Raw genomic sequence first — 230,686 nt, 5'->3', positions numbered from 1 at the left:
TAAAAAATATTGAGGATCAGCATTGATCAATTCAGCCAAATGAGCGCCTGCAGAGTGCCCCATTAAAAAAATCTTGTCAGGATTGCCACCATAGGTTGGGATATTTCTTACAACCCAACCAACCGCGTCTGCGCAATCCTGTGCCATTTCCCGATACTGCACCTCAGGTGCAAGGCGGTAATTTATGGTCACAGCAACCATGCCCTTTCTAGCCAGGTTTCTTGCCAGCCACCAATAAATATCCTTTTTACCAGTGCTCCATGAACCTCCATGGATAAAAACAACAACCTCTTTGGCTGCCATACCTTTTTTATAGTAGACATTTAATTGTCTGCGAAGATCGTTCTTAACGGTATAATTAATGTCCTTTTTAACCTTTACCCCAGCAAAAGAAGTAGAAATCTGGATCATAAAAATAAGCAGCAGTATATTTTTCAAACAGGTTATTTTAAATTAAAGGATTCTTCTCTTTTTTGTAATGGTTAAAAACCAGCTTATCCGCCAGCGAAGGCAGCAATTTATTTAGCCATACTGTAAGCTTCCCTTGCCCTGTCATCACCAGTGTACGTTTACGGGCCCCAATGCCTTCAGCAATATTCTTAGCAACTTCCTCTGAAGTCATCATTTTACCCTCTTCCATATTCGTATCCCCATGTGATGATCCATCTTTAGCCAAGGCTGTAAACCTAATATTTGAAGCTGTAAAACCCGGACAAGCTACCATAACATGTACGCCTTTTTCCCGCAATTCTAACCTAAGTGACTCCATAAATCCATTCATTGCAAATTTAGAAGCAGAGTATCCACTTCTTCCCGGCAAACCCCGGTAACCTGCAATGGAAGATACACCAACAATGGTACCTTTTGTTTTTACCAGTTCAGGCAAAGCATATTTTGTGCAGTACACAGTACCCCAAAAGTTTACATCCATCAGGTTCTTCAAGACCGAGAGGTCCAGATCAGCAAATAAAGCACGCATAGACAAACCTGCGTTATTAATGAGGATGTCAATTTTGCCAAAAGTCAGCATACCCTGCTTAACCAGCATTTTACAATCTTCCTCATTACTCACATCAGCCTGTACCGCTACGGCCTTTACGCCAAACCGCTCCCCCAATTCAGAGGTAATCTCGCATAGCGTTACATATTGCCTTGCTGCAAGCACCAGGTTTGCCCCTCTTTTGGCAAATTCTTCAGCACAAGCTTTTCCAATACCAGAAGATGCACCTGTAATGATGACTACCTTATCCTTAAAATCCATGATAAATTATTTTATAATTGAGTTTTCATAAGGAACCCTGGTTACAATGGAGCGTCCCAGTGTAATTTCATCCGCATATTCCAGTTCACCCCCAAAGGCAATCCCTTTTGCTATAGTGGTGATGGAAATTTGAAATTCCTTTAATTTTTTATACAGGTAAAATAATGTGGTATCCCCTTCCATGGTTGCACTCAGCGCTAAAATCACTTCCTTTACAGGTGTAGTGGCTACCCTTTGCACCAAAGAATCAATAAATAAATCTGATGGTCCAATGCCGTCCATTGGCGAGATCAGTCCCCCTAGCACATGATAAACACCAAAATATTGCGAAGTATTCTCCACCGCCATTACATCCCGTGTATCCTCTACCACACAAATTACCTCCTTATCTCGTTTTACAGACATACAAATTTCACAGATATGATTATCCGAGATATTGTGGCAAATGTTACAGTGTTTAATTTCCTGCTTCAGCTTTATAATGCTGTTCCCAAACAAATCTACTTCTTCTTGCTCCCTGTTCAATAAATGTAATACCAGTCTCAATGCTGTCTTTTGCCCCACCCCAGGTAGTTTAGCAAACTCAGCTACGGCACTCTCAAGCAGTTTAGAAGAAAAATTCATTCAGCAAATTTAGCTAAAAATTGGATGTAATCAATTTACCTTTTCAGCCTTATTCTGGCCACTAATATTCCAGAAAAAGAACAGGGTTTCATTTATTTTTCAGCTTAAGTATCCTGTTATCCATTTTTAAAAGATGAATTTCTTACATTTAAGACCTAAAAAATATACAAATGAGTCCAGCTATACTGCTATCCTTCCTTATTGGCTATTTTCTACTGCTAATTGTCATTGCCTTTGCCACCTCTAAAAAGTCGTCAGATAATTCTACCTTTTTTATTGCCAACAGAAATTCAAAATGGTACCTGGTCGCTTTTGGGATGATTGGTACTGCGCTGTCTGGCGTTACTTTTATTTCCGTTCCCGGAGAGGTCGGTTCGCCAGCCGGAAACCAGTTCCAGTATTTTCAATTTGTACTCGGAAACGCAATAGGCTTCATCATCATTGCCACGGTATTACTGCCGCTCTATTACCGCATGAGGTTAACATCCATCTACAGCTATATAGAACAGCGCTTAGGCTATTACAGTTACAAAACTGCCGCAAGCATCTTTTTAATCAGCCGCACCATAGGTTCAGCCTTTCGTTTATACCTGGTAGTTATTGTATTGCAACGTTTTATATTCGATAGCTATGGCATCCCATTTTGGGTTACCGTACTCATTTCATTAGGGTTAATCTGGTCTTATACCTTTAAAGGCGGATTAAAAACCATCATCATTACCGATACGTTACAAACATTTTTCCTTGTTCTTTCCGTATTCCTGACCCTATATTTTATATGCGATAGCCTTAATTTAAATCTTCCACAATCTTTTGAAACCATTAAAAACAGTGGTTATGCAAAAATCTTCTTCTATGAAGATTTCCTCACCAACCCCTTCCACTTCAGCAAAGCATTAATAGGCGGTATTTTTGTAACTATTGCAATGACCGGGCTTGACCAGGATTTGATGCAAAAAAACCTAAGCATGGGTACCATTAAAGAAGCCCAAAAAAACATGTTTACCTTTACAGGCGTATTTGTGGTGCTAAATATTTTCTTTTTAAGTGTTGGCGCATTGTTGTACATCTATGCAAGTAAAAATGGTATTGCCATCCCATTAGACCATGTTACCGGTAAACCACGCACAGACTTCCTGTTTCCAGAAATTGCCTTAAACCATTTGGCCGTCATTCCTGCCATTGTATTTATGCTGGGCTTAACCGCAGCTACTTTTGCCACAACAGATTCTGCTTTAACCGCCCTAACCACTTCATTCTGTGTAGATTTCTTACAAATGAACAAAGGTGACAACCAAAATTCTAAAGCAGCTGTAAACAAACGTCATGTGGTGCACGTTGGGTTTTCCATCCTGATGTTTTTAGTAATTATCCTTTTCAATGCTGTAAATGATGAATCTGTTGTAAAAGGCATTTTTAAGGTCGCTTCTTATACTTACGGACCACTTTTAGGATTGTACAGTTTTGGCTTATTTGTAAAAAACAGAGGACTTCATGATAAATTGGTACCTTTTATGTGTATCATATCCCCGGCAATCTGCTATTTGCTGGATAAAAACTCCGAAACATTACTCGGAGGATATAAATTCAGTGTAGAATTGATTTTAGTGAATGGACTAATTACTTTTATCGGATTACTGATGATCAGCAAAAAAACAGATCAACAAACAAGATTTTAACACCAAAGGAATGACGAGCGACGAGAAAATAAGAAGTGCATTTGAAAATAAAAACTGGCAGGAAATTAAAGTAACTGATTCCTGGCAGATCTTTAAAATCATGGCAGAATTTGTAGATGGCTTTGAAAAGCTTGCCAAAATAGGCCCATGTGTATCCATCTTTGGTTCTGCAAGAACTGCAGAGACCAATCCCTATTATGAAATTGCGGTAGAATGTGGCCGTTTACTTACAGAACGTGGATACGGAGTGATCACAGGCGGTGGTCCCGGTATCATGGAGGCTGGAAATAAGGGTGCCCACATGAATGGTGGTAAATCTGTAGGTTTAAACATAGACCTCCCTTTTGAGCAGTTTCACAACAAATACATTGATCACAATAAACTGCTTGAATTTGATTATTTCTTTATCCGCAAGGTGATGTTCATGAAGTACTCCCAGGGATTCATTGTTCTTCCCGGGGGTATGGGCACTATGGATGAGCTTTTTGAAGCAATTACCCTGATCCAGACTGGGAAAATTGCACGCTTCCCTATTGTACTTGTTGGCACTTCTTACTGGAGTGGCCTGGTAGACTGGATTACCAATACGATGTTGCAAAAAGAGCACAACATACATGCAGAAGATTTAAACTTATTTAGACTGGTAGATACTGCAGAAGAAGCCGCTGAACACATCTTCAGGTTCTACGACAAATACGTGCTTAAACCAAACTTCTAGGTCGTATTTAAAAATTGAATGCTGTCGCCTCCTCAAAATATAAGCCCATGAAAAAGGGCAATATTTTGTATGTCGTCTCATAGCATTCAATTTTTTAAATTACTGCAAAAACCTACAAAAAAAGGTGCCAACAAACGGATTCTCCCCAAATCCCGGCGTATTGTAAAGAATAAAAAACTTGTGCTAATAACGGTCCAAACCAGACACTCCCTAATCTGGACGGTTAAACTCATTTTGGATCTAGAAAGGTATCTTATTTCAGAAAAATTATAAATATGGTGAGACGACATGCAAAACATCGCCCCATTCCGGGCCTATGTTTTGATGAGGCGAACCATGTTTATAATTTTTTCCTACAAAAAACGCTAACCAAAATGGCTTACACCGCCAGAAACCACTAACTTCATGGCATCCGCTGCAGTCATATCAAGCGGCTTAATTTTCTCGTTTTTTACCACATACACTTGTCCGGCAAAAGAATAAGAAAAAGGAAAATAAACGATAGACTCCCCCGGCAAGCCAATAGCAGTTAAATCTCCCTGAGTTAAAAAACCTATTCGCTTCAAATCACCCTCAACCTCTACCAGTACCGGATGACTAAATTTCTTTTCATCACCCACAAAAGCCTCCGTAAGATCTTTAATGGAAGTATATATAAACTTTAAGATTGGCAATTTATCCATTGCCTTATGGAACCAGTTGTACATAGGCTCCGTAACAAAATTAGTTACGAAAATACCCGCCAGCATAATAATAGCCAAAACCAAAAACAACCCCAATCCAGGAATATTCTTACTTTCCCCTGTAATTGCATCAGCACCAAGGATGTTGTTCACATTCACCCAGCTGTCCACCGTAGTAACCGCCCAAATTACAATAAAGATACTTAGTCCAATAGGCAATACAATGATTAGGCCCTTGATGAAATAATTTAACAAAGCCCTTCCAATTCTGTTCATAACACAAAATTACTCATAAAAATACACTCGCTTTACCCTTTGAGAAATATTTGTCAATATTTCATAAGGAATGGTGTCAATTTGCGAAGCCAGCATGGCAATGGTAAGCACATCATTAAAAACCACCACTTCATCGCCGGTTTTCACTTCCATACCCGTAACATCCAGCATGCACATATCCATTGCAATAGAACCCACCGTAGCTGCCGGCTTACCGTTCACCAACATTTTGCCTATTCCATTTCCAAAACTCCTGCGGTAGCCATCTGCGTAACCTATTTTTACAGTCGCAATTTGCCCGCCCTGCGGCAACAAACCCCGGCGACCATAGCCAATGGTTTCCTGCGCAGAAACCTGTTTTACCTGGGTAACGGTAGTTTTTAAAACAGCAACAGTATGCAAACCCCTGTTCCCTTTCAAACCAGCATCAAAACCATACAAACCAATCCCAATCCTAACCATATCAAACTGTGCATCCGGATGGCGGGTAATGGCCGAAGTATTAGAAATATGCCTCATAAAGGCATAACCAAGTCCCAGACTTATCTTATTGCTTATTTCAATAAAGCGGTTAATTTGAATTTTAGTAAATTCATCATGCCGTTCATCCTCACTGGCAGCAAAATGCGAAAAGGCAGAAATCACCTTTAGCTGTCTCGATGCAGTAAGCACAGAAAGTAACTCCGGAAGATCAGGCTCCTCAAACCCCAGTCGGTGCATGCCGGTGTCAATCTTTAAATGCACTGGATAACCGATTGTTGAAGCTGGCAAGAAGCCTGCAAAAGCAGTTAAAATTTCCGGGTTATACAATTCAGGCTCCAGTTTATACTTTACAATAGCCTCAAATGCAAAAGGCTCAGGGCTCATCACCATTATAGGCATGGTAATCCCTGCTTTTCTCAGGGCAATCCCTTCATCCGCATAAGCTACCGCCAAATAATCAACTTTATGATATTGCAGCAGGTTGGCAATTTCAAAACTCCCGCTACCATAAGAAAATGCCTTCACCATGGCCATTACTTTAACCCCCGGTTTTAACCGTGCTTTATAAAAATGAAGGTTCCCAGCCAGTGCATTCAGGTCAATCTCCATTACCGTATCGTGTATCTTTTGCGTTAGCAGTTTACTGATACGTGAAAATTCAAACCTTCTGGCACCCTTTACCAGGATAGTTTCATTACTAAAGTGCTGAGTAGGAAAATCATTTATAAAATCCGGCGTATCCTGATAAAAGGAGGTTTCCATTTCAAAAAGCGAAGCACAGGCACTAATCTCAGGGCCAATACCTATCAGTCTGCCAATGTTTTTTTGCTTTAACAAAGCAGCAATTTCCCCATATAAAACCTGCCTGCTTTTTCCGGTTTCGTACAAATCAGATAAGATAACCGTTTTTTGCAGGTGCTGGTTCTGCTGATTTAAAAAATCCAAAGCGATTGCAAGCGAGGAGATATCTGCACTATAAGAATCATCTATTACAGAACACTGATTGATGCCGGTTTTTAACTCCAGGCGCATACTTACCAATGCAAGGGTTTCCAGGCGAAGGTCTGCTTCTTCGGGAGTGTAGCCCAGTGCCAGTAAAGTGGCCCAGCAAATTACACCATTTTCTACTGAAGCGCGGTCGCTGAAGGGAATAAGGCACTCTATTTCCTTCCCTCTAAAATTTGCCCTGATGTAACTTTTATGTTCAATAGGTTCTATAAAGAGCACCTGCAGATCGGCCGGATGCTGCATACTCCATGAAAACCTTGTTTTACCCGGCAAATCATTTTCAACAATCCCCAAAGTATATTCAGGAGCATAAATAAACAAGTCTGAATGCAAAAAGAGTTTTAATTTCTCTTGTAGTTTTTCTAAAGAAGAAGAGAAACCCTCTGCATGAGCTTCACCAATATTAGTCAAAATCCCTATTGTAGGCTGGATGATCCCTTCAAGTGCCTCCATCTCGCTTACGGTAGAAATACCCGCTTCAAAAATACCAAGTGTATGCTCAGGTTCAATTTGCCAAACCGATAAAGGGACCCCAATTTGAGAATTGAAACTTTTAGGACTCCTGATGATATTAAAATCAACTGCTAAAAGCTGGTATAACCATTCTTTTACCACGGTTTTACCATTACTACCAGTAATGCCTATTACAGGCAGACTGTGCCTGCTTCTTTTGAAAGCAGCAAGTTGCTGTAAGCTTTTTAAAACATCATCTACCAATAAAAAATTAGCATCAGGATAGATTTTAAAATAATCTGGTTCACTAATCACAAAATTTCTTATTCCATTTGCATAAGCATCTGCCAAAAAACCGTGTCCGTTTCTTTGTGCCATTAAAGCAAAAAACAAAGAACCTTCAGGATCTGCTACGCGTCTGCTATCTATAACCAGGCTGGTAATTTCCGAAGGCTGTTGTGCTGTAAAATCCTTAGCCTTTATAATTTCTGCTATAAGCTGTATGGAATAGTTGGTGCTGCTCATCACAGCAAATTTAGGAAATTAAAACAACTGAACTGATTTTGATGGAATGATAAGCACCAAAATAAAAAAAGCGAGTACAAACCTAAGTCCGTACCCGCAATCTAAATTAACGCTCTCACTACAAAAGTAGAAAATACTTTTTAACTACCAAATATAATTTACAAAATAAGTAGAGCATTAAGGAGTTTTAATTTATGGAAAGCGGCATTCCTTGATGCGACAAACCGAGACATCCACCTGAGAAAGCACATCTGCAACAAGAAATATTAAAAAAGATGGAAACCGAAAAATTATACGCTTAAAAACAACTTGTATAATTGAAATGAAAATAAGATATTCACGTGTATTCTACTAATATAGGATAAGACACAGGACTGACCCAAGCCATGTCCCATCCTTACTCGAAATGACTCCACCATGTCTCCACGATGAGTCCACCATGAGTCCACCTTTTTACTAGAAAAAACCTGGACTCATACTGCTCTCATATTTCCTGCACCACGGATTTACTCCGAGTCTGTCTAAGTCCTGTCTTGGAACAGTGGCCTATTTGTCTATGTCATCATCTGGCAGGTAATCAGATAAGCCAGTCATAAATTCTTCGATTTTATCATGAGGGACAGTGTAAGCTTTTAAGCTGATGGAACCGTCTGGCCTGGGTAGCATCTCAATGTTCACAATAAAATGATCATATGCATCATAACTGCATTTTTTGCGTTTCAACAGCTCTAATTCTGGTAGCGCCCGCTCAGCACCTAAAGCATTTTTAAAGGCAATTGCCTTTTTCAGTTCTGCCGCCATAGAAAAAGAATATTTATCTGCGATGTAAAAATTCCAAACCATCACACCAATTTTGCACTTCTCAAAAAAGGTTTCTTCAGTTTCTTCCACAGAGATAAACGGAGCTATAAAATTTTGTAATAATGCAGAATACGGAAGCTCTTGTCTCATATCTAAAATCTAATTAACAATTCATCATTGACTAATGTGTGCAATCAAAACATCAGCTACAGCAGAAAAGTTATTATTAAAATGATGACTTCCGGGGATCAGGATAGTTTTAATGCCCTGGTTTTCGAACTCCTTTCTTACTTTTGCTTCTTCCTCGGTTCCGAAAAAACAAACCAGATTAAGGTTCTTGATCTTTTTAGTCTCTGCCAGAACATTATAAGTGTCGTCATTGCTATTTAAGCTCAGCATGTCTGCAATATGGATTTCAAAATCAGCGGTCACATCTGGTGAAAGCGAAAGCAGGCCTGTAAGCTTTTCTTTTAAGTTTTTATTAAGCCGGCTCGCAATAAAGGGTAGCACTGATGCCCCAAAAGAATAACCTGCCAGTACAAATTTACCCTTCTCAAAGTGTTCCAGATAATAACTCAAAGCGTTACTCACGTCTGCCGTGGTACTTTCAGGAGTTTTTTCTTTCCAAAAGTATTTTTGTGCGTCCATGCCCGCTACCGAATAACCCTTTTTAGCTAAGGCTTCTGCCAGCGACTGGTCAAAACTTGTCCATCCCCCATCTCCTGAAATCATGAAAATCATTGGCAAATTATTTTTAACCGGTGCCGGTACCGCTACCGTTGCAAAATCCTGAGGCAATATTGCCGGATGCTGTTTTGGGCTAAGCTGAATACTTGGCTTTATCACTTTTGCTTCTGTAAATAACGGCGTGGCAAGTATTTTTTTATAAGCAGCATTCAATTGCGTAAGCCAACCGTCTGAAATTTTAAATCCATGCCCAACCTTAGGTAAAGTTATAAGCTCCGCCCTTGGTAGATCTTTTAAAAATACAGCTGTGGCTTCAAAAGGACACGTACTGTCTTTAACGCCATTAATTACCATAAATGGCGCTGTGAGCGTCTGCGTTCTTTCCAGGTAAAAAGACTTTCCTGGTTCTAATACATGTTGTGTAATGCCATTCCCTTTACATAAGGGCTTCTTCAATTCGATATCAGGACAAAATCCAATGGCGATAGCTCCTCTGAAGGTATTTGCAGGTGCCTGCGCCAGTATACCGTAAGCTAAAGTTGCTCCATAAGAATAGCCCATTAGCACTGGTTTGGTATAAGTTTCCATCTTATACTTTTTTTGGATCATTAAACTCAACTGCTCAAAGTCCGCAGCAGGGTAATAACATTCTGAATTGAGTTTGGCTAAAGAGTGGTTATAACGCCTTGCATCAATCCCTAAAACCAGAGCCCCCTGTCTACAAATATCTTTGGCCATATTTATAACCCCATGCTCCCATCCCCCATCACCTGAAACAAATAAGGCAACTGATGTTGGCGTGCCCTTAGGATGGTAAACAATAATTTTACCGAACCTGCCATAATTGATGGAGTCCTTCGTGATGGAAAAGGAATTTAAGGAAAAAAAAAGTAAACCTAAAAAAAGGACCAGACTTCGCTTCATGAGCTTAAATTTTCTATGAACAAAGATAGCGTAAAAGAGGTAGCTGTTGCTGAGTATTTCGTACTATTGTGTTATTGGAAACACCAGAAAAAAAGAAAGTCATTTTAGACAAGAGACAAGCGCATGCAAAGGCAGAGTCTTATTGTGCTTATCAGGAACGTGCACAACAGGAAGTAAGAGATAAACTCTACGATTGGGGTTTGCACCACAACGAAGTGGAGCAAGTAATTTCTGAACTCATTGTGAGTAATTTTTTAAATGAAGAGCGGTTTGCCCAGGCCTATGTGTCTGGAAAGTTTAACATCAAACGATGGGGAAAGGTTAAAATTAAACAAGGGCTAAAGTTTAAAAAGGTGCCTGAAAAAATGATCACAAAGGCATTAAATGCGATTGACTACGATGATTATCTGCAGGCTATTTTAACCACAGCAGAAAAAAAAGCTCCTTTTATCACAGAAAAAGATCCCTATAAAAAGAAAAATAAGCTGGTAACCTACCTCATCGGGAAAGGTTTTGAAAGTAATCTCATTTATGAAATATTGAAGTCCAACGACTTACCATAATACCGATTTTTATTATTAAAAATAACTTGACAGTAATATAAAAGTATTTATATTTGCAATCCCAAACGGAAACAAGGTTACTAACCTTGCTACAAATGGAAAAACATCGGATGATGTTAACAACAAATGCGAAAGTAGCTCAGTTGGTAGAGCACGACCTTGCCAAGGTCGGGGTCGCGAGTTCGAATCTCGTCTTTCGCTCTAAATACATTCCTACCAGGATGTATTTAATACAGAATTTATCAAAGCGGTTTACCGCAGATAAAATCTGCTCGGATGGTGGAACTGGTAGACACGCAGGACTTAAAATCCTGTGACCTTAAAAGTCGTGCGGGTTCGATTCCCGCTCCGAGTACTTAAAAACAGCGAAAAGCCGATCAAATCCTGATCGGCTTTTTGTTTGGTAGGGTATTGGCGAAATAGCCGTTCGCACTTATCCTGTAATGCTCAATGATTGTATTAATTCATCATCTATTTCTAAATGATAACTCAATACAATAGGGCTTCCCTCAAAATTTCCTGAAACTTCTACTTTTAAAATGCTTTCTTGTTCTTCAAAACTTACAGGCTTCATTGAAGCTTTGTATCGTTTATTGGCGTCTGCGATCCAATGTTCTATTTCTTTTCGTCCTTTGTGCGTTTTACCTTCATCAAAAACTACGGCTGTTTCGGAAAAGCAATTTGCGTAAGCAATCCTATCAAAGTTGTTTTGTGTTTTTACTAAATCTGATATTACTTTCGGTAGGTTCATTTTTTTCAATTTGAGATTATTAAATAGTGGGTACAGTACCACCGTCAATTACAAAATTTGTTCCTGTGAGGTAGTTTGCTCTTGGCGATACCAAAAAGCCAACCAGTTCAGCGACTTCTTCCGGCTCGGCAGGCCTGCCATAAGGAATTCCGCCAAGCGCATCCATCACACTCTTTTGTGCCTCCTCAACAGAAATATTTGACCCCAGGGCGATCCTCTCCAAAAAAGCTTCTGTTGCGGTGGTTTTTATCCATCCAGGAGAGACAGTTAGGACGCGAATACCTTTTGGCGTAACTTCATTTGAAAGACTTTTACTATAATTGATCAATCCTGCTTTTGCAGCTGCATATGGCAAAGTAGAATTATATAGGGGTAGTTTACCTTGAATAGAGGCTATGTGTATGATAACACCGCTTTTTTGATCGATCATCTTTGGTAAAAATCCTCTGTCCAGTCTAACTGGAGCAAGTAAATTAGCTTGCAGAGTCGATTCCCAATCTGTGTCGGTTAATGCATTAAAACCACCAGCTGGTGTTTGAGAAGAACCCAGATTGTTCACAAGGATATCTAGCTTTCCATAAGTGGACAACACTTCGTTAACTACTTTTTGTGCACCTTCCGCCCTGCTTAAATCGGCAGGAATGAAATGCAGCTGATTGTTTTCTTTTTCCGGTGCGTTTCTTGCGGTAATAATAACCCTTGCTCCGGCTTGTAAAAGCCTTTCTGAAATTGCTTTTCCGGCTCCTTTTGTACCTCCTGTTACCAAGGCAATCTTGCCCGACAACTCATTGTTGAAATTAAATTGTTCCATTTTTAAGATTATTTACAGGGCAAAATTGGTGTGTAAAAACAGTTTGTACAAGTACGGAATTACGATTCATATAGGGATAAATTTATCCCCTATTGCGCAATTTGGAACATAGATGTAACTTTATAAAATGTACGAAAGAAAGATTCAGCCGAACCTAAATTGTGGACTTGACCTGATAGGTGAAGTACTTTATGGAAAGTGGAAGATCCGCCTGCTGTGGTTTATCAATGAGGGTCATAAGCGCCCAAGCGGATTGCAACGCAAAATTCCAGACGCTTCACGCAGGGTTTTGAATATTCAGTTGAATGAATTGGAAAAACATGAACTGGTTACAAAAAAAATTTATCCCGTTGTGCCGCCAAAGGTAGAATACAGCCTTACCGAATTTGGTAAGACTTTAATCCCCGTGATTGCCGCATTAGGACAATGGGGAGATGAACATCAGGAACGTCTGCGTGACATGATTTTGAAACAAATTACACCACCCTTCTTCACTAAATTGACCTCAGCGGATTTAAATGATCCGGAATTGGAATTAGCTGACTGACTTCATCCGCTACTGGCGGAAGTCTTAAGGTTTGCAGCGGGATAATACCCGACCATATCGGTAACGGTTTATCCTCCGCATCATCATTAGGCATTCCTTCCCTAATTTTCGCCGAAGCCTCTGCGAGGTTAAAGGCCAAAACCGCTGTCCTGCGTATCTCACTCACCGTCACCGGCCGAAGATAATTCCAGCTGCCGGGCACTACCTTGTCAATCAGCCACTCAAAGGAATCAAGCTTTTCCTGCTCAGCCTCTATCTTCTCAGCCTTGGCAAATATCACTACGGAACGGTAATTCACAGAATGGCTCAATGCGGATTTGGCAACAACAAGGGAATCTGCCAGCATTACCGTAATGCAAACTGGTATCCCTTTAACCAATTCCCTTATAAAATGACTCCCTACTGAACCATGGATATAAATCTTATCTCCGTACCGCACAAATGAGGTGGGAATAGCATAGGGCTGATTATCCATAGCATAACTTATGGTGCAGAAGAGCGCTTCATCCAATATCGGATAGATATTTTCAGCATCAAAATTTGCCCGTTTAGCCGCCCGGCTCGGGATGAGGTGATTGCTTGTTTTTTTCATTTTATTTTCTTTTCAACAAAGTTGTATCTTTATTGGACGCCTTTAACCATCCAATTTTCACAAAACAAGTAGTCCGGTTATGCACCCATTCTTCTCCACCCTTCATTTAACCAAAGGCGATGCCGCAGCGCTATATTTACAATTGGCCAAACAATTAACCGCTGCAATTACAGAAGGCATACTACTACCTGCAACGCAATTACCAGGTTCAAGATATTTGGCTCAATTACTTTCTGTTCATCGCAAAACCGTGATTAGAGCTTATGATGACCTACTGGCCCAGGGTTGGCTGGAAAGTAAAACGGGAAGCGGCACTTTTGTAGCAGGCCATTTACCAGTAATTAAGCCTGAGAAACTGGGGAAGAAAATTCAAAATACGGGAGATCCTTTGCTGATAGCAGGTTTTCATTTTGAGCAAGCCGATCACTTAGCACGCAAGTTTATTAAGGAACAGACCAGCTACCATCTGGATGATGGTTTCCCTGATGCCCGCCTGGCACCCTTGCACGACTTATCCAGAGCCTATCGTACACAATTGATTATGGGCAACACTTATCATCGTTTAGGCTACGACGACCCGCAGGGCTCAGCCTGGCTAAGAGAACAATTGGCTGCTCACTTTAGCGAAACCCGTGGAATGAAAGTAACTGAAGACAACATCTTGATTACACGAGGCACTGTGATGGGTTTATATTTGGCCAGTACGGCTTTAATAAGGCCTGGCGACAATGTAGTAGCAGCTGCGCCGGGATGGACAAGTGCAAACAATAATTTTTTGCAGGCTGGAGCTAATTTGTTACAAATAGCCGTAGATGAATATGGCATCAATACAGATGAATTGGAAAAGATCTGTAAAAAAAAGAATGTACGTATGGTTTATGTGACTTCTCACCACCATTACCCGAGCAGTGTAAGCTTACGGGTAGAACGGCGCATACAGCTATTGCAGTTATCCTCAAAATATGGCTTTATTATTTTTGAAGACGATTATGATTATGACTTTCATTATCTAAACAAACCTTTATCGCCTTTAGCTAGTGCAGACGAGGCAGGTACGGTTTTGTATTGCGGATCGTTCACCAAAACAATATCGCCTGCTTTTAGGGTTGGCTATCTGGTGGGTTCCGCTAATGTGATTGCGCAACTAGCCAGACTAAGGCGGATTGTAGACCGACAAGGAGATACCATGTTAGACAATGCGATGGCCGAGCTATTGCAAAATGGTATTATTCAGCGCCATTTGCGCAAGTCCCTCCGCGTGTACCGGCAAAGACGTGATACCTTCTGTAACTTACTGAAAAGCGAATTAAACAGCTACCTGAATTTTGTTCTACCAGAAGGCGGCCTGGCGGTCTGGACAACTTTTGAACCAGCTATAGACCTGGTTAAACTTGCAAAAGAGGCACGAAAAAAGGATCTTTCTTTTTCTGACGGAAAGATTCATCGTTCGCCATTTTATCAGCTAAACTCAACCAGGCTGGGCTTTGCCTCCTCTAATCTTGATGAATTAGCACAATCTGTAGATATCTTGAAGCGGCTACTTACAAACCATTAATTTAAAGTCAATATTCCTTGCGGATAGCCATACCACGCTACCCACAAAGAACAATAAACTTATTTACGGTTGCTGTTAAGCCATTCAATCAACTTTTGGGCAACTGCTACTGAAGAACCAGGATTTTGTCCGGTAATCAGGTTTCCATCCTGTAAAACGTAACTGCCCCAATCTGAAGTTTTTGAATAGATGCCACCCAGTTTTTTCAATTCATCTTCCACAAGATAAGGAACGATATTGGTCAGTTGAACGCCTTCTTCCTCAGTGTTTGAAAAACCAGTTACTTGTTTACCTTTTACTAAAGGAGAGCCATCTTCATTTTTCACATACCTTAAAACACCTGGAGCGTGACAAACTGCTGCAACAGGTTTCCCTTTTCTATAAAACGACTCTATTAAAGCTATTGAGGATTGATCATTCGTTAAATCCCACAGTGGACCATGCCCTCCAGGATAGAAAACAGCATCATAATCTTCTTCTTTTACCTCGCTCAATTTAAGGGTATGCGATAATTTTTCCTGTAGTTCCTCATCAGCATCAAAACGTTTTGTGGCCTCTGTCTGAAAATCCGGAAGTTCGCTTTTTGGATCAAGAGGCGGACGTCCACCTAGTGGTGAAGCAAGGGTAATTTGAGCTCCTTGCGCAGCCAGGGCATAATATGGCGCAGCGAATTCTTCTGACCAAAAGCCAGTTTTAATTCCAGTATCGCCTAGTTTGTCGTGTGAAGTAAGTACTATCAGTACTTTAAAAATTGTTGTACTTGTCATGTCTTTTATACTTAAATGTTGATTTGCATTAACCAACCATTTCCAAATGGTTTTGTTTAACACATCACAAAGTTGATCTAAAATCACTGCATTATGATGTGACCTAAATCACAATAAGAAATGAGGGTATGCTTTGTGATGTACATCACACCAGTACATTTTGCAATGGACTTTATTAGCGCCAACAAAATGGATTATTATCTTTGTCTCTTTACATGATCCATCAGATATGAGCGCCCAGGATATTTTAAAATCGCACCTTAGCAAAACAGTTAGCCTGTCAGAAAAGGAGTTCGATTATATTTTTTCTCATTTTAAGCCAGTATCTTTTAAAAAAGGTGAAACGGTGATCAACCTGGGAGATCCTGTAAACCATGAATATTTTGTACTGGATGGATGCATCAAGACATTTTACATCAATGATGAACAAAAAATGTTTATCCTGCAGTTTGCCATGACCAACTGGTGGGCATCTGACTATAATGCCTTATTTTATAATCTTAAAGCGACGGTTAGTCTTGACTGCATCATTGATACCGAAGTATTGAGTCTCTCAAACGAGGACAGGGAAAAGCTTTGCCGGGAAATCTATCAAATGGAATACTTCTTTCGCTGGCGTTCCAATAAAGGATATGTTGCCGCACAAAAGCGATTGTTGTCTTTCATGAACAACAATGCAAAATACCGTTACGAGGAACTGATGGCCATGTACCCGCAATTATACAACATTGTCCCCAAGCAGCTCATTGCGGCATACCTGGGGGTCTCCAGGGAAACTTTGAGCCGGTTATAGCTTTTTCATTCACCAGGCATTACCGCTAGATCCCCCATCTCCTCTTCACTTAAAGCTGTATCAAATACTGCAAGCCCTCCTATTTTTCCTTTAAAAAAGTTGCCCATCCCTTTTTTAAGTTGCACTGCGCCAACGGTAAAATCTGAACCCATGTTACCGATGCCATCCGGATAGTAATAAGGATTTTTAATTTGTTTTATACCTGCTGGCTTGTCTGGAAAAAAGCCTGCCGTATTTTTAATCAATTCGGCTTTTCGCTCCATAAACACCCCGTTCAAATAAGATTTGATATACTTACCATCGTACGTAAAAGCAACACAGGCCCATTTGTCTGAAAGTACCTCCTGAGGACTGGCAGAATAGTCAATACTGTATGGAAATGGTGCTGTTGCCCCGCCATTTTTAGAAATATGCCCACAAACCTGTTGCGCACCATTGTAGTATGGCAATGATACAAACAAACCGTACTGACGTTTGCCGCCATCCTGATATTCGTTCCATTTACCCGCCACAAATCCAGTTTTACCGCTCCATTTTACCCAGGCCATAACCGTTACGGCATTGGTTTTGACATCCAGCTTTCCTGACTTTTCATGCGCAATAGCCCAATAGTCTTTTTCACCATCCAACTCAATGCAATTTCCAGAAAGCGGACCTTCTCTGGAAAACTTTGATTGACCAAAAGCAAACAGCTGAACATCTTTAGCCGTACCTGCCACAGGTCTTCCTGTGCTATCCGAAAAATCCCAGAAGGCAACCAAACTCTTTTGCTGCTTAATCATTTTGTTTAAACTCGACAAACCATACCTGTCCATTCGCGCTTTTACAATCTGGTAGCCCTCCGCATACCTCTTGCCTAATTCCCTTAGCGATGGCGTATCAAAATGTGTTTTATCTCCTTTATCCGTCAGGCCCTCAGCAGAAACACAATACCTGTTGATCTTCTTTTGGGCCAGGCGATGACTGATTGCATTGATATACATTCCCTGATTAATTTCAAGTGGCATTTTTGAGACATAAAAATAACCTAACTCACCCATTATGACTGGAATTTTATCCATATCAATGGAGAGATCACGACCAAGATTAGCCAACAGGTTTTCAAAGTGCTCTTCATAAGTTTTGTACCTTTCTTTACTGGAATTTCCTTCTCCCTGATGCCACAATATCCCCCTTAAAGTCCCGGATTTAAGTGCAACTTTGCTCCGGCTTATCGCATCGTTATAGGCAACATAACCTGTAGCACTATCTACCACATTGGGTTTCCAGGCTTCAATTCTGGTACCCCCAACAGCGCAAGGGATTAAACCCACTTTACGGCCCGGTTTACGTACCGAAACTGCAAACGATGCTGCCAGGCCAGATCCGGCCGCAGGCTTATCAAAATGAATAGGTTCTGAAGCCGGAACCCAATTGTTATACTTATCAAGCATATAAATACTATCCATAGCAATCCTTTGTCCTTCAAGCTCACCTCTTCCAGCCATATTAGACTGGCCTATTAACAAAAAGATATCCATATCTTCCTGAGCTTTAACCTGCCAGCTAAAGACCAGCAAAAGCAATACTACCAGTGTTCTTTTCATGATTATCATATTTACTTTTCTTTGTTTTATACCAGTCCTGCATCACATAACATGCTTTGTCTGGTTTAACTTCAACGCCTTAACATATTGGTATTCATTCTGGTATCTCTTCCTTAAAAACTGGGCACCAGTTATCCAATCTTATTCTTTTACCTGCAATTTCAATTGTAAATTTATCCCCCTGTGTATCACGAAGATTCCCTCTTGCGCCATTCAGGGCTCCGGTCGCAATGCCATTATTTCCATACCAGAGTATGCCTCCTTTTTTCATTTCCTCCTCGGTGCTAATGTAAACCTTGTCTCCATTTTTAATATAGACATCTTTGATCGCTAACTCTTTTCCGGATTTATTAAAAATCCGAAAGCCGTAGTTTCCCGGATTGCTTACATTGATCTCGTCAAAAACTATTGGGGGCACAGGTACATGAAAATCAACAACAATAACATTTTTAGAAGAAGATATTCCTTTCACATAAATCGGCTTCCAATTAACCTTATCTATGAGTAAGGCTTTCGCAGCTATCGCATGATCGGCGCCATTCCATTTACTGCCAACGTTAGTAAGATGCACATTGTCTTTAAGATAAGGGAGCTGATAGGTGGTATTAGAAATCGTGATATTGGCTTCACTTTTCGCCAATTCATATTGTGCGTTTGCTATTTCGGGGTTTCCCATAGCCTTACGCACGTTATGTGACACGGTTTGATACATCAGGATTTTTACAGCATTTGTTTGCCCGGTAACCGACTTAATAAATTCGTCTGCTTTTTGCTGAAACCATTTCATATCGTTTTTATAGCTATCTGCTGATGTTTTTCCATCAATATCCTTTTCTCCCTGGTTCCATAAAATAAATGGGACGTTATATTTCTTACCCCGGGCAAAAACAAGCCGGCTAGCTTCAATGATATCTTTTTTGAATCTATCCCAATAAATACCCTGCCCGGTTAAAGCAGCGATACTTGTTGAACCCTGCGCCGGCGAGGATAACAACAGCGTATTCGACCAAGCGCTACCTAAAAGTGAATTAAATTCTTCGGAAAACCCGGTTGCCGGTGTTTCACCTAATTTGGCTCCACTGGCTTTTGATATGACTATTTTTTCTGTCAAAGGAACCAGGCCAGCATAATAATCAGCATCAGCATCATAGCCAGAACGTATGCCGCCACTAAACATTAATGTATTATACTGCTGTTGTACAGAAAGCAAGGGCACAGATCCTGTACCTAGCATTAAACTTTGCCCATACATTACAATGTGATATACCGTGTCAGTTCTCTGCTGCGAGAAACTGTTTTGTACATTTAAAGAAATTACCATACCCATCAATAATTGCATGGCTTTACCGATTACAATGCTCATATTTAAACTGTTTTAGCGCTTTTGGAGAGTTGCATTGATTTGGAAAATACCTGTGGTAGAAGAAAGGACTTTATCTTTTACAGCATCACCTTGTACATAACTGCTTATAAAACTAAAATCCTTGACCGATTCTATTACTATTGCAGGCCTGGAATCGTGCTTAAGCGATTTTACATCAACATTGTTAAACCTTATGCCTTTGACATTTCTGATATAAAAACCAAACGAAGGAAGTATACCAAACATATCTCCTTTTGGATAGCCATTGGGCAACTCTGGAACCTGCCCCGAAAAAACCTGGCTGCTTGCTAAGCCCTCGAACTCCAAATGTACATTACTGAAATTTACGTTTTCTACCTCAAAATTTTTTATCCCTGAAACAGAGCAGCCCAAACTGGACAGGCGACTGCCCTGAATGTTATTAATCATGATGTCTTTTAGACCGGGTTTATTTGAATACGTATATGCTCCGTAGCGCGTATTCCTTTGGTGTAAGCGAATAAATATGGCAGAGCGTTTGATATTATTGAGAATGATATTGGAGATGCTAACTCTTCTTACCGTAGCACCGTCTACACTTATAATCGCAATTCCTTCTCCCTTCGTATCATAAACCGTACAATTCTGAATAACGATATCCTGTATGGTTCCTGCAGTTTCTGTACCTATTTTCAAGCCTGAGGTATTGGAACTAAGATTGCAATTGCTTATGGTAATGTTGCTGCAGATCTTATCAGGCGAAAAACTTTTGATACATATGGCATCATCTCCGGAACTAATATGGGCGTCAGAAACAGATACGAAGCGGCAATCTATTAAATCTAACCCGTCGGTATTCCGGTGCCTGTACGCCACTGTATCCTGCTTACCATTTACAACAGGGTTTTCTTTGCTATCTACCTTGATTCCACGAATAATCAGATTTTGGCACTCTTGATAAGTCTGAACCCAGGATGCAGCATTAAATAGCTTTATGTCTTCAATTAAGATGTTTTCACAATTTCTGATGTGGAGAATACGGGGGCGATATTTAAAAGAGGGTTTAAGGCGGCCTTTTCTATCGTCCGATAAGTCTAAATATCTGCCGTTTCCATCGATGGTTCCCAAACCGGTTATAGCTATACTTTGCTTTCCTTCAGCATATATTAAAGCCTTACTAGTTAAATTAGGTTGATTATGGGTGGGAAGGCTGGAGTTTTGGTCTGGAAAGTCATCAATCTTGCTACTAGCCTTTAGGGTGATCCCACTTGGTATATGTAAAACTACGTTAGATTTAAGATAAATTGTGCCAGACACATAAACCCCTGAGGTAAAGTAAACCATCCCCCCTCCATCCAGACTACATTGGTCTACCGCTTTTTGTATCGCCACTGTATTTATAGTTTTACCATCTCCAACTGCTCCAAAATCGTTTACGTTATACCCAAACTCAGCAAAAACCATTTTGTTAGTTTCTGGTCTTAGTGGTCTTATGGCCCGGTAGTCCAGGGCCTGTACAGAAGAGTATATAAAACAAAACACCAGTAAACTGCCTGTTTGTTTTTTATTCAGAAGACAATAATTTATTGAAAATAATATTTTATCAAACATTTTAATTGTATTATAAAATTTAATTATTCTTCGTTTTATACCAGTTCTGCATGATGTAAAAAGCCTTCTTTTTAATTCCCTGGTCAGAGATTAAACCTTTGCGGTTAAACCAATCCTGTATCCCGAACAGCTGTCTCCGGGGAGAATGAAAGTCTTTTAATATCCATGGTGAAACCCCCGACAAGCCATCAATTTTCGATAACATTTCCAGATTTCTGATGTACAGTTCCTCCTGAAAATCTTCTGTCCAGCGCTCCGTTTTATCGCCATAAAGTCCTTGCAAGGCATCTCCGCCGAATTCACTTACTACGATGGGCTTATTATAGGGAATTTTCCAGGTAGCCACACGGCAATCTTCGGAAGTACCACGGCCATCGTACCATCCCATGTATTCGTTAAAGCTAATGATATCTACATATTTGTTCATGTTGTCTTCCACCACATTTACATGATTGGGCAGGTGATTTACTTCCATAGCCATGCTAAGTAATCTGGTGTTATCTAAACTGCGGGCATAGGTGGCCAGGTTCGATAGGAATTTATCCCTGGCTTCACCATGTGGCGTCTCATTGGCGATAGACCAAATCACTACCGCAGCACGGTTTTTATCCCTGTAAACCATATCATGAAGTTGCTTTTTTGCATTGTTATAGGTTCCCTCGTTAAGCCAGGAGATTGTCCAGTACACCGGAATTTCGCTCCACACCATTAAGCCCATTTTTTCGGCCTCGCGTACCATGTTTTCGTTGTGGGGATAATGCGCCAGGCGAACAAAGTTGCAACCCATTTCCTTCGCCCAGCCCAGTAAAGTCCTGGCATCATCTTTAGACCATGCCCTGCCTTGCCGATAAGGCGCTTCTTCATGAATACTAATGCCACTCAAGAAGATCTTTTCGCCATTAAGTAATATGTCTTTACCTTTTGTTTCAATTGTTCTAAAGGCAATTTGATCAGTGATTCTTTCATCAGCTTTGCTGAGTATTATCTCATATATTTTTGGGTTTTTAGGCGACCATAATGCCGGCTTCGCCTTGATTTCGAAATTCGCAAGTCCATTTTGATCTGTTTTCAACTCTTGCTTGATTTTCAATTCCGGTATTTCTACAACAATTGCTTCTCCGGCTTTTGCGGCATTCAACTTCAGCCATCCGGAAATTAAACCTTTGTTGTTTTTAGCCAGTTGAATCTGATAGTCTTCTATGAATACCTGAGGTACCTCTACCAGCATGACCTCCCTGGTAATCCCGCCATAATTCCACCAATCCATGTTTACAGTTGGTACTTCGTCTTTTCCCCGGTTGTTGTTAACCCTAAGCACTACAAAGTTTTTCCCTTCTAACAGTAAATCTGTAATGTCAAAATTGAAAGGCGTATATCCTCCAATGTGATGACCTGCCAATTGCCCATTGATGTATACAGAAGCGCGGTAATTTACCGCAGCAAAGTAGATGTAAGTTTTATTATTGGCTTTCTTTTGATGTGTAAAATCCTTTTTAAACCATACTGAACCTTCATAGAAAAACAACTGATTATCCTGGGTATTCCAATCGGCCGGGATTTTCATATAGGGTGAGGTATCAAAATTGTATTCAATTAATTGCGATGGATTTGTTGGCTTTTGATTTTTGAAAAAGCCGTTTTTAAGGGGCTCCAGCCTATAATCAAAAAAGCCATTGTCTAAGGGGTCGATAATGTAATTCCATTTCCCGTTTAGGGAGGTAATGTTCCTGGCCGAAACATTTGTGATTAAGGGCACCTCGGCATTTAAATAAGTTGACAGGGCAATCAACAGGCATGTTAACATTCTTTTTAGCATCTTATTTCAATATTAATTGGCAAAAACAGTAATCGGTACAGAAAGTCCATTTTTTAACCGTACTAAAAGCCCACCTACCTTTCTATGTTGCGCTGGGTTTGCTTTTACAGTTAGGCTTAACGTAGTGTTAGGACGAATCTTAGTGTCTGATGCGGTTACTTCAAGCCAGCTCATGTCTTCTGCTTTTAGAATTTCGAAATCAGACTCCGCCACATTCCCTACAGTGAGCTTAATCGTTCGGGTGCTTCCTACACTCATGTTTAAGTGATAATGATCTGAGCTGATATCCAAAGGGCGTTGCGGATAAAGTGTAGCCGCACCAGTTTGGAAAGCGCCCATATTAGGTGCATTTCCAACAAAATTTTCCATAAAATTTGGAACAGCAATGCCCCGGGCTACGCCAGGATCGGAAGCCTGTAAGGTATAAATACCTTTATCAAAATTGATAAAGTTGGGAGATGCAAAAACACCATTCTTCTCTGCATCTTTATTTGCTTGAATTTTACCTTTTCCACCTTCATTTTGTTTATTCCCCAACAGATCATAGTCGAAATTATTTTCCGGGAGTTCGTGAATGTCTGAAATAGAATAGCCGCGGGCATCTTTACCACTGCCCGATGGTGCTTGAGTTCCCAGGAAAATATTGTTCCTGGTATAAGCCAAAAACATTTCTCTTTTATCCGCTGCGCTGCTTGGACCATAACCTACGCCCCGCATGCCGTTACCATTAAAAATCATGGTATTGTTAAATAGGAATTGCGTGCCTTCGGTATTGGTTACCCCTCCGCCATTTTTTACCGCTGCACTACTGGAACCATCTGATGCCCCCGGATTTGTTACCACATTATAGAATACATAAGAAGGTCCTTTTTTATTAGGGGCCAAACTAATCCCACTATAAGACTGCTCAAACCTATTGCCATATAAACGGACATTACATTGGCCTCCGTCTAACTCAATACCATCATCTTGTCCAAAGGCGATCATGTTGCCGTAAACGTCTGCATCGTTATAAAATCCTCCTTCTACGAAGCCGTTTTTTTGCCCTTCTACTCCGTCATTAAAACGATGTAATTGATCTCCGATAATATCATTATAACGGATGACAAGATTACCGCCATTTTGCAATACGAAAATTCCATTTGGCCCCATTGGATGACTGCTTTTAAAGGCTGTACCAGCATGAGGCCCTAATTCTACCACACCTTTCCAGGGGTTGGTTTTTCCATTTGGCGAGTGGATGTAGCATCTTTCGATCACGATATTTTTTGCCTTACCAATTTTTACACCCGAATCGTAATTTACCGCTACCCCGTCTTTATCCAGATAATGGCCGGTCGCATTTTGACTTACCGCAAGCCTTCCCCATTTAGAAATGTTGCAATTGATCAGTCTGATGTCAGAAGCCGTACTTAAAAGATCAACGGCATTGATGCGGCCACCCCGGATACTGGCACCTTCCAGCAGCACATAACTACAATTCACAAAGCGCAGGGCATAGTCTGAGCTTGTACCGGCATTGATGGCAATATCGGGAATAATCCGGATCCAGGAAGTAGCTGAACCTTTTAGGTTTTGTACATCTACATATTTTCCGCTTTTAAGAAAAGAACTTAGCAGCACTTCTCGTCCGATAGTTGGCGTAGCCGTCCAGGTTTTAAATCCTGATATTTTATCCTGGGTAACTTCGTTACCTGTTTTAATGATTGTTCTTATTTCATATTCTGTATCTTCATTCAGTAATACTATACTTCCGCGAAATTCTTTACGCTTCATGTCATGATACAATGGAAAAGCGGCTTTCCAGCTGCTCTCTCCAACTCTCCTGTAGCTCAGTTCGGAAGAGGTACCAGAACCCGAAGGCAAATAGATGCTACACGAATTAAAAGTATTTTCTAATCTGGGCTGAGCATAGGAATGTGAGGCAAACCATGTGCTTAATAAAAATACGACTGCAGATACGCTTTTAATTTTCTTCATTACTTTTTTCTATAAAATTAATAACCAGGCACTTGACTTATAGCTGTAGTTACATCTCTGATACTTAGCGGAACAGGATATATTTCACTATAATTTTCTTTAAAACCGCTCGCAAAAATGGCCATATTAGCCTTGAAAGGTGAGCCAAGCCATTGTCCCGAGCCCCAGGTATTGTCTGGTTTGGTACTGGTTTCGCGAATTTCTACACCATAACTATTTCCTGTATCTTTATACACACGATTTGAGGGAATAACTTTTCCCTGAAGCCGTACAATGCTGCCGGCATAAGGTTTATTACCGGTAGCACTATAGCTGTTGTATATAGCTTCGTTTTCTGCTTTTGCCCAGTTAATTTTCTCGGCCAGTTTATTAAAGCGGATCAAATCTGTTTTACGGAAGCCCTCAAAAGCCAGTTCAAAAGCCCTTTCATTAATAATCAATTCCATAAAAGCATCCAGGTTAGAGGGGTAAACTTCTGCATCTATGGCGGCTACTTTAGTGGGAAGCGCACGTTTACGAACCAATTTCAGGGCATCTACAGCTGCCGGGGTAGCTGCATTGCTTAGCCAGCTGTCCGCTTCGGCGAACATCAGTAAAACATCGGCATAACGCAACAGCGGAAAATTGAAATTCGTTAAAGATGATGGCGCAGATGCAGCCCAACCATTGCGCCATTTGCCCACAGTTAAATTATATAATGTGGTGGGCGTGCCTTTTGGCTGCGCGGTAAAAATGTGACTTGCAGCAGTAATGTCTCTTCGGGTATCATCCGGATCATAAGAAAGATAGAAGGATGGCATTACCCACATTGCCCCTGCAGAAGTACCGTGGTTTGGTGCAGAGGCTATCCTGGATTCCGGACCATTATAATTCCCGTAATATCCGGCTTCTCCCCTTACACTCAACCTGCTGTAAAACGCGATTTCCATTATATTTTCACGGTAAACATTATCGATGCGATAAGCGGCGATGTTTTTCCAGAGGTTTTCAAAGACAGGATTTAAGCGGTGTACAGTAGACAGCATAATCTCCCTACACTCGTCCCTGGCAATGGTATAAAGTTCTCTGATACGTGGGGCATCTGGCCTTACACCCATTTTAAGTGAAGAAATACTTCCAGTTTGCAAATCCCAACGCAGGGAATACCCGGCACCATACAAAGCAACCCTGGCTAAAATTCCCTTTACGGCAGCTTTGGTGATGCGCTCATCCAGGGCAACAGCGGTATCATTAGCCCAGGGCACAAGTTCTTCTGCCTCCTGTAAATCTTTAACCAGTTGATCATAAATAACATCCCTGGATGTACGGGGAAGGTTAAAGTTTTCTCCCGTAGAGGATGGTGTAAGCTTCAGGGGTACATCACCAAAATGGCGTACGAGGTCCAGGTAGAGAATAGCCCTAAGGGTCAGCGCCTCGCCATAACATCTTTTTAGCTTTTTCTTTTCTGCTTCGGTACCATTTTCATACAATGCCATCTTCGGAATTTTCGCGATGGCAATATTGGCGCGTTCTACTCCTTTATAAGCATCAACCCAATAGTCTGAAATTTGCCTGGTGGTTGAAGTAAAAGCATAACGTGCGATACTGCGCCGCTCGCCATCAGGAGCTCCGGAACTTGTACCGCCCTTTATCTGCGCAAGATCAGTATCCAGATCGTAATACTGCGTGATATTACGACCGTATAGGGAACCAGAAGTCAGGATGCTGTATATACCAAACACATTCATTTCTGCATGATTGGTGGTTATAAACAGGTTCTCTTCTGCATAGATTGATTCTGGTGGTATATCTAAAAATTTCTTGCAGGAACTAAATACCGCAGCAATAAGTAAGGCTACCGGAATTATTTTTTTAGTGATAGTATTCATCATCATGGTCAATTAAAATGAGACATTTAAACCAAAAACATATTGTTTACTTCTGGGATAGGCTGCGAAGTCTACACCCGGTGTAAGCGCATTGCCACCTCTGGTATCTACTTCCGGATCGTAACCGGAATAACCGGTGAATAAGTGCAGGTTATATCCTGTAACATATACCCTTACACTTTGCAGCCCTATTTTTTTTACCAGGCTATTGGGCAAGGTGTAGCCCAACACCACATTATTGACCCGCAGGAACGAACCGTCTTCGATATAATCTTCGATTAGGATTTCTGCGAATTGTGCGAAAGAATACTGGGTTGCATTTTTATTGAGTTCGTTGAGTCCGGCTCTGGTTAAAACCGGGGCACCGGTTACAGGATCACTTACAGTATATCGTTGCCCTGCTGCTTTTAATATATTTTGGTTAGGCAAGGTGAGCGTAGAACCTCTTAACCTGGTGGCGTTGTACACATCATTGCCGTACGACCAGTTTAAGAAGATCCCCAGGTCAAAGTTTTTATACCTGAAGCTGGTGTTAAATCCACCGAAGTGTTTCGGCATCGTACTTCCAATCACCTCCCGGTCTAAATCAGGCGTGGTAGTTTCGGAACCTTCGGGACTATTTATCCGCTTTATTTTGGGCTGACCAAGAAGGTTGTCTTCTTTACCCTGGCTATTATTGTAAGGTGTACCGGGCTTTAAGTTTGCTGGAGTAAATGCACCGGAGACAAAAGCAGCATCCGTAAAATCGTCGGCAGTATACATTCCATTGGTACGGTAACCATAAATTTGACCTATGGGCTGCCCTACCTGAACCAGAAAATCGGTTCCTAAACTACCCCAGCCTGATCCGGCCAGCATAAACTGTTGATCTCCGGCCAGTGAAAGCACTTTATTGCGATTAGCGGAAATATTGACATTTGCCGTCCAGGAAAAGTCTTTTTTATCGATAATTACGGCTTTTAAAGAAAATTCAAGGCCCTTGTTTTGCGTGCTGCCTACATTAGACATCTGCCTGGTGTAACCAGAAACAGTGCCGATATCGGAATAAAGCAATAGGTTCGAAATTTTGTTCCGGTAATATTCTATTGTTCCTGAAAGGCGATTATTGGCTGTTGCCCAATCCAGTCCAAAATTTGAAGTTGTAGTAGTTTCCCACTGCAAATATGGATTTGCCAATGAAGATGGAATGAGACCTAAGGTAGATGTTTTGTTTAAACCGTAATACACCGGGGTAAAATTGGTACTGTATAAATAGTTGGTTATCCTGTTATTTCCGGAAGAACCGTAGCTATACCTGAGCTTTAAATCACCCACAATTTTCTTTGCACCTTTATACCAGCCTTCTTCGCTAATGCGCCATGCACCGGAAAGGGCAGGAAAATATCCCCATTGGTTATCTCTGGCAAATTTTGATGAGCCATCTGCCCTTAAAGACGCAGAGAAAAGGTAACGTGATTTGTAATCATAGTTTACCCTACCAAAAAAAGAGGAAATTGCTTCTGCGTATTTATCCGAACTAATGGCCTGGTTTTGTGCCTGCGACATATTTCCAAAGGTGATGTCTTCATTGATAAAAGCATTCCCAATCATATCGGTCTGATAAAAATCCAGCCTGTTGGCTTCTTGTCCCAACATCGCCGTTACCGAATGTTTTTTAGCAAATTTCTTTGCATAGGTTAAGGTGTTAGATATGTTCCACTTGGTCATTTCCTGATTTTTTAGTTCTGCACTGGCACCACCTCTGGTACGGGCCACACTGGTGATGGCGGTGTAAAGTAATTGCTGCTGATCTCTGTAAAAAGTATGTCCCAAATTGGATTTGAAGGTCAGGTTATTGAGTACCCTGTAGGTGATGCCTCCGTTAAGATCTGTAGCTTTACGGTTCCGCTGCCTTTGTGTTGCCTTAGTCATGAACAAAGGATTGATGGACGATGTAGATCCCTCTTCCAATGTTTCATCCAGCTCATCGTTAAGCAGGTCATCTAAAGTGCTGTTGCCTATCGCCAATGGTCTAAACTGTAAAACATTGACCAATTTGGAGTAGCCCAGAGAAGTTTCAGACACAGGATCTCCGTTAATGGTGCGATCCATATATTGTGCCGACATGTTGAAAGACAAGCGTTTTCCTGTTTTATGATCTAAGGAAAGACGTACAGTGTTACGTTTCATGTCACTGTCATTGATAATTCCTTCTTCGTTATTGCGGGTAGTACTTACAGTATATTTGGTATCTTTACTACCACCGCTTAACGATAAATTGTGAGATTGGACTGAAGCACTTCTGCCCATCACCAAATCCTGCCAATTAACATAAGGTACATTTTGGTATTTATCTTTATAGGTACTGAAATCGCCATAATTGGCCAATACATCTCTATAATCTGGTGCAGACATACGGTTACGCGATTGACGTTCCCATTGCATCAGCACAAATTCATATGGATTGAGTACCTCTAAAGTTTTTGGAAGTTGACGGGCACCATAATAGCCATTATAGGCAACTTTCAGTTTTCCTTCGGCCCCCTTTTTAGTTGTTACAATGATTACCCCATTGGCACCTCTGGCGCCATATATAGAAGTAGAAGATGCATCTTTAAGTACATCTATAGACTGCACATCATTTGGGTCCAGTCCGTCCAGGCCCAACTCCGCAGGAAAGCCATCGATGATATAAAGTGGTGCGTTATCCTGGGTAATAGAGCCACCGCCACGAATCCGTATTTTGAGTTGCGCACCAGGTTCTCCCTCGGTCATGGTTACTTGTACACCGGGAAGTTTCCCTGTTAGGGCCTCCCCAATACTCGTTACCGGAGTTTTGGTAATTTCCGCACCGCTGATAGAGGCTATTGAACCTGTTAAGTCTTTACGTTCCATTTGACCATAACCCACAACCACAATTTCATTTAGTGCCTCTATATTTTCCAGCAAGGTAACATTGATGGTTTTGCGGTTACCAACAACCTGCTTTTGGGTCACGAAACCAACATAACTGAAAGTGAGTTCTATTTTACCGGAAGAAACAAAAATAGAATAGTCGCCTTTTTCATTCGTACTTACACCTGTTTTTGTACCCGATATCTGCACATTGATGCCGGCAAGCGGCTCGTTATTCTTATCTACTACCCTACCCTTCACTGTAATTTGCTGGGCAAAGGTTACACTGCAGGTTAAAAAAGCCAAAACCAGCAGCAAGAATGGGATTGTTCTGCTCATATTTTCTGATTTAATTTTTTGTACGCTTTAAGATTTTGGGCGAGGACTTTATTTTTAAGTTCTACAATACCTTCTGCCACCAATTCTGCCATTTTTTGGGCACCATAATTGCTGAAATGCGTGTTGTCTTTTTTATCGTTAGCCAGGTGTGGGAAGTCCTGCTTTTTTGCCCAAAAATAAAGTTCCTTAGATTTTTCTACGCCGTAAGCCGCTACCAATGCATGAGATTTTTTTTCCATATCGATGTACTCGCATTTCATCGTATTCGCCACCTCGATCACCGCATCCGGATAATCTCCATGCGTATTTGTCAATTCCCCGTTTTTAAAGGCGCGCCTTACAATGGAAGTTAATACTACCGGAGTGGCGCCTTTGCTGCGTACTTCATCAATGTATCTGGAAAGGTTTTCTTTATATTCTGCTATGGTTGTACCTACAGCAGGTTTATCCAATTTCTGATCGTTGTGCCCAAACTGGATCAATACCCAATCGCCGGCTTTCAGTTCTTTCATTACCTTGTCCCAATGCCCTTCGTTGCGAAATGACTTGGTACTTCGTCCATTTAATGCCCTGTTATCTACCGTCACGTTGTCCTTAAAAAAGGGTTGGAATTTTTCTCCCCAACCCGTTTCAGGACGAGCGGCTTCCTTCTTATTGGCACAAGTGGAAGCTCCTATAAGGTAAATTTTAAATTTTGTCTCTTCCCGGTGCCCAGGATAGGGCCGATCTGCTTTAAGGCAAAAGAATGCCGCAAGCGCCAGCATTAAAATTGTTCGTTTCATTTGGCTTATTTTATTTGGTTAGTTTCTTTTGGTACAATATTAGAAATACGTGTACTAAAACGAGGTTTGATATTTAACAAATAGGTTTGTTTTCCATTAAAAAACAGGCCCCGAAATCTATTCTACCTGATAATTGGGAGATATAGGGCTTACAACAATTTACTGGGACTGATTTTAAAGTGTTTTTTAAATAGGGTACTAAAATATTTAGGGTCGGCAAAGCCTGTCATGTAAGCTACCTCATTTACATTATGGTCACCACTTTTAAGCAATTGTGCCGCCTTGTTCAATCTGAAGATCCGAATAAAATCATTAGGACTATGATTGGTTAAACCTTTGATCTTGTTGTAGAAGGTGGAGCGGCTAATCTTCATATCAGCGCACAGCTCGTCTATAGAATATTCTGATTCGGAAATATTTGCTTCCAGCTTTTCAGTAATCTTAGTTAGAAAGAGATCATCGGCATTATTCTGCATAGATACCATTTGCTCGCTACCAATATTCTGTATCAGTTTCTCTTTTAACTTTCTACGGTTACGAATGGTATTTTCGATCTTCATTTTAAGCAAAGTAACATCAAAAGGCTTAACTACATAATTATCTGCGCCACAATCGTAGCCCTTTACTACACTACTTTTTTGATCTAATGCGGTTAGCAAGATCAACGGAATATGAGAGGTCTTGATATCATTTTTAACCTTTCGGCAAAACTCATAACCATCCATTCCAGGCATCATCACGTCAGACAGGATCAGGTCAGGATTCAGGTTTGTTAGCATTTGAATTCCCGTTTCGGCATCCTGGGCTACTTCTACATGATAAGTTTCTTCTAAACTGCGACTGAGAAACAAGCGTAAATCCAGATTGTCTTCTACCACTAAAACCAGTGGTTTATCCGTTGTCATTGCCTCCTGGACCTGGATCATTGGCAAGACATTCAATTCCGTTGCAAAAACAGTTGATGCATGCTCGTTGGTCATCACCGTAATATTTGGCCTGTCTTTCAAATGTGCATTACCATATTTCAGTATCAAAGTAAAAGTACTACCCTGATTGATCTCGCTGGACAATTCAATTCTGCCCCCTTGCAGTTCAGTAAGTGTGCGGGCCAGGATCAACCCAATTCCGGTACCGCTTTCTCCACTATTTATCGCATTTTCAGCACGGTAAAAACGCTGAAAAAGTTGTTTTTGTGTTTCCTTCGCTATCCCTATTCCATTGTCTTCTACAGCTATGGCAAGTTCTTTATTCCCGTATGGACGAAGCGTTATTTTGATAAAGCCCCCCTCCCTGGTATATTTTAAGGCATTGGTAATCAGATTTTCTATGATAACCTCCATTGCATTCGTATCAAACCAAAGCTGCTGATCTGTCAGTTCATTCTCCATAACTATTTCCACCCGCTTCTGGAGGGCTAATGGATAAAATTTATCGACCTGGGATTTTACAAAATCAACAATATCGTGTTTGGCTGCTTCTAATTTCATAGCACGGATTTCAGCCCGTTGAAAATCGAGCAAGCTGTTCACCATCACATTTAATTTTTTAGTGTGCTTAATGGCCATATCTAAAAACTGTTGTGAACCTTTATCTGTAAGGGTATCTTCACCAAGGTTTTGCAGGGAGCCTAGAATTAAAGTAATCGGAGTTTTAATCTCATGGGCGGTATCAGCAAAGTACCGTATTTTATTTTCGTAATCCTGCTGTTGCCGCCGTTGTCTAACCGTTTTATAAATGTAAAATGCTAAAGAAACACCTGCAACAGCATAGATGAGCTTAGCGTACCAGATAGCCCACCAGGCAGCCTCTACTTGAATAGCTATTTTACGACTGTCTAACAATTTTCCGTTTACTGTCTCTACGGCTTCTACCCTAAACTCATAATCTCCCGCTGGCACATTGGCATAACTTGGTTTTAGGCCTGCCCTGGAGTCTATAAATTCCTGATCATATCCAGATAACTTCCAGCGGTAATATATTCTGGATTTATAAGTGTAGTTAATTGCCGAAAAATTAAATGAAAAGCTATTTTCGTTATGTCTTAATACGATTTTTTGAAGATTATTTAGGCCTTCGGTCAGATTATAACTGGAGCTGCTATCGTAAACTGATTTATAATTGATCAACAGATCATCAAAATGAAGTTTCGCCGTAATATGTTCGTCCTTTATTTTTTCAGGATCAAAATATAAAACCCCGTTGATGGTACCAAACCATATTTTTTTATCGGCACTGAGCGCTGCTGCTCGAGGACTAAAATTATCTTCCTTCAATCCATTGGTAGCATCAAAGGAATAAACTTTACCCGTTTTAGGATTGATCACTGAAAGACCTCTGTCTGTACTTGCCCAGATCCTGCCCGATTGATCTGACTTAATGTTGTAAACAACATTGGAGGCTAAACCATCTTTCTGAGTGTACAACTTAATCGAATCATTTTTAGGATTATAGTTTACCAACCCACGCTCAGTGCTAAACCACAGCGTTTCTCCAAGTCCATAAATATGATTGATGTAATTTTTGAAGATAGGATTGCCAGAACCACTGTTTGGCCAGGGCAAAACTTTTCCCTGCTGCTGGTCCAGCCAAAAAAGACCTTTTGTAGTACCAATAATTAATTTGCCCTGAAATTCCTTAATGGTATTGATCGAATTGCTTTTAAACTCCCTGTAAACTTTGGTTTGGGGATGATAACCGATAATTTTACCGAACACACCACCAAACCACAATGTTCCTTCGGCATCGCTATACATGCTATAGATCAGTCTGGTATTTACCTGGCTACTGCCTGGAATGATCTCACTAAGTTTCCCCTTAATTTGACGTGTTTTTTGATCGATACAGATGGCACCAGAGGTGATCTCTGCTGCCCAGATGTCGCCTGTTTTATCTTCACATAAAGCTAAAATCCGGTAACGTTTATCTAATGTGGTATTTAAGATTTCCTGCCATTTACCAGCGGAATAAATATTAATTCCATTGTCTGTGCCAAACCACATTTCGTTGGCACTAGTTGCCAGAATGGCGCTGATAGAATTGCCATATAATGAATTATGATGTTCTGGGTTATGGATAAACTGAAAATCTGGAAGATCCTGGTCCATTACCGCTATCCCTCTGTTATAGGTGGCCACCCAAAGGCGTTTGCCGTCACTAAATACGTCGTAGATAGAATTAGACGACAGTTTGTCTTTATCGTCTATGCTAAGTTTATAATGCTTTTCAATTCTGTTCGATTTCCGATTCCATTTTAAGAGGCCATAGCCGCTTGTTGCGATGTATAAGAAATCTCCACTCAGCTTTATAACTCTAATACCAAAGGGGGAATTTATAGTTTCTATTTTGGCAACTTTACCTTTGTCTACATCGAAATCAAAAACCTTTCCTCCAAAAGTTCCGAAATATAAATGTTGTTTAGTTGCATCTAAAGCCATCGCCTGAACTCTTTTATTACCAGTGTCTTGGAAAGTTAGTTCTTTAGCAGAGAATTTATTGGCTTGGATTTGCAGGAGATAAACACCATTTAGTGTACCCGCAGCATAGCGATCTCCTTTTAAGTGACATATGAAACCTATATCTGCCGGGGCATTTTTTTGAGATGGCTTTATTGCGCTGATCACTTTGGTTGTATTGTATTGATAAACTGCCAAACCGAAGGAGCCAAAAACCAGCATTTGTCCTGAACGACTAAAAGTTATACCGCGAAGGGTTACATTATCATTTTTCAGTGCTGCTGACAGCGTTACTTCATGTATAAACGCACCCCTTTTTGCTACATATCGAAAAATATTCCCGGTATTGTCATACGCCCATAATGTACCCTCCGGATCCATAATGATGTCATTGGCGCGGCTTACAGGGCCTGCATAGGCTTTGTCAACTATCAATGGGTGGTGCCTGAAAGATGTTCCATCGTATTGATCTATACCAGCCCTTGTAGCAAACCACATTAAACCCTGCTTGTCTTTGACCATAGAATAGGTGCGGTTATGACTCAAACCATTCCTTACATTGATGGTTTTGAACTCATAGCTGTAACCCTTAAAAACACAAAGGCAACAGCAGCACAAAGCTATTCTTAAAACAAAAATATTAAGTTGTAAAGGCTTCATATCAAGCTATATTGGTTTTTGGCTAAGGGTTTCGTCAACAAGATAAAAAACATTTGACCATTACTAAAAAAGCATTAACATTTAAAATGAAAAAGCAATAAGCTATTTATTTCCATCGTATTGCAAAAGTTGCTTAGCGGCCTTCAAGGTATTCCTGTATTTCAGCATATCGATATCCTGAACAGCCACATTTTCGGTGATGGCCTGTGCCGCAGCAATGCCTGCAGATTCTCCGGTAATCATAAACACAGGTTCCATTCTTACCGATGCATAACCTACATGACTTGCCGACAGACATACTGGAACCAGCAAATTCTGACATTCATTTTTTAATGGCGTTATAGCCCGGTAAGGAATCGGATAAGGCTTGTTTGTAGGCCCTTTGGCACCACCTACAAACATAGACCCTTCTAATCCAACATAGTACTTTCCTTCTTTTTCAAGCCAAATTCTTCGTAATGGGTAAACATCTATACCATATTGGGCAAGGCCAATCGGATCGCTAATCATTGTTTTATTTAGCACATCATGCTCTGTCACTGTATAGTTACCCAACAACCTTCTGGAAACCCTGATATAAAGCTGATGAGGCCATCCTTTTGTTTCCTGATGCGGTCTGATATCCAATCCTAATGCTGCCGTTTGCTCACGAAATTCAACAGGAACTCTACTATCGGTTGACAAAAAGTGATGTAAACCACTTAAATAATCTTTATGCTGTCTCCAGATATTTGCCTTTGTAGCCCAATCGCCCGAGGCATATCTGTGACTAATTGCTACAGGTGCGATGGTAATTAAAGAAGCCCGCTGATAATTGTATTCATTGGCATTCAGCCAACCCGGAAAAATACCGCTTAACTGTTTAAACAATAATTGCCGATCTGGATTTTCCTTAATTAAAAATGCTACATAACGGCCAACTAATTCAAAGTCTGCGGCATTATAGTTATTTGGTGGCGTTATGGCTACTTTAAACCTTGGATCGGTAGTTAAATAGTAGCGATAGTTATATGCCTGTGTGAAATGGTCACCAGAACCTGTAGGTTTGTTATGATCCTTTTCTACCATTTTCAACAAACCGCTGGACGGCAAACCAGGTATTACAAAAGGATCTATTGGTGTTAATTTTGTAGGTACCTGCACGCCTGCGGTCTTTTCATCGTAATCTACATTTGCATCTCTTCCTACCCTGAAAGTAACTCCCGAAAAATACATCAGGTCTCCTTCGTAACTGCAGTCTATAAATACTTTAGATTTTACGCTGAGACTTTCCGACTGACTACTTTTCTCGGGCGGGATCCCATATTCATCAAAAGGTGCGAAATCGAAAAATGCCTGATTGATTTTTCCATCCTTTACCTCACATCTGGAAATTCGGTGCTGATATACAATGTCAATTTTATGCTGCTTCAGCAGCGCAATTAAATCTGCTCTAATATCTTTTGGATTAATTTCTTTCCAGTTTGGATTACTGTTTCTCACACCCAAACTTTCGATCAAAGGGCGTGTCATTCCACCTGTGGCATTAATGTTGGGACAGTCTTGTTGAGGTTTAATTCCTGCACCTAAAATTCCCCCTACCCATCTGCCCGGCTCTACCAAAACGACAGATTTACCTTCTTTTTTAACTGCGATAGCAGCCATAATACCCGATGCTGTTGCACCATAAACACAAACATCTGCGGTTACCGATTGATTATAAAACCCATCTCCGTCTTTTTTAAGATAAAATTCTGAATGCTGAACTTTGCCACTTTTATCTGTCCATGTTACCCTGTATTTGCCTTTAAAGCCCCTAAATTTTACTTGTCCATCCTTTTGTACTTTGATAGTTTCCCTGGTTATCCATTCTTTGTTAATTAAATTATTAATGGCATAAAAAGCGGGCTTTGGCTGCATTTCACGGGTAAACAGTCCAGATTTAGCCGATTCTCCCGCAGCGCCACAATCGTCAACCACATTCCACCAGGTGATTCCCATTAAGGGTTGAATGCTAAACCAGAGGCGGTACATATTTTGCGTCAGAATAGCCTGAATGGCCAGTCCCTTTTCGTCCTGAGCAGGAGATGCGATGGTAACTTCACTTAAATGAACTGGCAGACCGGTTCTCGAAAATATATTCATTCTTTCCCATACCATATGAGGTGTTTCGATTTCTTTACCTTCTGAAGCTTCCAAACTGCCTTTAGTACCAAGTTTATGCATTTGAGAACCCATAATATCAATCTTGCTGCCTCTGGCAAGCAAACTTTTCACTTGATTTGCATAAGCTTCGCCCATATCATAATCGTTAATATTCAATGCCACATTTTCAGGAAAAGCTTCCTTTGCTGTTCTTAATGAGGTATAATCGTAATCGCCGGGCATTAAGCCATACCAACTTTTACTTAAACTTGCTCCGCTAATTAAATTGCCGGCGTTATAGTCTTTGGCACTTTCGTTAACCACATCCCAGCTTTGCAGGCGACCTTTATAGTGATTTGCGATCTCTTTAATTCTCTTCTCCTGCGTTTCGGCCAGTGTTGTGGTAAAAGCAGGAAACAGATCTGCCAATTGAGCCGGACTGAGTTTTTTATATTCCTCCTGATACATTTCTTCTTTCAGCGTATTCTTGTCTGATGCATATGTCTTGACAAGGCCGTCCATTTTCAGCTTTTCTTCGGGTGTCATTAAATCTCCTGCAATCCAACCAGGGAAATGCCATCTTCGGTTGCCCCAGACCAAAGTGTGCCCGTGCAGCCGAATGCCCTTGCTTTCACAAAATTCAACAACAGGATCAGTAGCGGGACGACGCCAATGCAGCTCGGCCTTTGGGTCCTTTACATTATTCCAATAAGCTTCCGTATCTCTATATTCTTCCTCGTAACGCGGTTTTCCAGGAGTAATCTCATGCTTATTCCAGTAAAATGCGATAGTGGCAGAATTAAAAAGTGTTCCATATAGATTTTTATATTTATCATTTAATTCTTTTGTGCCCAATTGGTTATAATTGAAAATATGTGCCCCAAATATAAAATCATGGGAAATTTGCTCAATTTTAAGTTCGGTGCCGATTTTAACGTCGCTAATCTGCAAAACTGCATCAGCCTTCCTGTTTTTATCAATGTCCCGATCTATTTTCTGCTGTACATCTGTACTCCAAATTTGCCAGTAAGCACTGCTCATGACCTGATTTTTATCTTCTTTTTCGCTTTTAGGAAAAGTATTTTGAGAAAATGCACGTTCGATAAAAAAGAAAGAGAGTATGCCGATGACTATCGTTGTTTTCATTTGTTTATAATTTGTTTTCAATGGTAATGAAGCTACCATGATGGCCCCATCTTTAATTGGTTATATTTCTGAAAAGATCTTTAAATTCAGTTACTTTTTCAGTTTCAATATTGTTTTTTGCTTTGCCAACAGGCCCTCTTAATAAAGAAACCTCTACTTTGTAGCCATTCCGAATATAAAAAGGGACCTTTCCATCCTCATTTATAATTTCGACATTATGGAGCCTTAAGTCCTTCACAAATTTAGCATCCATGCCCTTTTTTGATTCCATGCGGATATTTTCGAGTACCAAACCTTCAATTGGCGATTCTGGCAAGCCCCAAACATTGATGGGCTGGTCTATGTTGCTGCCTATGATATTACTGAACCTAATGTTTCGAAACAAAGGTGTTTTTTCGCTGATAGGTTCTGCTGCATCAGATTTGGTCTCGTAATACATATCAATGGATATGGCCTCTTCAATGTCTTCCATAATGATGCCTGTAGCTAATATATTTTCAACTACTCCGCCTCTATCGCGTTTACTCTTGATGCGTAAACCCCGTCTAGTGCCCTTAAAAACACAATTGCTGATGGTTACATTTCGAACGCCCCCCGACATTTCGCTGCCAATACCTACAGCACTACGGCCGTGCGCAAAGGTGCAATTGGCAATGACAATATTTTCGCAAGGAATGCCCTTTTTTCTGCCATGTTCGTTATAACCAGATTTTAGGGTAATACAGTCATCGCCACAATCGATAAAACAATTGAAAATTCTTACGTTATGACAAGCCTCCGGGTTGATGCCATCTGTATTTGGAGAGTCATAGGGTTGCACAATTGAAATACCATTGATTTCAATATTTCTGCAAAAAACCGGGTGTATGGTCCAGGATGTTGAATTATTGATGGTAATCCCACTGATTAATATATCTTCGCAATTGTAAAAATTGATCATTTTTGGACGGGGAAACGGTAAGGGGCTATCTTTTGGATTATCAGGCTCTCTTTCGGTAATGCCTAATCTGATCCTGATGGCTTCCGTTTCACGGTAAGCTTTCCACCATGTACTTCCTCTGCCTTCTAACCTGCCGCGTCCGGTAATGGCAATATTTTTTAGGTTGTGACCGGTAAAAAGAGCAGCATAAACTTTTCTTTCAATACCTTCCCAGGAGCCCTCAATTACTGGCGTATTTAAAATATCATCGTGAAATATCAACGTAGCGCCAGCCAGAATCTCTATTTCTATATTACTGCGCATAAACAAAGGCCCTGTTAGGTAATTGCCCGCCGGGAATACAATTTTGCCTCCTCCGGCTTTAGCGCATTTTTCTATCACCGCTTGTATAGCTGCGGTTGTCACCGTCTTACCATCTGCAACTACACCAAAGTCGCGTACGTTATAATAGGGTGAACCTGCTTTTGCTATGGGAAATGAAATTCCTGAAAACAGGATCATTAAAAACAGTAGCTTCTTAATCATACAGAAATTATAAATGGTTATCGGGCTGTCAAGAAATACTCTTTTAGCACCGACACAATATTAACTGATTAAAGCAGCAGGAAGGGTTTGAATGCAAGTAAATAGGTTTAAAAACTATCAATACAGGATTTTTTAACCACACCTCTTATCCTAATAACTTTCTAATAAGTAGGGCAACTTTGTCATCAAATTACCAAAATATATAAAAGCACTATAAAAATGCGTAACAAAAACATGCTGTGTTCATAGAAAATGAGTGATTGATTTATATTTGCATAAGAATGATGAGGGTATTTAGGAACAATTTCTTAAAAGGCATTTTCGGCATGCTGCTATTGGGCATATTGCTGCTAAAATTTTGCGCCTTCTCCATTTATGCCTTTTCTTCTGTGAACCGCAGCTATGCTATTGAAAAAGGGGCCGAAGAAAATAAAGATAAAGAAGAGGAATCTTTAGATAAGGCCAAGAAAAAACTGCTTCATCATGAATCGTCGGTGGTTCTTTATGAGCACCCTACAGGAACAAAGTTTTTACCCTTACATACCTTACTTCAGCGCTTGCGCATAGGGAATTTTCCACCGAGGAATGTTCCTACTCCCCCTCCTAACTACTGCGCGTAGTTGCACAGATAATAGATTTTATCCATTGAGATAAATTTTACAATTACCTATACTATTTTATATATGAAGAATCATCATGTTGCTGGCGCGCCTACGCCATGGCAAAGACTGGTCCGTTTACTTCACTACGAAAGGAAAACGATCAATTATATTTACGTTTACGCCATGCTCATCGGCTTAATAGGCCTCTCTTTACCACTTGGTACCACGGCGGTATTCAACCTCCTTTCTAACGGTGCGATGTACAGCTCTACTTACATCCTGATTGCCGTAATTTTGGTGGGCATTGTTGTAGGTGGTTTATTGTTAATAGGACAGCTTACTCTAGTTGAATTTATAGAGCAGAAAATTTTTGCTAAAGCTGCCCTGGAATTTGCATTTCGACTGCCAAGGATAAAAAAGAAAGCCCTGGAAGGTGAAAACCCATCTGAACTGATCAACCGCTTTTTCGATATCCTGACCATTCAGAAAGGATTGACCAAACTACTGGTGGATATTGTAGCTGCAGCGGTACAGATCTTTTTTAGTGTGATCTTACTTTCTTTCTATCACCCGGTTTTTATGGCCTTCGGGATGTTTGTGCTTATCGCTATCATTTTAATATTGATATTGTATTACCGCCAGGGTGTACAAACCAGTATTGAAGAATCTGGCTATAAATATGAAGTTGTGGGTTACCTGGAAGAAATTGCAGCCGATTTAGACACTTACAGGGAAAGTGAAGAAAAACGCAAAGAAATCATTACCCGCACAGATGAAATTACGGCCAACTACATTCAGGCGCGTAACGATCACTTTAGTGTGTTAAAAAGGTTTTTTGTGAGCGCGGTAGCCATGCGTACCATACTCATGGGTTCACTACTGCTGTTGGGTTCTTATTTTGTGGTGGAAAGAGAAATAACTTTTGGCCAGTTTGTGGCCGCTGAAGTGATTATTGTACAAATTAGCTATGCCATAGAAAAATTAATGACCAATTTAAATACGGTATTTGATATGGTAACAGGGAGCGAGAAGCTTGCCGTAGTTACTGATCTTGAACTGGAGGAAGGAGCGCTGAACCATGGCTAAGATGAATAAGAATTTAGCGCAGCTTAAAAACTGGGAAGAACTTGCTGTTCAGGCCAACAGCAAAATTTTAAACGTTAAGGGGCCTGAAATGCTGGGCAGGGTAGCCATATTTATATTCCTTTTCTTCGGGATATTGCTCTTTCTCCCCTACCGTCAAACCATTCCTGGCCGGGGAACAGTTACCGCGCTACGCCCGGAAGACCGGCCGCAAACGGTGCAGAACCAGATAGGCGGCCGGATTGAGCATTGGGCCGTCCGTGAAGGTCAGGAAGTGCAAAAAGGAGACACCATCCTGGTGATCTCTGAGACGAGTCAATCGTATTTTGACCCCGAATTGCCTACCAGGTTAAATGAACAACTGGATGCCAAGCGTGGCAGTGAGACTGCTGCTGTACAAAAAATTGATGCCACAAAAGCACAAATGAAGGCAATGAATGATGGTTTACGTTATCAGATGCAGGCAGCGGAAAATAAAGTACATCAGGCCCAAAATTATGTAAGCATTGATAGTGCGGAACTTTTAGCTGTACAAAAGTTTTACGAGACCACTAAGGTGAGATTGGAGCGTTATGAAACGGGATACAAAAACGGACTTTTCTCTTTAACAGACATTGAGACCCGTAGACTTAAATTACAGGAAGACAACGCAAAGGTAATTAGCCAGCAAAATAAGCTCAACAACTCCGTTCAGAATTTGCTGAATTCTACCATAGAGTTAGATAACATTCGCGCAAAATATCAGGAATCAATATCTAAAGCGCAATCTGACATGAGTACTGCAATTTCCAGCCGGGCTACTGCGCAGGGAGATATCGCAAAACTGAGAAACGACATTTCCAATATCAGTATAAGAAGAGGACTTTACGTGGTAAGGGCACCACAGAGTGGATTTGTGGTGAAAACACTTAAAGCAGGGATTGGAGAAAACATTAAAGAAGGTGAATCTGTGGCTACCTTACAGCCTAAATCGCCTTTGGTTGCGGTAGAGCTATACGTGAGTGCAATGGACGTTCCTTTAATTCTGGATACGAGTGATGTGAGACTCCAGTTTGAAGGCTGGCCTTCGGTACAGTTTTCAGGATGGCCTTCTGTTGCGGTTGGTACTTTTGCGGGTAAAATCTTTTCTATTGACAGGATTAGCAGCACTGGTGGCAAATATCGGGTATTGGTTAGTCAAACGAATCCAGTACCCTCAAAAGATGAACCCTGGCCTCCGCAGCTGCGTCAGGGCTCTGGTGTTTACGGACGGGTCATCCTGAGGTCTGTACCCCTTTGGTACGAGATTTGGCGACAACTGAACGGCTTTCCGCCAAGTTTAGAGAAAGAACCGGCTGATGCAGGTAAGGATTCAAAATAATACTGGAGGAAACCGCATGTATAGAAATTTAAAGTTATTTGCCATCCTGACAAACCTACTATTGCTGGCTGGTAAAATGAGTTTTGCCCAGCCCCAAAAGCCCATTAAAGTTGAAACCGTTGCAGATACTGGAAAAAGGTTTAGCCTGGAAGATTTACAGGTAATGGTGTTCAGATACCACCCTATCATTAAGCAGGCAGCATTATTAGGAGAATCGGCAAGGGCCAATGTATTACAGTCCCTGGGTTATTTTGACCCGGAGCTAAAAGCTGGCTTTGGGAGGAAGTTATTTGGCGATACGGAATATTACAACAAATGGAATTCTGAACTTAAAATTCCACTCTGGCTTGCTGGTGCCGATTTAAAAGTTGGCTACGACCGGAATGTGGGGACCTATGTAAATCCCGAAAGTCGCACCAATTCTCAAGGTTTATCGGCTATTGGCTTAAGTATTCCATTGGGACAAGGTTTACTGATTGATGCGCGCCGCAATACACTCAGGCAAGCAAAGATAATGGTCCAATACGCCGAGGCCGATCAACTGAAAGAAATTAACAGCATTTGGTACACCGTAGCTAAAGATTACTGGAACTGGTATTACGCTTATAAACAATTTGAGTTGGTAAACGAAGGCCTGGACCTGGCGGAACGAAGATTGAAGGCTTTGAACAGGCAAATGCTGCTGGGTGATAAACCTCAAATTGATTCTGTTGAGGCTTACATTACGGTACAAGAGCGGATGATTCAAAAAGAAAAGACTGCGATTGAGTTGCAAAATGCCAGACTGGTGCTCTCCAATCACCTTTGGAACGAAAGTGGTAATCCGCTGGAACTTCCTTTAGAGGCCTTACCTCAGCAGGTTAGCGAAAGCATCAGGCAGCCAAATCCATTAATCCTGGATACTTTATTGGGCAGGGCAGCTGATGAACATCCCGAACTGGTAAAACTACGCAGTAAGGGCGCACAACTTGAGATTGAAAGAAGCTACCGCCAGGAATTGCTTAAACCAAAACTTAACATTACAGGAAATTTGATCTCTAGCAGAACGGACTTTAACAGCACCATTCCGGGGTACTATGATTTTAACTGGAGCAATTACAAGCTGGGTCTTGAATTTGCCTTTCCATTGTTTTTAAGATCGGAAAGAGGTAAACTCCGTGAAGTAAAAATTAAACAACAGGAGTTAAATTATGATGTGCAACAATTTGGCAGGGAAATTAAAAACAACATCAGGGCCGCCTATAATGACTTGTCAGCCTATGCTTCGCAACTGTCTGTGCAGGTAAGAAGTATTGAAAACCAGCAGATCCTGGTGAATGGCGAAAATCAAAAGTTTAGCCTGGGCGAGAGTACACTTTTTTTAATCAACAGCAGGGAGACTAAATTGATTGACATGAAAATTAAAAAGGAAAGCATGGTGGCCGGCTACCAAAAAACACTTGCCGAGTTATATTACAAAGCAGGAACAAGACAAGTAATGGGCCAGAATTAACATGGCTTGCCGACAGGAAGGATAACTTAAATATCCCTCCTATCGGCTAGCCATTTCTTAGCCGATTCAAGGTCTGTGAAGAACTGAATAATTGAATTTCCAACTTTTACATCTACCGCCTTTTCTGCGGAAAGCCTGCTGAAAGCACTTGGAGAATAAATCCAGGCAAAATACTTAAGTCCGGCTTCTTCCATCATAGGGAACCATTCTTGTCCGGCCCAGTCAGATGCTTCAGACCAAGTACCCACTACATGGGTATTGTCATTCAATACTTTACTAAAACCACCAGCTTTTAGCATAGCAAGCATCCGCATACCTCCTGCTTTTACAGCTTCTACGGTCTGAAATCCTTTCCAATCCACCTCAAGCCAAGCAGCTTCTTTATTCTGAATGATGGTAATGTGTTCATCTTTATAGAATTTATCATCATCTTCAATAATTGGCTCTTTAAGCTTTGCTTCGGCAAGCGGCAGGCGGAAGTAAAAGGTTGAGCCCTCGTTGGGTTGACTTTCAATCCAAAATGTACCCATATGCCTTTTCAAGATCTCGGAAGAGATAAACAAACCCAATCCAAGGCCTTCAAAGCGCATGGCTGTATTGTCGATACGGTAATAACGGTCAAACAAACGCTGAATGTGCTGCGCCTGAATACCAATACCAAAATCTTTTACAGAAACAATTAGTCCCTGACCATCTACCTGACTTTTAATGATGACCTGTTTTCCACCTGGAGAGTATTTAATGGCATTACTTAAAAAATTGTTAATTACCTGTTCCAGCCTTAAACGATCTCCGGTAATGAACAGTTCATCAACTTGGTCCAGAACAAGCTGATGTGTGCTTGTGGTTAATTGTACGCTTTCCACGCTCTCCCTGAGCATCTCTGAGAAATTGAAGGATTGAAAATCGTAGGTTAACTTACCGGCATTGATTTTAGTGACATCCAACAAGTCGTTAATGAGTTTCTCTAACCTGTATATGTTTTCACTTGATTTTTCTATATATGATGCGGTACGTTCCTGGTCTTTGCTTTTGCGCATCAATTGGTTAAATGCCTTTATTCCGGTAAGCGGTGTTTTCAGTTCATGACTGGCAATGGAGAGGAATTCATCTTTGCGCTGTTCGTTTTCCTTTTGTGCTTCGATATTGGTATTGGTACCTAACCAAAGCGTGATCTCTCCATTTTCTATTAAAGGAACTGCACGGGCAAGGTGCCAGATGTATGTACCATCGGCAAATTTAAGCCTGAATTCGGTGAGGTATTCTTCACCACTTTTTAGCGAACGATTCCAGCTAAGCGTTGAAGAAGGAAGGTCATCGGGATGGATAAAAGATGACCAGCCAGTATTGACAATTACATCTGAGTTGACGCCAAAATCATCTGCCACTACCTGGTTCACATAATTCAACGATCCTTCCGGGGTTGCCGTCCAGACCTGCTGTGGGATGGCATTGAGCATAAATTGAAAACGACGCTCCGTTGCCTCCACTTGCTGTCTGGCCTTCACCTGAGCAGTAACGTCCTGACACAGTACCATGACCCCTGTAATTTTACCATCACTCTCTCTATATGGCTGATAAGTTAGGTTTAAGAGACCTTCAATTTTAGCTTCATCGTTATGTACAAAATAGGCTTGCTCATATAAGTATGCTGCTTCTCCGGTATTCATCACCGGTTCTATTACTTTTTTAAAAGCTTCTTCTGCCTCTGGGATGATGTCAAATAAGGGTTTATTGATTAAATCTTCGATACTACGTCCAATTAATTTAGCATAGGCATCGTTCACAACATCAACAATCAAATTAGGGCCCATTAGCAAAATGACACCTACTGTAGCTTCTCTGATCAGGTTCCGAAAGCGCTGCTCACTCTCCCCCAGCCAACTCAGCGTTTCATTAAGCTGCGCCTGTGTTTCGCTCAATTCCTCATTGGTGGTGGCAAGTTCCTCGTTAGAAGCGGACAGCTCCTCATTAGCTGCCGAGATTTCTTCATTAAGTGCCTGCTGCTCTTCAAATAACTCGGCATTTAGCATCAATTCTTTCTGGTAAGCGAGGTTGAGCTCCGCAGCAAATGCATTGTTGAGCATGGCACCAGAATTGGCCGCAACAGCTTGTAAAAACTGCCTGTAATCTTCATCTATACGTTTTCTGGCAGAAGCCCCTAAAACGAGCATTACGTTTATTCTGCCTTCCCCATTGTAAATGGGTACCACCATTGCTTCAGTAACGGGTTCTGGCCAATATGCAAAAACGGGTTCAGGCAGCAATTGATCTAAATCCTTAAGCTCTGCTTGTTCAGCGCCAATTAGTGCATGCAAATGCTGCAATTGCAGTTCATTGAGGCCTTTGCTTAAAACAAGTTCATCTTCATTTGTGCCCGCACCTACCTTATAAAATGCAAAAAAACTAATATCCAACACTGCATTTTGCAGTAAATCATTAATTTTATTGTAGGCTGCTGCACGGGTTGCAGAAGTATGGGCCTGACTGAGGAAAGCACTTCGGATTCCGTTTCTCCGTTCGTTGATGACACGGTACGTTGTTTCTACGACAGCATTAAATACACCATCAACACTTCCATCTACTGCAACGATGGGTGATAACGTATAGTCGAAATAACATTCTTCAGTGTAACCATATCGGTACATATACAATGGGGCATCTGGCCTTCGATAGGATTTTCCCTCATTTAATACACTCTCAAATTCATCCTTAAGCCCATCCCATATTTCCGGCCATACCGTTGGACCAGGATTACCCAGTGCCCATGGGTGCTTATCACCTGGTATGCTGCTCCAGGCATCGTTATACAGCAATACAAAATTCTGCCCCCAGTAGATGGCAATCGGAAATCCCGAATTTAATGAAATGGTTATAGCAGAGCGCAGGCTTTCCGGCCAGTTAACCGGAGCATCTAAATCGGTGGCAGACCAGTCTTTATTTCTGATCAACTCGCCAAGCTGGCCACCGCCCTGTAAAAACGACAGATTTTTGTGCATGCGCAATTACAGCTAGTATTGTGCCGAAATAGGTGTTTCCGGGGCTCTATTCAAGCTATTTAATTAAAAATTATACTCAATAAAATAAATAAATACAAAATATTAATTTATATTAAAATACTTACTACCTTTGAAAAATAATTAAATACAATATAATGCAACAAGGAACAGTAAAATTTTTCAATGAGACAAAAGGTTTTGGATTTATCGTACCAGCGAATGGTGATAGCGAAATCTTTGTTCATTCTTCTGGCTTAATTGATAACATTCGTGAGAATGATTCTGTAAGCTACGACATCGAGCAAGGTAAAAAAGGCTTGAACGCAATTAATGTTAAGATCGGTTAATTAGATTTCCTTCATAATTGATAAAAACATCCACCTTAAACAAGTGGGTGTTTTTTTTTGTTTATCAATCTTATTGAGACAATACTATGCAGCAATTTGAGGAAATTAAAGCCCTATTAGGCGATTCGGCGACATATTATTTGATAGCTGTAGATATGAACTCTAATTATAGCTACCTGAACAGGCACTATGCAGATGTTTTTGAACCCATTCATGGGGATTTGGTTGGAAAGTTTTACGCTGTCACGATGCATCCTGAGGACCAGCAAACCTGTAAAATTGTTTCGCAAATGGCCTTTAACTATCCGGAATCAATATTTCCGGCCACTTTGCGTAAACATGACGGAAAGGGTGGATTTATCATTACCAGATGGGAATATAAAGCCATGTTTGATCATGCCGGTGCCCCTGCCGGAATTTTTTGTATCGGTCATGACATTACCGAGTGGATGCAAACCATCGGTGAACTTGATGAAGTGAAACACAACCATTCCCACCTGATTCGCCGGCATGTGGCAAATTTAATTGGTCTCGGCAAATTGATCCAGGACACAGCTGATATTGGAGATGTACAAAGTGCCGCGAAAATGATTCTGCAAAGCGCCAGCGATCTGGATGATGTAGTAAGGGAAATTTACAAGGCATAATGTTGCTAAAGTTTACACCCTCAATGATCCGCGGAAGGCCCTTGCTCCGTAATAAGATTCGGCACCGTTATGGTAAGTGAAAACAGTGTTATAGCGACGATCACAAAAAATAGCACCTCCTAGTTTTCTAATGTCGGCAGGTGTGGCTACCCAACTGGATGTTTTTAAATCAAAACTCCCTAGTTGTTGCAAATTCCGGTATTCTTCTTCCGTTAATATTTGAATGCCCATGTTTTCTGCCATGTTCAAAGCACTGTCTGCAGGTTTATGTTCTTTTCTGGCTGCTAGTGCCAAATGATCATAGCAAATACTTCTACGCCCCTTTGGACTCTCTGCCGAGCAATCATAAAAAACGTACTCACCAGTATTTTCATCATAAGCAACAACATCAGGTTCACCACCGGTTTGCTCCATCTCATCAAGCGCCCAAAGTTTTTCTGCATTTAATTCCAGTTTTGCCTGCACTTTTGTCCATTCCAGCCCTTGGTGGCGGCTTGTGTTTTTCTCAAATCGAATTTTTAGAATACCGAGTAGCTCTTCCTGTTGTGCGGGTGATAACTGTTTTTGAGTGTCCATACCATTTTATTTAAATAAATTTCTGACTGTATCTGAATTAATTAGAAGCTATTTTAGACTAATTAACGCAAAAAAATCCAAATGATTTCCAGAATGCTTTAGAATTCGTATATTTGCATCGTCAAAAATAACCAATGCGAAAGTAGCTCAGTTGGTAGAGCACGACCTTGCCAAGGTCGGGGTCGCGAGTTCGAATCTCGTCTTTCGCTCCAAAAGCCTCCCTCCCGGAAGGCTTTTTTTATTTACTCCTTACCACCGGCTAAGGAAGCCTATTTGATGGCGAAACTATAAATCAATCCCTTATCACCTGCGAGCAGTACCAAACCACCATTTTTTGCACGTTTTATCACATTAAAACTTTCATCTGAAATATGATACCAGCTTTGACCAGCATCTTTGGAAACATCTGTACCAGAAGTACCTGTGGCGATGCAACTTTTATCGTTATACATAAGTACAGATGACCGGAAACCAGAAACAGCTCTTGATGGCTTACGCCAAGTTTTGCCCCCATCTGTAGTAGTTAATACATTATTGCTGTTCTCTTTATCTTTAGTATAATCTCCGCCGACAACTACGCCAATATTTCCATCATAAAAATCCATCCCAAAAACACCCGTACTATTGGCACCTTGAAGAATGGGGCATTCAAACTTTTTCCAGTTCATGCCGTAATCATCTGAAGTATAAATATTAGACTTGGTGCCCCCTGTGGCAATCCAAACTTTTCCGCCAGGTAAAGTTTTAATGGTGCTGCCGCTTGCGGCAAATCCTGCCTCCCCTTTTTCCATCTCAAAAGGCAACTTAGCAGTAATATCAGCCCAACTTTGTCCACCATCATCTGTAATCAGCAATTGCAGCCGGTTTTGGATAGGATCGCCAAATGCAATACCACGCTTTTCACTCCAGAAATCCATACCATCCAAAAATATAGCAGAGTCTACATTTTTATAAGTTTCCTTCCAGGTCTTACCCCCATCAATAGTTAGTAAAATATACGCAGGAGAGCCTGCGTTTACAATCACCGCCCGATCTGCGTCAAAGGCCTCAATATCTCTAAAATCCAGTTTTTCATAACCTGCCGGTTGAATCCATTTCCAGTTTTCGCCACCATCAATGGTTTTACCGATAAAGCCATTGCTGCCACTTACCCAGGCTACACTATCTGAAACAACGGAAAGGCCGCGGATACTTGTTTTGGTATCCATATTAAGAGAGGAGAGTTCATAACTTTGACAGAAACCAGTGAAGGGTGCAAACAGCAATACGGTTAAAAAGAAGCGAAGCATAAATTTTATTTTGGATAAAGTTAATCATTTCATGAATAGGTGCTCACATACTCAAGAATAAAATAGTTAATAAATATCCTATATTTGCGCCCTGTTAATACTAAATTAACATTAAATACATGCACCGGTTTTTAAGACTCAGCCTCTTCTTACTTTTATTTTCCAGTCAATCTGCTTACACTCAATCCAAAAAAACTGGAACCTGGGGATTATTTACGGTGGTGCTGCCCAGCAATACAGACCACCGCTGGGGTGGATATTTTGAAAGCCAGGCAAGGACTGATGAATTATTTTTTGGTAAATTATTCTACCATGAATTTAAAGGCGGGTTAAGTTATGCGATAGACAACAATTATGTGGCCTTAATTGGAACAGGGCGTTATACTACTTATGACTACCTGGATTTTGATAAAGGGCCAACGATAACGGAAAACCGGGTATGGGAACAGATGACCTTTACACAATACCTTAGTCGTATAAAAATTGAGCACCGATACCGGGTGGAACAGCGCTGGGTAAACCAGGCTTACCGAAACCGTTTCAGGTACCGTTTAAATTTGGTTGTACCTTTAAATGAAAAGAAGATGAAGGCAGGAACTGCATTTGTTTCTGCTTTTAATGAAATATTCCTGAACAACAAACAGCCTAATTTTGAGCGCAACCGTGTATCTACTTCATTAGGCTACCAATTTTCAAAATCAATTACTGCACAGGCGGGCTGGGTTTATCAATATAATAATGCTTTGGCCGGCACCAACGCCAAAAACAATCTGATCATCAACTTCACCTATCAGATTCAGCGTAAAAAACCAGGTGCACATGAAGAACTCCCTACTTTGAAAGATTAAGGGAACCTTCTTTCCGTGATTTTTGATACCTTTAGCTAAAATAATCAGAAATGCAGGAAACTTGTTTAGCGGATTTACAAAACCTTGAAGTTTTTACAGATGTTCCGGCAGATCAGCTGCAGTGGCTGTTTGACAACAGTACATGTTTTGATCTGCAGCCCGGGGAATTTATTTTTGAAGAAGGTGATCCTGTAGACAGGATGTTTATCATTTTAAGTGGCGATTTGGAACTCTACCGCTTGCAAAGTAACAACAAAGCCAGCGTAGCAATTTTTCATAAGGGCAACATTACAGGCCTGCTCCCTTTTTCAAGGGCGACTGTGGCAATGGGTTATTGCCAGGCGCTCAGCACTGCCAAAGTGATGGCCTGCTTTAAAGAAAACTTAAAAGAACTTATTGTAAGGCACTATGAGCTCACCCAGGCACTGGTACATGTGATGACTTCTCGTGTAAGGGAATTTACAGAGCTTGCTCAGCAAGGCGAAAAAATGATGGCTTTGGGAAAACTATCTGCCGGATTGGCCCATGAGCTGAATAACCCTGCCGCAGCTATTGTACGTAGTTCCTCATCTTTAAAGAGTCACCTGAAGTCAATTCCCGATGTTTTTAAGGAGCTGATTTCTTTAAATATTCAGAAAGAAGAAATTGATTTGATACATGGCACCTTAGTGTCAGCAGTAAGCAATCCTAACCGACCGCATCTAACTATGCTTCAGCGCAATGAATTAGAAGATGAAGTAAGTGACTGGCTGGATGAACATGAAATTAGGGATGCTGCAGACATGGCTGAAAACTTTGTGGCTTTTGGCATTTTAGCTAAAGATCTTGATGAATTTAATAGCCATTTACCCGAAGGCCATCTTCAATCTGTACTCACCTGGACCAACAATAGCTTGATTACAGAACAAATGGTTGCCGATATTCAGGAAGCTTCGAAAAGAATAGCGGATTTGGTGGGTGCTGTAAAGATATACACGCATATGGATGGCGGAGGTGACAAAAGTTTTGTGGACCTTCATTCAGGCATCAGGAATACCCTTGCGATGATGCAATATAAAATTAAGAAATCTGGCATTACCGTGATTGAGGATTTTGATGCCTCGCTACCGCTTATTAAAGCCTTACCCGGAGAATTAAACCAGGTTTGGACCAATATCATTGACAATGCAACGGATGTTCTGGATGGACAGCAACAGGCTACGTTAACCATTAAAACCAGGAAAGACCACAATGATGTGCATGTTTACATTACAGATAACGGGCCTGGGATTCCCAAAGATAAACAAGCAAGGATTTTTGATCCATTTTTTACAACAAAAGCAATTGGCAAAGGAACAGGCCTTGGACTGGATGTTGTTTCGAGAATTGTAAAACAACATAATGGTTCTGTGAGCGTAAGTTCTGAGCCTGGAAAAACGGAGTTTATGATCTGTTTTCCAATTAACAATTAAGATTTTAACTTATGGGATTACCTATTATTTTTTGTATTGACGATGACGCTCAGGTATTAAGGGCGATAAGCCGTGACCTTAAAACGCAATATAAAGACACTTATAAAATATTAAACACCAGCTCTGTAAAGGATGCGCTGGAGAGCCTGCTTGCGCTACAAAACAAAGGAGAAGAAATTGCCATTTTTATTTCTGATCAGCGTATGCCGGAGATGCAGGGTGTTGACTTTCTACAAAAGGCCATGACACTTTTTCCTGATGCCAAGAAGGTACTGCTTACAGCTTATTCTGACACAGAGGCTGCCATTAAAGCGATTAATGACGTGCAACTGGATTATTATTTAATGAAACCATGGGATCCACCTGAGGAGAAATTATACCCTGCAATTGATGAGCTTTTGAACGACTGGCAGGCGAATTATAAACCAGATTTTAAGGGCATCAAAGTGATAGGCTATCAGTTTTCACCAAATTCGCATAAGGTTAAAGACTTTTTAGCAGGCAACCTGGTACCCTATCAATGGATGGACATCGGATCAAGCGAACTGGCTAAGCAGCTCTGCACTACAAATAACCTGCAGGCAGTGGATTTTCCGGTGATATTTTTTGAAGATGGTGAATTGTTAAAAAACCCTTCATTGATTGATATCTCTTCTAAAATTGGGTTAAATGCTACCGTAAAGCAGCAGGTTTATGACGTGATCATCATAGGTGCCGGCCCGGCTGGCTTGTCTGCTGCTGTTTATGGTGCTTCTGAAGGACTAAGCACTTTATTGATAGAAAGAAAAGCGCCCGGCGGACAGGCGGGCACGAGTTCCAGAATTGAGAATTATTTGGGTTTCCCTTCCGGTTTAAGTGGTTCGGACCTGACCAGGAGGGCCATTACCCAGGCTACAAGATTTGGAACAGAATTCCTTTCGCCACAATCTGTAAAGGAAATTAAGCTTAAAGACCAGTATAAAACCATTGTACTGGAAGACGATACAGAAATAAATGCCAAAGCGGTGGTAATTACAACTGGTGTAGATTACAGAAAACTGGAAACGGAGGGTGTGGAAGATTTTACAGGAAAAGGTATTTACTATGGTGCAGCCAGTACGGAGGCTACTTCTTGTAAAAATAAGGAGGTTTACATTCTGGGTGGAGGAAATTCTGCGGGCCAGGCTGCGATGTACTTATCTAAATTTGCCGAGCACATTTATATTATTGTTCGGAAACCAGACCTTAGCTCATCCATGTCTCAATACTTGATAGATCAGATTGGGAATACAGCAAACATTGAGGTATTGGGCAATACAGAGATTACTAAGGCGACTGGGGACGGGCATTTGGAGCACATGGAAATTATGGATGCAACTACAAATACCTCACGTACGGTAAAGGCAGATGCACTTTTTATTTTTATTGGTGCCAGACCCTATACCGACTGGATTGGCCTGGAGATTATTAAGAACGACAAAGGTTTTATAGAAACCGGAAGGGAGATGAATAACTATCCTGAATTTAAGCAGGTTTGGAAAAATAGCAGGGATCCATTTTTACTGGAAACGAGTTCACCTGGAATTTTTGCTGCAGGTGATGTGCGTGCGGGAGCGATGAACAGGGTAACCTCCGCCGTAGGCGAAGGCTCCATGTCTATTAGCCTGGTACACCAGTACCTTAGTGAGGTTTAATTATTTAACTCTTTTCCAGATGTCTGTTCTACCCAGAAGTGCAACGCCAACATAACCCCGGATGTTTAAATCTCCGGCATCGTTAAACGTCATGTTGCAACTGTAGGTTTTACCTGATTTTGGATCATAAATTTTGCCATCTGTCCATTTTGAACCATCATAAACAAAATTATTAAGTATTTGCAGACCTAAAATTGGCCTGGTTTTTAATTTTTCTTCAGGATTTTTAAGGTCTGTTTTAACATTACCCTTATCGTCTTTCGGATTTTTTAACCAGACGATTTTACCAAAATACTGATCGCCTTTTTTGAAAATTTCAATGTTAGCTTCGCCACTGGAGTTGACCCATTTGCCTAAAACGGCATCTTTACTTTGTGAAAACCCCGAAAATGTAACTGCTGTAAGGAGCAGTAAGAAAGATATGTATTTCATAACGGATATATTTAGTTGGATTAAAGTTACAATTAAAATCATCTGATGTATAACTTTATAGTTATCGAAATGTAAAGTTTGCAGTTATCGGCAACATTCTTGCTTGTTTTTCTTTTGAGGATAACTGAAATTAGAATGAAAATCAATATTTTTGACGAATGTTGGGTTAAGGTCAGGAATCTAGAGGTCTTCACCCTTTATACAAAAGCTTATAAATAAAAAGAATAACAAGAATTCAAATAATGCAAAACCCAGAAAACAAAATCAAAGTTGCAATTTTAGGTGTAGGAAACTGCGCCAGCTCTCTTGTACAGGGAGTGGAATATTATACGAAGTTTACGGATAAAACATCAGGCTTAATGGCTGATAACATTGGTGGATACCATGCCGCGAACATTGAGTTTGTTTGTGGATTCGATGTTGATGAAAGAAAGATTGGCCTGCCATTAAAAGATGCTATTTTTGCTAAACCAAACTGTACCATCATTTTAAACAGCGACATCAGAACTGAAGCTCCTGTTTACAGGTCTCCTGTAATTGATGGTGTTTCACCACAAATGATTGCGTATCCTGAAGCTAACCGTTTTGTAGTTAAGGAAGAGTTAAAAACAACTGACTCTTTAATTGACGGAATCACTTACGATAAAGATTTAGTTTATACCATTCGCAAAGAAATCATTGACAGATTGGTTGAACATGAAGTTGAGGTATTAATCAATTACCTACCTGTAGGATCTCAACTGGCCACAGAATTTTACGCGGAGATCTGTATTGAACTAGGTATATCCCTTGTAAACTGTATTCCTGTATTCATTGCTTCTGATCCTGTTTGGGAGCAAAGGTTCATTGATGCTGGTATTCCAATTATTGGTGATGATATGCGTAGCCAGTTTGGTGCAAGTATCGTTTCTCAAATGTTGCAGGAACTTGCTTTTGAAAGAGGTCATCATGTGAAAGCCCACATTCAGCGTAATGTTGGCGGTAACACCGACTTCCTGAACATGGAAGATAAAAACCGTTTAAAATCTAAAAAGATTTCAAAAGAGAATGTAATCCGTGCTCAGAATGATATCCGCGGTATTTCTACCGAAGATAGTTTCCTTCATGCTGGTCCTTCTGAATATATTGCTTTCTATGGCGATAACAAAGTAGCGAATTTCCGTTTGGAACTTGAAGGTTTTATGGGTGCACCAGTAGTTTTTGACGCACAGCTTTCGGTACAGGATTCTCCGAACTCTGCGGGTGTAGTAATTGACGCCATCCGTTACGTATATGTAGCCAGAGAATTAGGTTTAGTTGGTGCTTTAAGAGGTCCTTCTGCATCTACTCAAAAAACTCCACCAGAGCAAATGATGTTTAGCGACGCTATTTATGAGTGTCATGCACTTGCGAAACGTGAACTGACCGCTTCGACAAGAAAACAATTGAAAAAAGAAGTAGCTGCTTAATTTTATAAAAGCTCAATAGAAAGCCCTTTAGGAATAAAATCCTGAAGGGCTTTTTTGTTGATAGTGGTTTTGGTTAGAAAGGTGTTTAAAGGACGTAGAAAACTTTTGAAGCTTTAGGACTGGCCCCATGTTTTTCTTCCTGTTTGTAATTCTCTTTAAGCATTTGTCGAATGTCGCGCTCTATGGTTTGTGAAATGGCACTGGTAGGCGTATCTGTAGGTTTGTTTTCAAAAGGATCTTGCAGATGAATGGCCATTTTCTCAATCAGGAAGAAGGAACATGAAATGGCAATCACCAATGGAATTTCAACTACACCAAAGAATTCAATTAATCCGAAAGGCAACAGTAAAATAAACAGCAATACGGAAAAGTGGATATAGGTACTGTATGTTGCAGGAAATATGGTGTTTTTGATCCGTTCGCAGCCCCCCATTTCATTAGAGAAACGTGTTAGGGTATTGTCCATTTCTACCTGCTGAAATTCATTGATCCAGCCTAATTTATAGGCATTCCTCAAATCAGACCCTTGTAATTCCAACAATGCCATAGGCACATTGTTATACCGCTGAATGGTTTCAAAATCTTCTTCGGAGAGTAAGCGTTGTAAACCCTGCAAAGGATCTTGTCCACGCAAATGCCTGCTTAGGCTGTGGCTCCAGGCAATTTGTCTTTTTGCCATGCGCTCACAAAATGCTCTTTCCTTTTCCAGCTCATAAGGGCTGTCTACAAAGGTGAGTAGCTGCCGGGTCAGTGTTCTTGAATCGTTCACAATACCTCCCCAAATGGTGCGTGCTTCCCACCAGCGGTCATAGGCCTGATTGGATTTAAAAGCCAGCAGCAGGGAAATTACGGTACCTAAAATTGTAGGTACGGCGATAGGGATTGATATTCGGGTAAAGTGATAAGTGTTGTATAAAACTGCTATCAATGCAGCATAGGCAGTAACCAGGAGCATCTCTTTCCAAATCTTTCCAAATACATAGGAAACTGGTATATTCTCTTTTAATAGCATAATTTGTGTTTTTTAGGTAAATGAATAGAAAAATCAGACTGCTGAAAGTTCATGATCATACATAGGATGAGCCTGAGTACTGAGCTCTTCTTCTACAGCCTGAGGCAGAACTGAAACAATAGGTAAACCAGATTTTTGCACCAGGATTTGAGGATCTATGCTAGACTTGTTGATTTTACCAACAAAGCAATCAGAAGCATCTAACACGGCGTCTATCTCATTGTTTTCCAGGTAATTCTTGAAGTAACTCAGTGTACTTCCATATAGAAAATCAATCTTAATGGCCTTGATCTGTTTGTACTCGGCTTTAAGTTGGTTGCAACGGCTATAAAACTCATCGCTAACCTGCTCAAATTCGCGATTGCGTCTGGATAGCATAAGCAACTCTCCAATAGAATCGGACAGTTTGAACATATGCACAAAATTAAAGCGCAGCTCCTGATCTTTATGTTGCTTGCAAAGTGAGGGAATACAATCAAGCGCAGCGGTATTAAAATCTGTTGGAATAAGGATGGTTTGCATAGGTAGTATTTTTAAGGTTTAACTTTAATTAACTGACTATACAAGAGTAGCACCTACTTATTAGAAGGAAATAAGATACTTATTAGAATTTAATTAGATTACAAACTAACTTCTGTAGTACCTAATTGCTGGATGGGCAAGAGGATCTGGATTTCTGTACCTACCTGCTCTTCTGAGCGGATGCCTATGGTACCTTTATGCAAACGAATGATATTTAAAGTAAGCGGAAGGCCAATTCCATATCCCTGAAAATCTGTGGTATTAGAAGCCCTGAAAAAAGGCTCAAAGATGTGCGACTGATCTTCTTCTGGAATTCCAATCCCCTGATCTGATACAGCAATTGTAATTCTGTTACCCGCTGATGACACGCGGATTACGACCGGACTGTTATTTGAGTATTTACAGGCATTGAGTACAATGTTGCTGATTGCAAGCTGGAGCAGGTTAAGGTTCCCTTCGGTATACATCATGGATTCGTTGTCTGGAAGGCCAGAAAAATCCAGGTTAATCTTGGACTCGGATTCAATTTTCTTAACCGCTTCTGCCACACTAACCACCAGCTCATCTATCCTGATACTTTCCCAGTTCTGCTTTTTCCCGTTAAAACCCGTTTGTGCAAGGCCAAGCAGGCTGCTTAAAATATGACCGAGTTTTTCTGCTTCTGCAAAAATGGTTTTAACCGCTTCCTGATGGTTTGGCTCCAGCTGAGTGCTATTGAGCAATATTTCGGCCTCACTGGTGATGATGGTGAGCGGGGTTCTTAACTCATGGGAAGCATTACTCACAAAATTGTTTTGGGTTTCAAATGAAGTTTCCAAACGGGTAAGCATGTTATTAAAGGTGAGCACAAGTTCTGCAATTTCATCTTTACCTTTTAATTCTGTAAGTCTTGAATTCAAATTGTTTGCCGTAATGGTTTTAACCCTGTTGATGATGGTTGTAACGGGCTGTATGATGTACCATGAAAAGATTTTACCGGCAATATAGGTGAGAACGATAGAGATAAAGAATATAATTAGCAGTACTTTTTTTAACTGCTCGAGTTCTTTAAATCCATAAGGGTCTTCTGCGGCAACAATAACGATATAACTGGCATTGTCTTTTTTGAAAAAGGCACCTACATAAAAATGGTTATTTTCATTATACCTTGCTTTACCTACTTTGATAATAGATTGATAAAACTGATCTGGCAAGGGCAATGGTTTAATGAAAGTATTGTCTTTTAAATGATTTACTGGAATGATGTAATCTTTTTCTTGTTCTAATTTTTCCAGGTACTTGCTCCTCACCTCCTGGTAAGCCGCAGATTTACTGTCTGGATTTATCTTAATTTCTGCGGCCAGGTTTACCCTTGCTTCCAATCGTTTAAAAAAATCTTCAAAACTGAACTCAGAAACGAAATAAAAAATAGAAGCGTTGAGCAACATAAGCCCAACGGTGGCTATGATGAAAAAGAATAAGGTGATTTTGGTTTGTATTTTCATTGACCAGGCTTTTCCTTAAACATATAGCCCATGCCAAAAACAGTATGGATTAATTTATTTGGGTAACCATTGTCTACTTTTTTCCGGAGGTAATTGACATAAACATCTACTACATTGGTACCCATGTTAAAATCGATATCCCATACATTTTCCAGAATTTGAATCCGGGAGAGCACCATGCCTTGATGCTGTGCAAAATATTCTAACAATCTGTATTCTGTGGCGGTAAGTTGGATGGGTTTGCCACTTCTATGTGCGGTACGGGATAACACGTCAATCTCCAGATCTGCAATGACAATTACATTTTTTGGCTTAACATCCTTCTGGCTTCGTCTGACATGGGTGCGGATGCGGGCCTCCAGTTCTGCAAATTTAAAGGGTTTAACCAGGTAATCATCTGCCCCGCTATCCAGTCCGGTGACAATATTCTCTGTACTGGAGAGTGCAGTAAGCATAATTACCGGAACCTCTGTATTTGTTTTCCGTAATTCGCGGCAAACTTGTACCCCACCCATACCGGGAAGCATCAAATCTAAAATGATCAAATCAAACTGGTGCTTAAGCGCCATTTCTAAACCCGTATGCCCATCTGTAGCTGCACTCACTTCTATACCTGATTCGGCCAAACCTCTAACAATTACGGACACCAATGCTGGTTCATCCTCTATCAACAGAATTTTCATTGCGGGTAAGATACAAAAAGCAAGCAATTTATGATACTTAGGGAATGTAAAATGAATGTGGAAAATAATTAATCAGGATTGTGACATTGAATATCGCCATATATACGGATATTAGCATTTTACCAGTACAATTTCATTACTATTATTTTTAAGCGGCAATCTTGATTAAACAGCATCCTAATCCATTAAACCTAGTTATTATTGGTGGCGGCTTTTGCGGCGCCTTAACTGCCATCCACTTACTGAAAGAGCAAGATGTTTCCATCAATATTCATCTGGTGCATAAAGGGAGTGCGATTGGAAAAGGTGTAGCTTATGATCCTTATCATTCTTCTCTTTTGTTAAATGTGCCCAATGGCAGGATGAGTGCTTTTGCCGAAATTCCAGAGCATTATACAGATTGGCTTAAGCGAAACGGAGATGACTGCAATGAAGAGCCTGCCGATCTTTCGGCCCAGTTTTCTACACGAAGGGAGTATGGAAATTACATCAACGCTTTATGGCTGGATGCCCTGCAACAAATCCCTTCCTCTAAATCGGTTAAGATTTATGATGCGTATGCAATGCAGGTTTGTGAAGCTGAGCACGGCTTTGAAGTTCATTTGTCTGGCACTTCTTCTTTGAGTGCTGATGTAGTGATACTGGCCACTGGCAATCAACTACCGGGCATTCCAAATGGAATTGATACGGCATTGCAGCAAAGTAAATATTACTTTGGCAATCCCTGGGACGAGGCCTGTATTACTGAATTTAAGGAAGATGAAGACCTTTTGATTATTGGCAATGGTTTAACAATGGCAGATACCGTGTTAACACTTGTTGATGCTGGCTTTAAGGCTACCATCCATACCGTTTCGCCCCGGGGTTATCAACTAAAACCATCTAAAGAGGATAAGGAACCTTATTTGTCTTTAGACATCCCTTCTTTATTGAAGGATAAAGATAATTTGCTAACACTTTTAAATGCATTTAACAAGCACCGTAAAATTGCGGATGGCTTAAGTCAGTCCATTTATCAGGGTATTGATGCCGTACGCCCGCATGCCCAGAAAATATGGAATTCCTTTGATGATCAGGAGAAGCAACAGTTTATAAAACGCATAAATTCGGTATGGAGCAGTTCAAGGCACCGGCTTCCGTTGCAAACCTATTTTACGCTTGAGAAATACCAGCACCATAAAAAACTGATTACCCATAAAGGTTTTATCGTAAATACAAAAGAAGAGGCCGGAGTGGTTACTGCTACCTTAAATTGTAATGGCAAAACAGAACAACTTAATGTACAACGCATCATTAACTGTACTGGGCCGAATACGGATATTAAAAAACAAAGCGGAACATTACTGTTTAACATGGAAAAAGCAGGCCTAATTTGCAGAGGCCCGCATCATATTGGCATAAAGACTTCTGCTGATGACCATTGCGTGATTAGTGCGGATGGAAATGTAAAGGAAAATTTATTTGTTATTGGCAGTAACTTGAAAGGCTCACTCTGGGAAAGCACTGCTGTACCTGAGCTAAGGCTACAGGCACAAAAGCTTGCCGAACGGATATTGAGTAGCTTAATTTCTTAGTAATTGAATATTTGGGTGTTCATTGAAAATCTCCATGATGATCTCGAAATAGGTTTGACCTTGTCCCTTTTGCAGCGCATCTAATTTTTCGTTTATCCATTTAACATTATAGGTATCTGGATGTTGAAGTTTTTCGGTGTAAAACGCTATTGTTTCCTGTAAGCCCAGCACCGTTTCAGCTTTTCTAATATTGTTCCAAACAATTTGTATGGGCTCATTGCCTTTTATTTCTCCGTAACCACCGTACAGCAAATCACTTAGTGCATCTAAACTTTGTCCCATTTGCCAATCTTCGTTTGGCATAAACACCCGGTTTATTTCTTCGTAAAATGAAGCAATGTCATTAATCTGGTCTCCTTCAATAATTAGCTGTTTCATCTGTAATGCGTGTTTTCGTCCTAAAATTTTCAAATTTTCATTTGACCTTCTTTTGGACAAAGCTACTACCTTCTGAAGTCATTACAATTCTTTTTATTGTACCATCTTTATTGTATTGTAGTCTGTCTATACAAATAGAGCGGCTAAAGCTTCCGCCATCTGTTTCTATTGCGCCGTTGTGGTAAATAAAATACCATTGGCCTTTAAAATCTACAATTGCCTGGTGATTGGTATTGCTATTGCCTGCAAGCTCATTTAATATCCCTTTGTAGGTGTAAGGCCCGTCAATTTTATTGGCCGTAGCATAGGCAATTTTTTCAGGAAAACCTGTAGCATAACTTAAATAGTATTTACCCGCATATTTATGGATCCAGGGTGCCTCGGTAAATTGAAATCCTTCAAAAGCCATTTGTTTTACAGGGCCATCAATCTCCATCATGTTTGCTTTCAACTTTGCATAGTAGCACTCCCTATTACCCCAGAATAACCAGGCCTGGCCATCGTTATCTATAAATACAGTGGGATCTATACAAGCCCAGGAATGCTTTGAAGCAAAACAATCTTTATTGGTAAGCAAAGGCTTACCTAGGGCATCTTTAAAGGGACCTTCCGGACGATCTGCCACAGCCACTCCTATTCCGGACCAATTGGTGCTTACATACCAATAGTATTTCCCGTTCCTTTCTATAACTTGGCCCGCAAAGGCATCTCCGCTTTTTGCCCACTCAAAATCAGTGATTTTTAAAGGCACTTTGTATTCAGTCCAGTTTTTTAAATCTGTTGTGGAATACACCAGCCAGTCTTTCATTTTATAATTCTTCTGTCCCCCTGCAAAATCGTGCCCTGCATACAACCAGAGGGTATCTCCTTTTACCAGCGCCGCTGGGTCTGCAGTGTACTGATGTGTAATGATGGGGTTGCCTTTTGAACTGAATTTGGTGGTAGGTTGTGCCAACAATTTATGACCTGCTGTAAGCAATAATATGAAGAGGAAGATTCTGCAAGTGTTCATTGGTTAAATCTAAATATGTAAAACGTGTGTTCAAAAATTTAGTTCAAATTGCACAATAACCACTTCAGATCAATTTGTGTTTACAACATAGGTTAAAATATGCTAATGATCTGCAAGTATTAGACGGATTTATGCCGAATATAATGCTGGTCTAGGTATGCGTCACACCTAGTATCAAAGGGTTGGTTAAGGCATTAAATTTTGGAAGAATCAATTGTCTACTTTATTATATTTATAGACTTGCATCCCACCGCTAGCTTTATAGATGCTATCTTGCTGTAAATCCTTTCGGTATTCGGTCAAAACAACAAAGTCGGTACTTAAAAAAATTGCATCTGGGTTGCCCGAAATCTTTGGATCTCTTGAGTAAAACAAGGCAGGGTTATCATTCTGCACTCTTGCTCTATACAAGTCTCTTTTCCATTTAAAAAAAGTAGTGTCATCGTCACTGTATTTTTTACAACCAAATACTAGAAATAATAGTGATACAATTAATAAGTTCCTGGCCATGTTTTTTTTATTTAATTACGATTAAGCAAAAATACTCAAATAAACTATTTTATTTTAATTACCACTTTACCTTTTGCACGTCCACTTTCTACATACTGCAAAGCATTATTGGTCTGCTCAAAACTAAATACCCTATCTACCACGGGTCTGATCACCTGTTGTTCAATCAGTTTCGAAATCTCTCTCAATTGCATTCCATCAGCCCTCATAAACAGAAATGAATAGTCTATGCCCAGTTTCTTTGCTTTTCTGCGTATACCTGAGCTGATCAGTGATAGAATAATCTTAACAAACCAAGGGGCGCTAATTGCTTTAGCAAAATCCGGTGTTGGTGGTCCCGAGATTGAAATCGCCTTTCCTCCAGGTTTTAAGATCCGCAGTGATTTTTCGAGTGTCTTTGTATCCTGACTGTTCAACACTACATCGTAATCTTTTAGGATAATTTCAAAATCTTCTCTTTTGTAATCGATCAGTACATCAGCTCCAAGATCTTTGAGCATTGCAAAGCTCTTTTCACTTGCTGTTGTAGCGACAGTTGCCCCCAGATGTTTCGCCAATTGTATGGCAATTGTTCCTACACCACCGGAGCCGGCCTGAATAAAAACTTTCTGCCCCTTTTTTAGATTTGCTTTTTCTACCAGGGCTTGCCAGGCAGTAAGGGCAACCAAGGGGATAGAGGCCGCTTCGTTCATGGAAAGGTTCTTCGGCTTTAAGGCTATATCTTTTTCATTCACCGCAATGAACTGCGCAAATGTACCGATGCTGAAATCTGATGGGCGTGAATAAACCTCATCACCTACTTTGAACTGTTTTACATTTTTTCCCACCTGTGTAATTACCCCCGCTGCATCATGCCCTAAAGTAAGTGGCAATTTATAGGGCAAGATCAATTTGAATTCACCAGACTTGATCTTGGAATCCAGAAGGTTGAGCCCGGAAGCATGGATTTCGACCATAACATCATTTTCCTTTAAGATTGAAAGAGGCATATCAACTAGCTTAAGGGCTACTTTTTTATCGTATTTCTTTATTGTGAATGCTTTCATTTTATGACTTTTATGATCTTAATGTTAGATTTATTTTCTTCGGATTAATCAGCCCAAAGGTAAACTTAGGAAAAAAACGGCTGAAGATGTAAATCAGCCTAGAATCACCTACCCGAATGGTATATTGATCTTTCTTGAGTCCCTGTATCAATCCCTTAATCAGTTGCTTGGTGCTTATCTTTTTATCATCCCTATCGGCCACCATATCGGTATCGACCAAAGGTGGCAAGAGTTCAAAAACCTTCACTCGGGTACCTGTAATTTTCAGGTGTTCCCTTAACGATTTTGTATAAAAAGCCAGAGCGACTTTTGATGCCGAATAAGTAGCTTCTACCAACGAAGGTACCATGCTCAAAATGGAAGTGGTATTGATGATCGCGCTTTCCTTTCTGGATTTTAACATTTCCATAAAAAGATTATTCAACCGGATAACGCCAAGATAATTAACTTCCATTTCATAAGTAGCTCCTTTTAAATGCGCATCATTTGCAATGCCTAAATTTTTGGGAGGAACACCAACACCTGCATTATTATACAGAATATCGATGCCACCGAGTTCCTTGACCTTTTCAAAAAGAGCGAAAGCATCTTTTTCATTACCCGCATCGCTCTGTAAACATACTAGGGTTGGATACGCTTTTTTTGCGGCATCTAGTTTTTGCTGATTTCTTCCCGTAATGATCACCTTTGAGCCAATTTGCAAAAACTGCCTTGCAGCTTCAAGCCCTATTCCTGATCCTCCGCCAGTGATCAGGATTGTTTTACCATTTAAATTCATAGCTGTTTGATATTAATGAGGAACCTGTTCTGTAATTGGAATAACCAGTTCATGGATTTTTTTAGTGTCACCTACCGGAATCTCAAATTGATTTTTTTCCAGCGCAATATACAATTCATCAGCTACTTCTGATGGTGGTATACCGTTTGCTCCACCAATTTCTGCTGAGAATTCAGTATTTACCAAAGGGGGATAAAGTTCATACACATTAAGGCTTTCATTTTCTGAAAAGGTATCTCTCAGCCCCTGTGTGTAGCTGTGCAGTGCGGCTTTACTTGCCGAGTAAGTAGGCAAGTATTTATTCGATCTAAATACCGCTATAGATGAAACATTTACGATGGCTGCCTCTTCTTGTTGTAAAAGCAAGGGTAAAGTAAGTGCCGTAAAATCGATAACACTTATGTAATTGGTATTGATTTCCTCGAAAGCTTTTTCTGCCGAATTGTTATTGCTATCACTTAGATCATTCATAAAAGCCGCACCGGCATTATTGATGATGATATTCAATTTTGGGTAATTCGTTTTCAGCTCTTTCGTAATGCGGATTCTATCTGCTGCTACTGATAAATCACCCTGAATGGCAACGGCATCATCCAATTCTTTTAAGGCACTTTGCAAGCGTTCTTCATTTCTACCATTGAGGATGATCTTGTTGCCCGCTGCTTGTAGTTTTTTAGCAATCGCCAGACCAATTCCAGCACTTCCTCCGCTAATGAACACTGTATTTCCAGTTGTTTTCATGATTCTCTTTTTAATTTTAAAACCTATTTGTTGTCATTTAGTGTAGGATAATCTGTGTATCCTTTTTCGCCGGGAGTGTAAAATGTAGTTTGATCTGGTTGATTGAGAACCGCGTCTGTCATAAAACGTGCTACTAAATCAGGGTTTGCAATAAATGGAACACCAAAAGAAACCAGGTTGGCATCTCCATCGCTCAATACCTTATGAGCTGTTTCCTTGGTAAAAGCCCTGTTGATAATAATGGTGCCCTTATAGATTTTGCGGAAATGTTTTGCCACTTCTTGAATAGCATCAGGAATTGCAGAAACATCTGTAAAAGGCTCTATCAGGTGGATATAGGCAAGGCCATAATCATTCAGCCTATTTACAACATAGTCATATAAAGTCTTGGTTTCATCATCCACTAAAACACCCATAATTCCGTTAAGCGATGGGTTCAAGCGAACTGCAACACGCTGCATATCGACAACTTCTTTCAGTTCATCCAAAATATCAAATAGAATACGTGCACGGTTTTCAACAGAACCTCCATATTCGTCTGTACGTAGATTACTGTTTTTGCTAAAGAATTGCTGGAGAAGATAGCCGTTAGCACCATGCAATTCGACACCATCAAATCCAGCTTCAAATGCATTAACCGCGGCCTGTTTAAAATCATTAACCGTTCTTTTAATATCTTCGATAGTCATTGGTTGGGGCGCTTGAGACGGCTTAAAGCCTGCTGCCGTAAACACCTGTTGCTCAGGATTCACACCCGAAGGAGCCAAAGGCTTTTTACCATCGTGAAGATCAGGATGGGAATATGCTCCGGTATGCCAAAGCTGGGCAAATATTTTTCCACCTTCGCTGTGTACTGCATCTGTCGTCAATTTCCATCCCTTTATCTGCTCTTCACTATAAATACCTGGTACATTTACCACCCCAACAGCCTCTTTACTGACGAAGGTTCCCTCGGTAATAATGAGGCCGGCAGTTGCACGTTGTTTGTAATATAGGGCTGTAAGTTCCGTAGCTACATTACCTGTATTTGCGGAACGGCTTCTGGTCATGGGTGCCATGGCTATTCGATTATTCAATACTAGTCCTTTTAGGCTATAAGGTTCAAAAATTATTGCTGTTTCCATTGTATCTATAATTAAATTCTGTAAATTTGCTTGCACTTTGCAAGTGCAAATATATAAACAACTTTTAATTTGCAAGTGTTTTTATAATTTATTTTATGATGGATATAAAAAAGCGGTCTGACTGCCCCATTAGCAGCTCATTAGATATCTGGGGAGACAAGTGGTCTTTGCTTATTGTTAGGGACTTAATGTTTTCCAAGCAATGTACTTATGGCGACTTTCTAAAATCAGATGAAAAGATAGCCACTAATATCTTGGCGTCCCGACTACAAATGCTGGAAACAGCTGGAGTAATTACCAAACAGGATCACCCGGAAAGTAAAGCCAAAGTTTTATATAAACTAACCCAAAAAGGTGTTGATTTACTTCCGGTGATGATTGAAATAAACTTGTGGGCGGATAAATATTTTACGCTTCCACCAGACAGGATTGAAATACTTAAGGAAGTGAAAAAAGATAAAGATGCATTTATAAGGAATAAAACCGCTGAGCTGGCAGAACATTTATAGTTACTAATTCGGGTATTATTCTCTATAGTGGAGTTAGTTTCGTTTTTTTATTCCCGAATCTAATGAAGATTCTCTATCCAGGAATAGCTGTTGGAGTACCCAAAAGCACACTTTAATCAGAGGTCTGTTCAAAGATAGTCTGGTATGGGGTTAGAGTTCATTTAGAACAAAACATTGGACAGAACCTTTCACGACAACCTACTGAAAGTCAATGAGAAAGGGTCGCTTTTTAATGAGCAATCCTTTAAAAAATTAACCATGAATCTGGTTAGTACCGATCAGCAGGAATACTTTGAACATTTAAATCGCTTTTTGCTGCTTATTGAGCCCATTATCGAAGATTTAGAGAGAAAAAAATTCATTTAATAAAGCGGCAAAAGTCAAGGTGATTTTTGATTTAGATCACCTTGACCAGATTATAATAGAACAAAAAAATTGGCAAATGTGAAAATCATCAGTAATGCTAAACTTCGTGTGAATGTAATGTGGCCCGTGTCATTAAAGGGACATTAGCCTAAAATCTTCAACAGATCCTCAATCATAATCGGCGATTTGATGATCCGTTCATGTCCGGCATCAAGATAATCGTTTGCGTCAATCAGAACGTTCGATTCCAAAAAGGCTTTCATAAAGGTGTAGGGGGAAACTAGGTCATTTGGATCGTAAGCGATCCAATGTTTGGATAGTTCAGTACTAAAGGCCGACCAATCATTGAGATTGTAGTGGAAAACTGGTTTCTTAAACCGTTCTTCAAAACTTCTAAAAAAAGTATGCTGAATATCTTTTGGGATATCCAGTGCGTCCATACTGGCCTCGAAATTTTTCCCCAGATCGATCAATGGGGCAATGCTGAAAAAATGTTTGGGATGAATTTTCATCTGTTTCATAGCAACGATGTTCGCCATTGCGCCCAATGAATGCCCTATCGTTACCTCGGGTATGCCATAGTCGGCGACAATCGCCTTTACACCCTCGACAAACAGCAGCAGACTAGAAAGTGTGCCTTCAGATGAACCATTACCCGGAGCGTCGAAAGCAATAATTTCCAAATCATCAACCTGTTCCAAAGCCATTATGATTTCATAAAGATCGGCCGCTTTTGAGCCCCATCCATGGGTAAGCAGTATTTTACGGCTACCATTTCCCCATTTGAAGGCTTGAAAATTCAACTCCTGTCCAGAGAAATACTCATCATACACCTTCAGAGTTGTCTTTTCAGCACGTCCAATCAAGTTTTCCTGAAAAATTCTCAACGGCATCTTTGGAGCATAACAGATATACCGCAATATCAGATCCTGCAAATGGTCTGTATTCTCATATTTGGTATGCTTTATTTCTGCTATAATTTGCTTGAGGATCTTCATCTTGGTAAGTTATATTTATTTACTATTTCTTTGAGCTTACTTCATCACATCAACTACTGTTTTACTATCCACAAACTGCTCAAAACTAATAATTCTGCTATTTTTCAGTTTCCAGATATGTGCTACCCTTGCGGAGAACGGTTTGCCAGTTATTTTGTACGTTCCTGTGTAAGTTCCGTAAGCCACTACTTTGTCATCACTAGCCACATAATCTTCTGGAGTAAATTTATAATCGATCCATTCGCTTCCCAATCTGCTAAAAACATTTTTGGTCACTTCGTCAAGGCCAATATAAGTTCCGGCATACGGAAAACCCTTGGCTTCTGTCCACGAAATATCATCCGCTACATATTTAGCGAGGTTTTTACCATTTTCTTCCGAAGTTTTTCCTTCGTAGGTACTTTTTACAATTTCAAGATTTGTCATTTCCGTTTGTTTTGATAAACAGCCCGACGCTGTAACAAGCAGCATCAGGCCGAATATAATTTTAAGTTTTACCATTTCATTTCGCCGGTATTTACCTTGGCACCAATCTGCAATGCAGTTTCAAAAGTTAGCGCAGGATATTTTGCCTTGATCGCTTTGATCAATTCTTCAGAAGTTTTGTTGGTTTTCAATGCTTCTTCGTAAAACTGGATGTAACTTCTGGTATGTTTTACAGCGGAAACATCGAATGGACTTGCATTATTTGCATGAGCGGGAATTACAATTGCCGGATGCAAAGCTTCGATTTTATCCAGAACAGCTATCCATTGTTTGCGGGCTTCAGGCGTTTGTGCATCTGCCATCCAAAGATTGAAAGTGGTACCAAAAACATTGATTCCCCCAACAACCGCTTTGATGCTTGGAATCCATACAAAAGTTTTTTTCGGAAACTCTTCCAAGCCAACAATTTCTAATTTCTGCCCCTCCAATTCAATGCTGTTACCTTTCAAGACCTGAGGCAATACCACGTTAGACGTAATCGCTTTTCCTAATCTTTCGCCCCAAACGTCTAATTTCTTTTGAGCCGTAGCCTTAATGGCTTCTACCGAAGCTGGTGAAGCATAGGCTACCACATCAGGAAAGTAATTTTTGAAAACTTCCAATCCAAAATAATAATCAGGATCGGCGTGGGAAACATAAATAGTGGTCAATTTTTTGCCACTTGCTTTTATTTCCTGCGCTACTTTTTCGGCATCTGCCAAAGTAAATTGAGCATCAATCAATACGGCATCTGTTTTTCCCGATACGATTACCGATGCTACCCCGAAACTGTTTTCTGAAGCGTTGTAAACTTCCAATTTCAAATTGCTTGCTTCAATGGTCTTGAAACTTTGTGCTTGTGTTTCCATATTCAATAAAATTAATGTAGTTAGTGCTACTGTTGAAATCAATTTTTTCATTTTATTCTGTTTAAAATTACTGTTGCAAAATTGGTGTCATTTGAATGAAAAAACTTTAAACTAGTTTAATAAATGAATTTCATCTATTCTATTTGAGATGGTTTCAAAACTGGCATAGCCTTGCTCCAAGACATAATATTTGCCTTCTTTTTCTGCCAAAAGCGTAGGATAAGAACTGGCGTATTGTTTCGCTAAAGCAAAGGTTTGCTGCGTTTCTTTTTTAATTATTTCAGAGTGGAATACTTGTAGAAACTCCGTTTTGTCCAATCCAAACTTTTCACAGATCCTCAAATAGGTTTCGTCCTCATTTAGGTCTTTTCCGTACCAGTATCTTGCTTTCTGCACTTCAACAGCGAATGGAATTGCTTGCGAAGCCCATAGTTTTTTTATGCTCACAATGGCTCTTGACGGCACTTCGCTATCCAAAGCAACCTCTTCATTTTCTATAAATTCAAAATACTCTTTACCGAATTCAGTTCCTGTAGTTTGCTGTACCTGCGGGTCGTGCTTTTTGATAAATTGTGCCATTTGTTTGGATTGTTTCCTGGCATTGGTACCAGTCCACATTCCCGCAGGTAAAATTTCAAAATCAAGCACATTTTTATATTTATCATACAATTTTTGTGTGTTGGAACTGTTTCCATAGCACCATCCACAAAGCGGATCCATTATATAAATCAGTTTGCTCATCTTTCTATTTTTAATGATCGATTACTCTTGTAATTCTATACAAAGCTGCCAATAAATAAGGACGTAAAGTTTAAAGTAGTTTAATAAAAGCAGTAGAAAGTATTATTTTTTGGTCGTGATTTTCTTTCGGATATTGCTTAAAAAGACATTGGTGATTCCCAAATAAGCTGCGACCTGAATATTGGAGAGGCGCTGAACAAGCTGTGGATATTTTTCTGAAAACTCAAGGTAGCGCTGCTCTGCGTTTTTGCTCATACTGTCGATCATTCTTCTTTGCAGTGCAGTGTGCGTTTTTTGGGTCATTACCCGAAATAATTTCTCTATTCTGGGCAAACTCGTATAGGCAAATTCTTTATCTTTTTTTGAAATCAGGAGTACTTCGCTGTCCTCCAAAGCCTCTATAAAAAGTTGTGAGGGAATTTCATTTGTAAAGCTGTCGATATCTGTAACCCACCAGTTTTCTGTAGCAAAATAGAGGACTTGTTCAAACCCATCCTTGTCGATATGGTAAACCCTAAAAAGTCCTTTAGTCACAAATCCCTCGAACCTGCAAATTTCCCCTGCCCTCAACAAAAAACTCTTTTTTTTGATCAATTTCCGCTCAAACAAGTTACAAAATCCTTCTGTTTCTTCTTCGGACAGAGAAATATGATTGGAGATATTTTGTTTGAGCAGCTCTTTCATAAGGTTCAGCCATCAGGCAAAAATCAATAGATTAAATATCTGCATAAATTTCGATTTAATAATATTAGCAAATTAGTAAAAAGTCTGCTTTATTTTCCCAATCAACGGTCAGCTTATCTCGAAGAGTTGCTCTGGCACTAAACCCATGCATCTGGTTGAGTTCTTTTATAGCAGACAGATCCATCCGGTGTTCAATGATGCTAAGATTCAATTTTCTGGCCTCAGCGAACATGATCCCAATTGCCATGGCAATGCGCTGCTGTTTCCATAACAAAAACTCCCGGTCATCACCGAACTTGCGAAAAAAATAGAACATCATGTCCCTCTTGCCAGATTCGGACAGACATTGCATCTCTTCGCTGTTTCTGATATAATCTAGGGCATCTCCAGTTGTATAATCCCCACGAAGCAGAAAGAGCAACATATTCCCGGCCATGATATCTCCACTTATTTTTGGGATTCTAACATTTGTCGGCTCCATGTGCAATACGCTAAAGGGAAGCAATCCCCAGCTGGGCATCCCATACATAATTGCTTCAAGCAACTCCACTATTATAACTTTTTTTGTCATTTTATGATGATACCAGGTCGAGAAGTACAAACAATAGGAATTACCTTACTGCCAATTAATTCGATAGATTCCATCAATTGGGCATGCGTTAAGCCTGCATTGTCCATTTGAAACGTAAATCTGGATACACCGCCCAAATCTTCACTGAAACGTAGTAATTTATCCGCAACCTCATCTGGTTCACCAACTAGCAATGCACCGTTCCTGCCTACTTGCGCGTCGAAATGAGCTGTTGTAATCGGTGGCCAACCTCTTTCCCTTCCCATTCTGGTAAAGGTTTCGGCATAACCAGGATAATAATCAGACAACACCTTAGTTCTACTGGTCGCAACATAACCTAAAGAATGTACTCCTACTTTTAATTTTTCCGGCGAATGCCCTGCTTTTATGCCCGCTTCTCTGTATAAATCTACCAAACCTCTAAAACGTCTAGTTTCTCCGCCTATAATGGCAATCATCAGCGGAATCCCCAATTGGCCTGCTCTTACGAATGATGCGGTAGTACCTCCGACGCCAATCCACAACGGCAGTTGATCATTAAATGGTCTTGGATATACGGGTTGGTCGTATAAAGGCTGCCTGAATTTTCCCGACCAGGTGACCTTTTCATTATTTTGAATTTGGATTAATAATTCCAGTTTCTCCATAAAAAGTTGATCGTAATCCTGAAGGTTATATCCAAAAAGCGGAAATGACTCCGTAAAAGAACCGCGTCCTACCACTAAATCGGTTCTTCCCTTTGAAATGAGGTCCAGTGTTGCAAACTCCTGAAAAACACGAACCGGATCAGCTGCACTCAAAACAGTAACGGCACTGGCAAGCCTGATTTTTTTGGTTCTTGCTGCAGCGGCGGCCAAAATAACAGCCGGAGCGGAATCAAAAAATTCCCGACGATGGTGTTCGCCAATACCAAAACTGGAAAGCCCCGCCTGGTCGGCATATTCTATCCTGGTCAATAATTCTTCTAATATATTTGCGCCATCAGCGTTTTTTTGAATGGTGCCAGATGCAAAACTGTCTATTCCTATTTCCATCGTATTTTTAAGTTAAATTCTCCCACCGCCATTAGCAATAATCTGCTGTCCATTTACCCAGCCACCCTCTGGACCGGCTAGAAAAGCAACCACACCTGCGATATCTTCCGGTTCGCCCATTCTTCCAAGGTTCATACTTTGTCCAATCCTTTCAAGTTCTTCCTTCGAAGCTTCTTTTTCCATCAAAGGTGTTCTTGTAGGCCCTGGGAAAACACTATTTACGGATATTTGGCGTGGACCAAGTTCTTGTGCCAATATTTCGGTAACTACTTTACCAGCGGCTTTACTTGGGGAATAAATTCCCAAACCAGCTGCCGGATATAGCGAACTTGTTGAAGAAATCTGAATAATTCTTCCGCCGTTTCTAACGTGTTTGGCTGCTTGCTGCAGCACAAAATAGGTCCCCTTATAATTTACAGCATTGATGCGGTCGAAATCAGCTTCGGTAACTTCAGCAATGGGGATTCCCATCTTAGCAATACCTGCATTGGCTACCACAATATCTATCCCTCCAAATTCACTGATCACATTATCAAAAAGGCTGATGATTTCCGGGACAGCACCTACATTTGCTTCAAATGCACCCGCCGTCCCACCCGCATCTTTTATTTCTTTGACCACCCCTATCGCCAATGTTGGGTCACCTATATAATTAACGGCTATGGCGATTCCGTCTTTGGCCAAACGGATAGCAATTGCCTTTCCTATTCCTGTGGCAGCTCCTGTAATGAGCGCTACTTTTTGTTGGGAGTGTGACATAATTATTTTATTTATCAATTTTTATAAATTATACTTTAAACGGAGTTGATTACACGAACGTAATCTGCCATAGCTCTTTTGGATATGGCGGCATCGGGCGCAATAGAATCAAAGCCATGCGGTACTCCCGCATGTAAATGGAACTCAATCGGAACGCCTGCTTTTGCCAATTTTCCGGCATAATCCAAGCTTTCGTTTCGGAAAATATCCAAATCACCAACCGAAATAAAAGCCGGTGCCAAGCCTTCGAACTGTGTAAGACGGCCAGGTGCCGCTATTGCCGAGTTGTTATTGCCACCTCTTTCTGCGCCAAGTGATGCCGTCCAACCCGGGTAATTTCTCTTTCCCATCTCTTGTCTTGATAGTAAAATCTCTTTTGTTAACCTCGGGATGAACAGGAAATTGCTGACTTGGATTGGCATAAAACTCATTTAAAGTATCTCTCAGCTCTAGCCAGTCGCGCTTTTCAGGAAATGCCCCTAGCGGGTGCTGTGCCATAAAATTCCCCATGGCCTCACTAACCTCCCTATCCATTTTATAACCTTGAGGTAAGGAAGTGCTTGCGTTTTTATCAAAATTGGTATTTCCCATGTTATTTCAAGATTTTATCGGCTATTTTTTCTGCAACCGCAATTACAGTGATGTTGGTAGCTGCTGAAATGATATCCGGAAAAATAGAGGCATCCACTACGCGAAGAGATTCTACCTGATGCACCCTGCCTTCTAAATCCACTACGGCTTCTTTCGAACTGGATTCTCCCATTGGAGCGCTACTTGTAGGGTGTGCATAGCTTGCTATATGCTGTTTGATGGCCACTTCCAGATCCTCATCTGTTTGCACTGCAATACCCGGGGCGATTTCGGAATGGATAAATTCAGAAAAAGGAGCAGTGGCAGCAATACGTCTTGCAATCTTGGCGCCCTCGATCATTCTTCTGGCATCTTCCTTATCATCGAGGAAATTAAGGTCAACTTTTGGATTTACGTTTGGATCGGTTGTTTCTATCCAAACTTTTCCTTTTGAATTGGGCGTGGTCACTGCTACTCCTAAAACAAATCCGCTTTGTGTGGGACTGTATTCATCTGGAAAAAGATGGGTAGCTGTAATATGAATATCCAGTTCATCCGTATCAAACGCTGAAGTCCATAACTTAGCAGCAATTGGAGGTGTTTTGCTTTCAACCATTTCTTTATTCAGCGCAAAAGCTGCATAGTGAAAAGGATGGTCTTTCACATTTTTTCCAACAGGCAGATTGGCGACAACAGGTATTGATAATTGTTCCAAATCAGCCTTTGTTCCAATACCAGACCTAAGTAAGATAGCTGCACTTCCATAAGTACCTCCCGAAAGGATGATTTCATTAGCAAAAAACTCTTCTCCGTTTGCGAGCAAAATGCCTATTGCTTTTTTACCCTGGAACAAAACACGGTCAGCAATAGACTGAGGTAAAATAGTCAGGTTTTCACGTTTGCGCACCTCATTGGGCAGATAGGCCATTCCTGTGTTTACACGAACGCCGTTTACTACGTTCATTCGGTAAGGGCCTACACCATTGGCATCTTTGCTATCAAAATCTTCGATAAGTTTGTAACCAATATTAACTGTTGCATCTACAAATGCTCTTTGAACCGAAGTTAAATCGCTTCGTAACAATTGGCGAACGGGCAAAGGCCCATCAAACCCGTGAAGTTCTTTATCGCCTGAATCGCTTGATTCTAATTTCTTAAAATAAGGAAGCATTTCTTCATAAGACCAGCCCTGAAGATTCCATTTCTTAAAATCTTCTGGTCTTGCCCGCAAGGCAACCGCTCCGTTGATGGCCGAACTTCCACCCAATACTTTTCCTCTTGGCAAGTCTATTTTGTTGCCATAAGGGGTTGGTTCCGATTGGAAGCCCCAATTGTGTGCTGCATCTCCCCCAGGACTGTTGGCGCTGTAGATTGCACTTGGATAATCCCAAGACTGATAAGCGTTTCCACCTTCTATTAATAAAATATTTTTGCTTTTATTTTCGCTCAAACGTGAAGCCATTACCGCTCCTGCAGAACCGCCTCCTACAATGATAAAATCATATCTTTTTGTGGTTGAATTTTGCGATGACATATCTTTAAATTTTAATGATTTAATACTCCAAAATTACCTTAGATGAAAAGCTTAAAGAGATGACAAACGATAAAAAAATCTATTGACAAATGTCAACGGATTTTAATTTAAATACTTTGTAATTAAGCTGACTGGGAATGAATAGTCTCCTTCGCTATAAACACCACCTGTTCCAATAGCCAAATAAACTTTTTTTCCTTTGATTAAGCAACAGGGCCATCAGCTGTATAGGTAAAAGAAACGCCAGCTCTTGCCAAATGGTCTATCCAGCTTTTCAAGAAAGCAGGAATCCCAAAATTGTACATTGGGGCTCCGATTACAATTATAGCTGCATTTTTTACTTCAGCAAGCAGTTCATCCGAAAGCTTAATGGCTTCCAACTGTTCTTCGGAACGGTTTTCCGCTGGCGTATTAAATGATTGGATATGATGACCTGCAATATAAGGCAACGGATCTGTGGTAAGATTTCGAACAGTAACAAATGCATTGCTATTTTTAGCTTGTAATTTTTGAATGATAGCCTCACTTAGTTGAATGGTTTGCGAAGCTTCGCCCCTCGGGCTTGATATGATGTGTAAGATTTTCATTTTAGACAACTGATTGATCTAAAAACGGATAATCGATATATCCTTTTTCATTGCCGCCGTAGAAGGTAGAACGGTCGGGCTGGTTAAGTTCAGCGTTTAGTTCAAATCGTTTTATAAGGTCTGGATTGGCAATAAACGGAACACCGAAAGAAATGATTTTGGCAATGCCTTTTTGCAATTCGGCTTCGGCAGTTTCTCTTGTATATCCAACGTTGGCAATTACCGTATGCTGGGTTAAAATTCCAAATGTTCCCATTACGTCTTTTGGATATTGCCCAAACCCTTCTTCGGGCAGAAATAACGGGTTCATCAATTGGATGTATGCCAAAGGCAACTTGTCTAATTCTTTTATCACATAAGAATAGGCTGCAATCGGATCGCTTTCTATAATGCTATTGTACGGAATGCTTGGCGATAACTTGATTCCCGCTTTTCCTTCGCCAACAGCAGCTGTTATTGCCTCCATTACTTCCAGGATAAAACGGCTGCGGTTTTCAATGTTGCCACCGTATTCGTCTGTACGGATATTTGAACTTTCTGCCAAAAACTGATTGGGCAAATATCCTGTTGCTGCGTGCAGTTCAACGCCGTCAAAACCTGCTTCAATGGCGTTAATGGCTGCCTGTTTATAATCTTGAACCACCCGTTTTACTTCCGCGGTTTCCAGGGCTCTTGGTACTTCGTAATCTTTAGGTCCTTGCGAAGAAAAATGCTGCTGTCCTACAATGGCCAACGCTGACGGCGCAACTGGCAATACCCCATTTTTATCTACTGAATGCGAAACACGACCTGTATGCCAAAGCTGGGCAAAAATCTTACCGCCTTTTCCATGAACGGAATCAGTGACTTTTTTCCAGCTTTCAATTTGTTCTTTCGTATAAATCCCTGGCGTGTAGGGGCTACCAACGGCCTGTTCAGAAATATTGATGCCCTCTGAAATGATTAAACCTGCACTTGCTCTCTGTGTATAGTAAGTAACGGTAGATTCGTTTACCGTTCCGTTGCCTTCTGCACGGGCACGAGTCATTGGGGCCATGGCCACACTATTTTTCAGCGGTAGGTTTCCTAATTTATTTGTTTGTAAAAGTTTCATGCTTAAGATATGTTAATCATTTTTATTAAGTCGTTGCGGTTTAAAAAACCCTAATGTTCGTCTATGCTGTTAAATTGATCTCGCCGTATTTCCCAGCATAAAAATCATGATAGGCACCAATAATTTCCTCTTTCGTATTCATTACAAAAGGACCTTCTGCAACAATGGGTTCTGTATAAGCCTCTCCTCCAAAAAGGATGATATCGATAGGCTGCCCAAAAGTATTTCTTAGCTCGATTTCGCCTGCATTCTTATCAAATTCTATAAATTCTCCCTTTTGAAATTCGGCGTTATTCAATTGCGCACCTGCTGTAGGCAGAAATGCAGCCACTTCGATTTTATCTGCTATTTCTAACAGAAACTGCTTTCCTGCCTTCAGTTGGACGTGGTAGAGAAACTGCTCCGCATAATTTGGGATTTTCGAACTCAATCCTTCGTAATTGCCTACAATTATTTTTAGCCAGCCACTTTCATCTTCCAACGCTATTTGTGGAATTTCATTGGCCTGAATGGCAATGTGCTCGGGCTTTTCGGCTTTGTTTTTTGCCGGCAGGTTGATCCAAAACTGGAAGCCCTGGATGTATTTGCTATCTGTCTGGCTATCATAATTGAAATTTTCGTCATGGATAATTCCGTTACCAGCCTTCATCCATTGTGCACCGCCCGAAAAGATTTTACCGCCATTACCCGCGCTGTCAAAATGTTCCACTTCACCTTGCAGGATATAGGTCAAGGTGGCAATGCCCCGATGTGGATGCGCACCCATCCCCTTTTTTGTGATTTCGTTCTTTATCGCTGGCGCTACGTAATCAAGGAACACAAACGGCCCAACCTGACCTGCATAACGGTTCGGTAGCATTCGTTGGATCTTTAAAGGGCCAACGGAGGTGGAGCTGCCCTTTGTCGAAAAGCTGGTTGCCTTTTTCATGCTCAAAAAATTATGCTTTTACTTTACGATAGAACACATAGGAAACCAATAAGATCACCAGAAAGATGATCGGCATAACGGCTACAGAAATAGGGTCTCCACTGGCAATATGGGCTATAAATGCTGAAATGAAGGTAAGGACAAAACCGAAATAGGCAAATGACTTTGCCTTTTCTGGAACCATTGGAAGGATCAGGGCCAAGGCGCCCACTACTTTTAAAATACCCAGCTCAATCCGGAAATAATCTGGAAAGCCCAAATGGACGAATGCCGCTTTCATATCGGGATTGGTGAAGTAGCCGAATGCGCTGAATAGCATCATTAACGTAATAATCCCTGTAGTCGTCCAATAAATAATTTTATTTGTTTTCATTTTCCTGTTTCAATTTTAGTTGTTTGATTTTGTAAAGATGCGCCCTTATCAAGGCCCGAAACGATGAGTTATGATAAAAAAATCCGTTGATAAATGTCAACGGATTTGCGATTAATTTGAAAAATATTGAATATTATGATAGCATGGTGTTCGGGAAGGCAAAAGAAATTGTTCCTCTACAGGTAGAATATTATTTGTCTGAAAAAGGCAAAACACTGTTACTTGTGCTGGAAGCTATGGCAAAATGAAGTAAATCCACAATCAATTTGTTAATTGATTGTGGATTTACTTCATTATATAAACAGAAACCGTTAACAGACATCAACGATTTCTGTCAGTTAGTTGATATCACTTATTCAGCAAAACTTCCACCGCTCATCGCTTTTTGAAAGGCCTGTGGGTTCCAGTATTCACGGTAGTTCACAATAAGGCCGTCACGGAAGGTCACGAAAGTGGCATAGCTCATTTCATAGGGATTACCATTGCCTATGACCACACCCGAAGCGCTCCACTCTGCAACCGCAACGTTCACATCATCAGTTCCATAGATTTTTAAAGTTGGCAATGATTTTACATCGATATAACTTGGATAGTCCTTCAGATAAGCATAAAGTGCTTCTTTGCCCTCAAACCTGGCCTGTGAACCTTCCGGGGCAAATGGGAATTCGGCCACTATGTCCTCAGCACAAAGCTCGGACCAGCCTTTCATATCCTTGGCTAAAAAAGTATCTAAACTGTTGCGCAGAAGTTGTACGGCACTGCTATTTTTTGAATTGGTAGTTTCCATTGTCTTTAAATTTTGTTTTAATCTTTATTGATTTGACAATACAAAATTGCAACAGAAACAGGCTGCCTGACGATGAGGTTTGATAAAAAAAAACGTTGATAATAATCAACGTTTCGGAAAAAACAAAAGTTAAATGAGTTAGCGGACAGACTGTTTCCTTACCCTGCTTAAAGTTTCCTTAGTAATACCCAAGTAAGAAGCAATGATGTGCTGCGGGAACCGTTGAATGAACTGAGGGTGGTGAATGGAAAATTCCTCATAGCGCTTTTCGGCCGTACTGCTGATGGTAGAACTCAACCTTCTTTGATTGGCAATAGCATTTCTTTCGTCCATCAGAAGTATCATCTCTACCAGGGCAGGTATTTTATTCATCAAGTCAAGCATATCTGCTCTGGTAATGGTGAGTATTTCCGCCTCTTCCCATGCATCAATATTATAGGCAGATGGGGTCAGCATGATCATACTTTCCCTGTCGGTTGCCCAATAATTTTCAATGAAAAGATGCACAATATGCTCTACTCCCTTTTCATCTACAGTATATTGCCGCATTGCACCCTTTACAATGAAACCGGTATATTTGCATACATCTCCCTGCTGTAAAAAATATTGCCTTTTCCTAAGCCTTTTGTATTGAAAGCCAGCTACGATCAGTTCTTCCTCCACACCTGTAAGTGGCAAGGTACTGTGACTATTGATATAGTTAATGAGCTGTTGGTGCATTTGGTTATTAATTGAAATAAATGCCTGCAATTTATAAAATAATCCTTACTTACTCAGTATTGGTATAAAGTTAAACATCAGTTTCAACAGTCTTGCAAAACCCACCGTATCGAAAAGACAATAAAATACACCATATCGTTGCAGTTCCAATTGCATAGATTTTTGGAGTAGCATATCTATAAACTTCAATTGCTCATCATACTGATCTTGATGGCATCCTGTACCACTGATAATCTGATAAATACACTTGACCAAGGACCGCTTCATAACGACATAGCTTATCAAACAAAAAAATGCCAGCTCATCTGGACACGTTAAAACCATCACCATCCATCTGGATGATGTGATCCTCCGTGAAATTAGCAAGGACGAAACAATGTTGCCAGCCGTTCCCTATTATGGAGAACATAATTTAGTCTTAAAATCCAGCAATCTTCTTAAGAATTTAATAGGTTCGCTAAGCCCCTATATGGATCCAGGAATTATACATAGTGAGGTACTTACAGCAATCAAGGTCAGAGAGGCGATCTATGTACTAATAGAAACAAACCCCTCACTAAAGGGACTTTTATTTGATTTTAGAGATCCCCATAAGATCGATCTGGAAGCCTATATCAATGATCATTATAAATTCAATATTGATCTGGAAAGTATGGCCTATCTCACAGGCAGAAGCCTTTCAACTTTTAAACGTGACTTTCAGGCCCTATTCAATCAAACCCCAAGCCGCTGGATACAACAAAGGAGGTTAGTAGAGGCCAACCTGTTGATCAATGAAAAAAACTGAGGCCAAGGGATATCTATATGGATTTGGGATCTGTTGATTTCTCTCATTTTTCGTTTGCCTATAAAAAAGCTTTTGGAAAAGCTCCAACTATTAAATGAATTTATTCACCGGTCAAAATATGTTCTAAGCTAATCTCCTCTTCCCCCTTTACCAGATTGACCATGATCAGGAATACTTTGAACAATGCCTAGATAGCAAAAAACAATGATTTTGCATAAAAAAACCGCACTTTAAGATATTCAAAGTGCGGTTGTACCCGAGAGCAGATTCGAACTGCCACGCCGTTGCCAGCGCCAGCCCCTCAAGCTGGTGCGTCTACCAATTTCGCCACCCGGGTGTAAGGTTCTGCAAAGATAGATTTATTCAGAATAGATCATAGCGTTAATTTACATTTTTAAAGCTCCAGTATTAAGCCATCGTATGCAAGCCTGATGTTTGGAGGTAAAAGCGTTTCCACGTCTTCATGTTTACCCAAGTTATGGCTGATATGTGTAAAATAAGTTTTTTCTGCGTCAATCAATTTGGCAAAGGCAATAGCTTCTTCAAAAGTAAAATGAGAAATATGGTGCTCCAACTGAAGTGCATTAATGACCAAGATCTTTGTACCCTTTATTTTAGCAATCGTTTCATTAGAAATGGTTTTAGCATCTGTGATATAGGTAAAATCATTAATTCTGAAACCTAAAATTGGAAGCTTAAAATGCATCACATCTAAGGGAATAATGGTGGTATTACCAATATCAAAAGCTTCAGAACTGATGGTATGCAAGCTGATTTGCGGCAAGCCGTGATACCTTACATCAGCAAAAATATAAGAGAACTCTCTGCGTAAAGCACCCTGTACCGCCGTTGTGGCGTAAATATCAATGGTTTTATTGAGCAGATAGTTAAAAGGTCTGATGTCATCTAGTCCTGCAATATGATCTTTATGCTCATGCGTATAAATAATCGCGTCAAGATCCTGAACGCCGGCACGCAACATTTGATAACGAAAATCCGGCCCGCTATCTATAGTAAAAGTTTTATCAGTTGTTTGCACTAAAACGGAGGTACGTAACCGCTTATCCCTAAAATCAGAAGAGCTGCATACCTCGCAACGACAAGTGATTACCGGAACGCCCTGAGAAGTACCTGTACCTAAAAACGTGATTTTCAAAATTGAGCAGCTCTAATCGTCATGATCAAAAGTAAAGAAATTACCTTAAATCCACGACTTCAACACCTGGATTTTTTTTAGTATCGAAAGTAAAATAACTCTCCGGTATAGCACCATTTGCCGTAAATGATTTTATTGCATAAGTAACCTTACTACCTGTTTTTTCAAGTACAGTAATACTACTGATTTGCTTTGCAGCTTTATCAATACTGAGTTTAATCTTGAAATAGGTTGCCTTAGCATCCGTTGGCGACAAGTCTATGTTTTGGTAAACTTTTCCCGCTATTTTACTCTCGCCAGTAAAAAGATATTTATACCCTTTTTCATAAATGGTAAACAGCTGTGCAGGATTAATGGCATCGCTGCTTTTATCTACAGTTGTTAGCTGAACTTCCTTATCTTCTTTATTATAAGACCACTGATTTTTTCCATCGCTAATCAATTCTCGATCCTTCATCACCATTTTGTATTTATTGGTATTGGCCTTAACATACAAAGTTCCATTTTCAACATGGTTTGTTTTGGTTTGCGGGTCAAAGATAGTTAGAGAAAAACCTGTTTTAACAGCAGTATAGGTTTTATACTTTTTACTTACTTCGCTTAAGATGCCCTTAGCCTTTGCATCTTTGTCATTTTGTGCAAATGCAATTGTTGTAAATCCGGCGATTAACAAGATGAGAAAAAATCTCCCTTTCATTTTATTGATCATTCTTCATGTTGTCCAAAAACTGTTCCAAAGCGTATTCATCAGGAAGTAATACTTCCCTGGCTTTGCTACCTTCAAAAGGACCTACCACCCCGGCAGCTTCCAGTTGATCAATAATTCTACCTGCCCGGTTATATCCCAACTTCAGCTTACGCTGAATAAGCGAAGTAGAACCCTGCTGGTGCATCACAATTAATCTTGCCGCATCTTCAAACATACTGTCACGGTCTGAAGCATCAAAATCCATCTTGGCGTTTTCCGCTGCTTCATCCAGATATTCAGGAAGCTGATAAGCTTCTGGATAACCTCTCTGGTTACCAATAAATTCGGAGATACGATCTACCTCAGGGGTATCAACAAAAGCACACTGTAAACGAATCAGGTCATTTCCGGTAGAAAGCAACATATCTCCCCTTCCAATTAATTGATCTGCTCCTCCACTATCTAGAATAGTCCTGGAATCTATTTTGGACAATACCCTAAAGGCTAGCCTTGCCGGGAAATTGGCCTTAATGGTACCAGTAATAATGTTTACCGAAGGACGTTGGGTAGCCAATACCAAGTGGATTCCAACTGCACGCGCCAACTGGGCCAAACGCGCTATCGGTGTCTCAACTTCTTTACCAGCTGTCATCATTAAATCTGCAAACTCATCAACAATCAGTACAATATAAGGTAAAAAACGATGCAGATTATTTGGGTTCAGCTTTCTCTTGATGAACTTTTCGTTATACTCCTTCAAGTTCCTAACCTGGGCATCTTTTAACAAATCATACCGCTGGTCCATTTCAATACATAAGGAATTTAAGGTATGAATTACCTTTTTTGTATCGGTTATAATCGCGTCTGCTTCACCGGGAAGTTTAGCCAGAAAATGCCGCTCAATTTTATTAAACAAAGTAAGCTCTACCTTTTTAGGATCTACTAGCACGAACTTTAGCTGTGAGGGATGCTTTTTATATAGAAGCGAAACCAAAATGGAATTGATACCTACAGATTTACCCTGACCCGTAGCTCCTGCAACTAATAAATGGGGCATCTTAGCTAGATCGCCAATATAAACCTCATTTGAAATTGTTTTACCAAGGGCAATAGGCAATTCCATATCATTTTGTTGAAACTTCTCTGTAGCAAGGATACTGCGCATAGAAACCATTTCTGGATGCATGTTAGGCACCTCAATACCAATAGTACCCTTACCTGGCATAGGCGCTATAATACGAATACCCAATGCAGCTAAACTAAGGGCGATATCATCTTCAAGATTTTTGATCTTAGAAATCCTTACACCTGGAGCTGGAATAATTTCGTACAAGGTTACAGTTGGACCTATAGTAGCCTTAATTTTGTCAATTTCTATATTGTAGTGGTTTAAAGTTTCTACAATTTTATTTTTATTGGCTTCCAGTTCATCTGCATTTACAGAGATTTTATTGGAACCGTAATTTTCAAGTAAATCCAGCGTAGGGTACTTATAACTTGCCAAATCTAAAGTAGGATCATAAGCTCCAAACTGTTCAACCAGATCCTCAGAGGTTTTTTCTTCTGCGGTTTTAGCGATCGTTAAAGCTGGACTTACAGGCTCTTCATCTTCTTTTTCTAATGGTTCAACAGCTTCTTCAAGATCTGCCGGATTTTCGATAGTTAAGGACAATGAAGCTGGAACACTTAAGGTATTGACAACAGGCGCTACCGGAAGTAAAATCTCTTCAACCTCTGGCTTTTCTTCAAAACGGCTTGGGGTGAGAACGATATTTTGTTCTTTCTTTTGTTGTTGAGCGTAACGGTCATTCACACTAAATTCTACAGGAGCCGGCGGAACGTTTTCTACCAAATCTTGTTGTGGCATATTTTGAGGCATCCGGACATTATCAAATTCAGGTTCCGGCACAACTTCATCAATAATGTGCTTACGCTCTGGTATTTTAAAGTCTATATTATAGGCGATAATAAGTATGGTGAGTATAAGAAAAGCAATTAAGCCGCCCACACCAGCAACACCAATTTGAACCAGCAGTAGTTTATTGGTCCAATACCCAAATTCTCCTTCCAGATAATGCGGTGCTTCTGCAAAAAAGGAATGAGAAAAACCCAGTGTAAGAGAAATAAGCAGCAAAAAGAACAAACTATAACCCAGTGTTTTTTCGAGTGGAAAAATCTTAACCTTAAACAAAAGGCGATAGCCTACTACAAAGAAAACGAAGGCAAATAAAAAAGAAGCCACACCAAACCACTCAAAGATGAACTGATGTGCCAGTAAAGCACCAAATTTACCCAACCAGTTTTGAACAACTGGAGTTACATTGGCCGACTTAAGTTCTTCTAAACTTTTAAAAAGATTACTCCACCCTCCATTGGCATCAATTACATAACTGTAATCATCTTGCCAGGTAAAAAGATAAGAGGTAAATGCAATTAAAAAATATAGCGACAGAACAATAAAGAAAAGTCCAAGGATTTTGATGAACCGCCCATCCTGAAAATCAAACGAAGGCAGATGAACAACCCGATCCTTTTGCGGTTTGCTACCGCGCTTTCCCCCTTCGCCCTCGGCAGATTCGTTTTTAAATGAATTGGACTTAAACTGGTTTCCCTTTAGCGCCATTTGTAGTTAATCGTATTAATAATTAGCAAATATAAAAACATATACCGTGCTATTCATGAGCATTGCCTTAAAACTTATGATTTGCATTAAACATCCCAGATGCGAAGCCTGATTTTTTTAACATAATGCCGCACATCCAGCACAAGAGCCGCCAAAACATAAAATACAATTGGAAAACCAACTGCTAAAAAAGACGAATAAATAAAAAACAGCCTGATTTTACTGATAGACATATTTAGCCGTTCAGCAAGATAGGTACATACCCCAAAACTCTGTTTTTCGAAAAAAGTAACTATACGCTGAAACATACTACTTGTTTAAAATTTTTATTCCGACAACACAATTTAAGCATTTTTTTTGAGTACAATAATTTTTATTTAATTGAAGCAAGGCTTGTGACTCAAATGCACTAGCAATAACCAATCCAGCATCTTCATATTTTTTTACCACAGCATTCTTTTCTGCCGGCAATTGTTCTAATAAATTTAACGCTCTTTCTACCAACATGGTATCATTGATGTATTTTCCATACGCATACAAAAATAAGATAACGCCATTAATAATTAAGCCATTTACAGTCACCATACCCAGTTGGTTATTTTTAGGGGCTGTTGGTTTACCAAAATGATAATGTGTGTTCCAATAAGGGTGTACAGGTAAATTTAAAAACATTTGCTGCATTACTTTTACATCACTGATGTCCATTAGTTTAGAAAATAAATGAGTAGAGCTTGCCAGTAATGCTGAAAACTGCGCAAGCCGTATGGTTGGAAAACTTTGCGGACGCATTCTTAAAAATTTCCAAAGCGAAACAGCAATTGGTTTTAATTGATATTTCTGCTGCAGGTAATTGTATTCTTGCTTTAATTTTAAGGGATAAGCCTCAACAAAATGTCCATTTAAAAATCCTGCCTGCCCAAAAATTAATGCTTCAATTAGCATGGGTTCATTGCTATGCTTATCAAAAAGTTGATAAGGGATCGAATCTGCAAGCAATTCGAATGGAATGGTGTTGACCTTTAAACCAAAATTTGCCGCCATAAAACAATAAAAAACTTTGGCCCAGTTGCCCTGGCTGGATTTAAGCTTACTATAAATTTGTTGAGCTTTAGTGTTTAACCGCTCAGTGATTAAACGGGCCATAAAACCATTTACATACACTGAAGGAACCTCTGCAATTTGCTTTTCGCAGGGAAAAGATTGAGCTGAATTTAGAAATTGCTGGTAAGTAAGCAACAACTGAGTTTTAAAAAGACCTTTTAATACAAAACAAGGAATGTGGCTCCCATCCTTTCGATAAACTGTAGCATCATGCTCATAAACTACATGCAGAACAACAGAATCGTAAGCATCATCGTACTGATGATGATGCATAAACCAATAAGAAGAACGTAAATGAAGTTCTACATGGCCAACCCATATGGTGTTACCTATCTGTAATTTTGCCTCACTAAAATCCGGGCCTGCATCTGAATTTAAGATGCCGGGATGTACGATTACAAGTTTTTCGCCAGTAGTACAATGTAGGTCGGAACCGGCAAAAAGTCTGAATCTCCATAAAAAATGGAGAAAATCCTCTTTAAAATCCATTCAGTAAACTTAATACAGTCTACTGAATTACAATTAAATATAAACTTTATGTTAGCAAAAGAAAGCTAATTTGAAGTAATTAATAAGTGAAAAAACAAATTATTAAAAAACCACTAGATTAGTGAGGCTGCCTTAAGAAGAACCTCCATTTCTTGCTGAAGTTTAAGCGCCTCCTCTCTTGCCTTTTCAGCAAAATCTTCGCCCTTACCCGCAAATATAATTCCCCTTGAAGAATTCACCAATAATCCGCATTTATCATTGAACCCAAACTCGCAAACATCTGCAAGGCTCCCCCCCTGTGCACCAACCCCTGGTACAAGAAGAAAATTATCAGGAGCCAGTCTTCTAATTTCTTTAAATGCCGAACCGCGTGTTGCGCCAACTACATACATGAGCTGATCGCTGTTAGCCCATTTAGAGGAAGCCCGGATTACCTCTTCATGCAATTTGCCATTCCCGGTCTCTAAAAGTTGAAAATCAGCATGTCCTTCGTTGGACGTTAAGGCCAGTAAAATCACCCATTTATCAGAATATTTTAAAAATGGGCTTACGGAGTCTTTGCCCATATATGGCGCTACGGTAATGGCATCAAAGCTCATTTCCGTCTTATCTTTATTGAAAAATGCATCAGCGTACATGGCAGAGGTATTGCCAATGTCTCCGCGTTTCGCATCAGCAATGGTAAATAGATCTTCAGGGATGTATTGCCAGGTATCTGTGAGTGTTGCCCAACCTTTAGCGCCCCTGCACTCATAAAAAGCTGTATTAGGCTTATAGGCTACACATAAATCTTTGGTAGCATCTATAATTTGCTTGTTAAATTCCAAAATTGGATCATTGTATTTTAACAGGTGTACAGGTATTTGCTCCAATACCGGATCAAGCCCTACACACAAAAACGACTTTTTCTTTTGAATTTGGGTAAACAGTTGCTCTTTATTCATTTACAGCTAATTTGTGCGCAAAGATGCCAATTTTAAGCTTTCTATAGATGAGTAATTTTAAACATTCCCATTATTTATTTTAAACATTTTATATTTTAGGTTTGGAATTTAGCTTATTATTACATACAATTGCAGCACAAATTCTCTATCGTTCATCTGGACAATCAGAAAAAACTCCTTAAAACTTGTTCTACTCAATTTTCAGTCCTTTTTTTTGTTTTGTACAATTGATCTTGTTATGTCTTAAAACTACGGTTTTTATAAAACTTAATTCATAACAGCTTCAGAAACCGATGAACTTTAAAATAATTTACACATGAACAATACCTTCATAATAAAATTTCTCTACATCTAGATAATGTTTAATAAAAGCGAACTAAATGAAAAGCTCACTGCCGAATTGCGTGAGTTGGCTAAAGCCCAGGGTATACTAAACGCTGATGAATTACGTAAAGCAGAACTGGTAGAAATTATGGCTCAGATTACCGAGCTTGAGCCGGCAACCGTAGCAGAAGATGCTAAGCCAGCTTCTAAACCAGTGCCTGCTAAATTGGCGAAGGCAGCTACCGCCGAAAAGCCTTTAAGAAAAAGAACACGCATTGCTAAAGACGACAAGGAAGTACAGCCGGACGTTGCTGAAAAGCCTACACTGTTTGATGAAAAAGCACCTGAAGTTCTTTCTGAAGTTGAATTACAAGAATCCTTAACGGCGCATTTTAAAAAGAATAAACCGGAACCGGAACCAATAGTTGCTGCTGAGGCTGTACTTGCACCTGAAAAAACAGTAATTGCAAAGGCTGCGCCTCTGCAATCGGCACCATCTCAAAATAACAATGTTGTTAATGCGCCACAGCAAATTAAAAACAGGCCACAAAGAGACGAGCAGCGACAAAAAAATCAAAACAACAATAATGGCAATGGCAATAACAACGGAAACCAGAAACAAGCTGAAAACAGCTATTCAAACCTGGATTTCGACAATACCATTACCAATGAAGGCGTACTGGAAATTATGCCAGACAGCTATGGTTTTCTAAGATCAGCTGATTACAATTACCTTTCTTCTCCTGATGATATCTATGTATCGCAATCACAAATTAAACTTTTTGGTTTAAAAACAGGCGATACCGTACGTGGAAGTATCCGTCCGCCAAAAGAAGGTGAAAAGTATTTTCCACTGGTAAAAGTTGAGGCCATCAATGGCCGCTTACCGGCAGAGGTTAGAGATCGTGTTCCTTTTGACTACCTAACGCCACTTTTCCCTACAGAAAGATTAAACCTTTTCACAGAAACCAATAATTACAGTACACGTATTATTGACCTGTTTACCCCAATTGGTAAAGGTCAGCGTGGTCTGATTGTAGCCCAGCCAAAAACTGGTAAAACTAACCTCCTTAAAGAGGTTGCAAATGCAATTGCAAAAAACCATCCTGAAGTTTACCTGATCATTTTGTTAATTGACGAACGTCCGGAAGAGGTTACAGATATGGCAAGAAGTGTAAGGGCTGAAGTTATTGCTTCAACTTTTGATGAACCTGCAGAACGCCATGTTAAAATTGCAAATATCGTTTTAGAAAAAGCAAAACGTTTGGTAGAATGTGGTCACGATGTTGTGATTTTGCTGGATTCGATTACACGTTTAGCCCGTGCCTATAATACTACTGCTCCTGCATCTGGTAAAATTTTGTCTGGTGGTGTGGATGCAAACGCACTTCATAAACCGAAACGTTTCTTTGGTGCAGCCCGTAATATTGAAAAAGGTGGTTCCCTTACCATTCTAGCCACGGCTCTAACAGAAACAGGTTCTAAAATGGACGAGGTGATCTTTGAAGAGTTTAAAGGTACCGGAAATATGGAACTACAGCTTGACCGTAAATTGTCTAACAAACGGATATTCCCTGCAATTGACATTACGGCCTCAAGTACCAGAAGAGATGATTTATTGCATGATAGAGATACCCTTCAACGCGTTTGGATTTTAAGAAATCACCTGGCAGACATGAATGCCCAGGAAGCGATGGAGTTTGTTCAGGCTCAAATCAGAAATACAAAATCTAATGAGGAATTCTTAACTTCGATGAACGGTTAATTCAAAGATTTAAGCACAACTATTGATGATAAAAAAGCAAATTCCAAACTTCTTAACCTGTGCCAATTTACTTTGCGGCTGTGTAGGAATTGTTTTTGCATTTAAAAGCCAGCTGGATATTACTGCATACATGGTACTGCTAGCTGGCATTTTTGATTTCTTTGATGGCTTTTCTGCACGATTATTAAACGTGAAGTCAACAATTGGCAAAGAACTTGACTCACTTGCCGACATGGTTAGCTTTGGATTTTTACCCGGAGTTGTCATGTTTCAGCTGCTATTGCAAAGCAATTACTCCTCCCCTTATTTGCCTTATTTTGGGTTTATCATTACCATATTTTCTGCCCTCAGATTGGCAAAATTTAACATCGATACCCGACAAACTGAAGACTTTATTGGATTAAACACCCCAATGAATACGCTATTTATAGTTTCTTTGCCATTTATACAACGAGACTTCCCTGAGTTACTAGGCTCTACGCTGCTTTTAATCTTTTTAACCCTGCTAATGAGCTGGTTGTTAATTAGCGAGATCAGGATCTTTTCGCTTAAATTTGGCTCTATGAAATGGGCTGATAACAAAGCAAAATTTATCTTTTTGATTTTATCAGCTATATTAATTGCAATTTTGAAATTTGTGGCAATACCTTTTATCCTGATTCTTTACATCAGTAGTTCCATTTTACACTTCAGAAAAAAACAAAACTTACTTTAATTAAAGCTCTTTTGACAGTTGGTTTCTCGCTTCGTCCAGCTGACGATACAACACCTGCACAAACTCATTAATCTCCTGATAAGCAGTACTTAAACCTTCTACGTTTTTAAGTTCTTTTGCACTACTTTCCATAATTTGCATATGGTCTTTAGCATCTTCTCTTCCAACGTAAGCAAACGTAGGTTTTATTTTATGTGCACAGCTGGAAACTTTTAACCAGTCCTTCTCTTGAAGCGCCTGCTCCAAATCTGACATATATAAAGGTGTTTGCTGCTTAAACATGTCTATCATTTCAATCATGAACTCAGCACTGTCTCCAGACATGTCTCTCAAATAAGATAAATCAAGAGGGGCATTATTTTTATTGATGTCAATCATACAACAAAATTAGGAATTTATATTTTTGATACTTCTAAATTATCAGATAATTCTTTTAATATTTCTGTTACTGTTTTATTTAATACAGGATGCAGCACATTGCCTGCAATCTCTGCCAATGGCTCCAGCACAAATCTCCGCTCGTGCATATGAATGTGTGGAACCTCCAACTGATCTTTAATGGTTATAATTTCATCTCCATATAAAATGATGTCGATATCAATAAATCGTGCGCCCCATCTTTCCAACCTTACTCTTCCAAGTTCCTGTTCTATCCACAGCACTTTGTTCAGCAATTCTAAGGGTTTTAACACAGTTTCTACACCAACTGCCTGGTTCAGAAAATCAGCCTGATCTGTTTTGCCCCATGCAGCAGTCCTGTAAAGAGAAGAGCGGCTGATTATAGGACCAATATTTTCTTCAATGTAAACTAAAGAGGCTTCAAGTATGCTTTGGCTGTCTCCAAGGTTGCTACCCAGTAACAAATAAACGATTTTGCCATCCAATTGTATAGAAAAGGCTGATGCTTGTTTCATATATTTACAAATTAAATATTAAACCCTCACATGAAAGAATTTTTTAAATACGTTTTAGCCACTGTGGTCGGTGTAGCAATCTCTTTAGTGGCTATAGTCGTACTTTTTGTTATAAGTATTATAGGAATTGTCGCTTCTGTAAGCGACCAAAAAAAATCAGATGTTGCTAATAACAGCGTTTTATATCTAAATCTGGATCAGGAAATTAAAGAACGTACTCCAGACAGCAAATTTGACAATCTACCAATTATAGGTTCCGGCTCTGGCAAAAGTATTGGCTTTAATGACTTGATTTTAGCGTTAAAAGAAGCTAAAACTGATGATAAGATTAAATGTATCTATTTAAATGTTTCGTCTCCAAATGCAGGTAAAGCTACTTTAAAAGAAGTAAGAGATGCTCTACTGGACTTTAGAAAAAGCAGGAAGCAAATTATTGCTTATAGCGAAGTTTATTCGCAGGATGCTTATTACCTTGCTTCTGCAGCAACTAAAGTTTATCTGAATCCGCAGGGCAGCCTCGAATTTAAGGGTTTTAGCAGCCAGCTGACTTTTTTTAAAGGCACACTGGAAAAAATTGGCGTGGAAGTTCAGGTAATCAGGGTTGGTAATTTTAAAAGTGCTGTTGAACCTTTTATTGCAGATAAAATGAGCGATTACAACAGGGAACAGGTTACTGCATATGTTGGTGGTTTGTATAATGTTTTTTTAGAGGGCATTGCTGAAACCAGGAAATTACCTGTAGACAGTTTACGTAACTGGGCAAATCTTTATACCATTCAGCAACCTACAGACGCGCTTAGGTTAAAAATGATTGATGGCCTGCGCTATAAGGACGAACTGCTTGATGAACTTAAAAAGCTAAGCGGCAAAATTAAATCAGATAAATTAAGTACAGTATCTATTAATGAATACGCTAAAAATGTAGATGATGAAGGTTCTGAAGATGATAAAATTGCCGTAATTTATGCCAATGGTGACATTACAGGTGGAGAAGGTTCTGACGAATCAATTGGCTCTGAACGTATTTCAAGAGCAATAAGGAAAGCAAGACAGGATGATAACATTAAAGCCATTGTACTGAGAGTTAACTCTGGCGGTGGCAGTGCATTGGCATCTGATGTAATATGGAGAGAGATTGTGCTCAGCAAAAAGGTAAAACCAGTAATCGCTTCTTTTGGTGATGTGGCCGCTTCTGGTGGTTATTACATCGCCTGTGCCGCAGACTCTATTTTTGTACAGCCAAATACCATTACAGGATCAATTGGTGTGTTTGGCCTTATTCCTAACTTGCAAAACCTGTTAACAAATAAGCTCGGGGTAACTTTTGACGGCGTTAAAACGGGACAGTATGCAGATATTATGAGTGCGAACAGACCATTAACATCTGGCGAGCGTTTCATCATCCAAAATGATGTGAACCATGTTTACGATACTTTTACCGCACGGGTAGCCGAGGGACGTAAAAAAACAAAAGAATATGTTAATTCTATAGGTGGTGGCCGTGTTTGGGTAGGTACAGATGCCGTTAAAATCGGTCTGGCAGACAGGTTGGGTAGTTTCCATGACGCCATTACTGCTGCAAGCAAAAAGGCTAAACTAAGCGATTATACGGTTGTGGAATATCCTGAAAAAGAAGACCCTTTCAAATCTCTTTTAGATAGCGGATCAGATAAAGTAAAAACTTATTACGCTAAGCAGGAGCTTGGTGAGCAATACGTCATTTACCAGCAAATGAAAAAAGTGATGTTAAATACAGGATTACAGGCACGCATGCCTTTTGAAATAAAAGTTAACTAGTGGAAAACAAAACTATAGCACGTAGCCTTCGACTGCTTTCTCAGTTGATGGAGTTGCACAATGAAAACCCCTTTAAAATAAAATCTGTCGCAAACGCAGCATTCAAAGTAGATAAACTTCCTTATGCTTTGCAAGGTAAAACGCTGGAAGAAATTGCCGCCGTTGATGGACTTGGTAAAAGCATGTCTGCAAAAGTTTGGGAACTTTTGGAAACGGGAAACATGACCGACCTGCAGGACATTTTAGCCAATACCCCCGAAGGCATTGTAGAAATGTTAGGCATTAAGGGTATAGGGCCAAAAAAAATTGCAGTAATCTGGAAAGACCTGGGGATTGAAAACATTGGCGAACTTTACTACGCTTGCAATGAGAACCGCTTAATTGAAGCCAAAGGTTTCGGTCTTAAAACTCAGGAAGAAATCAAGAAAATAATTGAGTTTAAAATGGCAGCACAGGGTAAATTCCTGTATGCTCATGCAGAACCTATGGTCAATCAGCTTTATGCCGATCTGGCATTATGGCTCAACAACATTGGAGATGAGCCTTTGCTTGGCATTGCTGGTGACTACAGACGTTGCCTGGAAGTTATAGACAACCTTGAATTTGTGATCGGCGCAACACAGCTTAACGAAGTAAAAGAAAAGATCGGCACTTTTGAAGGGCTTACCTTTGAGGAAAATGAAAATAACACCTTTACAGCGCTAAGTGTTTATGGCATTAAAGTTCAATTATACCTTGTTGATAAGCTAAACTTCTATCTCGACTGGTTCCGTATCACAGGAAGTGCAAAGCATGTACAGCAGGTGCTGAGCATGGCGGGCAATGGTCCATTTGAGAACGAGCAGGCTATTTATGAGCAAGCCGGGCTGGCCTTTATTGAACCAGAACTGAGAGAAGGTCTCAAAGAAATTGAATGGGCAAAGGCAAATCAAATGCCTGTACTCATTACCGATGCTGATCTTAAAGGAAGCCTTCACAACCACTCTACCTGGAGTGACGGTGTGCATACCCTTGAAGAAATGGCACTATATTGCCGGGACACACTGCAACTTGAATACTTTGGCATATGCGACCATTCAAAATCTGCGTTTTATGCCAACGGATTAAATGAGCAACGTGTATACGCACAACATCTTGAAATTGACGCATTAAATGCAAAACTCGCCCCTTTTAAAATATTTAAAGGCATAGAAAGCGACATCTTAAATGATGGTTCGCTGGATTACAGCGACACCATACTAAAGTCTTTTGATTTTGTAGTTGCTTCTGTACATAGCAATTTGCGTATGACGGAGGAAAAGGCAACAGAAAGGTTGATCAAAGCAATTGAAAATCCTTATACAACCATACTCGGACATCCCACCGGCCGTCTGCTACTCAGCAGAAAGGGCTATCCAATAAACTTTGCTAAAGTGATTGACGCTTGTGCTGCAAACGGCGTTGTGATTGAAATTAATGCAAATCCGCTACGTTTAGATCTTGATTGGCGCTGGCATCAGTACGCACTTGAAAAAGGTGTGCTGCTTTCCATAAATCCGGATGCCCACCGCACAGAAGGTTTTCATGACATGCGATATGGTATTTTAACAGCTAGAAAAGGTGGTCTGGAAAGCAAGTCATGCTTAAATGCAATGTCCCTTCAAGATATCTCACAATACTTCAACAATAAAAAATAGTTAATTCTTACCTTTGGTTCATGATTAGTAAGCTTTGCAACCAAATATTTCAGGACGCCATAAACGATTATCATATACATAATCAAATTGACCACCCTATTTTAAATCCTTATCGCATAGGTACGCTTGAACACCTGCTGTACTTAAAATGCTGGATAGATACGGTGCAATGGCACATGGAAGATGTTGTACGCAACCCTCAAATAGATCCTGTGGAAGGTTTACAGTGGAAACGGCGTATTGATGCTTCTAACCAGGAACGCACAGATGTAGTTGAATACATTGACAGCTATTTTCTTGAAGAATATAAAGAGGTGCCCCCCTTACCTGATGCTAAAATCAATTCGGAAAGCCCTGCCTGGGTAGTAGACAGGTTATCTATCCTCGCCTTAAAGGTCTATCATATGAATGAAGAAACTTTGAGGGATAATGCTTCAGATGAACATATCAACAGCTGCATTTCTAAACTAAATGTTCTTTTAACGCAACGAACAGATCTTTCTACCAGCCTGGATGAACTGATTAGCGATATTGAAAAGGGAATTAAATACATGAAAGTCTACAAACAAATGAAAATGTATAACGATCCTAGTCTTAACCCTGTACTTTATAACATAAAATAGCTGATGCCTCAATCAGCAACAATTTTGGTTATTCGTTTCTCTGCCATGGGGGATGTTGCTATGACAGCGCCTATTTTAAAGGAACTTACAAAGAATTATCCAGAACAAAAGTTGCTGATGGTAAGTCGCAAAGCTTTCCGGCCTTTCTTCAATGACATTCCAAACCTTAGCTTTTTCAACTTCGACCCAAAAAACGAGCATAAAGGATTCTTTGGGTTAATCAGGTTGTTTTTTCAGCTCAGAAAAATGAAGATCATTGCCGTGGCAGATCTTCACAACAATCTTCGGAGCAAAATTATCCGCTTACTTTTTTTATTTACTGGTGTAAAAACCAGTTCTGTTGATAAAGGACGAAAAGAAAAATCAGCCTTGATCAGAAAAGAAAACAAAGTTTTAATTCCATTGCAGCTAATGGTGAGTCGGTATGCAACAGTATTTGAAAAACTTGGCTTTCCATTTCAGCTGTCAAATCAATTAACCTGTCCAGAGTGCGAGAAGATTAGCAATCCCCTATTTCCCGAAAAAACCGGTAAATGGATAGGTATAAGCCCTTTTGCCCAACATCTTCAGAAGGTTTACCCCTTGCATAAAATGGAAGCCGTAGTGTTAAAATTAGCACAGATAGGCTACCAGATTTTTATATTTGGCGGGACTACAGATGAAGAAAATACGGCAGATTCCTGGGCAAAACAGCATCAAAACATCTTTTCTGTGGTTAAAAAGATAGGAATGGAAGAGGAACTGAAACTTATTTCTAACCTGGATGTTATGCTCAGCATGGATTCATCTGGAATGCACCTGGCCTCTTTAAAAAATATTCCTGTGGTATCTGTTTGGGGAGCCACACATCCCTATGCAGGATTCTTAGGCTATGGCCAATCTATTGATGATGCAGTGCAGATAGCTCTTTATTGCCGCCCTTGTTCTGTATACGGAAATATTCCGTGTTACCGTGGTGATTTTGCATGCATGAATCAACTAAATGAAGATAATGTTATTGAAAAAGTAATAAATAAACTCAAAGATGCCGAAGCAACTGCTACTGATAAGACATGGAAAATCTGACTGGGGAAATAGCCACCTCGCTGATTTTGACCGTCCATTAAACTCAAGAGGATTAAGAAATGCGCCAGAAATGGCTACGCGTTTGTCTAACAAACATTTTATACCAGAGCTTATAGTGAGTAGTCCGGCAATGAGGGCGCTAACCACAGCCAGAAATTTTGCGCAGGTCTGGAACAAACCATTAGACCAGATTAAAGAAGAGCCGTCCATCTACGAAGCCAACACAACAGCCTTACTAAGTATTGTAAATAAACTGGATGATCATTTTAATATGGTAGCAATGTTTGGACACAATCCAGGATTTACGGAGTTTGCGAATTACCTAAGTGATTCGAACATCCATAACATCCCTACTTGTGGTGTTGTAATTATCGAGTTTCCATTTGAAAAATGGAACCATGTAAGTGCTGACACCGGAGCATTAAAACTTTTTGATTACCCAAAAAGTATAGAAGAGGATTAAAAGTGAAGATGCTTCACGGTTAAACCATTATTGATCAACTGTTTTAAAGAGTCTATCCCTATTTTCAAGTGTGTCTCTACATAATTTGTAGTTACAGAGCTATCACTTTCTGCTGTTTTAACACCTTCCGGGATCATTGGCTGATCTGAAACCAACAACAATGCACCGGTGGGAATTTTGTTAGCGAATCCAGTTGTAAAAATTGTAGCTGTTTCCATATCTACGGCCATAGCCCTCAAGGTTTTCAGATACTTTTTAAACTCCTTATCGTGCTCCCAAACCCTTCTGTTTGTTGTGTAACAGGTTCCGGTCCAATAGTCTCTGGAATGATCCCTGATTGTGGTCGAAATCGCCTTTTGCAAGGCAAATGAAGGCAATGCAGGAACTTCAGGCGGCAAGTAATCGTTAGATGTACCTTCTCCCCTTATGGCCGCAATTGGTAAAATCAAATCGCCCAACTGGCTCTTTTTCTTTAAACCACCACACTTACCTAAAAACAACACTGCCTTAGGCATAATCGCGGTTAATAAGTCCATCATTGTAGCAGCAAGCGGGCTCCCCATGCCAAAGTTGATGATGGTTATGCCATTGGCTGTCACACTCTGCATTGGCTTATCAAGGCCCATAATAGGCGCATCCTCGTTCCATTCAGAGAACATCTGCAGGTATTTGCTAAAATTAGTTAGTAAGATGTACTCACCAAACTCACTTAAGGGTCTACCAGTATATCTAGGCAACCAATTGTTTACAATTTCAGATTTGGTCTTCAATCCCGATTTTACAGGCGACTCTACCTCTTTTACTTTTTTTGCTTTTTTAACAATCTGTTCATCTTTTTTTACGTCTTTTTCTTCATTCATATATTTCTCCTTATTTAATTTTTATCATTTGCAACCTGTATCTGAAATAACAATATAAAAAAAAATCCCCGCAAATGCGGGGATTTTTTTGTTAAGCGGCTTTCAGTTTCTTGAAATCGGCCTTCTCAAATTTCTCAACCGCGTAATCGAGCGAGATGCTCAGCTCCGTTACGGATGTTTCGGAAGGAATGTCAAACATAGCATCCAGCATAATAGCTTCACATATGGATCTTAATCCCCTGGCACCAAGTTTATATTCCATTGCTTTATCAACAATAAAATCTAACACTTCATCTTCAAAAATCAGTTTTACACCTTCGTATTCAAATAGCTTCACATACTGGCGGAACAACGAGTTTTTAGGTTCTGTAAGTATGTTCCTTAAAGCCTGTTTATCTAAAGGATTTAAGTGTGTAAGTACGGGAACACGACCGATCAGTTCAGGAATCAAACCAAAAGATTTTAAATCTTGTGGTGTGATGTACTTATAAAGGTTCTTAAGATCAAGCTCAGCATCATCTTTTTTAACTTTATAACCTACGGCCTGGGTACGCAGCCTGTTAGCGATTTTACGTTCAATTCCGTCAAAGGCACCTCCGCAAATAAATAAAATATTATTCGTATTTACAGGGATCATCTTCTGATCTGGATGCTTACGTCCACCCTGAGGGGGAACATTAACAATTGTTCCTTCAAGAATCTTCAACAAAGCCTGCTGAACACCTTCTCCAGAAACATCACGCGTAATAGAAGGATTATCGCTCTTACGCGCCACTTTGTCTACCTCATCAATATATACAATGCCACGTTCGGCACTCGCAACATCATAATCTGCAGCCTGCAGCAACCTTGTCAAAATACTCTCCACATCCTCTCCTACGTATCCGGCTTCAGTTAAAACCGTAGCATCACAAATACAAAAAGGAACATGCAGAATCTTTGCGATGGTCTTTGCCAGGAGCGTTTTCCCTGTTCCTGTTTCACCAACAAGCATGATATTTGACTTTTCGATCTCTACTTCGTCCTGCTGATCAATTTTCTGGCTCAATCGTTTATAGTGATTGTAAACAGCTACAGAAAGTACCTTTTTAGCATCATCCTGACCAATTACATACTGGTCAATATGTTGTTTAATTTCCAAAGGCTTTAACAGGGTAATATTTGGATCTAAAGCCTTTGACTTTTTACTTCCCATTTCCTGGGTAAGCAACTGATTGGCCTGGGTTACACATTTATCACAAATAAATGCATCTAAACCTTCAATCAGCATAAGTGTATCCTGCTTCCCTGAACCACAAAAAGAGCAGCGGGAATCTTTACTTTGCTTTGCCATTTTATTTTTTAACGTTAGCGCCTAATACCTCATCAATCATTCCAAAACTCTTAGCTTCATCAGCTTTCATCCAGTAATCACGATCTGAGGCTTTCTCTACCCATTCGTAACTCTGGCCAGAGTGATTTGCGATGATGTCGTATAATTCTTTTTTTAATTTAAGCATCTCTCTCAGGTTAATCTCCATATCTGAAGCTACGCCCTGAGCCCCACCAGAAGGCTGGTGAATCATCACACGTGAATGCGTTAAAGCCGCACGTTTACCTTCTGCACCTGCTACCAATAACACGGCGCCCATTGATGCCGCCATACCTGTACAAATTGTTGCTACGTCTGGCGTAATGTATTGCATGGTATCATAAATACCTAAGCCAGCATACACCGATCCTCCAGGTGAGTTAATGTAGATCTGGATATCTCTGTTGTTGTCTGTAGATTGCAAAAACAACAACTGCGCCTGGATAATATTTGCATTTCCATCATGAATGGCATCACCTAAAAAGATAATACGATCCATCATTAAACGCGAAAATACGTCCATTTGTGCAACATTTAGCTGACGTTCCTCTATAATATATGGGGTCATGCTTTTAGGAGAATTGTTGGTATGACCTATATAACGATCTACAGTTAAACCGTTAATGCGATGATGTTTAACTGCGTACTTTCTAAATTCGTTTTTATCTATATTCATTGTATCTTATTTTACTGTGTTTATGTATGCTGCAGAAGTATTACTTCTTTTTTTAATTAAGCTAATTCAATAGTAACACAACTAAGTTGCTAATTTATTGTGGTATTGTAAAATTTGAATATTCTTTTATACAGATAAGGCGGCTTTAAAAAAGCCGCCTTACATTAAGTTTTAAATAAACTGTTGTTAAATCAACAATTAGTTCATCTCTACAAACTTATTATAAGCGATATCCTTTTGGTCTAAGGTAACAGCAGATTTGATGTAATCAAAAACTTTCAAAGCTTTAACTTCTTCAAAAATACGGTTACCATTATCTTTTTCCTGTAAAAAGGTGGTGGTGTATTGTGCAAGCTGATCTTCAGGAAGTGGAGCCGGACTGTACATTCTAAACTGTGCATCTAAACGTTGTTTAGCAGTTTCAAATACATCTTTATAATCTATTTTAATATCATTTTCTTTAATGATGTTATTTTCGATCAACGTCCATTTCAGATTTTTCGCAAAATCTTCGTAGCCTTCTTCTAATTCAGCATCCGTTAATTTTTCGTTGGTAGCTTTTAACCACTTACGTAAAAACGCATCCGGCAAATCAATCTTTACACTGTCAATTACTTTAAGATAGATGTCATTCTGCAATTTTCGATCTGCATCCTGCTTAAACATACTTTCTACTTCTTCAGTAATTTTAGCTGTAAAACCAGCTTCATCAGTTACAACACCTTCACCAAATATTTTATCAAAGAACTCCTGGTTTAAATCCGATTCCTCTAAACGGTTGATGTTTTTAACCGTTACCTGGAATTTAGATTTCAAGTCTTTAGCTTCATCTTCACCAATATTCAGCAATTTAGCAATTACCACCTCATTGTTTTCAAATGCTTTCTGAACATCAAGTTCAAGAACATCATCCTTTTTTAAGCCAGTTAAAGATTTAAGAACTTTTTTGTCTTTAACTAAGTCTAAGCGAATAGAACCAGTATTGGTTATGCCACCTTCAAAAACTGAACCATCAGGAGAAAGTTGTGCTAAATCGGCATAAACTACATCATCTTCTGCCGAAACTTCTGGATTTGTCATTTTGCCATAGCTTTTGCGGATATTTTTAACCCTTGCAGCTAAAGTTTCCTCATCAGCTTTAACGTTATATTGGGTAAATTTATCTTTGTTTGTCAACTTTACATCTACTGCCGGAGCTAAGCCAAGCTCATAGTCGAATTCAAATTCATCTGTATAGTCCCATTTAAAATCTTTGCCGTTATCTATAATAGGTAAAGGCTGACCAAGGATTTCAACTTTATTTTCTGTAAGATAGTTGTTTAAAGTAGTACTAAGCAAGTTGTTGATCTCTTCAACCAAAATGCTTTTACCATACATCCTTTTAATGTGTGAAGGTGGAACCATTCCTTTACGGAAACCTGGAATAGTAGATTTTTTAGCTTGTTCTTTGATGGTCTTCTCAAGCTTCTCAGTATAATCTTCAGGTGCAATTTTAATTTTTACAATTGCATTTAAATCGTCAATTTTTTCCTGTGTAATATTCATTTTTCTGAATCAATATATTTTATATAATCACTTTATACAATTACAAATGCATTCACGGTATCCTTTTAACAAAAAAGCAGCCCATTTGAGCTGCTTTTTACTATTGTGCGGATGAAGGGACTCGAACCCCCACGCCGTGAAGCGCCAGATCCTAAGTCTGGTGCGGCTACCAATTACGCCACATCCGCGGTTAGGATTTTCTTAGGACTGCAAAGATAGAGATTGTTTCTATAAGTCAAAAAGGTTTGCTATTTATTTTTCATTAAAAACCACAACTCACTGTTAACCAACAAAATTATTTTTCATAATTCTTTCTGAAGCTGAAAGTGATACTGAACTGCCTTAATTAAACGGCTACCATGCCAGGAAAACATCTCTCCATCAACCAGCATTATTTTCGTAGCAGGCAAGGCTAAACGAATTTCTTCCAGGTGTCTTTCATCAAAAGGATAAGGTTCAGAAGATAAAAACACGATGTCTGGCTGCAAAAGTTCAAGTTTTGCCAAAGTAAGCTCAGGATATCGTAGGTCTTTTACAACATTACGGAGGCCGTTAACACTAAGTACATGGTCAATAAAAGTATCTTTACCAGCAAACAAGTAAGGATTTCTCCAAATTAGGTACGCCACTTTTTTATCAATGCCATGTTGCAGCGCAAGCGTTTGTAAATCCCTAAATCCGGCGTTAATTAAATGATTCATATAAGCCGCCTCAGGCGTTCTGTCAACCATTGCACCAATGGCAGCAATACAATCCATTGCCTCTTCCAAATTGGATACATCGCTCATCCACACCGGAAAATCCCGCATCAGCGTTTCTATTTGCTGTTTCTCATTCTCTTCCTTGTTGCCAATAATCAAATCTGGCTTTAAACTTCTAATGAAATCAACCTCCAGATTTTTCGTACCTCCAACCCTGGCTAGGGCCTTAACTTTAGCCTCTGGATGAACACAAAACTTGGTTATCCCAATTATTTCCGCATTTAAACCCAAATCAAATAGCAACTCGGTTTGAGAGGGCACTAAAGAAATTATCCGCCTGGGCGGATAATTTATGTCAACGGATCTGTTTAACTGGTCTTTAAAAATCACTAAATAATGGTTCCATCAGGAATAGTCGCACCTTTTTTAACAACTACAATGCCGTCCTTTACTACGTAAACGCCAAAATCGCCATTTGATAAGTGCTCTCCCCCATTTATATGTACGTCGTTACCGATTCTCGAGTTTTTGTCCAAAATTGCATTAGATATCACGCACCTGTCGCCAATACCAATCAATGGATTTCCTGAATTTGTTTCTTCCTGGATTTCTTCAAGTGTCTGGTACCTGTCGCTACCCATAACATATACATTCTCAATTTTTGTACCACGGCCAATTCTAGAACGGATACCAATTACAGCATGCTTAATCTCCTCCGCTTGTAAAATACAACCTTCGGCAATAACCGCCTTATCCAATGTTGTACCTAATATTTTTGAAGGTGGCAACATCCGCGGGCGCGTAAAAATGCTGTGGTGACTGTCAAACAAATTAAACTTAGGAATATCATCAGTTAAACCAAGGTTGGCTTCAAAAAACGAGGAGATGTTTCCAATATCGGTCCAATATCCTTCATATTGAAAGCTCAGTACTTTAAAATTTGAAAGCACTCTTGGAATAATTTCTTTACCAAAATCCTTGTCATCAGGGTTCTCAGCAAAGATTTTAATCAACAACTCCTTATTGAAAATATAAATACCCATAGAAGCAAGGTAATTTCTACCTTCGGCCTGCATTTCTGGACCAGTATCAGAAGACCAATCTAAGATCAATTCTGCGTTCGGCTTTTCAATAAATGAAGTGATAATATTTTCTTCATTAGCTTTTAGAATTCCAAAGTCTGTACCATCTTTTGCCGTTACAGGAATTGTAGCCAGGGTAACTTCAGCTCCACTTTCAATGTGTGCATTTACCATCTCATGAAAATCCATTTGATACAGCTGATCTCCCGAAAGGATAAGCACATACTCAAACTCATGATTCAGTAAATGATGCATAGTTTGTCTCACTGCGTCGGCTGTTCCCTGAAACCAGGTTGGATTTTCGGGCGTTTGTTCTGCGGCAAGAATATCAACAAAAGCGTCGCTAAAATGACTGAAGTGATAAGTATTTTTAATGTGTTTGTTTAGCGATGCAGAGTTGAACTGCGTAAGTACAAACATCCTGTGTATTCCAGAATTGAGGCAGTTGGAAATAGGAATATCAACAAGACGATATTTACCCCCTATTGGAACAGCAGGTTTTGAACGTGTTAGTGTAAGCGGTGCTAGCCTGGAGCCCTGGCCACCACCCAGAATCACTCCCAATACTTTTTCAGTCATCTTTAATTTAAATTTTATATTTGGTACAGATCAATATACTCTTGTGCCGCCCTATCCCAGGAATGATCCAGCTGCATGATTTCCTTGCGGATTTCTTTCATGCGTTTATTATCTTGATATAAATCATATGCCCTTCCTATGGCTTGTCCAACATCCCACACACTGGTTTGATCATGACAAATTCCGAAGCCTCCATCGCCGATATCCGTTACAGTATCTTTTAACCCTCCTATTCTTCTTACCACAGGAATGGTGCCGTAACGCAGGGCGTACATTTGATTTAGCCCGCAAGGTTCTACCCTTGATGGCATCAGCAAAAAGTCTGCACCAGCATAAATTTGATGTGACAAAGCTTCATTATAACCGATATAAGTATTATAATTCTTTGTAAATATTTCTTTCAATTGTTCCAGTCGTCCTTCTACCTGTGGGTCGCCCGATCCTAAAACCAGGATATTAATTTGACCCTGACTATACTGTAATGAATTGTAAAAAATATCAGGAAGTAAATCCGCTCCCTTTTCCCCAACTAACCTGCCTATAAACGTAAACAGCGGCTTTGATGGATCTAAATTAAAAACACTGCAAAGTGCTTCTTTGTTTGCTTTTTTTCCACTTTCTACTGTTCTGTTATTGAAGTTTTTATGAAGCATCGGATCTTTTTGAGGATTCCATACTTCATTATCAATGCCATTTAAGATCCCGAAAGATTTACCTCGTTCCTGAGAAAGCAGTTCTTCCAGCCCATTTGCATTGTACCTTATTTCGTCCAAATAACTCGGAGATACTGTTGTAATTCGCCATGCAGATTTGATAGCCGCAGCAAGTGGATTTATGGCCTCCTTCCAGCCAAGCATTCCGGCATTCCACAAATCAAATTCTGGTAAATAATGTAATTTATCCCAGCCAAACTGTCCCTGATATTGCGCATTGTGCAGCGTAATCACTGTTGGAATTAAACGTAATTTTCTAAAACGTACACAATTAAGCATCATAAAAGGAACCAAACCAGTATGGTGGTCATGGCAATGTACCAGATCAGGCATATGTTCCCACTGCTCTATCCAGTCTAAAACGGCAATTTGGTAAGCTAGAAATCGCTCCGTATCGTCTTCATAGCCGTATACATTTGGCCTGTCCATTAAACCCGTAATCTGCACTAAGAAAAGATCAAAGCCCAGTTTATTATTTTTCTCTCTTAATATGCGCACCGGATAGGTTTTAAAGCCGAGTTTAACCCATCCGTTGTAGACTATCTCAAATTCATTTTCTTGTATAAAGCGGTTTTCATAAGCTGGCATAACCACCTTAGAGAAGTGTCCCAGTTTATTTTGATATTTAGGCAAAGCGCCAACAACATCACCCAATCCGCCAACCTTGGCAACAGGATAACATTCGGCACTGAGGTGTATAATTTCCATAATTTCGATGTTTCAAAAATCACCTCAAATTAGGGAATAGAATAGGGATTGCAAATTTTTTAGCAGAAATAATTAAAATAAAAACAACATACGGTAGAGGAACCCAGGAATTTGCAGCCCGTCTTCAGGGCAAAAAGATCCAGTTCCGAAACTGTATGTTGTTTTTTAATTAAAATTACAATCAGCAATAACAGCAACTAATCTGCAATAGCCCTGAACATTAGGGCACCGGCTGTTAAATTTGTTCTGCTGTCAATTAATATGGCTGCGCCATTGGCTTTATTATCCGTGTAAAAATCAAAGGCAAGTTCATCAGCAGTTTTTAAAACCACCCTACCAATATCATTCAATTTAAAGTCGTAAGCCTCTTGTTTCTCCAGGGTGTTGATGTCTACCTTATAAACAATCTCTCTTACTTTACATTTAGTCACTTTGCTGTTGTGCTGAAGAAGGTAAGTAATACTTTCATCCAGCGGACGCGAATCCATCCAGCAAAGATCTGCCTCTATCAATTGAGAGTTTTGTGGCAAATGAGCAGAATTGACCAAAACATCCCCCCTGCTAATGTCTATATTATCCTTTAAATGAAGCGTTACCGATTGACCTGCAAAAGCTTTTTCCGGTCTCTGGTCAAAGATCTCAATTCTTTCAATTACCGAACTACTTCCAGAAGGCAACACAGTTACCTTATCGTTTACATTAAATTCTCCGCTTAAAATCCTTCCGGCGTATCCCCTGTAGTCGTGCAATTCGTCCGTTTGCGGACGTACCACCCACTGTACCGGCATCCTGGAAAGCTGTGCATCCAGATTGGTATCTACATCTACTGTTTCCAGGAAATGAAGCAAGCTTCTGCCGGTATACCACTGCATATGCTCAGACTCGTTCACTACATTATCACCCTTCAATGCACTTACCGGAATAAAAGTAACTTCCTTTAGGTTCAGTTCATTAGCAAGCGTTTTATATTTATCAATAATGGCATTGTAAACGGTTTCGCTGTAACCAACCATATCCATTTTATTCAGGCAAACCACAACATGTTCTATACCCAATAACGAAACCAGGTAAGAATGGCGGATAGTTTGTTCCACTACCCCGTTTCTGGCATCAATTAAAATAATGGCCAGCTTAGCCGTAGAGGCGCCCGTAACCATGTTCCTGGTGTATTGGATATGTCCGGGTGTATCAGCAATAATAAATTTGCGCTGCGCTGTCTGGAAGTACTTATAGGCAACATCAATTGTAATGCCTTGCTCCCTTTCCGCCCTTAAACCATCCGTTAAAATAGCCAGGTCAATGGTACCATCATCGTTTTTTCGGTTACTTTGCTGTAAAGCTTCCAGCTGATCTGCTAAAATAGAACCAGTGTCATACAAAAGACGCCCAATCAGCGTACTCTTTCCGTCGTCAACACTTCCTGCGGTAAAAAACTTCAATATATTCATTAAAAATACCCTCCTTTCTTGCGGTCTTCCATAGCAGCTTCCGATACCTTATCGTCCAGCCTGGCACCACGTTCACTAATTTTAGATGCACTGATCTCTTCAATAATATCATCCAGCGCTACAGCCTCAGATTCTATAGCAGCAGTACAGCTCATGTCTCCCACCGTACGGAACCTCACCGTTTTACGCTCCACAATGTCCTCACTGTCCATGTTTAAAAATGGAGAAGCAGCCATTAACTGACCATTCCTGGTGATGCATTCTCTTTCATGAGAAAAATAAATAGATGGAAGATCCATCTTTTCCCTTTTAATGTAATTCCAAACATCAAGCTCTGTCCAGTTGCTGATCGGGAAAACCCTTACATTTTCTCCTTTGTGAATTTTGCCATTATAGATATTCCACAATTCAGGTCTTTGCCGTTTAGGGTCCCATTGTCCAAATTCATCCCTTACAGAAAAAATCCGCTCCTTAGCTCGTGCTTTTTCCTCATCACGTCTGGCACCACCAATGCACGCATCAAAACCATGTTTGGCAATAGTATTGAGTAAAGTAACCGTCTGTAAAGAATTTCTGCTGGCATTTTTCCCTTGCTGCTCTATCACCTTTCCCTGATCAATATCATCCTGCACATAACCCACAATCAGTTTCTCGCCTATCCGTTCCACCATTTTATCGCGGTAGGTAATGGTCTCTTCAAAGTTATGCCCGGTATCAATGTGCACCAGGGGAAATGGAAACTTTCCTGGTCTAAATGCTTTTTCGGCAAGCCTTACCAGCGTAATAGAATCTTTACCTCCCGAAAAAAGCAGAGCCGGCTTTTCGAATTGCCCGGCCACCTCACGTAAAATGTGGATGGCCTCGGCCTCTAATTCATCTAAATAATTTAAATTATACTTACTCATATTTCTTATCTTATGTAGTGGTATGCAAACCACATTCTTTCTTAGACTGGTCTTCCCACCACCATCTTCCTGCCCTAAAATCTTCCCCTTCACGTACAGCACGGGTGCATGGCGCACAGCCTATGCTGGGGAACCCTTTATCGTGTAAAGTATTATATACAATGTTATGCTCGGCAATATAAGCTTTGATTTCTTCAAATGTCCAGTCAAACAAAGGATGAAATTTAATCAGCTGATTTTGCTCATCCCACTCAATATTGCTCATGTCATGGCGGTTAGGCGACTGTTCTGCCCTAATTCCCGTTACCCAAAGCTTATTTCCATTTAATGCCCGGTGTAGGGGTTCAATTTTCCTGATGTAACAGCATTCTTTACGATTATCTACTGATTCATAAAAGCTATTTGGGCCTTTTGCATTTACCATATGCTGGAGGCTTTCTGCCTGCGGAAAAAAGGCATGAATAGGTTTCTGATAAATTTCCAGCGTCCTGTTCCATACATAATAGGTTTCAGGAAATAACCTTCCGGTTTCCAAAGTAAATACCTTAATGGGAATATCGTTTTTAAAAATTAAATCTGTAATTACCTGGTCTTCCCAGCCAAAACTTGTAGAAAAAACAATTTGCCCAGGAAACTTAGCTGCAAAATAACGCAAGGCCGCTACAGGGTCCAAATCCTTTATATTTTCTGCTATTTCTATAAACTGTGTTTTCATCAGACAATTTTAAGAATGAAATTAAAAATACTGCGCAAACTTACTATTATCACTATAATACCAACCGAAACCATAATCGTTTTAACTGAGATCTTATTGGAAACTTTTGCTGCTATAGGGGCTGCCAAAGCACTGCCAATTACCAAGCCTGCAACCGCTTCCCAGTGCGCCCCGTTTAACATGGTAATAAAAGTTAGCGAACTCATTAAAGCAATAAAAAACCGGGTGATTTTTACTGTACCTAAAGAAAACCTCGGACTCCTGCCACCTGCAATTAAGCTGGATAACACAATTGAGCCCCATCCGCCGCCACCAACAGCATCTATGAAACCACCAAATAAGCCCAAAAGAGAAATCTTTTTAATCTTGGTAGAAGATGTTTTATGCTGCCTGGCCTGGTATGCTTTAGATAAAATTACACCACCTAAAATTAAGGTATATAAAGACACCAATGGTTTAGTGTACTGACTGTAATGTTCCAGAGAAGACAATAACCATGCACCTGTAACCGCACCTAATATTCCGGGAATAATCAATAACCTGAACAATTTCCAGTTTATATTTCCCATTTTATAATGCATCCATCCAGCTATACCATTGCTCAAAATCTCAGATAAATGTACTGCCATACTGGCTGAGGCAGGTGGAATTCCCATAGACAAAGAAAAAGCGGTTGAAGTAACCCCGTAACTCATCCCTATTGCTCCATCTACCAATGCAAAAATAAACCCTCCCAAAAGGAACCAATAAAAAACCGGATTAATTTGCTGAATATACAACTGAAACTCTGGCTCTTTATGCCAAAAAACTGTAACAACCAATGCAATAGAGAGCACAATGGTGATCCACAACAGCCATTTAAAATTTCTTTTCATGGTGCTGTTCTCTTTATTTGCAATCAAAACAGAGGTCACTTTATTCAGTTGTTTAACTTTATCCGTAAAATCACCACTTAAAGAATTGCGCAAAGTTTGCATATGCTGCAAAGTATCGTTCAACTCATTGGGCAACCCCTCATTCAACACCTCTTTTAAGCGTTTTGCTATGGTTGGTGATTTCCCATTGGTAGATATCGCGATCTTTAAATCTCCTTTTTTCACTACAGAGCCCAAATAAAAGTCGCATAGTTCTGGCTTATCCGCAAAGTTCACCAATAAATTCCGCTGATTTGCTTCAATACGGATTTGCTGGTTCAACAGTGCATTGTTGGTAGCAGTAATTACCAGGTCGGCACCGTCCAAATCCTGTGGTTCAAATTCTTTTTCAAAAATCCGCACCTTAGGATAAGCAGCAGCAAACTGCCGCAACTCCGGTATAATCTCCCTGCCAATTAAATTTACATTCGCTTCTGCGCTATTACCTACAATTGCCGTCAGCTTTTCCAAACCAATAGGTCCACCGCCAACAACTACAGTTTGTAATGTGTTTAGCTTAATAAAAACGGGAAATAGCTGATTACCTTCCAAAGATGTATGAATTAAAACTCCTGATCCAGCAATTTATAAAAATTTTTGATAGGCTGAAAAGATGGGTGCAAAGAAACAACATCTCCAACAATCAACAAAGCAGGAGATTGTATTTTCTGTTCCAATACCACTTCCTCAATGGTATCTACAACGCCAATAGCCAGCTTCTCTTCTTTAGTAGAGCCACTTTGGATCACAGCTACCGGAAGTCTTCCTTTACCCTCATTTTGAAACAACTTGGCTATTTCTCCAAGTTTACCAAGTCCCATTAATACCACAACAGTGGCTTTGCTTCTTGCTGCTTCGTATAAATCATTAGATAAAGCACCAGACGCGGTAGTTCCTGTAACCACCCAAAAGCTTTCGCTAAGCCCGCGATGCGTTACCGGAATTTGCTGAAGCCCAGGCACAGATATGGAACTGGAAAGTCCTGGTATAACTGATGTTGGAATGTTATATCCCGCCGCAAAATCCAATTCCTCATAACCTCTTCCAAATACAAATGGATCACCACCTTTTAAGCGGACCACATGGCCGTAGTTAAGTGCATAATCAACCATTAACTTGTTGATTACATTTTGTGGATGCGAGTGCTCACCAGAACGCTTGCCCACATATACTTTAATGGCATCCTTAGGTGCATATGCCTCTAAAATATCTTCATTCACCAACGCATCATACAAAACTACATCTGCGGTTTTTAAAGCATTGGCAGCTTTTATCGTCAATAAATCTGGATCACCGGGACCCGCGCCTACCAATGTAATTCTTGGCTCCAGACTTTTTCTTTCTTTAGTTAATATCATGATGTAAACTGCGACTCCCTTTTCGCTTTCATTTCTTTATAAAATAGATTCACTGCTTCCAGATAGCTTTTAGCAAAAGCCTCTGTAGGTTCATTTTTATTGATGCTCAATACCAGTTCATTAAAAGAACTTCCCAGCGTAACCTCGCCAGTGTCAACAAAGTTCAAATCAAACTCCCTGATCACCCCAATTTGTGTACTACTGTTAATTCCTTTGTCCAGCAATAATGCCTTAGCTGTATTTACAAATACGGCGTAAGAATGATAAATAGCATCAGACCAGGCTTTGGCTTCAAATGCAGTATTTGCCCAGCCTAGCTTTTCTTCACCTTCCAGCAATAATGTAGCTACAAGATCAATAACAACGCCGGCACATTCTCCAACACCAATAGCCGTTTCAAAGGTTTCCTCATGGCCCCAGTCTACAAATTCATCATCCGTAAGCTGTGTCAAATCAGCCAGGGGTTTCAACAACCTGTAAAAATAATCCTTACTGTTCCTGTCATAATATTGGTGAAAACTCTCCTGCTCAACAGCATTCTGGGTGTAATCGTTCAAGATATATCTTAATACCGTAGTCGCCCTTTTTGAAGGCACTTTCAATATTTTCTCAGCTACCCTACCTACGCCATCACCAACCGTACCACCGCCCAGCAATACTTGTACAGCAGGCACAACCTTACCATTGGCTTTTACAGAACTTCCATGAAAACCAATATGGGCCAAGCCATGCTGACCGCAGGAATTCATGCAACCACTTATTTTAATTTTAATGTCTTTGTTATAAATCAGCTCGGGATACTCTTCGTAAACCACATCCTCTAGTGCAACAGAAAGCGACATGCTGTTTGAAATCCCGAGGTTACAAGTATCTGTTCCAGGGCAAGTGGTTACATCACCAATGCTATCAAATCCCGGAGTAGCAAAACCAACCCGGTTTAAACCTGCATATAAGGACGGCAGAGCCTCTTTTCTCACAAACTTTAACAGTAAACCCTGATTTTGGGTGATGCGGATATCATCAGCTACGTATGGCTGTATGGCTTCAACAAGCTCACGTGCCTGGAACGTACGGATATCACCGATTGGAACTTTAACATACACACCATAAAAACCTTCTTGTTTTTGCTCAAAAACATTTGTTGCAAGCCAATGCTTGTAATGCAAAGTATCTTCTACATCCAATGCAGGATAATCTTTTACCGTAGGATATTCAGGATCAGTAACACTGGTTCTGTTTACCACAAAGGTTTTCGTTTTATTGGCAATACGCTCTTCAGCAATCAATTTAAGCACTTCTTCTAATCCAAGTTTTTGTACCAGGTATTTAAAACGGGCTTTGTTACGGTTATTTCTTTCCCCATAACGGTCAAAAACCCTTAACACAGATTCAGTATAAGGAATCACCTGATCTTCAGGCAAAAAATCATACACAGGACTAGCCAAAAAAGGCTGGGCACCCAATCCGCCCGCCAACAGTACTTTAAAACCACGCTCGCCATTTTCATTTACTTTAGGAATAAATCCCAAATCATGGATATAACTAAAGGCAGTATCTTTATCAGTAGCAGAGAAAGAAAACTTCATCTTTCTGCCCATTTCCTGGCAAATTGGGTTACGAAGAAAATAGCTGAATACAGCATGCGCATAAGGAGAAACGTCAAAAACCTCGTCCTTATTGATGCCAGCATCGGGTGACGAAGTTACATTGCGCACCGTATTACCACAAGCTTCACGTAAAGTAATATCGTCCCGCTCCAGTTCTGCCCAAAGTTCTGGTGTTCGGTCCAGGCTTACATAATGGATCTGGATATCCTGGCGAGTTGTTAAATGTAAATTACCACTTCCATATTCATCTGCTACATCAGCAATACGTAACAATTGTTTAAAAGTTACCTTACCAAAAGGCAACTTAATCCGCACCATTTGCACACCAGGCTGACGCTGCCCGTAAACCCCACGTGCTAAACGCAGACTTCTAAATTTTTCTTCGTGTATTTTACCCTCACGAAACTCACGGATCTTTTTTTCAAGATCAATGATGTCTTTTTCTACGATTGGGTTTTCCAGTTCTGTCCTAAAACTTTGCATATGTTGTTGAGCCGATTATTCAAAAAAAAACTTCTTCATTTTTAACTGAAGAAGCGATATATATTTTACCTGTCTACAGTTTTTTCCGTTAGCTACACATACAGTACATACAATTTTCAAACATTTGGATTTGTGGTTTAGTGGTTTTCATATTGCAAATATATAAAGTATATAGGATTACTAGTACTTTATTTTAAAATAAAATAAAAATGGGTGGTGCGAACACCTAGCATCATTGATCCATGTATACTAAGTTTACCAGCCGCCTCAGCCCATATGTAAATATATGCGATTAATCCCCTAACTTTAATTCTGATTTAAACACCTCAAATGATTTCAAAGTTTATACGTCTCCTTTTTTTCGGAAACTATTTTATTGGTCTTCTTGCGGTGGCACTAACGATAGAATCTACCCTGCAATTAAAAGTCCCATTTAATTCGCTTGCTTATTACGCCCTCATTTTTTGCTCCCCAATTGCCTATTATACCTATGCTTATATGGGCGCTACCAAATTCAATTCTTCCTTAAATCCAAGAGCAGCATGGTATTTTAAACACAAAAACTTTATCAAATGGAGCCAGGCATTATTTTCATCCTTGAGCTTGTTACTCTTTTTATACCTTTTTATCCATAACTTTTACAGCATTCTTCATCTGCCCTTAGTCTACTGGGCAATTGTATTGATCATACTAATAGCCGCAGTTTTGTATTATGGCCTACTGCCCTCTTATTTTTTTAACCTCAACTTGCGCAACACAGGATGGCTTAAACCATTCATCATTGGCTTTATTTGGGCTTGCACCGCAAATATTCTCCCGCTCATCCTATTAAAAATAGAATCTGGAGCAGATGTTGCCGGTAGCGCTTTATGGGTATGGCTCTTTGTAAAAAACTGGATGTTTTGCACCGTAAATGCCATTATGTTTGACATCAAAGATTATGCAATAGACGCCAACAAGGAACTTAAAACTTTTGTAGTAAGGGTCGGCATCCGTAAAACAATCTTCTCCATTCTGCTGCCTTTGCTTATCATAGGGATTCTATCACTCTTTACATTTGCTTATATCCAGCAATTTGCAAGTATTCAAGTAATCTGTAATGTAATCCCATTCATTCTTACCATGATTGTTGCGTTTTCGCTGCATACCCGAAAAAAAATACTTTACTACTTGATTGTAATTGATGGTCTGATTTTAGTTAAAGCCATTTGCGGAATACTTGGTATTATCCTGGCGACAAGGTTATGAAACTGAACAACTATGATAAAATAGCAAAGTATTATGACTTTCTGAGCAGGATGGTCTTTTTTAAATCGCAGGTAAATGCCCAAAAGCAGCAGCTTGCACTAGTTCCCGCCAACAGCAAAGTATTGATTGTAGGTGGAGGGACCGGTTGGATTCTGGATGAAATTGCTAAACTACATCCCCAGGGATTGGAGATTATTTATGTTGAAATATCCGCTAACATGCTTGAACTGGCAAAAAAAAGGAAATATGGCAACAACAGTTTAGAGTTTGTACACCTGCCCATAGAGGAATTTGTGGAGCAACAATCTTTTGATGTGATCCTTACGGCATTTCTGTTTGATAATTTCGCCAAAGACAGGGTAAAACAGGTGTTTTCTAAACTCAACTATTTGCTTAAACCCGGTGGATTATGGCTTTTTACAGATTTCGTTCAGCAGCCCCGGCAAAGTAAAATATGGCAATCTTTATTGCTTAAAACAATGTACCTGTTTTTCAGGAAGCTCTCTAATGTGGAAGCAAGCCATTTAATAGACACTGGTGCCGAATTTAAGCAGTGCGGATATCTAAAATTGGAGGAAAAAGATTATTACAGGGGATTTATAAAATCAATAGTTTACAAGAAAGCTGTATAATAAAAATAGCCGGACCATCCTGTTACAGAAGCCCGGCTATCACCAATATTGAGGTATTAAAATTTGTAAGCCAACGTCGTCATAAACTGACGCGGAGGAATTGGATTTACACTGTAGTTCTCATGAACAAAATAATTTAATTTGTCTGTAATGTTGGAAATCTTGGCTAATAAGGAGATTTGTTTCCAGGTGTATCCAGCAGACAAGTCGAATGTGGTAAATGCGTTAAGCGGTATTAAGCCAGCTCGTGTTGAATTCGCCGCCGGTGGAACTTTTGATGTGTTAAAGCCACCGTTACGTCGGCCCGTATAAAATGTTGACGCTCCTACTTTCAATCCTTTTACTGCACCGGTACTAAATGTATAAAATACAGTTCCGTTCGCAGTATTTTTAGTTGTTCCTACCAAACGCTCTCCCTCTACAAGACCAGTAGGCAGCGTACTTGTATATCGGTAGTTATTATAACTATATCCTGCCAAGAAATTTAGGCCCTTAGTTATTGTTCCTGCCAAATCAATTTCAAAGCCATCACTAGCTGTTGCACCAGTAAATTCTTTTATGGTGGCATCAGCATTTGATGTTCCATCAGCTTTAAATAAAGCCATTTGCGCAAGATTGCTGTTCTTTATTTTGTATACCGTGAAATTCGCTGATAGCTTTCCATCAAGAAAGTCATTTTTAATACCCGCTTCATATTGGTCAATGATTGAAGGTCTCATTGGAGAAAGGAAAATATCTGTTCCGGAATTTGAAGTAAAGTTATTAGAATAACTTGCATATACAGAAGTCGCCTTTAAAGGTTGATAGATTAATCCCACCTTTGGCGAAAAGGCCTTGTCTATTTTATCAGCAGTAGTACTTAGCGGTTCAGTATTAAGTAAAATATCCTTAATATGTGTTGTAGGTGTTTTTTGATAGGTCCATCTTATGCCGGCTAAAACCTTGAATTTTTCTGTAACACTTATTAAATCTTGAACAAAACCACCCATTCTGTAGGTAGGTGCAAAAGTGATTGTCTTTACTACTGCCCCTGGTTCAATACCTGATCCATAATATGTTGATGGATCCAATAGGTTGGCACCACCGTAATCATATGCGGCAAGACCAAAAGGATTGGATGAAGTTGCAGTGCTAGGATACACAAAGCCATTTGAAGTAGTTCTGGACTGGTCAGCATCTAAACCAACAAGAACATTATGTTTAATCCCGATTGTTTGAAAGGTTCCCGTCAAATTAATCTGTTCATTATAGCTGAATTCCTTAGTTTTCGATCGAGTTAGCATGCGGGTTAAAAGAATTCCTGCAGCATTTGCAGCTGGTCTTTCCGCCCCATAGTAGTTCCTGTTATAAGACTGAAGGGAAGCAATTACATTAATTTTCCAATTGTCATTGAATTTATGATTCACATTAAGTTGAGAACTTACCGTATTCGTTTTGTTGTAAGCCCAGGGCGTATTTATAAATGCACCGCGACTAATATTAGGGATAACATTGCCCATACTTCCAACTCCAAAATCAGGGGTATAATTGCTTTTCAAATAGTCTCCCTGCAATATAATTTCAGTTTTATCGCTAACTTTATATAAGAGAGATGGATTTACATATACCCTTTTTGAAGTTACAATGTCCCTGAAACTATAGGCATTTTCATAAGTACCTATCACGCGAAAAGCAAGTTTTTTTGAGATGGGACCATATAAGTCAAGTGTCGGTTTGTAAAATTCATAGCTCCCGGCACGCATGGACACTTCACCGCCATATTCAAACTTTGGTTTTTTAGTTACCATATTTACCACTGCTCCACCAGATACACCGCCATATAACAAAGCCGCGCTTCCTTTTAGTACTTCTACAGATTCTAACGTACTGGCTTCTGGTAAACCACCAGAACTGCTACGCGCACCATTTTTTAATACGTTGTTTCCTCCGAGACTGTAGCCACGGGCGAAAAATGTTTCATTAACGCTGCCTCGGTTTTCCCCAAAGGCTACCCCATTTACATTTTTAAGCACGTCACTTAAACGGTTCATCTGTTGGTCTTGAATCATCTGAGTTCCGATAACTTGTACAGCCTGCGGCAAATCTCTTGGTGCAATGGCTACTTTACCAACATTTACCGGCTTTTTATTTGGACTTTTATAACTGTTGATGTTCACCTCATGCAATTGAGCAGAAGATTCAGCAATTATAAAGTTGAGATCGGAAGCCTGTCCTGCAGTAACTGTGACATTTTGCTCTTGAGTTGAAGCTCCTATTGCAGATATTTTCAGGACATAAGTTCCCGGTTTAACATTTTTGATGGTAAAAGTACCATTCTCAGCAGTCTGTGTCGCCTTATTGGTGCTTTTTAATCCAACATTGACGTAACCTGCAGGTTTACCATCGCTGGTTTTTATTATACCGGATATTGATCCAGATTTAGTTTGTGCATTTATGCTTCCCCCTAGCATAAATATAAAAATAATGAGGACGTTTAATAGTTTGGTAAATAATCTATTCATCTGTTTGGATCAATTCTAAATTGCACGCAAATATACAGATATAACTTACATCCCTATATTTATTTAGAATTAAATCAAATAGCGCAGATTTTAGTTCCTGGTCTGCCCCTGCCCTCTAATTACCCATTTATAAGTGGTCAATTCTGCCAATCCCATCGGCCCTCTTGCATGTAGCTTTTGTGTACTAATGCCAATTTCTGCGCCCAAGCCAAATTGCGCACCATCTGTAAAAGCAGTAGAGGCATTGGCGTAAACTGCTGCAGCATCCACAGCATTTAAAAAATTAACAATTTGTACCTCGTCCTCTGTAACAATCGCCTCACTGTGTTTAGAACTGTAAACGGCAATATGTGCCAGTGCTTCTTCAGTGTCGGCAACAGTTTTTATAGCCATTTTGTAATCCAGGAACTCTATCCCGAAATCCTCAGCACGCGCAGCGAAAAGCAAATCAGCAGGATATAGACCCTTCAGGACAGCATAAGCCTGTTCATCGGCGTAAATGATAACAGATTTCTTCGCAAGAGCTTTCACCAGATCATAAAGATCAGCTAACCTCCCGGCGTGGATCAAAAGGCAGTCCAGCGAATTACAAACACTTACCCGCCTGGTCTTCGCATTAAATACAATGTCTGCTCCTTTTTCCTTATCCCCGGATATATCGAAATAGGTATGTACAATACCAGCTCCGGTTTCTATCACAGGAACCCTGCTGTTGTCACGTACATAAGTAATCAGGGAATGGCTTCCACGGGGGATCAGTACATCTACCATTCCTACAGCATTTAAAAGTGCCGCAGTAGCTTCACGTTCTGCAGGGAGCAGTACCGCAACGTTTATATCCACCTCATGTGCCGCCAGCACCTGGTGTATAATTTTAATCAAGGCCTGGTTAGAGTGCTCCGCATCACTTCCACCTTTTAAAACAGCGGTATTCCCGGTTTTGAAGCACAAGGAAAATACATCTATAGTCACATTTGGCCTGGCTTCATAAATCACACCGATCACACCCAGAGGCACCCTCAATTTGGAAAGATGTAATCCGTTTGGAAGGGTATTTTCAGAGATCAACTCAGAAAGCGGACTTTCCAGGGCAGCTATATTTCTAACCTCCCCGGCAATCCCGGCAATTCTTTCAGTACTAAGCTTCAACCTATCGTACTTGGGGTCTTCGGGCGACATTCTTTCCAGATCCAACAGATTTGCAGCCAGAATCTCTTCTGTTTGTTCTACTAAGCGATTTGCTAATGCATCCAATACCGCATTTACCTTTTGCTTATCTAAAAGGTGCAATGTACGACTTCCCTTTACGGCATTCTCAAAATATATCTTGTAATCCATAAAGCCTAAACTACAGCATGAAAATAATTGTAATGAACCAATGGAGGTTGTTTTTTTTCTCCAATACGTTCCCGCGCTTTATCAGAACCATACTCGGCAATTCCCAAACCAATTAGTACCTCATCTTCATCTACTACCCTAATGATATCTCCTTTTTTAAAATCAGCACTAATATTAATGATCCCCACGGGCAGTAAACTACTGGCTTTTTCAGAAAGCAATGCTGCTTTTGCACCCGCATTTAACTGCACCACACCGGTAGCAGAATTTTCGGAATGGGCAATCCATTTCTTTTTACCAGAAGTGATTTTTTCCGGTACAAACCGGGTATGTATCACCTTATCTTCCAGTAATTCTGCCAGGATGTTTTTGCGCGTACCATTAGCAATTAATACCGGGATTCCCAATTTGGCAACTTTTTGCGCCATGCCCAATTTGGTAATCATGCCTCCTCTTCCAAAACCTGATTTACCGGTAGTAATAAAAGAAGAAATGTTTCCTTCGCCCCCCTTAATTTCGCGGATTACCGCTGCGCCTTCAGCTTTTGGATCGCCATTGTAAATTCCATCTACATTAGACAGGATAATCAGTACATCTGCATTAAGCATTGATGCAATTAATCCTGCCAGTTCATCATTATCTGTAAACATCAATTCGGTTACCGATACCACGTCATTTTCATTTACAATAGGAATGACCTGGTACTGCAATAATATTTCCAGACAATTTTTGATGTTCAGGTAGTGCATCCTGTCCCTAAAATCTTCTTTAGTTACCAATACCTGCGAGCACAGCATGTCTTCCTTTTCAAAAAGCTGCATATACGTATTGATCAGTTTAATCTGACCTATGGATGCAAGTAATTGCCGGGCTGCAACAGCATTTTGTTTTTCAGAAATCTTTATCAAACTTCTTCCTGAAGCCACCGCACCCGAAGAAACCAGGATCACTTCTTTACCCTGCTTTTTTAAAGCAGCAAGCTGTGCAACCAAATGTGCTATCCTGGCCGCGTTGGGCAAACCGTTTTCAGTGGTAAGCACGTTTGAACCAATTTTAACAACAATCCTTTTGTAAGCAGCATTCATAAAAAACAATATCTATTAATTTAGTAGAGTGTAAATCTATAATTTATATAACGTTTTCACAACACACTTGGCGCAAAGCGCATCTATTTCTTACATTTGACATATGGGTGTTAATTTAAAACAATTGGCTGCCGAACTTCAGCTGTCTACCTCCACAGTATCCCGGGCTTTACATGACAGCCACGAAATTAGCATAGAAACTAAAAAAAGGGTAAGGGAAATGGCCGATAAATTAGGTTATCAAGCCAACCCATATGCCAGCAGTCTCAGGAAACAAAAAAGTAAAACGATTGCCCTTGTTATTCCCGAAATTGACAATAACTTTTTTACACTGGCCATTAACGGCATCGAAGAAATTGCACAAAGTAAAGACTACCATGTATTGATTTACCTAACGCACGAGGATCTGCAAAAAGAGATTGCGGTAAGTAAACACCTCCAAAGTGGAAGGGTTGATGGCATATTGATGTCGGTAACCAGTCAGACTGACGACAGTACCCATCTTAAGGAATTGAATAAAACTAATATTCCACTCGTATTTTTTGACCGCATCAGCGATGAAATAAATACCGTTAAAATTACTACTGACGACTACAATAGTGGTTATAATGCTACCAAACACCTTATTGATGCTGGATGCAAACATATTGCCTACTTGCAGGTATCAGAAGCTTTATCTATCGGGATTAAAAGATTAAATGGTTTTAAAGATGCCATAAAAGAAAATAGCCCCGGCAATAAAACATCCATAGTAACCTGCGGGAACCAAAATGAGGACAACTACAATCTTATTCAAAACTTGCTTAATGTACCTGATGCCCCAGATGGCATCTTTGCTTCTATAGAAAAACTGGCAGTGACGGCTTATTATGTTTGCCATGACTCAAACATCGGCATTCCGGAACAGGTTAAGATCATTAGTTTTTCCAATCTCTCTACCGCGCCATTGCTAAACCCATCTTTAAGCACTATTACACAGCCCGCTTTTGAGATTGGCAAAAAAGCTGCGCAGGTATTATTTAGGTTGATTGAGCAAAAACCATTGGATGATGATGAACGGAACATTATCTTGAAATCGCAGCTCATCCCAAGAAACTCTACAAAATAGAAACACCGGACATTTCTGCCCGGTGTTATGATGTTTTATCGTCATCTTAAAGAATGAATAGACTTTGTTAACTCTACAGACCGTAGCAACTAGAGATCTATTAACCTTAAAATATATATTTTGTACTTAAAAAGTTGGAACTGTTACTGTCCACAATCTCATTAATCAAATGTTTATTCTTCTCATTCAACTTGGTAGCTACCAAAGATCTGATTGAAAATGAGCGTAAGGCATCTACTACAGAAAGCGTACCCTCTGCACTGTCTTTACGACCTGTAAAAGGAAATACATCCGGTCCGCGCTGACATTGACAGTTGATGTTTACCCTACTTACCTGGTTTACCAGTGGGTCAATTAAAGCAGCAATTTCCTCATCGTCATTACTAAAAATACTCACTTGCTGTCCGTGTGTAGATTCAATCAGGTAATCAATGGTCTCTTCCAGCTCATCAAAAGGAACAACAGGAATTACCGGGCCAAATTGCTCTTCGGTATACAACTTCATATCCTTATTAACAGGATATACAATTGCCGGATACACGAAAGAGGCATTAGTAGCACCACCATTTTCATTGATTACTGCTGCACCATGAGCTATCGCATCATCAATACATTCTTTTAGAAATGCAGGTTTGTGAGGCTCTGGTAATGGTGTTAAAGCCACACCACTTTCCCATGGCATACCAAATTTCAATTTAGCTACAGCAGCTTCCAGTTCTTTTAAAAACACATCAGCCAAACTGCGGTGTACAAAGATTATTTTTAGCGCCGTACAACGTTGTCCGTTAAATGATAAAGAGCCCAATACGGTTTCCTGAACTGCCAAAGATACATCTGCCGCCGCTGTAATGATAGCAGCATTCTTAGCATCCAATCCTAAAATAGCACGAAGACGATTTACTTTAGGGTGCAATTTTTTAAGTTCGTTGGCAACCTTGCTTGAACCAATCAAAGTAAGCACGTTAATTTTACCAGATTTCATTAAATCTGGAATGATCACGTTACCGCGACCATATATCGTATTCACTACACCTTTAGGAAAGCAATCTTTGAAGGCTTCAAGTAAAGGATAATGTAATAAAGTACCGTGCTTAGGTGGTTTAAATAAAATGGTATTCCCCATAATCAATGCAGGGATCAGGGTAGTAAAAGTTTCGTTTAATGGATAATTAAACGGCCCCATACAAAGTACCACACCTAAAGGTGAACGCCTGATTTGGGCAACAATCCCCTGTTCAATGCTAAATCTTGAAGATTGTCTGTCAATGTCTTTTAAAGCATCAATTGTGGCATAGATGTATTCTACGGTACGGTCAAATTCCTTAACAGAATCGCCATGCGATTTGCCGATTTCCCACATCAAAAGCTTTACCACTTCATCTTTTTTCTCCATGATCTGGCGGGTAAACCGCTCTACACAGGCAATCCTGTCTGCCACACTCATGGTTGGCCATTCGCCTCTTCCATTGTTGTAAGCTTTTTCTGCAGCTTCCAATGATGCCATAGCTTCCTTTTGTGTAGACAGCGGATAAGTGCCAATCACTTTACGCTGTAAACCTTCTGGTGTCTGGATACAAATGGGCGATAATACAGTATGCACTTCCCCATTCCAGGTGCGCATTTCTCCATCGCTTAAATACTCCCTTTGGTTCAGCTCTTCCGATAATCGGAAAGCTTCAGGGATTTGATCTTCGGTAACAAAGATCGAGTCTAGTTGTTCTTGAAAAGTCATTTAGGTGGTTGGAGCGTCTTAAATTATAGATTTGTTATAGGTGCATATTTAGGTACCAGGGTTTTCATAATGCTCCAGCCAATTAAATAGCAAACAGCACAAATAGAGAAGATGATAAAGTAACCTGCCTCTTCGCCTTTAAAGCCCATAAATACGATATTATTCTTCCCGGTGTAATCAAACAATAAACCTGAGCCTTTATTAATGATAAAAGAACCCAGTCCACCTGCCATACCACCAATACCTGTAATGGTTGCAATGGCTTTTTTAGGGAACATGTCACCAACAGTAGAAAAAATGTTTGCCGACCAAGCCTGGTGTGCGGCACCTGCAATACCGATAATAATTACCGGAATCCAATAAGTAATGTGACCTAAAGGTTGTGCTGCTAAAGCTAAAAGCGGAAAAAAAGCAAAAATAAGCATCGCTCTCATTCTACCCTCATATGGGTTCATTCCTTTTTTATCGACGAAATAGGTTGGCAACCAACCGCCAATAATAGAAAGCAAAGTTATCATGTAAAGCACAAATAAAGGCAACGCGCTTTGAGTAGAATCCATTCCGTATACCGACTTTAAATAGGCAGGTGTCCAGAATAAAAAGAACCACCACACCCCATCAGTCATAAACTTACCCACAGCAAAAGCCCAGGTTTGTTTAAATTTAAAACAGTCAATAAAAGAAACTTTTTCCTTTGTCTCTTCTACATAATCAACCAGTTTTCTATCTGCAATAACATCTTGTTGGATGTAAGCCAGCTCTTCAGCACTAACTCTTTTATGTAGTTCAGGTTTATTGTAAACAAATACCCACAGTCCCATCCACACAAAACCCAATGCACCTATAATGATAAATGCCATTTCCCATCCATAAGCTTTGGCAATGAAAGGAATGGTAATCGGTGCGGCTAAAGCGCCAACTGTTGCGCCTGCATTAAAAATACTGGTGGCAAATGCCCTGTCTTTTTTAGGAAAATATTCTGCGGTTGCTTTAATGGCAGCAGGAAAGTTTCCAGCCTCTCCAACAGCCAATACAAAACGTGCAAAAATAAATAAGGTTACACTAACCGAAACAACCATCCCGGTATTGTTTACGCCTTCAATGATATCTTTGGCACCTTCAAAGCCTACAAACCAATTTCCAGTAATAATTCCGGCAGTAGCAATACCACAAAAAGCGTGTAAACATGCACCAACTGACCATACGCCAATTGCCCAGAGAAAACCTTTTTTTGTATCCAGCTTATCTACCAAACGGCCCGCGAAAAGCATAGATATGGCATAGAAAATAGAAAATAGAGCCGTTATATTTCCGTAATCGTTATTATCCCAGTGAAATTCTGGTTTAATAAAATCAGTCCATGTTAACGAGAGTACCTGTCTGTCTAAATAATTTATTGTGGTTGCAAGAAACAACAGTAAACATATGGTCCACCTGTAACTGCTCTTTTTATTTTCTTTCATTATTATATTTGGTTATGGTTGCTTTGTCTATTAAAGGGTTTAAACTATTCTGCTGGTTTTTACCAGTTCAATGGTTTTAGCAGTTAATACAGCAAGTTCATTGTAATTTTTAGTTTCCAATATCTCTTTACTGATCAGTTTACTGCCCATTCCAACAGCACACACGCCAGCTTTAAACCAGTTGCTCATGTTCGTTGCTTCAATTTCTACGCCACCTGTCGGAATAAACAACTGTCCCTGAAACAATTCCTTAATAGAAGATAAGTAAGAAGGTCCAAGTAAATTTGCCGGAAACAACTTAATTAAACCAGCACCATTCTGATGAGCAAGATTAATTTCTGTAGGAGAAAAACATCCAGGTACCCAAAGTAAACCTGCATCATGAGTCAGTTTAGACACTTCCAAATCTACTACTGGCGCAACAATAAAATGAGCACCAGCATCCAAAAATGCCTGCGCTTCTGTGGTGTTTTTTATTGTACCTATACCTAAATGTAAATCTGGCATTTCAGCATCCACACCTTTAATCAGATATTTAAAATTTTCTAAAGCTGCCTTACCCCTATTCGTATATTCTAAAACGCGTACTCCAGATTTATACAGAGTTCTAATGATGTCTAAACTTACTTCAGCATCTTCATAAAAAAACAATGGCAATAAGCCCTGGTCTGTAATCGCTTTTAATGAACTTTCTTTGGTTTTCATATCTTTATTTAGAAGCTTACCGCTTCGTTAACATAATTCTTTACTTTTTCTTTCACCTCATCAGCTTTGATGTTCGTGGCATCGCTCTCTACAAAAAGCTTACTAAATGCTGCTGCTGTAGCAAACTCCAATACTTCTGCCGCTGGCAGCTCCTTGTAAAAGCCATAAATTAAACCAGCCATGTAACAGTCTCCACTACCTACTTTGTCTACTATAGCTTCTGCGGTATATTCTGTAGAAACATTCAATTTACCCTCTGTATAAAGCGTAGTATAATACCTGATGCCTTTACCTACATCAAACCTAAACGTATTGGCTACCGCTGTACATTTAGGATATTGTTTCATCAATTCTTCTGATGTGGTTTTTGCCTGTTCAAGGTAAGCCTTCTTTTGGTCTTCCTCTACCAGGCCTTCTCTTACCGGGATATTCAGCATTCTTTCTGCTGCCCAAAGATTACCCATAATTAGGGTACAATATTTAGCGAGTGCAGGTAATACCTCTCCCGGTTGTTTTCCATATTGCCAAAGTTTGGCCCTGTAATTTAAATCTATAGAGATGCTGATGTTTCTTGCTGATGCTTCTTTCAATACTTCTTCACATAAATCTGCAGCGGCCTGACTTAAAGCAGGACAAATTGCACTAAAGTGAAACCAGGAAACATCTTTTAAAACCTCATCCCAGTTGATGGTATTTAGTTTAATCTCTGCAAATGAAGAATGTGCACGGTCATAGATGACACCAGAATTTTTAAGGTCTTTACCTTTATGCAGGTAGTACAATCCAATCCGATCACCTTGAAATTGGATAGCAGAGGTATCAATCTTTAGCTCATCTACATATTCTACAAGCTGTTTGCTCATAAAATTATCTGGCAAGGCGGTAAAATATGCGGAAGGGACTTCCCACAACGCCAGTGCTGTAGCTACATTAAGTTCGGCACCGCCTACATAAAATGGTAAGCCATTTTCTTTTAACCAACTGCCCTCTGCATCCGGACAAATCCGAAGCAACAATTCTCCATAACTTAAAACTTTTCCCATTCTAAAAGTTAAAATAGTTTTTAGCGTTTGTATAACAAATATCCTGAATCATTTTACCCAGCAATTCCATATCCTCCGGAATTTCTCCGTTCTCCACATCTTCGCCCAGCAAATTACACAAAATCCTTCTAAAATATTCATGTCTTGGGTAAGACAAGAAACTTCTTGAATCTGTAAGCATCCCAATAAAACGGCTCAACAAGCCCATGCTGGAAAGGGAATTCAGCTGACTGATCATTCCTTGTTTCTGATCCAGGAACCACCAGCCCGATCCAAACTGGATTTTACCGGCAACTGTACCATCGTTAAAGTTTCCGATCATGGTTGCAAATAAATCGTTATCTGCGGGATTTAAGTTGTAAAGTATGGTTTTAGCCAACTGATCTGTTGAATCCAGTTTGTTCATGAACTTAGACAAACTCTGGGCCTGAGAAAAATCACCTATAGAATCCAGACCTGTATCCGGACCTAAGTTTGCCAGCATCCTTGCATTGTTATTTCTTAATGCACCCAGGTGAAATTGCTGCACCCAGCCTTTCTCATGATCCCAGTGTGCAAAATAAACCAGCATAGCAGATTTAAATTGTAACACTTCCTGCGCAGACAACTCTGAACCTGAAAGAATTTTAGAGAAAATAGCTTCTAATTCTGACTCTGTATAGTCTTCAGCGTACAGTTGCTCTAATCCGTGATCGGACAAAGAACAGCCATTTGCAGCAAAATAATCGTGTCTGCTTTTAAGCGCAGCCAGGTAACCTTCAAAATCAGTAATAGACATTCCGGAAACTTCTTCCAGTTTGCCAATGTAAGTCATTAAAGCAGGAAGATCATCCGCGTTCATTGCTTTATCCGGACGGAATGCTGGTAAGATTTTCACCTCAAATCCATCAGCTTTAATCTGCTGGTGGTAAGAAAGATCATCAATAGGATCATCTGTGGTGCCTACAGCTTCCACTTTCATCTTCCGCATCATGTTACGCACAGAGTACTCTGGAGTCTGCAATTTCGCGGTACACTCATCATAAATTTTCCGTGCTGTTGCAGGAGATAAAATATCATAAACATCAAAATAACGCTGCAATTCTAAATGCGTCCAGTGATACAACGGATTACGTAAAGTATAAGGAACGGTTTCTGCCCATTTCTCAAATTTCTCCCAATCGCTCTTATCTCCGGTGATGTAAGATTCATCAACACCGTTGGCACGCATTGCACGCCACTTGTAATGATCGCCATACAACCAAACCTGGGTTAAGTTTTCGAAGTTTTTATCTTCCGCAATCTGGTTCGGCAACAGGTGGCAATGATAATCTATAATCGGCATTCCCTTAGCATACTCATGATACAAAGTAACCGCCGTGTCGTTATTTAATAAGAAATTCTCGTCCAGAAATTTTTTCACTTAATCTTTATTTTGATGTTATTATTTTCAATGTTTTAATGCAATGTTGCGCTATACTCCTCCAAATACAGAGAAACCACCGTCCACACAAATCATGGTACCAGTTACAAATTTAGAGGCATCACTCAATAGCCAAACCACAGCACCTTTTAATTCATCAGGGTTGCCAAAACGTTTAAAAGGAGTTTGTGCCACTACCATCGAGGCGCGCTCGGTATATCCGCCTTCAGGCGTTAAATGCATTTTTCTATTTTGTTCTGTCAGGAAAAAACCTGGCGCAATGGCATTCATGCGTATTTTATCTCCATAACGGTTTGCCAGTTCTACCGCAAACCATTGGTTGTAATAATCTACACCTGCTTTACCTAAATTATAGCCTAGTACCCTGGAAATGGCCCTCTTTGAGTTCATAGAAGAAATGTTCACAATACTTCCGTTTCCAGTAGCCGCAATGCTTTCTCCAAATACCTGCGTAGGAATAACAGTACCCCATAAATTAAGGTCCATTACTTTTTTCATACCGGCAAGGTTCATGTTAAACAAATCTTCATTTGGCATCAATACCCCTTCAGGTTGGTTACCACCAGCACCATTTACAAGACCATCTATACGGCCAAAATGATCCAGTATTTTAGTTCTGCATTCAATCAGCTGATCTTCCTGCATTACATCTGCTACAAGGGCCAATGCTTTACCACCGGCTTTATTAATGGCATCTGCTCTTTCGTTTGCAATATCGGCATTCCTGCCCAAAATACCCACGCTACCGCCAGCTTCCACTACGGCATTGATAAAAGAATTACCTAAAACTCCTGTACCACCGGTTACAATAACAACCTTATCTTTTAATGAAAATGCGTCCATTATTTTACGTCTTTTACAGCTACAACATCCATATCCGCATAGTCAAGGTTTTCACCAGCCATACCCCAAATAAAACTGTAGTTTTTAGTTCCGCTTCCTGCGTGAATGCTCCATGTTGGAGACAATACAGCTTCATGGTTAGCCACTACAATGTGTCTGGTTTCCTGTGGTTCACCCATATAATGGAATACACGGTGCTCTTCTTCCACGTCAAAGTAAAAGTAAACTTCCATTCTTCTCTCATGCGTATGTGGGGGAATTGTATTCCATACGCTACCATTAGAAAGAATGGTTAATCCCATAACCAGTTGGCAACTCTGAATGCCATCTTTATGAATATAGCGAACAATTTTACGCTCGTTTGCAGTTTCCAAGCTACCCAACTGCGCAGAAAAAGCATCTGCATGTGCCAAATGAGTAGTAGGATAAGTAGTATGTGCAGGTGCCGACAAGGCATAAAATACAGCAGGTTCGGCAGCATTAACGCTGCTAAACTTCACTTCTTTAACACCTTTTCCTAAGTATAGGGCGTCCAGTTTATTTAAATCATAGCTTACACCATCAGCCTCAATACTTCCTTTACCACCAACGTTGATGATGCCCATCTCGCGTCGTTCTAAAAAGTATTCAGCTCTTAAAATATCATAATTACCTAAAACAACTTCCTCAGTACCAGGATGTATTAAACCAGTAATCATCCTGTCATAATGGGCGTAAGCAAAATTTGCCTTGTCAAGTTCTTTCAAATTGTCCAGTAAAAACCGCTCTCTGATTTTTGCTGTCGGATAAGATATAAAATCTTCAGAATGTACCGCTTGTATAAGTTTCATGCTTTCTTTTTAATTGAATTGAATGGCTATAAAGATACACCTCTTTTCCAAGGAATGAAATCATCCTGGTTTAAAAGTACGGCTTTTGGAATCACCTCGCCGCTTGCCGCTTTAATGCAATACAATAAAATATCTTCACCCATTTCTTCAATGGTTTTCTCCCCTTCAATTACGGGACCTGTATTGATGTCAATGATATCGCCCATGCGTTTGGTTAGCGCATTGTTGGTAGCTACCTTAATTACCGGACAAACCGGGTTTCCTGTAGGCGTACCCAATCCTGTGGTAAAAAGGATCAATGTAGCACCACTTGCAGCTTTACCTGTAGTCGCCTCAACGTCGTTTCCAGGCGTACATACAAGATTTAATCCGTCTTTAACAGCCCGTTCTGTATAGTCCAGTACATCTTCAATTGGAGAGGTACCACCTTTTTTTGCTGCGCCGTTACTTTTAATCGCATCCGTAATCAGTCCGTCCTTAATGTTACCAGGTGAAGGGTTCATATGGAAACCAGAACCTGCATTTTCTGCAGACTGACTATAGGCCTGCATGAGGTTGATAAATTTCTTTGCCGCTTGTTCGTCTTTTGTCCTGTCTATCATGTTCTGTTCTGCACCGCACAATTCAGGGAATTCTGCCAACAAAACTTTAGCGCCAAGCGCCACCAATAAATCAGAGCAGTAACCCACGGCAGGGTTTGCGGAAATACCGCTAAAGCCATCGCTTCCACCACATTTAACACCTACGTTCATTTTACTCAATGGCGCAGGTGCACGCTCAAGTTTATTAACTTCAATTAATCCTTCAAAAGTTTTGCGGATCGCTTCAGAAATCAATTGCTCTTCACTTTGCGACTGCTGCTGCTCGAAAATAAACATCGGCTTATCAAACAAAGGATTTCTTGCTTTCAAATCTTCAGTAAAATCCTGAACCTGTAAATTCTGACAGCCAAGGCTAAGCACGGTTACACCCGCAACGTTAGGATGATCTGCATAAGCTGCCAGCAATTTACTTAAAACCGCAGCGTCCTGACGGATTCCGCCACAGCCACCCTGATGGTTTAAAAACTTAATTCCATCTACATTTTTAAATGGCCTGTCTGGATGAGCAGGTTCAAAAGTCATCGGAATTTGCTCCAGTGTAGCTGTATCTGCACCATTTTTATAGGCTTGCAGCAACTGATGCGTATAGGATTTATATTTTTCTGTTACCGCGTACCCAAGTTCGTTGTGCATGGCTTCGCGGATCACATCAAGGTTTCTATTTTCGCAAAATACAGTAGGAATAAAAAGCCAGTAATTTGCGGTGCCCACAGTACCATCACTACGGTGGTAGCCGTTAAAGGTCATCCCCTCAAATTTAGATACGTCAGGTGCCTGCCATTCGTAATGATACGGTCTAAAATAATAAGGCGCAGCAGCATGTTTCACATTGTCAACACTCATCCTTGCCCCGGCCCTTACCGGATATTGTGTTTTACCAACTAAAGTGCCATACATCAACACTTCTTCACCAGCAGCCATATCGGCCATGAAAAATTTATGTTTGGCATCTATATCTTCCACAAGCACATAAGTTGCACCCTGTAGCGTTACTGTTTCCCCTGCTTTTAGATCAGAAAGGGCTACAATTACATTGTCCAACGGATGGACCTTTAATACATTTTTTTTCATTAGTTTATTTTAATACTACTTGTCAATCCCAATAACGCTGCATTCATTCCTTCTTTCACAATAGATTGGTAGTTTTCTTCAACCGCAGCAATAAAGCCCGGCAAAGTATTGAGGTCGGCACCCCAAAACTGGGTATCTTTTAAAATTGTATCTGCAAACTCTGCCTCCGGCAAATCCATTTTTTCGTAGAAATAAGCGGCGCTATCATCGGCAATTGGGTAATTATGCCCATTTAATTTTCCATAATATGCATTTCCTTCTTTTTCTACAGGCTGCATAAATTTAAGGTAAGCAGCAAATCCAAAAGCAATGTAAGCAGGAACTTCAGTTTTTAATTTGTAATAGTTTAACAATACCGGCAATACCCTGATTTTTAATTTCATAGAATACTGAGCTGTGATATTTATCCAGGCATGTTCAATGTGTGGATTTGCAAAACGATCAATTACTTTCTTAGAGAAATCAACAGCTACAGCGGTATCAATTTTATAAGGAATAGCTGGGACGATTTCATCCAGCATTACTTTACCGATGTAGGCTTTAAGTTCCACCTGTTTCATGGCTGTTGTTACGGTTTCAATTCCAGAAAGATAAGCAATTCCGCAGCTTAAGGTGTGTGTACCATTTAACAAACGCACTTTTAACTCGCGGTACAATTCAATATCTTCTGTAATCACAACACCTTCATCTACTTTAGCAAAATCAAGTAATTCAGCCACTTTAGCGTTACCTTCAATTGCCCACAGACGATATGGCTCGCTCATGCTCAACAAGTTATCAGTATATCCAAGTTCAGCCTCGAGGCTTTTTAAAGTTTCAGCATCTGGCTTACCAGGAACAATCCTGTCTACCAACGAATTACAGAAGTTTACATTTTCTTTCATCCAGGCAGAAAAACCTGCTTCCAATTCATTAAACGCAATAAGTTCTTCAACAATAGCTTCCAGCTTTTTTCCATTTTCAGGAATAAGCTCTGTAGCTACCACTACCAGTGGAGCGGCTGCGCCGTTAAATACGGTATACCTTTCAAACAATACCGCCAGCAATTTTGCAGGAAAAGAAGCCGGAGGTGTCTGACTGATTTTCTCTTCTACAAGCTGAATTCCTACCTCTGTAGTATTAGAAACAATAAGTTTCAAATCTGCACTGCCTGCAACAGCCAATATATCGGCCCATGCGGTATCAGCAACAATTACCCTGCTAATAGAAGAAGAAATGATATTTTCTTCTACATCTTCTCCGTTTTCAATACCCCGGATACATAGTGTATACAAGCTATCCTGATCGTCAAATTCTGCAGTACTGCCTTTGGAGGTCGACTTTACAACAGCGATACGGCCATTAAATACACCTTGTTTATTGGCTTTGTCTATAAAGTAATCTGGCAAACCACGCAACAAAACGCCGGTTCCAAATTGCAGGACTTTTTCAGGAAGGTTAAAGAGGTTTTCAGCAGGAATAACAACATTCCCGGAATTTATAGTGGTTAAATTGGATTTCGATAAGATCATGTCAATTACTAATCATTTGGTCAAGGCAATTCTACGTATTATTGGAGTGAATACCCAGTCATTTGCCCAGAAATATTTGCGCAATCGTTATCGGAAACACGAATAAAATAACTGCGCTCAGGACGGTAAGCCCGCTCCTGCCACACAGAAATACGCCCTTTCCCATTGAACCTTCAGTGGCTAAGACCCGCTCCCCACTATTCTCTGAACAGAAATCAAATATTCTCCGACCTGGCCTAAAGGATTTGCTCCGCAGGAGCCTAATACTTAGTCAGGGAGGAGATTGTTTAATTTCAACCACTTAGGATACTTCTTATCCAAGATCTTAGCCGGCCAGGTACCATACCATGCGTAACCGACCCTACGCTCTACCTCAACTTCTGCAATTGTCTTTTTAGGTTTGCTATCTCTGCCGGTAAAAAATGGCTCATTTGTATCTATATCATAAAAACGGGCCCAAATGGTGGAAGCCGGATCTTTAATAAAAACACGGTCTTTACCTTCCGGCTGTTTCGGATCATCCACAAACACAAAATTATACCCTGTAATCTTTGATTTCTCAAACCATACTACAGCAGCTTTAACCGCTTTAACAACCTCTGGGGATGGATTCTTCAGGCGCATTAGAAACTCTGTGATCCCCACAGATTCACTTCCGCTCAAAGAAATCAGTTCAAAAGCCCTTGCCTTGGCTGGTTTCAATGTCTTCTCGTTATATTGCGCACACCAAACAGTCAACTTCCCATTTACGATTACCTGGGTTTTTAAAATACAGCCTACACCCCTACTCACCGATTCTGCAGCCTTAGATTTATAGGTGTCACCTAAAACATCAAAACCATTAGCTCCTTCAACAATGTCCTGCAAAATATTGAGCACATTGATCATAGCGTCATCATTATAGGTGATCTCGCCACGATACAAGTTGTGTTCAGGGTAGTATTGTGGCCATCCGCCATTAGCGTACTGCGCTTTAAACAAATAGTCTACGCCTTTTTTTACAGCATCAAGAAAACGTTTGTCTTTACTCGATTCATAGGCTTTAACCAAATATACAATTTCCCTACTGGTTGCCTTATTGTCTATTGTAGCATCCTCATGTAAAGAATCTGCTTTTATGGCTATCCGCTGTGCATCAGAAAGCGTTTTGGTATAGTCAACCTTTTTTCCATCCACCGCCTTTGGCCATCCTCCGTAACTGCGCTGATAGGCCAGCATATTTTCTGCTACCGGATCCGCAGCCTGCCCGTAGGCCGTAAAGCCCTGTAGCAGCGCAAATGTTAATAAATAAGCCAGAAGGTACCTGGTACCTGCAATTGTCAAAAATCTTTTCATTATTTGAGTTGTTTGCCAATCCAGTTTACCAGATCAGCCGCAGCTTTGAAATTATCAAATGCTGCAGGAAGTTTTCTTCCATCTACATACTCATCATACAACCATGGGTCGCCGATGGCAAATACAGTTCCTTTACCTAGTTTAGCCGATGCCATTACCACATCACCATCCTTATCATTTAATACAGATACAGCAGAAGCAGAAAGGTTTAAACTGCTGTACTCTTTAATATATAATTTTGTAGCCGTTTTAAAAACAGCATGACCAGGCGGCACTGGTACACTACCCATCTCGAACAGGCTTTTTACCACACGGTTTTTACTGTCATTGTTAAATTTGATTCCAAATTCTGCCCCCAGTACATTAAAATGATCCAGTTCAGCATTCCCGGTGTCATTCGCCATCATAATCAGTACGCCACCATTTTTAACCCAGTTCACAATATTTTTCACATCAGCCGGAGCAACGAAATCTGGTTTTTCGGTCTCTTTTTTTGTGTCCGGATCTACAATAATATAAACGGATGCTTTCTTTAAATTTTCAAGGGTAGGTGCAGCATATAACGTGGAAGTCTTAAAACCAGCAGAATTGAATAATCCATCCCACATTGAAAAGCCATTGTTTCCACGTTCTTCCCATTTGTAATGCCATGAAAGCATATTTCCACTCTGGTCTTTTTTAAGCTCATTGTTAAAATAAGAATCCAGTAGCACCAGCCTGCCTTTTCCAGGTTTTGGCACTGCGGCGTACTCCATTTCTTCGGCAGCAAGCAAAAAGGCGCCAACTCCTTTTGGGTCATTGGTAACCACCTTCTCACTCATGTAATAATCATAACTGCCGTCCCGATAAGGCTTACCACCCAATCCGGATACACTAACCGTTCCTTTCAAATTCACCTGACCTGCCTTTACACCAGCCTCGATGAATTCTTTTTCAATTCCTTTATAACCTGCGGCTGCTATTTTAAAATCAGTCTCTGGCAAATAACCTTTTCTAACTCCTTTTGCAATGTAGTATACAAACATGCTGGAAGCCGAAGCCTCAACATAGTTTCCTTTAGCAGTTTGTTTATCCAATACATCATACCACAAACCTGTTTTGGCATCCTGGTATTTAGCAACCGCTTTAGTCATTCTATTTAATATGGCAACTAGAGCCGGCCTTTTTGGATGCTTTGCAGGAAAATAATCTAAGGCATCAACAAGTGCCATTCCATACCAGCCCATTGCCCTGGCCCAAAAATTTGGCGAGTTCCCTGTTTTCTGATCTGCCCATTTCTGTTCCCTGCTTTCATCCCAGCCATGATACAACAAACCTGTCTTTACATCACGTGCATGATTTTCCATATAAATGAACTGATTGGCGATATCGTCAAAAGCAGCATCATTTTTTACCAATGCGGCATATTCCGCATAAAAAGGTTCTCCCATGTACAGCCCATCCAGCCACATTTGATAAGGATATACTTTTTTATGCCAAAAACCACCTTCTTTAGTTCGCGGCTGTTTCTGCAGCTGCTCCCATAACAGCGTAGCCGCTTTAAAATATTTTAGTTGTCCGGTAACTTTGTAAAGTGTGAGTAACGAACGACCATTTTTAACATTATCAATGTTATAATCCTGTTGTTTATACCTGTTAATCGTCCCTTGATCCGTGACAAAAAAGTCCATGCTCTTTTGTATGTATTGAAAATAGGCAGGATTTCCTGTCCGCTTCCAAATGGCATCAATTCCTTCTAAAATTACACCTTGATCATAGGCCCATTTCACCGGTTTACCTGGCTCCATTTCTACAGAATCTTTCCAGATGTCCATTACCGTAGCAGCCATCTGCTCTGATAAAGGTTTAGTTTGCGCTATCGTTTGCTGTATTCCAGCTACAGAAAGCGAACAGATGATCGCAGCTTTAAAAAATACTTTCATTATTTAACCGGCTTTTTGTCCATCAATATACCCTTACCGTTCACTATGCTCATCAACTGCTTCCCGGCAGCCAGATGTACTTTCACATTGTTCATCTGCACGTTTTTAGCTTCCTGAATGTCTATTCCCTCATCAGCCTTAACTATAATGTTGTCCATGAAAATATCGCTGATGCTCATTTCAGGAAGTCCTCTGATAAAGATAGCTTTAGAAGCGCCATCACAAACTACATTGTTGATATGAAAATCCCTAAATACAGGTGTTTTCTCCGTAACCGGGATCAGCACTACCTTTGGTGCATCTCTTTTTTCACCATTTAATGCTATTGGATCTACTGCAGCATAATACATGTCAAATAGTATGGCCTCACCCGCAATATCCTTCATGTTAATGTTTTTTGCATATATCGCTTCTACAACACCGCCTCTTCCACGGGTAGTTTTAAACCTTAAACCGATATCGGTACCAATAAAAGTACAGTCGGAGATAAAGATATTTTTAGCCCCACCGCTCATTTCACTTCCTATTACAAAACCACCGTGCGCATGATATACTGTGCAATTTTTGATCACCACATTTTCAGTCGGCTTAGCACGTTTCCTACCTGCTTCATCCCTTCCGCTTTTGATACAAATGCCATCATCACCTACATCAAACGTACTGCCCTCAATGAGTACATTTTTACAGGATTCTACATCTATTCCGTCGCCATTCTGGGCATACCATGGATTTTTAGCGTATACATTTCTTACCGTCAGGTCTTCACACATTAATGGATGCAGGTTCCAGGCTGGTGAATTTTGAAAGGTTACACCTTCTAATAAGATTTTCTTACAGCCATTAAGTACCAAAAGATTAGGTCTTAAAAAATCTTTAACAGAGGCATAGAATTCTGGAGTTTTCTCTGGAGAAATTACACCAGCATCTTTTACTTTTGATCCCTTAAAAGTCTTTTCACCCGGGTACCATAACTTTTTATCTTCGCTAACAATCCCGCCTGATGAAACAAGTTTTTTCCATTGGGTTTCTGTTAATTTATCCTTTTTAACCATTCGCCAGGCGTCACCACCCCCATCAACAATACCGTAACCAGTAATAGCGATGTTCTGCTCATTATTAGCCCAAATAGGAGATTGGTTACGCATCTGAGGCAAACCTTCCCAGTCACTTTTCACCAGTTCGTACTGATCAAAATCTTTAGTAAATTGTAACAATGAATTTTTAGCCAAATGTAGGTTAACGTTGCTTTTCAACTCAATTGGACCAGTGAGCCATAAACCTTCAGGAATCAATACCACTCCCCCACCTTTTTTATTACAATCTACAATTGCTTTATTAATGGCAGCCGTATTTAAAGTAGTGCCGTCGTTAACAGCGCCGTATTTAACAATATTTAAGGTGTCGTTTTTAAATTTTGGAGTGGCTATTACAGGAAGGTTTTCAAAAGAATATCCTTTTTTACCCGCTGGTGATTGTGCATTTACCTGGAATGATCCAAGCAGCATAAGGCCCGGAAGTGCTATTTTAAATATATTCATACAAATTTGGTTGCATTAAATTTAACGCTTATAAGCAAGTCTACATACTTTTAGCTTAGCATGAAACAAAACCGCCGTAAATAAGTGTGCAATCGTTCCCATAGTATTGATTTTATAATAGACTCTAAAAGACATACAAAATTTCAATGAGTTTTAGCGTAATCCCAGTCCCTGAATATCCTTTCAAGCGTGTACTCCTGTGCTTCTACATCCGTCAATTGATGCGACCATTTTACACGTTCTGCGGCTTTAGCACCTTTTCCCTTATTTTTATATTCAGCATAATAAGCAGTTTTTTCATTGCTTTCTTTGCCCCAGTTGTTCCAACCCTCAGCTTTGATCATACTTCCAAGCGCGCAATTGATAAACACAGTATTGGCAAAAGGCCTCCATGGTCTTCCCAGATGAAAACTATTTTCAGGCGCAGTACCCGTAATTTTGCAGTTCAAAAACACATAGCCGTACTTAGCTGTATCAGGTGTAGATGCCGCGGTAACATAACCCTGCGTTTTACAGAAGATCTCGCAACCATCAAAGACAGCGGTAGCGGAGCCAAAAATAAAATCGACAGTACCTTCGATGTAACAATGGTTAAAATATTGCCTGCTACCCGCACCATAGGTATATAACGTATCCTGAAAACCAAGCATACGGCAGTTGCTAAACTTTGCCTTATCTCCGGCAATCCACAAAGCTACTGCCTGCCCAACCGGACCAGAAGAATTTTCAAAGGTGATGTTCTCCGCACTAAAATCCTCGCCATAAATGTAGAAACTGGAAGAACCCGACGTTCCCTTTGCTTCTCCAAACATATTCTTCTTCGCTGCATAGTCGTCATAGGTAAGGATGGTTTTTTCTACACTCTCACCAACCAACCGTACCATTCTCTTGGAAGCAGAAAGGTTTAGTTTCTCTTTATAGATTCCATTTTTGATGAAGATTGTTGTTGTTACTTTTCTAAAATCAGGAACTGCCTGAATGGCCTCCTGAACCGTCTTAAAATCACCACTACCATCCTTGGCAACCGTTAAAGTTTGCGCCTGTACACAAACGCCAAAAAACAAGATACAGACCCATAACTTAAATACTAAAAACCTCATCATTTTTTAGCAACTGGTTTTATAATATGATTGACAAGGTCAAGGTTTAATGTCCTGATTTCTTTTAACACCACCTGGGCAATTTCCCTTGCGCCAAGTTCATTAAAATGCGTATTGTCTATTTTACCTTCAGGATAATTTGGATGAACACCAGCTTCCAGCTGCAAAAACAACAGTTTAGAATTTTCGTTTCCAAATTTCTGATACAATTCCATGCTTTTCTGATCCAGATCAATTAGGGGAACGTTATTTGCTTTTGCGACTTCTCTAACCGCCTCGCTGTAACCTGCATGGGTTTCAACAACCTTTCCCGAAGCATTAAATTGTCTTCTTGACACTGGTGTAAGCAAAACCGGATTGGCTTTCTTTGAGCGTGTTTCTGAAATATATTTCAATAGGTTTGCTTTAAATTCGTCTATAGTTGTGTAGCGCTCAACTTTAGCTTTAGATTCATCATTATGGCCAAACTGAACAAAGACATAATCTCCCGCTTTTAAACTATCTACTACAGGCTGCCACCTGTTTTCTGCCAAGAAAGATTTAGTACTCCGTCCATTCTGAGCCCGGTTGTCCACTTCTACATCCTGATCAAAAAAGTTAACAAAAGGCATTCCCCATCCAGTCTCCGGATAAGCTTTTCTATCTTTAACAGACATTGTGGAATCACCAATCAGGTAAATTTTAATCTTTTTGGGAGGAATACTAAAAGACATCAGCAACACAAGCACAGCAAGCGCTGCAAATTTTAACGATCGTTTATACATCATGAATCAAAATTTATATATGGTTATAAGGCAATTGTACAAACTTTGATCCGATTACAGCTCCCCTGCTATGTAAAATTTTTGCGCAATCGTTGTCGGCAATAAAAAAAGCAGCACTTAAAGAACAACTAATTCTCTAAGTGCTGCAGCTAAATGTTTTACTTCTACAAACTTGCGTTTGCTACAGATGATGCATAATACTTTAATTCAATAATATCATTTGGCATTGGTTTGGTATTCCAGCACTTATGAATCGCCAATGCGGTTCCAATTGCAGTAGCCTGTGCCATAGAAGCAGCAAATACCTCTACATCAGGAAACAATAGCGCCAAAAGGTTCATATAGATGATGTTTTTACTAAAACCTCCATCTACAAAAATCCGCTTAACCTCATTTCCAGTCATCACCAAACTGGTAGATGCCAGCTGCTGTCTTGCAATATCCAGCATAAACTGATGGTAAGCAATTTTATCTGAAGCAAAATCCGAAAGGTCACGGTTCACAAAAGCCGATTCCTTACTTGCTGTAGGAGCAGGCTCATTGCGGTTTTCCATGTCTTTCAGCAAGGATGAGATAATCCCGGCGTCGTATTTCATCGCTTTATATCGCCCTGGGTTTTGCTTAAAATGCGCAGCAATACGTTTTACCTGTTGCTCATGCTCATAACCGGCAAAGATCCTTGAGGCCTTAACCGGCGTACCTTTATATTGCATGTAACTCAGGCAATCCTGCTCCAATTCTTCTGGTGTTAATGGAGAAGAATTAAAAGGGTTTAAGGTAATGCACCAAGTACCTGTTGAAATTAATACAAAAGGCTCGTGGAAATTGGTCAGGTAAGGGATCAACGCAGCAGAACTATCGTGCAAGCCTACGCCAACCTTATATTGGTTACCCGGAAACTCCGAAGGAAAAACCTCATCACCATTAACTATTGGTGCAAGTTTCTTGTCTAAACCTTCAGCTTTTACCCAATCATGGTAATCATTTTTGGTAAAATCCCAAAGCTGTGTATGGCAACCTAAACTAGTTAGGTCTGAGTATTCTGCACCTGAAACCAGATAGCTTAAATATTGTGGCAAATGCAGCGCATATTTAATGTTTTTGAAAATTTCCGGCTTTTCCTTTTTAATCCTGTAAAATTGCATTCCAGAATTTAAACTGTCTAATACTGGAGAAGCTGTTGCAGCAGAAACTGCAGTCTCACCGCCATATTTGGCATAAAACTCCTTTTTTAGATCTTCAGGATATGCTTTCAAATAATTATACAGCGGTGCCAGGGGTTTACCGTATTCATCTACATAGACAAAGCTAGCCCCGTAAGTGGAGAAATTGATGGCCTTTATTTCAAATTCTTTGCGCTTCATCACTTCACGCAAAGAATCGAAAATAGACAAACGAAGACTCTCCAGGTTTTCACATGGATCGCCATCCTCATCATAGGTTTCTATGAAACGGGCAGAACGCTCAAAAACAATCTTATAGTTTTCATCAAACAAAAAGATCTTTTTATTGGTCTTGCCAACATCAAAAATTACTATAACTGGTAGCGCAGCCATTATAATCCTGTAGCTACGGTTTTCAAACCTCTGTTGGCAATTAACTGTTCTCTAACTTTAAGCTGACGGTACAATTCTACCGGTTGTGCAGCACCTCCGCTCCTTAACCTGGCTTCCTGAACAATAGCCCTTACGTCTGTACGGAAAGCCTGCTGAAGGATTTCCTGACAGCGTACTACATCGTTTTCCTGTTGAGCAGCCACCAATGCTTTTCTATCAACCAGTAAGGCTTGTGCATACGAAAGCATAATTGCATCAACCGACTGCAATAAATCTTCCAAAGGATCTTTCACATTGTGAGAAGCATCGATCATCCAACCTAATCCTGTAGCATGTTCTATTCCCTTTGCATCCATACCTTCTACAAGTTCATTAAAAATAAGGAACAATTGATAAGGTTTCATGCTTCCAGCAGTTAAATCATCATCACCGTATTTTGAATCGTTGAAGTGGAAACCACCTAACTTTCCTTCCATCAGCAACAAAGAAACGATCTGCTCAATGTTTGCGTTTGGTAAATGGTGACCAAGATCTACCAAGGTATAGGCTTTAGGGCCTAATTTACTGGCGTATAATAAAGACTGACCCCAATCTCCCACCGTAGTAGAATAAAAATTAGGTTCAAATGCTTTGTATTCTACAAATACTTTCCATTGTTCTGGTAAAGCAGCATAGATTTCTTCCAAACTTTCCAATGTATTCTGGAAAGCTTTTCTAAAGTTCAGCTGACCGGGGAAGCATGAACCATCTGCCAACCATACGGTTAAAGCATCAGATCCTAATGCAACACCCTGACGGATCACTTCAATGTTATGGTCAATTGCCTGTTTACGCACGGCTTTATCAACATGCTGCAAGGAGCCAAATTTATAGCTGTGTTCCTGACTTGCCTGATCCTGAAAGGTATTGGAATTCATGGCGTCAAAACGCAGGTTATGGTGGGCCGCTAAAGCTTTAATGGCATCATAATCTTGTGGGATGTCCCAGGGAATGTGCAATGAAATGGCACCACTGGATTGGTTTAACTTGTGCAGTAAACCTATATCTTCAATTTTTTCCTCCAGGCTCCGGGGCTCACCACCACCAGAGAAACGGCCAAAACGGGTACCACCAGTACCTAATGCCCAGCTTGGAATAGCAATTTGAAATTTGATCAGCTTGCTGATCACTTCTTCTATGTTTTCGTTTTCTGATGCTGCAAAGCTAAATCTACGTTCATGGGTAGCATTCAACTTTTCATTGTGCGCATCAATCTGATATTTTTCGATTTCCATATTTTTTAAAATTACAAATTATCTTACAAATGCAGTGGCTACTCCACCGTCAACATTGATAACATTTCCGGTAGATTTGTTTAACAAGCCACCTGCAAAAGCAAAACATGCATTTGCAATGTCATCCGGTAAAATAATTGAATTTAATAAAGTACGTTTTGCATAGTAAGCAGGTAGCTCCGCTACAGTAATGCCATATGCTTTAGCACGGCCTTCTGCCCATCCGCCAGACCAAATGTTACTATCACTGATTACCGCATCTGGATTAACCACATTTACACGGATACCATCAGCACCTAATTCTGCAGCATTTAACCTGCTTAAGTGTAATTGCGCAGCTTTTGCACTACCGTACCCTGCATTATTAGGTCCGCTAACCAACGCGTTTTTACTTACAATGTTGATGATATCACCACCAATATCCTGTTTTTTCATTTCTGCTGCTGCAGCTTGTGTAACTAAGAATTGGCCTTTAACCAATACGTCATACAACAGGTCCCAGTCTTTTTCGCTATGGTCTGCAATGGTTTTAGAAATAGAAAGTCCGGCATTGTTTACAATCAAATCTACTCCACCAAAAGCCAAAATGGCTGCGCCAAAAGCTTCTTTAATTTGAGCTGCATTGGTTACATCCAATAATGCTGTAGCGTAAGAATCCTTTCCAAACAATTTTTCGAATTCTTCACCAGCACCAGCTAAACGCTCTGCATTCATATCGTTCAGTACCACAACAGCACCTTCTTCTACAAATTTCTTAGCAATGGCTTTACCAATACCACCAGCACTACCGGTAATTAAAGCAATCCTTCCAGATAACGCTTTTGGCTTTGGCATCCTTTGCAATTTTGCTTCTTCCAATAACCAATACTCGATATTAAATGCTTCCTGACGTGGCAATGAGGTATATTCAGAAATCGCTTCTGCACCTTTCATCACATTAATAGCATTGATATAAAATTCTGCCGCAACCCTTGTTGTTTGTTTATCTTTTGAAAAAGAGAACATTCCGATTCCCGGGTATAAAATGATAACAGGGTTTGAATCTCTGATTGCAGGGCTGTTTTCATGTTTGCAAGACTCATAATAATCTGCATACATTTTACGGTAAGCCACAAAAGCAGGCTCCAATTTTTCTTTGATCTTTGCAGGATCAGAAAGATCTTCATCGGGAGTTAATTCTAATACCAGCGGACTAATTTTGGTACGCAAAAAGTGATCAGGACAGCTTGTTCCTAATGGAGCTAAACGATCTAAATCATTTGAGTTGATAAATTCAAGTACGCGTGTATCATCGGTAAAATGTCCGATCATGTTGCGCTCACTTGAGCAAAAACCACGAAGTATTGGTGCTAGCAAGATAGCTTGTGCTTCTCTTGCTGCTTTTTCAGGGCTGCTTATTTTTTGTCCGCCAAATACAGGGCCTTTTTTACCATAATTTTCTTCCAGGTAATTGGCACAAATTTCAATTACTTCTAAGGTATTCATATAGCTTTCGTAAGCTGTATCACCCCAGGTAAATAAACCATGTGAGCCCAACATAATCCCACGGATACCAGGATTTTCATCCAAACAAGCTTTAAGTTGCAGACCTAAATCAAAACCTGGTTTTTGCCAGTCAACCCAGCCTATTGTGCCGTTAAATAAATCATGTGTAATCTGCTTACCATCCTTAGCTGCTGCAATTGCAATAGCTGCATCCGGGTGCAGGTGATCAATATGTTTAAACGGTAAGAAACCGTGTAATGGTGTATCAATAGAAGGCGCTTTAGAAGCTAAATCATAAATACAGTGGTTAAAAAGTTCCACCATTTCATCTTCCTGCTCAATTCCGCGGTAACTGTTTTTTAAACTTCTTAAACGTTCAACATACAATGCGGCAAGACCACTGCGTTTTAAGGTACCGATATCACCACCGGACCCTTTAATCCACATCACTTCTACAGGCTGACCAGTAATCGGATCAATCGCATCTGCCTTGCAGGAAGTATTTCCACCACCATAGTTGGTTAAACGTAAATCTGCTCCAAGCAAATTAGAGCGGTAAATCAACAAGGCTACTTCATCGCCTGCCAGTTCTGCTGCTTTAGCATCATCCCAAAGGTAACTTACGTGTTTAAATTCAGTTGTATTGAAAGACATATTCTATATATTAAAAATGTTATAATTGACAGTTATTTTAGTGAGTTTCCGTAGCCCACAATTAGTACGGAGGCAACAATGATTAATATGCCCGCTATTAGTGTATAAAAAGTTTTCTTTTGCACACCGCTCCATTCTTTCAAAACCAGTCCCCATGCATTGGCAATCAAAATGATAAATGCCATGTGCAAAATCCAGGAGCTTGCGCCATTCCCCATTTTACTCTCGCCCATTCCGTAGAAGAAGAATTGCAAAAACCAGGTAGTCCCTGCCAATGCAGAAAAGATATAATTCTTTAATAGAGGTGTGCTTTTTTTGGTGTAATCACCGAAAGTTTTATTTCTGGCATTTAAAATCATACACCAGATAAAATTGGTAGTTAATCCGCCCCAAAGCACAACAATGTAGGTTACGTTATTTTGAAAAAGGAAATTCCCCGTCTCTGCAGGATTTGCAACTTTCCAGAGCGCATTTGCGGCATCAGCCATCGGTTTTCCGGCTTCAAGACCAAAATTGAAACAAGCGCTCAACACTCCCGAAACAATGCCAACAAACAAACCCAAGCCGAATTTGTATTCTGTTTTGACCTCCATTCCGTGCGGGTCTGTGGCTGCTGATTTAATTTCTCTTTCTTTCATCACACCTGCTTTACCGCAGACTATGATTCCAACAACACAAACTAAAAGTCCGAACATCACCGTTCTTCCCCATTCAGTAGCCAAAAATACAACAAACGGATCCTTACCTACCTGTGGAAAAAACTGGAAATATATAGAAGGTAATATGGAACCAATCACCATGGAAAGGCCTAAAATAATGCTACTTCCCAATGAAACACCCAAATACCGAACACCCAAACCGTAGGTTAAACCGCCAATCCCCCAAAGGATCCCAAAGAAATAAGTAAGGGTTAAAATGCTCCCGCTTGTACTTGCAATGATGTCACTAAAATTTGGAATTGTTAAATAAGCAGCAAGAGGTGGTACTATCAGCCATGAAAAAATCCCACCAACTATCCAGTAACTCTCCCAAGCCCAACCTTTTACTTTTTTATAAGGGATATAGAAACTGCCAGAAGCGAAGCCTCCGATAAAATGGAATAGAACTCCAAAAATGATTTGCATATATATTTGGTTAAAATGACTTGTTTAATAAAAAACAATATTAAACGGAATGATTTGCATAACTGTCCCCCTCTATCCCCCCTTTTAAAACGTCCGGAAGAGAATTATGAAGGATTTAGGTTTTTACAAAGTTTATCTTGTATAAACAGCGCAGTGTATTAAACACTTAGGAAAACGGCGTCTATATTATCGTTATATTGAGACGCTTGTAAAAACTTAGTTACGGCTAACTTTAGCAACACATCTAAAAGGCATACGGCCAAAACCAAGCTGTAGCTATACTGTAAAAGATCCGGCTTATTGAGAACCCGGCAGAGTCTTAATACAACTAAATAGGCTGATTATACATGAGTATAACACAGCCTATTTTCAACTTATTTATATGATAACAACTTATGCGCCAAATACATTAATGCACTTTTGCTATTATTTTACAGGATCTAAAACATCATCAATTCTCTTAACAGCATCCTCAAGATGATATAAAGACATTCCTTTTTGCGAAGGAATTGCTTTGCGAATATCTTCTTTCAAGGATATTAAATGGGCACGAACTAAGCTGGAAACATCATTTCTAGTTGGATCTGGATTTATATAATATATCACGCCGTTTCCACTATTTTTTCCGACAATCTCACCTGTAGCCTTAAACGAATTAATGGTATTGGTGATGTATGTTTTCTGCAGGTTTCTCCGGTTAAGATCAATAGATTTTCCGGTATACAGTTCCGTCCAGATGCTTTTCTTCAAATCTTCCAGAAATTCAGAACAGGTGTAGGTTTTTCCTTTGCTGTATTCTTCATTTTTTATAAATTCCATAAGAATTCCAGACCCCTGTAACCTCTGTAAAGCATTATTTTGCGCAACCTCCATATATATGCCTGGATTAGACCTCGTAAGCGGATCATTTTGATCTTTCAACATCCACTCCGGAATGTTGAATACATAATCGTTAAAGAATTGCATCGCTTCCTTTTGCTTCTTATAAGATACTGGTTCAAAAACGTTTCCATTTTGTTCGATACTCCTGTTAGTGTGATATTCCCCTCCTATAGTTTTAAGTACATGTGCGGTATATAACATGTATTGCCTAAATGCCTGGTCATACATCAGTTTAAGGTTTTCATAACCCTCGTTAGGTTCCTTTGTCCAATCTTTTAGCTGCGGGATAATGCGTTGAAGATTTTTAATTCCGTATATACTGGCCTTAACCGCATCATCTCCCAAATCTTCACTTTGCGAACGCGGGTCAAGGGACTCTCCCTCCGAACCAAAAAACAAGCGCTTATTTTTATCCAGGCTATCAATAATCAGCTTGTTCATGTACGGTATTTCCGCATCAGGTGAATTAAACTGCGGCAGCCAACGGTAGCCAAATTCAATTGCCCACCTGTCATATTCTCCAATTCTTGGAAAAATTCCTTTCTGTGTAATATGGTCTTCTGGCTGGGCCACATAGTTAAAACGGGCATAATCCATGATAGATGGCGTGTGTCCATATTTTTCTACAAAGGCTTTGTCCCTTAGTTTTTCTACCGGAACCGTTGAACTTGAACCGTAGTTATGCAACAGTCCCAAAGTATGCCCCACTTCATGAGAGGAGACAAAGCGGATCAACTGCCCCATCAATTCATCATCAAACTTTAGTTTTCTGGCCTTATGATCAATAGCACCCGCCTGGATCATATACCAGTTTCTAACCAGCTGCATAATGTTGTGGTACCAATTAATATGGCTCTCAATGATTTCTCCGCTTCGCGGATCATGCACATTCGGACCACTTGCATTGGCAACAGACGAAGGTTTATAAACAATTACGTTATGGGTAGCATCATCAATGCTCCAGTTTGGATCGTTAGCTGGTGCAGGTAATGCTTTAATTGCATTTTTAAATCCAGCCTGTTCAAATGCCTTAGCCCAGTCATTAACACCAGCAATGAGGTAAGGCACCCATTTTTTTGGGGTTGCCGGATCTATGTAATAGATAATCGGCTTTTTAGGTTCTACCAGTTTTCCGCGTTTATATTTTTCAATATCCCCGGTTTTAGGCTCCATGCGCCAGCGAACCATCACAGCAGATTGCCTTACACCTTGAGGGTCTCCGTCAAAATCTGTATAACCGTGCGCAAAAAAACCTACCCTTGCATCCGCATAACGTGCTTTCATCGGAATCTTAGGCAAAAGTACCATGGAACTATTTAGCTCATATGTTACAGGAATAGTGGAGATAGTGGGTTGACCAGCTACAGGCCCTTTAGTATAAGTACGAATAGTGCGAATCTCTACATTCTTTGGATAAGTACTAAGAGAACCTATATATGACTTATCAGTTTGTATGCCACCAATGCCGAGAGCAGTTTTAACACCGGGACTAAAGAAAAAAACCTCATTTTCTGTATTCAAATATTCCGTAACGTCAATTACCGAGCTTTTAATTTGCCCCTTCTGTCCATAAGCTTTAACCGAGAAAGAAGCAACAATTGGCTGAATATTTGAATTACGTACAGACTTATACAAACCATTAGAGGTCGTATCGCCTGAACGTTCATTAAAAGAATTCAAGCGCAAAAATATACGGTCGTTAGGCCCCTTTTCAAAACTAACTACATTTTCAGCAATCTCATCACCAGCATAGCCCAACATCTGAGGACGTGTTCCTGATGCCGCTTTGGAGATCCGGTTTACGATTAGCAATTCTCTACCCAACAAGGTATCGGGGATTTCAAAAAAGTACTTGAGCGCAATTTGATGAACATTAATCATACCAACAGAAGTTTTTGCTTTAGCCGTGATGACTTCATTGTAGGCTTTTGGTGCTCCAGGTACACTGTCGGCCTTTTTAACAGGGACAGCTATCTTTTTTGTGGATGCCTCCGGCTTTTTTTCCTGGGCATTAGTTGACAATACAAAGCCGCTTAGCGCCAGTGTAAGTAAAATAGGTTTAAACATTTGTGCGTTTTTATGCCCTTTTTAACAGGCCTTTTAAAAATTAGCTATTTTGAAGATTTAAAGAAAATTTCTGCCAGTTTTCTATCGAGTGCCTCACCGCGCAGATTTGCAGCAATGATTCTTCCTTGTGGATCAATCAGGAAATTTTGAGGAATGGAACGAACAGCGTACAATTGCGCCACTTCACTGTTCCAATACTTTAAATCAGACACATGTGTCCAATCCAAATGATCGACATGAATGGCTTTAATCCAGGCATCTCTTTTGCCGGGCTGATCCAGGGAAATAGAAAGCACATCAAAGTTTTTGTCTCTATAAGTCCGGAATGCCTTTACTACAACTGGATTTTCTTCTCTACAGGGGCCACACCAGCTGGCCCAAAAGTCAAGCAGGACGTATTTTCCGCGGTAATCTGATAGACTGATGCTCCTTCCGGAGGTATCCGGCGCAGAAAATGCCGGGGCAATTTTACCGATGCTCAGTGCGTTAAATTTATCCAGGGTAGCTTTGGTCTTTAATCCGGTTGCTGTTTTTTGCAGACCTTTATCTAGCTTATTATATAATTTTATTTTTGTCGGCACATTTTCAGGCAAATGCCCGATAACGTCATTTAATGCCATTAGGCTGATAAAATAATCAGGATGCTTTTGAATGAAAATCACCTCGGCCTTTTTCTTTTCCATTTTAAGAGCCGCCATTTCTGCACGCCATGCTCCTAACCCTATGGTGTCGTATTTTATTTTTTTGGTTTGGGCTTCTCTGTAGGTCTTTTCACTTGCAACAAGTTTCTGCTCTATTGTAGCCAGGGCAGCGTCTAATTCTATCTTTTGTTTTTTAAGCTCAGCAGATTCCAGATCTGGATCCTGTTGTGCAAAAACAACCCCTGTTAGCATGCATGCCAACAGGGTAATGTTTAATTTTAATTTCATCGATTTTAATACGTTTTATTACCAACACCGTTTTCAATAAAGTTCACTGAACTTACTTTTCCTGTGCCTTCAAAATTTGGCAGGGCTAAGGCTTGTATCGTCCCTGTAGAACTGATGTTATGCAGGTAAACCTTATACTTGCCAGTCGCTGCAACATAAGAAGCAATGCTCAGATAATTTGTAATTACGGTTGTTGGTGTAGTAGTAGTGCCCGGCAACGGATATTTAATGTGCTGTATCGCCGTTACTTGCTCACCAGCACCTAGTGTAACTTGTAAATTTTCAGTAAGCGAGATAATATCTGTAATGTAAATTTTATTGCCTTTTGCATAGTAAATATAATCTGCATCATAATTTCCGGCAATCACATCAGCCGACATTAAACCATGAGTTTGAGGAACAACTATACTTTTATCCAAAGGGTTTGAATAACCAGCTAAAGGGCCGTATGTACCAAACAATTTCACCAAATAACCCTCACCGTTGGCTCTGCGAAACAATTCAAGCACCACACTGCGAAGGCCAGCATATGCACCAATCCATATGGGTTCGGCATTCATATTTTTTAGTGTAGTAGCCAGGCTGTTTACTGGAACAAAAGTGGAATTGTCTACGGTAATCACAGATTTGGAATTTAAATCAAACATCACGTCATTACCTGCGGAACCTGCTATAGCTGACATGGTGTACGTAGATAAAGGAGGATTGGTAAATAATGCGCCTTTATTCATGGTATAAACTTTGCCATCATTAATCAAACGAAGGTTCTGGTCGGCTTGAGGCTGCAAAATATTTTGAGGCCTAAAGACCGCAGGTTTGGTAAAAAACATATTGTCTGCATTGAGCATCTGCTTTCCATTGTCAATTCTATAAATACCAGCATCCTGGTCAGAGATCACGAACAAAGAACCAAAGAGATCAGTAGATGCAGGACTCATCTTAAACGAGCCAGCATATATAGATTTGATCGCCTTTCCTTTTAAACTTTTACCATCATTGTGGAATGCCATCCAGTTATCTATCCTGCCCGTTGGATAAATAAAATCAAAATCTGTAGTTGTTCCATTGTCCTTTAACAGATACCAGCCATTCATGGTTAAAGTAGATACATTGACTGTACTGGTGAGGATTTGCTTAATGCCAGTTTGTTTGTTGGTTACATTAAAGGTAAGAATATAAGGCCCCGGATTTAGCAATACGGTATAGTTTAGGTTTTTTGTACTCGCAATCAAATCACCTTTAGGAATGACTCCACTGCTCACCACAAAATTTGAGGAATATATTCTCCACTCAAAAGTGTACAACGATTCGTCCTTTACGGTAGGATTAATGCTCAACACATCTCTACGCGTGTAAGTGGTATAGGATTTTTCAAACCCAGTTACTGAAGGGACAGGCAGATCTGGTATAAAATCATTACCGTTGTTTTTTATGCAGGAACTACTACAAAGGGTGATCATCCCTATAATTATAATATATATTAATTTCTTCATGATTCAGTTTTTATACTTCAATAATTAAGGGAAGGTTACAATGGCACTACTTGCCAGACTGGTTTCCCGCATTGGCGCAGTTCCGTTAGCAATGTTAACGGGATCATTATTGAATGTTGCTAAAGCCTCTTTGAGTAAATTTCTATAATTTCCGGTAGCCTGTATACTTAAAGCAGCTTGAAACCAAGCCTCATCTATAGGCACTTTAAGGTAATCGTACATGAATTGATGCTTGCGCGTGCTGTATTTGCCAAAAACACCAAAAGCAGTTGAGGTATAAGTATCATTTCTCCAGGAATAAAACCTTTCCAGACGATCGGAAAAAAGTATAGCACGGGATCTGCTTTGCTTTTCCCCTAATGAAAACTGATCGTTAGCCACCAGTTCAAGACGCAACCTGAAGCTGTTTGTTTTCAAACTTGGGTCTCTAAGCAATACCACCGGAATCATAGCCGTGACTTTATTTCCTTTCACGACCATCAAATTTTTAAGAGATGGATCATCCATTGCAATGTAATGTACTCCAGCAACAGCCGGATTGTTGATACCAGGCTCAATTACCTGGACCATTTTTACTTCCCTGTCCTTATTAGTTGTATTTCCTATGGTATTTACCTGAATGTATACTGTATCTTTTAAAACGGAAGCAGGCTCATAAAAAAATGAATTGTTAATGGTTGCCGTATCGCTTAGCTGTACCCTTGCCGCATCATTAAAAAGCAGGTAATCTGTTTTGGTGCAACTGCTAACCAGTACTACCAAAATTAGTGTCAAAAAATAGATCAATCTTTTCATATTGTTCTTAATTATTATTGTAATTGATTTCACGTAAAGGTTTTGGCACCACATATTTTGCAGGTGTTCCGGTGTAGTAAGTAGCTGTCCAGCTAGCGGGCAGCGTAGTTACCCCCAGCCGTTTGAAGCAGAAAAAGGACTGGCCTTCACCATAAAATTCACGTACATATTCCCTAACCATTTTATTTCTTCGGTCGGTAAGCCAGTCTGCTGAGTTAAATGAAATAAAAGGAATTCCCTTGCTTGCACAATAAATGGTATAAACCGCCTCTGCGGCAGCTTTTGTTTCTGCGCATTCAGTCATAATCAAGTACATTTCACTCAAGCGCAATAAAGGAACCTGTAACACCTGACTTTCGGGTAGTGCACCTGCTTTTTGAATAAACTTCCTGTACATGATATCATTGGATGTGGCCGTTCCAATCGGCGACTTTGGTATCCACATGTCCTTAAACCGGATATCAGATACACTTTCATTTGCAGGAAATAAAACCGTTAAGTAATAAAATGGAGAAAAATCATATTTCATTACACTACCGTTTTGGCCAAAGGTATTGGTAGCAATGGTTTCTAAATTATATACACTTAAAGCCATAATGTGCTCTGGTGACATTGTGTAATCTTGACTGGCACGATCACTTTCTACACCCAGTCTAAATGTTGTAGCACCGTTGGGGCTCATTGCATCTATTACCATTTTTGCATATTTTGTTGCATTAATTTTATTTGCGCTATCCATAGCTGCCAGCCATAGATAAACACGAGCTTTAAGTGCAAGAATTGCATAGTAATTCATACGTACTTGTCTATATTGCAAATAATTGTCGCTCTGTGCAGGAATAGTCCCTACTGCGGTACCTGGGTTCAGTTCAGCAATGGTATATTTCCTAATTGGATCAATATCCCTCAGCAATGCTTCGGCCTGATCCAGATCGGCCAATATATTTTGGATAAATTCCTGGTAAGGAAGTAGCGGGTGGATATCTTTGTTTACTTCTTTAACATAGGGTAAAATTAAAGCAGCTCCGGGATTTGTAGGCATAGGCCCGTAAAAACGTAAGGCATCAAAGTGGCAAAATGCACGCAAGGCCAGAGACTCACCTTTAACAATTTCATAATTGCTGGCTGTAAAAACGGGCTTTTTATCTTCTATCTTTTCCAGAATACTATTAACGTCAGCAATAACCTTAAATAGTGTTTGATAAGTATTGTCAAATCCTGTTCTTACATTGGCATCATTATAATTTCCTGCTTTTAATTGCGGGATGACCGTGTTACTGGATGATGCATCCCAGTTGCAGGCCATATATTCAATAGTTCCCCACATTAAGCTGCCCCCATAAATATTACCATCCTTCATACGGATGTACGCTCCTGTAAGCGCATCCTTAAAACCTTTTTCTGTTTTAAACAATTCCTCCTGGGTGGCCTGCCCCTGCGGTGTCACGTCAAGCCACTTTTTACATCCTGCATTAAATAACAGGCTGCTCAATAAAATGATAATGGTAAATATTCTTTTCATGATTTTCGTTTTTAAAATGATGCGTAGACAGACATTGAAAACTGACGGGTAAAAGGATAAGCAGTACCCCGCTCCTGCGGCACAGTAGAGATGTAAAAAAGCTCGCCGCTATTGGCTGCAATAGATAAAGATTGCATACCCATTTTTTTAAGTAACCGTTTACTGGTTACATCATAGGTCATGTTTACGTTTTGAAGGGTAAATGTGGTCTCGTTTTGTACAAATCTTGTAGAAGCATTTACGGCCGTAATTTCATTTAGTCCCCTGAAAAAGGTTTGGTCACCAGGCTGTAGCCAGCGATCAGTAAATACACGTGAATCCACATTCATCAACCTGTCGGCATTTTCGATTTTATCAATCAATGTTTGGTTGTAAATTTGCCCACCAAATCGGAAACCAAGAGATGTATTTACAGAAAAGCTACCGTAACGTACCATTGTACTTAAATTCCCCCGAAATCTGGGTTGGTTAACACCTGCTGCTACCCTATATTGTGGTCGCCAGGAATAGGTAACTTCCCCCTTATCATCCAGAAAAAGCTCTTTTCCTGTACTTGGATCTATGCCCAGTGAACGAACGGCATAAATAGTATTTTGCGAAGCACCTTCTTGTATAATGGTATTTGGTGTAATAGATAAACCATCTTTAAGTGCCAGCAATCTGCTTGCATTGGCTGCTTTCATGGCTTCAGATAATTTAATAATCCTATCCTGATTGTGTGCAATGTTTGCGGTTACCGACCACGCTAACTTTTGTCGTGAATAAGGAACCAACCATACCACAGCCGAAGCCTCAAACCCTTTTTGCTGCAAGGAGCCAATATTTTCATTGTAATTGGCAAAACCATTAGCGTAAGGTAACTCAAGGGAAGAAAGCAAATTAGATGTTTTCTCTAAATACACGTCACCTTGTAAAATTAGCCTGCTTTTAAATAACTCCAGCTCCATACCGATGTCAAATTTGTCGGTTTTCTGCCATTCCAGATCTGCATTTCCAAGTGCATTTTGACGAGTACCGAGCCAGGTTTTGTAGCGGTCTTTTACAATATAGCTATACGTGCCTAATGCCTGGTAAGCACCGAACTGTGTAGTTCCCGTTGATCCGTAAGAACCTCTTATTTTTAAACGGCTCACAAAAGGAAGATTGTTCTTAACGAAATCTTCGTAATGCAGATTCCAGCCCAAACCTGCAGACCAGAAAGGTGCAAAACGACGGTTGACGCCAAATTGTGAAGCACCATCTATACGGTAGGTAAAATCTGCCAAATATCGGTCTTTTAAAGCGTAATTTGCATTGGCAACCGCGCCAATCCTACGGGTAGTAGATTCACCACCGGTAGGTGTCGCATTTTGCTTGTATTGCAGGGCCATGGATAAAAGATCTATGGATTCATCCGGGAAGCCCTCTGCATCAAAAGTGTAGTTGGTATTTCTGATCTGGTTTGCATCCAAATTTACTGCTATACTAACACGATGCTTTTCGGCAAAAAGGTCGGAATAACCGGCAGTAACCTGTCCTGTATAATTTAAAGACTTCCCGCTGCTATAGGCATAACTTCCTTTTCTAAAAAGATCCGCATCTGAATAGGTTGAAAACGAGGAATGACTTGCCGGTTTAAAATTATCCTGGGTACTCATATTACTGCTCACACTTAAACCTCCTCTAACATACATTTTCGGAATAGGTGCCCAATCTAACATAAAGTTATTCGTTATAGAAGTATAATTTCCGATATTATAGGTATTTAACATCGCATCGTATAAAGGATTGGCATATGGCTTACCACCATAGAAACCTGCCATGGTCCAATAGTCGTAATTATAGGGTGAGAAGTAACGGGTTACGTTTCCTGCGGCATCGTAAGGCTCCCAATAGGGGTTCAACTTCACATAGTCAGAAAACGCACCATAAGGTGACTCACTTTGTTTGGTTTGCCCAACTACTAAATTGTTTCGGAAAGTAAGGTTCCTATATTTATAAGACAGGTTAATAGTACCATTAAATGCATTTCTTCCTGAGCCTTTCATGGCACCGTTAAGATTGTTATAATGCAAGGCAAGATCATACCTGAAGGTTTCATCGCCACCTTCTATTTTTAGGTTATGTGTTTGCCCCACTTCTGTTCGTAACGGAATAGATAGCCAATCTGTATTTACCCCTTTTGTAACCTGTGCCAGCACTTGGTTGTAATATTGCTGCAAGCCTATATTCGCCTCAGGTGTGCGGGTAGAACTTCCATAATAACCAGAAAGACGTTCCAATTCCAGTTTGTCAGCAGAATTAAGCAGATTATAGCTTCCCAAATCCGGAATGCTTAAATTTAGGCCTGCTACGTAAGATAATCTTAATCTGCCGGGAACAGGTTCTTTTGTCCTGATAACCACGACTCCGTTTGCCCCTCTTGAACCATACAAGGCCGTTGCTGATCCATCTTTTAGTAAGGTGATGGATAAGATTTCATTGTTGTCCAGATCCAGCATTCGCTGCAGGGTACTTTCAAATCCATCAAGTATAATGAGTGGGGTATTCAGTTTAGCCACAGTTTCATCACCAATCTGATCGATATTTGGCAAACTCCTTGTCCCACGGAGCTGTATGTCAGGAATCTTGTTTGGATCTGCACCAGAGGCATTATTTGGCACCACATAAAAAGAGGGATCTATGTTTCCAATAGTTGTAAACAGGTTTCGGCCCTGAAACTGCTTCAATTCTTTCTCTGTTATTGTACGTTCTGCTCCTGTGTAACTCTCTTTGGGCTTGTTAAAAATACCCGTAACCACCACATCATTCATGTCATTTGCAGAAGGCTTCATTCTAACAGTAACTGTTGTCTGCCCTTTTTTTAACTTCACTTCCTGTGTGGCATAGCCCAAATAAGTGATTACTAAAACTGCCGATTCATCTACATTTGTCAGGAAAAATTTCCCATCCGCACCTGATACTACCTTTCGGTTAGTTCCTTTTACAGTAATTGTGGCGCCTGGTAAAATCCCTCCGGTTTCATCTAATACAGAGATGCGTACATCTATATTGTTAAAAATATCCAGCAAATTGCTGACAATACTATTTTCCTTAGTCTTCTCTTTCAGCATCACCACCTTATCATCAACCTTATAGGTTAAAGGTTGGTTGCTAAAACATAACATGAGAACTTCTTCTAATGAAGCTTCCTTTACATTAATAGTTACCGGATTCGCTTTTTTTAGCAGCTGGTTACTATAAAAGAAATCGTAACCACTCTGGCTGCGTATTTCATTTATAATCTGGCTTAGCGGTGCATTCTTTTTGCTGATGGTAATCTTTTGCGCAAATCCTATAGCAGAGACCTGCATTAAAGATACCAACAATATAACTGCGGTTAGTCGCATAATAAATAGAAATTTACGGAAATACCCTGTGGGCACACCAATATTCTTAGTGTAATTTTTATACATTTGTTTGGTTTGGTTGTGATGCAATATGCCACAGGCTTCGAATCTTAGGGCAATTGCAATTAAAAACAGTTGATAAATTATTATTAATGAACACCAGGCTTTTCCAGAGGTACTGTCCAGGTACTTCTGGTTTTTTCATGTTTCACCTTTTAAGCCCTGCTTTTCTGTCGTAGTTTTCTAATCATGTTTATGGGTTTAGGTTATTATTATTTTTAGTTATTGGTTACGTAAACTATTTTGCCATTCACTCTAAAGTGAACATCTCCATCAAAAGATATAATCTTTAAAATGGCAGAAATATTTCTTGACCTGGATATCTTACCCGAATAAGTTAATGAAGAATCTGGTTTCATCTGGTAAATGACTTTAACACCATACCAGCGCGATATTTTGTTCATTATGCCTACCAAATCTTCATTAAATTTAAAGTAGCCATTCTTCCATGCAATCACTTCTTCCATATCAGCATCACCAACAATGTTTACTTTATCGTTCAAGAATTGAGCCTGCTGACCAGGGATTAATTGTAAATGCTCTTCTCCATAATGTATCTTTACTGAACCTTCCAACAAGGATGTTTTAATGGCTTTTTCATCGGCATATGCCATAACATTAAAATGTGTACCCAGAACTTCTATTGTTTGTTTTCCACTTCTTACGTTAAATGGCATTTCCCTGTTATGGGCAACCTCAAAATATCCTTCTCCTAAAAGTTGTACTTCGCGTTTACTGCCAGAAAACTTCAATGGGTAGCGCAACGATGATCCAGCATTTAACCAAACCTTAGTTCCATCCGAAAGATTTACCTGGTATTGCCCTCCAAAAGGGATTTCTATAGTATTGTAGGAAGTGAGGGATGACTCGGTACCAATTCCAGACACTTCGTAAATGAGCTGTCCATTTTTCGCTTTTATAATCTTTATTCCAGACTGACTGGCGATGGAGCCATTGCTTGCATCAGTTAAGTTTACCCTTTTGCCATTTGCAAGTATTAAGGTAGCCTTATTACCACCCGGAGCAATATCATTTGCAATGATATTTTCAGATTCAAGTGTTGTCCGGTTGTAGAGAAGTGATACAGCAATTAAAAATATTACTGCCGCAGCCGCAGCCCAACTCCATAAAGAGTGTACTTTGTTCGTATTGCCCAACTCAGATTTATTGATTTTTGCCTGAAGTGATGCAAAGTCTTCCTCCTTTATGCGATTGCGGGACTCATTACCCATAACAATCAACATTCGTTTTAGCTCTTCAATTTCCTTACGACTTTCTGCATTTTTTAGTAACCAATTTTCCCAATAAAGCATATCCTCATCATTTCTTTCGAAACAATAATTCAGAAAACTTTCCTGATTTATTAGTACAGCGATGTCCGTATCTTGCATTTATATTTATAACTTTAAACAATAGAGCAGACAGGGCCGGTTATTACCCATGATTTCTTAAAAAAAATAGAAAAAAAATAAGAATTGCAGATAGTGCAGCGAAAAGAGCACCGAATTTATCATCCCCCATCGTCTTCTTTAAATTTTCTATCGCATTATATATGGTATTGTAGGCCGTTTTTATAGTAATTTCATTCGCTACGGAGATTTCCTCATAAGACAGGCCTAAATAAAATTTTTGGTAAATCATTTTTGCCTGGCTGGCCGAAAGCTTATCTATGTATGTTTGTAAAATATGTTTTATACGTTCATTGGAATGCTGAATGATATATTGCGCTTCCACAGATGGATAAACCAACTCGTCCTGCACATGAACCAAATCAAGGCTTTCTTCTGCACTAAAATGTTGTTTGCGAAATATTTTATGAAGAAAGGAAGTGATCAGGTAATTGTGATGATTTTGAATGTGGCTTAAACGAACGCGGTTTTCATAGACATACAAAAAAAGATCATTGATACAATCCTTTGTTTTTTCCAGACTTGCTCCTTTTTTTACACCTATGAACGTAAGGTAATCATGATAATGACCATATAGATCATAGAAAGACGCAGAATTACCATCATTAATGAATATCTCCCAGTCCTGTTTTAAATTTTTACCCTGTTTCAATGTGTGCCAATTGATCTTTAAACTTCATATAAACATAATGAAATTCATGCAATTTAAATGATAATTTACTATTTATGGCAATCAACTTCATAATAGCAACCTCTACAGTACTATTTTCGAGCCCTGGAACTAATTCTGGAGGCTTAAAGTTCAGTTTATAGTATATGATCAGTATGTAATACCGTATCTGTGTCTATTTTTTTATTAATAATTATACAATATAATTACAACTCCTCCACCTGCTTTTTGGACAGCCCGGTAGCCTTTACAATCTCTGCCGTATCCATACCCATATTTTTCAGTGTAGCTGCAATTGATTTTGCTTCAGCTTTGCGGATTTCCTTTTCATTTTGTTTATCAGCCTTCTTTTCCTTTGCGGGTTTAGCTTCTTTTGATTTCGCAGCTAACTGAACATCTTTGTTCGCAACCCCTTCCTCCTCGGTCAAAAACACAGCACCTGGTAGTAGGATTTTGCTATCATTCTCCCAATATCTTAACTGCGGTTGTAGCTCCGGATTTTCAATGTCAAAAATACCAGGATTTATAAGGACCTCACAAATACCAGCAGGATTAAATTGCTTATTATTAATCACCTTACTAACACCATAACTTTCTGTATGATATTCCAGGGCCATACTCAGAAAGCAAATCACACCTTTTGGAACAGTAAAATCAAATTCTTGTGCATCTATAGTACCTTTAATATTTAGTATGGGCTCTAGTTGCAAATGGTTGGCGTAGTAATAACCTGTTGCTGGAGAATAAAAGGTAAGCATAAGCTTTCTGATACAAGATGTTGCACCTTTAGGAAACTTCAACTCTGTCGGAATTTTAGTCTTTGGTAATTTAATTAGCAGCTGATCAGCAATTAAAGTTAATTGCGGCCTGCCCATAAAAAATCAATCAATAAGGATTTCAAATTAAATTCAAACCCACTTAAGCGATTAAAGCTCTCATTTTTAACCTGATAAATCCCTGAGTCTTTATCATAACACTGCCCCAAAATGAGCCTGGTTGCGCTTACGCTTCTTTGAGCCATTTCACTATCACAATAGCCGTTATGGCTACGGCAGAAATCATTTCTAATTAAACCTGCCAGGGAGCTGGATTTGCCGAATACCTTACCACTTTTTTTGGTTCCTTCAGTTTGCTTGTATTTGTCCGGTTTTGATTGTACAACTTGTCTGCCGTTAACTTCCCTTGTTACCATCGGACCTACCACACCAGATAAAAAATCTCCTTTTCTTACAGCCATTTATATTAAATATTATTAAAATACTCAACTAAGATAAAGAAAAACTATTAATGAATCAAATATGGAATAGTAATGAGTGCGAGGTCAGTGCGAGTTAGACTCACACTGACCTCGCACTCACCTCACATGCAATATAGTTTCATGCAAAACCCTACTGCTGATTATTTAACATTTAATAAGCCTTGCGCTGCACAATTAAGGTTTCAATTTCACTTAAGGCATCAACCACGCCAAGGCGTTGTCTTTTTAGCAATTCAATATGATCTGCATGATCTACATAGTCAGCTATGTATTTATCATATTTTTCAATGGCCGCTTTTTCTCCGGTTACTACAGCTTCCAGAATCGCCAGATCTTCTTTACTGCTTAAAGCTTGCTTGATGTCTATCCAGGTACGGTGTAAAACACCCAATACACCACCACTTTCATTATCCGCTTCTGCTCCATGCGTAGCAATGTGACTTTTCAAATCATCTGCATAAGCAGCACGCTGTGCAGCGTATTTTAAGAATACACCTTGCAACTCAATTTTATCTGTGGCTTCAGCCGCAGATTCATATCCCTCTTTTCCGTCGTTTACAATTGATAACAACTCTTTTAAATCGCTGATTACTTCTTTATTACTTTCCATAGGTAGATTTATTAATGTCTCCCTATAACCAGAATTAATGCAATTGGTTTTAAAGGATTTTATGCGACTGCTCCAATACCACCTTAGCACTCAACTTCGGACTGCCAGAATCTGCACCCATAGTAATTCTGAACTCGCCTTTTTCGGCAACCTGCTGGTAAGCCGCATCAAACAGAGTAAAATCTTCAGCGGACAGTTTAAATGCTATATACTTTTCTTCGCCTGCTTTAAGCGGTATGCGCTGAAATGCACGAAGCTGCTTCACCGGAACCACTACAGAACTGAGCATATCTTCCACATACAATTGCACAACTTCCTCACCATCCTGAGAACCTACATTTTTTACGTAGCATCCTACTGTAACTGCAAGCCCATCCTTGTCCTCAACTTTATTCAGTGTGAGTTTAGCATAGTCAAAAGCTGTGTAACTTAAACCAAAGCCAAAGCTGTACAAAGGCGATGCGTTCCCTTCTACATAATCATGCCTGGATGATTTCTGCTGGCTGTAATACACAGGAAGCTGCCCTACAGATTTAGGAATTGAAACAGGTAGGCGTCCCGCAGGATTGTAATCTCCAAATAACACATCCGCTATGGCTGCTCCCCCCTGCTGGCCTGGATACCAGGCGTTCAATATCGCAGGTACATGTACTGCAGGCCAATTCAGGTTTAAAGGCCGCCCTTCTATCAGCACCAACACCACTGGTTTACCCGTTTTAACCACAGCCTGCAGCAAGGCCAGCTGCTTGCCCATTAAGTCCAGTGTTTGGCGGTCAAAACCCTCCCCGCTTTCCATATCACTCACTGCATTCTTGCCCACTGTTGCAGCACCTGTGGCTAAGTATTCCGTTTTAAAATCCCTTGCACTGGAACCGCCAAGCACCACAATGGCAACATCAGATTGACTTGCAGCACGCACCGCAGCCTCAATATCAACCGAAACCGTATCTCTAATGGCACAACCTTTCACATAATTTACCCTTGCACCAGGTAGCTTATTTTTGAGGCCCTGCAAAACCGTAACTACATTATTTACTTCCTGCGGAGCCGTATAATCGCCCAACTGGTTGTACATATTATCCGCATTAGGACCAATAACAGCAATGTTTTTAATAGATTTTTGAAGTGGCAGTAAGCCATTTTCATTTTTCAACAAAATGATAGACTCCAGCGCCACCTGCTTAGCCAATGAAACAGCATCCTGGTTCCTCACCTCTTTTTTGGCCAGTGACGGCTGTACATAAGGATCTTCAAATAAGCCCATGTCGAATTTCTGCCTCAGCACCCGGGCAACCGCTTCATCAACCCTTTCCATTTTTACAAGTCCTTGTTTTACCGCATCCAATAAAGGCGCAGAAAAAATCAGTCCCCCTAAATCGCTATCCAAACCCGAATTAATGGATACCGCAGCGGCTTCTACTTCATTTGCAGCAACCTGATCTACACCTGTCAAAGCGCCAATGCTGTTCAGGTCTGAAATGACAAAACCTTTAAAGCCCCACTGGTTTCGTAAAGTCATATTCAACAGAAAAGAATTGCTGCTGCAGGGAATGCCGTCTATGGAATTATAAGCTGTCATTACAGACAATGCCCCCGCTTTTACCGCTGCTTTAAATGGCGGCAGGTAATTCTGAAACAAAGCACGTTGACCCAGGTCCACAAAACCACCGTTATGTCCCCCTTCAGGTACGCCGTAGGCGGTAAAATGTTTTAAAGTAGAAATCACATTGATACCGCTTTTCAGGTTACTTCCCTGAAAGCCTTTGACCATCGCTACACCCATCCTGCCGTTTAAATAAGGATCTTCACCATAGGTTTCTTCTACCCTCGACCAGCGAAGTTCCCTTGCCAGATCCAGTACCGGCCCGTAACCGATATGGCCGCCCTGTAACCTTGCCTCTTTGGCAATAACCTTTGCCATTGATTCGATAAGTTCAGGATTCCAGGTGCTACTTTGCCCAATAGCAGTGGGGAAAACCGTGGTCCCAATAGCCATGTGTCCATGAGGGCACTCTTCGGCAATAAACACGGGGATTTGCAGTCGGCTATGTTCCATATTCCATTTCTGCAAAGCGTTGGTGGCTACGGCAGCATGATACGGATCTAATCCATTCAGCAAAGTCTTTTTTGTCCAGGGGTCAGCCCTTAAAGTAGCCCAAAGCATTCCAATGTGCTGCGTGGCTATGGCGGCTTTGAACTTAGCTGAAGCTGTAATCCTAGTACCCTGCTTCTCGTACATTTCCCAACCCAGCAAGGCAGACAATTGACCTACCTTTTCTTCGAGTGTCATCCTTCCAATCAGGTCATTGACCCGTTCTATAACCGGAGCCTTCGGATTTTTATAAAGCGGGGTAATTTCCTGAGCGGAAGTAATCAAACAAAACAAGCATAAAAATAGCGCCAGCAGGATCGCCAGGGTATAAAACCTAAAATTATAAATCATTTAACAAGGCTGGTTTGGTTAAAAATATCTCCCATAAAAATTCACCGAATATGGTATTGGCCCAGGCAAACCAGGAACGTGTAAAAGTTTCAGGATGGTCCATTTTAAATGATTCATGCATAAAACCAGTACCGGCATGACTCTTTTTCAGCCATTTAATACATTGCTTTATTTCCTGATCATCGATGCTCGTTAGGCCCCTTGCTATGATGCTCAGGGGCCAGATCATATCTTGTTGTTCTACATGCGGACCACCAATGCCTTCTGTAGTTTTCCCTTTATAGAAAAATGGATTGTTTGTAGAAAGCACAAATTTCCTGGTATTTTGATATACTGGATCATTAACATCTACTGCATTTAAATAGGGCAAAGCCAACAAGCTGGGTACATTGGCATCGTCCATCAGGTTTACATTTCCAAAACCATCTACTTCAAAAGCATAGATTTTGCCATAGACCGGATGTGTAACTACGGCATGTTGCTGTATAGCTATTTCCACCTCTTTGGCCAGTGCTGTTAATTCTGTAGCCAATGCTTCATCTTTATCAAGTGCTATTACCATTTCAGAAACCTGACGAAGGCTAACTAGGGCAAATAAATTAGATGGAATTAAAAAAGGGAAAATTGTAGCATCATCACTTGGACGGAACATTGAGCAGATCAGTCCATTTGGCTTAATTGGAAAACCATATCCAGCCATTGGCAAACTGTCTGTTGGTTTCGGCGTATCCCGCTGAAATTTATACGGGCCAAGACCTGTTTTCCTTTGCTGCTCTTTAAATGTAGAAAGAATTAGCTTTACGGCACTTTTCCATTCTGCATCAAATGGGCTATTGTCTTTTGTGATTTTCCAGTAGTTATAAGCCAGTCTCATGGTGTAACACAGCGAATCAATTTCCCATTTACGCTCATGGATGCCAGGAAGCATTTGCGTATGGTCACTTTCCCATTCACTTTTTTGATCAGCTGTATTGTAAAATGCGTTGGCATAAGGATCTCTAAGCACATAAGAAGTTTGCCTGTTGATTACGCCCGCTATCAGCTGTTGCAGCTTCGGATCTTCTTTCATGAAGGAAAGATAAGGCCAAACCTGTGCAGAGCTATCCCTTAACCACATTGCGTCAATATCGCCTGTGATTACATACGTATCTGGTTTACCATTTTCTATATTAAAGGTTACGGTGGTGTCCAATGTATTGGGCAGACAATTGTTAAATAACCAGCCGAGTTCTTTATCGCTTACTTTTTTTTGGAATTTTGAAATGGCCTTTTCTACTGCGAAACTACTGAATTTCCTTTTATTCATTGGAATCCTCACCACCGGATAATCCAATGAAAATGCTTGCATTTCCTTACTTATTAGTACTCCTGCAGATAGCAAACCTGTTTTTACAATAAAATCTTTTCTATTCATCTTTCTTCTTTTAAGGATTAATCTGAAGGTTTTGCTCCAGGCCAGCATAGTTTGTAATCTTAAGCAAGGGCATTTTTCCATCTGCCTCGGGTGCATAGTCTATAATTATCTTTTTCTCCGCTCCTGGCAGGATAGAAAAATAATTATCATCATAAAACACGGGTAAGATGCGCTTATTTGTAGCTGCATTTATTAGGGAAATGTGGTTAAAGAAACTTACAGACCCATTTGATGGGTTAAAAAGAACTACCTCAATTTTTCCTGGTCTAAGCTGTTTTGCACGGGCTTTAAGGGGACTGGATTTTAATTCATTTAAGCCCGAATAAATTCCTTTACTATCGGGCATCCAATAAAAATTATTGCTCAAAACTTGCTTCCGCTCGTCTAAAAGTTGGAGGGAAAGGAAAGACCCATTTTTAGCAGACAGTTCATCAACTTTCTTCTTTAGTGAACTTATTTTTTTAGTATCAGAAGGTTCCAGGTAACAGAAAATCTGATCCAAAGGGGTAACATGACCAGCCATATCGAAAGACCGGGCCACCAGCATGAGGTTCCGTTTCGGCTCAAAATCATTATTTACCAGCGTTACCATTCCATCTATTGGATTGTACATCACATGAAGCATTTCGCTGCCTGACCGGAGACCAAATAAACAAGCATTTGGATCAAGGTAGTAATCATACATCTGTCCGCGCATGGATGTCCATGGATTCTGTGTTTTCCAAATAATCACACCCGTATACCAATCCCACATGTGGGCAGAAAATCCTTCTATCAATCCCCTGTACTGATCGTAATTGACCAGTTGCGCTTTTTTAGCGAAATCGGCAGCATCAACTGGTTTACCATAAGGTAAAATGTGTTGCTCATAACCTACGCCAAGGTAATTGTGGTAATCCCAAACTGAGTCCACTTGCTCAGAAACACCTCTAGTCCCTCGCTTCTCTGGCCAGATATATTCAGGTGCTTTTAAATTTTCTTTTGGAATAAAACGCTCCAGGGATTCGATGTCTCCTACCCCAACAGAACCAACTTCTGAATTAAAAGGAAAAGTACGGGTTTGCCAAAAGGTAGACACGTTTTGAATGGTATAGGGTCCGTCACCATTGCCTCCCAAAGTATTTTTAGACATCTCGTCTGAATTGGAATGGTCCATAAACCATCTTGTGCCATCCAGCGCAGGTAAAATAGAGTCACGCAATGGTATTAATATATCATCAGGTGGGGTAATTTCATTTCCTCCGCACCAGATTGCCAGTGAAGGATGGTTTCTTACCATTTTAATCATGTCCGCTGCTGATTCCAAAAATAAGTGATGGTCATCCGGATACTTCCTTCTTGTCCATTGATCTTCCAGTTTGAGGGGGTCTACCCAACGTCCATTACAGTCGCCAGACATCCAGAAATCCTGAAACACCAACATACCATATTTATCACAAGCCTTGTAAAATTCAGGCCGTTCTATCAGCGCACCTCCCCAAATCCTGATCAGGTTTAAATTCATATCCCTGTGGTAGCGGATCTCGGCATCATAACGTGCATCGGTAAAACGGAGCATGGCATCAGAAATGATCCAATTTCCCCCTTTAATAAAGATCCGCTGACCGTTTACGGCAACTTCCTTGCTGCTGGTAATTGCATTCCATTTGGTCTGGATTTCACGGACACCAACACTGACTGTCTGACTGTCACAAAGCTCCGTGCCTTTTTCGAGAAAGCTTAGTTTTAAATTGTACAAATCCTGTTTGCCATAACCTGCAGGCCACCATAGTTTCGGATTCTTTAGTACAAAGTCTGGGAGTTTGACCTCTGAAACGCTGTTGGGCTTTAGAGAAACAGACTGGATTACCTTTTGGCCAGCAAGGGTATACATCAAAGTACCGATGACTTCTTTTGCACTCGTGTTTTTCAATTCTGCCGAAACTTTAACAATTGCTGGTTCTTGGGGGCTGTCCGGGCTTCTCTTTCCGGGAACGAGGGTAACCACATGGGGATTCCCGAGGCTGACCTTACCAGTATGGACAATAAATACTTTATCCCAAATTCCTGTATTTCTATCCCTTATGGGGCGAATCCAATCCCAACCCGCAGTATACTGATGGCCTACACCTTTTGCAATGGTACCATCACCACCCTGACCGCCATTAGGATTTCCCACGGCATCAGGAGGATAGACAATAACAGCAAGCCTGTTTATTCCACTTTTTGCCAATAAGGTTGTAATGTTAAAAGCTTTACGCAGATACATCCCTTTAAAAGGCGTTTGATTTACTTTCTTTCCGTTTACAAAAATATCACAACTGTAATTGATGCCCCTAAACTTCAGCCATACTTGTCCATCGGCCCTGGGAACTGGTTCTTTAAAATCTTTAACAAACCAATAGGTATAATAATCTCTCCCAGTGTTGTAAATATCTGGAATCAGCTTATTGTTCATGCCAAAAAATGGATCGGGCACTTCTTTATTGTTGAGCATTGTGGTTAATACCGTTCCTGGAACAACTGCCTTTTTCCAACCTTCCAATGTGAAGGATGGATTGGAAATCACGGTTCCCTGGGATTTGACTTTCCTTATAGGCATACACAGCCAGCCGGAGTTTAACTCATACTGATCTTGTGCAATGAGTGCTGAGCAGCATGTAACCAACAGCAGCAGTATAAAAAAGAAGAATTTCAGACTTTTATATAAGGTTTTAAGCATCTTTTATTTGAATTAGTTTGCAACAGAATACGCCCGGTCTTTTTGCAGGGTACCCCAGGTGGCAGCCGGTTTTGAACCCATCAGGATGATCATTTCTCCACCCTTTACAAAGTCGCTATGTTGAATATAGGCCTTTGTATACGGCTTACCATTAAGCTGGATAGATTGGATGTACTTGTTGGTTTTGGTATTGTTTTTTACTGAAATATGGAAAGTTTTACCTGCTCCAACATCTAAAATCGCATCATCTACAACAGGGCTTCCAAATACGTAAAGTCCATTGGCCGGGTTAACAGGATAAAAACCCAGCGCCGAAAAGATATACCAGGCAGACATCTGGCCCACATCCTCGTTACCACTTAAACCATCAGCTTTATCTGTGTATAGGTTATCCATGATAAACCTCACTTTATCAGCAGCTTTTGCCGGCTTTCCTAAATAACCGTAGAGGTAAGCAATATGGTGACTAGGCTCGTTTCCATGAGCATACTGACCTATTAATCCAGATATATCATTAGATTTTATGACTCCCAGTTCATCTTTAACCGTAAATAAAGAATCTAATTTGGTTTCAAACTGCTGTTCTCCCCCCATTAAACCGATCAAACCTTCTACATCATGAGGTACGAGCCAGGTATACTGCCATGCATTGCCTTCTGTAAAATCATCCTTTTGGTGAATAGCAGAAATGGGATTAAATGGAGTTCTCCAACTCTTATCGGCCACCCTTCCCCTCATAAACCTGGTGTTTTTATCAAAGTAATTCCGGTAATTTTGTCCGCGATTACTCCAGTATATATAATCGGCGTTTGCCCCACGTTTTTTAGCAACCTGGGCAACCGACCAGTCTGCAATAGCAAATTCAAGTCCTATGGCTACATTTTCTACCAGGCTGTCTGCCGGCAGATAGCCATACTTTTTAATATAGTACAGCCCCCGTTCATCACGCATCCCTGTTATTTTCATAGCCTGATAGGCCAAATCTTTATCAAATCCTTTAATTCCTTTTAAATAGGCGTCGGCAATGACTGGCAAAGCAGGATTACCTACCATGCAATCTGTTTCATTGGCCATTAAATGCCATACCGGGAGCTTACCTTGCTGCTGATAGATGGCCAGCATCGTATTTATAAGATCACTTGTTTTTTCGGGGTTGATCAAGGTCATCAATGGATGTGCGGCCCTGTAGGTATCCCACAACGAAAAAGTAGTGTAATTTGTAAAAGCAGCATTTTTATATACCTTTTTATCTGTCCCTAAATAATCACCATTTACGTCGTTAAATACGGAGGGCGCAATCATGGTATGATACAATGCAGTATAAAAAACACGCTTTCTTTGCGCATCAATTGTCTTTATTGCAATTCTGCCAAGTTCGTTGTTCCAGGCTTCGTTTGCCCGCTCTACCTGTTTTGAAAAATCCCAGCCAGGCATTTCTGCTTTCATGTTCAACTTTGCATTTTCTACGCTTACCGGAGAAATGGCAACTTTTAAACTAATTTTTTCACCTGCCCGGGTATCAAAGGTTGCCACTCCTTTTACAAATAAGCCCTTCAACTGTTTACCTTCCTTAACGGATATACTATCGTAAAGTGAAAAATCCCTGATGGGTTTGGAGAATACGGCTGTGAAATAGATTCGCTGGTCTTTGGCCCAACCCATTGAATAGCGATAACCAGAGACTGTATTTTCGTTTTCCTGGTATAGGCAGGTTTCTGTTGCCTGGTCCCAGCCTATTCCGGGTTGAAGGTCAATAATGATTTTAGAACTTTTACCAGCAGGGAATGTATATTGATGGAAACCAACCCTTTTACTTGCGGTAAGTTCTGCTTTAATTCCATAACGTTTTAGTTTTACGCTATAATATCCAGGTTTGGTAACTTCGTCCTGATGTGTAAATAATGAATAATAACCGCTTTTTTCATTACTAAGGTTTCCTTTACGCAGTTGCACGTCACCAAGCACCGGCATCACGGAAATATCACCGAGATCACCAATTCCGGTACCGCTTAAATGCGTATGAGAAAAACCGGTGATGGTAGAATCGCTGTAGTGGTATCCCGAACACCAGTCCCATCCTGTTGATAGATTTACAGGACCAAGCTGTACCGCACCGAATGGGACATTTGCACCTAAAAAAACATGCCCATGAAAACCTGTTCCTATATAGGGATTTACATATTGGGTTAAGCCATCTTTTAACATGGCTTTTTTATTTTGGTGTGTAAGCTGGGCGCATAGCTTTCCATACACAGGAAAGAATATCACCAGCATTATAAGTACTTTTTCTTTGATCATTTTTTCCCGTCTTCAGCGATCAATGTACCATAGCTTACTTTCCAAAGTTTATACCGTTCTACTTGAGCAACCAGTCTGCTTTCAAAATCTTTCCAGTCCCTTGAATTTTTAGTACTCCATAAAACTTCACTTAAGGCTGTGATTCTTGGAAAAATCTGGTACTGTATTTTAGATGGAGAGTTGATATATTCTGTCCATACGTTAGCCTGGGCACCAAGTACGTACTTCGCTTCTTCTGTATTTAGTTCTTTTGGAACGGGTTCATAAGCATAAACTTTACTTAATGGAGTGTAGCCGCCTATAGTCAAGGAGTCGTTCTTTTTAACTTGCGAGTGGTCAAAATACACGTGACTTCCGGGTGTCATGATCACCTGGTGTTTTTGTTTTGCAGCCGCAATTCCTCCTTCTTCACCTCTCCAGCTCATGACCACTGCATTTGGTGCTAAACCACCTTCTAAAATCTCGTCCCATCCAATAATGGTCCGGCCTTTTCCATTGATGTATTTCTCCATACGCTGAATAAAATAGCTTTGAAGTTCGTGCTCATCTTTTAAACCCTTTTCTTTCATCAATTGCCGACAAAATGGGGAACGCTTCCAGTTGTCTTTAGGACATTCATCTCCACCTATGTGGATAAGTTTGGAGGGGAACAGGGGCAGTACTTCGTCAATTACATTTTGTAAAAAGGTGAAAGTAGTTTCTGTAGGTGCAAATACATCATCAAAAACACCCCAGGTCTGTTGTACGTGTTTGCCAATTACCGGGCCCGACCAAATTGTAGAATCAGGGAAGCGTGTAGGTTCTTCAGGAAAGCAACTCAATTCTGGATAGGCCGCGATTGCTGCCGATGCATGGCCCGGCATCTCTATTTCGGGAATTACATTGATGTACCTTTTGCTTGCATAAGCCACTACATCTTTGATTTCTTCTTGTGTATAATAACCGGAGTATTGCAGGTAATCGTTTCCTTTTCCAGGAAAATGACCTGTTATGGTTCCGTTTCTATAGGAACCCAACTGGGTTAATTTGGGATATTTTTTAATCTCAATTCTCCAACCCTGGTCGTCTGTAAGGTGCCAGTGGAAATTGTTCATCTTGTGAAGTGCCAGGTAATCGATATATTTTTTCACAAAGGACACTGGAAAAAAATGTCTGGCGACATCCAGGTGCATGCTTCTATAAGCAAAACGTGGTGCATCGGTTACAGACACGTAGGGAATAGCTAAAGCAACTCCCTGATCCGTTGGCAACAGCTGTATCAGTGATTGTACTCCATAAAAAACGCCGGAAGCATCTGAGCCTTCTATAAGCACTCCTTTTTTATTGACGGTAAGCTGATAGGCTCCTTTCGTTTTATTTTTACCTGCCTTAAGGCTTAGCGTAATAAGACCTTGCCCTGAAGTTTCATTAAGTTTGAAGTTGTAAAAGTCAGTCAAATAAGAATTTAAGAAATCGGCTGAGTTTTTAAGCGAAGGGTCTTTTATCAGAACGCCTGTATTTTTATCAATTTTTAAAACCTGATTTCCCTTAGGCACGATTAAACTTACCGGCTTTGGAATGATATTAATTTGTGAAAAACCACTGCAGGCATAAACCAGGAGCGAAACAAGCAACATTGTTCTTTTAAACATATAAGGTTATTTTAGGTTGGTTATTTATTTTTTTTGGTCAAAGGTCTAATCTGGTAACTATAGGTACTGGGTTGGTAAGGCACCATATACTCTTTTAATGGCCAGGCGCCCCAGCTATCAATTCCCTGCAAACCTGTTTGTTGCAAATCTAAATGTACATAAATCTGATCTCTTGCCACTAATTCTCCAGAATGGTACTGTTTTTTATCTTGTTCGGGGTCTAAATCATCAAGGCTATAAGGAATTGCAGAAAAATTAAGTAAGCTATCTGTATACTCTATTTTCAGGCCCTTGCCCTTTTTATCTGCAAAGCTTACCCAGCGTACATCTGTTTTGTTGCCACTTTCCTGGGGACGGGCATATGGAATGTACTGATCCTTTACCTGCCCGGTATACAATCCTACAAGAGTAGCCGACTTCCTGTCCCAATAGTTTTCTCCCGGCCCACGGCCGTACCACTGAATTTGGTTTAAATTTTTGCTCATGGCCAAGTTATTGCCGATACGCATCAGTAATTGATAGTCCCCCTTAATGGGTGTGAACTTATTATTTACCCGAATACTTCCATCACCATAAATTAAAAATGTTTGTTCGGCGATTGCATCTCCGTTAACAAGTTCCTTTTTAAATACGACTTCGAACAGCCCTGTCTCTAGTTCAGAAAATTTCACATCAATGGCTTTACCAAGGTTGTATGCATTGCGCCACATCCTCATGGACTTGTTAAAGCCAGAACCAATATCATTATCAGTGGGTGCTCTCCAGAAATCCGGATGCGGGCCATTCTGGATTAACGTTTCGCCATCAAAAGTATAACTGCTCAGTACCGCAGCATTTAAGTCAAATTCCACCCTGAAGTTTTTACCGCTAATGCTGAGTTTTTCTTTTGTTTTTAAGGACTTTAAGTGCGCGTATGTTAGAGGTGTATCGGTTTTTGCAGAGATCTCGTTTAATGGAAATTGTTCATAAGCTATTTCATAACCTGGTGCTAAAAATGGTTCAGCCTTCTTTAAAGTATAATGAATATTTAAGAAGTAAGACTTACGATTAGCAAAAGACGTTGTTATCGGAAGCCGGAACTGTTGAACATCACCAGGCAGAACTTCTAGCTTACTTATGCTCCCTTTTTTTATTAATTTCCCTTCTTCCATTAGTTCCCATACGAGTTTTACGTTATCCAGGTTTCTAAAAAAGTATTCGTTTTTTACTTCAAGCAGGTAGCCCTTTTTTAAGACGGACTGGACAGGCTGCAAAACTTTCTTTACTTCTATAGCCATTGGAGTAAGCTCCCGATAGGCAGTTACTACGCCTTTAACACAAAAATTGTTATCACTAAAGTTATTGTCAGCAGGACCTTCCAAAGGAAAATCACCACCGTAAGCTAATATCCTTTTACCATTCTTCACCGTGTCAATGGATTGATCTACCCATTCCCAAATAAAACCGCCCTGCAAATAAGGGTACTTACGGATCGCATCCCAGTATTCTTTAAAGTTACCAAGACCATTCCCCATAATGTGGGCATATTCACTCATGATCATCACTTTATCGGGATTTCCTTTTGAGTAGGCAATCATAGAAGAAGGCGCTGGGTATTGGGGTACCATCAAATCGGTGTTAAAATCAGATTCGGCACGTTCATATTGAACAGGGCGCAAGTCATGTTTTTTCATCCATTCATACCCTTCATAGAAATTTACGCCATTTCCAGCTTCGTTTCCCAGCGACCAGGTAATGATGCTGGTGTAGTTTTTATCGCGCTCGTACATTCTGGTAATGCGCTCCATATGTGCATGGAGCCAATTTTTATCATTCCCAAGGGTATAAGGAATTTCATATCCCCGGCCGTGTGATTCAATGTTTGCTTCGTCAACAACGTATAAGCCGTATTGGTCGCAGAGTTCAAGCCAGTAAGGATCAGGCGGGTAATGTGATTGACGAACTGCATTGATGTTCAGTTTTTTCATCATCTCCACATCCTTAAGCATATCCTCTTTAGCTAACACATGCCCATTTTTTGGATGATGTTCGTGCCTGTTTACGCCTTTTAGAAAAATTCGTTTACCATTCACCAAAAAGTTCCGGTCTTTTATTTCCACAGATCTAAAACCCAACTGCTGCGGAACAACCTGTAAAAGTTTACCTGATTTATCTTTTAATGTAAGGAATAAAGTATAGCGGTATGGCGTTTCTGCCGACCAGGTTTTTACATCTGCAACTGCTCCTTTAAAATGAACTTTGGTATTGTAGTTCCCCAGAACGCTGTGAACGGTTTTGGTTTTTTGAAACATTACCTGCTGACCTTCGGCATTAAGCAGTTCCATCTCTACTGAAAAGGTATCTGGAATACTATGAAAGCCGGATTGATCGACTTTATAATTGGCAATTTCCGCTTGTATGTCGAGTAATCCATTTTTATAGGATTTGTCTAGTGTGGCTATTGCTTTAAAATCCCTAAGATCCAGCTTTGGTGTTGCATACAAATATACATCACGCTCTATTCCAGAAATGCGCCACATATCCTGACATTCTAAATAACTCCCATCGCTCCAGCGGTATACTTGCAAGGCAATTAGGTTTTCTCCTTTTTTTAGATATTTAGTCAAGTCAAACTCCGCTTCAAGTTTACTGTCTTCACTATAGCCTACCTTCTGCCCATTTACCCAAATAAAAAACGCAGATTTTACTGCTCCCAAATGAATAAAAACCTGACGGCCATCCCAGCTTTCAGGGATTACCACTTTTTTACGATAAGAGCCAACTGGATTATTGTCTACCGGGATATCATAAGGTGGATTTAATTGAGCGCCTTTTTTTGCGTGTCCGGTAAATTCATAGGAAGTATTAATGTAAATAGGCGTACCATAACCATGAAGCTCCCAATTTGCAGGGACTTTAAAATTGTCCCATTTACTATCGTTAAAATCATTTTTAAAAAAATTGAGCGGACGCTGTCGGGGGTCTTTTACCCAGTTGAACTTCCAGTTGCCATTTAATGACAGAAAATAAGCTGATTTTTCTTTACTACGCTGTGTGGCCAAGGCTTTATTTTCGTAAGCGAAAGCGCTTGCCTTCATTGGTTGTCTGTTCACAGCCACCACATCCGTGGCAAGCAATTCATAGGGCAGTTCCTGTGCAAAAAGGCCTTTTGCAAACACGATTAATGAGGATAAAAAAGCAAACTTTATAAAGTACAAATATCTCATATTGTGTCTTTTTATGGGTTTGGTTGTTGAAAGTAAAGTCCTATTTCCGAAATTACAGGCTTTAATCGGGATTTACTAACGGTTAGGCGGAGCTCTTTTGCTGTTACTGCTGTGAAATTCAGGATTCTTTTGCTACCTATAGTGGTACCTTTAGTAGCAGATTTCCATGAACCATTTTCCATGTATTCCAATTCGAATTGTGCTACACGTTGTCCTTTTTCCAGTTTTTCCTGTACTACAAGCAAGTTAAAAGCTGCTTTTTCTGGAAGCGTTAGCAGCATCGTGGTTGTATCTTTATTACGTTTAGTAACTACTTTTGCTGCTTTAACTAAATTATTGGAAAAGACTTTATCTCGCTGATCTTTAAAGTCCATAAGCGCTTTAACATCATAATCTGTCAGGAGTCCTCTTTTATCTGGCGGCATATTGAGGAGCAGTACACCATTTCTACCTACAGAACTGTAATAAATGTCCATAAGCGTTGCGGTGCTTTTCACTTTGCTATCTTCTTCCTGGTGATAAAACCAGCCCGGACGTATAGAAACGTCTATCTCTGCAGGATACCAAACCAAACTTTTGGACCTTGTAATTTTTTCCAGGCTGCCAAGGTCATCCTCCATCATATTCATGGGGGCAAACCCGGTTGTTTTTTGCGAGGCTGCAGCAATCTGATCTTGAATCAAGGCATCTCCTGGTACTACGCTCCACTCTGTTTCCCTGCCATACCCTGACTCTGTACCTACCCAACGTACGTCTGGCCCCATTACCGCAATAACGGCAGAGGGTTGTAGTTTGCGAATTAAAGCATACCAGCGGTTAAATTCATAGACCTGCTTTTTCCCTCCAGGTCCTTCTCCATTTGCTCCATCAAACCAAAGCTCATCTACTTTTCCATATTGGGTAAGTAATTCTGTGAGTTGATGGATAAAATAGTCATTATAAGCTGGTGTTCCGAAATAGCTGCTATTGCGATCCCAGGGTGACAGGTAAATGCCGAAACCTATACCATATTCATGACAAGCGTCTGCCACTTCTTTTACCACATCTCCGGCACCATTTCTCCAGGGACTGCTTTTTACAGAATGTTGTGTGTATTTACTTGGCCAAAGGCAAAAGCCATCATGGTGTTTAGCTGTTAAAATTACCTGTTTAAAACCAGCTTCTTTACAGGTACGTACCCATTGCCTGGCATCAAGTTCTGTTGGATTAAATATAGCCGGGCTTTCTGTTCCATCCCCCCACTCTCTTCCGGTAAATGTATTGATGCCAAAATGCAAAAAGGCAGTTAGTTCTAGTTTTTGCCAGCGCAATTGTCTTGCAGATGGACGGATATTTGCGGCCTTGCGGATGATATCGGCTTCAGAATCACCAGCAGCTATTTTAGCATAACTTCTTTTTTCAACCAGCTGCGCAAAGGCGAGGGTAAATTGAAGTAAAAAAAGACTGCACAGCATCGTTCTCTTAAAATTCAGCATCAGTATTGGTTGGTTAGGTTGTAAATTAACAAAATGGAGAGGGTATCCCCCCGAATACCCTCTACCAAATTGAATGTATTTGCCTAAATAAGGGCAAATGTTTTAAGGTTAATACGCTGAAACTTCCGATAGGTAAGTACTTCTTGAAGTCCCATAAACTACAGTAACAGTTACTTTAAAATAACGAGCACTGTATTTTTGTGGAAACGCTACGGTCTGCCTGGTTTGAACCAATGCCAATTCATACGTTCCTGCATTTTGCCAGGTTGTTCCATCATTACTGACCTCTACTACAATGGTTTTTGGTGGCCCACTTACCGAAGTAACTTGTCTGCCAGTAATGTATAAACCAGATAAGCTCAAGGTAGCTTTCATATCAAAAGCTACAAAGTGTGGAGGTGCAGGTTCAGATCCATTCCACTGACTGGTCCAAAATGTACTGAGAACATTGTCAAGTAAAAAAACTGCTCTTCCATTATTTGCACCCTCACCCGTAGCTTCCTGCGTGCTGAACGAATGGATAGTCCAATTTGTTCTTTCAAACTCATTAGTTACTACAGCTGTAACAACTACATATACTGTACTTGCATTTGAACTCACTTCTGTATTTGCACCTGTTACAGATTTAATTTGCAGCGGGATTAAATAACCGGGAGCAGTAAGCAAAGACATCTTATCCCTGGGAATTGAAAAATCAAGGTTAGTGGAAGAAATCAGTGCACCTTTGGGAATTGTCAAATCAGCCCCTAGTGTTACCATACCATCAGGGACGGCTACATAACTTGTATTGTTGGCAGCATTATAGGCGGCAATTTTACTATTATCCACTCCATACGTTACTTTAACATCCTCTTCCGACTCTTGCGTAATACGTGCAGGAAAAGAGGCCTTAATGTCTGCACCTGAAGGGCCTGAACCGAATTGTATCACTGAGAAAGCAAAGCTATTGTACCCTTTAAATGTATTATTCTCTACATTAAAAAATACACGGTTTTTATCATCGCCATTGAACGTAAACGTTTCTTTCTTTTTGCAAGCACTGAACAGAAAAACCGTAGCTGCTACCAGTAGAATACATTTATTTCTGAAAACTGTTAAACTTTTCATCTTCATATCTTTATTTATTGAACACATTTGTTTTCCGTACTGGCATTCCATAACGTAGTTTTAGGCCAGGTCATGTTTCTTCCTTTTCCCGTACGGTCATAGAAAATATTACCAGAGCCTTCATTCATTTTCCAGTAGGACACCAAACCATTAGCTGCTGCATCCACGTTACAGATGCCTTCGTTAATTTCGGTTACAGAAAGTGCCCTATCCCAGAAACGGATTTCTGCTACACGTCCTAAAAAGCGTTGCGAAGTTTGGTAACCAGCATACGACATACCCAATTCCAGCATCGCAAACTGGTACACCTTCCCACCGCCGCTAAAGCTGCCATCGAGTTTTCCGTTCACATACATTTTATACGTCACGCCGTCGTAAACACAGGAAATGGTATACCAGGTCTTAGTGGTAAACTCGGTTTTAGAGAACATACTACCCTCAGCAGATACCCATTGAAGTTGATTAATTTTACTTCCTGCTTCACCAAAGCGTAATAGGTTAGGTAAAGATTCATCAATCGGCCCCCAATTACACAAACGGCTGATATCAGCGGTTCCGTGAAAGGCATCTATGAAACATTTAATTTCAAAAGTATATTTAGAAATGTTAGTTACTGGAGTAGTGAATGGATACGTGTAGTAAAAAGCAGGTGCAGAGATATCAATAGATTTGAAATCTAAAACCCTTGCGATTTTTAGATAAATCACACGAGAGGCATCCAATACTTCTAATGACCCCGTTACACTTTTAATTTTTACTGGAAGGACATAGGTTCTACCCTCTACAAAATTAGCAATAGAACGCATATAAACTGTTACAGCATCTGAAATGTTGCTTCCTGCTTTAATAGTTACATCACCGCCAACCATTTCATAACTTCCAGTTGGGGGGGCATAATACTTTGCAGCCATCTCTTTACTGTATTCAGCTACCAGATTGGTATCGACTTCAAAAGAAACCGTAACGTCATTGGGCACCTTTTCTGTCGCAGTTGCCGTTACAGCATAACTAGAGGGTACTCCTTCTACAATAAACTTTACCATTTTATTCTCCTGCGTTCCAGTAATTAAGATTGCATCTTTATAACTCAAACTTTTTTCACAGGCAGAGAACACCGTTGCAATGGTGCAAATCAACGCCACTGCAAACAGGCGGGAATTGTATTTTAATGTTTTCATATTCCTTTATTTAAATGATTAAACCAATATTAACGCACAGCAGGATTAGCAATTTGTATGCTCCGGCGTACAGTACTGTATGGATCTCCACTATTGTAGTCCCGGTCAAAATAAAAAGCACCAAAACCTGCCTTTTTACCTTGCGTAGGATTCCATCTTGCCATACCTTCCAAGGAGTACATGCGTCTCCCCCCGGTAGTTAAGGTATTTCCATCCGCTTCTGTAAAAGGCGAACCTCCGTTAGCATACCAGTCACCAAAATTCTCTGTTACGATAAACTTACTTGTAGGACACCAGCTGGCTACAGAGTTGTACCTACCTTGCAAAAACGTAGCAGAACTACTGGTAGTTCCTTGCGTATAGGATTGATTTACCAGATAATTAATATATGGCTCTACTCCAGCTACAGGGAGTTGGGTATAATAATCAATAATTAAATATTTGTCTGGTCGGGATGATTTTGGGCCGATCGATTTCCCTATAATCTCCACCATTTTCAAAAAATTTGCTCCTTGTATCCAATCACCTTCAGGCTCATAATCCAAATCCAGACCATCCAAATCGTACTCAAATACCATATTAACCAGGTAATCAGCATACATTTGAATTCCAGCATCATTTTTTTCGAACTGTGGATATTTTGCGATCCTGGTAATTTCAGGGATCAGCATTTTGGTACCTTTTTTAACCATAACCTCACGCATCTCATTATAGGCGATGGGATTATATGTGGACAGCTTATCGTTTTCTCTTAATGAGGGAATACCCATCCAAAGACTGCAGAAATCAAGACTGTCAGGCAATCCAGCAAAGTGTTCGCCCCATGAAGCTGATTTTTTATATTCAGCGGTCACACCTTCCTTATTTGCGTAAGCAGCGAACCAACCATAAAAAACCTGATGTTTAGATTTCTTGTATGCCCGCAAATTGGTGTAATATTGTTCACTATAGGTATATGGCTTCAAAAGATTTAAAGCCTTGGGCGTATTTTGCTTTTCGCAGCTCATCAAAAAGGCAGCGCAGCAAATCAGCAATAGTTTAAATAATTTCGTTTTCATCGTATTTATGATTTAGTTATTTAACCAGATTATTTTTTGTCCCACCAAAGTTTCGTTCCACCATTATCTGCTCCGCCTAAAAGAGCTGTGGCGGCGGCTACGTTGGCACCATTAGTTTGGTACTCAGTAGCTGGAAATGGCAATCTGCGAATTTGGGTAGTTGTATTTATCAACCCTCTGCTGTTATTTACCACTACCGGAAATATTTTAGGGTATCCTGTGCGTCTAAATTCAGTCCAGGCTTCCTGCCCATCGGGATACATCGCAATCCATTTTTGTGTTATGATCTTTTCCAGGCTAGTTTCAAAAGTTGCTGTAGCATTCCATTGAATAGTAGCTTTACTCATTGCCGCGTTGGTTAAGGTTACATTGTTACCACTATTGGCTGCATCAGTATAAGCTGCCGGTAAAAGTGTTGAATTGGCAAGATAAGTATCCGCACCAGCTGCACCTGTAAGCGTGAAGGATGTGCGTATTCCTGTTTCATACATGGTTTGCGCAGTTCCACCCATAGCCCAGCCTCGTAAAGCGCCTTCAGCACGCAAAAAGTAAACTTCGGCTGGATTCATCCAAACTATGGCTGAGTTCGCCGATATATTAAGGTCAGAATAAGCACCTTCAGCATAAGTAGCTTTGTTGGAAATAGTAATACCATTTCTTATTCCACGATACGTAGTTCCTGTACTCGGCAATTTGAAATTAAAAGGAGCTCTTGGATCCGCATATCCATTCATAAAAGAATGCATGTTTGCACCCATTCTAATGTCTTTAAAATTGGCACTAATAATATACAGCGGGTGGTTGTAAGTGAAATCTGAAGCGCGGTTCAGCGCAGCAATATCTGCTGCTAATGTAAATACTCCGACAGGGTGGGCCACTGCTGATTCTGCTTCTGTTTTTGCTTTTGCAGGGTCTGCATATACAATACGCATGGCTAAACGAAGCTTAAGGGAGTTGGCAAACTTAATCCATTTAGTTACATTACCACCGTAGATATAGTCAAATTTAGCAAGAGCTGTAGCACCAGGATTTTTAGTACTAAATTCAGTAAGCACTGCAATCGCGGAATTCAATTCTTCAAAGAATTTATAATAAACATCCCGCTGACTGTCGTATTTAATTTGCGAACTTCCAGAACCAAAATTAACATAAGGTATTGGGCCATACATATCCGTAGTACGATGTAAGGCTTCTACTTTTACAATAGTCGCAATTGCAAATACTTGCGGAATAGCTGTTTGAGTTTCATTTTTAATTGTATTCCATGGATTCATCACGGAAAGATAAGACCGACTAAAGGCCTGTCCATACCATTGTGGGATCAAATCATAAGTGGTATTGTTAGAGCCTGAAAACCAGTTATTAGTTGCTCCCATATAGCCAGAGTATACATCACCTGCAAGGTTTTGCATGGTTTGGTATACTTCATCACCAAAAAATGGCTGCTGTGCAATAGGGAATACATTTTTTTGCATTTGCACAAAAAATGAGCCTACAAGGAGGTTATCGCGATCCAGCATTTCCGCAGTAGCCTGATGCTGGTTGGTATTATATTCTTCGTAATTCTTGGTACAACTACTGCCCAGTAACGCCAGTAGGGTTAGGCATATTGTTGATTTTTTCACAGAGAAAAATTTATATATCTTCATCATCTGGTGTTTTAATTAAAATTTAAACTTAATAGCAAAACCGTAACTTCTCAGACTCGGTTGCATAAAGTAATCTACCCCTTGGAAATACGTGTCTGTACTGGCTGTAAGTTCCGGATCGTAAGGTGCCTTGTTATAAAACATAAACAAGTTTCGCCCAATCAATGATACATTAGCTCCTTTTATCCATTTGGCATATTTGGCTACTGGTATATCATAACCTAACGAAACCTCACCCAACCTAATGTTTGTTGCACTGTAAGTATACATGGAACTAATACCAGTAGTACCCCCACCAACGGTCTGATAATAAGCTTGTGCAGGGATTAAAAATCCATTTACAGACGCACCACCTGCATCTCTGGCGTCAGCTGATGCCTGCGACACACCATATCCATCCATTATTGCCTGTGTAACAGACACCCCCACACCACCAAATCTTCCAGTCACCAATACACTTACATCAAATCCTTTATAAGAAAATCCATTTCTAAATCCGATATTAAAATCAGGATTAGTATTTCCCGCTTTGATAAATGTATTTTGATCAGGTAATACGGCCTGTGAAGCTGCATTCACATAAATATATCCATGTTCGTCAGTCTTCAAGGTATTTACATAAATATCCCCCATTGATCCGCCCTTTACCAGTGTATTTTTATAACTTCCAATTCCTGTTATATCCAATACATCACTTTTGAAATACAATCCTGTGGTAGGGTCTGTATAGCCATCAAGAAGTTCTTTGATTGTATTGCGATTCAATGAATAAACAACATTTGATGTCCAGTTCACCTGGCCTATTTTTTGATTTAGGGTTGCTGATACTTCAATACCTTTATTGTCAATACGCCCTGCATTAATGAATATACTGTTATAACCATATGATTCTGGGATAGTTGGATTAAACAACTGATCAAAAGTAGAGGAACGATATACAGTAGCATCAATCTTTAATTTGTTTCTAAAAAATGCAGCATTAAGCCCTGCCTCAAAAGATTTTGTCCGCTCTGCTTTTAAGTCTGCAGCCAAGAAACTAATAACCTGAGCAGAACCATTTGATAGAGGATAGGTACTTCTAGTAATTTGCCTTCTAGGCGGAATTCCCACCTCTCCATAAGATATCCTGCCCTTTAGAAAGGACAACACATCCGATTTTATCTTAAAAATATCAGTAAATATACCAGATAAACCCACAGAAGGATATATCGTAGAATTTGCGGACGTAAATGCCAACTGACTAGGTACATCTATTCTTCCCGTTACATCCAGGTATACCATACTTTTATAGCCAGCCTGGAAACTTCCAAAAGCGGATTGCATTTGATCATGATATCCACTTTGCTCTATTTTACTCTGTGAAAGATTTAGGTTAGTGTAGGTAAATAGATTTGGAACACTTTGAAGATTACCTCCTAAGCTAGAATACTCGTACTTGGTATCCTGCAAACTTACACCAAGGTTTCCTGTCAATGAAAAATCGTTTATCTGCTTGTTTGCATTTAACAATACATCAGCATAAACCTGATTGGTACTTAGATCATATTTATAATAAGCACCTGCGTCACTGGCAAACAAGCCAGAAGTGGACGCTGAATATTCTTTTAGGTTTCTGCCAGTAGTGTTATCCATCTTAACGCGACCAGTTACATTCAGCCATGAATTGATATCGTATTTTAAAGATCCTGTTAGCTGATATCTGTTCTTTTTATTGAGGAAATTATCTCTTTCAATTATCCAATACGGGTTTTGCATTTGAAAACCCTGGTCACCAAATGGCCAGTACTGGATTTTAAAGTTCCGTGTTGCATCATAGCGTTCAAATACCTGATATTTCCTAATGTCGTCACCTCTAGGAAATAGATAAATTGGGATGAGGGGGTTGAAGTACTGCCCTTGCGAAAGCATATTTCGTTCTGCAAGAGTAGTGTAATTTACACCCAAGTCCAACGTCAGTTTATCTTTCAGCAGTTTACTAGTATTACGAAAGGAGAAATTATACCTATCTAAATCATTGTTGTGTATAATTCCATTTGCATTAACCGCAGCAAATGAAAAATACGTTTGGTTTTTTTCATTACCTGTAGATAAATTCAGCGCAGTGGTTGAATTCACCCCAGTCTGGAAAAAATCTTTAGGGTCGTAGTTACTTGGTGTAGCTAGCTTTTCTCCCCAACTGCTATAACTGCCAATTTCAGATCCATATGTGTTCTGAAATTTTGGCATTACAAAAGGGCTGGAAAAAGTGGTACTGTTGGAAGCATTAACGGAAAACCCATCTCTAGAGCCTTTCTTGGTAGTAATTAAGATTACTCCATTCGCCGCCTGGTAACCATATAATGCAGATGCGGATGGGCCTGTTAATACCGAAATGGACTCAATGTCATCCGGGTTCACATTTGAAGCTCCATCTCCAGTTTGTCCCGCACCGCCAAACACATCCGTAGGCTGTGCGCTTAGCAAATCCGGCATTGGAATCCCATCAATTACATACAAAGCATTGTTATTTTGTGTTATAGATTTGGAGCCACGTAATACTACTCTTGCACTACCCCCTACTCCTGAAGAACTAGAATTGATCGTTGCACCTGCAACCTTACCAACGAGGCTATTCACAAAGTTAGCATCTTTTACTCTATTAACTTCCTCTCCGCTAATCTCTTGAACGTTATAAGTTAATGTTCTTGATTGTCGTTTTATACCCAGCGCAGTTACAACTACCCCATCCAGCTCATTCGAAGCTTCTTTTAATACAATGACTAAAGAAGTTTGGTTACCAACTGTTACCTCTGTGGTTGTAAACCCTATAGAAGTAATTACCAATACATCACCGGCAACTACGTCAATCACGAATTTACCATCGCTTCCGGAAACAGTTCCTTTGGTGCTGCCTTTTACTTTAACAGAGGCACCCGGAATGACCATTCCTTTTTCGTCGGTCACTTTACCTTCAATGTTCTTAAATTGAATAGCAGCTGAGAATTCAGGAAAAACAGATTTTTGCTTTTCTTTAATCACTATGGTCTTGCTTTCAATGGTATAAGTTAAGGGCAAACCTTTTAAACTTACAGAAAGCACATCTTCTAAAGAAGCATTGCTAAATTGCACATCCTGAAGCTTATCATTTTTAATTTTTTTTGCGGACCATAAAATATTGTAGCCCGTTTGCTTGTTGATCTCATTGAAGATCTGCTTTAAGCTTACTCCCTTTTGATGGAATGTAACCCGTTGAGCTAGCCCTGCCGCACTCACCTGCATCAATACCGCGAAAATTAAAATGGTTGTAATTTTCATAGTCAGAAAAAATTTACGGACATAATCCGGTCGGTTACAAAAATAATTTGTAAAAATTCTATACATTTGTTAGCTGTTTAAATTGTTAAGAAGTTGTTAGACACTAATTTAGGTTTATTCAGAAATTAGATCAGGGACAGTTCCAGTGTTCCTGGTCTTTTAAATAAACCATGGATGTTTAGTCCTACGGAGAATTAAGCTTCGCTTTCATATTTGGTTGTGGTTTAATTGATTAGTTTAGGTTATTATTTTATTTCTAGCTCTTATTCATGACAACAATTTTGTTGTTGTCAATTTCAAACTTAACTTCTCCTGCCTGTTCAAGCATTTTTAGCAAATCTGATATTTTAGTTGCCCGTGTAATGATCCCTGCAAAAGGCTCTCTTTTTAATTTTTCATTTTTATAAATTACATCTACATTGTACCACCTGGATACTTTATGCATAATGCTTTCTAATTCTTCATCGTCAAAACGGAAATAGCCATTTTTCCATGCAAGAGCATTTTCAACGTCCACTCGACTTATTTTAAAATCTTTTTGACCTAGAACAGACTGCTGACCAGGTTCAAGCACCACAGCTTTATCTCCTTGAACTAATGAAGTAACCCGAACAGATCCTTCAAGTAATGTTGTTTTTACAAGATCATCATCCGCGTAACTGTTCAGGTTAAAGTGCGTACCCAGCACCTCAATCTCCTGGCGACTTGTTTTTACCTTAAATGGCATTTTCTTATTATGGGCAATTTCAAAGTATCCTTCGCCCGACAACTCAACATTGCGCTCACTGCCTATAAACCTCGTTGGAAAGCGTAACCGGGATGCCGCATTTAACCATACCAAACTTCCATCAGGCAGATTGATCTGGTATTGACCTCCTTTCGGAGTTTCAATTGTATTATACAAAGCTTTTTTATTACCCTTGGCAAAAGCATCAGTTACAGAATAAATGATCTGCCCATCTGCAGCTTTACTGATTTTAATGCCAGACTGTTCAGCAAGTTCGCCGTTTGAAACATCGTTCAAAATAATCTTCCTGCCATCTGCTAGTGTAAGGATTGCTTTGTTCCCTCCCGGAACTATAGTACTACTGGAATGTTTTGCCAGATGTCTGCGTTCGGAAACTGTTTTGTTAACATATATATAAAGACCTGCCGAAAGGGTCATGATTAAAACGGCAGCAGCGGCAATAGAAGGGAAGAGCTTATAGCGCCTCTTTAAAGGTATAGCAGGCTCAACAGATTTCCACATTTCATCCTGACTGCCTAATAAATCAGCCTCTGACAAACTGGACACCTCTTCTTCATTAAGGTGGTGAAGCCAATAATTTACAATTGCCTTTTCCTGCTCAGTTTCCTGCCCCTCATTAAATTTCTTTACTAGTTCTTCTGCTTTTTTACCGTTATCCATCTTATATAATGCGGGCAATTACCGCAATTAACAACAAGACACATGAAAATGTCTGATCGGGTATCCCAAATCAAAATATTTATTACTTTTTAACCGATAAAACAAAATATCATTAAGCGGCCGAATTTTGCCTTGAGCAATTTGAGTGTTTTCTTCATGTGTGTAGCCACGGTATGTTCAGAGATATTCATTCGCTCTGCGATTTCTTTGTTACTCAGAAATTCTTTTCTTCTAAGGTCAAAAACTTCCCTCATTTTACATGGAAGTAAAGCAATCTCTTTTTCAATGATCCCAGAAATTTCACGCTCTCTGATCCGATAATCGGTGGCAGAACTTTCGCCGTCAAGGATTTCCTGTAAGCCGTTAATGTATTCACGACTGAACTCTTTGTGTCTGAATATATTTAAAATCTTATTTAAGACGCTTTTATAAAGATAACCAGACAATGTAGTTTTTAACACAAAATCGTCCCTGTTGGCCCATAACTTAACAAAAACTTCTTGTACTACATCCTTAGCCTCCTCCTTATCCTGAAGTTTTTTATGCGCATAAATAAGTAAAAGGGTATTGTAGCGGAGATATATTTCCTGAAAAGCAGTTTGATCGCCATCACGTAATAATGCTATTAAATCAAAATCGCTGTGTTGAAGATATACTGACATTGGTTAGTTTGAAACGAAATTACATAATTTTAAATTCAATATACAAATACTAATTTAAAGGCTGTTAGCAAAGCTGTCCAAATATTAAATCTACTAAAATAGTAGATTTAATATTTAAATGTTATATTTGTCCCAGCAAACAGTTCTTAAAACATATTTAACTTATCAAGAAAGACTGAGGGAAAGGCCCTTTGAAGTCTTAGCAACCTGTTATTTTACAAGGTGCTAAATCCTTCCGCAACATTTGCGGATAGATAAGATCATTTCATCTCTGTCTCTGATAAGCAGTATTTATACAATTAAACTTAAAAGACATGAGAATTTATCTAGACAATGCAGCAACTACTCCTTTAAGCCTCGAAGTTTTTGAAGCTATGCAACCCTATTTCTTTGAGAATTTTGGCAATCCATCTTCTTCACATTATTACGGGCGATCAGCAAAAACAGCTATTGACAAATCCAGAACAACAATTGCTGATCTTCTAAATACCAGCCCGGAGCATATTATTTTTACTTCTGGTGGCACCGAGGCCGACAATACCGCAATTTTGTCGGCGATTCGTGGTAATGGGATAAAACTAGCTGTTACGACGGCGTTTGAGCATCACGCGGTTTTGAATACATTAAAATTACTTCAAAGAAATGGAGAAATAAGACTAATTTATCTAAACCATGATGAACGGGGCAATCTTTCCATACCACATTTGGAGGAAATATTAGCAACAGGCGAAAAAGCCTTTGTTTCTGTAATGCATGGAAACAACGAAATAGGAAACATCAATGATATCCACGAGATTGCTGAGGTCTGTAGAAAGTACAGTGCTGTTTTCCATTCAGACACTGTACAAAGCATGGGGCAATATGCGTTTGACACAAAGGTCCTTCAGGCCGATTTCCTGGTTGGATCTGCGCATAAATTTCATGGCCCTAAAGGAATTGGTTTTTTATACAAAAGCATCAAAACTTCAATCACTCCCTTCATCAATGGTGGCTCACAAGAACGAAGCCAGCGTAGCGGAACTGAAAATGTAACTGGCATTGTTGGTTTAGCAAAGGCATTGGAACTGGCCTATAGCAACAGAGAAAATTATCAAACACACATCAGTAATTTAAAACAACATATGATTGCTCAATTACTCCGCAAAATTCCCGGCATCAGGTTTAACGGAAATTCGGCTATAAAAGAACTCAGCTTATCAACGGTATTAAGTGTTGCACTTCCAGAGACATTAAGTGGACAGCCGCCCCTAACTTATCTTGACCAGCACAATATCTGCGCCTCTGGTGGAAGTGCATGCACCAGTCATTCTACAGCTGGTTCTCATGTATTAGGAGCCTTAGGAAATAATTATGACGGCAGTACCATAAGGTTTTCATTTAGCCGATACAACACCAAACAGGAAATTGACTTTACGGTTGACCAACTGGCTTCACTTTTTATTAAGGATGTTTTAAACGAAATGAGGGCTACTGGTTAGCCTCCATTTTACATTTTTAAAGAATTCCAGTTGCTTTAAGTAATGTTCGTGCACTTGAGATAATCACCAGCACGCCTACCAGAATAAGAATAGTTTTAGTGTTTAGCTTTCCTGCTAACCTTGCTGCTATCGGTGCGGCAAGGAGTCCGCCAATAATTAAGCCTGCAATGGTTTGAATATGACTGGTGCCTAATAACACAAAAAAGGTAAGTGCACTCCCCAAGGTCACAAAAAATTCAGTTAAACTAACTGTACCAATAATGTACCTGGGTGTTTTACCTTTAGCAATTAATGTACTGGTAACCAAAGGACCCCATCCGCCGCCGCCAAAGGAATCTAAAAAACCACCAGCACCTGCAAGCCAACCTGCATGCTTAACTTTACGGGACTCATTTCTCTTTTTAAAAGCATTGAGCAAAATCCTTGCGCCAAGCAGCAAGGTATAAACTGACAAGACTGGCCGCAACCAGCTGCCATAAGCTTCACCAAGATAAACAAGTAGAGTGGCCCCTATAACTGCGCCCAGAACACCGGGCAATAATAATGTTTTGAAAAGCTTTTTGTTGATGTTTCCAAATTTGTAATGGCTAAATCCTGACGCACCACTTGAAAACATTTCCGCAGTATGGATACTTCCACTAATAGCTGCAGGATTAAGTCCTGTAGAAAGCAATACTGTTGTAGAAATCACTCCATACCCCATCCCAAGGGCACCATCCACCATTTGTGCTATAAAACCTGCCAACAGCATCCAACCAAATGCGGCGTCAAGATCCAGGCTAACGGCAAAAACTTTAAAGGCATTAAACAAATTGGTAAGCGGATAAAAAGAGGCAATAACATGACCAAGAATCATAAACCCAAGTGCAAACAAACATCTGCCGGCAATTTTGCGCCAGTATTTGGCGTCCCGTATCGAAACGTTTTCAACTGGAGTAATTTTCAGGTTTTCTTTATCCGTAACAATAACTGGTTTAGACGCTGCAATTTCTTTCATTTAAGATTAGTCCTCTAAAGCTTTATTTTTGAGGTATTGCAAATATATAAATAAAAAATAAAGACTACTCAATTGGTAGATTATAAAAGCCAGGCCATCCAGCCTGGCTTTTAAACTAACCGAATAAAAAGTATGCGATAATTAGCGTAACAATAACATTAAAGAGCTGTGCCAGCAAAAAAGCATACAAGGGCTTTTTATTTTCATTTTTAAATAAGTCTTTGAAATTGGTTTCCAGCCCTATGCTTGTAAAGGCGAGCGTAAACCAGGCATTCTGTAGATTTTTTAAGCTGTCTTTGACATTAGCCGCGGCAGCAGAAGGTAAAAAGAAAGAAAACAATAGTGAGGCCGCGATAAAAGCGAGCACAAACTTAGGAAAACGTTCCCATATCACCTTTAAGGTAGGTTTTTCTACGGTATCGGTTCCTTTAGCTGTTTTATTGTATGACCAGTAAATACTGATGGCAAAGGCCGCAATACCCAGTAGTACATTTTGTGAGAACTTTACAATCGTACTTATTTTTAATGCTTCCTCTCCTACTAATGTTCCAGAGGCCACTACTGCTCCTGTTGTATCAATGCTACCACCAAGCCAGGCACCAGTTACTTGTTGTGGAAAATTGAAATAAGCCGCGATATAAGGCATGAAAATCATCATGGGGATAGCTGTGATGAGCACCATAGAAATGACATAAGATAATTTCTTTGGGTCTCCTTTAATCGCCCCTGACGTAGCAATAGCGGCAGATACACCACAAATAGACACTGCACTGGAGATCATCATTGTCAGTTCATCATCTACTTTGAGCTTTTTACACAGCCAAAAAGCAAAGTACCAAACAGACAAAACAACAACTAGCGCCTGTATCAAACCAAGGGAGCCGGCCTTAAGTATATCAGAAAAGATTACCGTTGTACCCAGTAACACAAGGCCTATTTTAACAAATAATTCTGTAGATAAGGTATCTATAAACCATTGTGGTAGTTTAAAGAGGTTGCCAATTATCAATCCAATAACCAAACTAAAAATAACGGCTTCTAGATTTATAGATTTGATGAAACTGTTTCCAGCCAGAATTAAAGCAAATACCGTGAGGAGGTAAACAGCAGGAAATCCAATCAAAAAGTTTTTAACGGGCTTGCCTGTCACAATTGCACCTAAGGCACCCACGACTAGCACAAAGAGGAATTGAATGAATAAAATCAGCAAATTATCAGCTGTAAAAACATGTTCTATCAATGCCTGGCTAGTATCCCATTTGTAAACCGGAATAGGTAAAACGTAAAAGAAAAGGGAAAAAATTATAACAAGAGAACCGAGTATAACTACTGCCCAGTCTTCATGTAGCGCAAAACGCTGTTTTGTAATGGTCATGATATTGGTTTGTGAGGGATGTTGATGTTAAAAATATCTGTTAAAGCTTGTCTGGCCGCATGGTAACCGCACATTCCGTGCACGCCGCCTCCCGGAGGAGTGGAAGAAGAACAAATGTAAACGCCTTTAGCGGAGGTACGGTATGGTGAAAGCCGCATAGCTGGTCGGGTATAAAGCTGTGTAAGGTCTATAATCCCACCGTTAATATCTCCACCAATATAATTTGGATTATAAGCTTCTACCTGAACTGTATTCATGGTATGTCTTGAAAGTATAACCTCTTTAAATCCGGGTGCAAATCTTTCTACTTGCTGCTCTATGGCGGCTGTCATGTCTTTTCTTGAGCCATTTGGAACATGACAGTAGGCCCATGCGGTATGTTTGCCTTCCGGTGCCCTTGATGCATCGAAAACGCTGGGCTGTGCCAGCAATACAAAAGGTTTTTCTGCATGGATCCCTGCGGATGACGCCTTTTCGCCGGCAGCGATTTCCTTAAAAGTGTTACCTAAGTGCACTGTTCCTGCTTTCCGGCATTCATCTGCGATAAAGGGAACAGGATTGGATAGTGCCCAATCTATTTTGAATACGCCCATTCCGTAGCGGTAATTTTGAAGCTGTTTTTTATATAACCATGAAAACTGCGAGCCTGCAATTTCCAGTAACTGCTTAGGTGTAACATCTAACAAAGTGACCTTTGCTGAAGGGAGCTCTGCTAATGTTTTAACTATAAAGTTAGTCTGTACGGTACCCCCTAATGAAATGAAGTAATTGAGCAATGCATTTGCTACAGAAGCTGACCCACCTTTTGGGACAGGCCATCCATGAACATGGCCAACAGCAGATAAAACCATGCCTATAGCGCCCGTGGTTAAATTACTTAAGGGCTGAATGGAATGCGCGGTCATCCCGGCCCATAAGCCTTTAGCTTCCTTAGTACTGAATTTATTAGCCACACGCTCTGCAGATTGCAAAGCCGAAAGGCCGAATTTAGCCATTAACAAAGGATGCTCTGGCCATTTAAATGGCGAAAGTATATCTGCAACAAGTTTTTCCCAATCCTTAACCAGGGGACCAATCAGGTTTTTGTAAGCCTCCTCATCTTTACCTAGTCTCTCTGCTGTTTGCTCAACTGATCCAAAAAGTGCTGCAGCCGTACCACCATCAAAAGGATGTGCAGCCGCTACCCTTGGTTTAATAAATTCCAGTCCCTGCGCTGCAAGTGGTAAAGACGCAAAAAACGGCGAAGCAACGGCCATGGGATGAATGGCAGAGCAGACATCATGCTTAAATCCCGGAAGGGTAAGTTCGGCAGTTCTTAAACCGCCGCCTACGGTATCCTTCCCTTCAATAAGCAATACAGTAAGCCCTTGTTGCTGCAAGGTAATTGCTGCAGCAAGTCCATTTGGGCCCGAGCCTACTATTATCGCATCGTAATCTATCTTGCTCATTTCCTGATTTTATTTGTTGGCATTGTGAAGATATGGATTTGCTCTAATAAACCTTAACACTACTGGTTCTACCTTCAACAAGCGGATACCTTTTATCCACCCTATCCAGTACAACATAAATGGAATCTTTAAATTCATTAATCCCCTGTAAAACAATCCTGTTTTTACCTTGCCTTGCATAGCGTAAAACCTGGGTTTCCTCTTTATGGTTCTTGTTTTTATTTTGAAGGTACAGCACTTGCTTAACGGTATCGGCATTGTAAAAGAAATACCTGCGTTCTCCTGCCATACCTCCCACTTCCCAGCGCGTTACACCAAGATCCCGGTTTTTCTTTAGTTTCTGTAACTCATCCGAATCCTGTGTATTCACCTGATTAAGCTTGGCATTTTTATTCTTTGTAACCCTTAACGGCGAATAACCAATCATCCTGTCGGCAATGGCGCCCCGGTTGGTTTTATAACTTAAAGAGGACCAGGACTCAAATGTAGCATCCTGCCACCTGATAGAATCCAGAGGCGTATAGGGCAAAACTTTACCATTTAACTTAAACTCAGTTACATTATAATAACCTTTGGCACCTGTTAAACCCGGAGTGCTGGGGATATTGTAATTGTTGCCGTAAAAAAAGCCATAAGCCCAAAGTGCTGCTGCAACGGGTACAAACAGGAAATTAAAGGTCCATTTTATGCCAAAAGCAAGCTTTCTTTTCCAGGCTTCGCTGATGATGGGCTGATACCTGTAGGGCTGAATGTCTTGTTCATTAACCACCAGGTTCCATATTTTTGGGAGGTCGTACCAGAGGATGAATATCCCGATGATAGCAAAATAAGCCGCAGGTACCGCAACCCCGGCGTCGTAAGCATGATTGGCAATGGCGATGTTAAAGGTAACTACCGCTGCCAAAGCTGCACCCAAAGGAGAAGTTCTCCTGTTTAAGAGCAATAAACCCGGCAAAATCTCTGCGAAGCCAAGAAATACCGTATACCAAAAAGATACGCCTACATGCGACCAATACAATTTCTTTTCGGCCATATCTATAAAGGGGGTATTCAGCATGCCAACGGTAGGAAAAACCATTTGCATTGGAAAAGCTTTTTTTAAGCCCCAGCCTACCATTCCGTAAGCCAGGCGATAGCGTGCCAGGACCCTGATCCAATAGTATAGTTTACTGTACTGTGTTGATTTTTTATCCAGCAGGGTCCAGATAAGCCCTGCAACTACTGAGCCTGCAAACAACAAAATGAGGTTAATATAGTTTAACAAACCAAATACGCCCTCTTCGGATTCTATGGTTACAAACTGAGGTGGCCAAAAGGCAACAATGGATTGGAAATTGTGGTAGGTGATTTTTGAAAATCTGAGGTTGATGAGGTCTTCATAAAATCTGGGATACGTTGGGATACATAAAAACAGCAGATATAAAAACCCTATCCGAAAGGCTATCTTTTGGGTGTTGCTCCAATGGCCTGCTTCTTTTGCAAGGCCGGGATTTTCTATAGTGGGGTGCAATGTAGACATGATCTTTTCTTTTTTAATTGACTAAATTTTAACCGGTTTGCGACGGCCTTCAAACATCATATACTTTTTATTGATTTTTGCCAAAACCACATGAATGGAATCTTGCTTTTCATTTAATCCGGACAACACTATTGTAGAATCATTTGGCCTTTTGTACGTTAAAAAGAGCTTTTCTGAACGGTGATTCTTGTTTTTGTTTTGCAGCGAAAGGGTATGCTTCACGGTGTCTGCATCGTAATAAAAATAGTGCCGCCCGGCATAACCTGCCAATTCGTAATTCCTGTCTATATCGTGTTCATGTACATCTTCTGCACTTGAAAAATCTATTTTAACAGGCCTGTTTACTTTTATGGTTAAGGTAGACCATTTTTCAAAAACTACATCCTGCCACCTGTTGGAATCAGTTTTGGAATAGGGAATGGTATCTTTGTTGAGCACAAACTGTTGCACCCTATAATAGCCGTACGCATTGCTTAAGCCGGGTGTATGCGGAATTTTGTAAGGGTCGGTGGTGTAATTGTCATAAGCTTTATAAGCAAACAAAACCACAAACAAGATAAAGACAGAACGAAGAATTAAGCGGGTTCTTTTGAGCTTGTCACTAGTAAACTGATACCGGAACCGGTTTGCCTTTGCCGGAACTTCTCTAACCAGAAGATCAAATAAACGTGGGATATCATAAACAAAAAGAAATGCAGCCAATACAACAATAAAAGTACTCAATACGGGTTCACCGATGTCATAAAATCCATTTGCTACAGCCACATTACCTAAAAAACCAAAAATTAAGCCTACACCAAAGGTCACGGTCCGTCTGTTGAAAAGTAAGAAAGCTGCGAGAATCTCTACAAAGCCTAAAAACGACTCATACTTTGGCGCTATACCTACCGTTTGAAAATAAATTTTCCAGGCAAAATAGTCGCCATAATTGGTAAGTAGGTTGCTTAAAGAAGGATAAGGCATTTGTAATGGAAAAAACTTGATGAAGCCATAAGTAACCAGCACAAAAGCCAGCCTATACCTTACCAGCACCCGTAGCCAGTAGTACAGTGCCCTGTATTCCTTGCGTTTTGTATCTGCTTTTGCCCATATGGCTGTTCCAATTGCAGCCAGCACAGCAAATAAAGCCCAGTTTATAAAACTGCCAGCATACCATTGCTGTTCCTGATTTGTAAAAAACTGAGGCTGGTATTTACTCAGCTCAAATAAATCATGAAAGTGCAAATGAAACCAGTTGATCGTAAATAATTTGTGGTAAAACTTCCAGTCAAGGGGAATGATTTGTATGATTAAAAAGATGAAGAAAAACCGGAACAGGTTTTTCTCATAACCTTTCCATTCCCTGCTTTCTGCAGTAACGCTTGGATTGATAATTTCGCTCATGATCAATAGCTTAATGTGAAGAATTAATTTTTACCATAACCCGGGTTCTGATCTAATGTAGGATCTGCCAGGATTTCTCCGGCTGGAATGGGAAAAAGGTATTTATCCGGATCGTCCAGGTTAAATACAGCTAGTGCCCTGCCAGTCCGTACAATATCAAACCACCTGAAAGGCTCCAGCGCAAACTCTACACGACGTTCATTTTCTATAGCAAGTAAAATCTGTGCCTGGCTAAGTGTATTGGGTAATGCAGTTACATTTGCCCTAAGCCTAACGGTATTGAGGTCATCAATGGCACCAGGTAGATCTGGAGTGGTTTTTAGTGCCCTGGCTTCGGCCCTGATCAAATAAAGTTCTGCTGTGCGAATGAGGTATCCGGCAGAGGTATTGGTTGGATAGATTCCGCCGATGAACTGACCAGAAGCATTTCTTACTGAAAGCAGTTTCCTATCCCCACCAACCGCCGGGTCGTTCAGCAAATTGTGGATTTCTGCTTTTGGTTCTAAGGCCCTGTTGCTGGTGTTCCATTGCGCATAACCTGCATTTACATCATTTACACTGTAAGACAGTTCTAAAACAGATTCCGATGTTCCAGCTGCAAGTGCAAAAGGTTTAATCAGCCTGTAACTGGTATTGGCAAGTACCACATTTACATCCGCTTCGGCCTCCGCATATCTTTTTAAATACAGGTATAATCTAGCTCTTAAAGCATTAACGGTAAGTTTCCGTGCCCTGTTTCTTACTACGGTAGCAGGCAACAAAGGCTCTGCCGTATTAAGGTCGGCAAGCACCTGGGCGTATACTTGTGCCTGTGTGCTTTGTTTTACACCCAGTTTGTCTGCCACCACTGTGGTTGGCGTTAGGAAGATTTGCACATTTCCAAATACCCTCGCCAAATCAAAATAAGAAATGGCCCTGATGAAATAGGCTTCACCCAGCAACTGGTCTCGTAAGGCTGCAGTAAGTGAAATATCTGTAACAGCAGGTACCTTTTGTATAATGTGATTGGCGCGGTTAATGGTATTGTAAAAGTTACCCCAGTAAGTAGATAGAAAGGCAATATCTGACCTTAAGTTATAATTGATAACGTTTAAATCTGTCTGTGCGTTGTTCAAAGACCGGATGTCTCCACCAGATTGTAAAATGGTATTTTGAAAGCCGCTGCCATAATTTAAACTGGCCAATGAGCGGTATGCTCCCCTCACAGCCGCTTCGGCAGATGACTTATCATAAATGGTATTTTCATCCGGTATGGTATCGTATGGGGTTTCTTCCAGAAATTTCTCGCAGGAAATAGCTGTCATTGATAACAACAGGATAAAAACAACGAGCTTTTTATAAGGTATATTCATGATCTTTAGATTAAAAGGTGATGTTTGCGCCAAATTGAATTCCTCTGGGCTGTGGTGGCGTAGCCGTATCCAATCCGTCCAGGTTTTGCCCTGAACTGCCTGAACTCTCCGGATCTGCACCGCTGTATTTTGTAGTAATCCATAAGTTGGTACCCAATGCATAAAACCTTACCCTATTTAGGCCAACTTTTGAGCTGATAGCGGTTGGAAGGGTATACCCAATGGTTACCGATTTTAGCCTGATAAATGAACCATCTTCCAGATATCTGCTATTTTGTTCGATGTTGTAATTGTTACCCACACTGGTTACGCGGGGGGTATTGGTGATCTGGCCTACCTGTGTCCACCGGTCTAACTGGCTTGCCAATATAGATCTTGATGCATCTCTGGTTCCACCGCCTTCAAGAATGTATTTATTGAAGTTAAACACCTTGTTGCCATACTGATAGGAGAAAAATAGGTTGGCATCAAATCCTTTATAAGAGAAGTTATTGGAAAACCCACCGAAGAAATCCGGAATGATATTACCCATCAATTGCCTGTCGGCAGTAGTCACAGTAGTACTTGCAGAACCGTCTGCACGCTCAAAAACGGCATCGCCTGTTTGCGGATCTACGTAGAGTTGTTTGTACAACCAAAAGCTACCTAACGCGGCCCCTTCTTCTGTCCTCCTGTATTCACGGGCCTCAAAAGTAATGGGGCTAACTAATTTTTCCGCTTTATTTACATTTCTGGCAATATTGAAGTTGGTAGTCCATTCAAAGCCTTTGGCTTTAATAATTGTTCCTGTTAGGGAAAACTCCAGTCCTTTATTGCTTACCTCTCCTGCATTGGCCAAGGTACTTGAATAACCGGTTGACTGTGGAACTGGAAGGTAGAGCAATGCATCTGTAGTGTACTTATAATAAGCGTCTAAATTGATGTACAAACGGTCTTTGAATAATCCCAAATCAACCCCCACGTTATAGGTGGTAGTTTTTTCCCATTTAAGGTCTGGGTTTTTCAATTGTGCAGGTGCTACACCAGGCTTTGGCCCACTGGTTAAATCGTCAGGATAGGCAGCGGATCCTGACCAGAGCCCTAATGCTGCATAATCGTTAATTCCATTCTGGTTTCCGGCAGATCCTGCACTTAACCTCAGCTTAAATTCGGAGATCGATTCTACATCCTTTAAGAAGGATTCTTGCTTAATCCGCCATGAAGCACCAATGCCCGGGAAATAACCCCAACGGTTGTTAGCACCAAACTTTGAAGATCCATCTGCTCTTAAAACTGCTTCCAGGTAGTATTTACTATCCAGATTGTAATTTAACCTTCCAAAAAAAGAAGCAAGTGTAGACTTAGAGCGGCGCTGGTCGGCAGTCCTTACCGAAGCAGCAGAAATTTGCTGAAAGGAATTGTTAGGAAATCCCTGACCTACCAACTGCGCAAATTCCAAATCTGTAGTCTGAATACTATTTCCAAGCAAGACTGTGATATTTTGTCTTTCATCTAATGCTTTATTGTAAGACAGTGTTTGCTCATTTAAAAAGATGGTACTGGTGGTTAGCACATCTTTTCGATACCCTAAAGGGTTAGGTGCCCCACCAATAATAGTTTTATCGCTAAAAAACTCGCGTTCATTGTATTTATTGTAATCCAGTCCAACAGAGGTTTTAAATTTCAGGCCCGTGATCACATCCACTTCTACAAACTGGTTTCCGATGTAGCGTACACTGGTAGTAGAAATATTGGTGATATCAGTATTGGTCAGGTTGTCAATATTTTCATAAATAGATCCCCTTGCCGCAGTACCATCTGCATTGTATAAAGGCAAATAGGTTGGATGGTGTAATGCAGCAAGCAGATGCCCGGCTTGTTGCCCGGCACCGCCCCTCACCTGCTGCCTAAAAGTGCGATAAGCCCCATTACTGGAACCGAAAGTCACTTTATCACTTAATTTAACATCAAGGTTCAATTTAAAACTTGCGCGTTGAAAATCTGCAGGTTTTAAGATCCCTTCCTGATCGGTATAACCTGCACCAATATTGTAACGGATCTTTTCGCTTCCTCCTTGTACACTGAAATCATAATTTTGAACCTTAGCGGTACGGAATACGCGACTCAAACGGTCATAAGTCTGCTGATCTTCAGGATTTCCACGACCAGCAACGCCATTGATGACTTCCGAAACCGGGCGAAATGGTCTGTTGGCATAAGTCTGATTTAAACTCGGCCTGTCAATTCCAGAATTGATCCATTGCTCGTTTACCAACAAGGCATGTTCCGGCCCGGTAGTCAACTTCCACAACCTGTCAGGGTCTGCTTTCTGCCAGCCCTGCGAAACCTCAAGGTTATACTTTGGCTTGCCTGAATTGTAGCTACCTCGTTTAGTAGCCACCAAAATTACCCCATTAGCACCCCTGGAGCCGTAAATAGCTATAGCACTGGCGTCTTTAAGTACTTCGATACTTTCAATATCGGCAGGATTAATGTCGGCCAGGGGCGAGGTCTTTTTACCACCAAGGTCTAAGGTTGATAAGGAGTTGTTGTTTACAAAAACACCGTCAATTACATACAACGGCTCATTACTGGCATTAATGGAGGCTGTTCCGCGAACCTGAACTTTTACACCTTCGCCTGGAGAACCGGAGTAAGTACTCACCTGTACACCTGCGGCCCTGCCTTGTAACTGTGCATCAAAGCTAGCTACCGGAACTTGTTTGGTTTCTATTGCGCTAATTTTTGATACTGAACCTACAACGCTTTTACGCGTTTGGGTTCCATAACCCACCACTACCACATCATTTAGCTGACTTGAAATCTCTTTTAGCGTAATAACTACTGGGCTCCCATTGGCGGTGTATTGTTTTTTCTCGTAACCCACCGACCTTATTTCGAGTATATAGGGGAATTTTTGACCTGTTACAAAATCAAACTCCCCGTTACCATTAGTTTGAACGGTATGTGTGGTACCGCTAATATGAATGCTTACCCCTGGAATCCCTTGTTTGGTATCTTCATCAATCACCCTTCCTTTAAGTGTAGAATTGATCAGCGGAACCTGGGCTAAAGAAAATAGCGGTAAAATCAGGAATAAAGGCAGTATGTTGCTCCAAGACAACACCTTCTTTAATAAAGAATACGCATGAATATGCCTATCCTTTTTAAAATTTTGCATAACTTTAAAAAGTTTTAATTAATTATTCGATTGGTTGAAACAGGCATACAGTAGTGATTGGCGTTGCATACTGATTGCCGTTTATAAAGGCAGGGATTAACATTCCTGCCTTTATCATTTTAATAAATTTAAAAGGGAATGTTATTGCATAGCACAGCAACAACAACAGGCAGACGATTCTGCCATGAGGTAGGTAATTTTTGGAGCAAGCTGGTTTAGTAGGTGTGTTTTCATTTACTTAAAATCTATTCATTCAATGATATGCAGCAAATTTAGTATCATTTATTAGAATAACAAATTAAATCTACCAAAATAGTAGATTATACACGAAATAAAACTATTTTGAATAAATATTAATCAGTACGTATGGTAGACTTTCTAACAATAAGCTTGGGTTTGATGCTGACAATTTTTGAAACAGCAGGTGTTTCTGCCCGTTCCTGATCCTGAAAGTACAGGTTTGCCACCGTCCTCCCCATTTCCACACTGTACTGATCTACCGTAGTGATAGAGGGACTACTAATTTCTGTAAAAGGCTCGTTTGAATATCCGCAGATCCCAAGCTCATTTGGTACGGCAATACCCTTTTTTGCCGCAACTTCCATTACACCCAATGCAGAGAAATCTGAAGTTGAGGCAAATATTGCATCAGGAGGCACCGGTAAGTTCAACAACTGTTCGGTAGCAGCAGCACTAAGTTCTTTTGTCCATGCATTTGCCCGCATCAGTTCTGGTATTAAATCTTGACCCTGTTCTTTTAAGGCCCTTAAATAGCCCTCCTTGCGTTGTCTAAAAATATCTAAATGTTGAGGTCCTTCAAGTAATGCTATTCTTTTGTAACCTTGTTTAATCATATGGCTAACAGCTTCGTAAGAAGCTTGCTCATTCTCATTGATCACTTTATAGGTCTCCAGGGCATCTACCACCCTGTCAAACTGAATGAGGCAAATGTTATGGTCCAGAACCTGTTTAAGATGGTCATAGTTCCCGGTTTCTGCCGCAACAGAAATAATTATACAGCCAACATGTTGATTAATTAGCGTGTTTATACAATCAACTTCACGTGCATGGAGCTCATTAGACTGACAAATGATTAAGTTATAACCCTTTTTATAGGTTACCTCTTCAAGGCCAGCTATTATATTAGAGAAAAAATCCTGATTAATTCTAGGGACTACTACCCCAATGGTAGGATTGTTGCCTTTTCTTAAGTTAGCAGCCAGGGCGTTATGCTGATAATTCATTTCAGCAGCAGTTTTAAGCACTAATGCTTTAGTTGCTTCATTGATTTTACTGCTGTTGCTTAATGCTCTTGATACAGATGAAGCAGCAAGATTAAGCTTTTGAGCGATGTCGTATATGGTTGTTCTTTTTTGACGCTTCATATTCCATGTAAAAATGCAAAAAAATAATTAGGCAATCGATTGCAAAATGAAAATAATATCCTACATTCGTTTTATCAAAACCAATATATGTTATTATTAGGAATAGACATCGGTACTTCATCTATTAAAGTTTCTGTTGTTGAAGCAGATACGCAGAAAGTAGTTGTTTCAGCACATTATCCTGAAGAGGAAAGCTTAATTACCGCGCTGCAACCAGGTTGGGCTGAGCAGTCGCCCGAAATGTGGTGGAATTGTATGTTACAAGCATTTGATCGCTGTAAGGCATCCAAAAAATTTGAGGCTAAGGACATTACTGCTATAGGCATTGCCTACCAAATGCACGGGCTGGTGTTGGTTGATAAAGATCAGAACCTATTACGTGATAGCATTATTTGGTGCGACAGCCGGGCCGTAACTCTTGGGAATGGCGCATTTGATACCTTAGGACAGGAGTTTTGTTTATCACACCTGCTCAATTCTCCCGGCAACTTTACCGCAGCTAAACTGGCTTGGGTTAAGCAAAATGAGCCTGAATTATTTGCAAAAGTGGATAAGTTTATGCTTCCGGGTGATTTCATTGCCATGAAATTAACTTCGCAAATCACGACCAGCATCTCTGCTTTATCTGAAGGAATCTTTTGGGATTTTAAAACCAATAGCATCTCTTCTGAATTGATGGAATATTATGGCTTTGACTATAACCTGATTCCTGAGGTTAAGCCTGTTTTTGCAGAGCATGGTAAAGTAGATAGCAAAATTGCCGAACTTACAGGTTTAAAAGCAGGTACACCGGTAACTTATAAAGCGGGCGACCAGCCAAACAATGCTTTGTCTTTAAATGTATTACAACCGGGCGAGGTGGCCGCGACGGCTGGAACTTCCGGTGTGATTTACGGAGTGAGCGACCAACTGGCTTACGACCCACAATCGAGGGTAAATACTTTTGCACATGTAAATTATACAGAAACAGAAAAAAGACTTGGTGTATTGCTCTGCATCAACGGAACGGGGAGCCTAAACCGCTGGACTAAAAATCTTTTTAGTAATGCCGTAAGCTATCAGCAAATGAATTCGGCCGCTGAAAAAATAAATATAGGTGCAGATGGACTTCAGGTATTGCCTTTTGGAAATGGGGCTGAACGCATGTTAAACAATAGGCTTGTGGGGGCACATTTTTGCAACATTGACTTGAATTTACATACGCAATCGCACATTTTCCGTGCGGTACAGGAGGGAATTGCATTTTCTTTTAGGTACGGACTGGACATTATGCGTTCTAACGGCCTAAACCCAAATGTGATTCGTGCGGGCAAGGCTAACCTGTTTTTAAGCGACTTATTTTTGGAAGCCTTTGTAAACAGTACTGGTGTACCTGTAGAATTGTATGAAAATGATGGCAGCGTTGGCGCAGCCTTAGGATCTGGTATTGGCGCAGGCATTTTTTCTGCCCCTGCCGAAGCTTTTAGCAATGTTAAATGTTTGCAACTCATTGAACCTACTATAACAACAGCCTATGAGCCGGTTTACCAGGAATGGCTAAACCTTTTAAATAAACAAGATTAATTAAACCATAATATTAAAAAGTATGACAAGTGTAATTACCGGAGAAAAAGAATTTTTTAAAGGCATAGGTCAGGTAAAATTTGAGGGTGTAGATTCTGACAATCCTCTTGCCTTTCGCTACTATGATGAAAACAGGATTATTGCAGGCAAATCAATGAAAGACCACCTGCGTTTTGCAGGTGCATACTGGCACTCTTTTGTTGGCAATGGAGCTGATCCTTTTGGAGAACCTACCATCATTCATCCCTGGAACGAGAAAGCGGATGCTGTAGAAAGAGCAAAAGATAAAATGGATGCTGCTTTTGAATTTTTAACTAAAATGAACCTTCCTTTTTATTGTTTCCATGATGTAGACGTTGTAGATTATACTAATGATGTAAAAGACAATGAAAAACGCCTGCAGGCATTGGTAGCATATGCGAAACAAAAACAGGAAGAAAGTGGTGTTAAATTACTTTGGGGCACAGCTAATTTATTCTCTCACCGCAGGTATATGAATGGTGCTTCTACTAACCCTAATTTCCACGTATTGGCACATGGTGCGGCCCAGGTAAAATTTGCACTGGATGCAACTATTGCCCTTGGTGGAGAGAATTATGTATTCTGGGGCGGTAGAGAAGGTTATATGTCTTTACTAAACACCGACATGAAACGGGAGCAGGAACATTTGGCTAAATTTTTACATGCCTCAAAAGATTACGCCCGCAAACAAGGATTTAAAGGAAATTTCTTAATTGAACCTAAGCCTTGTGAACCTTCTAAACACCAATATGATTACGATTCGGCAACAGTAATTAGTTTTCTGCGTCAATACGATTTAATGGACGATTTCAAATTGAATTTAGAGGTAAACCATGCTACTCTTGCTGGCCATACTTTTCAGCATGAAGTTCAGGTTGCTGCTGATGCTGGTTTACTTGGGTCAATGGATGCCAACCGTGGTGATTATCAGAATGGATGGGATACCGACCAGTTCCCTAACAATATCAATGAATTGGCAGAAACCATGCTGATCTTTTTAGAAGCTGGTGGTTTACAAGGCGGGGGTATTAACTTTGATGCGAAGATCAGACGGAACTCTACTGACGTGGCAGATTTGTTTTACGCACATATTGGTGGAATGGATACTTTCGCAAGGGCTTTGATTGCGGCCGATAATATCCTTCAAAAATCGGATTACAAAAAAATCAGAACAGAAAGGTATGCTTCATTTGACAGTGGTGCGGGTAAAGATTTTGAAAATGGTAAACTGAGTCTAGAAGATCTAGCCAATTATGCTCATGAGAATGGCGAGCCTGAAACTTTAAGTGGCAAACAGGAATTGCTGGAAAACATTGTAAACAGATATATTTAAATCCAACTTAATCTCTCGTTGTTATGCTCCGTCCTCTTGACAGAGCTAGCGACGAGAGATCTATTCATTCATTTGAAAATAGATCTCTCAATCGTTCCTCATTTCGAGATGACGTTTAGTTGATCCTAAACCAATCGTAATCTACATATCCAGAATCGTTAATCTTTTCAGGTCTGGTTGCAAATAATCCTAATTTTGCACCAATCCACTGCCCTTCCTTGGCTTCAAAAGCCGCGGCAACATTTGTGAAGTCTTTTCCGTCTTTACTATAACTAAACTGGCATACGCCACCTTTACTTACCTGTACCCTCAAATAAGCCTCGTTACCATTTAACTTTGCTATAGTCTTTTCTACTTCTGCTTTGCCCTTGTCTGCACCATTACAGACAGAATAAACGATAGCAATACCAGATTTATCACTTTTTAAAGCCAAACTTGCGTAACTTCTCCCCATAACTATTAAGCCTGTTTTTTCATTTTCCAGTTTAGGATTGGGCATAAACTTTAGTTTGGTAGTTGCCGTAAATACTTCTGTAGGAAACTTTTGCAACAGCAATTGCGGTACATCCCAATAATTTTTGGCGCTGTCAGGTATTTGTTCTGTATACAACCTCAATTTACTTGTAGCGGCGCTTGCAAAAGCCCATGTTGCTTTTGGATTAGCCTGCCACTGCCATTGCAAACCTAATACGTTACCATCAAATTCATCACTTTCTGCAGGTGTAGTAACGGGCCAGCTTTTACCAACATTTGGCTTTTTATAAGTCCTTACAGGTTCTCCAATTCCATCACCGTCTATATCCAAACCAATAACCGGCCAATCCTTTACCCATTTCATGGGCTGCAGGTGTACTACCCTACCGTAAACAAATTTATCCTGAAAATGTAAAAACCAATCTTCTCCAGTTTGGGTAGTTACCCATGCGCCCTGATGAGGCCCATTTACCGAAGATTTCCCTTGATCCATTACTACTTTACGTTCATAAGGCCCATAAATGTTCTTAGACCGCAACACCAACTGCCAGCCAGTTGCCACACCTCCCGCCGGGGCAAAAATGTAATAGTAACCATTTCTTTTATAAAACTTTGGGCCTTCTATTGTAGGATCCAGTTCATGCCCATCGTAAACAATGGTTCCCGATGTAATTGTCTGATCTCCCACAGCATTAAGTTCCTTTACCGCAATTACACTTTTGATTCCTGCCCTGCTGCCTGCATAGGCATAGGCCAGGTATACTTTTCCATTGTCATCCCATAGCGGACAAGGATCTATTAATCCTTTACCTGGCTCCACTATTTTTGGCGCTGACCATGGGCCTTTTGCATCCTTAGCCTTAATTACATAAATCCCAAAATCAGGATCAGGATAGTAAATATAAAACTCATTGTTATGGTAGCGAATTGAAGGTGCCCACACCCCATTTCCATGCTGTGTTCTTGCAAAATGTTCAAATGGAGGCTGACGGGTTAGTGCATGTGTTAGTATTGTCCAGTTTACTAAATCTTTAGAGTGGAGAATAGGCAGGCCTGGTACCGCGTCAAAACTGGAAGCAACCATATAAAAATCATCACCCACGCGTATCGCATCAGGATCTGAATAATCAGCATCCAATACCGGGTTTTTATACTTTCCGTTTCCTAAATCGGCCACCCAAACCTTCGATGTGTTGCCTGTGGTTTTGATGGTAGATTGGGCATGTATATTTAGCGTTGCACTTAAAACAGTTAATGCAGTGATTGAAATAATTTTAAACATTCTACTTGTTGTTTTCCGGATTCCATAGGTCACCGCGATTAAAAATATTTGTTAATGTATAATTTGCTACTTTTTTTAAATGTTTTGACCAGGCTACCCGCTTAGCAGTATTGACACCTGCTCCGGTACTACCATACTCTGCATAATAGGCAGTTCTATCTTTATCCGGGAACATTGCATCACCTTTCCAGGCATTCCATCCTTCTGGTACAATATGCGACCCCATTTCTGTGCGAATGAAAACTGTTTTGGCATATGGCCTCCAGGGCCTTCCAAGAAATACTTTATCTACGCCAGGCGCAGCAAGGAGCTTGCAGTCGAAGAAAACGAAGCCAAACTTTTGGTTTGGCCTGGTGGCAGCCGCTGTAATGTATGAGTTTGAAAGACTTTTTATGGTGCAGCTTTGAAATACTGCAGTAGCTTCTCCAAAAATAAAATCTGTGGTGCCTTGCAAAGAACAGTTGATATAATATTGCCTGCTACCCTCGGTTGCCGCATACAAAGTATCCTGATTACCCAGCAAATGGCAGTTTTTAATAATTACCCGGTCTCCTTCTACATGCAGGGCTACGGCTTGGCCTACCCTTCCAGAAGTATTTTCAATGGTCAGATTTTCTGCTTTAAAATCATTTCCCAGTACCAAAACAGTATAAGAGGTATAGGTGCTAAATTTCTCCAGTCCAAAAGCATCTTTTCCATTAGCATAACTTTTACCTGAATAGTCTGCATTTGTAATGATTGTACTGTCTGGATTTTCCCCAATCAATGAGATGTTTGTTTTCCAGGATGGAATAACAAGTTTTTCATGATAAACGCCTTTTTTAATGAAGATCTTTACTTCTTCTTTGCCCAGATCGCGAACCGAATTTACCGCTTCTTGTATGGTTTTATAATTGCCTGTGCCATCTAATGCAACATGAATGACAGCAGGATATTTTATTTGCTGAGCATAGCCTGAAATTGATACCATCATCAAACAAAACGCTGCAGCAAGTTTAAAAACTATTTTGCTCATTGGAAAAGGTTATATTGGTTAACAATTGTACAAACTTTAAATCAGCTTAAGCAGATAAGCAGCATTAAAATCTATGCAATCGATACCAATGGCGATTACATCTCCTTAAAGGCGCATTGAACGATCTGTGGGTATGGTTTTTGTGAAAGCCTGAGGCTTCAATTGATATATTTTTTCAATCACTTTAGCTGATTTGCAGTAATGTCTTTTACCAAACTATTGATATAAACTTCAATATTGGTATAACCTGTACTTAGATTTTTGCCCTCAGCATTTGCCTTTTTAGGATCCAATCCATTTTCTATTTCCCAACTATCTGGCATACCATCTGCATCGGTATCTAAAAGTGCAGGTAAAGAATTTAAAAGCGGCCAGCCCCCTACATCGGTTTGAGAATCTATAATGCCTTTTTTACCAGTCTTGGAGCCATTAAATGTCACAGTTCCATCTTTCACTTCTGACATGATGCGGGTATCAACCTCATCTCTTTTTAAGCTGGCGCCTCCATATAGCAGCACCGCATTATATGCCTGTACTGCGCTATGCACAGTTATTGCTTCTGCTTCAAAAGGCGAATTCATTTTTGCCAATGCATAGTTTGCATCACCCAAACCTGATCCTTTATCCATACCGCCATTCCAATTGTCTGCAGTAACCGTTGCATTACCATCAACATAATTTCCAGATGCATAAAACTTACCATAACCAGGCCCATATTTAGCCAGATCGGCCTCCATAGAGATTTCCATGATCCTGTTCCTTTTAGAACTTGTTGTTCCCGGCCCAGGTTTATAATAATTGGCTACTAAATTATATTGTCCGTTCTCCCCACCATAGGCACTGTTGCTACCCCAATTGTAAATTACGTTATTGCGGTAGTCAACCTTATCTATGCCAAAAGGACTACTGCCTGTTCCGGTACGGTTACCTCCATCAAACCTTGCATTTCTACTGTTATGATGCGCCAGTAAATTGTGATGAAAAGTCGCGTTCGTTCCTCCCCAAATTGCGCCGTATCCATGGTCATCTTTTTCATGGAATGACTTGTTCAAACTCTCAGAAAGCACACACCACTGCATCGTAAAATTTTTATTGGCATAAAATGAAGAACACTCATCAATTGACCAGCTCATGGAACAATGATCTATAATGATATTTTGATGATATCGTCCCCAAAGGGCATCCTGCTCATTTCTGGTTAAATCTCCCATTCTAAAACGCAAGAAACGTATAATTACATTGTCTGCATCGACATTCATTTCATAATCCTGAATGCAAATTCCGTCACCTGGTGCTGTTTGGCCGGCAATGGTGATGTCTGCATTTTTTATCTGAATGCGACTGCTTAGCTTTATGTTTCCAGAGACTTCAAATACTACGATTCGTGGCCCCGATTCAGCAATGGCTGCTCTTAAGCTTCCTGCACCAGCATCATTAAGGTTAGTTACCTTGATTACCTTGCCGCCACGGCCGCCAGTAGTAGACTTACCAAATCCTTCGGCTCCAGGAAATGCGTAAGCAGTTTCCGACACAGGTGGTTTTGTAGTGTCTTTATTTTCTGTTGTCGAAGGCGAAGCATCAGCTGCTTTTTTCTTTTTGCAATTTGTGAAACCGAAAAAAACAAGCAGTACGATAGAACCTACAATAACTCGATTGAATGTCATAGCAATAATTAATAAACAAAATAATTAGTCTTTAAAGTACAACGGGATGCAAATTGCATCCCGTTGCTTGTTATTAGAAAAGATTACAATCTCCATCTGGGATCTCCAGAACTGGATTTTCCAGCAAAAGTATCATCTTTTATTTTGAAATTTTTGGTTGCTGGCGCTGTAAATAAAGTTGCGCTTGTTCCGGTGTACGGGGTTATCCCAGGAATAAGATTTCCAGCAAATATCACATCAGATGCCTGATAATTATTTGAAGTTGTTGGCGTTGTACCAGCCCTTATTCCTCTTGCGGTTCCCGCTGGTGAATAGGTTTTTGCTAGTATATTATTCTTGAAAGAAAACCCGCTACTAATAGTTTGTGCATTGTAATCAATCAAATATCTTGTATCTGCTATTACGTTATAAAAGGTATTGTTATCAATCGTTACTGACAATGAGGAAGCAGCGTTGTGAAGGATTAAACCAAATCCCAAATTAGAAAAAGTACTATTAGTGATGCTAATGTTATTGATTTTGCCCAAGGCAACATTTGAATTTATAAATGCATAACCACTACTTGTACCATTATCACTAATATCTTCTATGATACAATTGGTGACAATAAAATTATTAATTGTCATCACATTTGTAGACTGCAGGCGCATTGGGGTATTCGTGAAATGCCTGATTAAACAATTTTCGAAAGAAACTTCTTCAGTAACAGTTGGTACATTTTGGTTAATGATATACGCGCGTTTGGTAGTTGTCTCGTCCCCCTTTGCATAACCACTTAATTCGATATTCTCAAAATGTAGTTTCCCGCCAATAGTAGGAAGCATAATTTGATTAAATGAAACAATCGGTTTGTTTGTTGCCACTTCTCCGATGATACTAATATTTATTCCACCTGGAATAGTTACAGTTACATCCGAATTGTATTTTGTGCCTTCCAATATAACAAACCTTGTACTTGTGGTTGCCGCCTGAATCATTGCAGCAAGATCATCTGTTGCGGCAACATATACAACATCGGCACCAGTAGGTAATTCCGCGGTAGTTGTAAATATTTTAGTCCCTCTAACAGCAGCATTTAATGTTAGTACAGCAGTATAAGTTGTTTTTGGTGTTAATCCTGTAATCGTTACTTCACCAGCTGCAACTTCTAATGCCGTTACTGTATGCACAATATTACCCGGATTGACAGTCAAAGTTGTCGCTGCCTGCCCAGCTGGCCAATTTAAAGTCACTGATCTTGCCGTCAATTTTGCAGGAACAATATCCTGAAAAATTTGCTCAGTTTCTGTCGTAAAAGTTGCTGTAACATATTTAGAATCTCCAACGTCCTTACCAACCGCCTTTAGACGTACGGAATAAGCTGTAGCGCCGTTAAATCCAGTTACGGTATAAGGAGCCTGACTAAATAAAACACCTTCAACTTTTTTTACTGGGGTTCCGGAAAAATCAAGAGTTCCATTTGCAAAAAATTCAATGGTATAAGAGTCTGCATTAGTTACTTTGTTCCACGTTAGGCGAGCACCAGTTTTGTTTATGACAACGGCAGTTAACCCAGTTGGAGAAAATGCCCTATCTACTTTAAGCGTGGTAATTTGTTCCAATTCATTTTCCTTACAGCTTACCAATCCTATTAAGAGCAGTAAGAAGAAAACGCCTGTTTTTATATTATTAAAATTCATAAGATGATGATTATAAACCTAAATTTTTGTTATTTAACAGCCCGTTTGAGTTGTTTAAAAAGACTTGCCATATTGGCCAGTACTGCTGTAGGTTAGGATCTTTGATAAATAAAGACTCCCAATATGATGTAGGCTCTCCAGAAGAAACCATTGTCCATGTTTTATTTAATGTATAAGATGCATCTGGAACGCCTGTTTCGCCTGGGTTTAAGCCATAAATCTGAACCGTTTCTCCATCAGCAAGCGTTTTGTAATAAATTTTGGTATTAACAGTAGCATATTTACCTTGCCTGTTTTCAAGTTGAATCAATTTAGTCTTTGCTTCGTTCAGTTTTGAACTTAACTTATTCCAGCGGATCAAATCAGCTTTTCTTAACATTTCTCCAACAAACTCTAATGCCCTTTCGTTTTCTATTGCAAGTTGAAAAGTAGCATCAGATACAGTAGCAGCTGTCATAAATGTGGCGACTTTTGCAGGATCATTTGGAAATGCACGGTCACGGATCATTTTTAAATAAGGAGCGGCAGCGTCATGTCCATCTATCGCATTCACTGCCTCGGCAGCCATCAATACCACATCAGCATAGCGCATATACATCCAGTTTAAACCATCATCATTGGTATTGGTTACCCTTCGCTTCATCCACTCGTAACGATATTTGCCAAAATATTGACGACTAAGGGCCGAAGGAACCTGTATCCCATTTGTCCATTCATAAGAAACTATTGAAACATCCCTTCTCACATCACCGGTTTCATATTCATAATACATGATTGGATTTGGCCCATCATTTCCTCCTCTCGCTTGTGCTGTATATTTATCAGTAGTTGTATGCCTTACACCAAGATCAAAAATTACCCTTCCTCTGTTTTCACTAAATGGAATCTCCCATATAGATTCTAAACCAGCTGCCCCGGCTTCTTCATTCAATTTTACAAATACATCTTTAAAAGCAAGCAGTTTCAAACTTTTGCTATCGATAATGTCAACACATTCTTTTTTTGCAATGGCGTACATTTTAGCACTAGTTAGATCAGGATCCGTACTTAAACGAACGGTACCATCCAAACGCTGAGCATAACCACACGCACCTAAAGCCAAACGAGCTCTTAAACCTTTTGCAAATGCTTTACTTACATGCTCAACTGAACTGGTTTTTGCATTGCCATTTGGCCATGGCAGGTAATTTTGAGCCTCAGCTAAATCTGCCAGTAATTGTTTATAAATCACATCGCGATCACTTCTTGGCAAATAATTAGTAGCCAGTTCAATTGGTTCAAAACGTGCCGGCACATCGCCCCAGCCTTTAATTAGGTCGTTATATAAAACTGCTCTTATTGTTAAAACTTCACCTAAAATCTGAGCCATCTCTGGATTTGCAGCTATGTTACCGTATTTTCTAAGACCTGAAACCGCAAGATTGGCTCTTTCTATACCTTCGTAGAATTTTGCCCAGGCATTATTATCAGTATTCATTTGTCCATTATCTACATTGGTATTGTAATTGGATAATCTTGCCTGTTCACCTGTAGTTGATTTTAAACTGTTATAAACCTCAACATCAGTATTTATACCATAATTTACCAGATAACGGCCACGGTAAGAATTGGTTTCACCAAATGACTGCAGAATTCCTGCTACAGCAGGTTCGGCCAATGAAGGTGTTGAGAAAACAATAGACGGATCTAAAGCAGACTCATTTGGAGTATCAAAAGTGCGTTTACAACCGCTTCCTAAGCCAATTGTGATTACCGCGGATAGTATATATATAATCTTTTTCATGATTCTAATTTTGATAGCTATTTAAAAATTCACATTTAAACCAACTACATATGTTTTACTTTTTGGATATGCAGAATAATCTACCCCTGGGGTTAGTGGGTCTTTCCTTCTGGTTGATACTTCAGGATCAAATCCAGAATAATTTGTAATCACAAATAAATTATATGCTGAAGTATAAACCCTTAGGCTTTTCATTCCAAGCTTTTTAGACAAATCCTTACCTAAAGTATAACCAAGGGTTAAGGTTCCCAATCTCAGAAATGATCCATCTTCTACAGCCCAGTCTGTAAGTACATATTTAGACATATATGGCGACCAAAGTGTGGTGTTGGCATTCATTGCTTCTAATTCCGCGCCATCGTTGCTAATCGTTCCATTAGCACGCAAGTTCGTCCATCGTGAACCTGTTTCCATTACCGAAATCATATTTCTAGAATTATATTTACTGGTAGAAGTATATTCAATTTTATTGGCGTTATAAATGTCGTTGCCATAACTCCAGTTAAAGTAAGTACCAATATCGAAGTTGTAAATTCTTGTATTTATAGAGAAACCACCAGTATGTGAAGGAGTTGCGTTACCTATAATTGTTCTGTCAGATAAATTAATAACTCCATCTCCATTTAAATCTTTTAATTTCATTGAACCCGGTCTTAGCGTACCAATCATATCAGTTGCGTTCACTACGCCGGGTTTTCGTTGCCAGGCTGATCCATTATAAGGAAGAAAATCAGAAACATTATATCTTCCATCGCTTTGATACCCAAAAATCCTTCCTACAGAAGCACCTTCTTCAACTCGATAATCTTCGCCAATTTCTGTGGATGCCCATCCAGAAGTCCCTGGATAATTAGACAATCCACCTAATGATTGTACTTTATTCTTGTTAAAACTAATATTTGCATTAAGGCTTAAATCAAAGTTAGTTTTTCTAACCGCATTCCAGTTAGCAGAAAACTCCAGACCCTTATTTTCTGTTGCGCCTATATTGCGATACTGGTTATCATAACCACCGCCCCCTGTTAAATACAAGAGGAGTAAGTCTTTTGTCTTATTTTTATATAGGTCTATTGTACCAGTAACCTTCGAATTAAACAGGGAGAAGTCTAAACCAATATTTCTGGTAATTGTAGTTTCCCATTTCAAATCGGGATTGGCCTGAGTTTTATTAGGTGCTAAGAAGTTGGCATATCCATTTGTATAAACAGGCGTTGAAGGGTCATTTGGAGCGAATAATTGAATAGTCTGGCCAACTGGAATATTGTTGTTTCCCGCTGTTCCGTAACTAAGTCTTAATTTTAAATCATTTAACCATGACTTTGTGTCATCCATGAATTCCTCAGCAGAAATTCTCCAGGCACCAGAAGCAGATGGGAAATACCCCCAACGGTTTTTACTTCCTAAAAATTTAGATGAACCATCTGCTCTAAAGGTAGCACTTAACAGATACTTTCCTTTATAATCATAATTTGCCCTGCTGAAAAAAGATAGCAAAACATCATCAGGGCTAAACACTTTCGCTGATTTACTTTCTTTACCTTGTCCAGATAGTTTACGTGTAGCATCAAAATCATAGGTGGCAGGAAATCCGTCAATCTGTGTAGTATGTATTTCCTGTGCTGTTTTAATATATTCATGCCCTAGCAGGAAGTTAAGGTTATGATCTTTGCCTAATAACTTCTTAAAATCATAAGATAGTGTATTGGTATTTCTTATTGCATTTCTGGTTGTATTTGTAAAAATAACTGCTGGTAGCCCCGGGTATAATGCAACGTTATTAATTACAAAGTAAGTTGTACTACCGTAGTAACGGTCCTGTTCATTTTTATACCCATCATAACCAATTTCGGAACGCAGCCTTAGTCCATCAACAATATTATAGGTTAATGCTCCGCTTAAATTGGTCATCTTTCTACGAATTAGCTGATCATTGTCATAAATCGCATCAATTGGATTATATAGATTGAAATTCGGATCAGTAACGTCATTATCCGTTAAATCTCCAACTGGAAAAGCAGGATAAATCATAGCGTACTTTAATCTCGAATCTGCCGATGATTTCTCGTTTTGCTCGTTAGCTCCACCACCTTCTGTTTTAGTATCTGAATATCTAACACCAAAATCAAGGGTTAATTTATCATACAATTTATGATTTAACTTAAAATTCATATTATGCCTCTGATAGCCAGACCCAATCATTATAGCCTTGTCTTTCACATAACTATGACTTAAACTGAATTTAGTTTTCTCGCCACCGCCACTAATGTTTAAGTTTTGATTGTAAGTGGTACCCGTACGTCCAAAAACGATTTCCTGCCAGTCATTTGGAACTACATTACCATATAGGTCAATATCCTGGTAGTTCCCGAAATACTTTGTGTATTCATTTGGCGCATTTGCCAACAAAGAGCGCTCATATTGAAATGTTGCATAATCCAATGGAGTCAATACATCCAATTTTTTTGCTAGTTTTCTAATCCCTGTAAAAGAGCTGAAACTAATGGCTGTTTTTCCATTTTTACTATTTTTAGTGGTAACCAAGATTACACCATTAGCACCTCTTGATCCATAAATAGCAGTAGACGAGGCATCTTTTAAGATATCAATTGATTCAATATCCGCTGGCGCAATATCAGAAATAGAAGCAACAGGGAAACCATCTAAAATGTAAAGTGGTGTATTGTCACCGGTAAGCGATCCGCCTCCCCTTACCCTAATGGTCATCTCCGCATCAGGAGAGCCTTCTGTAGAGGATATATTCACACCGGCAACTCTACCCTGAATGGCCTGTAGTGCTGAAGAAACCGGAGCTGCTGCAATTACGTCGGCAGTTACAGAAGATACCGCACCCGTTAAGTCCTTTTTCTTTACTGTTCCGTAACCGATGTTTACCACCACTTCGTTAAGGGTATTTACATCTTCAGCTAAAGAAAAGTTAATTTTAGTTTGTGTGCCCACCGTAATCTCGGACGGCTTATAGCCTACATAGCGGGCTACCAATACAACAGTGCCTGTAGTAGGCACCGCGATTTTAAATTCTCCTTTCGTATCTGTACTTACTACTACGTTTGTACCTTTAACGGTAATACTTACGCCAGGAATGGTTTCGTTGTTTGATTTGTCTGTGACTTTTCCAGTTACTTGTCTTGTTTGGGCTTGAGCAGCGCCAAAAAAAGTCAAAAATAATGAAAACAGGAGTAATGTTCTCTTCATACTTTTTAGATTAATCCCAAGCCTCAGCTGGGGAATATTGGTTATAATATTTGGTTATCGGAAATACCTTGGGCGTACTCCTTAAGCAAGTGTACATTGTTTTTTTTAATAACGTATTCAATAGGAATACATAAATCTGTGCAATCGTTCCCGAGAACGTTGCCATACTATTACTTAAAAATTTTTATAAGTTTAGTATTAACCTTATCTTGCAATAATTCATTATTGATTTGTAATATACCTCATTATTTTATAGCTGCTATTCATGTTTGAGCCTTCTACTTTAAAAGACATTGCCAAAGCCCTGGGGCTTTCAACCTCCACTGTTTCAAGAGCTTTAAGAGATACCCATGAGATTAGTGCAGAGACAAAAAAGATAGTACTGGAGTACGCACAAAAAATAAATTATTTTCCAAACCCGATTGCACTAAGCTTAAAAGAACGCCGAAGTAAATCTATTGGTGTAATTGTAAGTGAAGTGGCCAACAATTATTTTTCACAGGCCATTAATGGTATTGAATCTATTGCTTATGACCGGGGCTACCACGTAATTATCACACAAACACATGAATCTTACGATCGTGAAAAAGTAAATGTTCAGCATTTAGCTTCCCGCTCTGTAGACGGGCTTCTGATCTCTCTATCCTCTGAAACAAATGATGTTACGCATTTAAAGAACTTGCATGACCGTGGTTTACCCATCGTATTTTTTGATCGGGTGGCCGATGAAATAGATACCCATAAGGTAATAGCAGACAATGAAAAAGGAGCGTATAAAGCTACCGCCCAACTCATTAGTCAAGGCTGCAAAAAAATAGCTCATTTAACCAGTTCTGAGCATCTTTCTATCAGTATTGAAAGGCTGAAAGGCTATAAGCAGGCCTTGAAAGATCATGGCATACCTGTAAATGAAAATTATATTAAACATTGTCCGCATGGGGGCATGTTTCATGAAGAGGTAGAAATTGCAGTTAAAGAGCTGATGGATTTGGCAGATAGACCTGATGCCTTATTTATAGCGGGCGATCGGCTTAGTATGGGTTGTTTGATTGTTTTTAAAACCCTGGGCATCAAAGTTCCCGAAGATATGGCCATTGCAGGATTCAGCAATTCTGATGTTTTAGATCTATTGAACCCTTCTTTAACCTCTGTACGTCAACCTGCTTTCGAAATTGGACAAATTGCTACAGATATGCTGATTAAACTGATAGAAAGCAAATATCCGGTGTATGAGTTTGAAAAGAAAGTTCTGGATACCAGCATGTTTATACGTAACAGCACAATTCTATAATACTTATCTTTTGTTTCTAGTAATCGTCATCCCGCTCTGTAGGGATGACGACTCCAAAAATATATTAATGTGCGTCTTCTTCAGGCACGTGGAATGAAGATCTGGAGATCATCTTCCAGTCTCCTTTTTCTTTCTTCCAAATCTGTACAATACCAAGAAAAATATGCCTTGGCACGCCGCCATCATTGGTATCGGCCACTAAAATGTGTCTGGCAAGTGCAATTTCACCTTCCAGTAAAAACTTAACAGAAGGATGTACCAAATCAATTTTAACAAAATCAGATTTCTTGGTACTAATTGCCTTTATAAATTGCTCACGGGTTTCAATGTGCCCATTAGAGTGTGTATAATAAAGCTCTTTTCCAAGCACACTTTCCAAACCTGCTTTATCTCCGGCTATCATGGCTACCCTTAATTTTTCAATGCCTGCGTTTACCGCAGTTTCTTCCTTGCTTATTACAGGCACTTTGCTTTGTGCCTGTGTTAAAATACTTGCTGTCATTAGTAATACTGTTGTGATAATGGTTTTCATAATTCTTTTAATTTATCGAAGTCAAGTTACCAAAAAATGGTATAAAGTGCAGTTAACATCACGATAATAATAAGCGCACCGATTGCAAAACCCGGAGAGGTTTTAAACATCTTTGTATCTACTTCCAGACCTTTAGGAACTACACCCCTTCTATTTTCAATGTTGGTAATGATACTCATTCCTATAATACAGAGTAAGAATACCAATCCCATTCTGTCCAGGAATGGAATTTCAAAGATTCCGTTATTATCAAAATTAGGTTGATATAAACCATACGGGGTTAAAAAATCCAGGTTTACCCAAAGTGGTAAAAACTTAAGGACAATAGAAAATATAAAGCCACCTATGGTAGCAAAAAGTGCCGCATTTGAAGTGGTCCTTTTCCAGAAAAACCCTAAAATAAACATGGCAAAAATTCCAGGAGAGACAAAACCAGTATATTCCTGAATGTAATTAAATCCTTGTTTACCCTCGCCCATAAGCTGCTCTCCGATAATCAGCGACATAATTACTGCAAGAATAATGGAAATGACAACGGTAATCTTACCTACATTAACCATATTGTTTTCGGAAGCATTTTGGTTAATGGCTTTTTTGTAAATATCTAAGGTAAATATGGTAGCGATACTATTTGCTTTACCCGCAAGAGAGGCTACTATAGCCGCAGTAAGTGCAGCAAAAGACAAACCTTTAATACCAAGAGGCAATAAATTCAACAAACTCGGATAGGCTTTATTTACATCTACAATACCCTTTGAATCCAGCATTTCGGTATGGAACATGCCATATTTTGTATACAAAACATACGCTGCAATTCCAGGCAACACCACAATTGCAGGCATCAATAGCTTTAAGAAAGCAGCAAATAAAATTCCGCCCCTTGCTGTTTTTAAGTCAGCGCCCAGGGCACGTTGCGTGATATACTGATTACAACCCCAGTAGTTAAGGTTCACAATCCACATACCGCCAATTAACACCGAAAGACCTGGTAAACTGATATAGTTGCGGTTTTCTTTGTCAAATATCATATGGAAATGATCATTGGCTTCATTATGCAACAAGGTTAATCCGTTCATCACCCCTACCTGCCCGGATTTAGTAGCCAGTAGATCAAGCGCGATATAGGTAGCAACTAATCCACCCAGAATGAGGAAAAACACCTGTATTACATCCGTGTAACCGATAACTTTCATACCGCCCAGCGTAATCAAAATGGAAAACACTGCAAGCAAAGCTATACAGGTAAAAATATCTACTCCAGAAATGTTACTTATGGCTAAGGCTCCAAGGTATAAAATAGACATCAGGTTGACCACAATGTACAACATGAGCCAGAATATAGCCATAATCATAGCTACGGTACCATTGTAACGCTGGCTAAGAAACTGGGGCATGGTAAAAATCTTATTTTTAAGATATACCGGAATAAAAAAAACAGCAACTACAATTAAGGTTGCTGCTGCCATCCACTCATAAGTAGCAATCGCTAAACCCATTTTAAATCCGGAGCCGCTCATTCCAATAAATTGTTCGGCAGAGATGTTTGATGCAATTAAAGAGGCGCCAATGGCCCACCAGGTTAATGATCCTTCTGCAAGAAAATAATCTTTAGAGTCTCGGGTGGCAGATTTCTTTTTTCTGTAAACCCAAATCCCATAAGAGGATACAATAATAAAGTAGATAAAAAATACGACATAATCGTACGTGTGTAATGTGTTCATCAGTAATTTGATTGGTTAGATTTTATAATTAATGCGCTGAATATAAGCGGATTTTTTGAGAATACCATACCAAATAAGAATATTACACAAATTAGTGTAAAACTCACACTATATCTTCCTCCTTTATAGGCTTTATGATCATTCTGAGCGAGTGGTCTTTGGTGAAATAAGCAACCATCCAATGCCAGAAAGTTCTGGCCCTGTTTGCGTAAGTAATCAACGACATTAAGTGCACAAATAACCATGCCATCCAGGCAATGAGTCCGCTTAGGTGCAAGTTTGGCGTCACCAGGTCTGCTACAGCTTTGTTTCTACCAATAATTGCCATGCTACCTTTATCAACATATTTAAAAGGCAGCAGCGGCTGGGCCGTAGCAGCACGCTTAAAGTTCTTAGCCAGGTTTTTACCCTGCTGTATGGCAACCTGGGCAAGTTGTGGGTGGCCCTGAGGGAAATTAGCATCTGTAGTTTGCAGACAGGTATCACCAATGGCATAAATATTTTCCATACCTATCACCTTATTATTGGCATCCACCAGCATACGTTTTCCCCTGCCGTAACAAGTAGAAGGTATGCCGTCAAATATCTTAGCGCTTACTCCCGCAGCCCAGATCAGGTTTTTGGACGGAATGGTTGTACCGTCAGATAAAATGACCTGGTCATCTATAAAATCATCAACATGGGTACTCATTACAAGTTTAACACCCAATTTAGTGAGTGCCGCTGTAGTATATACCTGAGATTTCTCACTCATAGGCGACAGCACCATTTTACCTCCATCTACAAGGTAGATCTCTCCACCTTTACCTGCAAGTTCAGGATAATCCTTGCGGATAATTCCCATCCTCATTTCCGCAAACATACCAGAAATCTCCACGCCCGTCGGTCCTCCTCCAGCTACTACAATGGTTAAAAGCCTTTTAATTTCCTCCGCATCAGTAGAAATAGTGGCTTGCTCTATCCGCATCAATAAGGTATTGCGCATCTGTAGAGCGTCGCCAAGGGTTTTCATAGGGATAGCTTGTTTCCTGATGTTCTCGTTTCCAAAGTAATTGGTTTCAGCACCTGTAGCAAAAACAAGCTCATCGTAACTTATTGTTCCATTGCTAAGGATAATTTTATTTTCCTCAGGAAGTATTTGTTTTAAAACGCCCAGCCTGAAACGCAAATTCTGTTTCCCGGCAAACAGTTTTCTAAAAGGGTAGCTGATACTTGCTGGCTCCAGAAACGAGGTGGCCACCTGGTAAATTAGGGGTGGAAAGAAATTATAGTTATTTTTATCTACCAACAACACATCAAACTCCTGATATTTTCCTAAAGCTTTGGCCAGGTTTACACCAGCAAAGCCGCCCCCTACAATAACTATCTTTTTACGCATCATATTTAAAAATTAAATCCCAGGGAAATGTACGGAAGTGCCCCTTCTTTAGAAGCACCAACCACGGCCTGGATCAGAATCAATTCTGCAGGCACAACATACAATCCACCACCGTAGCCATAATGCCAGGTATTAGAAGATTGTCCCTGTTCCCAAACTCTTCCCACATCGTTAAAACCTACTATACCCACTGTACCTGGAGTAATATAAGAGGTAAAATCAAATAACTTTACACGCAAATCCAGGTTATTGTATAACATACTTTTTCCGGTAAACCTATTGGTATGAAAGCCCCTTAAGGTATGAACACCACCCAATTGCATTTTCTGGTAAAAGGTAGGCTTTCCAAATGTGGTTCCTGCCCCCACACGGTTTGCAATAATAAATCCGGAGTTGCCTGGATTGAGGTAAAAACGAAATTCTGTATGTGCAGCGCCATACGTATCGTGGTTCCCGTTTACCTGTTTTTGTCCGGTAACTGAAGTTTTCCAGAAAACGCCTTTTTTGGGCATACTAATATTATTCCTGGTATCGTAAGTAAGTATGCTGACCAAACCACCGTAAATCCGGTCAGCAAAAACAGCCTCATCAGGATTACTTGTATCAAACTCCTTCAAAAACCTTTTTGCATTTCCATTGCTGCTACTGGTATAATATGAGCTGGCAACACCGGCCTCAAGCCGTAAATCTGAAGCGATCAGGCGACTAAGTTTAACATCTGCCCTTAAGTAATCATAGCGGTTCCGGTAATAGGAAATTCCACTATTGCCTTTATTGTCCGCATCTCCAAATGCTGTTTCATTTCCAAAACCAAAGAAGTTACTTAAATTATTTGGGCCCAACAGATTGGCATCAATTTTTAAATCATTTTCCCCTACGGCCTTTTTAAAATCAGCTGCATACGTCAGGATAAAAGATTTTCTACCGGTAGAGTAATGCGTCCAAAACTCCTGTTTAAAGGCATAAGGTTCTTTTCTAAAACCCTGCTTTTGCCAAATCAATCCGGCGCCAAGCTGTAAGCCCTGATCTATATTGTAATTAAGTTGAAAAAGTGGTCCAAACTGATCAAATACAAAGCTTTTTTTGTTGTATTGGTTTACAGTGGTATCTGTTGATAGTTTCAATTTAACAGATCCAGGAGCGGGAAATTTATTTTCCTCGTCAGATCTGTCGTAAACATATTGTCTGGATTTGTTCTTTAGCTGAGAATCGACACTAAACTCATCTACATCATCACCGCCAACCATCCTTACCTTTATTTTAGATGGCTTTTGCCCTGTAACCTCAAAAACATCTTCTCCTGCAAAACCATATAACCTAATTTCTTTCGTTAGCCCTTGCTTAAAAGTTCTATGGTAAATGGTACGCCCGGTTGTCCCATCCTTTTTAATATTTTTAATCGTCAGCTCTATATCTCCGTCATCTTTATGCCTCAGCATAAATTTCTCCCTTTCATCAGAAGCAGGAATTTCAACGGTATGTGCCAGAAAACGGTAATATGCTAATGCAATCTCTTCTAAATTCCTTAATCTTCCCGTTAAGGAAACGGTTACTTCCGCCCCATTCTGCTTTAAAATTACTTCAGGCATTAAAGCAATAGCTTTTTGGATCAATGCCGTACTGATGTGCTCTTGCACATAGCTGATTTCTTTTTTCCAGTCCTGCTCATTTAAACCATTTAAAAAATAGCGGTCAAAGTAACGCGCATTAAAATTCCAGCCTTTTATGTCACGGATATTTTCGCTATAAGGCTGCAGGTTAGATTTTAACCATTGATGTGAAAGTACCCAGGGAAAAATACCAGATGTTTTATAAAACACCTTATCTCTATCTCGTGGAATGGGCGTATATAACGTTACACCATCCTTTTTTTCCGGCAACCAGCGCCAGTTGTCCTCGTGCCGGTCCCAATCGCCTACAATAAAATCAAGTAACCTGGCCCTAAGTACCAGCTTTTGATCCGTTAAATGATCATTATCTTCCTGCAATTTCCGTTGTACCTTTTCGGTATTGTCTGTATCATCAGTTTCTGCTAAGGCACGTTCTTCAAACAGGTAGGCAGAATTTGCGAAATCCTTCCGGTGCTCCATCAATCCCGGATCATCCCCAACATAAACAATTTCTGGATTGGCATGGGGTAAATGAAGTGCATCAGCCAAAGGCGGAACCACCAGTGCACCAAAAGGATGTCCGGTAGAAACCTGGTCCTGCACAATATTTTTCGCTATCGTTGCCCTCAAATTTTCAGGCAAAGCACGTTCCGGATATTTCTGAATGGTGCGTAACACCCATTCCTTACCTCCGGCATCTTTAAAACGTATAGAACGGGTTTGATTGCCACCTCCAAGCTTTACAATGGTTAAACCACCACGCTCCTTTTGTAGATTTAGCACCCTCATTTTAACCGGTGTAGCCCAAAGCTTACGGTAATTCTCTCCTAAAAAATCCCGGTGTAAAGATGTTACCTGATCATATTCAGGCGCTATGGCTACCGTAATGGAATCTGCAGGCATGTATTGTGCACTGGCCAAACCAGGTACAGTAAGCGCTAAAACAATACCACAAATTACATTTCTAAATTTCATATTACCACTTTAACCCTCAATGCTTTTAATCCCTCTACACCTTGTAATTCTTCCAGGTCCAGATGCTCCACATGCTCTTCCAGCAAACCTTGTTGCTGCAGTGTTTCAATATATCCCATATATTCCCTGGCTTCCCAATGGTTAAAATAAACAATAGCAATTTTCCCTACCTGGGTTAATCGCTCCTGCGAATGCAATATATGCACCTTATCAATTCGCTTTTTAACCATTTGATACCTGATGTTATAGCTGCCTTCTACATCAAAACGCTGTTCATCTGTTCTAAAACTAATATCTATTACTTTTTCGTATACAAAAATCAGTTGGGTGGTAGACAGTTTTAAGGGCAATTCGGGCATCAGTTCATGTGTGGCCTTGGTAATGTTGGCAATTCTCTGTAACTGCATCAACCTAAATCTCGACAATAAGTCTGCCGGCATGGGCTGTTGAGGTGCAATTGATTGCCCCAGATACATGTCAAACTCTACGCCATCTGTTCTGAATTTCTCAAAATATAGGGGGTATATCGCCTGAAGTTCAGTATTAAATTCATCCAGCTGTGCATTCACGGCACGATTGATCATCTGCATACTCAGTTCATATTCAGACCTGTTTTTGTAGATTTCGCTCCCCGCTGCTGTACGCTCAAAATACTCAGTAACCAATTGCGCAACTTCAGGATGGGCGGTTTTTAGAAGATTAAGGTAAAGCGGAAGCTGTCTTTGCAGGTAATCTTCAATTTTGAGGATCTCCCGGTCAGAAAGTTCTTCAAAATCTTTGTAACCCCAAATTTTTGAATGTGCGGGAATCTGCTCTTCTAAACTGAGCTCAATGTTATCTTTGATGCCTTCCAGGGTTTTTTCCAGAATTTCAAAATGCGTATACAGATCCTTACGGATCACCAGATTACGCTCCAGACTCGAATTTCTTATGTCAACTGCTCCATAAAAGGGATGTACATCTTCAAAATAAATAGACTCTACAGGTAAGTTACGCTCCCTTGCCCCAGAACCGATATACCGGTAAGCTGCTTCATAAAAACGCCACCTAACAGAAGACTGAATGGAAGTAAACTTATCAGTAAGCACAGTGATGATATCGTAATTAAAATCGGTAATGATATTCTGGAACAACTGCGCTAGTAAAGTCGTTGCGGGTTCAGCTTTTGAAAGCGTTTGACTTGTAAATATATGCTGGTTTTTACTATACATTTCCAGGCAACCAACCAGTTTACCGTTATAATACAATGGTACCAACGCATAAGCCTTAATCCCATTTTTAGAGAGTATTTTTAGCAATGGATACTTCAAATTTTCCTCTTCGCTTGTAATGTCCGGAAAAATCAGCCTTCTGGGATTTAAAACATAGTCTTCCAATAACTGCTCATAATCCAATTTCTCCTTTTTTGCCAGGTCAATCACAATACTAGTAAAGCCTGAATGATCATGGGTAATCATTTTTCCATTAATCTGCACATAAGGCAGCAATCCAAATTCAATCTCATCACTACCAACAAGCGTCTTTAATGCTACCGAAAGGTGATCGCTATGACAGCCTACATTACACTCATGGTGTTCAATGATGATGTTTTTAATGGACTCAAGAGCATATTCACGGGTAACATCAGTAAGTGTGATAACGGAAATGCCTTCTATAGAGAAATCTTCCAGCGGCAGCAGGTGCTGCAAAATCTGCAAGGCACTACGCTCATCCTGTAAATCATCTTTAAAAGTTTCCAGACTTAACACTGGCAATTCCTTCAGGTTTTTGATTTCCAAAAACCGGGTATCAACATCCAGGTTGTAATGCTTCAATAAATGCGTATCTGGGTCAATAATGGATTTGATATCGAAAAGTGCCGTCCTGAAAGAAATATTGTAAAACTTTTTTAAAACAATATCATAAAAGTTAAGCAACGTACTTTCCTTAATTTTACTCTCTGAAGGCATCTGTAATCCAGATTTTAAACTCCCGGTTACCGGATCCAACAATACCTGGTAAAACGCATCGCTTCCAAAATAAATACAGGGGGATAAAGGAGTACTTAAAGCCCATAGCTGCTCCTCCTCATCATTTAAGATAGGAGAAAGCGCGGTATAAATCAATTCAAAAAGCGCCGAATAACGGGGGGCATCCCCGGCCAATATAGGCCCCTCCAGTTCGGGATATTGATGAAAACGGTCAAGTATGTATTTGTAAAAATTTACTTTAGCAGTTCGCTCTGTTTTTACTTTTTCTGCAACAAAGTCCATAAAAGGCTTTAGAGAGAATTTTGCCTCCAACATTGCCGGCTTGGTTCCGGCTACTACGCCTTCAGGATTTAAATCTAACGTGATTGCCTGCATTTCCTTTTTTGATACACTGTGTTTAACAGCTGGTGAGATAAAAATGTTATTTAGCCTGGTACTTAAATTTTAAGATGTTGCCGCTACTCAGCTCATCTCCTTCATTAGAGATGTACAGGTTCCGCTCTTTGTCAAAAGCAAGCCCTTCTGGCTGGTTAAATATAGAAGAATCTAAATGGTGTACACTTTTAACTTTCCAATCGGCTGTAGCTACCAACAATAGTTTATTTACCGATGATAGAATGTACCAATCTCCGGTATGCGTATCACGACTTAGTGCTGAAGCTTTTAGGCCTGTTTTCAAAATAGCCTCTGTGGCAATCAATTTACTTAGGTCCATCGCAAACTGACCTGAAGAGATGAGTTCTTTTTTCGCCGCATTCCAGGTAAAGATAGAGCCCGACATACTTTGGTCCTTTTTATCGTCTTTACAATTCTTACAAAGCAAATAAATTTGGTTGGTTTGCTGATCAGCATATATGCTTTCATACTCTCCCTTAGGTAAAATATCCTTCCATTCTTTAAGATCTTCAATATCTTCTTTTACGGCTTCAGCAAAGGGAAAAACAAAAAGTGACCCATTACTTTTTAACACCATTACCGTTTCATTTAGAATTGCCACATCTTCATAATCTCCCTTTTCACTAAAATTAGCATGCTTTTGTTTCTTAACACCCCATGCTTGTCTAAACAAATCGCCATCCTCATCCTGGATGGAATATACCGTATCGGCATCATCATGATGAAATGCGATGCCAGAAATCTCCAAAAGGCTTTCGGGCATGTTAAATTTCTCAGGGTTGTTTAAGTCATATCCTGCCGGACTGCTGTATTTCTTTTCTTCTAATTTGCAGGCGAAAAAAACGGAAAGTAAAGCGGCTATTACCGATAATGTAAATAGTTTGTAGAATCTTTTCATAACATTTGATAAATAGCTTCCTGAGAACGTGGCTGTTGTTCTTCTGCACCAGCAATCTCATTTAGTTGCAAGTTAATCATTTCCCTAACAGTATGTTTCAATTGTGGATCGATAACAGGAAAACACACTTCAATTCGGCTGTAAATATTCCTGTTCATCCAATCCGCAGAGCCCATGTAAATTTCTTCGTTGCCTCCATTGTTAAAAATAAATACCCTCCCATGTTCCAGATAGCGGTCTACAATTCGATGCACTGTAATGTTTTCACTCTGGCCAGGTAGCCCTGCTGCCAGACAGCAGATACTGCGAACAATCATCTTAATTTTTACACCAACATTGGAAGCCTCATACAATTTGGAGATCAGGATCTTTTCTTCCAGGTTATTAAGTTTAATGGTGATTGCAGCTGGTTTACCTGCTTTTGCAAACTCCATTTCCCGGTCAATCAACATCAAAAACTTTGATTGCAGGTTAAATTGCGCCACCAGCAACTGTTCAAAATCAATATGATCTTCTTTCGAAGGCTTTTTCTTTCGCTTAGCCAAAAAGCCAAACAAAGCTTCCAATTCTTTCAAGATATCCTGGTTTGAAGTAAACAGGATATGATCTGTATAAAAACGTGCAGTAACTTCATTGAAATTCCCGGTCGCCAACAAGCCCAGGTATTGTGAACCTGAGTCGGATTTCCTTTTTACTAAGGCTACCTTTGCATGAACCTTTAAGGTATTTCTGCTGTAAATAATCTTTACACCGGCGTCCTTCATCTTTGATGCCCATTTTATATTGTTGGCCTCATCAAATCTTGCTTTAAGTTCCAGCATTGCCGTTACCTTTTTACCGCTTTTTGCTGCAGTCATCAGCGCAGTAACTATTTTAGAAGTCGTAGCAACACGATACAATGTACAGTAAATCTCTTCCACATCCGGATCACCTGCGGCCTCATTAAAAAATCGCAATACGAGGTCATAATTTTGATAAGGTGTGTGGACCATAATATCCTGACGCAACATCGTCTCTAGTAATTTTTCTTCAGCAGCTAAGGTTACTGCGTCTTTTGCCGGCCATTCTGGGTATTCCAGTTGTTTATCTTTTAAAGAAAAACCAGCTAAATCCTTTAAATTGTGGTATGCACCGCCTTCAACTATAGAGGCCTTATGTAAATTTAAGGCATACACAATTCTGTACAAGTGCCGCAATGGAATCCCCGGTTCGCATAAAAAGCGGGTAGCAACGCCATAATCACGCCTCGCCAGTTCCTTTTCAACAGCAGCAATGATATTTTCATCCTGTTCATCCTCAATATTTAATTCCGCATCTCTGGTTATTTTAAGGTTATAGATGCCCCTTAAAGTACAATCGGGAAAGAGGTGGTTTACATGCTGGCGGATGATGTCATCTAGAAATATGATGTACTCCCGGCCTTCTGCTTTTACCGAATACAATCTTGGTAATACATCTGAGGGAACATTGATAAATTTCAATCTTTCATTATCAGATGCATCGGTTAAAATAACGGCTTGGTATAATTTGTTATTTTCCGCAAAAAAAGATGTTTCATCAAGCTCCAGGTGTACCGGGGCAATGTGTGCAAGTATGTCTGTAAAAAACAGCTTAGCCACTGCCTCCTGCACCGCATCAGGCAGAACCTTATTGTAAATCCAGTTCACCTTCCTGGCTTCCAGTGCTGGAATAACTGCTTCTTTTAAGATCGTGCCAAATTGGTTTAATTGTCCGTCAATTTTTTCCTTTGCCGTTTCAAAAACATTTCGATCCTCATTGCCAGTGCTAAAATTATCTAATGCCATTAAAACAGGCATTCTTACCCTGTAAAATTCATCCAGGTTTGAAGAATAAATGGATAAAAATTTAATGCGCTCCAGCAATGGCACATGGTCTTTAGCGGCCTCCAAAAGCACACGGTGATTAAAATCCAGCCAGCTTAAATCTCTGTTAAAAAATACCTGATCGGTCATGATTACATTGCAAATGCCATAGCCACAATAAATGCCAAAACAGCCGTAACAATGCCAAACATAAATACATTGTAACCAGCCCTAAGCAACCTGTATTTGCGCCCCAGAACTACACCTTGCCCATACACATCTTTAATGAGTGTACTGTATAAAAACGGCTTATCTTCCATTAATGCGCCCATACCTGCTTCATAACTGGCCAAATCCATTCTGTAGAAATTACCGAAAAATAAAAGGTTCACTTTTTTAGCCTGCAACTCATCCTGGCTAAAAGTTCCCGGAGGAACTGAAGGGCGTGTGGCTAGAATACAAAATACCATTGTGGTAACACAAATGATCAGCAACAACAATGTAGGTGCTATCAGGTGCGGGTTATCTTCCAGCTTCCTTAGTAGGATGCTCAAAATAACAGATAAAATGATCGAATTGGTCTGAATCATAATATGCGCCTTATTATCGGCCATATCACTCAACCGCTGGTTATTTCCTGAAGTAATGCGAAACATAGTTTCTATGCCTTTTTCAGGACGATCATTGTCTTTCTTTTTTTCTTTCTCTTTCTTCACGGGTATTTCGATTTTCTCAATTACAGCTGGCGATACAGCCGCCTCTGTCTGAACGTCTTTTTCTTTGGCTGCAGCCTTATCTTTTAACTGCTGAAGGTTCCTGGCTTTTCCATCATTCAGTTGTTGCTGTGCAAAATCTGTGTGGTAATGATGCGCTTCAAATAATAAAATGGTCTTATCACGCCAAGTGCCCTTTTCTATATTTTTACCACAAAAGGCTTCAGCCTCTTTGCGCATGGTTTTATTTCGCTCCTTAAAACTCTCGCTGCCCAAATGATATAAGTCGGCATCACAAACAATTTGTTCCAGCAGGTTGTGCGGTTGCTGAGGCATTCTGGTTGCGATGATGCAGGCATTCACCTTTTCAATCAATACCGAATCTACACCTAACTGATTTAAAAAAGAAGCAGCGGCTTCTGCACCTTTGTCTTCATGGTGCTTCCACTCAACCAAATAACCTAAATCATGAAACCATGCGGCGGCAGTAACCACAAAAAAATCCTCATCGCCCAGCTGGTAATGGTTCGCAATTTTCACTGTATTTTTAACAACCTGTTCGGTGTGGTAAAGGTTATGATAAATTAGCCGATCATCCATATGGGCATGGAATTGAGCACTAATGTGAGTTTTTATCCGGTCTAATACTTCCAGGTATTTCATGCTATAAATATGAATAATAAGGTGCATTAATCCAATAGTTATCATGCACAGATCAAATGTATTGATAAATTTCTGTCATGAAATCAGAATCAGGTAAACTTAAGCCAGCTTAATTCTATTTTTGTCCTTTACTTCAACATGAAAAGACAAATTCCATTATTAGCCGTGCTAATTTTTAGCATTATATTTTTCCTGATCAATGAATATGTATTATCGGGTTTCCACACACTAAGTACTAACCCCTTAATTACACCATTATTTTGGGCAATAGTACTGCTGAGCGCAGGAACATTGATATACAGTATACGCAATATGCAACGATTGGGCATGGGCATGCTCTTTAAAATTACAACACATGCTTTTTTAATCCTGCTGGTTTCTGAACTTATATTCTCCTTATTTCTTGCCTTAGGAGATACCTATAGATTAATTTCGGGAAATCCCAGAAATCTGTATTGGGTATCTTTTGCGCTTTGTATGTTTTTGCTTACCATTCTGGTTTTTGTTTATGGCATGGTTAGAGGGAAATATGCCTATAGGGTGATTAAGCATACCTTGTTTTTCGATGACCTACCTAAAAGCTTCGATGGTTTTACCATTGTGCAAATATCAGATGTGCATGCAGGCAGCTTTAACAATTCAAAAGCCCTGCAAAAAGGCATTGACCTGATTAAAGCACAACAGGCTGATCTTTTTGTATTTACTGGTGATCTGGTTAACAACAAAGCAGAAGAGATTGAGCCATGGATTGGCCATTTCTCTCAGGTGAAAGCACCATTTGGACAGTTTTCAATTCTTGGAAACCATGATTATGGAGATTATGTACAATGGAAAGATGAGCACTCCAAGAAAGAAAATCTGGAACAGTTGAAAAGAAACCATGCAGCACTAGGCTACAGGCTGCTATTGGATGAACATGTAGAGATTCAAAAGGACGGAGAGAAAATTATACTTGCTGGTGTAGAAAACTGGGGAGTTGGATTTGGAGAACGCGGCGATCTTAAAAAGGCAATGAGAAACGTATGTGCTGAGGATTTTAAAGTACTGTTATCACATGATCCTACACATTGGGAGGCACAGGTTAAAACCGACCCTGTAAATGTGCAACTTACTCTTGCTGGTCATACCCATGGAATGCAATTTGGTTTGGAAATTTTTGGCATCAAATGGAGTCCGGTGAAATACCGTTATGCCCATTGGGCTGGTTTGAAAACCGAAAATGGAAGATACTTAAATATCAACAGAGGTTTTGGATTTTTGGGATTCTCAGGACGTGTGGGCATCTGGCCGGAAATTACGCTGATTGAACTGAAAAGAAAATAGCTACCTGTTGTTGTCAAGATAAGACCTTACTTTATCTGCTGCACAGTTACAGATGGCTTTAATGGCGCTTTTTAATTGTTCTGGCGTAACGCTGAACTTTTCGCTCCAGTATTCCAGTTCAAAACTTTCAGATACATCAATCAGATTGCTGGAATTGTCTTTTAAATGGGTTAAATTTTCCATGGCAAAATACTTTGGTTATTTGTAATACAATCTTCAACGCTAAAAGTTTTAAGTATGGATAAAAATAATCTTTGTACGGCAAAGTATTTGTAAGTTTACCAATTCTATTCTTCAAATATGCCAAATTCCACGCCCATAGCCCGAGGCAAATTATCCAGGATATTTACCTTGCTAAAACAAGCGCTTGCTGGCGAGTCTGCGGACTTTACCCAGGGAAGCATTCGCAGGGCAGTATTGCTACTGGCCATTCCCATGATGCTGGAAATGGCAATGGAGTCTGTATTTGCATTGGTAGATTTGTATTTTGTTGGTCATCTGGAGAACAGCAGTTTTGCGGTACAAACCGTAGGCCTTACAGAATCTGTGCTCACCATCCTTTACTCTATTGCCATGGGCATCAGTATGGCGGCCACCGCCATTGTAGCCCGTCGGATCGGCGAAAAAGACCCGGTATCGGCTGCCAAATCCGGTATGCAGGCTATTCTCATTGCATTATCCTTAAACCTCATTCTTGCAGTTCCAGGGTGTATTTATGCAAAAGAGATTCTGATGACGATGGGTTCTTCTGCAGAATCAGCTATTTATGGCACTCCATTTATGCGCATTACTTTTGGTGGAAGTTTCATCATTATGCTGTTGTTTCTATTTAACGGGATTTTTCGTGGAGCTGGAAACGCAGCCATAGCCATGAAAAGTCTGTGGATAGCCAACATCTGCAACATTATCTTATGTCCTGTTTTAATCAATGGATTTGGTCCCATTCCTGCCTTTGGTTTAACCGGTGCGGCTATGGCCACTACTACAGGCAGATTAATCGGTGTATTGTACCAAACCTATAATCTATTCAATGGAAAGGGCATCCTTAAAGTCGTTGCAAGCTATTTTATACCAGATCCTGAACAAATAAAAGCGTTGATTAAAGTTGCCGCACCGGCAGTACTACAATTTGTGATTGCCAGCTGCAGCTGGATATTTCTGGCCCAGGTGGTAGCTCATACCGGCGGAGATGAAGGATCTGCAGGTTATCAAAGCGCATTACGCATCATGATGTTTTTTATGCTTCCGGCCTGGGGATTAAGTGGTGCAGCGGCCACACTTGTTGGACAGAACCTTGGCGCAAATGAAATTATACGTGCCGAACGTTCGGTTATTACAACTGCAAAATTCAGCGTCACGTACATGACCACAATCATGATCATCAGCCTCCTAGCAGCTGAACCCATTATGTGGTTCTTTACCAATAACAACCATGTACATGACATTGCAACACGGGCAATCAGAATATTAAGTGCCGGGTATATATTTTACGGTATTGGAATGGTACTCATTAATGCATTTAACGGCGCTGGTGACACAAAGACACCAACCTGGGTTAACTTCTTTGGCTTCTGGTTATTTCAAATTCCGCTTGCTTACACCTTGTCTATACACTTTAAACTCGGGCCAACGGGCGTTTTTCTGGCTATTCCCATTGCCGAGGCAGCAATTACTATTGCCAGCATCATCTTATTTAAAAGAGGCAGATGGAAAACGATCAAAGTTTAACAGGATAGCTAAAGCGAAACAGAATTGAAATATTCAAAAAAATGAGG

182 protein-coding genes, 5 tRNA genes and 1 riboswitch (2 of these 188 cut by a window edge) are annotated in these 230,686 nt (G+C 40.0%); of the genes, 39 read left to right on the top strand and 148 right to left on the bottom strand.

The genetic code is table 11. The annotated features are described in order from the left end of the window. The 3 genes in view from LPB86_RS11435 to recR are tightly spaced (at most 10 nt apart) and all read right to left on the bottom strand, a layout consistent with a single transcriptional unit that may run on beyond the window. Positions 1 to 438: the 5' portion of an alpha/beta hydrolase gene (locus LPB86_RS11435; RefSeq protein ID WP_230643879.1), read on the bottom strand. It extends 405 nt beyond the left edge of the window; the window shows 438 of its 843 coding nt (coding positions 1-438); the start codon lies at positions 436 to 438; its stop codon lies off the left edge, out of view. 10 nt (positions 439 to 448) lie between these two features. Next, the gene (locus LPB86_RS11430; RefSeq protein ID WP_230643877.1) at positions 449 to 1,261 is read right to left on the bottom strand and encodes an SDR family oxidoreductase; all 813 of its coding nucleotides are present in this window, start codon (positions 1,259 to 1,261) and stop codon (positions 449 to 451) included. 6 nt (positions 1,262 to 1,267) lie between these two features. Then, positions 1,268 to 1,885 (bottom strand): recombination mediator RecR, encoded by a 618-nt coding sequence (recR, locus tag LPB86_RS11425; RefSeq protein WP_230643875.1) that lies wholly within the window; start codon positions 1,883 to 1,885, stop codon positions 1,268 to 1,270. Positions 1,886 to 2,055: 170 nt separating this feature from the next. Between recR and LPB86_RS11420 the strand changes: the two genes are divergently transcribed. Continuing rightward, entirely contained in the window at positions 2,056 to 3,564 is a 1,509-nt protein-coding gene (locus LPB86_RS11420) for a sodium:solute symporter (RefSeq protein ID WP_230643873.1), read from the top strand. 10 nt (positions 3,565 to 3,574) lie between these two features. Beyond that, on the top strand, positions 3,575 to 4,282 hold the full coding sequence (locus LPB86_RS11415) for a TIGR00730 family Rossman fold protein (RefSeq protein WP_230643871.1): 708 nt from the start codon (positions 3,575 to 3,577) through the stop codon (positions 4,280 to 4,282). Between the two features lie 365 nt (positions 4,283 to 4,647). Here LPB86_RS11415 and LPB86_RS11410 read toward each other — a convergent pair whose 3' ends face one another. The 4 genes from LPB86_RS11410 to LPB86_RS11395 form a co-directional block, all read right to left on the bottom strand. Beyond that, positions 4,648 to 5,241: a DUF502 domain-containing protein gene (locus LPB86_RS11410; protein ID WP_230643866.1), complete on the bottom strand. Its 594-nt coding sequence runs from the start codon at positions 5,239 to 5,241 to the stop codon at positions 4,648 to 4,650. Between the two features lie 9 nt (positions 5,242 to 5,250). After that, positions 5,251 to 7,710: a bifunctional UDP-N-acetylmuramoyl-tripeptide:D-alanyl-D-alanine ligase/alanine racemase gene (locus tag LPB86_RS11405; protein ID WP_230643864.1), complete on the bottom strand. Its 2,460-nt coding sequence runs from the start codon at positions 7,708 to 7,710 to the stop codon at positions 5,251 to 5,253. A 546-nt stretch (positions 7,711 to 8,256) separates the two neighbouring features. Continuing rightward, positions 8,257 to 8,661, bottom strand: coding sequence for a hypothetical protein (locus LPB86_RS11400; RefSeq protein ID WP_230643861.1), 405 nt, complete (start codon positions 8,659 to 8,661; stop codon positions 8,257 to 8,259). A 24-nt stretch (positions 8,662 to 8,685) separates the two neighbouring features. After that, on the bottom strand, positions 8,686 to 10,122 hold the full coding sequence (locus LPB86_RS11395; RefSeq protein ID WP_230643860.1) for an AcvB/VirJ family lysyl-phosphatidylglycerol hydrolase: 1,437 nt from the start codon (positions 10,120 to 10,122) through the stop codon (positions 8,686 to 8,688). 68 nt (positions 10,123 to 10,190) lie between these two features. On the opposite strand from LPB86_RS11395, the gene LPB86_RS11390 reads away from it, so the two are divergent. The 3 genes from LPB86_RS11390 (at position 10,191) to LPB86_RS11380 (ending at position 11,040) form a co-directional block, all read left to right on the top strand. Continuing rightward, positions 10,191 to 10,685: a regulatory protein RecX gene (locus tag LPB86_RS11390; RefSeq protein WP_370632808.1), complete on the top strand. Its 495-nt coding sequence runs from the start codon at positions 10,191 to 10,193 to the stop codon at positions 10,683 to 10,685. Between the two features lie 128 nt (positions 10,686 to 10,813). Further along, positions 10,814 to 10,886 (top strand) — tRNA-Gly (locus tag LPB86_RS11385). A gap of 69 nt (positions 10,887 to 10,955) precedes the next feature. Beyond that, positions 10,956 to 11,040 (top strand) — tRNA-Leu (locus LPB86_RS11380). Between the two features lie 78 nt (positions 11,041 to 11,118). Here the strand turns inward: LPB86_RS11380 and LPB86_RS11375 are convergent. Both LPB86_RS11375 and LPB86_RS11370 read right to left on the bottom strand, forming a co-directional pair. Further along, positions 11,119 to 11,436, bottom strand: a complete 318-nt coding sequence (locus tag LPB86_RS11375) for a nuclear transport factor 2 family protein (RefSeq protein WP_230643854.1) — start codon at positions 11,434 to 11,436, stop codon at positions 11,119 to 11,121. A gap of 19 nt (positions 11,437 to 11,455) precedes the next feature. After that, on the bottom strand, positions 11,456 to 12,247 hold the full coding sequence (locus LPB86_RS11370) for an SDR family oxidoreductase (protein WP_230643852.1): 792 nt from the start codon (positions 12,245 to 12,247) through the stop codon (positions 11,456 to 11,458). A 127-nt stretch (positions 12,248 to 12,374) separates the two neighbouring features. Between LPB86_RS11370 and LPB86_RS11365 the strand changes: the two genes are divergently transcribed. Then, a complete protein-coding gene (locus LPB86_RS11365) occupies positions 12,375 to 12,794 on the top strand; it encodes a helix-turn-helix domain-containing protein (protein ID WP_230643851.1) in 420 nt (139 codons plus the stop codon). On the opposite strand, the gene LPB86_RS11360 is transcribed toward LPB86_RS11365, so the two are convergent. Continuing rightward, the gene (locus tag LPB86_RS11360) at positions 12,742 to 13,386 is read right to left on the bottom strand and encodes a pyridoxamine 5'-phosphate oxidase family protein (protein ID WP_230643850.1); all 645 of its coding nucleotides are present in this window, start codon (positions 13,384 to 13,386) and stop codon (positions 12,742 to 12,744) included. The two genes, LPB86_RS11365 and LPB86_RS11360, sit on opposite strands and share 53 nt — an antisense overlap. 79 nt (positions 13,387 to 13,465) lie before the next feature. Between LPB86_RS11360 and LPB86_RS11355 the strand changes: the two genes are divergently transcribed. Continuing rightward, positions 13,466 to 14,941, top strand: coding sequence for a PLP-dependent aminotransferase family protein (locus LPB86_RS11355; protein WP_230643848.1), 1,476 nt, complete (start codon positions 13,466 to 13,468; stop codon positions 14,939 to 14,941). Between the two features lie 59 nt (positions 14,942 to 15,000). Here LPB86_RS11355 and LPB86_RS11350 read toward each other — a convergent pair whose 3' ends face one another. Continuing rightward, entirely contained in the window at positions 15,001 to 15,708 is a 708-nt protein-coding gene (locus LPB86_RS11350) for a type 1 glutamine amidotransferase domain-containing protein (RefSeq protein ID WP_230643846.1), read from the bottom strand. 229 nt (positions 15,709 to 15,937) lie between these two features. Between LPB86_RS11350 and LPB86_RS11345 the strand changes: the two genes are divergently transcribed. Then, entirely contained in the window at positions 15,938 to 16,501 is a 564-nt protein-coding gene (locus LPB86_RS11345; protein ID WP_230643844.1) for a Crp/Fnr family transcriptional regulator, read from the top strand. A gap of 5 nt (positions 16,502 to 16,506) precedes the next feature. Here LPB86_RS11345 and LPB86_RS11340 read toward each other — a convergent pair whose 3' ends face one another. The 11 genes from LPB86_RS11340 to LPB86_RS11290 all read right to left on the bottom strand — a co-directional run bounded on the left by LPB86_RS11340 (position 16,507) and on the right by LPB86_RS11290 (position 39,546). Next, a complete protein-coding gene (locus tag LPB86_RS11340; protein ID WP_230643842.1) occupies positions 16,507 to 18,087 on the bottom strand; it encodes a sialate O-acetylesterase in 1,581 nt (526 codons plus the stop codon). Positions 18,088 to 18,181: 94 nt separating this feature from the next. Beyond that, entirely contained in the window at positions 18,182 to 19,450 is a 1,269-nt protein-coding gene (locus LPB86_RS11335) for a sialate O-acetylesterase (protein ID WP_230643840.1), read from the bottom strand. 12 nt (positions 19,451 to 19,462) lie between these two features. Beyond that, on the bottom strand, positions 19,463 to 21,040 hold the full coding sequence (locus LPB86_RS11330; RefSeq protein WP_230643838.1) for a glycoside hydrolase family 28 protein: 1,578 nt from the start codon (positions 21,038 to 21,040) through the stop codon (positions 19,463 to 19,465). A 19-nt stretch (positions 21,041 to 21,059) separates the two neighbouring features. Next, a complete protein-coding gene (locus tag LPB86_RS11325; RefSeq protein WP_230643834.1) occupies positions 21,060 to 22,844 on the bottom strand; it encodes a glycoside hydrolase family 2 protein in 1,785 nt (594 codons plus the stop codon). Between the two features lie 24 nt (positions 22,845 to 22,868). Then, positions 22,869 to 24,836 (bottom strand): right-handed parallel beta-helix repeat-containing protein, encoded by a 1,968-nt coding sequence (locus tag LPB86_RS11320; protein ID WP_230643832.1) that lies wholly within the window; start codon positions 24,834 to 24,836, stop codon positions 22,869 to 22,871. Between the two features lie 17 nt (positions 24,837 to 24,853). Beyond that, entirely contained in the window at positions 24,854 to 26,710 is a 1,857-nt protein-coding gene (locus LPB86_RS11315) for a RagB/SusD family nutrient uptake outer membrane protein (protein ID WP_230643830.1), read from the bottom strand. Between the two features lie 6 nt (positions 26,711 to 26,716). Beyond that, positions 26,717 to 29,917: a TonB-dependent receptor gene (locus LPB86_RS11310; protein WP_230643828.1), complete on the bottom strand. Its 3,201-nt coding sequence runs from the start codon at positions 29,915 to 29,917 to the stop codon at positions 26,717 to 26,719. Continuing rightward, entirely contained in the window at positions 29,914 to 30,699 is a 786-nt protein-coding gene (locus LPB86_RS11305; protein WP_230643825.1) for a rhamnogalacturonan acetylesterase, read from the bottom strand. Before LPB86_RS11305 ends, LPB86_RS11310 begins: the two co-directional genes overlap by 4 nt. 149 nt (positions 30,700 to 30,848) lie before the next feature. Beyond that, positions 30,849 to 34,811: a hybrid sensor histidine kinase/response regulator transcription factor gene (locus tag LPB86_RS11300; RefSeq protein ID WP_230643823.1), complete on the bottom strand. Its 3,963-nt coding sequence runs from the start codon at positions 34,809 to 34,811 to the stop codon at positions 30,849 to 30,851. A gap of 102 nt (positions 34,812 to 34,913) precedes the next feature. After that, positions 34,914 to 38,081, bottom strand: coding sequence for an FAD-dependent oxidoreductase (locus LPB86_RS11295; RefSeq protein WP_230643821.1), 3,168 nt, complete (start codon positions 38,079 to 38,081; stop codon positions 34,914 to 34,916). A gap of 52 nt (positions 38,082 to 38,133) precedes the next feature. Next, positions 38,134 to 39,546 carry a glycoside hydrolase family 28 protein gene (locus LPB86_RS11290; protein WP_230643819.1) on the bottom strand — a complete coding sequence of 471 codons (1,413 nt, stop codon included), beginning with the start codon at positions 39,544 to 39,546 and terminating at the stop codon, positions 38,134 to 38,136. A gap of 281 nt (positions 39,547 to 39,827) precedes the next feature. Between LPB86_RS11290 and LPB86_RS11285 the strand changes: the two genes are divergently transcribed. The 4 genes from LPB86_RS11285 to LPB86_RS11270 all read left to right on the top strand — a co-directional run bounded on the left by LPB86_RS11285 (position 39,828) and on the right by LPB86_RS11270 (position 44,083). Then, positions 39,828 to 40,166: a hypothetical protein gene (locus LPB86_RS11285; protein ID WP_230643817.1), complete on the top strand. Its 339-nt coding sequence runs from the start codon at positions 39,828 to 39,830 to the stop codon at positions 40,164 to 40,166. A gap of 63 nt (positions 40,167 to 40,229) precedes the next feature. Continuing rightward, positions 40,230 to 41,234 (top strand): ABC transporter transmembrane domain-containing protein, encoded by a 1,005-nt coding sequence (locus LPB86_RS11280; RefSeq protein WP_230643815.1) that lies wholly within the window; start codon positions 40,230 to 40,232, stop codon positions 41,232 to 41,234. Position 41,235: 1 nt separating this feature from the next. After that, entirely contained in the window at positions 41,236 to 42,591 is a 1,356-nt protein-coding gene (locus tag LPB86_RS11275) for an HlyD family secretion protein (RefSeq protein WP_230643813.1), read from the top strand. Positions 42,592 to 42,607: 16 nt separating this feature from the next. Next, entirely contained in the window at positions 42,608 to 44,083 is a 1,476-nt protein-coding gene (locus LPB86_RS11270; RefSeq protein ID WP_230643811.1) for a TolC family protein, read from the top strand. Between the two features lie 26 nt (positions 44,084 to 44,109). On the opposite strand, the gene LPB86_RS11265 is transcribed toward LPB86_RS11270, so the two are convergent. Then, a complete protein-coding gene (locus tag LPB86_RS11265; protein WP_230643809.1) occupies positions 44,110 to 47,082 on the bottom strand; it encodes a PAS domain-containing sensor histidine kinase in 2,973 nt (990 codons plus the stop codon). A gap of 155 nt (positions 47,083 to 47,237) precedes the next feature. On the opposite strand from LPB86_RS11265, the gene LPB86_RS11260 reads away from it, so the two are divergent. Both LPB86_RS11260 and LPB86_RS11255 read left to right on the top strand, forming a co-directional pair. Beyond that, positions 47,238 to 47,429: a cold-shock protein gene (locus LPB86_RS11260; RefSeq protein WP_230643805.1), complete on the top strand. Its 192-nt coding sequence runs from the start codon at positions 47,238 to 47,240 to the stop codon at positions 47,427 to 47,429. Positions 47,430 to 47,515: 86 nt separating this feature from the next. Next, a complete protein-coding gene (locus LPB86_RS11255) occupies positions 47,516 to 48,076 on the top strand; it encodes a PAS domain-containing protein (protein ID WP_230643803.1) in 561 nt (186 codons plus the stop codon). Positions 48,077 to 48,088: 12 nt separating this feature from the next. Here LPB86_RS11255 and LPB86_RS11250 read toward each other — a convergent pair whose 3' ends face one another. Further along, complete coding sequence (locus LPB86_RS11250) at positions 48,089 to 48,652, bottom strand: DUF4256 domain-containing protein (protein WP_230643801.1); 564 nt, start codon at positions 48,650 to 48,652, stop codon at positions 48,089 to 48,091. Positions 48,653 to 48,788: 136 nt separating this feature from the next. Here LPB86_RS11250 and LPB86_RS11245 point away from each other — a divergent pair. Further along, positions 48,789 to 48,864 (top strand) — tRNA-Gly (locus tag LPB86_RS11245). Positions 48,865 to 48,921: 57 nt separating this feature from the next. Here the strand turns inward: LPB86_RS11245 and LPB86_RS11240 are convergent. Beyond that, positions 48,922 to 49,860 (bottom strand): oxidoreductase, encoded by a 939-nt coding sequence (locus tag LPB86_RS11240; protein WP_230643795.1) that lies wholly within the window; start codon positions 49,858 to 49,860, stop codon positions 48,922 to 48,924. A gap of 200 nt (positions 49,861 to 50,060) precedes the next feature. Here LPB86_RS11240 and LPB86_RS11235 point away from each other — a divergent pair, with 200 nt between their 5' ends. The 3 genes from LPB86_RS11235 to LPB86_RS11225 are packed head-to-tail and all read left to right on the top strand — an operon-like array spanning position 50,061 to position 53,913. Next, positions 50,061 to 50,789: a DUF2490 domain-containing protein gene (locus LPB86_RS11235; protein WP_230643791.1), complete on the top strand. Its 729-nt coding sequence runs from the start codon at positions 50,061 to 50,063 to the stop codon at positions 50,787 to 50,789. 50 nt (positions 50,790 to 50,839) lie between these two features. Then, positions 50,840 to 52,240 carry an ATP-binding protein gene (locus tag LPB86_RS11230; protein WP_230643787.1) on the top strand — a complete coding sequence of 467 codons (1,401 nt, stop codon included), beginning with the start codon at positions 50,840 to 50,842 and terminating at the stop codon, positions 52,238 to 52,240. Between the two features lie 11 nt (positions 52,241 to 52,251). Then, the gene (locus LPB86_RS11225; RefSeq protein WP_230643783.1) at positions 52,252 to 53,913 is read left to right on the top strand and encodes an FAD-dependent oxidoreductase; all 1,662 of its coding nucleotides are present in this window, start codon (positions 52,252 to 52,254) and stop codon (positions 53,911 to 53,913) included. Here the strand turns inward: LPB86_RS11225 and LPB86_RS11220 are convergent, their stop codons facing one another. Further along, positions 53,914 to 54,345: a DUF2147 domain-containing protein gene (locus LPB86_RS11220; protein WP_230643780.1), complete on the bottom strand. Its 432-nt coding sequence runs from the start codon at positions 54,343 to 54,345 to the stop codon at positions 53,914 to 53,916. It lies immediately after the preceding gene. A gap of 242 nt (positions 54,346 to 54,587) precedes the next feature. Between LPB86_RS11220 and LPB86_RS11215 the strand changes: the two genes are divergently transcribed. After that, a complete protein-coding gene (locus LPB86_RS11215) occupies positions 54,588 to 55,793 on the top strand; it encodes an inositol-3-phosphate synthase (protein ID WP_230643773.1) in 1,206 nt (401 codons plus the stop codon). Positions 55,794 to 55,878: 85 nt separating this feature from the next. On the opposite strand, the gene LPB86_RS11210 is transcribed toward LPB86_RS11215, so the two are convergent. From LPB86_RS11210 to LPB86_RS11195, 4 genes are all read right to left on the bottom strand, one after another. Further along, positions 55,879 to 56,805: a bestrophin family protein gene (locus tag LPB86_RS11210; RefSeq protein WP_230643770.1), complete on the bottom strand. Its 927-nt coding sequence runs from the start codon at positions 56,803 to 56,805 to the stop codon at positions 55,879 to 55,881. A 33-nt stretch (positions 56,806 to 56,838) separates the two neighbouring features. Continuing rightward, on the bottom strand, positions 56,839 to 57,327 hold the full coding sequence (locus tag LPB86_RS11205; RefSeq protein WP_230643767.1) for a hypothetical protein: 489 nt from the start codon (positions 57,325 to 57,327) through the stop codon (positions 56,839 to 56,841). Positions 57,328 to 57,425: 98 nt separating this feature from the next. Continuing rightward, on the bottom strand, positions 57,426 to 58,811 hold the full coding sequence (locus LPB86_RS11200; RefSeq protein ID WP_230643764.1) for a HAMP domain-containing sensor histidine kinase: 1,386 nt from the start codon (positions 58,809 to 58,811) through the stop codon (positions 57,426 to 57,428). Beyond that, positions 58,808 to 59,494: a response regulator transcription factor gene (locus LPB86_RS11195; RefSeq protein ID WP_230643760.1), complete on the bottom strand. Its 687-nt coding sequence runs from the start codon at positions 59,492 to 59,494 to the stop codon at positions 58,808 to 58,810. Before LPB86_RS11195 ends, LPB86_RS11200 begins: the two co-directional genes overlap by 4 nt. Before the next feature lie 161 nt (positions 59,495 to 59,655). On the opposite strand from LPB86_RS11195, the gene LPB86_RS11190 reads away from it, so the two are divergent. Then, complete coding sequence (locus LPB86_RS11190; RefSeq protein ID WP_230643757.1) at positions 59,656 to 61,068, top strand: FAD/NAD(P)-binding protein; 1,413 nt, start codon at positions 59,656 to 59,658, stop codon at positions 61,066 to 61,068. Here LPB86_RS11190 and LPB86_RS11185 read toward each other — a convergent pair. From LPB86_RS11185 to LPB86_RS11155, 7 genes are all read right to left on the bottom strand, one after another. Beyond that, the gene (locus LPB86_RS11185; RefSeq protein WP_230643754.1) at positions 61,057 to 61,446 is read right to left on the bottom strand and encodes a barstar family protein; all 390 of its coding nucleotides are present in this window, start codon (positions 61,444 to 61,446) and stop codon (positions 61,057 to 61,059) included. The genes LPB86_RS11190 and LPB86_RS11185 overlap by 12 nt on opposite strands. A 37-nt stretch (positions 61,447 to 61,483) precedes the next feature. After that, a complete protein-coding gene (locus tag LPB86_RS11180; RefSeq protein WP_230643751.1) occupies positions 61,484 to 62,458 on the bottom strand; it encodes a glycoside hydrolase family 43 protein in 975 nt (324 codons plus the stop codon). Positions 62,459 to 62,668: 210 nt separating this feature from the next. Then, the gene (locus tag LPB86_RS11175) at positions 62,669 to 62,968 is read right to left on the bottom strand and encodes a hypothetical protein (protein WP_230643748.1); all 300 of its coding nucleotides are present in this window, start codon (positions 62,966 to 62,968) and stop codon (positions 62,669 to 62,671) included. Positions 62,969 to 63,012: 44 nt separating this feature from the next. Beyond that, positions 63,013 to 64,014, bottom strand: coding sequence for an NADP-dependent oxidoreductase (locus LPB86_RS11170; RefSeq protein WP_230643745.1), 1,002 nt, complete (start codon positions 64,012 to 64,014; stop codon positions 63,013 to 63,015). A 10-nt stretch (positions 64,015 to 64,024) separates the two neighbouring features. Further along, positions 64,025 to 64,792, bottom strand: coding sequence for an SDR family oxidoreductase (locus LPB86_RS11165; protein ID WP_230643742.1), 768 nt, complete (start codon positions 64,790 to 64,792; stop codon positions 64,025 to 64,027). A gap of 12 nt (positions 64,793 to 64,804) precedes the next feature. After that, entirely contained in the window at positions 64,805 to 65,533 is a 729-nt protein-coding gene (locus tag LPB86_RS11160) for an SDR family oxidoreductase (protein ID WP_230643739.1), read from the bottom strand. Between the two features lie 23 nt (positions 65,534 to 65,556). Further along, on the bottom strand, positions 65,557 to 66,657 hold the full coding sequence (locus LPB86_RS11155) for an alkene reductase (RefSeq protein ID WP_230643734.1): 1,101 nt from the start codon (positions 66,655 to 66,657) through the stop codon (positions 65,557 to 65,559). A 95-nt stretch (positions 66,658 to 66,752) separates the two neighbouring features. Between LPB86_RS11155 and LPB86_RS11150 the strand changes: the two genes are divergently transcribed. Further along, positions 66,753 to 67,166: a helix-turn-helix domain-containing protein gene (locus tag LPB86_RS11150; protein WP_230643731.1), complete on the top strand. Its 414-nt coding sequence runs from the start codon at positions 66,753 to 66,755 to the stop codon at positions 67,164 to 67,166. Positions 67,167 to 67,675: 509 nt separating this feature from the next. Here LPB86_RS11150 and LPB86_RS11145 read toward each other — a convergent pair. The 15 genes from LPB86_RS11145 to LPB86_RS11075 form a co-directional block, all read right to left on the bottom strand. Continuing rightward, a complete protein-coding gene (locus LPB86_RS11145) occupies positions 67,676 to 68,530 on the bottom strand; it encodes an alpha/beta fold hydrolase (protein ID WP_230643728.1) in 855 nt (284 codons plus the stop codon). A gap of 36 nt (positions 68,531 to 68,566) precedes the next feature. Then, entirely contained in the window at positions 68,567 to 68,956 is a 390-nt protein-coding gene (locus tag LPB86_RS11140; protein ID WP_230643725.1) for a nuclear transport factor 2 family protein, read from the bottom strand. Positions 68,957 to 69,024: 68 nt separating this feature from the next. Then, on the bottom strand, positions 69,025 to 69,915 hold the full coding sequence (locus tag LPB86_RS11135) for an MBL fold metallo-hydrolase (protein WP_230643723.1): 891 nt from the start codon (positions 69,913 to 69,915) through the stop codon (positions 69,025 to 69,027). 60 nt (positions 69,916 to 69,975) lie between these two features. Next, positions 69,976 to 70,605, bottom strand: a complete 630-nt coding sequence (locus LPB86_RS11130; RefSeq protein WP_230643720.1) for a DsbA family protein — start codon at positions 70,603 to 70,605, stop codon at positions 69,976 to 69,978. Positions 70,606 to 70,707: 102 nt separating this feature from the next. Beyond that, positions 70,708 to 71,289 (bottom strand): Crp/Fnr family transcriptional regulator, encoded by a 582-nt coding sequence (locus tag LPB86_RS11125; RefSeq protein ID WP_230643717.1) that lies wholly within the window; start codon positions 71,287 to 71,289, stop codon positions 70,708 to 70,710. A 64-nt stretch (positions 71,290 to 71,353) separates the two neighbouring features. Next, positions 71,354 to 71,860, bottom strand: a complete 507-nt coding sequence (locus tag LPB86_RS11120) for a hypothetical protein (protein ID WP_230643714.1) — start codon at positions 71,858 to 71,860, stop codon at positions 71,354 to 71,356. Then, complete coding sequence (locus LPB86_RS11115) at positions 71,857 to 72,894, bottom strand: Atu2307/SP_0267 family LLM class monooxygenase (RefSeq protein ID WP_230643712.1); 1,038 nt, start codon at positions 72,892 to 72,894, stop codon at positions 71,857 to 71,859. The genes LPB86_RS11120 and LPB86_RS11115 overlap by 4 nt, the downstream gene beginning before the upstream one ends. A gap of 12 nt (positions 72,895 to 72,906) precedes the next feature. After that, the gene (locus tag LPB86_RS11110) at positions 72,907 to 73,653 is read right to left on the bottom strand and encodes an SDR family oxidoreductase (RefSeq protein ID WP_230643710.1); all 747 of its coding nucleotides are present in this window, start codon (positions 73,651 to 73,653) and stop codon (positions 72,907 to 72,909) included. A gap of 35 nt (positions 73,654 to 73,688) precedes the next feature. Then, positions 73,689 to 74,003, bottom strand: coding sequence for an alpha/beta hydrolase fold domain-containing protein (locus tag LPB86_RS11105; protein WP_230643708.1), 315 nt, complete (start codon positions 74,001 to 74,003; stop codon positions 73,689 to 73,691). Next, positions 73,942 to 74,244 (bottom strand): hypothetical protein, encoded by a 303-nt coding sequence (locus tag LPB86_RS11100; RefSeq protein ID WP_230643705.1) that lies wholly within the window; start codon positions 74,242 to 74,244, stop codon positions 73,942 to 73,944. Before LPB86_RS11100 ends, LPB86_RS11105 begins: the two co-directional genes overlap by 62 nt. Position 74,245: 1 nt before the next feature. Beyond that, a complete protein-coding gene (locus tag LPB86_RS11095; RefSeq protein WP_230643702.1) occupies positions 74,246 to 75,757 on the bottom strand; it encodes a GMC family oxidoreductase in 1,512 nt (503 codons plus the stop codon). A 203-nt stretch (positions 75,758 to 75,960) separates the two neighbouring features. Beyond that, positions 75,961 to 76,344: an FMN-dependent NADH-azoreductase gene (locus LPB86_RS11090; RefSeq protein WP_230643699.1), complete on the bottom strand. Its 384-nt coding sequence runs from the start codon at positions 76,342 to 76,344 to the stop codon at positions 75,961 to 75,963. Between the two features lies 1 nt (position 76,345). Then, the gene (locus LPB86_RS11085) at positions 76,346 to 77,437 is read right to left on the bottom strand and encodes an alkene reductase (RefSeq protein ID WP_230643683.1); all 1,092 of its coding nucleotides are present in this window, start codon (positions 77,435 to 77,437) and stop codon (positions 76,346 to 76,348) included. A 61-nt stretch (positions 77,438 to 77,498) separates the two neighbouring features. Further along, positions 77,499 to 78,365, bottom strand: a complete 867-nt coding sequence (locus tag LPB86_RS11080; protein ID WP_230643680.1) for a pirin family protein — start codon at positions 78,363 to 78,365, stop codon at positions 77,499 to 77,501. A gap of 10 nt (positions 78,366 to 78,375) precedes the next feature. After that, on the bottom strand, positions 78,376 to 78,738 hold the full coding sequence (locus LPB86_RS11075) for a DoxX family protein (RefSeq protein WP_230643675.1): 363 nt from the start codon (positions 78,736 to 78,738) through the stop codon (positions 78,376 to 78,378). Between the two features lie 86 nt (positions 78,739 to 78,824). On the opposite strand from LPB86_RS11075, the gene LPB86_RS20965 reads away from it, so the two are divergent. Further along, the gene (locus tag LPB86_RS20965) at positions 78,825 to 78,986 is read left to right on the top strand and encodes a winged helix-turn-helix transcriptional regulator (RefSeq protein ID WP_370632807.1); all 162 of its coding nucleotides are present in this window, start codon (positions 78,825 to 78,827) and stop codon (positions 78,984 to 78,986) included. Positions 78,987 to 79,090: 104 nt separating this feature from the next. On the opposite strand, the gene LPB86_RS11070 is transcribed toward LPB86_RS20965, so the two are convergent. From LPB86_RS11070 to LPB86_RS11060, 3 genes are all read right to left on the bottom strand, one after another. Further along, complete coding sequence (locus tag LPB86_RS11070) at positions 79,091 to 79,525, bottom strand: nuclear transport factor 2 family protein (RefSeq protein WP_230643673.1); 435 nt, start codon at positions 79,523 to 79,525, stop codon at positions 79,091 to 79,093. A gap of 138 nt (positions 79,526 to 79,663) precedes the next feature. Then, entirely contained in the window at positions 79,664 to 80,245 is a 582-nt protein-coding gene (locus tag LPB86_RS11065) for a Crp/Fnr family transcriptional regulator (RefSeq protein ID WP_230643669.1), read from the bottom strand. Between the two features lie 45 nt (positions 80,246 to 80,290). After that, on the bottom strand, positions 80,291 to 80,512 hold the full coding sequence (locus LPB86_RS11060) for a DUF4288 domain-containing protein (RefSeq protein ID WP_230643666.1): 222 nt from the start codon (positions 80,510 to 80,512) through the stop codon (positions 80,291 to 80,293). A gap of 202 nt (positions 80,513 to 80,714) precedes the next feature. Here LPB86_RS11060 and LPB86_RS11055 point away from each other — a divergent pair, with 202 nt between their 5' ends. Next, complete coding sequence (locus LPB86_RS11055; RefSeq protein ID WP_230643665.1) at positions 80,715 to 81,032, top strand: AraC family transcriptional regulator; 318 nt, start codon at positions 80,715 to 80,717, stop codon at positions 81,030 to 81,032. 253 nt (positions 81,033 to 81,285) lie between these two features. On the opposite strand, the gene LPB86_RS11050 is transcribed toward LPB86_RS11055, so the two are convergent. The 7 genes from LPB86_RS11050 to pyrF all read right to left on the bottom strand — a co-directional run bounded on the left by LPB86_RS11050 (position 81,286) and on the right by pyrF (position 88,033). After that, positions 81,286 to 81,369: transfer RNA gene (locus tag LPB86_RS11050), tRNA-Leu, on the bottom strand. Positions 81,370 to 81,426: 57 nt separating this feature from the next. Continuing rightward, positions 81,427 to 82,188: an MBL fold metallo-hydrolase gene (locus LPB86_RS11045; protein ID WP_230643662.1), complete on the bottom strand. Its 762-nt coding sequence runs from the start codon at positions 82,186 to 82,188 to the stop codon at positions 81,427 to 81,429. 40 nt (positions 82,189 to 82,228) lie between these two features. Beyond that, positions 82,229 to 82,885, bottom strand: a complete 657-nt coding sequence (locus LPB86_RS11040) for an outer membrane lipoprotein carrier protein LolA (protein ID WP_230643659.1) — start codon at positions 82,883 to 82,885, stop codon at positions 82,229 to 82,231. 1 nt (position 82,886) lies between these two features. Then, the gene (locus tag LPB86_RS11035) at positions 82,887 to 85,499 is read right to left on the bottom strand and encodes a DNA translocase FtsK 4TM domain-containing protein (RefSeq protein WP_230643656.1); all 2,613 of its coding nucleotides are present in this window, start codon (positions 85,497 to 85,499) and stop codon (positions 82,887 to 82,889) included. Positions 85,500 to 85,585: 86 nt separating this feature from the next. Continuing rightward, positions 85,586 to 85,807, bottom strand: a complete 222-nt coding sequence (locus LPB86_RS11030) for a PspC domain-containing protein (RefSeq protein WP_230643653.1) — start codon at positions 85,805 to 85,807, stop codon at positions 85,586 to 85,588. A gap of 1 nt (position 85,808) precedes the next feature. Further along, positions 85,809 to 87,089, bottom strand: coding sequence for a DUF2851 family protein (locus LPB86_RS11025; RefSeq protein WP_230643650.1), 1,281 nt, complete (start codon positions 87,087 to 87,089; stop codon positions 85,809 to 85,811). A 113-nt stretch (positions 87,090 to 87,202) separates the two neighbouring features. Then, entirely contained in the window at positions 87,203 to 88,033 is an 831-nt protein-coding gene (gene pyrF, locus LPB86_RS11020) for an orotidine-5'-phosphate decarboxylase (protein ID WP_230643647.1), read from the bottom strand. Between the two features lie 358 nt (positions 88,034 to 88,391). Here pyrF and rho point away from each other — a divergent pair, with 358 nt between their 5' ends. Together rho and pssA are read left to right on the top strand one after the other, a co-directional pair. Beyond that, positions 88,392 to 90,122, top strand: a complete 1,731-nt coding sequence (gene rho, locus LPB86_RS11015) for a transcription termination factor Rho (RefSeq protein WP_230643645.1) — start codon at positions 88,392 to 88,394, stop codon at positions 90,120 to 90,122. A gap of 25 nt (positions 90,123 to 90,147) precedes the next feature. Further along, entirely contained in the window at positions 90,148 to 90,837 is a 690-nt protein-coding gene (gene pssA / locus LPB86_RS11010) for a CDP-diacylglycerol--serine O-phosphatidyltransferase (RefSeq protein ID WP_230643643.1), read from the top strand. On the opposite strand, the gene LPB86_RS11005 is transcribed toward pssA, so the two are convergent. After that, positions 90,838 to 91,215, bottom strand: a complete 378-nt coding sequence (locus LPB86_RS11005) for an Hpt domain-containing protein (protein ID WP_230643641.1) — start codon at positions 91,213 to 91,215, stop codon at positions 90,838 to 90,840. Positions 91,216 to 91,232: 17 nt separating this feature from the next. Further along, a complete protein-coding gene (gene folK / locus LPB86_RS11000; protein ID WP_230643639.1) occupies positions 91,233 to 91,751 on the bottom strand; it encodes a 2-amino-4-hydroxy-6-hydroxymethyldihydropteridine diphosphokinase in 519 nt (172 codons plus the stop codon). Positions 91,752 to 91,781: 30 nt separating this feature from the next. On the opposite strand from folK, the gene sppA reads away from it, so the two are divergent. From sppA to LPB86_RS10975, 5 genes are read left to right on the top strand one after another with little or no spacing between them, the layout of a single operon-like run. Further along, on the top strand, positions 91,782 to 93,548 hold the full coding sequence (gene sppA / locus LPB86_RS10995; protein ID WP_230643637.1) for a signal peptide peptidase SppA: 1,767 nt from the start codon (positions 91,782 to 91,784) through the stop codon (positions 93,546 to 93,548). After that, positions 93,548 to 95,224, top strand: coding sequence for a helix-hairpin-helix domain-containing protein (locus tag LPB86_RS10990; RefSeq protein WP_230643635.1), 1,677 nt, complete (start codon positions 93,548 to 93,550; stop codon positions 95,222 to 95,224). Before sppA ends, LPB86_RS10990 begins: the two co-directional genes overlap by 1 nt. Positions 95,225 to 95,244: 20 nt before the next feature. Then, the gene (locus LPB86_RS10985; protein ID WP_230643633.1) at positions 95,245 to 95,847 is read left to right on the top strand and encodes a DUF4254 domain-containing protein; all 603 of its coding nucleotides are present in this window, start codon (positions 95,245 to 95,247) and stop codon (positions 95,845 to 95,847) included. Positions 95,848 to 95,850: 3 nt separating this feature from the next. Beyond that, positions 95,851 to 96,912 (top strand): glycosyltransferase family 9 protein, encoded by a 1,062-nt coding sequence (locus tag LPB86_RS10980; RefSeq protein ID WP_230643631.1) that lies wholly within the window; start codon positions 95,851 to 95,853, stop codon positions 96,910 to 96,912. Continuing rightward, complete coding sequence (locus LPB86_RS10975; protein WP_230643629.1) at positions 96,872 to 97,375, top strand: histidine phosphatase family protein; 504 nt, start codon at positions 96,872 to 96,874, stop codon at positions 97,373 to 97,375. The genes LPB86_RS10980 and LPB86_RS10975 overlap by 41 nt, the downstream gene beginning before the upstream one ends. Here the strand turns inward: LPB86_RS10975 and LPB86_RS10970 are convergent. From LPB86_RS10970 to LPB86_RS10905, 14 genes are all read right to left on the bottom strand, one after another. Beyond that, the gene (locus LPB86_RS10970) at positions 97,372 to 98,235 is read right to left on the bottom strand and encodes an AMP nucleosidase (RefSeq protein WP_230643626.1); all 864 of its coding nucleotides are present in this window, start codon (positions 98,233 to 98,235) and stop codon (positions 97,372 to 97,374) included. The genes LPB86_RS10975 and LPB86_RS10970 overlap by 4 nt on opposite strands. Before the next feature lie 91 nt (positions 98,236 to 98,326). Next, positions 98,327 to 99,568 (bottom strand): ATP-dependent Clp protease ATP-binding subunit ClpX, encoded by a 1,242-nt coding sequence (gene clpX, locus LPB86_RS10965; RefSeq protein WP_230643624.1) that lies wholly within the window; start codon positions 99,566 to 99,568, stop codon positions 98,327 to 98,329. Position 99,569: 1 nt separating this feature from the next. Continuing rightward, positions 99,570 to 100,262: an ATP-dependent Clp endopeptidase proteolytic subunit ClpP gene (clpP, locus tag LPB86_RS10960; RefSeq protein ID WP_230643622.1), complete on the bottom strand. Its 693-nt coding sequence runs from the start codon at positions 100,260 to 100,262 to the stop codon at positions 99,570 to 99,572. A gap of 198 nt (positions 100,263 to 100,460) precedes the next feature. Then, positions 100,461 to 101,807 carry a trigger factor gene (gene tig / locus LPB86_RS10955; RefSeq protein WP_230643620.1) on the bottom strand — a complete coding sequence of 449 codons (1,347 nt, stop codon included), beginning with the start codon at positions 101,805 to 101,807 and terminating at the stop codon, positions 100,461 to 100,463. Between the two features lie 106 nt (positions 101,808 to 101,913). Further along, positions 101,914 to 101,995 (bottom strand) — tRNA-Leu (locus LPB86_RS10950). Positions 101,996 to 102,109: 114 nt separating this feature from the next. Continuing rightward, positions 102,110 to 102,898 (bottom strand): helical backbone metal receptor, encoded by a 789-nt coding sequence (locus LPB86_RS10945; protein ID WP_370632806.1) that lies wholly within the window; start codon positions 102,896 to 102,898, stop codon positions 102,110 to 102,112. After that, positions 102,898 to 104,169: a glucose-1-phosphate adenylyltransferase gene (locus LPB86_RS10940; protein ID WP_230643616.1), complete on the bottom strand. Its 1,272-nt coding sequence runs from the start codon at positions 104,167 to 104,169 to the stop codon at positions 102,898 to 102,900. The genes LPB86_RS10945 and LPB86_RS10940 overlap by 1 nt, the downstream gene beginning before the upstream one ends. A 14-nt stretch (positions 104,170 to 104,183) precedes the next feature. Further along, complete coding sequence (locus LPB86_RS10935) at positions 104,184 to 105,590, bottom strand: glycogen synthase (RefSeq protein ID WP_230643613.1); 1,407 nt, start codon at positions 105,588 to 105,590, stop codon at positions 104,184 to 104,186. Positions 105,591 to 105,787: 197 nt separating this feature from the next. Further along, positions 105,788 to 107,038, bottom strand: a complete 1,251-nt coding sequence (locus tag LPB86_RS10930) for a sulfate adenylyltransferase subunit 1 (protein ID WP_230643610.1) — start codon at positions 107,036 to 107,038, stop codon at positions 105,788 to 105,790. Further along, positions 107,038 to 107,943: a sulfate adenylyltransferase subunit CysD gene (cysD, locus tag LPB86_RS10925; protein WP_230643608.1), complete on the bottom strand. Its 906-nt coding sequence runs from the start codon at positions 107,941 to 107,943 to the stop codon at positions 107,038 to 107,040. Before cysD ends, LPB86_RS10930 begins: the two co-directional genes overlap by 1 nt. A gap of 10 nt (positions 107,944 to 107,953) precedes the next feature. Next, on the bottom strand, positions 107,954 to 108,658 hold the full coding sequence (locus LPB86_RS10920; RefSeq protein ID WP_230643605.1) for a phosphoadenylyl-sulfate reductase: 705 nt from the start codon (positions 108,656 to 108,658) through the stop codon (positions 107,954 to 107,956). Further along, complete coding sequence (locus LPB86_RS10915) at positions 108,658 to 110,124, bottom strand: TSUP family transporter (RefSeq protein WP_230643602.1); 1,467 nt, start codon at positions 110,122 to 110,124, stop codon at positions 108,658 to 108,660. The genes LPB86_RS10920 and LPB86_RS10915 overlap by 1 nt, the downstream gene beginning before the upstream one ends. An 11-nt stretch (positions 110,125 to 110,135) precedes the next feature. Next, entirely contained in the window at positions 110,136 to 110,930 is a 795-nt protein-coding gene (gene cobA, locus LPB86_RS10910) for a uroporphyrinogen-III C-methyltransferase (protein ID WP_230643599.1), read from the bottom strand. Next, the gene (locus LPB86_RS10905; RefSeq protein ID WP_230643596.1) at positions 110,927 to 113,020 is read right to left on the bottom strand and encodes a nitrite reductase; all 2,094 of its coding nucleotides are present in this window, start codon (positions 113,018 to 113,020) and stop codon (positions 110,927 to 110,929) included. Before LPB86_RS10905 ends, cobA begins: the two co-directional genes overlap by 4 nt. 330 nt (positions 113,021 to 113,350) lie before the next feature. On the opposite strand from LPB86_RS10905, the gene LPB86_RS10900 reads away from it, so the two are divergent. Then, on the top strand, positions 113,351 to 114,268 hold the full coding sequence (locus LPB86_RS10900; protein ID WP_230643594.1) for a hypothetical protein: 918 nt from the start codon (positions 113,351 to 113,353) through the stop codon (positions 114,266 to 114,268). Then, on the top strand, positions 114,265 to 114,900 hold the full coding sequence (locus LPB86_RS10895; RefSeq protein ID WP_230643592.1) for a class I SAM-dependent methyltransferase: 636 nt from the start codon (positions 114,265 to 114,267) through the stop codon (positions 114,898 to 114,900). The genes LPB86_RS10900 and LPB86_RS10895 overlap by 4 nt, the downstream gene beginning before the upstream one ends. Positions 114,901 to 114,956: 56 nt before the next feature. Here LPB86_RS10895 and LPB86_RS10890 read toward each other — a convergent pair whose 3' ends face one another. The 3 genes from LPB86_RS10890 to proB all read right to left on the bottom strand — a co-directional run bounded on the left by LPB86_RS10890 (position 114,957) and on the right by proB (position 119,824). Next, on the bottom strand, positions 114,957 to 117,401 hold the full coding sequence (locus LPB86_RS10890; protein ID WP_230643591.1) for a TonB-dependent receptor: 2,445 nt from the start codon (positions 117,399 to 117,401) through the stop codon (positions 114,957 to 114,959). 90 nt (positions 117,402 to 117,491) lie between these two features. After that, positions 117,492 to 118,739: a glutamate-5-semialdehyde dehydrogenase gene (locus tag LPB86_RS10885; protein WP_230643590.1), complete on the bottom strand. Its 1,248-nt coding sequence runs from the start codon at positions 118,737 to 118,739 to the stop codon at positions 117,492 to 117,494. Positions 118,740 to 118,744: 5 nt separating this feature from the next. Next, on the bottom strand, positions 118,745 to 119,824 hold the full coding sequence (gene proB, locus LPB86_RS10880; protein WP_230643588.1) for a glutamate 5-kinase: 1,080 nt from the start codon (positions 119,822 to 119,824) through the stop codon (positions 118,745 to 118,747). Positions 119,825 to 119,927: 103 nt separating this feature from the next. Between proB and LPB86_RS10875 the strand changes: the two genes are divergently transcribed. Then, positions 119,928 to 120,932 (top strand): LacI family DNA-binding transcriptional regulator, encoded by a 1,005-nt coding sequence (locus LPB86_RS10875; RefSeq protein ID WP_230643586.1) that lies wholly within the window; start codon positions 119,928 to 119,930, stop codon positions 120,930 to 120,932. 106 nt (positions 120,933 to 121,038) lie between these two features. On the opposite strand, the gene LPB86_RS10870 is transcribed toward LPB86_RS10875, so the two are convergent. From LPB86_RS10870 to LPB86_RS10660, 43 genes are all read right to left on the bottom strand, one after another. Beyond that, on the bottom strand, positions 121,039 to 122,664 hold the full coding sequence (locus tag LPB86_RS10870; protein ID WP_230643584.1) for an NADP-dependent glyceraldehyde-3-phosphate dehydrogenase: 1,626 nt from the start codon (positions 122,662 to 122,664) through the stop codon (positions 121,039 to 121,041). Positions 122,665 to 122,687: 23 nt separating this feature from the next. Continuing rightward, positions 122,688 to 124,127, bottom strand: a complete 1,440-nt coding sequence (locus LPB86_RS10865; RefSeq protein WP_230643580.1) for an MFS transporter — start codon at positions 124,125 to 124,127, stop codon at positions 122,688 to 122,690. Positions 124,128 to 124,166: 39 nt separating this feature from the next. Next, the gene (locus LPB86_RS10860) at positions 124,167 to 124,832 is read right to left on the bottom strand and encodes a bifunctional 4-hydroxy-2-oxoglutarate aldolase/2-dehydro-3-deoxy-phosphogluconate aldolase (RefSeq protein WP_230643577.1); all 666 of its coding nucleotides are present in this window, start codon (positions 124,830 to 124,832) and stop codon (positions 124,167 to 124,169) included. A gap of 8 nt (positions 124,833 to 124,840) precedes the next feature. Then, the gene (locus tag LPB86_RS10855) at positions 124,841 to 125,875 is read right to left on the bottom strand and encodes a sugar kinase (RefSeq protein WP_230643574.1); all 1,035 of its coding nucleotides are present in this window, start codon (positions 125,873 to 125,875) and stop codon (positions 124,841 to 124,843) included. Between the two features lies 1 nt (position 125,876). Further along, complete coding sequence (gene uxaC / locus LPB86_RS10850) at positions 125,877 to 127,277, bottom strand: glucuronate isomerase (RefSeq protein ID WP_230643572.1); 1,401 nt, start codon at positions 127,275 to 127,277, stop codon at positions 125,877 to 125,879. 51 nt (positions 127,278 to 127,328) lie between these two features. Further along, a complete protein-coding gene (locus LPB86_RS10845; protein ID WP_230643569.1) occupies positions 127,329 to 128,141 on the bottom strand; it encodes an SDR family oxidoreductase in 813 nt (270 codons plus the stop codon). Beyond that, positions 128,141 to 128,971, bottom strand: a complete 831-nt coding sequence (gene kduI / locus LPB86_RS10840) for a 5-dehydro-4-deoxy-D-glucuronate isomerase (protein WP_230643566.1) — start codon at positions 128,969 to 128,971, stop codon at positions 128,141 to 128,143. Before kduI ends, LPB86_RS10845 begins: the two co-directional genes overlap by 1 nt. Before the next feature lie 26 nt (positions 128,972 to 128,997). After that, complete coding sequence (locus LPB86_RS10835) at positions 128,998 to 130,644, bottom strand: UxaA family hydrolase (protein ID WP_230643563.1); 1,647 nt, start codon at positions 130,642 to 130,644, stop codon at positions 128,998 to 129,000. Continuing rightward, positions 130,644 to 132,155, bottom strand: coding sequence for a tagaturonate reductase (locus LPB86_RS10830; RefSeq protein ID WP_230643560.1), 1,512 nt, complete (start codon positions 132,153 to 132,155; stop codon positions 130,644 to 130,646). The genes LPB86_RS10835 and LPB86_RS10830 overlap by 1 nt, the downstream gene beginning before the upstream one ends. Before the next feature lie 267 nt (positions 132,156 to 132,422). Next, positions 132,423 to 133,490 carry a pectate lyase gene (gene pelA / locus LPB86_RS10825; RefSeq protein WP_230643557.1) on the bottom strand — a complete coding sequence of 356 codons (1,068 nt, stop codon included), beginning with the start codon at positions 133,488 to 133,490 and terminating at the stop codon, positions 132,423 to 132,425. Then, positions 133,490 to 135,412 carry a glycoside hydrolase family 88 protein gene (locus LPB86_RS10820; protein WP_230643554.1) on the bottom strand — a complete coding sequence of 641 codons (1,923 nt, stop codon included), beginning with the start codon at positions 135,410 to 135,412 and terminating at the stop codon, positions 133,490 to 133,492. The genes pelA and LPB86_RS10820 overlap by 1 nt, the downstream gene beginning before the upstream one ends. Further along, positions 135,412 to 136,950, bottom strand: coding sequence for a glycoside hydrolase family 28 protein (locus tag LPB86_RS10815; RefSeq protein WP_230643551.1), 1,539 nt, complete (start codon positions 136,948 to 136,950; stop codon positions 135,412 to 135,414). The genes LPB86_RS10820 and LPB86_RS10815 overlap by 1 nt, the downstream gene beginning before the upstream one ends. Positions 136,951 to 137,093: 143 nt before the next feature. Then, the gene (locus LPB86_RS10810) at positions 137,094 to 138,053 is read right to left on the bottom strand and encodes a pectinesterase family protein (protein WP_370632805.1); all 960 of its coding nucleotides are present in this window, start codon (positions 138,051 to 138,053) and stop codon (positions 137,094 to 137,096) included. Then, the gene (locus tag LPB86_RS10805) at positions 138,050 to 138,817 is read right to left on the bottom strand and encodes a rhamnogalacturonan acetylesterase (protein ID WP_230643548.1); all 768 of its coding nucleotides are present in this window, start codon (positions 138,815 to 138,817) and stop codon (positions 138,050 to 138,052) included. Before LPB86_RS10805 ends, LPB86_RS10810 begins: the two co-directional genes overlap by 4 nt. A 161-nt stretch (positions 138,818 to 138,978) precedes the next feature. Further along, a complete protein-coding gene (locus tag LPB86_RS10800) occupies positions 138,979 to 140,370 on the bottom strand; it encodes an FGGY-family carbohydrate kinase (protein WP_230643546.1) in 1,392 nt (463 codons plus the stop codon). Next, positions 140,370 to 141,644 carry a TIM barrel protein gene (locus LPB86_RS10795; protein WP_230643544.1) on the bottom strand — a complete coding sequence of 425 codons (1,275 nt, stop codon included), beginning with the start codon at positions 141,642 to 141,644 and terminating at the stop codon, positions 140,370 to 140,372. Before LPB86_RS10795 ends, LPB86_RS10800 begins: the two co-directional genes overlap by 1 nt. A gap of 18 nt (positions 141,645 to 141,662) precedes the next feature. Beyond that, a complete protein-coding gene (locus tag LPB86_RS10790; protein ID WP_230643541.1) occupies positions 141,663 to 143,783 on the bottom strand; it encodes a bifunctional aldolase/short-chain dehydrogenase in 2,121 nt (706 codons plus the stop codon). A 32-nt stretch (positions 143,784 to 143,815) separates the two neighbouring features. Further along, positions 143,816 to 144,907 carry an L-rhamnose/proton symporter RhaT gene (gene rhaT, locus LPB86_RS10785; protein ID WP_230643538.1) on the bottom strand — a complete coding sequence of 364 codons (1,092 nt, stop codon included), beginning with the start codon at positions 144,905 to 144,907 and terminating at the stop codon, positions 143,816 to 143,818. Between the two features lie 426 nt (positions 144,908 to 145,333). Beyond that, on the bottom strand, positions 145,334 to 147,856 hold the full coding sequence (locus LPB86_RS10780; RefSeq protein WP_230643535.1) for a zinc-dependent metalloprotease: 2,523 nt from the start codon (positions 147,854 to 147,856) through the stop codon (positions 145,334 to 145,336). Between the two features lie 44 nt (positions 147,857 to 147,900). Next, a complete protein-coding gene (locus LPB86_RS10775; RefSeq protein WP_230643531.1) occupies positions 147,901 to 148,785 on the bottom strand; it encodes a peroxiredoxin in 885 nt (294 codons plus the stop codon). Positions 148,786 to 148,790: 5 nt separating this feature from the next. Beyond that, positions 148,791 to 150,278 (bottom strand): PKD-like family lipoprotein, encoded by a 1,488-nt coding sequence (locus tag LPB86_RS10770; protein WP_230643529.1) that lies wholly within the window; start codon positions 150,276 to 150,278, stop codon positions 148,791 to 148,793. A 24-nt stretch (positions 150,279 to 150,302) separates the two neighbouring features. Continuing rightward, entirely contained in the window at positions 150,303 to 151,073 is a 771-nt protein-coding gene (locus LPB86_RS10765) for a DUF4843 domain-containing protein (protein ID WP_230643526.1), read from the bottom strand. 7 nt (positions 151,074 to 151,080) lie between these two features. Continuing rightward, entirely contained in the window at positions 151,081 to 152,595 is a 1,515-nt protein-coding gene (locus tag LPB86_RS10760; protein WP_230643523.1) for a RagB/SusD family nutrient uptake outer membrane protein, read from the bottom strand. An 11-nt stretch (positions 152,596 to 152,606) separates the two neighbouring features. Next, positions 152,607 to 156,029, bottom strand: a complete 3,423-nt coding sequence (locus LPB86_RS10755; RefSeq protein WP_230643520.1) for a SusC/RagA family TonB-linked outer membrane protein — start codon at positions 156,027 to 156,029, stop codon at positions 152,607 to 152,609. A gap of 212 nt (positions 156,030 to 156,241) precedes the next feature. Further along, complete coding sequence (locus LPB86_RS10750) at positions 156,242 to 157,414, bottom strand: FecR family protein (protein ID WP_230643517.1); 1,173 nt, start codon at positions 157,412 to 157,414, stop codon at positions 156,242 to 156,244. Positions 157,415 to 157,457: 43 nt separating this feature from the next. Next, entirely contained in the window at positions 157,458 to 158,084 is a 627-nt protein-coding gene (locus tag LPB86_RS10745; protein WP_230643514.1) for an RNA polymerase sigma factor, read from the bottom strand. A 224-nt stretch (positions 158,085 to 158,308) separates the two neighbouring features. Beyond that, the gene (locus LPB86_RS10740; protein ID WP_230643511.1) at positions 158,309 to 158,977 is read right to left on the bottom strand and encodes a hypothetical protein; all 669 of its coding nucleotides are present in this window, start codon (positions 158,975 to 158,977) and stop codon (positions 158,309 to 158,311) included. After that, positions 158,959 to 159,339 (bottom strand): hypothetical protein, encoded by a 381-nt coding sequence (locus LPB86_RS10735; RefSeq protein WP_230643508.1) that lies wholly within the window; start codon positions 159,337 to 159,339, stop codon positions 158,959 to 158,961. The genes LPB86_RS10740 and LPB86_RS10735 overlap by 19 nt, the downstream gene beginning before the upstream one ends. Before the next feature lie 172 nt (positions 159,340 to 159,511). Then, positions 159,512 to 159,970 carry a PA2169 family four-helix-bundle protein gene (locus LPB86_RS10730; RefSeq protein ID WP_230643505.1) on the bottom strand — a complete coding sequence of 153 codons (459 nt, stop codon included), beginning with the start codon at positions 159,968 to 159,970 and terminating at the stop codon, positions 159,512 to 159,514. Between the two features lie 49 nt (positions 159,971 to 160,019). Then, positions 160,020 to 162,413 (bottom strand): glycoside hydrolase family 3 N-terminal domain-containing protein, encoded by a 2,394-nt coding sequence (locus tag LPB86_RS10725; protein ID WP_230643503.1) that lies wholly within the window; start codon positions 162,411 to 162,413, stop codon positions 160,020 to 160,022. After that, positions 162,403 to 163,827, bottom strand: a complete 1,425-nt coding sequence (locus LPB86_RS10720) for a glycoside hydrolase family 125 protein (protein ID WP_230643500.1) — start codon at positions 163,825 to 163,827, stop codon at positions 162,403 to 162,405. The genes LPB86_RS10725 and LPB86_RS10720 overlap by 11 nt, the downstream gene beginning before the upstream one ends. Before the next feature lie 10 nt (positions 163,828 to 163,837). Beyond that, positions 163,838 to 166,408, bottom strand: a complete 2,571-nt coding sequence (locus tag LPB86_RS10715; RefSeq protein WP_230643497.1) for a glycoside hydrolase family 2 TIM barrel-domain containing protein — start codon at positions 166,406 to 166,408, stop codon at positions 163,838 to 163,840. 132 nt (positions 166,409 to 166,540) lie between these two features. Next, positions 166,541 to 168,826 (bottom strand): GH92 family glycosyl hydrolase, encoded by a 2,286-nt coding sequence (locus tag LPB86_RS10710; protein ID WP_230643495.1) that lies wholly within the window; start codon positions 168,824 to 168,826, stop codon positions 166,541 to 166,543. Continuing rightward, entirely contained in the window at positions 168,823 to 170,457 is a 1,635-nt protein-coding gene (locus LPB86_RS10705) for a beta-N-acetylhexosaminidase (protein ID WP_230643492.1), read from the bottom strand. Before LPB86_RS10705 ends, LPB86_RS10710 begins: the two co-directional genes overlap by 4 nt. Positions 170,458 to 170,477: 20 nt before the next feature. Continuing rightward, positions 170,478 to 173,663 carry a glycoside hydrolase family 2 TIM barrel-domain containing protein gene (locus LPB86_RS10700; protein WP_230643489.1) on the bottom strand — a complete coding sequence of 1,062 codons (3,186 nt, stop codon included), beginning with the start codon at positions 173,661 to 173,663 and terminating at the stop codon, positions 170,478 to 170,480. 11 nt (positions 173,664 to 173,674) lie between these two features. Then, positions 173,675 to 175,138, bottom strand: coding sequence for an alpha-L-fucosidase (locus LPB86_RS10695; RefSeq protein WP_230643486.1), 1,464 nt, complete (start codon positions 175,136 to 175,138; stop codon positions 173,675 to 173,677). Between the two features lie 108 nt (positions 175,139 to 175,246). Beyond that, positions 175,247 to 176,245 carry a BT_3987 domain-containing protein gene (locus LPB86_RS10690; protein WP_230643484.1) on the bottom strand — a complete coding sequence of 333 codons (999 nt, stop codon included), beginning with the start codon at positions 176,243 to 176,245 and terminating at the stop codon, positions 175,247 to 175,249. A gap of 14 nt (positions 176,246 to 176,259) precedes the next feature. Continuing rightward, positions 176,260 to 177,423, bottom strand: a complete 1,164-nt coding sequence (locus tag LPB86_RS10685; RefSeq protein ID WP_230643481.1) for a DUF1735 and LamG domain-containing protein — start codon at positions 177,421 to 177,423, stop codon at positions 176,260 to 176,262. A 29-nt stretch (positions 177,424 to 177,452) separates the two neighbouring features. Further along, the gene (locus LPB86_RS10680) at positions 177,453 to 178,481 is read right to left on the bottom strand and encodes a glycoside hydrolase family 18 (protein WP_230643479.1); all 1,029 of its coding nucleotides are present in this window, start codon (positions 178,479 to 178,481) and stop codon (positions 177,453 to 177,455) included. A 29-nt stretch (positions 178,482 to 178,510) separates the two neighbouring features. Then, on the bottom strand, positions 178,511 to 180,133 hold the full coding sequence (locus LPB86_RS10675) for a RagB/SusD family nutrient uptake outer membrane protein (RefSeq protein ID WP_230643476.1): 1,623 nt from the start codon (positions 180,131 to 180,133) through the stop codon (positions 178,511 to 178,513). 12 nt (positions 180,134 to 180,145) lie between these two features. Next, the gene (locus LPB86_RS10670) at positions 180,146 to 183,424 is read right to left on the bottom strand and encodes a SusC/RagA family TonB-linked outer membrane protein (RefSeq protein WP_230643473.1); all 3,279 of its coding nucleotides are present in this window, start codon (positions 183,422 to 183,424) and stop codon (positions 180,146 to 180,148) included. Between the two features lie 256 nt (positions 183,425 to 183,680). Next, a complete protein-coding gene (locus tag LPB86_RS10665; protein WP_230643470.1) occupies positions 183,681 to 184,832 on the bottom strand; it encodes a FecR family protein in 1,152 nt (383 codons plus the stop codon). A gap of 89 nt (positions 184,833 to 184,921) precedes the next feature. Further along, a complete protein-coding gene (locus LPB86_RS10660; RefSeq protein WP_230643467.1) occupies positions 184,922 to 185,494 on the bottom strand; it encodes an RNA polymerase sigma factor in 573 nt (190 codons plus the stop codon). Positions 185,495 to 185,653: 159 nt separating this feature from the next. Next, positions 185,654 to 185,755, top strand: a riboswitch (SAM riboswitch). Positions 185,756 to 185,808: 53 nt separating this feature from the next. Between LPB86_RS10660 and LPB86_RS10655 the strand changes: the two genes are divergently transcribed. Then, a complete protein-coding gene (locus LPB86_RS10655; RefSeq protein ID WP_230643464.1) occupies positions 185,809 to 186,972 on the top strand; it encodes a cysteine desulfurase family protein in 1,164 nt (387 codons plus the stop codon). A gap of 16 nt (positions 186,973 to 186,988) precedes the next feature. On the opposite strand, the gene LPB86_RS10650 is transcribed toward LPB86_RS10655, so the two are convergent. The 8 genes from LPB86_RS10650 to LPB86_RS10615 all read right to left on the bottom strand — a co-directional run bounded on the left by LPB86_RS10650 (position 186,989) and on the right by LPB86_RS10615 (position 199,591). After that, the gene (locus tag LPB86_RS10650; protein WP_230643461.1) at positions 186,989 to 187,969 is read right to left on the bottom strand and encodes a sulfite exporter TauE/SafE family protein; all 981 of its coding nucleotides are present in this window, start codon (positions 187,967 to 187,969) and stop codon (positions 186,989 to 186,991) included. Between the two features lie 115 nt (positions 187,970 to 188,084). Then, a complete protein-coding gene (locus LPB86_RS10645) occupies positions 188,085 to 189,344 on the bottom strand; it encodes a YeiH family protein (RefSeq protein ID WP_230643458.1) in 1,260 nt (419 codons plus the stop codon). Beyond that, the gene (locus LPB86_RS10640) at positions 189,341 to 190,792 is read right to left on the bottom strand and encodes an NAD(P)/FAD-dependent oxidoreductase (protein ID WP_230643455.1); all 1,452 of its coding nucleotides are present in this window, start codon (positions 190,790 to 190,792) and stop codon (positions 189,341 to 189,343) included. The genes LPB86_RS10645 and LPB86_RS10640 overlap by 4 nt, the downstream gene beginning before the upstream one ends. 43 nt (positions 190,793 to 190,835) lie before the next feature. Continuing rightward, positions 190,836 to 192,311 carry a DoxX family protein gene (locus tag LPB86_RS10635; RefSeq protein ID WP_230643452.1) on the bottom strand — a complete coding sequence of 492 codons (1,476 nt, stop codon included), beginning with the start codon at positions 192,309 to 192,311 and terminating at the stop codon, positions 190,836 to 190,838. A gap of 21 nt (positions 192,312 to 192,332) precedes the next feature. Then, positions 192,333 to 193,694, bottom strand: coding sequence for a DoxX family protein (locus LPB86_RS10630; protein ID WP_230643450.1), 1,362 nt, complete (start codon positions 193,692 to 193,694; stop codon positions 192,333 to 192,335). 23 nt (positions 193,695 to 193,717) lie between these two features. Next, positions 193,718 to 195,046 carry a RagB/SusD family nutrient uptake outer membrane protein gene (locus LPB86_RS10625; protein WP_230643447.1) on the bottom strand — a complete coding sequence of 443 codons (1,329 nt, stop codon included), beginning with the start codon at positions 195,044 to 195,046 and terminating at the stop codon, positions 193,718 to 193,720. A gap of 10 nt (positions 195,047 to 195,056) precedes the next feature. Beyond that, positions 195,057 to 198,206, bottom strand: a complete 3,150-nt coding sequence (locus LPB86_RS10620; protein WP_230643444.1) for a TonB-dependent receptor — start codon at positions 198,204 to 198,206, stop codon at positions 195,057 to 195,059. A 353-nt stretch (positions 198,207 to 198,559) separates the two neighbouring features. Then, positions 198,560 to 199,591, bottom strand: coding sequence for a LacI family DNA-binding transcriptional regulator (locus tag LPB86_RS10615; protein WP_230643441.1), 1,032 nt, complete (start codon positions 199,589 to 199,591; stop codon positions 198,560 to 198,562). A gap of 87 nt (positions 199,592 to 199,678) precedes the next feature. Here LPB86_RS10615 and LPB86_RS10610 point away from each other — a divergent pair, with 87 nt between their 5' ends. Both LPB86_RS10610 and xylA read left to right on the top strand, forming a co-directional pair. Then, on the top strand, positions 199,679 to 201,154 hold the full coding sequence (locus LPB86_RS10610; protein WP_230643438.1) for a xylulokinase: 1,476 nt from the start codon (positions 199,679 to 199,681) through the stop codon (positions 201,152 to 201,154). A 22-nt stretch (positions 201,155 to 201,176) separates the two neighbouring features. After that, positions 201,177 to 202,508 carry a xylose isomerase gene (gene xylA / locus LPB86_RS10605; RefSeq protein WP_230643435.1) on the top strand — a complete coding sequence of 444 codons (1,332 nt, stop codon included), beginning with the start codon at positions 201,177 to 201,179 and terminating at the stop codon, positions 202,506 to 202,508. A gap of 115 nt (positions 202,509 to 202,623) precedes the next feature. Here xylA and LPB86_RS10600 read toward each other — a convergent pair whose 3' ends face one another. The 6 genes from LPB86_RS10600 to LPB86_RS10575 form a co-directional block, all read right to left on the bottom strand. Next, positions 202,624 to 204,264 (bottom strand): glycoside hydrolase 43 family protein, encoded by a 1,641-nt coding sequence (locus tag LPB86_RS10600; RefSeq protein WP_230643432.1) that lies wholly within the window; start codon positions 204,262 to 204,264, stop codon positions 202,624 to 202,626. A gap of 1 nt (position 204,265) precedes the next feature. Beyond that, a complete protein-coding gene (locus LPB86_RS10595) occupies positions 204,266 to 205,279 on the bottom strand; it encodes a pectinesterase family protein (RefSeq protein ID WP_230643429.1) in 1,014 nt (337 codons plus the stop codon). A 179-nt stretch (positions 205,280 to 205,458) separates the two neighbouring features. After that, the gene (locus tag LPB86_RS10590; protein ID WP_230643426.1) at positions 205,459 to 206,943 is read right to left on the bottom strand and encodes a polysaccharide lyase family 1 protein; all 1,485 of its coding nucleotides are present in this window, start codon (positions 206,941 to 206,943) and stop codon (positions 205,459 to 205,461) included. Between the two features lie 83 nt (positions 206,944 to 207,026). Further along, positions 207,027 to 208,622 carry a DUF5123 domain-containing protein gene (locus tag LPB86_RS10585; protein ID WP_230643423.1) on the bottom strand — a complete coding sequence of 532 codons (1,596 nt, stop codon included), beginning with the start codon at positions 208,620 to 208,622 and terminating at the stop codon, positions 207,027 to 207,029. 10 nt (positions 208,623 to 208,632) lie between these two features. Next, positions 208,633 to 210,405, bottom strand: coding sequence for a RagB/SusD family nutrient uptake outer membrane protein (locus tag LPB86_RS10580; protein WP_230643419.1), 1,773 nt, complete (start codon positions 210,403 to 210,405; stop codon positions 208,633 to 208,635). Between the two features lie 21 nt (positions 210,406 to 210,426). Next, positions 210,427 to 213,618, bottom strand: a complete 3,192-nt coding sequence (locus tag LPB86_RS10575) for a TonB-dependent receptor (protein WP_230643416.1) — start codon at positions 213,616 to 213,618, stop codon at positions 210,427 to 210,429. Positions 213,619 to 213,883: 265 nt separating this feature from the next. Between LPB86_RS10575 and LPB86_RS10570 the strand changes: the two genes are divergently transcribed. Then, positions 213,884 to 214,909: a LacI family DNA-binding transcriptional regulator gene (locus LPB86_RS10570; RefSeq protein WP_230643413.1), complete on the top strand. Its 1,026-nt coding sequence runs from the start codon at positions 213,884 to 213,886 to the stop codon at positions 214,907 to 214,909. Positions 214,910 to 214,973: 64 nt separating this feature from the next. On the opposite strand, the gene LPB86_RS10565 is transcribed toward LPB86_RS10570, so the two are convergent. The 8 genes from LPB86_RS10565 to LPB86_RS10530 form a co-directional block, all read right to left on the bottom strand. Beyond that, entirely contained in the window at positions 214,974 to 215,441 is a 468-nt protein-coding gene (locus LPB86_RS10565) for a nuclear transport factor 2 family protein (protein WP_230643410.1), read from the bottom strand. A 26-nt stretch (positions 215,442 to 215,467) separates the two neighbouring features. Further along, on the bottom strand, positions 215,468 to 217,162 hold the full coding sequence (locus tag LPB86_RS10560) for a sodium/sugar symporter (protein WP_230643407.1): 1,695 nt from the start codon (positions 217,160 to 217,162) through the stop codon (positions 215,468 to 215,470). A gap of 103 nt (positions 217,163 to 217,265) precedes the next feature. Beyond that, complete coding sequence (locus LPB86_RS10555; RefSeq protein ID WP_230643404.1) at positions 217,266 to 218,543, bottom strand: NAD(P)/FAD-dependent oxidoreductase; 1,278 nt, start codon at positions 218,541 to 218,543, stop codon at positions 217,266 to 217,268. A gap of 2 nt (positions 218,544 to 218,545) precedes the next feature. Continuing rightward, the gene (locus LPB86_RS10550) at positions 218,546 to 221,125 is read right to left on the bottom strand and encodes a BamA/TamA family outer membrane protein (RefSeq protein WP_230643401.1); all 2,580 of its coding nucleotides are present in this window, start codon (positions 221,123 to 221,125) and stop codon (positions 218,546 to 218,548) included. After that, a complete protein-coding gene (locus LPB86_RS10545) occupies positions 221,122 to 223,470 on the bottom strand; it encodes a GAF domain-containing protein (protein WP_230643398.1) in 2,349 nt (782 codons plus the stop codon). Before LPB86_RS10545 ends, LPB86_RS10550 begins: the two co-directional genes overlap by 4 nt. Positions 223,471 to 223,516: 46 nt before the next feature. Further along, positions 223,517 to 224,389, bottom strand: coding sequence for an SdiA-regulated domain-containing protein (locus LPB86_RS10540; protein ID WP_230643395.1), 873 nt, complete (start codon positions 224,387 to 224,389; stop codon positions 223,517 to 223,519). After that, complete coding sequence (gene ppk1, locus LPB86_RS10535; RefSeq protein ID WP_230643392.1) at positions 224,386 to 226,362, bottom strand: polyphosphate kinase 1; 1,977 nt, start codon at positions 226,360 to 226,362, stop codon at positions 224,386 to 224,388. The genes LPB86_RS10540 and ppk1 overlap by 4 nt, the downstream gene beginning before the upstream one ends. 2 nt (positions 226,363 to 226,364) lie before the next feature. Then, positions 226,365 to 227,588: a Pycsar system effector family protein gene (locus LPB86_RS10530; protein WP_230643389.1), complete on the bottom strand. Its 1,224-nt coding sequence runs from the start codon at positions 227,586 to 227,588 to the stop codon at positions 226,365 to 226,367. 138 nt (positions 227,589 to 227,726) lie between these two features. On the opposite strand from LPB86_RS10530, the gene LPB86_RS10525 reads away from it, so the two are divergent. Then, positions 227,727 to 228,911: a metallophosphoesterase gene (locus LPB86_RS10525; protein ID WP_230643386.1), complete on the top strand. Its 1,185-nt coding sequence runs from the start codon at positions 227,727 to 227,729 to the stop codon at positions 228,909 to 228,911. Here the strand turns inward: LPB86_RS10525 and LPB86_RS10520 are convergent, their stop codons facing one another. After that, positions 228,912 to 229,094: a DUF3606 domain-containing protein gene (locus LPB86_RS10520; RefSeq protein ID WP_230643383.1), complete on the bottom strand. Its 183-nt coding sequence runs from the start codon at positions 229,092 to 229,094 to the stop codon at positions 228,912 to 228,914. 117 nt (positions 229,095 to 229,211) lie between these two features. On the opposite strand from LPB86_RS10520, the gene LPB86_RS10515 reads away from it, so the two are divergent. Continuing rightward, complete coding sequence (locus tag LPB86_RS10515) at positions 229,212 to 230,639, top strand: MATE family efflux transporter (RefSeq protein ID WP_230643380.1); 1,428 nt, start codon at positions 229,212 to 229,214, stop codon at positions 230,637 to 230,639. An 8-nt stretch (positions 230,640 to 230,647) separates the two neighbouring features. On the opposite strand, the gene LPB86_RS10510 is transcribed toward LPB86_RS10515, so the two are convergent. Then, positions 230,648 to 230,686, bottom strand: the 3' portion of a protein-coding gene (locus LPB86_RS10510) for a hypothetical protein (RefSeq protein WP_230643377.1). It continues 1,353 nt past the right edge of the window; only the last 39 of its 1,392 coding nucleotides appear in the window; its start codon lies beyond the right edge, outside the window; its stop codon occupies positions 230,648 to 230,650.

Source organism: Pedobacter sp. MC2016-14 (assembly GCF_020991475.1).
In the GTDB taxonomy this organism is placed as follows: Bacteria; Bacteroidota; Bacteroidia; order Sphingobacteriales; family Sphingobacteriaceae; genus Pedobacter.
This window is presented reverse-complemented; position numbering and strand designations above follow the sequence as displayed.

Bases quoted from the DNA above. Each gene is read 5' to 3' on its own strand.
- LPB86_RS10660 (WP_230643467.1), bottom strand. From the start codon at position 185,494: ATGTCAGTATATCTTCAACACAGCGATTTTGATTTAATAGCATTATTA.
- LPB86_RS10595 (WP_230643429.1), bottom strand. From the start codon at position 205,279: ATGAGCAAAATAGTTTTTAAACTTGCTGCAGCGTTTTGTTTGATGATG.
- LPB86_RS10565 (WP_230643410.1), bottom strand. From the start codon at position 215,441: ATGAAAACCATTATCACAACAGTATTACTAATGACAGCAAGTATTTTA.
- LPB86_RS11310 (WP_230643828.1), bottom strand. From the start codon at position 29,917: ATGAGCAGAACAATCCCATTCTTGCTGCTGGTTTTGGCTTTTTTAACC.
- LPB86_RS11070 (WP_230643673.1), bottom strand. From the start codon at position 79,525: ATGGAAACTACCAATTCAAAAAATAGCAGTGCCGTACAACTTCTGCGC.
- LPB86_RS11375 (WP_230643854.1), bottom strand. From the start codon at position 11,436: ATGAACCTACCGAAAGTAATATCAGATTTAGTAAAAACACAAAACAAC.
- LPB86_RS10795 (WP_230643544.1), bottom strand. From the start codon at position 141,644: ATGGAAATCGAAAAATATCAGATTGATGCGCACAATGAAAAGTTGAAT.
- LPB86_RS11395 (WP_230643860.1), bottom strand. From the start codon at position 10,122: ATGAAGCGAAGTCTGGTCCTTTTTTTAGGTTTACTTTTTTTTTCCTTA.
- LPB86_RS11260 (WP_230643805.1), top strand. From the start codon at position 47,238: ATGCAACAAGGAACAGTAAAATTTTTCAATGAGACAAAAGGTTTTGGA.
- LPB86_RS10515 (WP_230643380.1), top strand. From the start codon at position 229,212: ATGCCAAATTCCACGCCCATAGCCCGAGGCAAATTATCCAGGATATTT.
- LPB86_RS10815 (WP_230643551.1), bottom strand. From the start codon at position 136,950: ATGAATATATTTAAAATAGCACTTCCGGGCCTTATGCTGCTTGGATCA.
- LPB86_RS10640 (WP_230643455.1), bottom strand. From the start codon at position 190,792: ATGAGCAAGATAGATTACGATGCGATAATAGTAGGCTCGGGCCCAAAT.
- LPB86_RS10975 (WP_230643629.1), top strand. From the start codon at position 96,872: ATGCCGAAGCAACTGCTACTGATAAGACATGGAAAATCTGACTGGGGA.
- LPB86_RS10550 (WP_230643401.1), bottom strand. From the start codon at position 221,125: ATGAAATTTAGAAATGTAATTTGTGGTATTGTTTTAGCGCTTACTGTA.
- LPB86_RS10710 (WP_230643495.1), bottom strand. From the start codon at position 168,826: ATGATCAAAGAAAAAGTACTTATAATGCTGGTGATATTCTTTCCTGTG.
- LPB86_RS11035 (WP_230643656.1), bottom strand. From the start codon at position 85,499: ATGGCGCTAAAGGGAAACCAGTTTAAGTCCAATTCATTTAAAAACGAA.
- LPB86_RS10670 (WP_230643473.1), bottom strand. From the start codon at position 183,424: ATGAAAATTACAACCATTTTAATTTTCGCGGTATTGATGCAGGTGAGT.
- LPB86_RS10970 (WP_230643626.1), bottom strand. From the start codon at position 98,235: ATGAATGAAGAAAAAGACGTAAAAAAAGATGAACAGATTGTTAAAAAA.
- LPB86_RS10895 (WP_230643592.1), top strand. From the start codon at position 114,265: ATGAAACTGAACAACTATGATAAAATAGCAAAGTATTATGACTTTCTG.
- LPB86_RS10645 (WP_230643458.1), bottom strand. From the start codon at position 189,344: ATGACCATTACAAAACAGCGTTTTGCGCTACATGAAGACTGGGCAGTA.
- LPB86_RS11285 (WP_230643817.1), top strand. From the start codon at position 39,828: ATGATGAGGGTATTTAGGAACAATTTCTTAAAAGGCATTTTCGGCATG.
- LPB86_RS10630 (WP_230643450.1), bottom strand. From the start codon at position 193,694: ATGAGCGAAATTATCAATCCAAGCGTTACTGCAGAAAGCAGGGAATGG.
- LPB86_RS11420 (WP_230643873.1), top strand. From the start codon at position 2,056: ATGAGTCCAGCTATACTGCTATCCTTCCTTATTGGCTATTTTCTACTG.
- LPB86_RS10665 (WP_230643470.1), bottom strand. From the start codon at position 184,832: ATGGATAACGGTAAAAAAGCAGAAGAACTAGTAAAGAAATTTAATGAG.
- LPB86_RS11055 (WP_230643665.1), top strand. From the start codon at position 80,715: ATGGATCCAGGAATTATACATAGTGAGGTACTTACAGCAATCAAGGTC.
- LPB86_RS10600 (WP_230643432.1), bottom strand. From the start codon at position 204,264: ATGTTTAAAATTATTTCAATCACTGCATTAACTGTTTTAAGTGCAACG.
- LPB86_RS10675 (WP_230643476.1), bottom strand. From the start codon at position 180,133: ATGATGAAGATATATAAATTTTTCTCTGTGAAAAAATCAACAATATGC.
- LPB86_RS11315 (WP_230643830.1), bottom strand. From the start codon at position 26,710: ATGATGATGAATACTATCACTAAAAAAATAATTCCGGTAGCCTTACTT.
- LPB86_RS11430 (WP_230643877.1), bottom strand. From the start codon at position 1,261: ATGGATTTTAAGGATAAGGTAGTCATCATTACAGGTGCATCTTCTGGT.
- LPB86_RS11275 (WP_230643813.1), top strand. From the start codon at position 41,236: ATGAATAAGAATTTAGCGCAGCTTAAAAACTGGGAAGAACTTGCTGTT.
- LPB86_RS10570 (WP_230643413.1), top strand. From the start codon at position 213,884: ATGTTTGAGCCTTCTACTTTAAAAGACATTGCCAAAGCCCTGGGGCTT.
- LPB86_RS10755 (WP_230643520.1), bottom strand. From the start codon at position 156,029: ATGTATAAAAATTACACTAAGAATATTGGTGTGCCCACAGGGTATTTC.
- LPB86_RS10530 (WP_230643389.1), bottom strand. From the start codon at position 227,588: ATGAAATACCTGGAAGTATTAGACCGGATAAAAACTCACATTAGTGCT.
- LPB86_RS10700 (WP_230643489.1), bottom strand. From the start codon at position 173,663: ATGAGATATTTGTACTTTATAAAGTTTGCTTTTTTATCCTCATTAATC.
- ppk1 (WP_230643392.1), bottom strand. From the start codon at position 226,362: ATGACCGATCAGGTATTTTTTAACAGAGATTTAAGCTGGCTGGATTTT.
- LPB86_RS11110 (WP_230643710.1), bottom strand. From the start codon at position 73,653: ATGTCACACTCCCAACAAAAAGTAGCGCTCATTACAGGAGCTGCCACA.
- LPB86_RS11200 (WP_230643764.1), bottom strand. From the start codon at position 58,811: ATGAAAATACAAACCAAAATCACCTTATTCTTTTTCATCATAGCCACC.
- LPB86_RS11345 (WP_230643844.1), top strand. From the start codon at position 15,938: ATGAGCGCCCAGGATATTTTAAAATCGCACCTTAGCAAAACAGTTAGC.
- LPB86_RS11300 (WP_230643823.1), bottom strand. From the start codon at position 34,811: ATGAAGCCTTTACAACTTAATATTTTTGTTTTAAGAATAGCTTTGTGC.
- LPB86_RS11170 (WP_230643745.1), bottom strand. From the start codon at position 64,014: ATGAAAGCATTCACAATAAAGAAATACGATAAAAAAGTAGCCCTTAAG.
- LPB86_RS10930 (WP_230643610.1), bottom strand. From the start codon at position 107,038: ATGAATATATTGAAGTTTTTTACCGCAGGAAGTGTTGACGACGGAAAG.
- LPB86_RS10790 (WP_230643541.1), bottom strand. From the start codon at position 143,783: ATGTCTTTCAATACAACTGAATTTAAACACGTAAGTTACCTTTGGGAT.
- LPB86_RS11335 (WP_230643840.1), bottom strand. From the start codon at position 19,450: ATGAGCATTGTAATCGGTAAAGCCATGCAATTATTGATGGGTATGGTA.
- sppA (WP_230643637.1), top strand. From the start codon at position 91,782: ATGAAAGAATTTTTTAAATACGTTTTAGCCACTGTGGTCGGTGTAGCA.
- LPB86_RS10615 (WP_230643441.1), bottom strand. From the start codon at position 199,591: ATGAAGCGTCAAAAAAGAACAACCATATACGACATCGCTCAAAAGCTT.
- LPB86_RS10715 (WP_230643497.1), bottom strand. From the start codon at position 166,408: ATGCCTATAAGGAAAGTCAAATCCCAGGGAACCGTGATTTCCAATCCA.
- LPB86_RS10980 (WP_230643631.1), top strand. From the start codon at position 95,851: ATGCCTCAATCAGCAACAATTTTGGTTATTCGTTTCTCTGCCATGGGG.
- LPB86_RS11365 (WP_230643851.1), top strand. From the start codon at position 12,375: ATGTACGAAAGAAAGATTCAGCCGAACCTAAATTGTGGACTTGACCTG.
- clpX (WP_230643624.1), bottom strand. From the start codon at position 99,568: ATGGCAAAGCAAAGTAAAGATTCCCGCTGCTCTTTTTGTGGTTCAGGG.
- LPB86_RS11040 (WP_230643659.1), bottom strand. From the start codon at position 82,885: ATGAAAGGGAGATTTTTTCTCATCTTGTTAATCGCCGGATTTACAACA.
- LPB86_RS10845 (WP_230643569.1), bottom strand. From the start codon at position 128,141: ATGGACGCATTTTCATTAAAAGATAAGGTTGTTATTGTAACCGGTGGT.
- LPB86_RS11320 (WP_230643832.1), bottom strand. From the start codon at position 24,836: ATGAAGAAAATTAAAAGCGTATCTGCAGTCGTATTTTTATTAAGCACA.
- LPB86_RS11130 (WP_230643720.1), bottom strand. From the start codon at position 70,605: ATGAGCAAACTGATTTATATAATGGATCCGCTTTGTGGATGGTGCTAT.
- LPB86_RS10655 (WP_230643464.1), top strand. From the start codon at position 185,809: ATGAGAATTTATCTAGACAATGCAGCAACTACTCCTTTAAGCCTCGAA.
- LPB86_RS10705 (WP_230643492.1), bottom strand. From the start codon at position 170,457: ATGTTTAAAAGAACAATGTTGCTTGTTTCGCTCCTGGTTTATGCCTGC.
- LPB86_RS10920 (WP_230643605.1), bottom strand. From the start codon at position 108,658: ATGAAAACACAGTTTATAGAAATAGCAGAAAATATAAAGGATTTGGAC.
- LPB86_RS11135 (WP_230643723.1), bottom strand. From the start codon at position 69,915: ATGAAAAAATTGATTTCAACAGTAGCACTAACTACATTAATTTTATTG.
- LPB86_RS11405 (WP_230643864.1), bottom strand. From the start codon at position 7,710: ATGAGCAGCACCAACTATTCCATACAGCTTATAGCAGAAATTATAAAG.
- LPB86_RS11100 (WP_230643705.1), bottom strand. From the start codon at position 74,244: ATGGGAAATACCAATTTTGATAAAAACGCAAGCACTTCCTTACCTCAA.
- LPB86_RS10590 (WP_230643426.1), bottom strand. From the start codon at position 206,943: ATGACATTCAATCGAGTTATTGTAGGTTCTATCGTACTGCTTGTTTTT.
- tig (WP_230643620.1), bottom strand. From the start codon at position 101,807: ATGAATATTACACAGGAAAAAATTGACGATTTAAATGCAATTGTAAAA.
- LPB86_RS11160 (WP_230643739.1), bottom strand. From the start codon at position 65,533: ATGAAAACAACTGGAAATACAGTGTTCATTAGCGGAGGAAGTGCTGGA.
- LPB86_RS11230 (WP_230643787.1), top strand. From the start codon at position 50,840: ATGCAGGAAACTTGTTTAGCGGATTTACAAAACCTTGAAGTTTTTACA.
- LPB86_RS11155 (WP_230643734.1), bottom strand. From the start codon at position 66,657: ATGGAAACAGCAATAATTTTTGAACCTTATAGCCTAAAAGGACTAGTA.
- LPB86_RS10610 (WP_230643438.1), top strand. From the start codon at position 199,679: ATGTTATTATTAGGAATAGACATCGGTACTTCATCTATTAAAGTTTCT.
- LPB86_RS10800 (WP_230643546.1), bottom strand. From the start codon at position 140,370: ATGGCTGCGCTACCAGTTATAGTAATTTTTGATGTTGGCAAGACCAAT.
- pelA (WP_230643557.1), bottom strand. From the start codon at position 133,490: ATGAAAAGATTTTTGACAATTGCAGGTACCAGGTACCTTCTGGCTTAT.
- LPB86_RS10580 (WP_230643419.1), bottom strand. From the start codon at position 210,405: ATGAAAAAGATTATATATATACTATCCGCGGTAATCACAATTGGCTTA.
- LPB86_RS10540 (WP_230643395.1), bottom strand. From the start codon at position 224,389: ATGAAAAGATTCTACAAACTATTTACATTATCGGTAATAGCCGCTTTA.
- LPB86_RS10760 (WP_230643523.1), bottom strand. From the start codon at position 152,595: ATGAAAAGAATATTTACCATTATCATTTTATTGAGCAGCCTGTTATTT.
- LPB86_RS11215 (WP_230643773.1), top strand. From the start codon at position 54,588: ATGCAAAACCCAGAAAACAAAATCAAAGTTGCAATTTTAGGTGTAGGA.
- LPB86_RS11025 (WP_230643650.1), bottom strand. From the start codon at position 87,089: ATGGATTTTAAAGAGGATTTTCTCCATTTTTTATGGAGATTCAGACTT.
- LPB86_RS10560 (WP_230643407.1), bottom strand. From the start codon at position 217,162: ATGAACACATTACACACGTACGATTATGTCGTATTTTTTATCTACTTT.
- LPB86_RS10690 (WP_230643484.1), bottom strand. From the start codon at position 176,245: ATGAAAAGTTTAACAGTTTTCAGAAATAAATGTATTCTACTGGTAGCA.
- LPB86_RS10740 (WP_230643511.1), bottom strand. From the start codon at position 158,977: ATGGGCAGGCCGCAATTAACTTTAATTGCTGATCAGCTGCTAATTAAA.
- LPB86_RS11305 (WP_230643825.1), bottom strand. From the start codon at position 30,699: ATGAAACGAACAATTTTAATGCTGGCGCTTGCGGCATTCTTTTGCCTT.
- kduI (WP_230643566.1), bottom strand. From the start codon at position 128,971: ATGAAACTTATACAAGCGGTACATTCTGAAGATTTTATATCTTATCCG.
- LPB86_RS11075 (WP_230643675.1), bottom strand. From the start codon at position 78,738: ATGAAAACAAATAAAATTATTTATTGGACGACTACAGGGATTATTACG.
- LPB86_RS11270 (WP_230643811.1), top strand. From the start codon at position 42,608: ATGTATAGAAATTTAAAGTTATTTGCCATCCTGACAAACCTACTATTG.
- LPB86_RS11280 (WP_230643815.1), top strand. From the start codon at position 40,230: ATGAAGAATCATCATGTTGCTGGCGCGCCTACGCCATGGCAAAGACTG.
- LPB86_RS11105 (WP_230643708.1), bottom strand. From the start codon at position 74,003: ATGGGAAAGAGAAATTACCCGGGTTGGACGGCATCACTTGGCGCAGAA.
- rho (WP_230643645.1), top strand. From the start codon at position 88,392: ATGTTTAATAAAAGCGAACTAAATGAAAAGCTCACTGCCGAATTGCGT.
- LPB86_RS11030 (WP_230643653.1), bottom strand. From the start codon at position 85,807: ATGTTTCAGCGTATAGTTACTTTTTTCGAAAAACAGAGTTTTGGGGTA.
- LPB86_RS11195 (WP_230643760.1), bottom strand. From the start codon at position 59,494: ATGAAAATTCTGTTGATAGAGGATGAACCAGCATTGGTGTCCGTAATT.
- LPB86_RS10730 (WP_230643505.1), bottom strand. From the start codon at position 159,970: ATGGAAAGTAATAAAGAAGTAATCAGCGATTTAAAAGAGTTGTTATCA.
- LPB86_RS10810 (WP_370632805.1), bottom strand. From the start codon at position 138,053: ATGATGAGGTTTTTAGTATTTAAGTTATGGGTCTGTATCTTGTTTTTT.
- LPB86_RS10775 (WP_230643531.1), bottom strand. From the start codon at position 148,785: ATGAAATTAAAATTAAACATTACCCTGTTGGCATGCATGCTAACAGGG.
- LPB86_RS10765 (WP_230643526.1), bottom strand. From the start codon at position 151,073: ATGAAAAGATTGATCTATTTTTTGACACTAATTTTGGTAGTACTGGTT.
- LPB86_RS11185 (WP_230643754.1), bottom strand. From the start codon at position 61,446: ATGAAACAGCTAATTATTGAAGGAGACCAGATTAATGACATTGCTTCA.
- LPB86_RS11060 (WP_230643666.1), bottom strand. From the start codon at position 80,512: ATGAAGCGGTCCTTGGTCAAGTGTATTTATCAGATTATCAGTGGTACA.
- cysD (WP_230643608.1), bottom strand. From the start codon at position 107,943: ATGAGTAAGTATAATTTAAATTATTTAGATGAATTAGAGGCCGAGGCC.
- LPB86_RS11210 (WP_230643770.1), bottom strand. From the start codon at position 56,805: ATGCTATTAAAAGAGAATATACCAGTTTCCTATGTATTTGGAAAGATT.
- rhaT (WP_230643538.1), bottom strand. From the start codon at position 144,907: ATGCAAATCATTTTTGGAGTTCTATTCCATTTTATCGGAGGCTTCGCT.
- LPB86_RS10750 (WP_230643517.1), bottom strand. From the start codon at position 157,414: ATGCAAGATACGGACATCGCTGTACTAATAAATCAGGAAAGTTTTCTG.
- LPB86_RS10545 (WP_230643398.1), bottom strand. From the start codon at position 223,470: ATGCAGGCAATCACGTTAGATTTAAATCCTGAAGGCGTAGTAGCCGGA.
- LPB86_RS11355 (WP_230643848.1), top strand. From the start codon at position 13,466: ATGCACCCATTCTTCTCCACCCTTCATTTAACCAAAGGCGATGCCGCA.
- LPB86_RS11415 (WP_230643871.1), top strand. From the start codon at position 3,575: ATGACGAGCGACGAGAAAATAAGAAGTGCATTTGAAAATAAAAACTGG.
- LPB86_RS10520 (WP_230643383.1), bottom strand. From the start codon at position 229,094: ATGGAAAATTTAACCCATTTAAAAGACAATTCCAGCAATCTGATTGAT.
- LPB86_RS10805 (WP_230643548.1), bottom strand. From the start codon at position 138,817: ATGATGTATAAACGATCGTTAAAATTTGCAGCGCTTGCTGTGCTTGTG.
- recR (WP_230643875.1), bottom strand. From the start codon at position 1,885: ATGAATTTTTCTTCTAAACTGCTTGAGAGTGCCGTAGCTGAGTTTGCT.
- LPB86_RS11325 (WP_230643834.1), bottom strand. From the start codon at position 22,844: ATGTTAACATGCCTGTTGATTGCCCTGTCAACTTATTTAAATGCCGAG.
- LPB86_RS11205 (WP_230643767.1), bottom strand. From the start codon at position 57,327: ATGCAAACCATCCTTATTCCAACAGATTTTAATACCGCTGCGCTTGAT.
- LPB86_RS11295 (WP_230643821.1), bottom strand. From the start codon at position 38,081: ATGAAAACAACGATAGTCATCGGCATACTCTCTTTCTTTTTTATCGAA.
- LPB86_RS11240 (WP_230643795.1), bottom strand. From the start codon at position 49,860: ATGGATACCAAAACAAGTATCCGCGGCCTTTCCGTTGTTTCAGATAGT.
- LPB86_RS11235 (WP_230643791.1), top strand. From the start codon at position 50,061: ATGCACCGGTTTTTAAGACTCAGCCTCTTCTTACTTTTATTTTCCAGT.
- cobA (WP_230643599.1), bottom strand. From the start codon at position 110,930: ATGATATTAACTAAAGAAAGAAAAAGTCTGGAGCCAAGAATTACATTG.
- LPB86_RS11140 (WP_230643725.1), bottom strand. From the start codon at position 68,956: ATGACAAATCTTGAAATTGTAAAAAGTACCTACGAAGGAAAAACTTCG.
- LPB86_RS11290 (WP_230643819.1), bottom strand. From the start codon at position 39,546: ATGATTAAGAAGCTACTGTTTTTAATGATCCTGTTTTCAGGAATTTCA.
- LPB86_RS11145 (WP_230643728.1), bottom strand. From the start codon at position 68,530: ATGAAGATCCTCAAGCAAATTATAGCAGAAATAAAGCATACCAAATAT.
- LPB86_RS10890 (WP_230643591.1), bottom strand. From the start codon at position 117,401: ATGAATAGATTATTTACCAAACTATTAAACGTCCTCATTATTTTTATA.
- clpP (WP_230643622.1), bottom strand. From the start codon at position 100,262: ATGAATATAGATAAAAACGAATTTAGAAAGTACGCAGTTAAACATCAT.
- LPB86_RS11165 (WP_230643742.1), bottom strand. From the start codon at position 64,792: ATGAATTTAAATGGTAAAACAATCCTGATCACTGGCGGAGGATCAGGA.
- LPB86_RS10830 (WP_230643560.1), bottom strand. From the start codon at position 132,155: ATGATCTTATCGAAATCCAATTTAACCACTATAAATTCCGGGAATGTT.
- LPB86_RS10585 (WP_230643423.1), bottom strand. From the start codon at position 208,622: ATGAATTTTAATAATATAAAAACAGGCGTTTTCTTCTTACTGCTCTTA.
- LPB86_RS11330 (WP_230643838.1), bottom strand. From the start codon at position 21,040: ATGTTTGATAAAATATTATTTTCAATAAATTATTGTCTTCTGAATAAA.
- LPB86_RS11180 (WP_230643751.1), bottom strand. From the start codon at position 62,458: ATGAACACTTGCAGAATCTTCCTCTTCATATTATTGCTTACAGCAGGT.
- LPB86_RS11095 (WP_230643702.1), bottom strand. From the start codon at position 75,757: ATGTCATCGCAAAATTCAACCACAAAAAGATATGATTTTATCATTGTA.
- LPB86_RS10900 (WP_230643594.1), top strand. From the start codon at position 113,351: ATGATTTCAAAGTTTATACGTCTCCTTTTTTTCGGAAACTATTTTATT.
- LPB86_RS11250 (WP_230643801.1), bottom strand. From the start codon at position 48,652: ATGGACACTCAAAAACAGTTATCACCCGCACAACAGGAAGAGCTACTC.
- LPB86_RS11150 (WP_230643731.1), top strand. From the start codon at position 66,753: ATGATGGATATAAAAAAGCGGTCTGACTGCCCCATTAGCAGCTCATTA.
- LPB86_RS10835 (WP_230643563.1), bottom strand. From the start codon at position 130,644: ATGAAAAAAAATGTATTAAAGGTCCATCCGTTGGACAATGTAATTGTA.
- LPB86_RS11410 (WP_230643866.1), bottom strand. From the start codon at position 5,241: ATGAACAGAATTGGAAGGGCTTTGTTAAATTATTTCATCAAGGGCCTA.
- LPB86_RS11350 (WP_230643846.1), bottom strand. From the start codon at position 15,708: ATGACAAGTACAACAATTTTTAAAGTACTGATAGTACTTACTTCACAC.
- LPB86_RS10770 (WP_230643529.1), bottom strand. From the start codon at position 150,278: ATGAAGAAATTAATATATATTATAATTATAGGGATGATCACCCTTTGT.
- LPB86_RS11255 (WP_230643803.1), top strand. From the start codon at position 47,516: ATGCAGCAATTTGAGGAAATTAAAGCCCTATTAGGCGATTCGGCGACA.
- LPB86_RS11115 (WP_230643712.1), bottom strand. From the start codon at position 72,894: ATGGAAATAGGAATAGACAGTTTTGCATCTGGCACCATTCAAAAAAAC.
- LPB86_RS10620 (WP_230643444.1), bottom strand. From the start codon at position 198,206: ATGCAAAATTTTAAAAAGGATAGGCATATTCATGCGTATTCTTTATTA.
- LPB86_RS10635 (WP_230643452.1), bottom strand. From the start codon at position 192,311: ATGTCTACATTGCACCCCACTATAGAAAATCCCGGCCTTGCAAAAGAA.
- LPB86_RS10685 (WP_230643481.1), bottom strand. From the start codon at position 177,423: ATGAAAACATTAAAATACAATTCCCGCCTGTTTGCAGTGGCGTTGATT.
- LPB86_RS10870 (WP_230643584.1), bottom strand. From the start codon at position 122,664: ATGACTTTTCAAGAACAACTAGACTCGATCTTTGTTACCGAAGATCAA.
- LPB86_RS10885 (WP_230643590.1), bottom strand. From the start codon at position 118,739: ATGGATTACAAGATATATTTTGAGAATGCCGTAAAGGGAAGTCGTACA.
- LPB86_RS10695 (WP_230643486.1), bottom strand. From the start codon at position 175,138: ATGCTGAATTTTAAGAGAACGATGCTGTGCAGTCTTTTTTTACTTCAA.
- LPB86_RS10820 (WP_230643554.1), bottom strand. From the start codon at position 135,412: ATGAAAGTATTTTTTAAAGCTGCGATCATCTGTTCGCTTTCTGTAGCT.
- proB (WP_230643588.1), bottom strand. From the start codon at position 119,824: ATGAATGCTGCTTACAAAAGGATTGTTGTTAAAATTGGTTCAAACGTG.
- LPB86_RS11265 (WP_230643809.1), bottom strand. From the start codon at position 47,082: ATGCACAAAAATCTGTCGTTTTTACAGGGCGGTGGCCAGCTTGGCGAG.
- LPB86_RS11340 (WP_230643842.1), bottom strand. From the start codon at position 18,087: ATGAAAAGAACACTGGTAGTATTGCTTTTGCTGGTCTTTAGCTGGCAG.
- LPB86_RS10525 (WP_230643386.1), top strand. From the start codon at position 227,727: ATGAAAAGACAAATTCCATTATTAGCCGTGCTAATTTTTAGCATTATA.
- LPB86_RS11175 (WP_230643748.1), bottom strand. From the start codon at position 62,968: ATGGCCAGGAACTTATTAATTGTATCACTATTATTTCTAGTATTTGGT.
- LPB86_RS11090 (WP_230643699.1), bottom strand. From the start codon at position 76,344: ATGAAAATCTTACACATCATATCAAGCCCGAGGGGCGAAGCTTCGCAA.
- LPB86_RS10905 (WP_230643596.1), bottom strand. From the start codon at position 113,020: ATGCAAAGTTTTAGGACAGAACTGGAAAACCCAATCGTAGAAAAAGAC.
- LPB86_RS11080 (WP_230643680.1), bottom strand. From the start codon at position 78,365: ATGAAAAAGGCAACCAGCTTTTCGACAAAGGGCAGCTCCACCTCCGTT.
- LPB86_RS10555 (WP_230643404.1), bottom strand. From the start codon at position 218,543: ATGATGCGTAAAAAGATAGTTATTGTAGGGGGCGGCTTTGCTGGTGTA.
- folK (WP_230643639.1), bottom strand. From the start codon at position 91,751: ATGAAACAAGCATCAGCCTTTTCTATACAATTGGATGGCAAAATCGTT.
- LPB86_RS10875 (WP_230643586.1), top strand. From the start codon at position 119,928: ATGGGTGTTAATTTAAAACAATTGGCTGCCGAACTTCAGCTGTCTACC.
- LPB86_RS11125 (WP_230643717.1), bottom strand. From the start codon at position 71,289: ATGAAAGAGCTGCTCAAACAAAATATCTCCAATCATATTTCTCTGTCC.
- LPB86_RS10860 (WP_230643577.1), bottom strand. From the start codon at position 124,832: ATGAAAACCAAAGAAAGTTCATTAAAAGCGATTACAGACCAGGGCTTA.
- LPB86_RS10735 (WP_230643508.1), bottom strand. From the start codon at position 159,339: ATGGCTGTAAGAAAAGGAGATTTTTTATCTGGTGTGGTAGGTCCGATG.
- LPB86_RS11065 (WP_230643669.1), bottom strand. From the start codon at position 80,245: ATGCACCAACAGCTCATTAACTATATCAATAGTCACAGTACCTTGCCA.
- LPB86_RS10575 (WP_230643416.1), bottom strand. From the start codon at position 213,618: ATGAAGAGAACATTACTCCTGTTTTCATTATTTTTGACTTTTTTTGGC.
- LPB86_RS10780 (WP_230643535.1), bottom strand. From the start codon at position 147,856: ATGTTTAAACCTATTTTACTTACACTGGCGCTAAGCGGCTTTGTATTG.
- LPB86_RS10985 (WP_230643633.1), top strand. From the start codon at position 95,245: ATGATTAGTAAGCTTTGCAACCAAATATTTCAGGACGCCATAAACGAT.
- LPB86_RS10650 (WP_230643461.1), bottom strand. From the start codon at position 187,969: ATGAAAGAAATTGCAGCGTCTAAACCAGTTATTGTTACGGATAAAGAA.
- pssA (WP_230643643.1), top strand. From the start codon at position 90,148: ATGATAAAAAAGCAAATTCCAAACTTCTTAACCTGTGCCAATTTACTT.
- LPB86_RS11120 (WP_230643714.1), bottom strand. From the start codon at position 71,860: ATGACAAAAAAAGTTATAATAGTGGAGTTGCTTGAAGCAATTATGTAT.
- pyrF (WP_230643647.1), bottom strand. From the start codon at position 88,033: ATGAATAAAGAGCAACTGTTTACCCAAATTCAAAAGAAAAAGTCGTTT.
- LPB86_RS11220 (WP_230643780.1), bottom strand. From the start codon at position 54,345: ATGAAATACATATCTTTCTTACTGCTCCTTACAGCAGTTACATTTTCG.
- LPB86_RS11400 (WP_230643861.1), bottom strand. From the start codon at position 8,661: ATGAGACAAGAGCTTCCGTATTCTGCATTATTACAAAATTTTATAGCT.
- LPB86_RS10865 (WP_230643580.1), bottom strand. From the start codon at position 124,127: ATGAAAGAAAATAAAAAGAGCAGTTACAGGTGGACCATATGTTTACTG.
- LPB86_RS11225 (WP_230643783.1), top strand. From the start codon at position 52,252: ATGGGATTACCTATTATTTTTTGTATTGACGATGACGCTCAGGTATTA.
- LPB86_RS11370 (WP_230643852.1), bottom strand. From the start codon at position 12,247: ATGGAACAATTTAATTTCAACAATGAGTTGTCGGGCAAGATTGCCTTG.
- LPB86_RS10940 (WP_230643616.1), bottom strand. From the start codon at position 104,169: ATGACTGAAAAAGTATTGGGAGTGATTCTGGGTGGTGGCCAGGGCTCC.
- LPB86_RS11005 (WP_230643641.1), bottom strand. From the start codon at position 91,215: ATGATTGACATCAATAAAAATAATGCCCCTCTTGATTTATCTTATTTG.
- LPB86_RS11360 (WP_230643850.1), bottom strand. From the start codon at position 13,386: ATGAAAAAAACAAGCAATCACCTCATCCCGAGCCGGGCGGCTAAACGG.
- LPB86_RS11085 (WP_230643683.1), bottom strand. From the start codon at position 77,437: ATGAAACTTTTACAAACAAATAAATTAGGAAACCTACCGCTGAAAAAT.
- xylA (WP_230643435.1), top strand. From the start codon at position 201,177: ATGACAAGTGTAATTACCGGAGAAAAAGAATTTTTTAAAGGCATAGGT.
- LPB86_RS10935 (WP_230643613.1), bottom strand. From the start codon at position 105,590: ATGGAAATTATACACCTCAGTGCCGAATGTTATCCTGTTGCCAAGGTT.
- LPB86_RS10625 (WP_230643447.1), bottom strand. From the start codon at position 195,046: ATGAATATACCTTATAAAAAGCTCGTTGTTTTTATCCTGTTGTTATCA.
- LPB86_RS10680 (WP_230643479.1), bottom strand. From the start codon at position 178,481: ATGAAAACGAAATTATTTAAACTATTGCTGATTTGCTGCGCTGCCTTT.
- LPB86_RS10855 (WP_230643574.1), bottom strand. From the start codon at position 125,875: ATGGGAAAAGTTTTAAGTTATGGAGAATTGTTGCTTCGGATTTGTCCG.
- LPB86_RS10720 (WP_230643500.1), bottom strand. From the start codon at position 163,827: ATGAATAGAAAAGATTTTATTGTAAAAACAGGTTTGCTATCTGCAGGA.
- LPB86_RS10725 (WP_230643503.1), bottom strand. From the start codon at position 162,413: ATGATTTATAATTTTAGGTTTTATACCCTGGCGATCCTGCTGGCGCTA.